Consider the following 224,407-nt stretch of genomic DNA (forward strand, 5'->3'; position numbering starts at 1 on the left):
CGAGGAGACGGGCCGGGACGTCATGTCGATGACGCTCACCGACCGCATGACGCGCGGGACGTACCTGCTTGACGACGGTCCCGACAAGCCCGCCGTGATCTGCCTGTCGTACACCTGGTGCGACGACAGCCTGAAGTGGCTGCCGCTGTCCGCGAACGAGCGGATGGAGGTCATGCTGAAGTCGCTCGGCGAGATCTACCCGAACGTCGACATCAGGAAGCACATCATCGGCAACCCGGTGACCGTCTCCTGGGAGAACGAGCCCTACTTCATGGGCGCGTTCAAGGCCAATCTGCCGGGCCACTACCGCTATCAGCGGCGCCTGTTCACGCACTTCATGCAGGACCGGCTGCCCGCGGACAAGCGGGGCATCTTCCTGGCCGGCGACGACATCTCGTGGACGGCCGGCTGGGCCGAGGGGGCCGTGCAGACCGCGCTGAACGCGGTCTGGGGCGTCATGCACCACCTCGGCGGCGCGACCGACGCGACCAACCCCGGCCCGGGCGACGTCTACGACGAGATCGCCCCGGTCGAACTCCCGGAGGACTGACCGGGAGACACGGCGAAGGCGCGGGCGGCCGGCCTCAGACTCCGGCCGCCCGCGCCTTCTCGAAGACCTCGGCGGCGACGTCCGTCAGCTCCGCCGCGTCCCGCGCGGTGCCCTGGAGATCGATCAGGATCTCGTCCAGGCCGATCGCCGCGTGCTCCACCAGGTCTTGCACGATCTGGTCGACGCTGCCCTGGAACGGCCGCCGGTCGGCGCCCTCGTAGGGCTTCGGCAGGCGCGTGGTGTTCACCCGCAGCACCGTGCGGATCGGCTCCGTACGTCCCCGCTCCTCGGCCAGCTCCCGCAGCCGCCGCCAGTCGGCCGCGACCCGCTCGGCCCCGGTGCTCACCGGCAGCCAGCCGTCGGCCCGGTCCACCAGCCGGCGCCGGGCCCGCCCGTTGCCCGCGGCCAGCAGGATGGGGATCGGCCGCGCGGGCTTGGGGCCCACCACGGCCGGGGCGATCTTCGTCAGGGGGCCGTCGTGGGCCACCGGGTCCGGGCCCCACACCGCGCGGCACACGTCGATGATCTCGTCCAGCACGGCGCCGCGCTCCTCGAACGGCCTTACGCCCGCAGCGGCGTACTCGTCCAGGGACCAGCCGGTGCCGAGGCCCGCCAGCACCCGGCCGCCGCTCGCCGCGTCCAGCGAGGCCAGCGCCTTCGCCAGCTGGAAGGGCAGGTGCAGCGGCGCGATCAGCACACTGGTGCCCAGTTCGGCCCGCCGGGTGGCCGCCGCGGCCAGGGTGAGGGTGACCAGCGGTTCCGCCACCGAGCGGTACTGGTCGGGCCAGGGCAGGCCGTCGATGCCGTACAGCCCCTGGGTGGCGGGCTCGGGGAACAGGGCCCGTTCGAAGACCCACAGGCTGTCGTAGCCGATGTCCTCGGCGGCGCGCGCCACCTCGGGGACGTCCTTGCCGATCGAGTACTGCCGCATCTGGGGAAGACCGAGACCGAGCCGGGTCGCCATGCCGTTGCTCCTCCGCGTTCGGGTACGTCACGGCCAACGTGCCATGGCGGGGACGGTGTTCCGGGGAGGGCGCGCCAGGGACGATTTCGGGCCACCGCGGAGGGACGGGCCGGGGGAATCGGCGGGGGCCGTGGGGTGCGCCGGGCGCGGGTCAGCGTGGCCGCGGTGTGCGGTGGCCGAGCGGGGTCAGCAGCATCCGGCCGGCGAGTCCGACCACCGCGTCCAGCCGTTCGGTGAACTCCCCGGCGATGTCCGGGCGGTGGCGCAGCGCCCACAGCGCGCGGGCCGCCGCCCAGGCGGCCTCCCGGGCCCGCTCCAGGCTCCAGGACCCCACGAGATGGGTGAGCGGATCGGCGAGCTGGAGCAGATCGGGGCCCGGCATCAGCGCTTCGCGGACCCGTTCCTCCAGCACCACCAGGATCTCGCCCACGTGCTCGAACTCGTCCTCCAGATCCACCGGTTCGCAGCCGACGGCCCGGCAGGCGTCCACCACGGCCAGCGGGAGGTCGTGCCCGACGTGTGCGTTGACCCCGGCCAGCGCGAACTGGAGCGGCCGTACCCCGGGATGGCGGCGCAGCTGGAACAGCGGCCGCCAGCAGGCGGGCGGCCTCAGGTCCGCCGCGTCGGCGTCCACCGCGGTCAGGTACCGCTCGGCGAACCGCACGTCCAGCGCGGTGGCCGCGTCGGGATCGGGGAACTCCCCGCCGCGCAGGCGCCGGCCGATCTCCTCGGTGACCGCCAGGTAGACGCGGTTGAACACGGCGACGCCGTCCCGCTCGGGCAGGGCGGCGTCGAGGGCACGCATCCGGGCGACGACCGCGTCGACGGTCGTGCCGGCCCGTGCCGCGGGGAAGGTGACCTGTTCCGGCTGCGCCATGGACGCAGCCTCCCAGCTCCGTCGCGCGGGCCGGGCCGACCGGCCCGCGCGGTCGCCGGAACGGGGGAACGCGGCCGGCTACGACTCGGTGCGGGGGGTCCCCGGGTCGTAGGTGGAGGTGCCCTCGTCCAGGAGGGGTTCCTGCTTCTTCAGATGGGCCGGGGCGAAGGCGCGCAGGGCGTGGTAGCCGGTGATGACGACCACGGTGCCGAGGGCGATGCCGCTGAGCGAGAAGTTGCTGGTGAACTTCATGCTGACGTTGCCGACGCCGATGATGATGCCCGCGGCGGCCGGCACCAGGTTCAGCGGGTTGCGCAGGTCCACCTTGGCGTTGAGCCAGATCTGCGCGCCGAGCAGGCCGATCATGCCGTAGAGGATGACGGTGATGCCGCCGAGGACACCGCCCGGGATGGCGGCCACGATGGCGCCGAACTTCGGGCAGAGGCCGAAGAGCAGGGCGAAACCGGCGGCGGCCCAGTAGGCGGCGGTGGAGTAGACGCGGGTCGCGGCCATCACGCCGATGTTCTCGGAGTACGTGGTGTTGGGCGGGCCGCCGACGGCCGTGGACAGCATGGAGGCGACGCCGTCGGCGGAGATCGCCGTGCCCAGCTTGTCGTCCAGCGGGTCGCCGGTCATCTCGCCGACCGCCTTGACGTGGCCCGCGTTCTCCGCGACCAGCGCGATCACCACCGGCAGCGCGACCAGGATCGCCGACCACTGGAAGGACGGCCCGTGGAAGTGCGGCAGCCCGATCCAGTCCGCCTTGGACACGCCCGAGAGGTCCAGGCGCCAGTGGTCGGTGAGCTTGCCGCCGCCGTCCACGGAGTGGATCTTGCCGAAGACCCGGTCGAAGACCCAGGAGATGCCGTAGCCGAAGATCAGTCCGAGGAAGATCGCGATCCGGGACCAGAACCCGCGCAGGCACACCACGGCGAGTCCGGTGAAGAGCATCACGAGGATCGCCGTCCACTGGTCCTGCGGCCAGTAGGTGGACGCGGTCACCGGTGCCAGGTTGAAGCCGATCAGCATGACGACCGCGCCGGTGACGATCGGCGGCATGGCGGCGTGGATGATCCGCGCCCCGAACCGCTGCACCGCGAGCCCCACCAGGAACAGCACGACGCCGACGGCGAGGGTGGCGCCGGTCACCGTCGCGCTCGTCCCGCCCTGGGCGCGGATGACGGCGGCCACACCGACGAACGACAGGGAGCAGCCGAGGTAGCTGGGCACCCGGCCCCGGGTGGCCAGCAGGAAGATCACCGTGGCGATGCCGGACATCATGATCGCCAGGTTGGGGTCCAGGCCCATCAGCACGGGCGCCACGAAGGAGGCGCCGAACATCGCGACCACGTGCTGGGCGCCGAGGCCGACCGTCCGCGGCCAGGACAGCCGTTCGTCGGGCCGCACCACCGCTCCGGGCGCGGGCGTGCGCCCGTCACCGTGCAGTTTCCAGCGCACGCCGAGGTCCATGGTGGGGTTTCGCTTTCTTGCCGGGGGGAGTGTGTGACCGGGGGGTAGTCGCAGGGCTATCCGCACCATTGTCCCTGGTCGCCGACGCACCCCGAGCACACGGGCGCCGTCCGGGCCCCGTCGGGGGGTTGCTGAGCGGTCGCTTAGTATGTCCGCCGTGCCCCAGGGGTGCCACCCCGTCCGCCTCGCTCAGGAGCTCCACCCGTGACCGTCGAAGCCACCCCCGCCCCCGCCGTCTCCTACGGCCGGCTGGTCCCCGTCACCGTCCATTTCGACGACCTCGACGCGCTCGGACTGCTGCACAACGCCCGCTACCCGCTGCTGGTCGAGCGCGCCTGGACCGAGCTGTGGCACGAGCACGGCATCCGTTTCGACGGCGACTGGGTGGCGGCCGGGGACGCCTGCAACGCGGTGCGCGAGCTGCGCATCGGCTATGAGGCGCCGGTCACGCGCCCCGGCCGCTACGCGGTGCACCTGTGGCTGGACCGGCTCGGCACCACCGGGCTGACCTACGGCTTCCGCTTCTGCTCGGCCGACGGCGCCGAGACCTACGCCCGGGGTGCCCGGGTGCTGGTCCGGCTGGACGCGGCGACCCTGCGCCCGGCGCCCTGGAGCGAGGGCTTCAGGGCCGTTGCCCGGGAGCTGCTGCGGCCCGCGGACTGACCTCCCGCGCGGGCCCGCGCTCGGCGGTGCGCAGCACTCCCGCGCACAGCGCGAGCCCGCACGCCAGCGCCGTCACCACGCCGAACGAGACCACCAGGCTGGTCGCCTGGGCCACCCCGCCGATCAGGCTTGGCGCGACGAGCCCCGAGGTGTAGGTGATGGTCGCCACACCCGCGATGGCCTGGCTGGGGTTGGGTCCCGCGTGTCCGGCGGCGGCGAAGCACAGCGGCACGACCACCGCGATGCCGAGCCCCATCAGGGCGAAGCCGCCCATCGCCACCGCCGGCTGCCCGGCGACCACCACCAGCAGCCCGCCGAGCACCGCGAGGACGCCGCCGGCGCGGACCGTACGCACCGCGCCGAACCGGTTCACCACCGCGTCGCCGGCGATCCTGGCCACGGCCATCGTGAGCATGAACCCGGTGGTGGACGCCGCCGCCAGCGCGGCCGAGCTGTCCAGCCGGTCGCGCAGGAACACCGCCGACCAGTCCAGGCTCGCCCCCTCCGCGAACACCGCGCAGAAGCCGACCATGCCGATCAGCAGCGCGGAGCGGGGCGGCAGCGCGAACCGCGGCGGCGGCTCCTCGTCCTCGGCGGGCTGGATGTCCAGCACCCAGGAGCAGGCGAGCAGGCCGAGCACCGTGAGGACGGCCGAGGCCAGCAGGAAGTGGGTGCGCGCGTCCGCACCGAGGTGGGCGGCGAGCGTGCCGGCCGCCGAGCCGGTGAGCGCGCCCGCGCTCCACATGCCGTGCAGCCCCGACATGATCGACTTGCCGAGCCGCCGTTCGACCTCGACCCCGAGCGCGTTCATCGCCACGTCCGCCATGCCCGCGCAGGCGCCGTAGGTGAACATCGCCAGGCACAGGGTGGGCAGGTTCGGCGCCAGGGACGGCAGGATCAGCGAGAGCGTCCACAGCGCGAGCAGCCCGCGCAGGGCCGTACGGCTGCCGAAGCGGTGGGTGATCCGGCCCGCCACCGGCATCGCGCACGAGGCGCCGAGCGCGGTGAAGGCCAGCGCGAAGCCCAGCCGGCCCGCGCTGAGCGAGGCGTGGTCCTGGACCCAGGGCACGCGGGTCGCGAAGGAGCCGGTCACGGCGCCGTGCACGGCGAACACGGCCGCCACGGCGTACCGGGCGCGCCGCACCTCGCCCTTGTCACTCATGTCTGTGCTCCTCCCCGGATGTCGTCGGGCGTAAATTATCAGGGACCCTGCCTGATAGATAGTTCTTATCGCGCCGCGCCCCGGCGTCCGGCCCGTGGAACCGATCTGGAACCGATCTGGGAGGATTCCCGCCATGCCCGCATCACCCAGCACCGCGAGGGCCATCAACGACCGGCTGGCCCTGGGGCTCTTGCAGGAGCGAGGCCCGCTGACGGCGGGGCAGCTGAAACAGCTGACGGGGCTGTCCCGGCCGACGGTCGCGGACCTCGTCGAGCGGCTCACCGCCGCCGGACTGATCAGGGTCGTCGGCGAGTCCGGCGCGGCCCGCCGGGGGCCCAACGCCCGGCTCTACGGCATCGCCGCCGACGGCGCCTTCCTGGCCGCGCTCGACGTGCGCACCGACGGGGTCGTCGTGCTGGTCGCCGACCTGGTGGGGCGGGTGCTCGCGGAGGCGTCCGTGCCGGTCGACCGGGGCGCGGGGACCGGGCCCGCCGTGGAACTGGTGGTGGCCGCGGTGGAGCGGGCGGCCAAGGAGGCGGGGGCGGAGCGGCTGCACACCGTCGGCATCGGCGCGCCGGGCCTCATCGACCCGGCCACCGGCGACCTCCGCGACTCCGCGGGCCTGCCGGCCTGGCACCGCAGCCTGGCCGCCGCCCTCAAGGAACGGCTGCCCGGGGCCCGGATCACGGTGGAGAACGAGACCAACCTCGCCGCGCTGGCCGAGCAGCGCGAGGGCGCCGCCCGCGACCGGGACACCTTCGTCCTGCTCTGGCTCGGACACGGCACCGGCGCGGCGGTCGTCCTCGACGGCGTCCTGCGCCGCGGCGCCTCCGGGGGCGCCGGCGAGATCGGCTTCCTCCCGGTCCCCGGCACGTCCGGCCTGCCCTCCGCCACCGACTGCGCGGGCGGCTTCCACGCCCTGGCGGGCGCCGCGGCCGTCCTGTCCCTGGCGGCCGCCCACGGACTGCCGACACCGGCCGTGGGCGACGGCCCGGGCGCGGCGTGGGTGGTGCGCGGGGCGGTGGAGAGCGCGTCGGCGGCGGAAGCGCCGGCCGTGGACGAGGCGGGCGCGGCGAAGTGGCCGGGGGAGGCGTCGGCGGGGCGGGGGGCGCCGGTTCCGGGCGGGGGCCAGGTGCCGGGGCCGGGGACGGGCTCCCCGGCGGCGGAGGACGGGCCCGTGCCGGGGGAGGGCGTGGCCGGTCGGGCCTCCGGCGGGGCGGGAGGCCGGGGCCTGGCGTCCGGCGGGGCGGGAGGCCGGGGCCTGGCGTCCGGCGGCACGAAGCCGGAGGGCGCCCCCTCGGTGTCGCCGGACCGGCGGCCGGCGAGGGCCGGTGGTGCCGGTGCGCGCTTCCTGGCCGCCCTGGCCGACGGCGTCGCCGTGGGTGCCGCCTCCGTCGTCGCCGTGCTGGATCCCGGCTGCGTGGTGCTCGGCGGGGAGGTCGGGCGGGCCGGGGGAGAGGTGCTCGCCGGGCTCGTGGCCGAGCGGCTCGCCCGGTTGTCGCCCCTGTCCACCGAGGTCCGCGCCGGCGGGCTCGGCGGCTCCGCCGTACTGCGCGGCGCGCTGCTGACGGCCCGCGACCGGGCCCAGGACGAACTGTGGAGCGGGGCGCCGTCCCGCCCGTGACGGCGCCCCGCACCCGGACCGCCGCGCCAGGTACGCCTCGAACGCCCCCTTGTCGACGGCCCGTTCCGGCACCGGACGACAGGCCCGGTACGTCCCGCCGGTGCCGCGAGCGCCGACGCGGCCGGCCGGTCCGCCGCTTCGGCCACCTCCAGCGGCCGGTCGGTGGCCCCGGCGGGCAGCGGCGGCACCGGTGACGTGGCATGCCCGTTCGTCCCTCCGGACCGGGCGCCCCGGGTCGGGGCGCCGTGCGGGGGAGACGGGGCGGCGGACGGGAGTGACGCGCTCCGCGCCCTGACGGCCCGGCGGCGGGCAAGGGCCGTCGTCACCGCCGCCGGGCCCGCCCGCACCCTAAAAGGACTAGACCATTACGGTCAATGGGGAAGGCGTCGTCAACCCGGGCGGCGAGCAGGGGACTTGAGGGAGCGTGCCGTCCCGCGCAAGTCCGGGAGCACGCACTGTGAGCGAGCCCACACGCTCCCCCTGTCGGGGCGGGCGCCGGGCGTGGCACACTGGCCGTGTACCAGAAGCAGCGCACTCCGGGGTCGGTGAAAGTCCGAACCGGCGGTTACAGTCCGCGACCCGGTCGCCTCCAGCGACCGGTTGACCAGGTGAAATTCCTGGACCGACGGTTAAAGTCCGGATGGGAGGCAGTGCGCGGCGGGCGGGCACGCGTCACGTGTGCGCGCCGCCGTCTCAGGTCTCGTCCGCATGCGGGCGGGTCTTTTTCGGCGACGCCCCGATGTGTGCTCACCCGTAGATTCTGTCGTCTTCGACAGGCCCCGGAGTCCGTGCCAAGAGGCAGGAGGACCCGGGAAGTGTTCACCGGAATCGTCGAAGAGCTGGGTGAAGTCACCGCCGTCGAGAATCTCGGCGACGCCTCCCGTTTCCGGCTCCGCGGCCCCGTCGTCACCGAGGGCGCCCGGCACGGCGACTCCATCGCCGTGAACGGAGTCTGCCTCACCGTCGTCGACCACGAGGGCGACGAGTTCACCGCCGACGTCATGGCCGAGACGCTGAACCGCTCCAGCCTGGGCGCGCTCGCCGTCGGCTCCCGCGTCAACCTCGAACGCCCCACCGCCGTCGGCGCCCGCCTCGGCGGCCACATCGTCCAGGGCCATGTCGACGGCACCGGTGAGGTGCTGGAGCGCAAGGTCTCCGAGAACTGGGAGATCGTCAAGATCTCGCTCCCCGCGGACCTCGCCCGCTACGTGGTCGAGAAGGGCTCCATCACCGTCGACGGCATCAGCCTCACCGTGGTGGACGCGGGCCCCGACCACTTCACCGTCAGCCTCATCCCCACCACCCTCGCCCTGACCACCCTCGGTGTGAAGCAGCCCGGCGACCCGGTCAACCTCGAGGTGGACGTCATCGCCAAGTACGTCGAGCGGCTGCTCGCGGCCGGACGGGAGGCCGGCCGGTGAACTCGCTCAACTCCGAGGCGTTCACCCTGTTCGGACAGCACATCCTGTGGTCCGACATGATCGGCAACATCCTCGGCCTGATCGGCCTCGCCTTCGGCTGGCGCCGCTCCCTGTGGAGCTGGCCGGTGCAGTTCGTCTCCGGCCTCGTCCTCTTCGCCGCGTTCTACGGCCACCTGACCGGCAGCGCCGGCAAGCAGGCCGTCGTCATGGCGGTCGCCCTCTACGGCTTCTGGCAGTGGAACCGCGGCCGGGGCGGCGCCGGCGACGGCCACATCTCCCCCCGGTTCGCCACCTGGCGCGAGCGGGCCGCCCTCGTCGGCGCCGCCGCCGTCGGCACCGTCGCCGTCGCCCTGCTGTTCACCGCGTTCCCGGAGCTGTCCTGGGACCCCTGGCCGGACGCCTACATCTTCGTCGGCACCGTCGTCGCGATGTACGCCCAGGCCAAGGGCATGGTCGAGTTCTGGTTCGCCTGGCTGCTCGTCGACCTCGTCGGCGTCCCCCTCAACTTCGCCAACGGCTACGCCTTCTCCGGCTTCGTCTACGTCATCTACGGCGCGCTCGTCCTGTGGGGCATGCGCGACTGGTGGCTGCGCTCGCGCAAGAGCACGCGGCCCGTTCTGGAAGGAGCACCGGCATGAGCCCGGCCACCCCCCTCTACGACCCCTTCCCGGCGGAGGACTTCGCGCTCGACCCGGTCGAACAGGCCATCGCCGACATCGCCGCCGGCCGGCCCGTGGTCGTCGTGGACGACGAGGACCGGGAGAACGAGGGCGACCTCGTCATGGCCGCCGAGAAGGTGACCCCCGAGATCGTCGCCTTCATGATGAGCGAGTGCCGGGGGCTGATCTGCGCCCCCATGGAGAGCGCCGAACTCGACCGGCTGCGGCTGCCGCAGATGGTCGAGGACAACACCGAGTCCATGCGGACCGCCTTCACCGTCTCCGTGGACGCCTCCGCCGCGCACGGCGTGACCACCGGCATCTCCGCCGCCGACCGCGCCACCACGCTGAGGCTGCTCGCGGGCGGCACCGCCGAGCCCGTCGACTTCGTCCGCCCCGGCCACGTCTTCCCGCTGCGCGCCCGCTCCGGCGGGGTCCTGGAGCGCAACGGTCACACCGAGGCCGCCGTCGACCTCGCCCGGCTCGCCGGGCTGCGCCCGGCCGGCGCCATCGTGGAGATCGCGGGCGAGGACGGCCGGATGCTGCGGCTGCCCGAGCTGATCCCGTTCGCCCGCAAGCACGGCCTGACGATCATCTCCATCGAGGACCTGATCGCCCACCGCCGGGGCACCGAACCCACCGTCCGCCACGAGGCCGAGACCCGGCTGCCCACCCGGCACGGCACCTTCACGGCCCACGGCTACCGCTCCACCCTCGACGGCGTCGAACACGTCGCCCTCGTCCACGGCGACATCGGCACCGGCGAGGACGTCCTCGTCCGCGTCCACTCCGAATGCCTCACCGGGGACGTCTTCGGCTCCCTGCGCTGCGACTGCGGCCCCCAGCTGGACGCCTCCCTCGCGCGCATCCAGGAAGAGGGCCGGGGCGTGGTCGTCTACCTGCGCGGACACGAGGGCCGCGGCATCGGCCTGCTGTCCAAGCTGCGCGCCTACGAACTCCAGGAACAGGGCCGCGACACCCTCGACGCCAACCTGGAACTCGGCCTGCCCGCCGACGCCCGCGACTACGGGGCGGGCGCCCAAATCCTCGCCGACCTCGGCGTGCGCAGCGTCCGGCTGATGACCAACAACCCCGACAAGTCCGAGGCGCTGGAGCGCCACGGCCTGAAGGTCACCGGCCGCGAGCCGATGCCCGTCCAGGCGGGCGAGCACAACCTGCGCTACCTGCGCACCAAGCGCGACCGCATGGGCCACGACCTGCCCTGGCTGGACGCCCCGGCCGTGCCGGCGCCCGCCCAGGCAGCCCCCGCGGCCACCTGCCCCAACCAGTAACAGGCCGGCGAGCCGGCGAGCAAGAACGCAACGAGGAGAGACGTGAGCGGCAAGGGTGCACCGGAACTGTCCGTACGCAACGTGAGCGACCTCCGGGTCGCCGTCATCGCGGCGCAGTGGCACGAGAAGGTGATGGACGGCCTGGTGAACGGCGCCCTGCGCGCCCTGGGCGACCTGGGGATCGACGAGCCGACCCTGATCCGGGTGCCCGGCAGCTTCGAGCTGCCGGTGGCCGCCAAGGTGCTCGCCGGACGGGGCTACGACGCGGTGGTCGCCCTCGGCGTCGTCATCCGCGGCGGCACCCCGCACTTCGACTACGTGTGCCAGGGCGTCACCGCGGGCCTCACCCAGGTCTCCGTCGAGACCGGCGTCCCCGTCGGCTTCGGCGTGCTCACCTGTGACACCGAGGAGCAGGCCCTGGACCGGGCCGGCATCGAGGGGTCCACCGAGGACAAGGGCCACGAGGCGGTGATCGCGGCGGTGTCCACCGCGGCCACGCTGCGTTCGGTATCCGAACCCTGGCACTGAGGCACCGGCCGGAGCGCGTAGGGTAAGGACCACCATGTCCAAGAAGACGTTCGAGGAGCTCTTCGCCGAGCTCCAGCACAAGGCCGCCCAAGGCGATCCCGCCACCTCCCGCACCGCAGAGCTGGTCGGCAAGGGGGTCCATGCCATCGGCAAGAAGGTCGTCGAAGAGGCCGCCGAGGTCTGGATGGCCGCCGAGTACGAGGGCAAGGAGGCGGCCGCCGAGGAGATCTCGCAGCTGCTGTACCACGTCCAGGTGATGATGGTCGCCCGCGGGATCTCCCTGGACGACGTCTACGCCCACCTCTGACCGACCCGCCGTACCCCGCCGCGGAGCCCCGCGGCGCCCCCCGGAAACCCCTTCACGCAAAGGAAGCCGACCTCATGCTGCGCATCGCCGTCCCCAACAAGGGTTCCCTGTCCGGCCCTGCGGCGGACATGCTGCATGAGGCCGGCTACCGGCAGCGCCGCGAGTCCAAGGAACTGCGGATCGTCGACCCGGGCAACGAGGTCGAGTTCTTCTACCTCCGCCCCCGCGACATCGCGATCTACGTCTCCTCCGGCCGCCTGGACATCGGCATCACCGGCCGTGACCTGCTGGTCGACTCCGGCGCCGACGCCGAGGAGATCCTGCCGCTGGGCTTCGCCCGCTCCACCTTCCGCTTCGCCGGCAAGCCCGGCACCGCGAGCGGCGTCGAGGACCTCAAGGGCCGCACCGTCGCCACCTCCTACGAGGGGATCGTCGCCCGGCACCTCGCCGACAGCGGCGTCGACGCCTCCGTGGTGCACCTCGACGGCGCCGTGGAGACCGCGATCGAGCTGGGCGTCGCCGAGGTCATCGCCGACGTCGTGGAGACCGGCACCAGCCTGCGCAACGCGGGCCTGGAGGTCTTCGGCGAGCCGATCATGAAGTCCGAGGCGATCGTGATCCGCCGTACCGGCGCGGACACCGAGGAACCCAAGGTGCAGCAGTTCCTGCGCCGCCTCCAGGGCGTCCTCGTGGCCCGCACGTACGTGATGATGGACTACGACTGCCGGGTCGAGCAGCTGGAGAAGGCGGTCGCCCTCACCCCCGGCCTGGAGTCCCCGACCGTCTCCCCGCTGCACAACGAGGGCTGGGTCGCGGTCCGCGCCATGGTCCCCGCCAAGGACGCGCAGCGGATCATGGACGACCTCTACGCCATCGGCGCCCGCGCCATCCTGACCACGGCCATCCACGCCTGCCGCCTTTGATGAGTACACCGATGTCCGAGCTGCCCACCCTCCCCGTCACCTTCCGGCCGGGCCACACCCGGGCCATCCTGCTCACCGCCGGCGTGGTGATCTTCCTGACCATATCGGGGATCGCCGTGCTGCTGGAGGGGCTCGGCCCGGGGGAGCGGCTGAGCTTCGTGGTCACCGGGGCGCTGATCTTCTGGGTGCTGGCCAAGCTGGCCCGGGTGAAGGTCGTCGCCGACGAGCAGGGCGTCACCGTCGTCAACATCGCCGGCACGCGCCGTCTGGACTGGGCGGAGATCCTTCAGGTGAACCTCCGTCCGGGCGATCCCTGGGTGTTCCTCAACCTCAGCGACGGCACCAGCCTGCCCGCGCTCGGCATCCAGCCGGGCCTCGCCAAGCAGCGCGCGATCGCCGACGCCAGGGCGCTGCGGGCGCTCGCCGAGGCCCGCTCCGCCGCCCGCCTCGGGGAAGATCAGGGCTGACTCGGGGCCGCCCACCCTGCCCGCCCGGCCCCCGTCTTGATTAATCTGGTGGGCGGAGGCCGCGCCGAAGCGCCTCCGCCCCTGTGCGCCGCCCGGTGCCGGGGGTTCCTGCTACCCGAGGAGTGAATCCCTCCGGCGATGGACGGATCGTCCTGTAGTACCTGCGCCGCCCCCACCCGACATACCGGGAAGGCGGCGGCATCGTGACCACCCCCCTGCTGCTCCTCGCAGCCGCGTTCCTGCTGATTCTCGCCAACGGATTCTTCGTGGCGGCCGAGTTCGGCCTGGTGACCGTGGAACGCCCCGAGGCCGAGAAGGCCGCGGCCGACGGCGACAAGCGCGCGCGTACCGTCGTGGAGTCGCTGAGGCACCTGTCCTTCCAGCTCTCCGGCACCCAGCTCGGCATCACCATCACCTCCCTGGTCGTCGGCATGCTCGCCGAACCGGCCCTGGGACGGCTGCTGCGCGGCCCGTTCGCCGCCCTCGGCCTGCCCGGCGGCGCCGCCTCCGGCACCGCCGTGGTCGTCGGCATGCTGCTGGCCTCCGCGATCCAGATGGTGATCGGCGAACTCGTGCCCAAGAACTGGGCGGTGTCCCGCCCGCTCCAGGTCGCCCGCTTCGTCGCGGGCCCCCAGCACCGCTTCTCCCGGCTGTTCCGGCCGGTGATCGCCGCGCTCAACACGGTCGCCAACCGGCTGGTCCGCGCCCTCGGCGTCGAACCCGCCGAGGAGCTGGCCTCCGCGCGCACCCCGGGCGAACTGGTCTCGCTCGCCCGGCACTCCGCACAGGCCGGCGCCCTGGAGCAGGACACGGCCGACCTGTTCGTGCGCACCCTGTCGCTGGGCGAACTGACCGCACAGCACGTGATGACCCCCCGGGTGAAGGTCAGCGCGCTCCAGGACTCGGCCACCGCCGAGGACGTGGTCAACCTCACCCGGGCCACCGGACTGTCCCGCTTCCCCGTCTACCGGGAGAAGATCGACGAGGTCGTCGGCATGGCCCACCTCAAGGACGCGCTCGCCGTCCCGGCGCACGACCGGCTGCGCACCCCCGTCGGCCGGATCGCCCGTCCGGCGCTGCTGGTCCCCGAAACCCTGCCGGTGCAGCCCCTGCTGGCCCGGCTGCGCAGCGAGCAGCCCATCGCGGTCGTGGTGGACGAGTACGGCGGCACCGCGGGCGTGGTCACCCTGGAGGACATCGTCGAGGAACTGGTCGGCGAGGTCCGCGACGAGCACGACGCCAAGGACGTGCCCGAACTGGCCGTCGCCCCGCCCGAGGACGGCAGGCCCGCCTGGGACGTGGCCGGCAGCTGCCGGGTCGACATCCTCAAGCGGATAGGCCTCGACGTGCCCGAGGGGCCCTACGAGACCGTCGCCGGGCTGGTCGCCGACCTGCTCGGCCGGATCCCGGCCCCCGGCGACCGGGCCGAGCTGCCCGGCTGGCGGCTCGCGGTCCGCCAGGTCGGCCACTACCGCGCCGAGCGGGTCCGCCTGGTCAGGACGGCCCCGGCGGCGAACATCGCGGAGGCCGTCCGATGAGCGTGTTCCAGCTGTTCTTCGCCGCGCTGCTCGTGCTCGCCAACGGCTTCTTCGTCGGCGCCGAGTTCGCGCTCGTCTCCGTGCGCCGCAGCCAGATCGAACCGCTCGGCACCGCGCGGGCCCGCCAGGTGCTGTACGGCCTTCAGCGGCTGCCCCAGATGATGGCCGCCGCGCAGTTCGGCATCACCGTCTGCTCGCTGACCCTCGGCGCGGTCGCCGAACCGACCGTGGCGCACCTGCTGGAGCCGCTGTTCGAGGCGGTCCACCTCCCCGACGGCGTGATCCATCCGCTGGGCTATGTCATCGCCCTGGCCGGGGTGGTCTTCTTCCACCTGGTCATCGGCGAGATGGTGCCGAAGAACCTCGCCATGGCGGCGCCCGAGAAGGCGGCGCTGTGGCTCAGCCCCGGACTGGTCTGGTTCGCCCGTGTGTGCAAGCCGATCACCGTGTCCCTGGGCGCCGTCGCCCAGGCCGTGCTGCGGCTGTTCCGGGTGGAGCCCAAGGACGAGGTCGAGGCGGTCGTCACCAGCGAGCAGCTCAACCGGCTCCTGGAGGACTCCGGCGAGGCCGGCCTCCTCGACCCGGAGGAGCGCGAACGCCTGGAGGACGCGCTGGAACTGGGCTCCCGCCCGGTGACGGACGTCCTGCTGCCCCGCGAGTCCCTGGTCACGGTGACCCCGGCGGTCACCCCCGGCGAGATCGTCCGGCTGACCGCGCGCACCGGCTACTCCCGCTTCCCGGTCGCGGCGACCGAGAAGGGCGCGTTCATGGGGTACGTCCACGTGAAGGACGTCCTCGACCTGGAGGACTCCGAGCGCGCGGTGCCCCAGAACGTCTGGATCCCCATGACCACCCTGCGGGCCGAACTCCCCCTGGACGACGCCCTCACGGTCATGCGCCGCGCCGCCACGCACCTGGCCCAGGTGGCCGACGCGTCCGGCAAGGTCCTGGGGCTGGTGGCCCTGGAGGACGTCCTGGAGATGCTGGTGGGCGAGGTCCGCGACCCGGCTCACCGGGAGATCGCCGACATGCGGCTGACCGAGCCGAGGGTGAGCGGGGAGCCGGAGCAGGCGCTCGCCACCTAGGGTCTCTCCTTCGGACCGGACCCCGGCGGAGGCGGCGCGGGGAGCCGGGCGGACCGCCCGGCTCCCCGCGCCCCACCCGGGTGCGGGCCGTACCTACCCCGCCGACGGATCCTGCGGCCCCCGGCCCGACAGCACCTCCCCGTACGCCTGCATCAGATCGGCCAGCCGCAGTGTCGCGAGGTCCTCGCGCGACAGCGCCCCCGCGTACGTCGACAACCGCAGATCCCGGTAGGCGCAGCTCTTCTCGTACAGGGTGCGCAGGAACCGTCCGTTCCCCAGCTCGTCGATCCACCCCTGCTCCACCACGTGCCCGGCGATCGACCGCAGCTCCTCCAGCGCCTCCTCGTCCCACAGGTCGCCGTTCTCCCCGGCCAGCACCTTCCCGATCTCGGTGAGTTCCGCCGGCCGGTAGGAGGGGAAGTCGACACGGGTGGTGAACCGGGACGACAACCCCGGGTTCGCGGCGAGCAGCCGGTCCATCCCCTCGGGGTACCCGGCGAGGATCACCACCAGGTGGTCCCGGTTGTCCTCGGCCCGCTTCAGCAGCACCTGCAGGGCCTCGTCCCCGTACGCGTCCCCCTTGCCGTACCCGGAGTTGGAGAGCGAGTACGCCTCGTCCACGAACAGCACCCCGCCGATCGCGGAGTCGATCAGCTCATTGGCCTTCACGGCGGTCTGTCCGAGGTACTCGCCGACCAGATCGGCCCGCTGCGCCTCCACCAGGTGGTCCCCGCCGAGCAGGCCGAGGGCGTAGAAGACCCGGCCGAGGATGCGCGCCACCGTGGTCTTGCCGGTCCCGGACGGACCGGAGAAGACGAAGTGCCGTTTCGGCGGCTGCACCGGCAGCCCCTGCCCGGCCCGCAGCCGCGCCATGTTCAACTGCGCGGACAGCGCCTTCACCTGGCGCTTGACCGGTTCGAGCCCCACCATCCGCTCCAGCTCGGCGAGCGCCTGTTCGAGCAGGGCGGGGTCGGTCGGTCCGGTGGGTATCGGCGAGCCGGTGCCCCCGGTCCGGTCGCGGACCACGGGGCCGGCCACCGACGGCAGCGGCCCGGTCGGCAGCTCCGGCTCGGGCAGCCGCAGATCCCGCCCCTCGGTGCCGAACAGCGGGTCGAAGCCGTCCGGCCCGTCCACGGTGTCCGTGCCGGTCAGCGTGATCGCGGCGAGGTCGGCCGCGTCGTCGTACCCGTCCCCCTCGGCGATCGCCGCGAGCCGCGCGGAGGTGTCCATGAAGGCGGGGTCCACCCGGTGCACCGCGCGGTACAGGGGGAGCGCGGCGGCGGAGCGGCCGGTGCCCTCGTGCGCCCGCGCCAGCCAGTAGCGCAGCTCCTTGCGCTGCGGCTGTTCGCTGCGGCAGCGCATCAGCGCCGCCGACAGCAGCGGCTCGGCCTGGCCGTACATCTCCAGCCGGACCCGGGCCATGCCGCCGAACAGCCCGGCCTCGATGCCGAGCAGCGCGTCGTCCAGCAGCGGATCGGTGTGGCGGACCAGCTGCTCCCAGTCCTTGACCAGATAGGCGCGGCAGGCGTGCAGGAAGCGGACCTGCGGGTCGGTGTCGACCGGCGGCAGCCCGGCCAGCGCCCGGTCCAGCTCGGGCACGTGCCGGCCGTCCAGCCAGTGCGAGGCGTGGGCGAGCAGCAGATCACGCGGGTTCTCCAGCACCGGCTGCACCCACCAGCCCAGCCAGTACCAGGAGTTGAGCGATCTGCGATGGCGGGCGCGCTGTTCCCCGAAGCGCTCGCGGTGCCGGAACATCCGCAGCAGCGCGGTGGTGGTGTCGACCCGGAGCGCGTGCAGCCCGAGCCAGCCGTCCGCCATGCCCGGGTCCATCCGCACCGCGGCCCGGAACTCCTCCTCCGCCTGCGGATAGGCACCCATCGTGTAGGCGTCGACCCCGCGCAGCCAGGCGAGGTCGGCCGGGGCCTCGGGGCCCTGCGTGCCGAAGTCCATCACGTCCCCCACAGACCGTGCCCCCGTGGTTCACCGCCGGACGGTCGTCCGGCGGCCGCCGCGGCCGAACCGCCGTGCCGCGGACCGGAGTTGCAGGTGCGCGAGGCAGCCGCCGAGGTCGCACCAAGGGCATCGTACCCGCGGTGTGTCCGCGGGCCGTAGGGTGCCGCAGGGGCCGTTCGGCGAGGTGGGAGCGGACGGGGCGGGGCAAGGCGGTGACCGAGGGTGACGGAATCGGTGCGCGAGGGCCCCGGAAATTGGTCCGCGGGCAGAACGAAGCCCCCGATCACGGGGGAACAACCGGGGGCTTCGCGTCTTCGGGCGGCTCCGAAAGGCCGCACATTGAGAACGTAAGTCCTGTACGGGCCCCGGGTCAAGCGAAGTTGGGGCACTTGGGCAAGTTGGCCGACAAGACTCTTCACGACTTCACCACACAGCCGACGGCCCATCACTGAGGGTCACATCCTGGCCTGACCCCGGCTGTCGCCCGGGCCCCGGTGACACCTCGTACCCCTCGGCCGTCTGCCGCACCAGAAGACCGGCGTGGGGGCGCGAGGGGTCCGCGGCGAAGTGTGCGCGCTCCGCCGCGACCCAGCCGTCCCAGAACTCGCGCTGCTCCGCCCCGTCCCGCCGCCGCCCGCGCGCCCAGGACTCCTCGCGGGGCAGCTCCATCCACAGCAGTTCGGCCAGGTACGGCCGCAGCGCGCGGCGGCCGGCGCCGACACCCTCCAGCAGGACCACCGGCGCGGGCGGCAACGGGCGCGGCGGACCGAAGGCGCGCGCACGCCAGTCGTAGGGGGTGTAGGCCGCGGGCTCGCCCTGGGAGAGCGGGCGGATCACCTGGGCCAGCAGCCGGTCGGTCCACTCGAAGAGCTGCTCGTGGCTGGCGATGTCGTCGAGGTGGAGCACCGGTGCGCCGCCCAGCGCGGCGGCCAGCCGCCCGGCGAAGGTCGACTTGCCGGAGCCGGCGTGCCCGTCGACGCCGACCAGCCGGACCGGTCCGAGGGACGGGGGGAGCCCGCGCAGCCGGGCGGCGAGGAGCTGAATGACGATTCCCGAGGTGTGGTGCGGTGTGGGAGGTTTTCCGGAAAGAGTGTAGTGGCGGCGCATGGCGACGGGTCCCGCGAGGCCGCCGGACCCAAAGAAGGTTACGGTTTGAACCATCGCTCGGGAGTCCTCACGGTCTTCGATAAACATTCTCGAATCCCCTGACCGATATGTCGAATTCGGCGTTCCGGGGGTCCCCCGCGCTGAGTAAGGTGCCTCCTGCGCAACCGCGAGAAGCGGTGAACGCGGACAGGGCAAGGGGACAAGGCAGGGGACATGGCCGCGGAGTTATTCGAAGGGCAGTATGTATGGCACCCGGCGGCCGACGACCGAGTCCTCGCCGGGGTTTGCGTCGATGTCCGCGCCGGGCGTTATCGGCACGCGTACGAGGCGCTCGCCGAGACCCGTTCCGACTTCGCCCTGCGTGCCCACCGCTCGCTGGTCCTCGCCTCCGAGGCGGCCGGCACCGACCTGGTGGAACGCTGGCTGGACGAGGAACCCTCGCCCGAGGCGGCCCTGATGTGGGCCCGCGTCGCCGTCCAGCGCGCCCTGCGCGCGGCCGACGCCCACGACGACCGTGCCGAGGCATTGGAGCGCATAGCGCTCACCGCCTGCGACCGGGCCGCCGCCCTGGACCCGAACGACCCCACGCCCTGGGTGGCCAAGCTGGCCATGGCCCGGCTGCACCGGTTGCGCGACCCCGCCCCGCAGGGCCTGCTCACCTCGCCGCCCGGCCCCTGGCGGCTGTTCGCGCACATCCTCTCCCTGGACCCGTGGCACCGCGAGGCCCACCACCGCTTCCTCTCCTTCTTCTTCACCCGCCACGGCGGCTCGGTCAACGCCGCCTGGGACGTGGCCGCCTTCCTCAGTCAGCGGGCACCCGCCGACTCCGCGCTGCGGCTGCTGCCCCTGGTCGCCCTGGTGGAGAGCTACAACCCGACCCAGCTGCTCGCCGACCGCGTCTGGGAGCAGCCCCAGTGGCGCGCCACCGCGCTCGCGATCTACCACAACTGGCTGCCCGCGGCGACCGGTTACCGCTTCACCCCGGTGCTCGACCTGGCTTACCTCGCACACGCACTGGTCATGGGCCAGCGCGAGTTCGAGGCCCGGGCGGTCTTCACGGCGATGGGCCCGTACGCCTCGCGCATGCCCTGGAGTGCCTTCGGTGATCCCGCCGAGCAGCTCTCCCGGGCGCGCCGCGCCTGCGGTCTGCCCGTCCCGGGTCCCGCCTGACCTTTGCTCGTCCCCGTCCCCCCTCGTCGAGCGCCCGTCCGCGGTGGTCGAGAGGCATCGAGAGAAAGGCCGATCTGTGTCGGAACGGATGTCGACCCCACGGGCCGCGGCCCGCGCGGGAAAGGACGCGGTCGTGCTCGACGACGACGCGACCCTGCACGCGATGGGCTATCCGCGGAAACTCACGCGCCGTTTCAAGGCGTTCGACAATTTCGCGATCTCCTTCACCATCATCAATATCCTTTCGGGTATCTTCTCGTCCTTCGGATTCGGTATGAACGCGGGCGGGCCCCGCATTCTCGTATTCGGCTGGATCGGTGTCTCGCTCATGGTGCTGCTCATCGGCGCGGCCATGGGCGAGGTCGCCTCGGCCTATCCGACGAGCGGCGCCCTCTATTTCTCCGCCGGTAAACTCGCCAAGCGGCACAAGGGCGCCTGGTCCTGGTACACGGGCTGGCTGAATTTCGTGGGACAGATCGGTGGCACGGCCGCGACCGGTTATGCGGCGGCCACCTTCATCCAGGCCTTCGTGCAGTTGCAGTGGCCCTCCTACCAGCCGACCGTCCACCAGACGGTGCTGATCACGGCCGTGATCATCGTGGTGCAGGGGCTTGCCAACACCTTCACGGTCCAGCTCGTCGCCGTCCTCAACCGCATTTCCGTGTGGTGGCTGCTGATCGGACTCGTCGTGATCGTGGGCGCACTCATAGTGATACCGGATCACCATCAGTCGGCGTCCTTCGTGACGCATTTCGAGAACAACACCGGCTTCACGAGCGGGCTTTACGGCGGCATGCTGGGCCTGCTGGTCACCAGCTGGACCTTCACCGGGTTCGACGGCAGCTTCCACATGTCCGAGGAAACGGTGCAAGCCACGGTCAACGCGCCCAAGGGGATCACCCGCGCCATCGGCTATTCGGCGATCACCGGCCTGGTCCTGATGCTGGCATTGGTCTACAGCATTAAGGACTACGCCAAGGAGGCCGCGACGGACGCGCCGCCCGTCCAGATCCTCATCGACGGCCTCGGCCTCGGCACCGCCAAGGTCATGCTGCTCATCGTCATCGGCGCCATGCTCTTCTGCGGCCTGGCCAACCTCACCAGCAACACCCGGCAGATCTTCGCCTTCTCCCGGGACGGCGCCATGCCCGGCTCCCGCTGGTGGCACTCGGTCTCGACGCGCACCCGGACGCCCGTCAAGGCCGTCTGGCTCGCGGTGGGCTGCTCGCTGGCCCTCGTGGTGCCCGGCTGGTGGTCGCACACCGCCTTCACCGCGATCGTCAGCGTGAACGTGGTCGGCCTCTTCCTCGCCTACGCCGTGCCGATCTTCCTGCGGCTGCGCCTGGGCGACGCCTTCCAGCCCGGCCCGTGGCACCTGGGCCGCTGGGGCAAGCCGATCGGCTGGCTGGCCGTGGTCTGGATCGCGCTCAGCAGCGTCCTGTTCATGCTGCCCCAGGCCTCACCGATCACCGCGTCCTCCTTCAACTACGCGCCGATCGCGCTCGCGGTCGTCCTGCTCGTGGCCACCGTCTGGTGGTTCGCGACCGCCCGCCGCCGCTTCCAGGGGCCCATCAGCTACGGCCGCCCCGACGAGATCGCGGCCATGGACCTCATCTGACCCACCGCCACGAGGCCCCGGCCCCGCACCGCCACGGTGCCAGGGCCGGGGCCTCGGCGCTCCCATCACCGGTCCAGACCAATAATCATGGCGCGGCATCCGCCCAAGTGCTGGCAGGGGCCCTGCGGCTGTTCCATAGTTGGCGCACGACGTGCACATGATCCAGTCAGCACTCCGGACACCTGGGGGTAGTCGCGCCCATGAGCAGAGCCCAACAGCCGTCCCGCAGAACCGTTCTCGCCGCCGCGGTCGCCGCGGCGGTGGCCGGTGGCACCGCGCCCGCCGCGGCGGCCGGCCGGCCCGACCCGGTCGCCGACGCCGACGACCCCGGCCGGGCGGGGGACCGCCCGATCGACTACCACGCCTGGACCACGTACGGCGAGTGGCGCGGCGGCACCTCCCAGGGCACCCGGGCGGTCTCCGGGCGCCGCCCCGGCGTGGTGCTCGCCGCCCCCGCGGGCAGCACCGACTACACCGACCCGCACACCGGCACCACCGCCACGTGGGAGTACGCCACCTGGACCTCCCCCCGCCACCACCTCGCGGTGCCGGCCACCGAGGTCGTCTCCTCCTGGAACGCGCACACCCCCGAGGGCACCTGGATCCAGATCGAGCTGTGCGGCACCTACTCGGACGGCTCCGACACCCCCTGGTACGTGATGGGCCGTTGGGCGGCCGGCGACCAGGACATCAAGCGGACCTCGGTGGACGGGCAGAGCGACGGCAAGAGCAGCATCTGGACCGACACGTTCGCCATCGACGACGCCTCGACCGGTCTGCGACTGGTCTCGTACCGGCTGCGCCTGACGCTGTACCGCAGGCCGGGCACCCGGCTCACCCCGACCGTCTGGCGGCTCGGCGCGATGGGCTCCGACATCCCCGACCGCTTCACGGTCCCGGCCTCCACGCCCGGCCTCGCCCAGGAACTGGTCGTACCGCGCTACTCGCAGGAGATCCACAAGGGGCAGTACCCGCAGTACGACAACGGCGGCGAGGCCTGGTGCAGCCCCACCTCGTCACAGATGATCGTCGAGTACTGGGGCGGCCGGCTCGCCCCCGAGCAGCTGTCCTGGGTCGACCCGTCCTACGCCGACCCGCAGGTGGACGCGGCCGCCCGCTACACGTACGACTACCAGTACCAGGGCTGCGGCAACTGGCCGTTCAACGCCGCCTACGCGGCCACCTTCGCGGACCTCCAGGGCGTGATCACCCGGCTCGCCTCGCTCACCGACCTGGAGACGCTGGTCGCGGCCGGCATCCCGGCCATAACGTCCCAGTCGTTCCTGAAGACCGAGCTGACCGGGGCGGGTTACGGCACCTCCGGCCACCTGATGACCGTGATCGGCTTCACCGCGGACGGTGACGTGATCGCCAACGACCCGGCCTCGCCGAGCGACGACGCCGTACGACGGGTCTACAAGCGACGCGAATTCGAGAACATCTGGCTCAGGACCAAGCGCTACAACGCCTCCGGCGCCGTGGCGTCCGGCACCGGAGGCGTCTGCTACCTCTACTTCCCGGCCCATGTATCCCCAGCTCAGAGGCGTGCACTGGCTTCAGTCGGAGTTCGCTGACACGCGAATGCCGGGCCTTCCCGATGATGGGAAGGCCCGGCATTTCCCGTGCCGATCTTGTTCTGGGGAGCGTCTGGGGAGATCCACTTCTAGGTGGTCTCGAACCAGTTCTGCATCGCTGAGCGGCCCCGGCCATCTGCCTCGGGCATCATGTGCGCGTAGATCCGGAGTGTGATCGACGGATCCGCGTGGCCAAGCCACCTTGAGACTGCCACGATCGGTTCCCTGGCGTCCAGCTGTACTGAAGCGAACGTATGCCGCAGTGCATGGAAGCCGTCCTCCCGGCTTTCCGTATACGTCAGGACGGTCCGGTTGACTCCGGGCCGGTGCCGGATCGGCTGCTTGGTCACCACCGGGGGAGGAATCACTCCGGCTGCCGCCAGCGCCGGCTTCCAGATCCGCGTATCGAAGGCGTCGCGCCTCATGGCGCCGCCACGCGCTCCTGTGAAGATCAGCGCGTGAGTCTGCGGCTTGCGCTCCTTCTGCTCGCGTTCGGTCGTCGGCGGCCGAGGATCCTTCCAGGGCAAAGTGATCTCCCGGGCTGGTCGGCGCGACAGGGAGTCCTCGATGCGCTTCAGCAGATAGTCCGGGACGGGCACCTCGCGGGTCTTCTCGCCCTTCGGGAGCGCGAAGGCCAGCTGCGCCCCTACCTTCTTGACCTGGCGACGCACGAGGATCCGCTGACCGTCGAAGTCGACGTCCTCAACGGCCAGGCCGAACACCTCGCCCGAGCGGAGGCCGGCGCCGACGCCAAGGTCCACGCACAGCCGGAAGCGTTCGTCCATTGCCTCCTGTACAGCAAGCACCCGCTCTTTGCTCCAGGCCCGCGGCTTCACCGGGGGCTTCGACGGAACATTCAGCGTGGTCTGCTTGCGGCACGGGTTCCTGGTGAGCCGTTCGTCGTCGATCGCGGACTGGAAGATCGACGAGAGGTAGCCCCAGGCTTCGTTCGCCGTTCCCGGTCCAACCGTGGCCTTCAGCGTGTTCAGCCAGTCGGCGAGCTGCGCCGTCTTGATGCCGTTGAGCTGATGGTCGCCAAGGTGCGGGATGATGTGGTTCCAGACCCGCCCCTTGACTGTGCGCTCGGTGGAGGGGTTCTCGTAGCCGCGCCGCGGCCACCACTCTTCGGTGATGTAGTCCTTCAGGAGCATGTGGCCGCGGCGCGGGTCAACGAACTCGCCTGAGACCGACTCGTGTTGGGCCTTGGCCAGCCATGCGTTCGCTCCGTCAGGGCCGTGGAGCTTCGTGAAGGAACGGTCCTTGACTCCGGGGATGCCCGCGACTCGGTACCGCTTCCCCTTGCCCCATCGCTCAGTTTTTCGCTTCTCACCGGTGGCCGGGTCGGGCTTCTTGGTCATCCACCGGTCTTCGATGTACCCGGGCATGCGGTCCCCTTGCGTCTGCGCGTCAGACGGTCACCGTTTCCGGTGAGTCCATTGTGACGATCTCACCCTGCCAGAGCTGGAACCACTGGCCGCCGGCAAGGAACTTGGCGATGGCAGGGTTGAGCACGCGAACAAGGAGCTCTGCGGGGACGCGGGGATAGATGTGCAGCCGAACGGCTCCGCAGTCCTCGCGGATCTGCACGCATGAACGGAGGTCCACCTCGGGGTCGAGGACGTATTGCACGGTGAGCGGGCTGTCGGGCGAGTCGGCAGAGAGGTACTGGCCTCGCCATATCTGGAACCAGCCGCACTCGCCGACGAAGGCGGCGAGTGCTTCGTTGAGCGCCGGGACAAACTCGCTGGCATACGTCCCGGCGCTGATCTTGATGGTGACCCGGCCGCGGGCCTCGGTGATGTCGACGAGTTGGCGGGGATCGATGTCGTGGGTGGCTTCATACACAACGCGCAACATGCGCCCTCCCGTGGTTGCGAGTGCTCTTGTGCGACATGAGTCGGAAGTGCACGTCGTGGAAGGGTACGTGCCGTGACTGGATCACGACAATCCGTTGTGGTGAATGTCTACTTAGGGACTTTCCTAGTGGTCCTGGGTGTGCTGGGCGCGTCAGGACTACTCGTTGTCCCGGCGGGCGCGCTCGTCGGCCTCGATCATTGCTCGCCACCGGCGCAGCTCGGACTCGGGCATGCCTGCCAGGTGTCCCACGATGATGCGCACTTCGTCGTTGTAGCCGGCCAGCTCTGTTGCCTCGTATTCGAGCCACTGGGCTGCCGCTGCCGCTTTGATCCGCCGCTCGCTCACGCCCAGCGCGTTCGACAGGGCCTTGAGCTGCTTCGGGCTGGGGGAGTTGGCCGGCGGATTGGTGACGAGGCGCTGAAGGTAGGGCTTTGACAGCTTGGTGCCTGAGTCGTGGTCGACTGCCCGCTCGGACATCTTGGAGTAGGAGAGGCCTCGCTCGTTGGCGTCCTGGATGAGCCGTGAGAGCGCACCCCTGGTCGGCGCTGCCGTCCCGGGTTCCGGGTCGGTAGCCGCTGCCGTCATGTCCTCTTCCTCTCGGGTCACGTCAGTACCAGCTGTCTCTATAGGGGGCGGCGGGCGTCGAGAAAATACCAGCTCAGCCACTACAACCATTCAGGATCGGAGACGATCCGTCTACGGATGAATGCTATCGAGCCATGCCGCGTGCCGATAGTCGCATCCAAGTCGTCTCGGATCTGTAGACGGCTCGTCTCGACTGTGCTTAGCTATGTCAGGCAAACAGCTCCGCACGACACGGGGGACTCGTGAGCCCGAGACGCTACGCCCTGCTCAACACCCAGATACTCAGGCACTGCATGCAGCACCCAGGTCGTGGAGAGTCCTTCTCGGTCCGCTCCCTGGCCGACGCCTCCGGTGTCGGGCAGGGGGTCATAGAGAAGCTCCTCACTGGCCGACAGCGCACGGCGGACGTCCTGGATGCCACAGCCCTCGCGGAGGCCCTTGGGGTCGCGATCCTGGTCCTTTTCGCGCCCCCTGCGTCTCCGGTCTCGAACCGTTCGTCTCGACAACACGACCCTACGAGCGAGGAATAGAACAATGCCGATCAACCAGCCCAAGACGCCCCCGAAGGGGTGGCTCTGGAGCGAAGACGCCGCCGACTACCTCGGCGTTTCCGTCACCACCCTCTACCGGTGGCGACGTGACGGATACGGGCCCAAGAGCAGCATCCACGGCCGCCGCCGGTACCGGTACAAGGTCTCCGACCTCGACGCCTGGATGGAGATCGACTCCGAGCCGGCCGATCTGGCCCGCGTCGCCGCCTGACGCGGCACGCAATGAGGCCGCCCCGGTCGCACCCGAGACGGCCAGACCCACCCACACCATCCGTGAACAGAAGGGCAGATCAATGCCATCATCCCAGACTCCAGCTCTCATGAAGGCGCGCGCCTCAGCCGCCGAGATCCTCAAGCAGGACACGGGAACCGACTACCCGAAGTGGCGACTGATCGCCACCGACAGCGAGTCCCTCACCGGTCTCGCTCCCGTCTGCAACGGCGAGCGCACCGACGCGCTGCACGAGATCCCCGACTACCCGGGCGGTCCGGCCCGCGACGAACACGGCGTCTACGACTGCTGCCCGTGGCCGCAGATCGAGACGTACTCGACGGCGATCGCCGCGTATCTGGTGGAACTGCTGAACGCGGACGCCGAGCAGGTCGACGGCGGTGCCCAATGAGCGACCTGACCGCGTTCGAGCTGCTGCTCCGCGACAACAACCTGGTTGGCCCGTCGCCGTTCGAGGTCGCCTTCGACCAGGTCGAGTCGCAGATCGAGGTCGGCACCCCGGTAGCGGTGGACGTCCTCGACATCGCCCGCGCCGCCTGGGACTGCCTGCCCGACGAGGCCGCCCGCGAGGAGGCCCTGGACACGCTCTTCTACGGCTGGTGGGAAGCCCGCCAGGCCCGCACCGAGCAGGCCGGGGGTGCGCTGTGAGCGACTACCCCGAGATCGCCGCCCGCTTTGCCCGCGAGACCGCCGGCCACGAGATGCACGTCCTGCACCAGGACGGTCTCTACCGGCACCTCGTCTTCACCGACCCGGCCGGCAGCTTCTACCGCTTCGACCTGATCACGTGGCCGCACAACCTGTTCCTTCGCGGCGACGGCTTCAGCTTCGGCTTCTCGATCTACCCGGCCGACGACATCTTCAACATGTTCCGAGGGTCGCGCCACGACGGCATCAACCCCGGCTACTGGCAGGAGAAGGTCACCGCCGGGAAGGTCCGGGACTGGTCGGAGAGCCTGTTCCGTGCCTGGGTCCTCAGCGAGGCCACGGCGGCGGAGGCCCGCTATCCGGGCGCCATCGAAGCCGTAACCAAGCAGATCCTCCACTCCGACGAACACAGCACCGAGTACCAGGGCACCGCCGAGTACGCGCTCGCCTCCTTCAGCCACGGCGACTTCCGGCTGCGCTTCCCCCACGACTGGGAGAAGGACTTCGAGGACTACTCGTGGGAGTACCTCTTCGCCTGCCACGCCGTCCTGTTCGGGATCGACAAGTGGGATGCGGCCCGGAAGCAGGTGGCGGCATGAACGCGGAGCAGTGGAACGAGCGCTACCCGATCGGCACCCCGGTCATCGCCTACCCCCTCACGCGGCCCGAGGACCACAACCCCGACTTCTTCATGCAGCTGAACACGGTCACCCGAACTCCGGCGTGGACGCTGGGCAACGGCGAGCCTTTGGTCTCCGTCGTCGGCTACGCGGGCGGCATCTGCCTTACCCACATCGACGTGCGAACCGCGGCCACGCCGGGTGAGCTCGCCGAAATGCGGCACCTGCTCTACGACGCCGACGAGGACGCCACCACCCCCGCCTTCCCGTACCCGGCACCGGAGGTGGCAGCCCGATGAGCGAGCAGCCGCACCCCGCATCGACGGACCCGCGGGTGGGCCTGAACCCGACCGGCCGCCCACGCCGGTCATCCGCGGCCAGCCGCCGCAAGCACGACCGCCGCGCCAAGGAGGCGAAGTGAGCGCCAGCACCCAAGCGTGGCCGTTCGGCTCCGACGCCATCCAGGACGACCCGCTGACCGCACTCCGCATCCCGGTGGTGGGCAGCTTCCGCCCGATGTGGCGGTACGTCGCCGCCTACCTGAACACGGCCACGCCCGACACCCCGGACTACCTCACCGTCCCGCCGTTCGCCAGCATGGAGCGGCCGACGGAAGCCGAAGCGCAGATGCTCGCCTCGTTCATCCGCGAGTACATCACCCACTGGTTCCACGAGGGCTACCAGGGCAGGCTCGCCCGGCGCCCCTTGGACGTCGACTCCGGATGCAACACGATCATCTTCGTCAAGTACGGTCCGGATGACTGGGGGTACGGCCGCGTCTCGTGGGAGTACGGCCCGACGTTCATCCCCGGTCCTCCCCGGGCACGCGGCACCGAGTTCGACCATCCGAAGCACCCCGGCCCGCTGTCCCTGGTCCAGGTCATGGATCTGGCGCACACGATCTGCGACGAGCCGATGGAGCGCTGGACGCGCTGGAAGGCCGACCACCCGGAGATCTTCGGAGCGGAGGCCGCCCGGTGACCGCCCCGGCCGATGAACTGGCCCGGCTTCGCGCCCGCGAGCAGGAACTCCTCGACCAGATCGCCCAGCTCACCAACGAGAACCACGAGCTGCGGTTGGCCGCCAACGCCTCCCGCAACTTCAAGGCCAGCCACGCCGCCGGCTACATCGACCTCGACCTCGACCGCATCTGAGCCGCCGGTCTGGCGGTGACAGCCCCCGCCAGACCGGTGACCCACCTTCGCGCCTTCCCTGGAGAACGCCTTGGACACCGTCCCGTACACCTTCCACAGTCACCGGGAGACCGGCACCGTCGACGCGGTACAGCCCGTACCGGGCCTGTTCGTCTACCAGCTTCCCGAGCACCTGCGGCACCCCTACTACCCGTGGCTGCTCGGCCACACCAGCGGTAAGTGCATCGCCGCGTTCGAGCGGTACGGCCACGCCATGGAGGCCGCCGACATCATCGCCGACTTCACCGACTGGACGCGCACCGCCGACGAGCTGATCGCCGACGTCGACGCCTACACCCTGTGCGACCGCATCGAGAGCTTCACGGCCGGTCTGTTCGTCAGCGCCAAGCCGCTCGACGTCGAACAGGCCGCCTAACCCACAACCCCACAGCCGCCGCGTGACGCGCTCCCCTCGCGCTCCGCGGCCCCCGAGGCGGCTCGCCCCGGACATCCCCCGCCGGGGTGAGCCGCCGCCCATCAGCACACCCTCAGGAGCCCCAGATGAGCGTCACTGACCACCCGTATCCGGCACCAGACGGCATCCTGATCGGCCACCTCACCCCCGGCACCGCCGCCTGGGAGGAAGCCCGCACCGGCCTCACCATCACCGCCACCGAGATCGCCGCAGTCGTCGGCCTGTCGCCCTGGCAGTCGAAGTTCAGCCTCTGGCACAAGAAGGCCGGCCTGCCCACCCCGCCGTTCGAGATGAGTCCTGCCGTCGAATGGGGCAACCGACTTGAGGACGTGGTCGCCCAGAAGTGGGAGGACGAGCACCCCGGGAAGCTGGCCGCCCCGGCCGGCACGTGGCGGCACCGGCAGCGGAAGTGGCAGCGCGCCACCCCGGACCGGCTCATCTACCCGCAGCCCGCAGGCGAGTTCGAGATCCCCGACAAGGCGGAGTCGCTTCTGGAGGTGAAGACCAGCCCGTTCGGCGACGAGTGGGGGCCGACCGGCAGCGACATCATCCCCATCCACTACCGCTGCCAGGTCATGTGGCAGATGGACACGCTGGGCCTGCACCGCACCCACTTCGCTGTCCTCATCTCCGGCCACGACTACCGCGAATACACCGTCGACTACGACGCCGACGAGGCCCGCATCCTCCGCGACGCCGCCGAGCGCTTCCTCGACGACGTCCGTCGCGGCATCCGCCCGGACATCGACGGCGACACCGCCACCTACCAGACCATCCGCGTCCAGGCCGACGGGCTCGAAGACCGCGACGTTGAGATCCCGTTCGGGCTCGTCTGCCGCTGGGACGACGCCTACCGGGCCCTGGCCAAGGCGTCCGCCGACCTCACCCAGGTCCGCGGCGAGGTCCTCGACCTCATCGGCGACGGCAAGCGGGCCGTCTGCGAAGGCCGGCGCATCGCCTACCGCACCGTCCGCGACGGCGCGACCCACTCCCTCAACCCGTACCCGATCCGCGAGGACGCCGCATGAGCCAGATCAGCAACGCCATCGCCAAGCGGGACAACGGGCCCGCCGCACGGCTGGAGCAGTACCGCGACGAGTACGCCGCCCTCGTCCCTTCCCACGTCAACGCCGACCAGTGGATCCGCCTCGCCGTCGGCGCCATCCGCGGCGACGAAGACCTCATGCAGGCCGCCCAGAACGACATCGGCGTGTTCCTGCGGGAGATGAAGACCGCCGCCCGCCTCGGCCTGGAGCCCGGCACCGAGCAGTTCTACCTGACCGCCCGCAAGAGCAAGGCCCACAACTACGCCCTGATCATCAAGGGGATCGTCGGTTACCAGGGCATCGTTGAACTCATCTACCGGGCCGGCGCCGTCTCCACCGTCATCGTCGAAGCCGTCCGCCAGCGCGACACCTTCCGCTACGTGCCCGGCCGCGACGACCGGCCCATCCACGAGATCGACTGGTTCGGCGGCGACCGCGGCCCCCTCGTCGGTGTGTACGCCTACGCAGTCATGAAGGACGGCGCCGTCTCCAAGGTCGTCGTCCTCAACCAGCAGCGCATCGCCGAGATCCGCGCCAAGTCCGACAGCAAGGACTCCAAGTACAGCCCGTGGCAGACCAACGAGGAAGCCATGTGGCTCAAGTCGGCGGTCCGGCAGCTGGCCAAGTGGGTGCCCACGTCGGCCGAGTACATGCGGGAGCAGCTTCGCGCTCAGGCCGAAGTCGCCGGAGAACTCGCCACCCCCTCCATCGCCGGCGCACCGCCGATGCCGCAGCCGTCCGTCCTGGACGACACCGACCCCACCTACGACGAGCCCGTCGAGGGCGAACTCGTCGACTGACCAACCGCCTTCGGGGTCCCGCCCGCCGGAAACAGGCGGGACACCGCTTGCTCTAGGAGACCACGTGATGACACAGCTCCAGTTCCCCGAGCCGACACACAGCACCGTGTCCGCGGCGGTCGGCGAGGCCGCGAAGGCCGACGGGATGGCCCGCGCTGAGGCCAGCACCCCCATCGACTGGGCGACCGCCTGCCAGAACGGCATACGGGAAATGGCCCGCCGCGGCGTCCCCTTCCAGGCCGCCGACCTGATCCGCGAAGGACTGGTCGACGAGCCCGAGCACCCGGCGATGTGGGGCCCCCAGTTCGGGATCGCCGCCCGCGCCGGAGTCATCGAGCACGCCGGAGTCGTCCCGTCCACCCGCTCGACCGTCCACCGCTCGCTGTGCCGCCAGTGGACCGGAACCGCCGCCTACCGGCAGACGGCCGCCTGATGGCCACCCACCCCAACATCCGCGCCCGCCGCAGCCGGAAGGAGAAGCCATGAGTTCCAACCCCTCCAAGGGCCCTCTCATCGACGCCGAGCCCGTCCGCCGCCACGTCCGCAACCTCATGGCCGTCGGCGTTTCCGTCGTCCGCATCGCCGAACACGCCGGGGTCAGCTTCGCCGTCGTCAGCGGCCTCCTCTACACCCGTGGCCCCGGCCGGGGACGCGCCGAGAAGATCCGCCTCCTCAACGCCCGTGCCATCTTCAGCGTCCGCGCCGAGAACATCGTCACCCACTACGTCGACCCCACCGGCACTCGCCGCCGACTCCAGGCACTCATGGCCAACGGCTGGCCGCAGCTCCGCCTCGGACCCCACATCGGACGGCACCCGATGTACGTCAACCAGCTCCTCGCTCAGCCGCGCATCTACGGCGTCACCGCCGTGGCTGTGGCCGCCGCCTACGACCGGCTGTGGAACCAGGACCCTCGCCAGCACGGCGTGCGGATCGGCACCTACAAGAAGGTCCGCGGCGTAGCCCGCGCACACGGCTGGGCGCCGCCCGGAGCCTGGGACGACGACACCATCGACGACCCGGCCGCCCACCCGGAGTGGACTGGCTACTGCGGAACCGACCGCGGCTGGTGGGCCCATCGCCTCGAGGAGATTCCCGTCTGCGAGCGGTGCGAGGCCGCACATGAGCAGTGGAAGGCAGACCGCGCCCACCTGACCGCCAAGCAGCGGTGGGCCGAACTCGGGCAGGCCCGAAACACGGCCCGCGCCCGCGAGGCAGACCTGGCCGAGGACGCCCGCGAACTCCTCCAGCTCGGCACCGACATCCACCAGGCCGCCGAACGCCTCGGCGTCAGCCGCAACCACCTGCAGCAGGCCATGCTCCGCCACCCCGACACCGAGAGGACCGCCGCCTGATGTACCGCAACGACGACGAACTGACCGTCATGGACTGGTTCTGCGGCGCCGGCGGCAGCTCTCAGGGCATGCACTCCATCCCCGGCGTCCGCATGGCCCGCGCCGCGAACCATTGGGAGCGGGCGATCGAGTCGCACTCCGCGAACTTCCCCAACGTCGACCACTACCGCGGCGACATCCGCGAAGCCCCCGTCGAGAAGTGGCCCGTCACCGACATCTTCTGGGCCTCCCCGGAGTGCCCGCAGTGGTCCAACGCCCGCGGCAAGCGCCGCGACTTCGACGCCTCCCTCCAGGGCGACCTGTTCGACGGCTTCGGCCCGAGCGAGGAGGTCGAGCGGTCCCGGGCACTGATGGAGGAGGTGCCCATGTACCTGCGCGGTGTGCAGGAGCGCGGCGGGCTGGTGAAGGCGGGCGTGGTCGAGAACGTCGTGGACGTCCGGGCCTGGGACCAGTGGGACCGCTGGATCGGCGAGATCCGCAAGCTCGGCTACAAGACCCGCGTCATCGCCCTGAACAGCATGCATGCCGACCCGCGGACCGTGCACAAGGCGCCGCAGTCCCGCGACCGGCTGTACGTCGCCTACTGGCACGAGTCCCTCGGCCGGACGCCGGACTGGGACAAGTGGCTGAGGCCGCGTGCCTGGTGCACCGGCTGTGAGATGTGGGTTCAAGCGGTGCAGCGGTTCAAGGACCCCGGCCGCGACATGGGCCGCTACCGCCAGCAGTACGTCTACCGTTGCCCGAACGCGAAGTGCCGCAACCAGGTCGTCGAGCCGGAGACGCTCCCCGCTGCCGTCGCCATCGACTGGTCGCTTCCCGGGCAGCGCATCGGCGACCGGGCCAAGCCGCTCGCCGAGAAGACCCTCGCACGCATCCGCGCCGGCCTGGACAAGTTCGCCCGGCCCGCCATGGTCCCCGCGGGCGGCACCTGGCGCACCGACGCGGTACCGGTCACCGAGGCACTGCCGACCAGGACAACCTGCGAGAACGACGGGCTTGCCATCCCGCCGCTGCTCATCCCGGTCGAGGGCCGCGACGGCAAGGAACCGAACTCGGCGAACCTGCCGCTTCGCACCCAGACCGCCCGCAACGAGACTGGCCTCGCCTGGCTCCCGTTCATCGCCGAACTCCGCGGCGGCGGCAGCGTCGCCCGGCCGGCCACCGAGTCGCTGGCCACCGTGACGGCGTCCGGCAACCACCACGGCCTCGTCACCCCGGACCTCCCTGCGTTCGTGATGCGGAACAACACGGCTCGCGGCAACCCGGCGCAGATGTGCACGGCGGTCAATGAGCCCGCCCGCACTCTCACCGCCGCCGGCCACCAGTCCCTCGTCACCTGGGAGTCGCTGCTCGTCCCGTACTACGGCAACGGCACGGCGCGCACCGTCCGCGAGCCCGTCGGCACCCTCTCCACTCGGGACCGGTACGCGCTCGTGCAGGGCGAGGTCGATCTCAACGACGTCCGGTTCAGGATGCTCGAACCCCACGAGATCGGCCGCGCGATGAGCTTCGCCGACGCGTACATCGTGCTCGGCAGCAAACGGGAGCGGGTCCGCCAGTACGGCAACGCCGTCACCCCGAACTGCGCCGAGGTCATCGTCGCCGCCCTGGTCGAGGCCATCAGCGGCGAGGACATCGACCGGTACGCCCAGCCCGAGACGGCACTCGCCGCGTGACCGCGGGCCGCCGGCCGCGCGACCGGCCCTAGCCAGCAGCACACCCCACCCCCGTCCACCACCCACGGCATCCGAAAGAAGAACCCCATGGCACGTGGCCACGGCCGGATCCTCACCAGCATCTGGGAGGACTCCGACTTCCTGAAGCTCGACGAAAGGGAACAGCGCTTCTACCTGTTCCTGATCTCGCAGCCCAACCTCAACCACGCCGGGCTGCTGCCGCTCACTCTCCGACGCTGGTCCCGCAAGGCGCACGGCCTCACCTCCGCCGACGTCGAGAAGCGCCTGCAGTCCCTGGACGACGCCCGGTTCATCGTCATGGACGACGACACCGAGGAGTTGCTCATCCGTTCGTTCGTCCGCAACGACGGCGTGTGGAAGCAGCCCAAGGTGATGGGCGCCATGGTGTCCGGTGCGATGGAGATCTCCTCACGCCGACTCCGGCGGGCACTCCTCGCCGAAGTCGAGCGGATCCCGCTCAGCGAACTCAGCAACGAGCCGGGGTCCCGCGGAGTGTCGATCCGGCAGCAGGTGTCGGAGCACATCGAAACCCTCCGCAAAGCCTTCCGCGAACCCGACCCGACCCCTTCCGGAAGGGGATCGGAAACCCCCTCCGCCACCCCTTCGGGAACCCCCTCCGATACCCCTACCGACGGGGGTCCGAAAGCCTCTACGCGCGCGCACGCGCCCGCATCACGCGCGCATTCCCCTGCCCCTGCCCCTGCCCCTGTCCCCAGCCCCACACCCCAGGGGTCGGCTGAGGCAGACGGTCAAGCCGAACTCGTCGTCGTCCTGGATGCCGACTTCGTCGGAGCGGCAGAAGCCGCCCCCGAGGAAGCCGAGACGGTCAGCAGCCAGACGATCGTCGGCGAGTGGCTGGAGCGCGTGAACAAGCGCCCGCCGCAGAGCGTCATCGGCCAGACCGCCAAACAGATCAAAAAGCTCATCGACGAAGGCATCGCCCCAGACGACATCCGCGCCGGGCTTGCCCGCTGGATGCGCAAGGGCTCCGCCCCGTCCGCCATCCCCAGCTTCGTCAACGAAGCCATGAACGCCACCGCGCAGCCCGGCGGCAACGTCGTGGCCCTGAACCCCGGCCAACCCCTCGTCGGCACCGACGCCAAGGTCGCCGGCTGGGCTGCCGTCGCCGCCCAACTCGCAGAGCGAGGAGACTCCGCATGAACCCGACCGAGGCTGCCGAACTCCTCGGTCACGCCGCTGCCTTCGACAACCGCAACCCCTCCGCTGCTGCCGCCATGGCTTGGGCCTCCGCCCTCCACGACGTACCGCTCGACGACGACGCCAAGGCCGCGGTCGCGATGTACTACACGACCGCGCCGCAGGACCCGCGTGAGCGGCTGTGGATCCTGCCGCACCACGTCCGCACCCTCCGCACGAAGATCCGCAACGCCCGGCTGGAGAACTTCCAGTACGAGCCCGTGCCCGACGAGACCGTGCCCGAGTACCTGGCCCGGCTCCGCGGGCAGACCGCGGCCATCGCCTCCGGCCGCATCGCCGCCCCCTCTGGCCCGCTGGCACTCGAAGGCGGCCCGACCCGCGAGTTCATGGCCGAGCTGGAGGCCCTCGGCTGGCAGGGCAACCGCACCGTCAACGAGGACGAGCCCGGAGCCGAAGGCATCGACAGCGTCCGCCGGGGCGGCCCGCTCGGCGTCGAATGCCCCGCCTGCCACGCGGCCATAGGCAAGCCCTGCAAGACGCCGGGCGGCACCGACAAGCAGCCGCTCGGCAAGCCCCGATCCAAGCCGCACAGCGCCCGCCTGCGGGCCGCCAACGGCCAGCCCGAGCAGACCCCCGAGGAGCGAGCCGCGCAGGAGCAGCGCATCCGGGAGGCCTCCGCCCGGCACCTCGCCCGCAAGGCCGCCGAGGAAGAGATCCCGGACGCCGAGATCGTCGACGAGGAGGTCTCGTCATGAGCGGCAACTGGGAGCCCGAGGTTGACGACATCAAGGCGATGCGCGCCGAGGGTGGGGGAGCGGACCTGCGGGCGTTCATGCGGCAGCAGATCGCCACTGGCAAACAGCGGCGCGACAGCAAGCCCAAGCCCGCCATTCCGAAGCCGCCCGGACACCGGCCCGGCGCCTGGCCCGCCGGCACCCAGTCACCCGGTCCGCCGCCCGAATGGGACATCCCAGCCGCCATCTGGCAGCAGGCCACCCGCCACCACAGCAACGAGATCAACCGACCCGACCAGCCCTGCGACTGCGGCAACTGCCCGCCCAAGGAGATCCGATGAACCGCCCGCCCGCCGCCCCGATGCCCGACTCCATCCGCCACCACCTCCGGGCCAAGCAGGACCCGGCCCGCGCTGTCGACTGCCCGCACTGCGGGGCCCTTCCGCACCGGCCCTGCACCACTCCGTCGAAGCGCCGCATCCTCACCCAGCCGCACCCGCAGCGCCGCTCGAACTGGGCGCAGACCGTGGCCTGCTGCCCTCAGTGCCAGGTCGAGCCGGCCGTGCCGTGCCACGAGGACGGCCGCGCCCGTGCCACCGTCCACGCCCGCCGCGAGCAGGAAGCCGAGGCCACCGCCGCATGAGCCCCTACGACCGCCTCATGGCCGAGGCCATCCCGATCCGGCCGGTCGACCCCAACCGGCGCCCCTGGACACAGCAGGAGCAAGACGCCCACTGGGCCGCCCTCTGCACGGTCGTCGGCACACCCGGCGCCCAACGGCCCAACCACACCGAGAACACGGCACAGAACGCCGCCTGAACCCGAAGGAGACAGCCATGAACACCCCGGACCCGATCGCTTACGGCCCCAACGGTTACCGCTGCGGTTGCGGCAAGGCCGCCCACAGCAACCTCGTTCCCTGCCAGCCGGACAACCAGCTCTGCACCGCCGAGTTTCCCGGCGACGACACCTTCGCTGGACAACTCTGCGAACTCCCGGAGGGCCACGACGGCAACCACAAGCACCTCGCCTCGATCGCAGGCACCCGCCACACCCGCCGCCTCACCTGGACCGACACCCAGCCCACCGCGTGACCGAAGCACCGCTGCCACAGCACCTACTTACTCAGGAGTCAGCAATGACCGACCAGCTCGACCTCGACGCCATCCAGGCCCGCGCCAACGCCGCCACCCCCGGCCCGTGGTTCCCCCACGAGGACTGGCCGGGCCGAGTCTTCGCCGAGTCGGAGTTCAACGCCCACGTCGCCCGCGTCACCGGCTCGAACCCGGAAGCGAACGAGCAGTTCATCGCCCACGCCCGCGAGGACGTGCCCGCGCTCGTCGCCGAAGTCCGCCGCCTCCGCGCCCGCACCCTCACAGAGTCCGAGCACAACCGGGCCTGGCACGCCATCGAGGGCGCCGCCGGACAGGAGGGCGCCGATCCCGGGACTGTCCTGAACGCCGTCCTCCGCGCGCTCGGCATCAACCCGCCCGCCGAGGAGACGCACATCGTCTCCGACGACAGCGACGACCCCGAGCACACCGACGACTGCCCCGGCTGCGAAGCCGCCCCCGCCGTCCGGTCCGACGCCGTCTAGGAGACACACGTGACCGCCCACCCCCTTGGCGTCGAGGTCTCCTGCGACGGACCCGACGAGCAGACCGACTGCCCCGACAGCGCAGCCATCCGCGCGCGCTTCGGCTCCCTGACCACCCAGCAGGTTCGAGCCGACGGCCGCACCGATGGCTGGACCACTCGCCGGGCCCCCGGCCACCTTCGGGACGTCTGCCCCGCCTGCCGAACCCAGCCGTCCGCGTGACCGCCAATGCCACGGCCGGCGGTGCAGCTATCACCGCCGGCCGGGCACCCCGAACCCTACCGAGGAACCCCGTGACGACGACCTACCGAGTACGCCCCAACCGGCACAGTCGCGCTTTCCCGTGGCGGTGGGAGTGCCTGCACACCCGCCGGGTCGGTGCTGATCCGCGTCCGGTGCGCTGCCCGGCTCGTGGGCTGGCTGTGTCGGAGGCGGACGCCGAGACGCAGGCCGCTGAACACGCCGCTACCCACTGACTGGAGACCACCGTGAACCAGACCTTGCAGCTTCCGCCCCCGGAAGGCCCGGAGTACCGGCCGTGTGCGTGCGGCCACATCGAGCCCGAGCACGACATCAACGGCCGCTGGTGCGCGATGGATGACTGCCCGTGCCATCTGTACCGGCCTGACGCCGCCACCTCTGCCGTGGTGTCCCCGCCGCCGAGCCGGGCCGCACTCCGCGACCGCATCCGTCATGCCGTCTGCGAGGCGGACGGCTTCGGCTTCGCGTGGGACACGGACATGCTGGAGCCGGACGAGTACGGCGAGGTGGCCGACGCGGTGCTGGCCGTGCTCCCCGAGCCCGCCGACCGGGCCGCCGTGCCGGTCTGCATCTGCGGGCATCCGGAGCAGCGGCACTTCGAGGACGTCTGTCAGACCTGTGGGTGTGGTGACTACCTGGAGCCCCGAGACGCGGCCGAGGTGATTGCCCGCTGGCGGCAGACCGCTCTCGCAGCACGGGACGAGCTGCGCCGTCTGGCTGTCGAGGCGCGCTTCGGGGCGCAGCAGGAGACCACCGGGCACTCCTGCGGCTCCTGCGAGGGCATCGACCCGGACAGCTGCCTCATGAACCCGGACCGTGCCGGGGCGCAGCAGCAGCCCGACACCGAGGCGCGCACTGAGGAGCAGCTCGTCCGCGCCCACGTCACGACGCTGCACCTGATCGGCAACCAACTGGCAGAGATCGAGGGCTGGATGTGGCAACGCCTCGCCGACGTGCGCGAGGCCGCCACCCAGGCCGCCCCTGTGGCGCGGCAGCCGTGGCACCGCACCGCCGGGTTCGACCAGCACGACGACTACCGCGACGACGCACCCGCTCCTGCGGCGCAGCAGCCCGCAGCAGACGGCAGGGAGGAGACGGTCGAGGCGCGCTGCACGTGTGCTGACGCTGGCGACTGCTTTGCCCCGGCCGGGCACTACGCCGACTGCCCGCTTGCCGACGCTACTCCGCGCCCCTGAACCCGCCCCCGCCCCGGCTGCCCTTGCGTGGCCGGGGCCCACGGCGGGGCCTGGACGGGCTCAGGAACGCCGCACGGGCCCGCGCGCGACTCCAGCAGCGCCGAGCCCTCCCACAGCGCCCCACGCGGGCGCTCAGAGCCTCAGGAGAACCCCGATGCCCAACAGCCCCTACGGACGCGGCACATGCCCCGTCTGCCACCGCGACATGAACCTCCTCAAGAACGGCACCCTCCGCCACCACGGCGGCCCCGACGGCAGCGGCTACCTGCGACCCCGCACCTACCGCTGCAAGGGCGCCGGACAGAAGCCCGCCAGCCGCGCCGCCTGAGCCGCCGCACAGCCCCCAACGCCCACACAGGCGCACGACAGACAGGACACCCGTGACACCCGCAGAGGAACTCCAGACCGCCGCCGACAAGTTGCGTGCGCTCGCCACCGCGGCAGCCGACGACAGCGGCAACAGCAACTGGCACACCACCCGGCACTTCCCCGAGCAGCCCAACTCCACATTCACCGCCCTATGGGCGACCGGAAGCCGACCGTTCCTTCGAGGCGGCGGCGGACGAGGCCGACCGCCCGCCTACGTATCAGCCCCAGTCGGCGACTACATCGCTGCCATGGATCCCACCGTCGGGCTCGCACTCGCCACCCTGCTCGAAGGAGTCCTCTCCAGCGCTCGCGAAGCCAGCCCCGCCCATGAGGAATGCGACAGCTGGTGCAGCCCGGAGACCTGCGACCTATCCGCCGCCCTCGCCGTGGCCCGCGCCATCAACGCCTGACCGCCCTGGGGCCGCCAGCACGCGGCCCCCAACCAGCAAGGACCACCGTGACCCACCGCATCGAACCCGGCCAGACCTACCGCAGCGTCGGTGATCCCTACCCGTACAGCGAGCCGCGCCGCATCAAGGTCGTGGGCGAGCCGATTAGACGCTTCGGCCGCTACGGCGGCTACAGCAAGGTCGAGGTCGTCACCCTCACCAAGGACGGCCGCGAGATCCGACGCCGCGCCATCGAGTCGACCCAGCTCCACGACAGCGCCACCACCCGCAACGGGCAGCCCCGCCGCACCGGATACGCGCTGGAGCAGCAGTGACCACGACACCCCGCAAGAAGGAGAACAGCGTGATCGAGCAGACCAATACCCACGACCACTACGAGGATTGCCCGCAGTACAGCGACCCCACCGCACCGCACTGCCACTGCGACGGGATCAACCAGGCCAACGAGAACTACTGGGCCGAACCGCCGAACTTCAACGGCTGACCTGATCGAAGGAGAACCGTCATCACCACCGACCGAGACGCAGACCTGAAAGCCCGCGCGGCCATCGCCAACTGGACCACCAGCACCATGACCATCCGATACGCCGTCGGCGCCACCGAACACACCGTCGAAGCCCTCACCTGCGGCTACTCCATCGCCGAGCACGCCGAGCGGGTCGCCTATCTCGCCACCCTGGACAAATTCGCTGATTTCTCCCTCGCAGGCGGTGGAGTCATCGAGATTCGGCCAGCATCCATCGTCTCCATCGAGCACCGGGCCAGCGGTGACGGGGACGACGAACAGCCGTGACCGCCGGCCAGCTCACCCTCGGCGGCTGGGACCCCGCGTGGGACCTGGCCGCCGAGGCGGACGACGACCCTGGGGACTCCATCGACCCGCGCTGGCGAGACCTCCGCGGCCAGGGCCTCACCGCCGCACAGCTCGAACGCATCCACACCCTCGACCTGCACGGGAGCTACCTGTGACCCGTCAACGCCCCACCGCCCGCGAACTCCTCACCCCCACCTCCGAGAAGCTCCTCGCCACCGTGTACGCCGGCCAGGTCCGCGCCGTCGTCATCGAACGCACCCTCCGTCGCATGGCCCAGGCCGACCAGCGCATGCTGCAGGGCAGTCAGCGGAGGCACACCTGATGCCCCGGAACCTCGCCCACCCGCTCACCGGTAGCGAACTCGACGCGCTCCGCCTCGCCGCCTCGGGCTACACCAGTCGGCAGATCGCCACCCGGCTCGGCACCACCGAGACGGGCATCCACCTCCGGCTGAAGTCCGCGGCCACCAAACTCGGCGCCCGCTCCCGCACTCACGCCGTCGTCACCGCACTCCGCCTCGCCCTCATTCGCTTCGACGACCTCGACCTCCCCGACCAGCACGCCGCCTGACCGCACCAGCAAGGAGCACGCCCATGGACGCATCCGCCGCATGCATCGTCTGCGCCCGCGAGTTGTACGACACCGAGGTGCAGACCTGCCGACTCTGCGCCGAGAGGGTCGCCAGCGACCTCCGCGCCCTCGCCGGACCCGACGGCCTGTACGCCCGCCTCGCGGACTCGCTGGCCCCCGGCAGCGGCTCCGGCGGGCCCGCGGTGTCCGGGAGTCGCACAGCGCCGCTCCCGGTCCGTCTCGGCCCCCTGAGCCTCGCGGCCCGCGGCGGCATCGTCACCGTCCTCCAGACTTGGCTCATCGACTGGCATGACCTCCTCGCCTACACGCATCCCCGCTGGGACGGTGACCTCCAGCAGCAACTCGACCAAGTCGTTGGTCGGCTCCTCAACCTGCTCCCGTGGGCCGCCGAGAACCACGGTGCCTTCGACGAGTTCGTCGGCGAGGTGGCCGGCCTTGTGCACCAGAGCCGTGCCGCGACCGGCGAAGAGAAGCCGCCCCGCCGTATAGGCGTCCAGTGCGCCTGCGGGACCACCCTCAAGGTCACCCTCGACACCGCCGGCATTCGCTGTCCCGGCTGCTCGACGCAGTACGGGCACTCCGAGGCACTCCGGCTGCCGCTCTCCGAGAGGCGGGCGGCGTGACAAAGGCCCCACCCCGGTGCGGGCTGGGCGCCGCCGCCAGCCCTGTAAAGCAGCTCGGAACGGTCATCCAAGGCCCCTGGCATATGCCATGTGTGTGACATGGGAGCGTTCCTAGGTGGTACCACCACCCCGGCCTAGGCCGTGCGATACGGTGAAATCACGCTCGATGAATTGCTCTGGGAGGGCGCGATGAGTGATCAAAATTGGACTATTGAGTCCATTCGTGACGCACTCGGCAACCCGGCTCTCGCCCAGCGCTTCCTAGGAGAGATCAACCGGGCGCCGGCCCACGAGCTGCTCACCGTCTTCGCGAAGTGGGAACGCATCGCGAAGAACCTCGACACGGCCTTCGACGAGGACGTCGTGGAGGCGGTACGGCGAGGCGAAGAGCCCCCCGGCCAGTGGATCGACGGCAGCGACCGGATCCAGCGGGCAAATGAACGATTCCACTCACATGGAGCAGCCTGACCTGGCAGTCTCTACCGTGTGTACAAGCTTCGCTACGAAGAGGCAGTCGAATCCGTCTGGGACTCCCTCCCTGACGCGGCCAGAGCCGAACTCGACGACGTCCTTCCCGTCGTCTGCAAAGACCCCTGGGGCCGCACCGAGCCGCGCAGCGAAGACGACCCCCGCGACGTCCGCCGCACCCTCACCCTGAAGCACACCACTCTCGCGCTGCTGATCATGGACGGGCCGCCCGTGCAGAGGGTCTACATTAGGCACATCGACTACCTCGGCTGAACGACAGAAGGCCCCCGCCGCGACCGCGGCGGGGGCCTTCGTGTGTCCTGCTACACCTCGGTCACCCGGTACGGCTCCGGAGGCGGCGGCAGCGGCACTCCGAGCGCTCGGCCGAGCATCGAGCGGGCCACGATCTCCCACTCCGCGTCCGGCCGGCCCGCCGGGCGCACGAACAGCATGCCGCCGTCCGCCTGGATACACGCCCAGCCGGTGAAGCCCGGCTCGGTCTCCAGCACGGACACCCGGACGCCGAACTCCGCCAGCAGCTGCACGAGCGGAGTGTTCAGCAGATAGTCCGGCGTCGGTTGAGGTTGTGGCGACTGCGTTACGCTCCCCATGGAGCCCCCATTTGCTTGGTCGGGTTTCGGAAAGGTCAGCGAGGTGCGAACTCGCTGGTCAAACAGCGGCCGGGTGGGTGCGAACCACCCGGCCGCTCATGTCTTCGAGGGAGACGAGCTAGAACCTAGCCCGCCGTAGGGCGCCCGCGCGATCTGGCCATGAAGTGATCACACAAATCCGGATCCCTTGTCGAGCACCGCTATGTCATCGCAGTTACGCGTTCTTGAAGGCGATGACCTGCAATTCCGTACAGTACGGATGGCGAGGTGACCTGCAACCATGCGCGCAAGCAAGGCGTGAACCACTTCCTTCTAATGCGTAGTTGCGCGGACTTCTGCGCAGCACATCGGGCAACCACGATGACCGAAAACGGTTGCTGCAGGCCCCCGGTTCCTCAGAGAGACGGCGAAACAGCCCGTGATCCGCACCGGGCCACCCCATTCTTGCCACTCCTCGCCCAGCCTGCGGAACAGCGCTGGCCAGAAGACCAATTGCCACAACTGTCTCCCGTCACCAGCCACTTCGTGCCCGAGTGACTCGTGAACTGCGCGACTGAACCGCCTCGCGGCGGACGCGGTTCAGTCGCAGAGCCCGCCCAGGATGTCCGAAAGAGGCCACCAGGAAACGCGGCGAGGCCCCCGCCGCGCACCGCGGCAGGGGCCTCCGTGTGCGCCCTCAGAACGTGCCCGTGCAGGCGAGGCACACCCGCGACGACTCCCAGTCCGCCAGCTGCACCGCAGCCCCCGCCGCCCGCTGGTGCACCAGCACACCCCAGCCGACGCCGGCCGCCGCAACCAGCAGCCCGAGCAGCGACCCCGACACCAGCAGCACGACGCCCGCGACCACTGCGGCCAGAGCCAGCCAGTAGCTGGCGTCAGCGGCGTCAGGCGGCGCGTACCGGGCCTTCAGCGGCGACTCCGCCGGCAGGGAGTGCCAGTAGTGCGGCAAGTCCGCGACGTTCGGGGAACCGCACTTCGGTGACGGACAGGTGATCACGCCAACCTCCAGACAAACGAGCCCAGTTGGGGAGGCGAGGCTACGGGAGAAGGGGGCGGCAGTCACCGGCGCACGGGAGCGCCCGGCGAAGGCCGAGCCGCGAGGGCGCGAAGCGGGCGCACGGAAAGGCCCCCGACCTCCAGGTCGGGGGCAGTGAGGCTGGTGGGTCAGAGTTCGGTCGTGACGAACGGTGCGGGCAGCTTCGGCAGGTCGACGTCGAAGGCCTGGGCCAGCAGGTAGCGGGCCACGGTGTCGTACTCCAGCTCACTGCGGCCGACCGGCATCTCCAGCCGCACCTGGCCGCTCTTGCGCACTGCAACCGCGCCGAAGAAACCGGCATCGGTGATCGTGCTGTCGACGACCTCGACACCGGTCTCGGCGAGCAGAGTGTCGAGCGGGGCATCGAGCAGGTGGTCGGGGGAGACCGTAGGCGCTACGCTCATGGGCAGACCTTCTCTCTGGCGAGTGATGGTTGGAGATCAGCGGCTGGCACCGCTGGTCGAACAGGCCGGGCGTCGCAAGCGCCCGGCCGTTCGCGTTACTGCGGGACAATCGGCGTGCGGTACAGGCGGAGGCAGAGGTTGCCGGGCTCTACGAGGGTCTGGACGTTCAGCACTCCACCGTGCTCGTCGAGCGTCCGGCGGAGGGTGACCATAACGGGCACCTCTTGGGAGATCTGCAAGGCCAGCACCTCGGTGCTTGTCGGCGGCCGTACCGTCACCTGATCGACGACCTCCACTGGGGATTCCACCTCGCCGGCGAGGCGTCGGTACGTGGTCACGATCCGCACGGGGCGGTCGTCAACGCGAAGCACCTGTTCCTGCCGTCGGACCACCTCGCGGTCCGACGCTCCGAGGGCTCGCGCCACACTGCGCGGGGGGAACCGCTCGTCGTTCGAGATCTGCTCAAAAATCTCGTGCTCGGGATCGCCAAGGTGCTCTGGTGCCGGAGAGGTGACGTAGACGGCCGACCCATTGCGCCCGACGGCGAACCCCTCCTCCTTGAGGATGCGCAGGCCGCGCTGCACCGTGACGTTGGAGGTCTGGTACTGGGCGCACAAGTCGCGTGTGGAGGGTAGCCGGGTCCCGGCTGGCATGTCGCCAGACATGATCAGTGGTCGAATGTCAGCTGCCATACGCTGAGCGACGCTGCGACCGTCCTTCGCCACGGGGGTGAACTGGGGACGGAGCGGCTCTGTACGGGCTGCAGGCAGTAATGCCAGTACTGCTGAGGTGTTGTGAGCGTGGTTGTGGAGTGGCTGCTCGTTGCGGATGGCTTCGATCTCAGCCTCAGCAGCCTCCTGCCTGCTGTCGAACCACTCGAAATCCCGGGTTGCAACGTCTCCCCACCAGGACTTCTCGGCAGCATGATCCCTCATTCGGGCTTTCGGCTCGCTGCTGATGCCGACATAGAGCAGGCGGTCGTCGGTGTCGAACAAGCGGTAGAGCGCAGTGCGCTCCGGATTGGCGGGCATGCGATCCCTTCGGTGTGCTGACTGTCACACATCGACTACGGAGAACCGTAGCGCTCTAGAGCAATCAGGGCTAGTCCCCGATACAAAAGTCGGCAAGGCGTGCGTTGACCAGTGCCGATGTAGAGCGGGTAGCGTTGCTCTAGATGAATCCGTCCCGAAGGAGAGCCCGTGTCACCCAAGTCCGGCGAGCCGCACAAGTATCGGGGGGTCGCCGATGACCTGCGTAAGCGGATCAATGCCGGCGAGTTCGAGGAACAGCGCAAGCTGCCGGGCGAGAGGGAGCTGCGCGCCCGCTACGACGTCTCACTGATGACAGTCCGGCAGGCGCTCGGTGTGTTGCGCGATGAAGGGCTCATCGAGGCCCGTCAGGGGTCGGGATGGTTCCTGGCCGAGTGGCGCCCCATTGTCCGCAACGCCCTCAAGCGGCTCTACCCCGAACAGTGGGGCGCAGCCCGCTCGATGTGGGACGTGGACGTCGAAGGGCGCAAGTGGAAGGTTGTCGAGCCGCAGGTGGACTTCCCATCCATCCCTGACGATGTTGCGCGCGTACTCGGTCTGGAACCGGGGACTAAAGCGTGGCGCCGCGACCGGAAGTACGTTGTCGATGCCGTGCCCGTCATGAGGGCGACGTCGTACATCCCTGACGAGTTCGCACGCGATACGCGGATCACCGAGGTGGACACGGGGGAGGGTGGGATTTATGCCCGCCTGGAGGAAGCTGGCCACAAGCCTGTGCAGTTCCGCGAGCAGATCCGCTGCCGTTTGGCGACCCCCGCAGAAGTGGATGACCTGCACCTGTCGGCTGGCGCCCCGGTGGTTGAGCAGCACCGCATCGCGATGCGGGAGGACGGACGCGTAGTTGAGTTCAACCGAATGGTTCTGGACGCGTCTCGATTCCTTCTGGTGTACGACTTCTCTGGCTGACCTGCGGGTTTAGCCCTCGCCCTTACTGGGCGGGGGCTTTTTGTGTGCCTCAAAATAGCTACATGCGCTCTAGAGTACTTGTGTCGCTCTAGAGCGTGTGCTTTTCTCTTGGTGTCCGCCCCAGTCGACCGCAGGGGAGCACCCAGTGACATCCGCTTCTGTCGCCCCTCCGGGCGACTTCCTGACCACCGGCCAGGTCGCACGCCGCATCGGCAGTACGCCGCAGCACGTGCGCCGGCTCATCACTTCCGGCCGATTGGCCGCCATCGACATCGCCACCGGCACGGAGCGCCCGCGCTTCCGCGTCGCCGAGACCGCTGTTGCCGCCTACCTGCGCGCCGCCGAGGTCAAGCCCGGAGACGGCGCGACCGGCGCCCTCCGAGTTCCCGAGTCCGTCCTGAAATCGACGGCACCCACCCAGGAGGCGGCATGACCAGCCAGACCCTTTTCCCCACCGTCCCGCTTCCGCAGCTGGCCGTCGAAGCGATGCGCCGCCTGGAGCTGGCGCTCGCCGACCAGGCCGTCGCGAACTTCGACAACCATGGCAGCCTCTGGGGCTTCGACACGGTCGAGGACGCCGAAAGGGCGATCGACTGGGAGCGGGTGACCGGTACCGCCATCGACGAGTGGGAGACCGTCGACCGCGACGGCCAGCCGCTCCGCGTCGTCCGCCTCGCCGACCCGACGTTCCTCGACACGATCTGCGTCTTCTCGGCCTGGCGCCGGGACCAGTGGGGCCCGCGGTGACCGCCCCCGCCCGTCCCGCCGCGACGCAGCCGGGCCTGTCTGAGGCCGACCGCCTGGCCCACGACCTCTCGACCTTCGTCCGCGCCTCCGAGCACGAGAAGACGAAGGACCCGCTGCCGACCCGCCCGCGCGGCGGTCACCCGCAGGCCGCCCGATGACCCCCGCTGAAGTCGGGCTCGCGCACCGGGCCCTGGCGGAGCAGACCCGCCAGCGCATCGCCGCCGCGAAGGACGCCGCCAAGGCCACCGACGCCGCCGCCCGTCAGATCGCTGCCCAGCAGCACTGACCGCCTAGTCCGGCCGCGGGCAGCACCACCCCCCGCCAGCTGCCCGCGGCCACCCACCCCATCTCAGTCCCACCTGACCAGTGAGGAACACCGTCATGCCCAAGTTCACCCTGATCACCTGCGCCCGTTCCGACCGCGAGACCGCCGATGCGACCGCCCGGGCCCGTCTGATCGCCGACTGGCTGGCAGCCTCCGGCAAGGGCGACGTGATCGCAGCCGCCCGCATCGAGTGGGAGGCCGGCGAGTACGACCCGGCCCTCGCTGACGAGATCGCCGCCCTCCACAGCACCCCCGCCGCCGCCTGATGGCCAAGGTCGAGATCGTCAGCTTCGGCTTCCTGCACGGGGATGCACCGGAGGCGGACATCACCCTCGACTTGCGCCGGGCGTTCCGTGACCCGCACGTCGATCCGCGGCTGCGGGAACTGGCCGGCCGGGACCGGCTGGTGCAGCGGGCCGTGCTCCGCACCGCGGGGATCCGTCGGCTGCTGCAGGCGACGACCCGGCAGGTGCAGGCCTACGCGGCTGGCCCGTCCGGCGACCGGATCGTCATCGGTTCCGGCTGCGCGGGCGGCAGGCACCGCTCGGTCGTGGTCGCCGACCGGCTCGCCCGACGGCTTCGACGCCGCGGCCACACCGTCACCGTCACCCACCGCGACATCAGTCGCCCCGTCGTGCAGCGCTAACCCAGCCCAGCCGAAACGCCCAGCCCCGGCCCGGCCGTGAGGGTGCCGGATCGAATCCGGCCCGGGGCGCCGGCCGCTTCCCTGCGGCCCGCTCACCGCACCAACCACAGACAGGAGTCCAGCTATGACGAACATCGGTGACCCGGGTTACGAGCGCGAGCTGAAGTCGGCGCTTGAGGTGGCTGACGCGCTGCGCGAGGCCACCCAGCCCAACTGCCCCCAGTCCGGCAGTAGCGGCCCGGCCACGACGCACGACGCCGCCACCAACTCCACCACCACGGTCCACGGCGACCACCACGGCGTCACCGGCGGCACGCACCACGGCGACCAGTACTTCCACTACAAGCGCTGACACGGATCGGGGCGGCCGACTCACTGCCAGGCGACCGGCCGCCCCTCTCCACCCCAGACCCGCTACGAGACCAGGGAGCTTCCATCATGACCGATGCCGCCGCCACCTTCGCCGCCGTGTTCGTCGCCCTGTACGTCGCTCACAGCGTGGGTGACCACTGGGTGCAGACCTCGCACCAGTCTCTGACGAAGGGGCGCCCTGGCTGGGTCGGCCGGCTCGCGGACGCCCGGCACGTCGCCACCCTGACCCTCACCAAGCTCACCGTCTTACTGGTGGCCGCCTGGGTGCTGGGGCTGCGGCTGTCGGTGCTCGGTGTTGTCGCCGGGCTCACCCTTGACGCGATCACGCACTGGTGGGCCGACCGGCGCACCACGCTGGCCCGGCTCGCCGAGGTGCTGGGGCTGGGCGGCTTCTACCGGCTCGGTGCCCCGCGCGCCGGCCACGACGACAACCCCAACCTCGGCACCGGCGCCTACGCGCTCGACCAGTCCTTCCACCACCTGTGGCTGCTGATCGCCGCGCTCGTCATCACCACTGTCTGAACCTGCCCACCCATCACTTATGAAGAGGTCTTCTGTGAACCACATCATCGCTGTGAAGCCGTGGGACTCCCGCCGCCCTGAGCAGTTCGACTGGTCCTGCTCCTGCGGGCGCCGGGCCTCCATGCCGTCGGACTCCCGCGCATTGGCCGAGGCTGACGCGCTGCGGCACACCCCGTCGCAGAACACGGTCACGCGCTACGACCACCGCTGACCGGCTGCCCGCGGCGTCCGGCCCGCCCGGGCGCCAAGGAGAACTGGCGCAGCAACCCCCACCAACTACCTGACCTGTGAGGTCGTCATGCTCCGCATCATCGCCGTCGCCCTGCTGGGCCTGTACCTGATCGCGATCGGTCTGTGGCCGCCGGCCGCGGCCCCGATCGCCGCCGCACTCACCGGCGCGGCTGTGCTCGTCGGCCTCGTCCCGGGCCCGATCTGGCTCGGGCTCGGAGCCATCGCCTGGCACCGCAACCGGAAGGCGGTCGCCTGATGGCTCGGGACGAGGCGCACGGCGCCCGTACCGACGACAGCCGGCGACCCCAGGGCACCGCGCCCGCCGGCACCAGCACCCCCGGCGACCGCCTCGTTCAGGGCCGCACCCCGAGCACCACCAACGACCACATCCGCCGGCGCCCCCGCGTCAAGGCGAGCTGAACCCGAGAGGACACCGATCACCGTGAGCAGCTGGTTCGAGGAGCGTCGCGCCGACAAGGCCGCCGACGCCGAACAGCAGCGCCTGAACGAGGAGCACCGGGCCAAGCTGCGCCGCGACGAGCGCCGCAAGGACCGCGACGAGAAGCGCGCCGACGACGCCCAGAAGCGCCGCGACCGCGCCCAGCGTCGAGCCGCGCGCACCGCCCGCCGCGAAAAGGCGCTGACGCCAGGCAACGTGTACCGCAAGGGCACGCTGGGCCTGGTCACCATGTCGGCCCTGGCCTCCTTGCCCGCTCAGATCATCCACTTCGTTTCGATCTACTGGATGCTGTTCCCGATCGGCCCCGCCGTCGAGGGCGCAGCCTGGGTCATGGCCGCCGGTGTCGCCTACGCCGACGAGCGCAAGCTCCCCGTCTGGGTGCGCTGGTTGCTGCGCGTCCTGTCGCTGGCCGCGGCCGGGTTCGCCGCCCACATCAACTACCAGTACGGCCTCAGCCTCACCGAGCACGGCGTCAGCGCAGACAACGCCCGCGTCGCCGGTCTCGGCCTCGCCGCAGTCACCCTCGGCGGGCCGCTGTTCTTCGAGGTTCGTCAGTGGGTGCTGACCCTGTCCGCCGCGGTCACCGACCCGAAGAGGCGGGCCGAGGAGAAGGCGCGGGCCAAGCACGAGAAGGGCCGCCGCCGGAAGTTCAAGGCCGTCGCCGACCGACAGAAGCAGCTGCTCCTCGCCGCCCCGTTCAACACCCTTAAGCCGGAGGACGCGTGGGCCCGTGCATGGTGGGACGTCGAGGGTGCGCCGCTGGGCATGACCGCCAGTGTCATCGCCGACCGGCTCGACGCCGAGGCCGACGTTTCCGCCGTCCTCGCCCACGCCGAGCAGTCCCCGGAGCGGGTCGCCGTCGAGCTTCTCCTCGCCGACTTGTTCGGCCCCAACGGCGGCGACGGAGGCTCCTCCGGAACCTCTACCGGCAAGCCCGGCGACGGGCCGCGTGGAGGCACCCCCAAAGCCCGCACAGCCCTTGGGGGTAAAGGGAAAGGCCCGGTTTCGGATACGGCCGAGACGGAGCCGGAGAAGCCACTTGCTGAGGCCGATCTGGAAGCGGTGAGGAAGCTCGCCGAAGCCCTCGGTGGAGCCCACCGCCTGTCCGCCCGCAACGTCCGGGAGACCGTCGGCTGCCGCAACGACTATGCCATCCGACTGCGCGACGCCATCCGCGCTGAGGAGAACGACTGACCCGTCACGGCCACCCACACCTACAACCCGCCCGCGCGCCGCGGGGTGCGCACCAAGGGCGACGTGAAGTACTCCGCCGGCGCCCGCCGCCAGGCCTCCGTCGCAGCCAAGACCAACCGCCCGAACGCCGACTAATCCCGCCCACCCGAGGAGCTCACACCATGTCCAGCCAGATGCTCGAACCCAACATCACCTACAAGGTCACGATGCGAGTCGGGGACCGGTCCCGCCGCATCGAGCAGGACCACTACCTCGCCTACCGCTCGCCCGACGGCCGCCCCCACAGCGTCGACGACGTGCTGCTCGAACTGCGCCGTGCATGCGCCCAGGCGATGGGCGTCCACGTCAGCGACACCTACGTCGTCAATTGCCGCTTCAGCCGCACCTGACCAATCCGAGACGCCGAGAGGAGGACCCGCCATGGCCATGCCGCTCCCCGACGAACACGCGACACTGACGCTCGTCCCGCCGATCGAGTCGGCCCCCGTCTTCAAGGACGAGCCGACGGTCCGGAAGCCGATCGAGTCGGTGCGCAAGGTCGCCGAGACCACCAACCGCGTCGCCCAGCTGGCGCTGCTGCCGCACACCTTCCGCGGCTACCGAGAGCTTGGCCGGCGGTGGCTCGACCGGTACCACAACCACTACCCGCAGTTGATCGCCTCCGCCGACCGGGCCGTCCGCGAGGCCGCCGGGGACGTCCACGGAGAAGCACAGGCGAAGAAGCTCGCCGACGGCTACCGGGCCGATTATCGGCAGCACCGGAAGACCTTCCTGACTCGGACCGCGGGCGTCGCCGGCGCGGTCGGTGGGGGACTCGGTATCGGCGTCGCCACCGGCAGCCTGTGGCTCGACTTGCTCGCCGGGCTGGGCGCCTTCGGCCTCGGCGCGTTCCACGGCCGGGACCGCAGCGCCAGCGTCGAGGGAACCGGTGATCTGCTGGCGCCCTACGGGCTGCAGGACTCCGACTTGGTTCTAAGGGACCACGGTCAGATCCTCGGCGAAGCTGACCTCGTCACGGCCCTGATCAAGGCCGGCATCGTCACCGAAGCGCAGCGTAGCGAGACCCGCCTCGTCGGCATCATCCAGTCCGCCGGACCCGGATGGACCGCCACCGTCGAACTGCCCGGCGGCATGAAGGCCTCCACCGCCATCTCCCGTGCCGAGGAACTCGCCTCCGCCCTGCGGGTGAAGAAGTCGCAGGTCGAGATGCGTGCGGACCTCTCGGAGGACGGCCACGAGGGACGCTTCGTGCTGTGGGTGGCGAACGAAGCCAACCCCTACGGCACCAACAAGGTGCCGTCGCCCCTGCTCACTCATCAGGTGTGGAACTTCTGGAGGGACGGCGTCCCGCTGGGCACCGACGCCCGCGGAGGCCGTCATGCCCTGGAGCTGGTCTGGTGCTCGATCCTGCTGGGAGGCCTGCCCGACTACGGCAAAAGCTTCCTGGCCCGTCTCGTGGCGGCCGCCGCCGCGCTCGACCCGCACATGACCGTCCACGTCGCGACCGGGAAGGCCGGGCCCGACTGGGTCGGCACGAAGCAGTTCGCCCACTCCTACGTCGCCGGCAACACCCCCGAGAAGATCCTCGCCTTCTTCGACCTGCTCAACGAGCTGATCGCCGACATGCAAGAGATCGGTCAGCGTCTGGAGGACCTCTCCGAGGAGCACCCGGAGCGCTGCCCCGAGGGCAAGCTCACCCCGGAGCTGGCGAAGGAGTGGAAGCGCGGCCTGACGCTGCTGATCGTGGACGAGCTGCAGGAGCTGCTGGATGCCGCCGCCATGATGAAGATCAAGACCGACGATGATCCCGAAGGCAAGGACAAGGGACGCAACGGCAAGGAAGTCCTCGTCGAGACCATGGCCCGCTTCGTGCGCGTCAGCCGGTACGTGGGCGGCATGGGCCTGTTCATCACCCAGCGTCCCGACGCCACCAGCGTGCCGACCCTGCTGCGCGAGGTGTGCCGCAAGCGCGCATGCTTCCGGGTCAAGGGCGCCGAGAGCTCCCGGATGGTCCTCGGTAACGACGCGGTCGCCGCCGGCGCCGCCCCGCACATGCTGCTCGACGCGCAGAAGGGCGTCGTCGTCCTCGACCAAGGCGGCGAGGAAGGCCACGTCACCCTCAAGACCGACTTCATGACGATCCCCGAGTTCCGGGAGATCTGCCTGCGCGGCCGTCAGCTGCGCATCGATGCCGGCACCCTCACCGGCTTCGCTGCCGAGCACGGCAAGACGGATACGACGGCCGCCGCGCGCAAGGTGCTGCTCGACGACTGCCTGGCCGTCCTCGAAGCGGACGGGGTCGACCGAGCCCGCACCAAGCGGCTCCTGGAGCTGCTGACCGCCTACCGGCCGGACCGGTACCAGGCGATGAGCGAGACCGATCTGCAGGCCCGACTCCGGGAGGCCGGCGCGGGCGGGACCCGCAAGCTCGGCCCGCTCGACGGCATGGCCAACCCGAACGGCTACACCCGCGAGCAGTTCACCGAAGCCCTCGACAAGTAGGGCATTCGACCCGGTCGGCCGCCGGTCGGGCCCCGGTCGATGGTCATTATGACCCGGTATGTCGCCCGGTCGGTTCGAGCGTCACCCCAGTCGTGCGACCGGGTGGCCCGTACCTCGACCACCCCACAAACCACCGCAAAAGCCGCGTCGACCGGGTCCCGACCACCCGACAGACCACCCAAAACACCTAAAAACGCACCCACTCATCGACAGGAGATCCACCATGGCCAAGACCTGGAACCCCGGCGACTCCAAGCGGTTCGCCCGCGAAGCAAAGCTCAGCACGCCCTACTACTTCGTGAACGACCTGTCCGAGCGCGCCGGCGCCTTCGAGGACCGGAAGACGTACAGCACGATCGTCTTCGACAGCCGCCAGGCGTTCACCGGCATCCCGACCGCGGGCGGCTACGGCGCCGAGACGCTCTGCCGCCGCTTCGGGCCCATCTACGACCAGCCGCCCGCCGGCATGCGCAACGCCGCCGACCCGGCCCCGCAGGTCGCCGGACCGCTCGGCAAGTTCCGCAAGGACAACGAGACGGGCCGCGTGGACGAGGCCGAGGTCAAGGCGCTGGAGGCTCTCCTTCGCGTCAGGAACAACCCCAGGTTCAGCCACCTCTTCAAGTAACCCCGCCGACCGAAGGAGACCACCATGGCCGACTACAGCAACCCGAACACCAAGCTCACCGCCCGCAGTTACGCGTGGAGCGCCACCCTCACGCGCGGCCCCCTGAAGCACGGAAAGAACGCGGCCCAGGACCGCACTGGGAGCTACACCCCGCCGGCCGGCGCCACCGTCGGCACCCTCCTCGACGGGATCCGCACCATGCACGCACGGGAGTGCGGCATCCCCGTCGCAGAAGTCGTCCTCGTGCGCTACTCGCTGCACGAGAAGTGACCCAGCCGGGGCGCCCCTCGAATGCCTGCAAGCGACCAGGGGCGCCCCGCCACCAACCACACGTCACCGCGCAGAAGGCGACCCCAACATGACCACGACCATCGCCCCGGCCGCAACCCGGCCAGCCACGCTCACACTCGACGACCGGCTCGCCCTCGCCTCCCTCGACATGGACGACCGGCTCAACAAGGCCGGCGTAGCCGTCGACATCAACACCGCCCACATCGACATCGACGCCGGGCTCCCCGCCGCGCCGCCGCCGCAGACCGTCGAGCCCAACCCGCACAGCACGCCGATCGCCCAGCTCCTGCACCGGGCCCGCGTCCGCCTCCAGGCCGACGGCTGGTGCCGCGGGGCGCTCCGCGAAGACGGTCGGCGATGCGCCATCGGCGCCATCCGCATCGAAGCCGCCACTCGCAGCCAGGCCGACGACGCCAGCGCGCTCCTCCTCGAAGTCGTGCGGCGGGACTTCGGCGGCGACACCGTCCCCAGCTGGAACGACAGCCAAAACAGTCCGCGGCCCGTACTCCTCGCACTCGACCGCACCGCCCAGCTCGCCCACAACCGCAACCTCTGAAGGAGACAGCCATGACCGACTACAGCAACCCGAACACCCGCCTCACCGCTCCCGCCTACGCATGGAGCGTCACACTCACCCGCGGTCCCCTGAAGAACGGGATCAACCCATCGCGGGACTGCACCGGCAGCTACGCCGCGCAGCCCGGCGACACCGTCGGCACGCTCCTCGATGGGATCAAGACCTGGTACTCGCGGCAGTACAACGTCCCGCTCCAGGACGTCGTCCTCGTGCGCTACTCGCTGCGCGAGAAGTGAGGGCAGCAATGGGCACAGCCGGGGCGCCTTCTACTCCAACTTCGCCACCCTGGACGAGCTGTTCTTCGCCAGCATCAGTGGCATGCCGTCCACCCGGTCCGCGCTCACCATCAGCAACCTCGGCCAGCACCTCGCCCACACCCTCGGTGGCAGCGAATGGCGCGAGCTGGCCCCGCTGTTCGGCGGCGCCTTCGCCGACGTCGCCAGCATCCCGCCCCGCGAAGCCGGCCGCATCGGTGACCTGCTGCACAAGGCCGCCGGCCACCGCCTCATGCCCCGCGAGTGGGCCGGTCTCGCCACCGAGATCGGCAACGCCGCACACCAGGCGGCCCGCGCTCGCAAGACCTGGGAGTGGAGCTGATGCGTGTGAGGTAGTTGAGGACTTGACAGGAGGGAGCCACCGAAGCCATCGTGTGCTCAGATAGCCTTCGTGCGCTTTGAGGCCCGCCGTCTTGATGGGCCTCTCGCCATTTCTCCGGGAGGTGAGCGATGCCTCCCGGCTACGTCTCCGCCGCGGATGCCGCCTACTACGCAGGCGTGCCCGTCGGCACCATCTGGCGTTGGGCATCCGAAGGCCGCATCGGGAAGACAGGCCGCGGCAAAGCCGCTGGCTACTGCGTGTGGGACCTGCCCAAGGGGCGACGAGACGAGCACACACGGGAGCTTCTGGAGCCCGGTGCGGCACCGCCACTGCCGAGTGGAGCCAAGGCCGCCTGATCATCCCGCCACCTATCCCCGTTTCGGGCGGCGGGACTTGAACATCACGACCCTGCTACAGCCGTAGCCTGCCCCCTGGTTCAGGCGCATGATGCTCACCCAGCATCAGACGCCCGAGGGGGACACGTGTTCAGACGAGACCCGGACAAGGCCGCCCAGCGCAAGGCCGAGAGAGACGACCTGAAAGCCTGGCGGAACGCGCACCCAGCCGAGAAGACAATGAACACCGCCGCACTCATGCGACCATGGCCGTCCTCCAAGCAAGGGCAGACCAGCCTCGGCCCGATCGCAGGAGCCCACGCCGAGTTCGTCTACGCAGGCGCGAGGAAGGCGTGGACGGCAACCCGCCTCGCCGGTGGCGTCCTCAGCGGGGGCATGACGCTTGCCGCCGGCCGGAAGAACAAGGGCGCCGCCGTAATCAACCTCACCTTCGCCAACGGCGCCGCGCAGACGTACAACGTGACCGGAGAGAGTGCCACGCTGCGGGCCGCGAACCAGTACGTGACCGCGTTCAATGCGCTCGCCGAGCAGCTAGCCGCCGAGGCCGAACAGGAGTAGTCGGACGCCGTCGTGGTCCTCGGCTCATCCACTATGCCCTCACCCACATGCGCGCCGAAGCCGCACGCGACGACGACTGACACACGGAAGGCGTGCGCCCATGGAGTTGGTCAGCGAGAAGTTTGAAGCAACGCTGAGGGCTCGGTACGGCATCGGCGAACCCGAGCCGCCCATCGGATATGCGGTGATCGCTATCACTGAGGGCGGGCACGTCATCGAACTCGGGGTAGCCACACACGTCGAGCGCAGCGAGGACGGGATGGTGATCACCTGCGTCCGCTGGCCTGACGAGCCGTGAGCGGCGGCTGGCAGGGCTCGGACCGCAAGGCCCGGCTCCCGAAGGGCTGGCAGCAGATCCGCGCGCGCGTTCTCGCCCGAGACCCGATCTGCAAGCTGTGCGGCGTCCGACCCAGCACCCACTGCGACCACGTCCAGGCGAAGACCGATGAGCACGCCGAGGATCGGCTGCAAGGTGTCTGCGCTACCTGCCACGGGCTCAAGTCCAGCCGGGAAGGAAACGCTGCACCGCGGCCGGCTGACGGGCGTAGGCGCCCGCCCGAGCAACACCCCGGACTGCTGGGGTAGACGTACACCAGCCCGCGCCACGGCAGCCACCGCAAGGAGGCGACACGTCATGGCACGAGGACGACAGGGCAACGGCGGACGCAAAGGCGGAGGCAACGCCCAGACCCTGCGCGACTACTGGACCCACGGAGCTGGCGCGGCCAAGATCCGATGGGGCAGTCCGGGAGACTTCAACCGGTGCGTGCGCCAGGTGTCCAAGTACATGGGCCCGCGGGCCAAGGGCTACTGCGCGCTCAGGCACAAGGCGGCGACCGGCATGTGGACCAGCCAGCACGCCAAGGCCCTGCGAGGCGGACGGTCCAAGGGGCGGTAGCCGGCCAGCCACCCGAGGGTGCCGAGGGAGGCGAGCATGGACGTCTCCCAGGTGCGGCAGCGCGTGCAGGCCATAGCGGACTCGGTCGACGACCCTGAAGCCGCTCACACGCTCGAAGATGATCTCTTGGTTGAGGCACTGAAGATCATCGAGCGAGAGTACAGGTGATCATTCCAGGGTCCTGGCCGGCGCTGCCCTGGAGGCCAGGAAGATCAAGTTCGAGCGCTGGCACTCATGATCACCCTGGGGGCCTAGCCCCCTCCCCCCGGTCTCCAGGGATCGGGGCCGTATAGCACCTGACTGTCTGTACGGGTTTCCATGGGCCCCGGCCCGTTAGATCACACACCGTGACTGCGCTCGTCCTGGAGGCGGCGCGGCTGGCGCAACGCATCTGCCCCGCGCGCCCTGGCGGCGTGCCTGACCCTGGAGGTCGTCATGGGCACTCGTGGACCCATACCGGAGCGCTCCGAAGCGCGCCGCCGACGCAACAAGGACGACGGGCCGAAGCTGGCCAAGGCCCCGTCAGGGCCGCCGGCTGATCTGCCGGACCTACCAGAGCCCGATCCGCTCTGGCATCCGATCGCCACTGACTGGTACCTGTCTCTGCAGGAGTCGGGGCAGGCGGTCTTCTACCAGCCGTCGGACTGGGCGATGGCCCGGTACGCGGCGGAGCTGATGTCCCGGGGCTTGTCGTCGGACCGGCCACCGAACGGGCAGTATGTCTCGGCGCTCGACAGCGTGATGGCCCGTCTGCTGACGACGGAGGGCGACCGGCGCCGTGCGCGGATCGAGCTGGAGCGGAAGCCTGCTGGCCCTCAGCTGGCCGCGGTGAAGCCGCTGGACGCGTACCGTGACCTCGCCGGCGGCTGACGAGCAAGTCCCCGAGGTCGTCGAGCCGTTCACGATCGGGTTCACGTGGAAGCGTGGCCCGGATGGGCGATTCGTCCTGCCGGAGTACACGCTGGGCTGGCACTGTCTGGCCTGGACGGCGACCTACCTGCAGCACTACGCCGGGGCGCCGTGGCGATACACGGCGGAGCAGGCCCGGCTGACGCTGTGGTGGTACGCGATGGACCCGGTGACGAACCGGTTCCTGTGGCGCGACGGCGTGATCCAGCGGCTGAAGGGCTGGGGCAAGGACCCGCTCATCGCTACCTGGAGCGCGTTCGAGTTCGTCGGCCCCTGTCGGTTCGGGGAGGTCGCCGACGAGGGCAACGAGTGGGGAGTGCCGGCCGGGCAGCCACTCGGGGTGCAGCATCCGGCAGCATGGGTGCAGATCGCCGCGGTGTCGCAGGATCAGACGCGGAACACGATGACGTTGTTCCCGTCGATCCTGTCGAAGCGGGCGATCGAGGAGTTCCGGATCGACCTCGGCAAGGAGATCATCTACGCCGACAAGGGCCGGGCCCGGATCGAGGCTGTGACCTCGTCGCCACGCGCCTTGGAGGGTGGCCGGCCGACGTTCGTGTCGCTGGGGGAGACGCACCACTGGGTGGAGTCAAACCAGGGCCATGAGATGGCGGCCGTGATCGAGCGCAACGCCACCAAGTCAGCGGACGGGCAAGCGCGGACGCTGGCGAACACCAACGCCTACGAGCCCGGCGAGGACAGCGTCGCCGAGCGCACGCGTGAGGCGTTCGAGTCGGCGGAGTCCGGGCGCTCGGTGGATACGGGCCTGTTCTACGACTCGCTGGAGGCTCCGGCCGAGGCGAAGCTGACCGAGGCGTGGATCGTTCCGACGCTGCGCGCGGTGCGCGGGGATTCGGTGTGGCTGGACGTGGACCGGTTGAAGGCGTCGATCCTGGACGTCCGCAACCCGCCCAGCCGTAGCCGCCGGTTCTGGTTCAACCAGATCGTGGCCGCCGAGGATGCGTTCCTAGCCCGCTACGAGTGGGATGCGAACCCGCATGAGGGCCTGGACCTGGAGGCGAGCGACGAGATCGTCTGCTTCTTCGACGGCTCCAAGAGCGACGACGCCACTGGCCTGGTCGGCTGCCGAATGTCGGACGGGCTCGTGAAGACGCTCGGCGTGTGGCAGCGGCCGGCGAACTGGCCGGAGGGCCAGCCGTGGCGGGTGCCGCGTGAAGAGGTCGACGGCGTGGTGGACCGGGTGTTCGCCGAGTACCGGCCGTTGGCGTTCTTCGCGGACCCGGGCGCCGGATTCGATGAGTCGGATGGCGAGCGCTACTGGGACGGCTACGTCGACGCGTGGGCGCAGCGGTACGGGAAGAGGCTGAAGCTGAAGGCGGTGCCCTCCGGTCATGGCCAGCATGCGGTGATGTGGGACATGCGGGACCGGCGCCGACAGCAGGCGTTCACGGAGGCCGTGGACCGCTTCTACCGCGATGTGCTGGAGCGGCAGGTGCCGCATGACGGCCACAAGGTGCTCCGGCAGCACATCTCGAATGCGCGGCGCCGCACGAACGCGTGGGGCTACACGATCGGCAAGGAACACCGCGAGTCCGCGCGGAAGATCGACCTCGCGGTGTGTGCGATCGGCGCGCGGATGCTGCGCCGCATGGTCTTGAACTCTCCGATGTGGGCGAAGCGCTCGCGGGTGCGCGGTAAGGGACGGGTGGTGGTGCTGCGGTGACGACCACGATTCCTGAGCTGCCGCTGACGATGCTGTCGGAGGACGAGCGGGATCTGCTGGAGCATCTGCGAGGCCAACTGCTGGCGGCCCGCTGGCATTACGACCTGCACGACGCGTATTTCAATGGCGAGCAGGTCGTGCGGGACCTCGGGATCTCCATTCCGCCGCAGCTGCGCGGCCTGCACACGGTGCTGGGCTGGCCCCGGATCGGTGTGACGGCACTGGAGGAGCGCCTCGACCTGGAGGCGCTGCGCTGGGCTGACGGCTCGGACAGCACCGATCTGGAGGCGGTCGCCACGGCGAACGACCTCTACGACGAGGCGAGCCTGGCGCACACGGACGCGCTGGTGTACGGCCGGGCGTATCTGACGGTGGGTTCGGGTGACTGCGGCTCGTCGGACTGCCCGCCGCTGATCTGCGTGGAGTCGCCCCGGGACATGGCGGTGCTGTGGGACGCTCGGAGCAGGGCGGTCCTCGCCGCGTTGAAGGAGGTCGAGCCGGAGGCGCTCGGTCTTCCTGCCGGCCAGCCGTCGTATGTGCTGTATCTGCCGGATCAGACGATCCAGGTGGCGCCGGACCCGACCGTCGGCTGGATCGTCTTGGAACGGGACGAGCATCAGCTCGGAATGCCGCCGGTGCTGAGGATGGCGAACCGGCAGCGAACAGCGGACCGCCTGGGACGTTCGGAGATCACGCCCGAGGTCATGTCGATCACGGATGCGGCGTGCCGGACGCTGATGGGCATGGAGGTGGCGCGGGAGTTCTTCGCGGCGCCGCAGCGGTACATCCTCGGTGCGTCCGAGAGCGCGTTCCAGGACGCGGAGGGCAACGCCAAGAGCGCCTGGGACACGTACATCGGCCGGGTGCTGGCGTTGGAGCGGGACGAGGACGGTCAGATCCCGCAGGTCGGCCAGTTCGCCGCGCACGATCCGTCCGCCTACACGAAGGTCATCGACCTGTACGCGCGGATCATGGCGACGCAGCTCGGGCTGCCACCGCACTACCTCGGGTACACCAGTGACAACCCGGCGTCGGCGGATGCGATCCGGTCGACGGAGGCTCAGCTGGTGAAGCGGGCCGAGCGCCGGCAACGCCGCTTCGGGCACGTCTGGTCGGAGGCGCTGCGGCTGGCCTTGTGGGTGCAGACGGGCGAGCCGCCAGCCAAGGATCGGGTCATCGAGCCGGTGTGGCGGAACGCCGCGACGCCGACGGTGGCCGCGTCGACGGACGCCGCGGTGAAGCTGGTGACGGCCGGCATCCTGGCGCCGGACAGCCCGGTGACGCTGCAGATGGTCGGGCTGACCGCGATGCAGCAGCAGCAGGTGCTGGCGGACAAGCAGCGTGCTGCGGGCCAGCAGGCCATGCAGAGCGTCTTGGCCCGCCTCGGTCAGATACAGGCGATCGGACAGCCGGATGCCGCAGCGAATCAGTGACCAGGCGGCGTCAGCCGCGCGGTGGAGGCTCGCGCAGCAGGGCCTGTCCCGGCTGCTCACGCAAGACATGCAGAGGCTGCGCCGGTTGATCCTGCCGTCGCAGCTGCGGTCGTCGGTGCCGGACTGGATCGCCGCGGTGAACGCGGTGGTGGACCAGTACAGCCGGGCGTCAGCGACGCTGGCCGCCGACTACTACGAGGCAGAGCGCGCGGCGGCCCGGATCGGGCAGTCGTTCACGGCGCCACTCGCTGATCCTCCGCCGCCCGATCAGGTGTCGGAGACGATGCGCTGGGCGACGGCCGATCTGTGGCCGCGCGACCCGGAGGATCCGGCGACGACGCCGGCCCAGAAGGAACCGCTGGCGGTCCGCTTGGAGCAGGCCGAGGTGAAGGCGGAGCGGGCGGCGCAGAAGCTGGCGGCCGATACGGGCCGGCAGACGGTGACGGGTGCAGCCCGGCAGGACCGGCTGGCGATCGGCTGGGCTCGTACTGCCTCGCTGGGCGCATGCGCGTTCTGCAAGATGCTCGCGACCCGCGGCATGGTCTACAAGCAGAGCACTGTGGATTTCCGGGCACACGACGGCTGCCACTGCGGCGCCATCCCGGTATTCAAGGGGCAGCGCTTCGAGCTGTCCGACCAGGCCAAGGAGTGGGAGCGGCTGTACCGGGAGTACGCCGCGCCGCACTCCGGAGACCAGCTCAGGCGATTCCGTCTGGCGCTGGCCGAGCACGGGCATCTGCCCGCCACTCACTGACCGCCAGGTGCGGTCGCGTTCTCGACGCCCCAGGAGGGCTCATCCATGTCCGAAGAGACCACCATTCAGCCCGAGACACCTGCCGGCGGGCAGCCGGAGCAGCCCGTCGAGCTGGCCGAGACCGGGCCGGAGACGCCCACCGATCCGTGGGCCGACCCGGAGCGGGCCCGCCGCGAGATCGAGAAGCTGCGGCGGGAAGCGGCCGGGCACCGGACGAAGGTCCGGGAGCTGGAGCCGCTGGCCAAGCGCGCCAAGGAGCTGGAAGACGCGCAGAAGACCGCCGAACAGCGGGCTGTCGAGGCTCAGCAGGCAGCTGAGAAGCGAGCGGCGGCTGCGGCAACCCGGGCGGTGCGCGCCGAGGTGCGTGCCCTCGCCGCTGACGGTTTCGCCGACCCGGACGACGCGGCCGGTGCTCTCGATCTGGGCTCCTACGTGGACGACTCCGGCGACATCGACATCGAGCGCATCCGGGGTGACCTGGACGACTTGCTCAAGCGCAAGCCCCACTGGGCCAAGGCTCCGGCCGGTCCGCGCCGGCCCGCACCCGATCCCGCGCAGGGTTCCTCCGGGAACCGGCGCTCCCAGACGACTCCCGCCGACGCGTTCGCCGGGTTCCTGAGCGATGCCCTGAAGGGGCGTCACTGAAAGAGGTAGATCATGGCCACCACGGCACCGGTTACTCTTCCCGGGCTTCCGTCCACGCTGCTGCCGCCGCAGATCACGGAGCCGATCTTCGCGCAGACGCTGGAGACCAGCGTCGTCATGCGGCTCGCGCGCCGCGTGCCGCTGGCGATGACGGCCACGACGGCGATCCCGGTCCCGCTCGACCTCCCGACCGCGGACTGGGTCAACGAGGGCGGCGTCAAGCCGCTGTCCAGCGGCGGCATCTCCGTGAAGGAGATGACGGGCAAGAAGGTCGCCACGCTCGTGCCGGTGTCGATGGAGGTCGCCACCAGCAACGCGGCGGGCCTGTACGCGCAGCTGCAGGCGGACCTGCCGCGGGCGATCGGTCGCGCCTTCGACGTGGCGGCGATCCATGGTCGGACGATGAAGGGCGGCACCGGCCCGTTCGGCGACTACCTGGCGATGACCGACAAGAGCGTCACACTGGGAACGGCCGCACAGAACAAGGGCGGCATCTACGCCGACCTCGTCAACGGCATGGCCGCCGTCACGGAGGACGACTTCGACTTCAACGGCTTCGCCGCCGACAAGCGCCTCAAGCCGCAGCTCCTGCTGGCCACGGACACGATGGGCCGCCCCATCTTCGTCGACACGACCACGGGCGGCACCGACGCGGCCGGCAACGGCACGCTGGTCGGCGAGCCGCTGGCCTACGGCTCTGGCGTCTCCGGTAAGTACCGCCGCCAGTCCACCTCCACCGACTCGGGCCTGCGTGCGATCGGCGGCGACTGGACGCAGTGCGCCTACGGCGTCGGCATGGACATCAACGTCAAGGTCAGCACCGAGGCCACCTACGTCGACGAGGCGGGCACCGTCCACTCCGCCTTCCAGGAGAACCTCGTCCTCCTCCTCGTCGAGGCGTACTTCGGCTTCGTCATGGGCGATGAGAAGGCGTTCGTCAAGTACGTCTCCAGCGGCGCCACTTCGTGAGTCCGCGACGCCCCGCCGCCAAGGGTGGCACGCAGACGGCCAGCCGGCTGCGGATCGTGGCCCGGCTGCATGGCTACCCGCCGGGCCACAATGCCGGGGCGGAGTGGATGGCGCACGGCATGCTGCGCGCGCTGGCCGCCCGCGGGCACGACGTGTCGGTGTGGGTATCCCGGTACGGCGCCGAGCGCGAGGTGTACGACCTCGACGGTGTGCGCGTGGTGCCGCTGCAGGCCCGCCAGGACTGGGGCACGGCGCTGCGTGACGCCCACGTGGTGGTCTCCCATCTGGAGAACGTGCCGGCAACTGCGGCCATGGCCCGCGGTTACAGCAAGCCCTTCGTGGCCATCTGCCACAACGGCCACCGGCAGACGTTCCGGGATGCGATGGCCGGCGAGACGGCCCTCGCGGTCTACAACAGCCAGTGGATGCGGCGGGAGGCCGAGTTGGTCCTCGCCGAGTATCCGCGGTCCGTCCGGCCGTCGCGCGAGCTGGTTGTGCGTCCGCCGGTGTTCGCTGAGGAGTACCGCACGGAGCCCGGAGACCGGATCACTCTGATCAACTGCTCGGCGGAGAAGGGCGGCCTGGTGCTGCAGAAGTTGGCCCGGCGCCTGCCGGACACCCGCTTCCTCGCGGTGCAGGGCGCCCACGGCGACCAGGTCGACATGGGCGGCCTCGACAACGTCGAGGTGCTGCCGTGCCGGCCGGGCGGTTCCGGGATGCGGGAGGTGTACGCCCGCACGCGGGTGCTGCTGATGCCGTCCTCTTACGAGTCGTGGGGCCGGGTCGGCGTCGAGGCGATGGCATCCGGGATCCCGGTCGTCGCACACCCGACACCCGGGCTCGCCGAGTCGCTGGGTGGCGCTGGCCTGTTTGCGGAGCGGTGGGACCTGGACGCCTGGGTCGCTCATCTGCAGCGGCTTTCCGACCCGGAGGAGTGGGAGCTGGCCTCCAAGCGGGCCTTGGCCAGGTCTGCCGAGCTGGATCCGACGGACGACCTGACCGCCTGGTGCGAGGCGGTGGAGGCCCTGGCCTAGGAGGCGGCGATGGCGTTCGTAGCACCGACTGCTGAGGAACTGGCCCTCTACCTGGACCTGACGGAGATCAACGGTGACCGTGCCGATCTGCTGATCAGCAAGGCTCAGTCGCTGTGCGAGACGGTGGTCAAGCCGCTCCCCGACGGGGCGGACGCGGTCGTGCTCAGCGTGGCCGGCCGCGCCTACATCAACCCGCAGCAGGTCTCCTACGAGACGATCGGCCCGATGTCGGTGCAGCGCCCCCAGGGATCCGGGGGCTTGTATCTGACGAAGGCCGACCGAACGGCGCTCAAGTCCTTGGCTGGCCTCGGCGGCGCCTTCACGATCGATCCCACCCCTGCGGATGCCACACCGTGGCCGTCCTGGCCGACGGACGGCGAGATCGGCCCTGGCATGGAGTACGAACCCGGCTGGGGGTACACCTGATGCCCGGCCCGTACCCCTTCGGGGAGACGGTGCGGATCCTGCGCACCGGCCTCTCGCCCGGCCGGGATCCGCGCGGTCAGCCGCTGCCCGGCCAGGACGAGTCGTTCGACGTGCCCGGCTGCGTCGTCACGCCCAGGGCCGAGACGCCTCAGGTCGGCGGCCCCGAGCAGCAGGGCCGGGACACTGTCATCGTCGGCTGGACCGTGTACGCGCCGGCCGGAACGGCTCTGCGTACCACGGACAAGGCGGTTGTCCGCGGCGTCACCTGTGAGATCACTGGCGAGCCCGGCGACTGGGGACGCTCCCCCTTCACCGGGACGCGCGGGCCTGTGCAGTTCGCGGCGGACCGGGTCACCGGCTAGTGGCGGGCCTGCTCGATGGCAGCGATGAGCTTCTCGGCTGCGTCGTTGCTCTTGCGGGGGATGGACAGGCTGTGCGGGTCCGAAGGGGCCGGTCTCCCTCCACGCGTCAGGCCGCCCTTCTCGCCTGCGGCGTCGCTGCCGGGCAGGAGGAATTGCACGTAGCCGTGGAACAGCCGGTTGCCGGGCTTGAACCGGGTGCCGGTGATGTCGGCGGCACGCAGCCGTGCGGGCGCCGGCCGGGATCCGGCACGTGTCTTCGTTATGGTGACCCATTCCCCGTCGAACGAGATGGTGCCGAGCACGCCCTTCACTTCCATGTCCGCCCCCTGGTGCGCGAGTTGCTGGAGGAGCTATGGCAGCACGGTTCAAGATGTCCCGTAAAGGCGTTGGTCAGCTCCTGAAGTCGGAGATGATCCGCGCGGATCTCGTGCGCCGTGCACATGAGATCGAGGGCGCAGCCGTGGCCATGTCCCCGGTCGGCGGGTCTGGCGATCCGCATCCGGGCCGGTACAAGAGCAGCTGGTCTGTGGACAGCACAGCCCGCGGCGGCCGACGCCGTGACCGGGCCGCGGCTTACGTCCGCAACGGCTCCTACTACGCCCGCTGGGTGGAGTACGGAACCGAGCGGGTGCCAGCGCGCCATGTGCTGCTGCGTGCCGCTCAGCAGGGCGGCCGGTGATGGCGTCCGTCGGCTCGGTCGATGTGGAGCTGGAGCTGATCGGCTGGCTGCAGACCCGTCTCGGCGCCGATGTGGTGGTCCGCGACGAACTCGACAATGCCCTGCTGGAGGAACTGCCGACCGTGCAGGTGCAGGTTGTGGCCGGTGACGACGACGGTTTTCGGCTCGACCGGCCCCTCGTCGACGTGGACGTCTACCACTCCACGCGTGCTGACGCCATCGCGTTGGCGGGGCAGGTGCACGCCCTGCTGCTGTCTCAACTGCGCGGCTCTGTCACCGCGCGGGCGGTCTTCGGGCTGGTTGCCACCGTCTCCCGGCCCGTCGCCCGCCCCTACGAGAACACCGCCCTCCGACGGGTGGGCGGCACCTACGAGATCTACTGCCATCCGGTCTCCTGACCGGCTGGGCCCGCGCCGGACCCCGTAATCCCGACCCCGCCTGACGCGGGGTCTTCGCACGTTGGGAGACCCTTCATGGTTCAGATCACCCGCGCGGCGGACCTCACCATCGTCGGCGCCAACGGCGGCGGCTGGGTGGCGGCTGTCGGTGCCACCGCCCCGGACTCGCCGCTGACACAGCCCGCCGCGCCGTGGGAGCCGCTCGGCGCGATCTCCGACGACGGCCTCGTCTACGGATTCGACGAGGACAGCCAGGAGTTCACCCCGTGGGGCCTCACCAGCCCGTTCCGTACCCAGATCACCAAGTCGGTGCGGACGTTCAAGGTGACGCTGTGGGAGACCGCGCGCGTCGCCGTCCAGTCGGTGATGTACCGCATCCCTGCCGCCAACCTCACCCCGGACGGTGACAGCGGCATCACCGCGTTCGCCGAGACCGCCTCCCCGACCCCGGACCGCCGCGCTTGGTGGTTCGTCGTCCTCGACGGCTCGAACGCGCGCGGCTTCTACGTCCCCAGCGGCGAGATCAGCGACCGCTCCGACGTCACGTTCAAGCAAGACGAGATGTCGGGCTACGAGATCACTGTGACCGCCTACCCCGACGAGGCCGGCAACACCGTCTACCACAGCGACATCGTCCCGGCGACGCCCGCAACCACGGGGTCCTGAGCCGGTGGGCGGGCCGCCATCCCTGGCGCGGGCCCGGCCCGCCCACCTCAATCACCTTGCCCGCGCCCTGACCGAAGGAGGCCCGCGCCGTGGCCAACAGCAACAGCAGGAAGCCGCGCACTGCGGCACGATCGGCATCTCGACCCTCCGGCCCGCGAGGGGCGTCCGAGCGGTACGTCGAGGAGCCGGAGATCAGCGAGGCGGAGGCCCAGGAAGCCGAGGCCGGCGACCAGTACGTCACCGCAGAGCTGTGCGGCGAGCAGGTGCAGATCGTCCCGCCGGCGGTCTGGCGGACGTCGTGGAGCCGCATGCTGAATCAGGGTGACCTCGACGGGTTCGCGCAGGCGGTGCTGCACCCCGACGACTACGAGCTCTACCTCGACCTCGACCCGACCATCACCGAGTTCCTGGCGTTCACGGAGGACGCGGGCCGACGGTCCGGTGAGAGCCTGGGGAAATCGCGTGGACCCGCTCCGTCGTCGAGGCGCATGCGGAGGCGGTAGAGGCGGACCTGTTCCGCTACTACAGCGGCGTCGACCTCCTCGACGTGTACCGGGGCAGTCTGTCGTGGCGGCGGCTGCGGGTCCTGATCCAGCATCTGCCGCCCGAGTCGGCGACGTGGACCGCGCTTCGCAACGCCACGCCAGACGAGGTGCTGGCCGAACAGGCAGACAGCGGCGAGCCCGAGAAGGACCGTTGGTCCAAGGTCGAGCAGTTGCTTGCGGCGGCCGTGGACCGTATCGCCCGCGTTGAGTACGTCCTCGTCTGCGCCAACACCGACAAGAAGGCGCGGCGGCCCGATCCGCCCGAGCCGATCCGCCGGCCGGGCGCCCGACCCCCGCGCCCCAAGGCGACGCTGACTGACGAGGGCGCCGACTTCCTGTTCAACCTGATCAACGGAGGCGCCGCGTAGCGCCGCGGAGGGAGGCTCCGTGGCCATCAGCGTCGGATCCGTCGAAGTCGACGTCATCCCGAACACGCAGGGCATCTACAACCGGCTACGTGACGGCATCGTCCCCGCTGCAACGCGGGCCGGGGACGAGGCAGGGCAGGCAGCCGGGCGGGCGTTCGGGCCCGCGATGCAGGGAGCCGTCGGTGACGCCGTCGGCTCCCGCATCGGCCAGCAGATCGGGCGGCAGATCGCAGCCCGGATCTCGGCGTCGGTCCGGGACTCCCTGCGCGACGGCGTCACCCAGGGCGGTCGCGTTGCCCGGCCGGCAGCCACCCGGCAAGGCGACGACGCCGGCGGCGCGTTCTCCCGGGCGATGAAGGCCCGGCTGGAAGCCGCGTTCAGGTCCCTCCCGAAGGCTGATGTCCGCCTGTCCGACACCGGCTTCGACGCTGACATGGCTCGCCTCAGGGCCCGCCTGGAGACCCTCTCCGGGAAACGCATCGGCATCGACGTCGATGCGGGTGTCGCCCTGGCAGAGATCACCGACATCGAGGAGCGGCTGAAGCGGCTCGGTGCCCAGCACCCGAACGTCCAGGTACGCGCCGACACTGCTGCCGCACTCGCGCAGCTGGCCGCGCTGCGCGCCGAGGTCGACGCCGTGGACGGCAAGAACGTCGACATCGACGCCAGTGCCGCCCAGGCCAGCCTCGGCGGCCTGACGGCGGCGGCGATCGCACTCGGTCCTGCGATCCTCCCGGTCCTTCCGGTGATCGCAGCGGGTCTCGGCTCGATCGCCGCTGCGGCAGCAGCCGCGGGCGCCGGCATCGGCGGTATCGCCCTCGTCGCCGTTCCGGCGGTCAAGCAGATCGCCGGGGTGCTGCAGGCGCAGAAGGCAGCTCAGGACGCGGCGACCAACGCCACCTACCAGGCTGGTCAGGCGTCGTCTCAGGCGGCATCGAGGGCCCTGCAGATGGCGTCCGCGCAGCAGCAGTTGGCCACGGCCGAGCGCAACGGTGCCCGGCAGATCGCGCAAGCGCAGCAGCAGGTCGCGCAGGCCAAGCAGTCTCTCGCTGATGCAATCCAGCAGGCTGCGCAGCGCACCAAGCAGGCCGAGCAGCAGGTCGAGGACGCCGAGCGGTCTCTCGCCCAGGCGCAGAAGGATGAGAAGCAGGCCCAGCTGGACCTGACCGCGGCCCGGAAGGAAGCCGCCCGCCAGCTGGAGGACATGAACAACCAGCTGGCCGACTCCCAGCTCAGTCTGCGGGACGCGCAGTTGCAGGTCCAGGAGGCGAAGCAGAACCTCGACGCCACGCTGATGGATCCGAAGGCGTCACAGCTTCAGCGGCAGGAGGCTCAGCTCACCTACGACCAGGCCACCCAGCACCTCAAGGAGCAGCAGGTTGAGGTCAAGCGCCTGCAGTCCGACACGGCTGATGCCAACAAGGCCGGCGTCGACGGCTCGAAGACCGTCCAGGCGGCGCAAGACCAGCTGGCGCAGGCGCAGCAGAACGTCGCCGACCGCACCCGGGCGCTGAAGGACGCCCAGGACGCGCAGGCACAGACGGCGCAGCAGAACTCCCAGCAGATCGCGCAGGCGCAGCAGCGTCTCGCGGATGCTCAGGCGAACGTGGCGGTCACGCAGCAGACTGCTGCTGACTCGATCGCCTCAGCGCAGCGTCAGATCCAGCAGGCGTCGCTGGCCGCGGCCGGGGGCGTGGATCAGGCCGCGACCGCGCAGGCCAAGTACCGTGCTGAGTTGGCCAAGCTGTCTCCGGCAGCGCGTGCCACGCTCACCGCGTTCACGGGACTGCGGACCGCGTTCGATGCCTGGTCGCGTTCGCTGCAGCCGGCCGTGATGCCCATCTTCACCCGCGCGCTGGTGGGCCTGAGGAACGCTCTGCCGACGCTGACGCCGTTCGTCCTCGCCGCGGCGAGCGCCATCAAGCAGCTGCAGGACCGGGCATCGGCGCAGCTGAAGACGCCGTTCTGGCAGGGCTTCCGGCAGGATCTGCAGACCAGCGTGGGCCCGGCTATCACAGGCTTTGGTGTTGCGTTCGGCAACGTCATCAAGGGCATGGCTGGGGTGGTCGACGCCTTCCTGCCGCACATGGAGGGCATCTCCGCCGCCATGCAGCGGATCACCGGAAGGTTCGCCGCCTGGGGTGCGGGACTGAAGGGATCGCCCGCCTTCGAGAACTTCCTCAGCTTCGCCGCCCAGAAAGCCCCGTTGATCGCCCGCACCCTCGGTCAGATCGCCGGGGCCTTCCTGGCGATCGGCCAGGCCCTGACTCCGATCTCCGGGCCCCTGCTTCAGGTGATCGGCGCCGTGGCGGCCGGGATCGGATCCATTGCCAGCACGCTTCCGTGGCTGATCCAGCTGATCTATGCCGTGTGGGTGGCGACGAAGGTCTGGACGATAGCCCAGGCCGCCTTCAACCTCGTGATGGAGGCCAACCCGATCGTCCTGCTCATCACGGCCGTGATCGCCCTGGTCGCTGCCGTCATCTACGCGTACAAGAAGTGGGGCTGGTTCCACGACGCGGTCAACGCAATCTGGGCCGGAATCAAGGCTGCCGCGAGCGCTGTCGTGGACTGGTTCAAGGGACCGTTCGCCAACTTCTTCACGAAGACCATCCCGAGCGTCTTCCACACGGTGATCGACTGGGTCAAGAAAAACTGGCCCTGGATCTTGGGCGCCCTGACGGGGCCGATCGGGCTCGCCGTCGTCGCCATCATCAAGTACTGGGGCGACATCAAGGCCGGCATGAACGCCGCCTGGACCTGGATCAAGAAGTGGGTTGTCTACCCGATCCGGGACTTCTTCACGCAGACGATCCCCGGCTGGGGCAACACCCTGAAGGACAAGCTGGTCGGCGCATTCGACGCCGCGCGAGCCGGTATCAAGCTGGCCTGGGACAAGGTCAAGGGGATCGCCAAGACACCCGTCCAGTACGTCGTCGACGTCGTCTACAACAACGGCCTGCGCAAGGTCTGGAACCTTGTCACCGACGCGTTCGGCGGCAAGCACCTCGACCCGATGAAGTTCGCCACCGGCGGCATCATGCCCGGCTACACCCCGGGCCGCGACGTCCACCTGGTGCCCTCCGTGGCCGGCCCGGTCGCTCTCAGCGGCGGCGAGGCCATCATGCGGCCCGAGTGGACCCGCGCGGTCGGCCCCGGCTACGTGCACGCCATGAACGCCGCGGCCCGCGCCGGCGGCGTCTCCGGAGTGCGGGGCCTGCTCGGCTACGCGGGAGGCGGCATCTTCGAGGGCATCGGCAACGTCCTGAGCAGCGGCTGGGACAAGGTGAAGAAGGGCGCCAGCTGGCTGAAGGACACGTTCAGCAGCGCCATTCAGGCCGGTGTCACGCACGTCGTCAACCCGCTCATCAACAAGATCCCCGGCGGAAGCATCGGCTTCGTCGGCCTGCTGAAGAGCCTGATGAAGGGCGCAGTCGCCAAGCTGGTGGGCGCCGGCAAGAAGGGAGACGCCGCTGCTGCGCCGAACGTGAAGTACAGCCCGACCAAGGGTGTGGAGCAGTGGCGCGGCGTGGTCAAGCAGGCGCTCAGCCAGGTCGGCCAGCCACTCTCCTACGCGGACATCACGCTGCGCCGCATGCAGCAGGAGTCAGGCGGCAACCCGACGATCGTCAACAAGTGGGACTCCAACTGGAAGGCCGGCCATCCGTCGGTCGGCCTTATGCAGGTCATCCGCGGCACCTTCCAGTCCTTCGCGGGCAAGTACCGGAACACCGGCCCGTTCCTGTACGGGGTGTCGGTCAATCCGCTCGCGAACGTCTACTCCTCGATGAAGTACGCGCTCAATGCCTACGGCAGCTTGCCCGAAGCATACAACCGGGCCGGCGGCTACGACTCCGGCGGCTGGATGCCCCCCGGAATGAACCTGATGTACAACGGCCTCGGCCAGCCCGAGGCCGTACTGACGCCCACCCAGTGGCGGGCGATCCAGGGCGCCGCCGTCCGAGGCGATGACGGGGCCTCCTCGCCGGCGCACTTCGAGGGCAACCTGTACCTGGACTCTGGCGAGTTCCTCGGCCGGGTACGTGGCGAGGCACAGCACATCGTCAGCCAGAACAACACACAGGTCCTGACCGCACTGAAAGCGCGTCCGAGGGGGTGATGATGGCTATCCCCGGGAACTTCCTGTCGGCGACGACGGAGTCCATCGACCCGAACACCTCGGGCTGGGCCGCGAAGCTGAACTGCTCGCTCGGCCTGGGGTCGGGCGGTCGGAACGGCGACGGCGTCGCCAAGCTGACGGCCACAGCGGCCGGGGAGATGCAGGCCCGCACCTACTCCTCCTACCCAGTGACCGCTGGCGATACCTACTGGACGTTCGCGGACGCCAGCTCCACCACGATTCCCGAGCGGATCGGGCTCCGCTGGCTCAGCTCCAGCGGAGCAGAGATCTCCATCACCTGGTCGCTGACGACAACTTCTGCGTCGTCGGCGTGGCACCGAATCTCAGTCGGGGGACAGGCTCCGGCGGGGGCGGCGCAAGTGCAGGTTCTGATCTCTGCAACCGCGACCGCGGCGGGGCAGATCACGTTCTTCGAGAACGTGTATCTGGGGTATCCCATGCGGATTCCCGGGAACTTGCTCAGCTTCGATGCCGAGCAGTTCGAGATCAGCGGTTCCTCGTGGGCTGCGGAAACGAATGGGACTCTGTCCCGTACCGTCCCTGCTGTGCCGTGGGCCGTCAACTGGTACTACGCCGGCGGCGAGATGCTGACGCTGACGGCCACCGCGGCCGGCAACGCATCAGCAGCATGTGTAGAGCGCCCCGCAGTGACCCCCGGCATCGAATACGTCGGCCAGGCCTACCTCAACCCGCCGGCCAGCAGCTCCTCGTGCTGGGTGGAGCTCCGTTTCTACGATGTGAGCGGCGTCAAGCTGTCTTCCGCCCGCTCCACTCTGGCCGCGCCCGGCACGAGTTACTACCGGCAGGTGGTATCCGCTGTGGCGCCCGCAGGAGCGGCTACGGCATCGCTCGCCGCCGGTATCAACTCGGCAACCGCCGGTCAGGCCATGCGCGTCGAGTGCGCCTTTCTCAAGGCACGGGCCGCCTCAACCTACAGCGACCTCCCCAACGCGAACGTCGTCCCATATGCCGACTCCAGCTTCGAGCAGGGCATCGGCCAGTGGACCGTGCCTGCGGGCGTCGCGACGATCGGCCAGTCCACGCCGTGGGGCGCACAGGCGAGCGTCGACTACTACAGCCTGACCGTATCCAGTGCCACGGCGTCAGGGAGCACCATCAGATCCGGCATCTACGCCGTGTCGCCGGGCGTGAACTGGCGCCTGAAGGTGTCGATGAAGCAGGTGGCCGGCGCATGGAACGCGGTGCTCACTGTCCGCTGGCTGGACGCGTCTGGATCGCTCATCAGCACCGACCCGTCGACGAGCTGGGCGATTCCCAGCACCGGCCCCTGGTACCTCCTGCAGCATGATGCGCTGGCGCCGGCCAACGCGGTCTCTGCTCAGATCGATCTTGTTGTCACGGCGACGTCGGCGCCGAGCACACTGCAGATCGACAACGTTCAGCTAGTCCAGGTACTGCCGCAGACCGAGGTCACCGTGGACAACGGATCCGCGTCAGCGACGCTGGTCACGCGCGAGATCAACACCGCGTTGCTGATGACGGTCTACCGGGTGCTCGCCAACGGGTCGCGCACATTGCTGCGTGACGCGACAGGGCTTACCGATCACCTGACCAACACCGATGACACCTACGTGGTCACCGACTACGAAGCACCCCTCGGTGTGCCGTTCAGCTACCGGATCGAGTTCTACTCGGCGACCACTGGACTCCTGGCTGCCTACCGCACCACGAACACCTACACCATAGATCCCGGTGACCCCAACTACGCCTGGCTGAAGGACCCGTCGCGGCCGATCCTCAACCGGCGAGTGCTGGTCAAACAGGCACCGGAGTGGAAGCAGCCAATCGACCAGAACGTGATGCGACCCCGCGGCCGGCAGAACGCGGTCGTCCTATCCGGCGTCCGGTCCGGGCGCGAAGGCGACCTCATCGTGTGGACGCAGAGCGATGACGAGCGGGAGGCGCTTCGCTTCCTGCTCGCCACGGGAAACGTCCTGCTGTGGCAGACGGCTCCAGGCATGGGGGAGTCCGACGTGTACGTGTCTGTAGGTGAGACTGCGCTTCCTCGCGTGAGCACCTACGCGCACGAGCCGTGGCGGGAGTGGACCTTGCCGCTCACCGAGGTCGACCAGCCGACGGGAGGCATGGCCGGCTCGGCAAGCTGGACCGTCAGAGATGTCGCCCTGGAGAACGCCAGCGCACTGACTGTCGTCTCCCGGTACGCGACCGTCCTCGACCTGGCACTGGACCAACGGAGCGGAAGCTGAAGGGGGGGGACATCAGCATGTATCCACCTCCTTCAGCCCGCTTCCTGCCTGCCCTGAGACAGTCCCACGTTCCGTACACGCAGGTGCAGCTGATGCGCACCGACGGTGTCGTCCTCGACCTGGCGCACACCGATGGGAGCGTCACCGTCGACCGCGGCAACTCTGTGCGCCGCACCTGCACCGTCACCGTCCCGGACGTCAGCCTCCTGCCCATGTCGCCGACGGACCAGCTGGCCGTGTACGGGGCAAAGCTGCGAATAATGCGCGGCATCACCTACGGCGACGGCTCAGTGGAGGCCGTCCCCCTGGGCTTGTTCCGGATCAACTCGATCAGCGGTGACCCGGCATTCGGCCCAGTCACCATCGACGGCAGCGGCCTCGAAGCCGTGGTCGCCGACGACAAGTTCACCGCCCCGTACACCACGCGCGGAGCCACGAACGCCACCGCCGCGATCAGCAACTTGATTCAGGCGAGCATCCCGGGCGCCGTCATCGCGAACAGAGCCACCGATGCGACGATCGGCACGATGACCTGGGACGCCCAGTCAGACCGGTGGGCCGCCGTTCAGGAGTGCGCGACCGCGATCGGCGCCGAGGTGTACGCGGATGCCGACGGGCAGTTCGTCATCGCTGAACTCCCCGACCTGCTCACCGCACCCGTCGCCTGGGACGTCGACGCAGGCGAGACGGGTGTCCTCATCTCCGCCAACCGCAGCTTCTCCCGCGACGGCATGTACAACATGGTCGTCGCGAGCGGAGAGAACACGGAGGACAACGTGCCGCCCGTTTCGGCGACCCCGCGCTCGACTCCGGGCGGCTCGGCATCGCCGCCTGCGCCGTCGGCGTCGCCCAGGCCGCGCTGGACGAGGCGGTCGCCTACGCCACCGAGCGCCGGCAGTTCGGCCGGCCCATCGCCGACTTCCAGGGCCTGCGCTTCATGATCGCCGACATGGCCACCCAGATCGAGGCCGGGCGCGCCCTGTACCTCGCGGCGGCCCGCCTGCGCGACGCCGGCAAGCCGTTCGCCAAGCAGGCCGCCATGGCCAAGCTGCACTGCACCGACACCGCCATGAAGGTCACCACGGACGCCGTGCAGATCCTCGGCGGGTACGGCTACACGGCCGACTTCCCGGCCGAGCGGCTGATGCGCGAGGCGAAGGTGCTCCAGATCGTCGAGGGCACCAACCAGATCCAGCGGATGGTCATCGCCCGCCATGTGGCGGGACCCGAGGCCCGCTGAACCGGCTCCCGCGCCCCCGCCGGGCCGTCGGTCCGTACCGTCGCGGGCTCCGGCGGTCCGGCAGTCCGGCGGGGTGCGGCCCCGGCCGGTCCCGGCACGCGGGGGCGCGCCAGGGGCGGCACCGTCGGGCGCGGGAGGAAGAAGCGGCGCGGACGCCCGGTGACCGGGTGGGGTGCCACACCGGTGGAACGTGCCGACGGGCACGCGGGTCACCGCCCGACTCGGGCGTCGGTCCGGGAAGGCCGGGAAGGCTGCGGTGCGCGGGACTCAGGCGGCCCGGCGGCGCATCTCCGGGACCCGCATCGGGCGCGAGCCCGGGCCCCCGACGTGCGAGAAGGGCTGCGTCCGCCAGTCCAGCCCCTGGGGGAGCGTCAGCAGCAGGGCGGTGTCCTGCTCCTGCGGCGTGACGGACTCGTCCGCGGGGCGGGCGTCGGCGGCCGAACGGCCCGTGCCCGCACACACCGTGAGCCCGAACGGGTTCCACGGCGAGGCGCACAGCGCGTGCTCCGGCAGGACCTCCTCGTCCGCCAGCAGCGCGATCGGCTGCGCGCAGTCCGGGCAGATCACCCGGAACATCTCCAAGGTGTCGTAGGCGTCCAGCTCCTCGTCGAAGGCGTCGGGTTCGACGCCCTCCGGCTCGGGCTCGACCACCGGCTGCTGCCGCTTGGACGCGGATCGACCAGGGCGCTTGACACTCTGCATGGGATTCTCCCCCTAAGGCTGGGCCGTGAAAGGCGCGGCGGCCTCGACCACAGCAAGCACTTCCCGTCCGGTCTCGGCGGTAATCACGAGAACATCACGGAGCCTGTTCGAACCGTGTGTCCTTCGTCACATGCCGCCCGCGCATGCCCGCGGGGGCCCGTCGGCTGTCCGTGGAGATCGGCCGCCCTGTAGGTTTTGGCGCCATGGAGGAGCTGGACCGTCAGATCGTGCAGCTGCTCGTCAAGGACGGGCGGATGAGCTACACAGACCTGGGCAAGGCCACGGGCCTGTCCACGTCGGCCGTGCACCAGCGGGTGCGCCGGCTCGAACAGCGTGGCGTCATCCGCGGTTACGCCGCGGTGGTCGACCCGGAAGCGGTCGGGCTGTCGCTCACCGCGTTCATCTCGGTGAAACCGTTCGACCCCAGCGCCCCCGACGACATCGCGGACCGCCTGGCCGGCGTCCCCGAGATCGAGGCCTGCCACAGCGTCGCCGGCGACGAGAACTACATCCTGAAGGTCCGGGTGGCGACCCCGCACGAACTGGAGGAACTGCTGGCCCGCGTGCGGAGCCTGGCGGGGGTGTCCACGCGTACGACGGTGGTCCTCTCGACGCCGTACGAGGCACGGCCGCCGCAGCTCTGAGACCGGCGGCCGGCCCGCCGCCGGCACCGCCGCGCCGGACGCGCCCCGAACGGGCCCCAGGTGCGACGGCGCCCGGCGCAGGAGGGAAACTGTCGCTTATGAGTGACCGTACCCTCCTCCTCCGCCGCGGCGAGGTGCACAGTCCCGCCGACCCCTTCGCGACCGCCATGGTCGTGGAGGCGGGCCACGTCGCCTGGGTCGGCTCCGAGGGCGCCGCGGACGCCTTCGCCGACGGCGTGGACGAGGTCATCGACCTCGACGGCGCCCTGGTCACCCCGGCCTTCACCGACGCCCATGTGCACACCACCGCCACCGGCCTCGCCCTGACCGGCCTGGACCTGAGCGCCGCCCCCTCGCTGGACGCCGCGCTCGCCCTGGTCCGCGAGTTCGCCGCCGCCCGCCCCGCCGACCGTGTGCTGCTCGGCCACGGCTGGGACGCCGCCCGCTGGCCCGGCGGCCGCCCGCCGACCCGCGCGGAGCTGGACGAGGCCACCGGCGGCCGCCCCCTGTACCTCTCCCGCATCGACGTGCACTCGGCCGTCGTCACCACCGCCCTGCTCGACCTGGTCGGCGGCGAGCTGCCCCGCGAGGACGCCCCGCTCACCCGGGACGCCCACCACGCCGTACGCAAGGCCGCCTTCGCCGCCATCACCCCCGCCCAGCGGGCGGAGGCCCAGCGCACCGCCCTGGCGCACGCCGCCTCCCTCGGCATCGGCTCGGTGCACGAGTGCGGCGGCCCGCACATCTCCTCCGAGGACGACTTCACCGGCCTGCTGGAGCTCGCCCGCGAGCTGCCCGGCCCCCGGGTCATCGGCTACTGGGCCGAGCAGGACGTGGACAAGGCCCGTGAGCTGGGCGCGATCGGCGCCGCGGGCGACCTCTTCGCCGACGGCGCCCTGGGCTCGCACACCGCCTGCCTGCACGAGCCGTACGCCGACGCCGGGCACAGCGGCACCGCCTACCTGGACGCCGACGCCATCGCCGCCCATGTGGTCGCCTGCACCGAGGCGGGCCTCCAGGCGGGCTTCCACGCCATCGGCGACGCCGCCGTCTCGTCCGTGGTCGAGGGCGTGCGCGCCGCCGCCGAGAAGGTCGGCCTGGCCCGCGTCAGGGCCGCCCGGCACCGCGTCGAGCACGCCGAGATGCTCACCCCCGAGACCGTGGCCGGCTTCGCCGAGCTGGGCCTGATCGCCTCCGTGCAGCCCGCCTTCGACGCGCTCTGGGGCGGCGAGGACGGCATGTACGCCCGTCGGCTCGGCGCGGAGCGGGCCCGCACCCTGAACCCGTACGCGGCCCTGCTGCGCTCCGGCGTCCCGCTGGCGTTCGGCTCCGACAGCCCCGTCACCCCGCTCGACCCGTGGGGCACGGTCCGGGCCGCCGCCTTCCACCACACCCCCGAGCACCGGGTCTCCGTGCGCGCCGCCTTCACCGCGCACACCCGCGGCGGCTGGCGGGCGATCGGCCGGGACGACGCGGGCACCCTGGTCCCGGGCGCGCCCGCCGACTTCGCCGTCTGGCGCACCGGGGAACTGGTCGTGCAGGCCCCCGACGACCGGGTGGCCCGCTGGTCGACCGACCCGCGTTCCGGCACCCCCGGCCTGCCCGACCTCACCCCCGGCGGTGAACTGCCGCGCTGCCTGCGCACCGTGGTGGGCGGCCGGACGGTCTTCGTACGGCCGGGCGAGTGATCTCCGGGAGCGGCGCGGCGGCCCCCGGCCGCCGCCGCTTCCGGGCGCGACCTGCGCATCCTCCGCACCGCTCCCGAACGCCTCGGCGTCCGCGCAGCTCAGCGGGCTGTTGACAGTCGGCAGCGAGGGGCCGGTAGGTTCGTCCGAGTCCACCACCGGACGCCCGACCGGGGAGCGTTCGCGCAACTCCTCGCCGCGCCGCTGGGTCAGGGACGGCGCCCCGCACCGGGGCACCGCCACTGGCAGCCAGGCTCAGCGCCCGCGCCGGCAGGAAGCGTTCCAACCGGTCGGCCAGGTGTGACCCGGGTGGGGCCCGGGCTCAGTAGACAACGGCTCTCGGTCGATCCGCAGCCAGCGGGTCCCAGGTCGGCCCGAAGGGCGCCGGGCCCCCACCCGCAGCACGACAGAGGGAACCCGTCCGCGTCAGGAACCATCCGAACAGTCGGAACAGGAAAAGAACGTGGCCAGAACCCGGCGCGAAGATGCCGAAAAACGCGTTCTTACCCCACTCTTGTGCAATCGACACCACCATAAGTACGAGCTGTCACGTCTTCCCAGGCGGCGGCCACTATGGTGGACGCCTGCGTACGACCAGAAGGGGCAGCAGTGAACGACGGCGACGGGACCCTCGAGGCCAAGGCCCAGGGGAGGCAGTTCGGTCCGCTCGGCACGGCCTTGGTGATCATCCCGACCTACAACGAGGCGGAGAACATCAAGAAGATCGTCGGTCGGGTGCGGAAGGCCGTCCCCGAGGCGCACGTGCTGATCGCGGACGACAACAGCCCGGACGGCACCGGAAAGCTCGCCGACGAGCTGGCCGCCGAGGACGAGAACGTCCAGGTGATGCACCGCAAGGGCAAGGAGGGCCTGGGCGCCGCCTACCTCGCGGGCTTCCGCTGGGGCCTGGAGCACGGCTACGGCGTCCTGGTCGAGATGGACGCCGACGGCTCCCACCAGCCCGAGGAGCTGCCCAGGCTGCTCACCGCCCTCAAGAGCGCCGACCTGGTGCTCGGCTCCCGCTGGGTGCCCGGCGGCCGGGTGGTCAACTGGCCCAAGTCCCGCGAGTTCATCTCCCGCGGCGGCAGCCTCTACTCGCGCCTCGCCCTCGATCTGCCGCTGCGCGACATCACCGGCGGCTACCGCGCCTTCCGCGCCGAGACCCTCAAGGGCCTGGGCCTGGAGGAGGTCGCCTCGCAGGGCTACTGCTTCCAGGTCGACCTCGCCCGGCGCGCGGTCAAGGCCGGCTACCACGTGATCGAGGTGCCGATCACCTTCGTGGAGCGCGAGCTGGGCGACTCCAAGATGAGCAAGGACATCCTGGTCGAGGCGCTGTGGCGGGTCACCGCCTGGGGTGCCGGGGACCGGGTCGCCAAGTTCAAGGGCAAGGACAAGGACAAGGACAGGTAGCCTCCCGCCCCGGCCCGCCGGTCAACCCCTTATCCGGCGCTGAGCCGCGTCCAGGCACACTGGGGGTATGACGACAGGCGCTCCGACCTCCCCGTACACCGCCCGGCCCCGGCGCTCCCGGCTGCGCAGGTATCTGCCCCTGGCGATCGCCGCGTGGCTGGTGCTGGAGATCTGGCTGTTGACCCTGGTCGCGGACGCGGCGGGCGGTCTGGCCGTGTTCCTGCTGCTGGTCGCGGGTGTCGTGGGCGGCTCCGTGGTGATCAAACGCGCGGGCCGCCGCGCCTTCCGGAACCTCAACGAGGCGCTGCAGCGCGGTGGTTCGCCCCAGCGCGGCGGTGGCAATGGGCTGACCATGCTCGCCGGCCTGCTGCTGATCATCCCGGGGCTGGTCTCCGACGCGGCCGGCCTGCTCCTGCTGCTCCCGCCGGTCCAGAAGGCCGTGAGCCGCTTCACGGAGGACACCCTGGAGAAGCGGCTGCGCGCCGCCGCCCCGGGCAGCCTGGGCGACGTCTTCCAGCAGGCCCGTATGCACCGGCCCGACGGCAAGGTGGTGCCGGGCGAGGTCATCCGCCAGGACGAGCACCGCGGGCCGGACGAGCAGCGTCCCCCGCTGACCCGGTAGGCGCTTGTCCTGCCCTTTGGAGGCCGGGCCCCGCTCCGGCGAGCCGACAGTGACATGGGAGCCGCGATGAAGGACGACGAGATGGCCCATCTGCGCCGCTGCGTGGAGCTGGCCGCGGAGGCGCTGGAAGCCGGTGACGAGCCGTTCGGGTCCGTGCTGGTCGGGGCGGACGGCACCGCCCTGTTCGAGGACCGCAACCGGGTCGGCGGCGGCGATCACACGCGTCACCCCGAGTTCACCATCGCCCGGTGGGCCGCCGAGCACCTGTCGCCCGGCCAGCGCGCGGCGGCCACCGTGTACACCTCGGGCGAGCACTGCCCGATGTGCTCGGCCGCCCACGGCTGGGTCGGCCTGGGCCGGATCGTCTTCGTCTGCTCCACGCGACAGTTGCAGGGATGGCTCACGGAGCTGGGCGTTCCGCCCGCGCCGGTACGCCTCCTGCCGATCCGGGACGTCCTCCCCGGCGTGCAGGTCGAAGGACCGGTCCCCGAACTGGTCGACGAGGTGCGCGCACTGCACCGGCGCTTCCGCGCGGGCGCGCACGACCGGCGGTGACGCCCGGCCGCGCCGGGGCGCCCCGCGATGCCCGGGGCGCCCCGGCCCCGGCCCGGACACAGCAGACAGCGGGCGCCGTACGAGAACGTACGGCGCCCGCTGTCGCGTAGTGCGCTTGCGGCTTGCCCGCTATGCCGACTTGCGGCTGTCCCGGGGGTGCACGGCGATGTTCATCGCCCCCGAACGCAGCACGGCCAGACGCTCCTCAAGGACCTCTTCGAGCTCCTCACGGGTGCGCCGCTCCATCAGCATGTCCCAATGGGTGCGCGCGGGCTTGGCCTTCTTCTCCTCCGGGCCGTCGCCGTCCACCAGAAGTGCCTGGGCCCCGCAGACCTTGCACTCCCACTCCGGCGGGATCTCCGCCTCGACCGAGAAGGGCATCTCGAAGCGGTGCCCCTTCTCACATGCGTACTCCACGGCCTGGCGCGGGGCCAGGTCGATGCCGCGGTCCGTCTCGTAGCTGGTCACCACGAGGCGCGTACCGCGAAGAGCTCGCTCACTCATGAATCGTGCCTCCCGGGCTTGTCGCCCACAGGACAGGTGTCGCTGTCGTCGTCATCCGGTCAACGTCCGGTCGGCGGTAAAGATTCCCGTTCCGGGTCATGCGTCGCCGTCGTAGCCGCCCCTTGTTCTACCCACAGGCGCCCGGTTTGTCACATCTGCTAGCAGATGTCACCCAGCGTTTCGGCATCTTTGACGCGCAGTAACGGTACGCCTGGCAGGCCAAACGCGTACACTACCGCCCTTTCGTGCCGAGCGCTAAATCAGCGCTAGATCTTCTCCGGCACCGGGTTGCCGGCCGCGGCGATCGCCCGCCGTACCGGTACCCGGGCCAGCAGCACGAAACCGATGACGAAGAACGCCACCAGGGAGATGATCGCCGAGCGGTAGCTGCCGGTGAGCTGGTAGGTCACACCGAACAGCAGCGGGCCCAGCCAGCTCATTCCCCGGTCGCTCAGCTCGTACGCCGAGAAGTACTCGGCCTCCTTGCCCGGTGGCACCAGATGGGAGAACAGCGACCGGGACAGCGCCTGGCTGCCGCCCAGCACCAGACCGATCCCGGCGGCCAGCACGAAGAAGAAGACCGGCGCCCTCGCGGGCAGGAAGTAACCGGCGGCCAGGGTGATCGTCCACGCCACCAGCGAGCCGAGGATCGTGCGCTGGGCGCCGTACGTCCGTGCCAGCCGTCCCATCGTCAGCGCCCCCGCCACCGCCAGCACCTGCACCAGCAGCACCGCGACGATCAGCGTGGACTGCCCGAGCCCCAGCTCCTGGGAGCCGTAGACCGACGCCTGGGAGATCACCGTCTGGATGCCGTCGTTGTAGACCAGGTACGCCAGCAGGAAGGACAGCGTCAGCGGATGCCGACGCATGTCCCGCACCGTCGAGGCGAGCTGCCGCAGCCCCGTCGAGGGCGCGTCCGCCGCCCCCGCGCGCCGGTCGCGCAGCCTGCGCAGCGGCACCAGGGTGAAGGCGCCCCACCACAGGCCGGCCGAGGCCAGGCAGATGCGCACCGCCTGGGTCTGGGTCAGGCCGAAGGAGTCGTGCGCCGAGTACAGCACCAGGTTGGCGACGAGGACCGTGGAGCCCGCGCCGTAGCCGAAGGCCCAGCCCCGGGAGGAGACCGCGTCGCGCTCCTCGGGCGCGGCGATCTGCGGCAGATAGGAGTTGTAGAGCATCGCGCCGACGGCCGCCGCCGCGTTGGCCACGACCAGCAGCACCCCGCCCAGCAGGTACCGGTCGCCGTCCAGGAAGAACATCCCCGTGGTGGCCGCCGCCCCGGTGTACGCCGCCGCAGCGAGCAGCGGCTTCTTGCGGCCCGTGCGGTCCGCCGCGCCGCCCACCAGCGGCATCGCCACCACGGCCAGGATCACCGACAGGGACACCGAGTAGGCGAAGAACGACCCGGCCCGCACCGGTATGCCCAACGGGTGCACATAGCCGTCGGCGTCCGCGGCGTGTTCGGCGACCGACGTCAGATAGGGGCCGATGAAAACGGTCAGGACGCTCGTCGAATAGACCGAGCACGCCCAGTCGTAGAAGTACCACCCTCGTTGCTGGCGCCGGAGGTCGGCGGTCTCGTCCGCCGCCTCCGCGCGCACGGTGTCCGTGCCCACCCGTGCCCTCGCTTCCGCTCCCTGCGAAGGCTCGGCCGGCCGCGTCCGGTCGGTCAGACCCAGACGCCGCGCTCTTCCATGACCTTGCGCAACGTGTCGATGTGATCGGTCATGATGCCATCCACACCCAGGTCCAGCAGCCGGTGCATGGACTCCGGATCGTTGATCGTCCAGACGTGGACCTGCAGGCCGAGCGCATGGGCGGTGCGCAGGAAGCGGTGGTCCACCACCGGCACGCCCGACTGGGCCACGGGCACCTGCGCGGCCACGGCGGAGCGCCGCACCGCGGCCGGCAGCCCCCAGGAGCGCAACCGCAGGTTCAGCACCCCGCGGGTGCCGAAGGAGGTCGCCAGACGCGGCCCGGCCAGCCGCTGGGCGCGCATCACCCGCGCCTCCGAGAAGGAGCCCACGCAGACCCGGTCCCAGGCGTTGGTCCGCTCGATCAGCTCCAGCAGCGGCCGCAGCGCGGGCTCCGCCTTGACGTCGACGTTCCAGCGGGCCTCGGGGAAGGCGTCCAGCAACTCCTCGAACAGCGGCACCGGTTCACGGCCGTCCACGCGCGCCTGCCGCACCCGCGCCCACGGCAGGTCGGCGATCCGGCCCGCGCCGTCGGTGACCCGGTCCAGGGTCGCGTCGTGGAACGCGACGAGCCGGCCGTCCGCCGTGGCGTGCACATCGGTCTCGAGGTACCGGTAGCCCGACTCCACCGCGCGGCGGAACTGTGCCTCGGTGTTCTCCACCCCGTCGGCGGCCCCGCCGCGGTGGGCGAAGGCGAGGGGACCGGGGTGGTCGAGGTAGGGGTGGCGTATCGCGGTGGTCACGGACGCAGTATCGCTCGTTCGGGTGTACTCGCGGCAACGACCGTGCTGCCGCCCGCCGCCACCGGCAGGGCGAACAGCCGCAGGAACAGCTGGGCCAGCGGGCCGATGGACACGGCGTACAGCACGGTGCCCACGCCGATGGTGCCGCCGAGCACGAACCCGGTGGCCACCACCGTCACTTCGACGGCCGTGCGCATCAGCCGGATCGAGCGTCCGGTGCGCTGGTGCAGCCCCGTCATCAGTCCGTCGCGCGGTCCCGCGCCGAAGCGGGCCGCGATGTACAGGCCGGTCGCCGCGCCGTTGAGCACGATGCCGGCGAGCAGGAACAGGCCGCGCACCACGAGGGAGCGGGGGTCCGGCAGCAGCGCGAGAGTGCCGTCCAGGGCGAGGCCGACGGCGAAGACGTTGGAGACGGTGCCGAGGCCGGGGCGCTGGCGCAGCGGGATCCACAGCAGCAGCACGGCCGCCCCCACGGCGATCGAGATCTCGCCGATGCTCAGCCCGGTCAGCTTGGCGAGCCCCTGGTGCAGCACGTTCCAGGGTTCCAGGCCGAGGCCCGAGGCGACGAGCAGCGCGGAACTCGCGCCGTAGAGCGCGAGCCCCGCGTAGAGCTGGAGCAAGCGACGGCCTATATGCCCGTGAGCGGACACGACGTACCCCCCTGGATGGTGGCTGTGGACTGATGCATGTCACTCTGTGGCTTGAGGGGAAACGTCATCCATGGCCAATTCGGGGAAGGTGGACTGATCTTCATGGCGCAGTGGACCTCGGCGGTGGGTGCCGCGCAGCTCGCCCGGCTGCTCAATTCCCAGCAGGAGCGGCCGGCCGGCCCCGGCACGCGCCGCCCGCCCGCCTACCGGGCGCTGGCCGACGGCGTCCGGCTGCTGGTGCTCGAAGGCCGGGTCCCGGTCGCCGCCCGGCTGCCCGCCGAGCGTGAACTGGCCCTCGCCCTCTCCGTCAGCCGCACCACGGTCGCCGCCGCCTACGAGGCGCTGCGCGGCGAGGGCTTCCTGGAGTCCCGGCGCGGCGCGGGCAGCTGGACCGCCGTACCGGCGGGCAACCCGGTGCCCGCGCGCGGCCTGGAGCCGCTGCCCCCGGAGGCCCTGGGCTCGATGATCGACCTGGGCTGCGCCTCCCTGCCCGCGCCCGAACCCTGGCTCACCCGCGCGGTGCAGGGCGCCCTGGAGGAACTGCCGCCGTACGCGCACACGCACGGCGACTATCCCGCCGGGCTGCCCGCCCTGCGCGCGATGATCGCCGAGCGCTACACCGCGCGCGGCATCCCCACGATGCCGGAGCAGATCATGGTGACGACCGGCGCGATGGGCGCCATCGACGCGATCTGCCATCTCTTCGGGGGCCGCGGCGAGCGCATCGCCGTGGAGTCGCCCTCCTACGCCAACATCCTCCAGCTGATGCGGGAGGCGGGCGCCCGGCTGGTGCCGGTGGCGATGGGGGAGGGGCTGTCCGGCTGGGACATGGACCGCTGGCGGCAGGTGTTGCGGGAGGCCGCGCCGCGGCTCGCCTATGTGGTCGCCGACTTCCACAACCCCACCGGGGCGCTGGCCGACGAGGACCAGCGGCGCCGGCTGGTGGACGCGGCGCGCGCGGCGGGCACGGTGCTGGTCGCCGACGAGACGATGAGCGAGCTGTGGCTGGAGGAGGAACTGGGGGACGGGCGGATGCCGCGCCGGGTGTGCGCGTTCGACCCGGCCGGCTCCACGGTGATCACAGTCGGTTCGGCCAGCAAGGCGTTCTGGGCGGGGATGCGGATCGGGTGGGTGCGGGCGGCGCCGGACATCGTCCGCAGCCTGGTCGCCGCGCGGGCGTACGCCGACCTCGGGACCCCGGTGCTGGAGCAGCTGGCCGTCAACTGGCTCTTCAGCACCGGAGGTTGGGAGCAGGCGGTCGCCCTGCGGCGGGCGCAGGCCCGGGAGAACCGGGACGCGCTGGTGGCCGCGCTCCGGCGTGAGCTGCCGGACTGGGAGTTCTCCGTCCCCCGGGGCGGCCTGACCCTCTGGGTCCGCGCCGGCGGCCTCTCCGGCTCCCGCATCGCCGAGGCGGGCGAACGCACCGGGGTCCGGGTGCCCTCCGGCCCCCGCTTCGGCGTCGACGGCGCGTTCGAGGGCTATGTGCGGCTGCCGTTCACCGTCGGGGGAGCGGTGGCGCAGGAGGCGGCGGTACGGCTCGCCGCGGCGGCCCGTGCGGTGCGGACGGGGGGCGGCGGGGGCGCGGAGGCGCCGCGGACGTTCGTGGCGTAGCGCTGCCGGGCCGGGCGGCTCCCCGGGCGTGCGGGGGACCGGCCGGCCCGCGGCTCACTCCGCCGCCACCGGCTGCTCCGCCGTCGCCGGTTTGGTCAGGTCGATCGGTTCGCAGGCCCGTACGGCTTCCCGGCGGGGCGGGAGGAGGTCCAGTACGGCTCCACGGTCCGCGTCGCTCGTCGCGTCGTCGTACGGGTCCGGCGTCCGCGGGACCTGGAGCCGGTGGACGGGGCCCTGCCCCAGCCGGGCGTATCCGCGCCCCGGCGGTACCAGGGCCGGTGGCGTCGTCGGGGGCGCGGCGCCGAGGACCGACTCCACCTGCCGCGCCGCCGTCGGTCCGAGGACGACCCGGGCCCGCGTGTGCTGCCGTACCGCGTCGCTCAGCGCGTCGGCGCCGTCGAAGTGCTCGGCGACCACGACGGTCACGTTCGCCGCGCGCCCGTGCCGCAGCGGCACCCGGAGCAGGGCCTGCGGGTCCTCGCGGCCGTCCACCTCCGCGAGGTGCGCGAAGACGCTCGGCCGGTCCAGCAGCACCCACAGCGGACGCCGGGTGTCGGCCGGCGGCGGGTCGCCCGCCTGCCGGGCCAGGTTGATCGCGACGAGCCGCCGCTCGGTCTCCTGCGCGGCCCACTCCAGGCTCGCCAGCGCACCGGGCAGCGCGCACTCCACGGCCAGCACCCCGTCCCGGCCGGTCAGGCACGCGTACTCGCCGGTGCCGCCGCCGTCCACGATCAGGACGTCGCCGCAGCGCAGGGCCTGGAGGGCCAGGGAGCGCAGCAGGGTGGAGGTGCCGCTGCCGGGCTGGCCGACCGCCAGCAGATGCGGCTCGGTGGAGCGGGTGCCGGTGCGCCAGACGACCGGCGGCACGTCGAGCTGTTCCTCCCCGTAGGAGAGGGGCAGGGTGCGCTGCACCTCGCTCGGGTCGGTGAAGCCGAGCACCGTCTCGCCCGGCGCGGTCACGAAGCGCTGGGCCACGATGTCGGGCGGCAGCGGGGCGAGTGCGGTGACGGTCAGCCGGTTGCCCTCCTCGTCCCACCCGAAGCGGTACTCGCGCCCACGCCCCGCCTTCGCGGTGAGCACCCGCTCGATCCGCGCGCGGGCCTCGGGCTCGCCGTCCGGGAAGCAGGCGGGGTAGCGCAGCACCAGGTGCGCGACGCGTCCGGCGTCGTCGAACTCGTGCGTGGGGACGGCCTTGTGCCACTCGCCGCCGTGCGCGTACAGCGGTGCGGGGTCCTCGGGGACGGAGAAGTAGGGGACCAGGGCCTCGTAGAGCGCCTGGAGCCGTTCGGTCTGGGACTCGTCGGGCCCTTCGGGGACGCGCGGGGTGCGGTCGCGGCCCTGCCAGCCCGCCGCCGCCATCACCGTGATGACGGCCAGCAGCGGCCCGTAGGGGGCCAGCACCACGACCAGGACCAGGCAGGCCACCAGGAACAGCAGGGGTCCGCGCCGGTCCTTCGGGGTGTCGGCCCATCTGCGCCGGCCGGCCGAGGCCAGCCGGCGCAGTCCGCGCGAGAGGGTGATCAGCGGATGGAGGACGTCGGTGGCGCTGTCGGCCGCCGTCCGGGCCAGCTCCCGGCTCCGGGCGAGCTGCGTCCGGGCGAGTTGCGCGCCGTCTTTGCTCAGAATGCGGGGGAGAGGGCGCCGGGCCACTGCTGTCTCCTGGTGGTGGGGAGGGGGCTTCGGATGCGGGGGGTCAGAACTTGATGCCGCCCAGGAGGCCGGCCAGGCTCTCCCCGCCGGCCTTGATGCTGGGCGCGATGGCGGTGCTCGACAGGTAGAACCCGAAGAGGGCGGAGACACACGCGTGCGAGCCCTTGAGGCCGTCCTTGCGGAAGAAGAGGAACACGATGGTGCCGAGCAGGACGACGCCTGACATGGAGAGGATCATTGGGGGCCTCCTGGTGTCGAGGGGGACAGTCACCATCAGTACTTCCAGGATCACAGCATGTATCTATACGATAAAGGGCGCAACCGGGTGAATATCGTGACTATTCGCCCGACCGGTCGAACCGAGGGGAGGCCGGTTGAGCAGGGCGCTTGCGTCCGGGCTCACCGGTAGTGATCTTTACTTCGGTCACAACGGCTCGTACGAGGCACGAGCCAGTACCCTTGCGGTTCACCTGAACGGTTGTAATGAGAGGCGGTCCGGCGATGAGTGAAGCCCCCGACCCCGAGGTCGTGGAGCTGGCGACCAAGATCTTCGATCTGGCCCGGCAGGGGCGGACCGAGGCGCTCGTGGCGTACGTCGACGCGGGCGTTCCGGCCAACCTCACCAACGACCGCGGTGACTCCCTGGTCATGCTCGCCGCCTACCACGGCCACGCCGACGCGGTCCGTGCGCTGCTGGCCCGTGGCGCGGAGGCGAACCGGGTCAACGACCGGGGCCAGACCCCGCTCGCGGGCGCGGTCTTCAAGGGCGAGACGGAGGTCGTCAAGGCGCTGCTGGAAGGCGGAGCCGACCCTTCCGCGGGCACCCCCTCGGCGGTCGACACCGCCCGCATGTTCAACCGGGCGGACGTCCTCGAACTCTTCGGCGTCAACTGACGCCGGGCTTCTGACCAGCTACGACACGGAAAACGGGGGAGGCGGTACAGGGCCGCCGGAAATACGGTCGCGGCAGCACACACCGCGGGTCATCATGACGTCGTGATTCACGGACGCGATGGCTGGGCAGGTGTTGCCGCACCGCGCGGACCGTGATGCGGTCCGCATGGGCCACCGACGAGAGGCAGAGAGAAATGGTCTACAGCAAGCAAGAGACGGCGGGCGCTCCGACGTTGTGTCACGCGGCCAGGTAATGCATGCTCCCCGGTTGCGTCGACGCTTGATGTGAGGCTGTTTCCCATGTTCGATCCGGTCATAGCGCCCAGCGGCACGCTGCTCGGCCTGCTCCAGCGGGGCCGCGGCGACGGCACGCTGCACGCGCTCACCGCCCCCCGGGCGGAGGCGCTCGCGGCCCTGAACCACTGTGTCCTGCGCGATCCCCGCCACGACTGGCAGGTGGAGAACCGCTCCCTCTACTACGCCCGGCTCTTCCTCGACCTCAACGGCGAACTGGACGCGGTCGAGGCACATCTCTTCGACCCCGAGGACCACCTGGACACCGAGGAGTCCCGCACCGGCCTCGCGCTGGCCGTGCTCGGGCACCTCGCCTCCTACGGCCGCCGGGACGCGCTCGACCTGCTGCGCCGCTACGCCGCCCAGGGCGCCAACTGGGCCTGGGCGCTGGACGAGCTGGCGCTGCGCGACGACGACGCGGGCCTGCGCGCCCTCGCCGCCCCCGTGCTCGCCCGCTTCCCCGCCGGCCCCGAGGGCGAGGCCGAGCTGGCCGCCGCCGTGCGCGACGCGTTCGAGCCCCGGCCCTGGCGGCTGTGGGCGGAGGACTCGCGCGACTGGATCGGCGCGCGGGTGCGGGCCGCCCACGAGGCCGGCTGTTTCGACCGCTGGCAGCGGCAGATGCGGCCGACCGGGCCCCGCCCCGGCTGGAGCGTGCGCGCCGTCTTCGAGTGGGCCCAGCAGGGCATGGAGCGCGGCGCCGCCCTCCATGTGCCCGCCGCCCGCTGTCTGACCGCGGTGGCCGGCCCCGAGGACCGGCCGGAGATCGTCGAGGCGGCCCGCACCGGCACCGACGGCGCCCGCTGCACCGCCCTGCGCTATCTCGCCGACGGCAACGATCCCGAGGTGCTCGGCCTGATCGAGGGCGCGGTGGCCGACGGGTCCGCGGTCGTCGTGGAAGCCGCCGTCGCCGCCTTCGAACGGATGCGCGACGTCGCCGCCGTGGACCGGGCACGCGGCTGGGTCCAGCGGCCCGACGCGCTCGGCGCCGCCGCCGGGCGCGTGCTCGCCTGCCGGGGCGGCGCCCAGGACGGCCCGCTCGTCCTCGACGCCCTGCGCGAGGCCGTGCGCGGCGAGGGCCCCGACGCGCCCACCCTGTGGACCCTGGTCGACGGCGCCGGACGCCTCGCCATCGCCTGCGCGGCACCGGTGCTGCGCCACGTCTACCGCGAGACCGCCTCCTCCCACCTGCGGGGCCGGGCCGCCCGCGCGCTCGCCGCCACCGACCCCTCCTTCGCCACCGGCTTCGCCGTCGAATGCCTCTGGGACTGCGAGGAGACCACCCGCGAACTCGCCGCCCGGCACGCCGAGACCGGCGACAACCGGGTCGTGGAGCGCCTGCGCCGCCTCGCCGCCGACCCGGCCGAGGAGGACGAGGTGCAGACGGCGGTGCGCAGCCGCTTCGGGCCCGACCTCGCCGCGGGCTGAGGGGCACCCGCCGGAGCGGGGCGCCGGCGCGCCCGGCGAGTCCCCCGTGCCCGGCCGGCCGGGCACCGGACCGCCCGCCGTGTGAACGCCGGACGACCCGCGGGCCAGGTGGTCATGGACGCCGTCTGGCCCGTACGGGCGCGGAGCACAACGCTCACGGGACGTTCCCCGCGCGGAAAGATCGACGTTGACGTGGCCACGTCCGGCGCGGCGACAACACCCGTATGCGTGTCGTCATCGTGACCGAATCCTTTCCCCCCGATGTGAACGGCGTGGCCCACTGCGCGCTCCAGACCGCCCGGCACCTCGTAGATCGCGGTCACCACCCGCTCGTCGTCGCCCCCGCCCCCGCCCCGGGCAGCGGCCCCGACACGGACGCCCCGTGTCCCGTCGTCCGGATTCCCTCCCTCCCGCTCCCCGGCTACCCCCAGGTGCGCGTCGCTCTGCCCAGCCGGCGCCTGGCCGCGGCCCTCGTCACCCACCGCCCCGACGTGGTCCACCTCGCCAGCCCCTTCGTCCTCGGCGTGCGGGGCATGGCCGCCGCCGCCCGGCTCGGCCTGCCCGCCGTCGCCGTCTACCAGACCGACCTGGCCGGGTACGCCCGCACCTACATGGGCGCCGGAGAGGCCGCCGCCTGGCGCCGCATCCGCTCCGTGCACGCCGCCGCCGACCGCACCCTGGCCCCCTCCAGCGCCGCCCTGCGCGACCTGGAGGAGCACGGCGTGCCCCGGGTGCGGCTGTGGCCGCGGGGCGTGGACACCGTACGTTTTCGGCCAGATCGCCGGGACGAGGCGCTGCGCCGTGAACTCGCCCCGAACGGCGAGCTGCTCGTCGGCTACGTCGGCCGGCTCGCCCCCGAGAAGCACGTCGAACTGCTCGCCGGCGTCTGCGGCCTGGACGGCGTCCGGCTCGTCGTCGTCGGCGACGGCCCCAGCCACGACCAGCTGGCCGAGGCCCTGCCCGGCGCGGTCTTCCTCGGCAGGCGCACCGGTGACGACCTCGCCCGGATCTTCGCCTCGCTGGACCTGTTCGCGCACACCGGCCCCTTCGAGACCTTCTGCCAGACCGTGCAGGAGGCCATGGCCAGCGGCGTCCCGGTGGTCGCGCCGGCCACCGGCGGCCCCCTCGACCTGGTCGACCACGGCCGGACCGGACTGCTCGTGCCGCCCCGCGACGCCGACGCCGTCCGGGGCGCCGTCCGCGCCCTGGCCGCCGACCCCGCGCGCCGCGCCGCGTTCGGCGCCGCCGCCCGCGCCCTGGTCGAGGGCCGCACCTGGGCCGCCGTCGGGGACCGGCTGATCGGCCACTACGGCGACGTGCTCGCCGCGCGCCGGACGGCGGTGGCCGCATGACCGCCCGGCCGCTGCGCATCGTCCGGCTCGCCAACTTCGTCGCGCCCGCCTCCGGGGGCCTGCGCACTGCCCTGCGCGAGCTGGGCAAGGGCTTCCGGGCGGCGGGCCACGAACCCGTGCTGATCGTGCCCGGCGCCCGGCACACCGACACCGACACCGAGCAGGGCCGGGTCATCACCCTGCCCGGCCCGCTGCTCCCCGGCACCGGCGGCTACCGCGTGCTGACCGATCGGCGGCGGGTGGCCGCCCTCCTGGAGGACCTGGCGCCGGACCGCCTGGAGGTCTCCGACCGGACCACCCTGCGCTGGACCGGCCGCTGGGCCCGCCGGGCGCGGGTGCCCGCCGTGATGGTCTCCCACGAGACCACCGACGGGGTGCTGCGCACCTGGGGCCTGTCCGAGAACCTCTCCCGGCGGGCCGCGGACGCCCTCAACACCCGTACCGCGCACGTCTATTCGCGGGTGGTGTGCACCACCGAGTACGCCGAGCGCGAGTTCGTCCGCATCGGCGCGCGCAACGTCGTACGCGCCCCCCTGGGCGTCGACCTGGTGGAACGCCACCCCGCGCTGCGCGACCCCGGACTGCGCACCCGGCACGCGCGCGACGGCGAGGCACTGCTGGTGCTGTGCTCCCGGCTGTCGGTGGAGAAGCGCCCCGGCACCGCCCTGGACGCCCTGGAGACGCTGGTACGGCGCGGCCGCCCGGCGGTGCTGGTGGTCGCGGGGGACGGGCCGCTGCGGCCCCGGCTGGAGCAGCGCGCCCGGGAACGGGGGCTGCCGGTGACCTTCCTCGGGCACCTCTCCGACCGGTTCGCGCTCGCCGCCCTCCAGGCCACCGCCGACCTCGCCCTCGCGCCGGGCCCCGCCGAGACCTTCGGGCTCGCCGCCCTGGAGGCCATGGCCTGCGGCACGCCCGTGGTGGCCAGCACCTCCTCCGCGCTGCCCGAGGTCATCGGGTCGGCCGGGGCGAGCGCCGCCGACCGCGGCGAGGCGTTCGCCGACGCCGTCGAGCTGCTCCTGGAGCGCCCCGAGTCCGAGCGGCGCGAGGCGGCCCGGACGCGGGCGGAGTGCTTCGGCTGGGACACGGCCGTGCGGGCGTTCCTCGCCGCCCACGACGCGCGGGCGCCGCACCCGGCGGGCCCCCGGCGCGCGGTGCCGGAGGGCGTGGCATGAGGCCCGTCCGCTTCGTCGCCCTCGGGGACTCGCTCACCGAGGGCGTGGGCGACCCCGTCGGCGCGGGCCGGCGGGGCTGGGCCGCGCTGCTCGCGGCCTCGCTCGGCCCGGACACCGAGTTCATCAACCTCGCGACCGGCGGGGCGCAGACCCGGGACGTGCTGGAACGGCAGACCCCGGCCGCGCTCGCCCTCCGCCCGGACCTGGTCTCGGTGGTCGTCGGCGTCAACGACACCCTGCGCCACACCTACGACATCCACGCGGTGACCGTCCGCCTCGACCGGGTCTACGCGGCCTGCGCCGGCCAGGGCGCCACCCTGCTCACCGCGTGCCTGCCCGACCCCGGCGCGATGCTCGGCCTGCCCGGTGCCCTGGCCCGTCCGCTGGCCCGCCGGCAGCGCGCGGTCAACGCGGTCGTGCACGCCCTGTCCGAGCGGTACGGCGCCGTCCACCTGCACGCGGCGGACCGTGCCTGGATCACCGACCGGGCCCTGTGGAGCGCCGACCGGCTGCACCCCGGGGAGCGCGGGCACCGGCAGCTCGCCGTCCGCTTCCACGCCCTGCTCGCCGAGGCGGGCCGGGCGACCGGCCGACCCCCTTCCCCCGAACCGGAGTTCCCCGCGCCGACCCGGGGCGCGAGCCTGCGCTGGCTCGCCACCGCGGGTACCGCCTGGGTGGCCCGGCGCTGCCGCGATCTGCTGCCCCAGCTGCTGCGCCTGGCCGCCGGGGAACTGCGCCACCGCGCCCGGGGCACCACGGCCCGCCTCGACCTGGAGTCGACGGCCGCGGTGTCCGCGGCGCTGGCGGCCTTGCCGGGCCGGGAGCGGGGGACGGCCCGTGCCGGGGCGGGTGCGGGGTGAGCGGAGCGGGGGTTCGGGCCGGGCGGGTCGAGGGAGGCGGGGCCGGGCGTTACGCGGGCGGGCGCCGGCCGGCGTGCGGGGCCGGCCGATCGCTCACCACCGTCGCACCGGCACGAACCGCACCGGCGTCCCCGGCACCGCCTGGGCCGCTGCCGCGAGGTCGGTCGGCCGGACCACCGCGATCACCGGGTAGCCGCCGGTGGTCGGGTGGTCGGCCAGGAAGACCACCGGGCGGCCGTCCGGCGGTACCTGCACGGCGCCCAGCACCATGCCCTCGCTGGGGAGTTCGGCGTCCCGGGCCCGCTGAAGGGCCGGGCCCTCGGTGCGCAGGCCGATGCGGTTGCTCGCCGGGGAGACCCGGTAGGCGCGCGTGGCCAGATCGCGCACCGCCCGCGCGGTGAACCAGTCCGCGCGCGGCCCCGGCGTCACCCGAAGCACCAGCTCGGCCGGCGGCCCCGGCTGCGGCGCCCCGTCCAGCCGCGCGGGCGGCCCGGCCGGCCGGCCCAGCGGCAGCACCGTGCCCTCGGCGAGCGGGGCCGGACCCAGTCCGGACAGCAGATCGGTGGCGCGGCTGCCGAGCACCGGCTCCACGGCGATGCCGCCGCGCACGGCGACGTAGCAGCGCACCCCGGCCACCGCCGCGCCCACCTCCAGGAGTGCGCCGGCCGGGACCACGACGGGCGCGCCCCAGGGCGCCGGCCGGCCGCCCACCGTCACCGGGCAGGGCGCCCCGCCGACCGCCACGGTCACCGTGGAACGGGCGCGCAGGGCACAGCCGTCGACCGTCGTCTCCAGCACGGCCGCGTCCGGCGGGTTCCCGGTCAGCCGGTTGACGAGCGCCGCCGCCCCGGGGTCCAGCGCCCCGGAGCGGGGCACCCCGAGATGCGCGTACCCCGGCCGCCCGAGGTCCTGCACGGTGGTGAGCGCCCCGGGTCGTACGACGACGAGAGCACGGTCGGTCATGACTCCTCCACCGGTCCGGCGCCCGGCCCGCCGCTCACCGGTCCGCCACCGGGACGAACCGCACGCGGGTGCCCGGGGAGAGCAGTGCGGCGGGGTCGCGGGTGTGGTCCCACAGGAGGGCGTCGGTGGTGCCGATCAGTTGCCAGCCGCCGGGCGAGGTGCGCGGGTACACCCCGGTGTACGGTCCCGCGAGCGCGACCGCGCCGGCCGGGACCGCCGTGCGCGGTGTGGCCCGGCGCGGGACGTCGTAGCGGGCCGGGAGCCCGGTGAGATAGCCGAAGCCGGGTGCGAACCCGCAGAAGGCGACCGTGAACTCGGTGCCCGCGTGGATGCGGGCCACCTCCCGCTCGGACACCTGCCAGTGCGCGGCGACGGCCGCGAGGTCGGGGCCGTCGTAGCGCACCGGCAGTTCCACCGGCGGCAGCGCCCGCTCCGGGGGCGGCGCCTCGGTGGGCGAGGTCAGTTCGGACACCCAGCGCTCCGGCTCGGGCAGCCCGTCGAGCAGGACCGTGCGCGCGGCCGGCACGATCTCCCGGACGGCCAGCGTGCCGTCCGCGCGGCGCCGCAGCAGTGCCGCGTGCAGCGACCGCACCTCCTCGGCCGAATCCACCTCCAGCAGCAGCGCGTCCTCCCCGACGGGCAGCGCCCTCATGCGAAGGCCTCCACCCGCACGCCCGCCGCCACCAGGCGCGCCCGCACCCGCCGGGCCAGCTCGACCGCGCCGGGGGTGTCGCCGTGCAGGCACAGTGAGCGGGCGTGCACCTGGATGCGCGCGCCGGAGTGCGAGGTGACCACACCGGAGCGCGCGAGCCCGACCGAGCGCTCGACGACCGCGTCCGCGTCGCTCACCACCGCGCCGTCCCGGCCGCGCGGCACCAGCGTGCCCTCGTCGGTGTACGCGCGGTCCGCGAACGCCTCCGGCACCGCCGCGAGGCCCGCCTTCCGGGCCAGTTCCAGCAGCCGGGAGCCGGGCAGGCCGAGCACCGGCAGCGTGGCGTCCGCGAGCAGCACGCCGTCGATCACCGCGCCGGCCTGCTCCTCGTCGTGCACCACCCGGTTGTAGAGCGCGCCGTGCGGCTTGACGTACGCCACCCGGGCCCCGGCCGCCCGGGCGAACACCTCCAACGCCCCTATCTGGTAGGCCACTTCGGCCGCCAGTTCGGCGGGCGGCACCTCCATCGCGCGCCGCCCGAACCCGGCGAGGTCCCGGTAGGAGACCTGGGCGCCGATCGTCACCCCGCGTTCGGCGGCCAGGTCGCAGACGCGGCGCATGGTGGCCGCGTCCCCGGCGTGGAAGCCGCAGGCCACGTTGGCGCTGGTGACGACGGACAGCAGCTGTTCGTCCTCGGTGAGCCGCCAGCGGCCGAAGCCCTCGCCGAGGTCGGCGTTCAGATCGATCGCGGTCATGGTCGTTCCCGTGTCCTTCGGTTCGTCGGGTCGTTTTTCGGCGCGCCGCGGTCAGTCGATGCCGACCAGCCGGTACTGCTCGTCGCGCGCGTCGGTCAGGAACATCTGGCCCGGCGCGTGCGTGATGGCGAACGGTGGCCGGGAGGCCATCACGGCCGCCTGGGGGGTCACCCCGCAGGCCCAGAACACCGGGATCTCGTCCTCCTCGACGGTCACCGGGTCGCCGAAGTCCGGCCGGCCGAGGTCGGCGATGCCGAGGCCCGCCGGGTCCCCGCAGTGCACCGGACCGCCGTGCACGGCCGGCAGCAGGCTGCTCTCCTTGATCGCGGCGCCCAGCCGGCCCGGCGGCACCGGGCGCATGGACACCACCATCGGTCCGCTCAGCCGGCCCGCCGGGCGGCACGGCCGGTCGGTGATGTACATCGGCACGTTGCGGCCCTGCTCGACATGGCGGACCGGCACGCCCGCCCGGACCAGCCCCCACTCGAAGGTGAAGCTGCACCCGATCAGGAACGCCACCAGGTCGTCCCGCCAGTACGCGCGCACGTCGGTGGGCTCGTCGACCAGTTCGCCGTCCTGCCACACCCGGTAGCGCGGCAGATCGGTGCGCAGGTCCGCGCCCTCGGCGAGCACCGTCACCGGGGAACCGGCGTCGGTGACGTCCAGCACCGGACAGGGCTTGGGGTTGCGCTGGCAGAACAGCAGCATGTCGTAGGCCCAGTCGGCGGGTACCGCGATCAGGTTGGCCTGGGTGTGGCCGGCCGCGACCCCGGCCGTGGGGCCGGCGAGGCCCGCGCGGAACCGGGCGCGCGCGGTGCGCGGGCTCCAGTCGGGCGACCTTCGTTCGGTCGTGGTGACGGGACGGTCCTCGGTGCTCTGCACCCGTGTCATGCCAGTTCCTTCCCGCGCGTCTCGGGCAGTCCGAGCAGCGCCAGTGCCGCGAGCCCGTAGCCGACCGCGCCGAAGACCAGCGCGCCGCCCACGCCCCAGCCGTCGGCCAGGAAGCCCACCAGGGTCGGGAAGACCGCGCCCACCGCGCGGCCCGTGTTGTACGTGAAGCCCTGTCCGGTGCCGCGCACCGCCGTCGGGTACAGCTCGCTCAGGTAGGAGCCGAAGCCGCTGAAGATGGCCGACATGCAGAAGCCGAGCGGGAAACCGAGCACCAGGAGCAGCGTGCCGGCGCCCGGCGGGATGTGCGCGTACGCCAGCACGCACACCGCCGACAGCAGCGCGAACAGCCAGATGGTGGCGCGCCGGCCGAGCCGGTCGGTGAGGTGACCACCGGTCAGGTAGCCGAGGAACGCGCCGGAGATCAGCAGGGCGAGGTAGCCGCCGGTGCCGACCACGGACAGGCCGCGTTCCGTCTTGAGGTACGTCGGCACCCAGGTGGCCAGCGTGTAGTAGCCGCCCTGGACGCCCGTGGAGAGCAGGCAGGCCAGGAGCGTGGTGCGCAGCAGGCCGGGGGCGCCGTTCCGGCCCGGCCGGAAGATCGCGGTGAACGAGCCGCGCCGCGGGTCCTGTTCACGGGCCGCCAGCGCCACCGGCGCGTCGCGCACGCTGCGCCGCAGCCACAGCACCAGCAGCGCGGGCAGCGCGCCGGTCCAGAACATCACCCGCCAGGCCAGGTCGTCGCCCGCGAGGGAGAAGACCAGCGTGTAGGCGACGGCGGCCAGCGCCCAGCCGACGGCCCAGGAGCTCTGGACCACGCCGAGCGTACGGCCCCGGTGGCGGGCGGAGGCGTACTCGGCCACCAGGATGGCCCCGACCGCCCATTCGCCGCCGAAGCCGAGGCCCTGGAGCGCCCGGAAGACCAGCAGCGTCTCGTAGCTGGGCGCGAAGCCGCAGGCCACCGTGAACACGGCGTAGGTGAGCACCGTGAGCACCAGGGCCCGGACCCGGCCCACCCGGTCGGCGAGCACGCCCGCCAGGGCCCCGCCGACGGCCGAGACCACCAGGGTGACGGTGGTGAACAGACCGGTCTGGCCGCTGTCCAGGCCGAAGTAGGCGGAGAGCGCCACCATGCTGAGCGGCAGCGTGAAGTAGTCGTAGGAATCCAGGGCATAGCCGCCGAACGCGCCGGCGAACGCGCGTCGCCCGTGCGGGCCGAGGTCGCGGTACCAGCCGAACGCGCCGGCCTGCTCGGCGCGTTGGGCCGGAGGAGCGGTGGCCGGTGGCGGTGGGGTCGTGCTCATGGGCACCTCGCAGAAGGGGACGGAGGGTGCGGAAAGCGAGCCGTGCCGAGCACCGTAGAGGATCGTTCAACGATCCTTCAATACCTATGTTGTCTCGTTCCGTCGGCTGCGGTTGAATTCCGGGCATGGCAGAGCAGCTTGCGGGACTGGCCGACGACCGTGCCCTCCTGGGCCGCACCAGCACGGCGGAGAGGGTTTCGGACATCCTCAGGAGCCGTGTCGCGGACGGGTACTTCCCGCCCGGCACCCGGCTGTCCGAGGACAGCATCGGCGGGGCGCTCGGCGTCTCCCGCAACACCCTGCGCGAGGCGTTCCGGCTGCTCACCCACGAACGCCTGCTGGTGCACGAGCTCAACCGGGGCGTGTTCGTACGGGTGCTGACCGTCGAGGACGTCGAGGACATCTACCGCACCCGCTCCCTCGTGGAATGCGCCGTGGTGCGCGGTCTCGGCGAGCCGCCGTACCCCCTGCGGGGGATGGCCGACGCGGTCGCCGAGGGAGAGAAGGCGGCCGCCGAGGATGACTGGAAAACGGTGGGTACGGCCAACATCCACTTCCATCAGGAACTGGTCGCCCTCGCCCGCAGCGAACGCACCGCCGAGCTGATGCGCAGTGTCTTCGCCGAGCTGCGCCTCGCCTTCCACCTGGTGGACGAGCCGCGGCGGCTGCACGAGCCCTACCTGTCCCGGAACCGCCAGATCCTGCGCGCGCTCCAGGCCGGGGACCGGCGCGCGGCGGAGACCCTGCTGGAGACGTACCTGGCCGACTCCCTGGAGCGGGTGGTGGAGGTCTACCGCCGCCGGGTCGGGGAGGAAGGCACCCCCTGAGGAACGCCGGGCACACCTCGGCAGACGGCTCGGCGGGCTCCCGTTTCGGTGGATGTCAGACAGAGGACCTAGTCTGTGCACCGTGACTTCCCCCGCACCGACGGAACCCGCTCCGCCCCAGCTCAGCGCCGCCCCGCGCCCCGCGCCGGGCCCGGCCGCCGACGAGGGGCTGGCGCGTCGGCTGCGCGCGCTCGCCTGCACCGCGCCGCTGCACGACCTCGACGCGCGCAAGGGGAGCCTCGCCGGCGAGTACTCGGTGTACGGCATGGCCGAGGTGGCGCTCGCCGCCATCGACCTGGTCACGCTCAACATGGACTTCGACACCGGCGCCGACCACGAGCAGATCGTCGCCCGGCTGATCCCGCGCATCGCCGCCCAGGCCCCCCGGCGGCCCGCCGCCGAGCACGAGCGGGTGGCCCGCTGGGTGCTGGAGAACCTGATCAACGTCGGCAGCGTGGACCGCGGCTTCCGCGCCGTCTACGGCACCTTCGCCGCGGACGGCACCTACGTCCGCCGCGACTACGACTTCAAGCTGATCGAGGAGGTACCCGGCCCCGGTGGCACGGTGTACCTGCGCACCACCGACGAGGCGGTCAACGTCCTGGTCGGCGCCCTCGACACCGACGTCACCAGCGCCCAGATCGCCGCCGAGGTCAAGCTGGAGGTGCTGATCAACCGGGGCAGGCTCGCCGACGCCCAGCTCGCCGCCGAACAGGCCCGCTACCGCACGGTGCAGTACTCCGAGACCCTGCGCCGCGCCCTGGAGGCCACCCGGCGCAACGTCCGCGCGGTCGACTGGCTCAACGCGGTGCCCGACATGATCGCCGAGGCCCTGGACCACGTGGCCGACCGCTACCGCCACGAGAACGCGATCCTCACCAACATCCGCAAGGCCCGCGACGAGACCGAGGAGCCCGAGCACAAGCGGCGCGCCGCCGAACTGGTCGACATCGTCAAGGACTGCATCCGCCGGCACACCCAGCTCCAGTCGCGCCTGCTGGAGGCGGGCCCGCTGTTCCGCGCCGAGCAGGACCGGCAGGCCTTCGCCGCCCCCGCGACCACCTCCGGGATCGACCTGTACGGCCATCTCGTCGCCCCCGTGCTGCCGCTGCCCGTCGCGGAGGCGACCCGGGTCACGGACGCCTTCTTCGCGCACGGCACCGGCCTGCGCACCCCGGTGGCGGTGCGCGTCGCCGACCTCGTGGACATACTCCTGACGCCGCCCGTGGAGCGCGAGCACCTGGGCGCGGAGATGCCCGAGCCCGACCTGATCGCGACCCCGGACGACAGCCGGTTCAGCGAGGAGCAACTGGCCGCCGCCATGGAGCTGCTGGACCTGCCCGCCGACGCCCCGCGCCGGCTGTCCGGACTGCTGGCCGAGGCCCGGCGCACCGGGGACCCCGAGCTGGCCTACCTGGTCGCCCTGCTGGCGGTCCACGCGGCCAGTCCCGCCGTCGGCACCGCCTACCGGCAGGGCGAGGAGAAGCTGCTGTTCGCCGTGGACGACGGCACCGAACTGGACGACCCCGAGTTCGGCGGCGCCGACCTGATCGTCGGCACGGCGCTGCTGGACGCGGCGGGCATGGCGGCGGACCGGGCAGCATGAGCAAGTCAGAAAGCGACAAGGAGTCAAAGCCGTGAGCGAGCACGTCGAGTGGAGTGACACCGAGGCCCCGGCCCCGCCGGCCACCTCCGCCGTCACCCCCGCCGACGCCGCCGACGCGGCGCGGCTCGTGGCCTACGGGCTCCAGCCCAAGCTGCAGCCCGCCCGCGACCAGGACTACACCGAGCTGCTGCGCCGCTACCGCGAGGACCCGGCGTTCGCCCGGCTCGCCGACGCCGTCGCCACCGGCCTGGGCCTGGTCGTCCTGGAGGTGTCCCCGCGCGCGGGCATGGCCGTGACCGCCGCCGAGGACTCCGTGTTCGCCGTCCGCATGGGCGACTACGCGCGTCGCACCACCGCCGACTCCGGCGACCGCTTCCTGCACGGACTCGCCCATCTCGCCGTCGCCGCCCTCGCCTTCCCGCGCCCCGAGGACCTCGCCGACGACGGCTACATCGGCCGGGTCACGGTCAACGGCGTGGACGCGTTCGTCCGCCAGGCCTGCCGCCGCATCGAGGAGCGCGCCGAGGAGCAGGGCGAGAACACCGACCCCGCGACCGACGCGCCCGGCCTGGAGGCCGCCTGGCGGATCTGGGCCAGGCGCAGCGCCACCGGCGCCACCAAGGACGCCCGCCGGCCCGCCTCCTCCACCACCGGCATCGTCGCCAAGGCCCTCGCCTTCCTCACGGACTCCGGTTTCCTCCAGCGCACCGGCGACGACAGCGGCGGCACCTACCGCACCACCGCCCGCTACCAGCTCCAGGTCCGCGACATGGCCGGCACCGCCGCCATGGCCGAACTGCTGGAACTGGGCGTGGTCCCGGTGACCGACGGCAGCGCCAGCCTGCTGCCCGCCGAGGACACCGACGACCTGGAACTGGTGGCCGACGCGGGCCTGCCGTTCCACTCCTGACGCGCGAAGCGCCCTCGAACGACCGCACCTGAACCAGACTTACGAGAGTCCGCCATGTACGAGCTGTCCCGGGTCCGCCTCTATTCCATCGGACCCGCCGGTGCGCGCTACGCCGACACCGTGCTTGACCTGCGGGGCGTCGGCGAGCCCGTGCCCGATCCGGCGCCCACCCAGGCGGAGTTCTTCGAGGAGGAGCCGTCCGGGCCGCCGCGCCGGCCCGCGCCCGCGGGCGTGCTCTTCCTGGAGAACGGCGGCGGCAAGTCCGTGCTGCTCAAGCTGATCTTCTCGGTGATGCTGCCCGGCCACCGCAACACCCTCGGCGGCGCCAGCTCCGGCGTGCTGCGCAAGTTCCTGCTCGCCGACGACTGCGGCCACGTGGCGCTGGAGTGGCAGCACGTGCTGACCGGCGAGTGCGTCGTGGTCGGCAAGGTCAGCGAGTGGCGCGGCCGCCAGGTCTCCAACGACCCGCGCAAGTTCGCCGAGGCCTGGTACTCCTTCCGGCCCGGTCCCGGACTCAGCCTGGACAACCTCCCGGTCGCCGAGTCCACCGCGGTACGGCCGCCCGTGGAGGGCGCCTCGGGTGCCCAGGGCCGCCGCCGCACCATGAAGGGCTTCCGCGACGCCCTGATGGAGGCGGGCAAGGCATACCCGCACCTGGAGGTGCACTGGGAGGAGATCCACGAGCGCTGGACCGACCACCTCGGTGAACTCGGTCTCGACCCCGAACTCTTCCGCTACCAGCGGGAGATGAACGCCGACGAGGGCGAGGCGGCCGGCCTCTTCGCGGTCAAGAAGGACTCCGACTTCACGGACCTGCTGCTGCGCGCGGTCACCGACACCCGGGACACCGACGGCCTCGCCGACCTCGTCAGCGGCTTCGGCAACAAGCTCGGCCGGCGCGCCGAACTGATCGCCGAACGGGACTTCACGGCCGGCTCCGTCGACCTGCTCGGCCGGATCGTGGAGGCCGCCGACGCCCGCGCCCGCGCCCGCGACATCCACGCCGGAGCCGAGCGCCGCACCCGCACCCTGGCCCGGCGGCTGTCCGCGCGCGCCGTCCAGGAACGGATCCGGGCCACCGACCTCGCCCAGCGGGTCACCGCCGCCGCGTACGCCGTCACGCACTCCGAGGGCGCCCGCGAGCGCAGCTCCCTGATCGCCGCCGAACTCGCCTACCGGCACGCCTCGCTGGCCCTCGCCGCCGCCGAGAAGGCCGCCGCCGCGCAGAAGCGCGAGCTGGCCGACGCGCGCACCCTGCACTCCGCCTGGCAGGCCGCCGAGGCCGTGCTGCGCCACCGCGCCGCCGCCGACCGCGTCGCCCGCGTCTCCGCCGCCATCCAGGAGGCCGAACGGGACGCGGCCCCCGCCCTGGCCGCCCGCGCCAAGGCCGCCGTGGACCTCGTACGCGCCCTGCACGCGGCCGCCGAGAACGCCGAGAACCTGGCCAACGAGGGGGAGGAGCGCTCCGCCGCCCTCCAGGAGGCAGGCGACTCGGCCTACCGCGACTCCACCGCCGCCGCCACCGAGGCCCAGCGCGCCCGCAGCGAGGCCGGGCACCTGCGCCAGCGGCTCGCCGAGGTCGAGCAGGAGACCGCCGAGGCGGTCCGGGCCGGCTGGCTGGACGACAGCGCCCCGGACGCCGACCCGGCCCGCGCCGCGCTCGCCGCCGCCGACGCCGAGAAGAGCGCCGTCGCCGCCTGGGACACCGCCCGCGAGGCCGCCCGCAAGGCCGCCGAGCAGGCCCGTGAGACCGCCGCCGCGGAATCCCGCGCCGAGCTGACCGCGGCCCGCGCCGCCGACGCCGCGACCGCCGCCGAGCGCGCCCACGAGGCCGAGCGGCGCCTCGCCGACTCCCTGGCCGCGGAGGAACGCCTCGCCGAACTGCTGGGCCTGCCCGGCACGGCGGCCCGCGCGGGCCTGCCCGCCCAGCGCACCGAGGAGGCCGACGCCGGCCCCCGCGCGGACCGGGACGACACCCCCGGCGGCCCGCTGTCCGCCACCGAACTCGACCGCTACGCCGACGAACTGAGCGAACTGCTGGCCGACGCCGTCGGCACCGCCGAACGCCAGCTCTTCGAGCTGCGCACGGCCGCCGCCGACGACGCCCGCATCCTCGGCGCCCTGGGCGACGGCGGACTGCTGCCGCCCGGACCCGATGTGCTGGCCACCGTCGAGTTCCTCGGCGAGCACGGCATCCCCGCGCTGCCCGGCTGGCGCTATCTCGCGCAGGCCGTGGACCCCGCCGACCACGCGCGGGTGCTCGCCGCCCGCCCGGAACTGGTCGACGGCGTGATCATCACCGACCCGGACACCCACGCCCGGGCCCGCGAGGCACTGAGCGACGCCGCCCTGCTGCCCCGCTCCGCCGTGGCCGTCGGCACCGCCGCCGCACTGCTCGCCCCGACCCCCGCCGAGGGCACCAAGCCCGCCGGCGTGTTCCTGGTGCCGCCGAACCCGGCCATGCACGACGAGCACGCCGCCGACGAGGAACGCCAGGCCCTGCGCGCCCGCGCCACCGCGCGCGACGAGGAGATCCGGGTGCTCGCCGCCCGGCTCGGCAAGGACCGCGAACTCGCCGCCCGGCTCGCCTCCTGGCGCACCGGCTGCCCCGCGGGCCGCCTCGCCGAACTGGCCCGCGCCGCCGAGGAGGCCCGCGCCTTCGCCGAGGAGTCCGAGGCCGAGCTGGCCGAGGCCCGCACCGCGCGCGCCGAGGCCGAGGAGGCCGCCGCCGAGGCCGCCCGGCTCCGCGACGAACGGCAGGAGGCCGCCCAGAAGGCCCGCCGTGCCGCGGACGCCCTCGCCGGACTCGCCTTCCGGCTGCGCGAACGCGCCGGCTGGCAGGCCCGGCTCCGCGAACTCGCCGACGAGGCCGCCGAGTCCGAGGCCCGCGCCCAGACCTGTCTGGAACGCGCCCGCGCCGCCGACGAGGACCGGCGCGCCGCCCAGCGCGCCGCCGACGACGCCCGCCGCACCGCCCGCGCCCTGCGCGCCGAGCGCTCCGAGATCGCCGGCGCCCCCGACGACGTACCGGCCCTGGACGAGGACGCCCCCAAGGCCTCCCTGCCCGCCCTGCGCGAGGCCTACCGCGCCGCCTCCCAGGTGTACGAGAAGGTCGGTGTCGGCGCCGACCTGCGCGCCGAGCAGGCCCGCGCGGAGAGCGACGAGAGTGCCGCCCGCGCCGAACTGGACCGGCTCAGCAACAAGGTCCGCACCCGTGCCGAGCAGCTGCTCGAATCGCCCGACGGCTCCGACGGGCCGTCCCGGCAGGCCGCCGCCGCCCGCGCCGAGGAGCTGGTGCAGCTCCTGGAGACCCGCATGTCCACGGCCAGCGAGCAGCTCGGCCGGCTGCGCGGCGAGGCCGAACGGCACGCACCCGAGGACGGCGAGGCGCACACCCGGCTGCCCGAGGACCAGGAGCCGCGCGACGCCGAGCACGCCCAGGCGCTGCTGCGCACCGCCACCGGCGAACTGGCCGCCCGCACCGCCGCGTTGGCCGAGGCGCGGGACGCCCACGCCGAACTGCTGGCGGCCCACCGCGCCGCCGAGGACGCGGCCGGCGGCTTCGACGAGATCGCCGCGATGCTCCGCGACCTGCTGCGCGAGCAGGCCGGCGACGAGGAGCAGGACGCCCCGGAGCCGTACCCGGGCAGCCTGGAGGAGGCCCGGCAGTCCGCCGCCGAGGCCCGCCGCTCGCTGCGCGGCTGCGCCGCCGACCTGTCCGCCGCCGAGGCCGCCGTGCGCGAGGCGAGCGACGTACTGGTCCGGCACGCCAACTCCACCCGCTACGAGCAGGTCCGCACCCCCGCCCGGCAGCAGATCCGCGAACTGCCCGCCGCCGCGCTGCCCGAGCACGCGCAGAAGTGGGCGGACGCCTTCGCGCCCCGGCTGCGCGTGCTCACCGACGAACTGGCCCAGCTGGAACGCAACCGCGACTCGATCGTGGACCGGCTGCGCGGCCTCGTGGAGTCGGCGCTGGCCACCCTGCGCTCCGCCCAGCGCCTGTCCCGGCTGCCCGAGGGCCTCGGCGAGTGGTCGGGGCAGGAGTTCCTGCGCATCCGCTTCGAGGAACCCGACCAGGCCACGCTGACCGAGCGGCTCGGCGAGGTCATCGACGACGCCACCCGCGCGGCCGTCAAGAAGAACTCCGATCTGCGCCGCGACGGCATGTCCCTGCTGCTGCGCGGAGTCGCGGCGGCGCTCCAGCCCAAGGGCGTGGCCGTCGAGATCCTCAAGCCGGACGCGGTGCTGCGCGCCGAGCGGGTCCCCGTCGGCCAGATGGGCGACGTCTTCTCCGGCGGCCAGCTGCTCACCGCGGCCATCGCCCTGTACTGCACGATGGCCGCGCTGCGCTCCAACGACCGGGGCCGCGACAAGCACCGGCACGCGGGCACGCTGTTCCTGGACAACCCGATCGGCCGCGCCAACGCGACCTACCTGCTGGAACTCCAGCGCGCCGTCTCCGACGCCCTCGGCGTCCAGCTCCTGTACACCACGGGCCTGTTCGACACCACGGCGCTTGCCGAGTTCCCCCTGGTCATCCGGCTGCGCAACGACGCGGACCTCAGGGCGGGCCTGAAGTACATCAGCGTGGAGGAACACCTGCGCCCCGGCCTGCCGCAGCAGCCGCAGGCGGGCGAGACGGTGCACAGCGAGATCACGGCGACCCGGATGTACAAGAAGCCGGCGTGAGCACCGGGCGCCCGGGGGAACGGCCCGGGCGCCCGCTGTCGCGCGGGGCACGAGGGACCGCGCGAAGGGGAACAGCGCCGGTGGGACCGCGCCGCGGGGCCGGCGAGGGAGCGCGCGGGCCCGCGACCCGCGGACCGTCAGAAGCCGTATCCCATACGGCGGGACAGCTCGGTGCCCGCCGCCACGGTCCGCTCGGCCACCTCGGTCAGCCGGTCCGGGCCGAGCCGGTACACCGGTCCCGAGACGCTGATCGCCGCGATCACCTCGCCGTCGTGCGAACGGACCGGCGCGGCCACCGCGGCCAGGCCCAGCTCCAGCTCCTCCAGCGTCACCCCGTAGCCCTGCTCCACCACGGCCTGCAACTCGGCCCGCAGCGCCGAGGCACCGGTGACGGTGCGCTCGGTGAACCGGTGCAACGGCCGCGCCAGCAGACCCTCGCGCAGGGTGGGCGGCATGTGCGCGAGCAGCACCTTGCCGCTGGAGGTGGCGTGCAGCGGGGTGCGCCGGCCCAGCCAGTTCTGCGCGGTCACCGCCGCGGTGCCGCGGGCCTGCATGATGTTGACGGCCGCGTCGTCGTCCAGCACCGCGATGTTCACCGTCTCGCCCAGCTCGTCGGCGACCTCCCGGCAGACCGGGACGCCCTCCTGGGAGATGTCCAGCCGCACCGCCGCCGCCCCCGCGAGACGCAGGACGCCGGCCCCCAGGTAGTACTTGCCGCGGTCCTTCGCCTGCGCCACCAGGCCACGGTTCTCCAGGACGCCCAGCAGCCGGAAGGCCGTGGACTTGTGCACGTCCAGCTCCTCGGCGATCTCGGTGACACCCGCCTCGCCGTGCCGGGCGAGGATCTCCAGGACGCTCACGGCGCGGTCCACCGACTGCACCGCGCCGGCCGCTCCCCGGCCGCCCGTCCTCTCCCGGGCCCCCGAGCGCGCCGTGCTCTGGTCGCCGGGGCCGGACTCTTCACGTGTACGGGGCATGGCCGAGCTGTCACCACCTGCCGGCCCGCTTCGGGCCGCATCTGCGGGAAGCCCTGACGCGACGGTCGTGCCGCCCGGATTCTGTTGCGCATGGCGCTCATGGATGCGTCATACGAAACATCATGCTACCGAAGCGCGCCTCCCGCGGTGTCGGCGGCAACCCGGTCGCCTGCGCCGCCGGACTCAGGCCGCGCTCACCGGGTCCGTGCGGGACGCTCAGGAATGCGACAGCCGCTCCCTGCCACCCCGCCGCCGTATCCGCTCCTGCTCCCGCAGCGCCGCCCGCTCCTGACGTCGGCGGGCACGCCGCTCCCGGCGCAGTGCCCGGGCGGTGCTGCTCGGCTCGGAGATCACGCCGTACCGCTGGTTCCACACCTGGCGGGTCACCCACACGTCGACCACGGCCCAGGTGGCCACCACGGTGCTCGCCACGCTGCTGATCACCATGGGGAACGCCAGCCAGGACCCGGCCATGGTGCTCAGGAAGGCCACCATCGCCTGTATCAGCGTCAGCGAGATGACGAGCAGCGCCCGCACCGCCGCCGTACGCACCGGGTCGGGCAGCGGATGCCGCCGCGCGGGCTCCTCCACCCACAACGGCCGGTACTCCCGCTGCGCCTCGCCCCGCTCCGCAGTGCCCTTCACGCTGTCACTCCCCACCGCCGGCAGACCGCTCGCCCCGAAGTCCGAAGACCCGACTCCCCACTAGCTGCCCGGCTTGCGCTGAATTACGCCGCACGAGGTGCGGGACAGGGCCTTCCCGGCCCATTCCGCCCCCAACTCCCGTAGAGAAGGACGAACAAGACCGACCGAAGATTCCCGGCTGGGAAAAATTCCGGCCAACGCCTTTCCCGCCCCGGTGCCCGGCCCCGGCGCACCCCGGCCGGATCGTGGTGGCAATCTCCCGCAATGCCCGGACAACTCGCCCTCCGCCGCCGCGGGGACGGAAGTTCACCTTCCAGACAAGCCTTCGAGCCCGCTGTGTGTCGGTAGTAGGCTCGCGCCGTTTGTTGACGCACATGCGCACCCCCGGCCGGGGGTCGAGCTGGGGGAGGCCATGCGCTTTCGCGGGAAGTCGATCCGCCGGAAGATCGTGGCGCTGCTTCTCGTGCCGCTGCTGTCCCTGACCGCCGTCTGGGGCTTCGCCACCGTGGTCACGGGCCGGGACGTGGCCCAGCTCTTCCGGGTCTCCGATGTCATGCAGAACATCGGCTACCCCACCGAGGACGCCGTCCGCGTCCTGCAGCAGGAACGCCGGCAGACCCTCGTCTATCTCGCCGACCCGCGCGCCTCCGACTCCCTGTCGGCGCTCCAGCGCACCCGCACCGCCACCGACGGCGCGATCGCGAAGATCCGCGAGAACGCGAGGAAACGGCACCTCCGCCACGGTCTCGGCACCCAGGGCGGCGAACACCTCACCGCCGTACTGGACGCCTTCACCGGGCTGGACTCGCTGCGCCACAGCGTCGAGGACGGCACCACCAGCCGCGCCCAGGCCTACGAGCTGTACAACCGGCTGATCGACCCCTGCTACGCGCTGCTCGGCGGCCTCGACGGCATCGACGACGTCGACATGGACAAGCAGGCGCACGCCCTGGTCAACGTGACCCGAGCCCGCGAACTGCTCTCCCGAGAGGACGCCCTGCTCGGCTCCTCCCTCGTCGTCGGCCGCCTCACCCGCGCGGAGACCCGCGAGATCTCCGACCTCGTCGCCCAGCGCACCCTGCTGTACGACATCAGCCTGCCGCTGCTGCCCGCCGCCGAACGCGAGCGCTACGAACAGTTCTGGACGAACGCCGGCACCGCCCCGCTGCGGGTGGCCGAACAGACCGTCATCGACAACGGTTCCGGCACCCCCGGCGAGGTCACCGCCCAGAGCTGGGACGCCGCCGCGGGCAGCGTCCTGGACGACCTCGGCAGCCTGGACGACCAGGCGGGCGACCGCTTCCAGGACCGTGTGCACCCCGTCGCGATGCGGGTCATCGCCCAGGCCGCGATCGCGGGCCTGCTCGGCCTGCTCGCCCTCCTGTTCTCCCTCTTCCTGTCCGTGCGGATCGGCCGCGGCCTCATCCGGGACCTGCGCCGGCTGCGCCTGGAGGCGCACGAGGCGTCCGGCGTCCGGCTGCCCGGCGTGATGCGCCGCCTGTCGGCGGGCGAACGGATCGACGTCGAGACCGAGGTGCCGCGCCTGGAGTACGACAAGAACGAGATAGGCGAGGTGGGCCAGGCCCTCAACACCCTCCAGCGCGCCGCCGTCGAGGCCGCCGTCAAACAGTCCGAACTGCGCGCCGGCGTCTCCGAGGTCTTCGTCAACCTCGCCCGCCGCAGCCAGGTGCTGCTGCACAAGCAGCTCACCCTCCTCGACACCATGGAGCGCCGGACCGAGGACACCGACGAACTCGCCGACCTCTTCCGCCTGGACCACCTCACCACCCGTATGCGCCGGCACGCCGAGGGCCTGGTGATCCTCTCCGGTGCCGCGCCCTCCCGGCAGTGGCGCCGCCCCGTGCAGCTGATGGACGTGGTCCGCGCCGCCGTCGCCGAGGTCGAGGACTACGAGCGCGTCGAGGTCCGCAGGCTGCCCAGGGTCGCCGTGACCGGCCCGGCCGTCGCCGACCTCACCCACCTCGTGGCCGAACTGCTGGAGAACGCCACGGTGTTCTCGCCCCCGCACACCGCCGTGCAGGTCATCGGCGAACGGGTCGCCAACGGCTTCACCCTGGAGATCCACGACCGGGGACTCGGCATGACGGCCGAGGCACTGCTCGACGCCAACCTCCGCCTCGCCGAGACCCCCGAGTTCGAACTCTCCGACACCGACCGGCTCGGCCTGTTCGTGGTCAGCCGGCTCGCCCAGCGGCAGAACGTCCGCGTCTCGCTGCAACCCTCGCCCTACGGCGGCACCACCGCCATCGTCTTCATCCCCGACGCGCTGCTCAGCGACGAGGTACCGGACACCAACGGCATCGGCTTCCGCCTCGACCGGGCCGCGAAGAACCCCGGGCGCCCGGCCGGGGGTTCCCGGACCGCGGCACAGCTGCCCGGCCTGCCCACCACGGTGCTCGACGGCCCCGTGGAACTGGAGTCGCCCGTCGACCTCGACGACCTGGACGACTTCCCCGGCGCCCTGCCCGACGAGGACAGCGAGCGCGGCGGACTGTTCCGCCCCCGCCGCGCCATCGGCCGGGGCGACGACCCCGCCGAGGACCGGTCGGCCGACCGGCCGGCGGGGGAGGGGGACGGCGCGCCGGGCCCGCGCCCGCTGCCCCGGCGCCAGCCGCCCAAGCTGGTCAGCTCGCACGGCAAGCCGGTCGTCGGCCAGCGCCCCCGCCGCCCCGAGCCGGGCCGCCGGGGCCCCGAGGACCCGGAGCGGACCGCCCCGGACCCGGACCACACGGACGAGAACCCGCCCCGGCCCGAGCGCGGCGGGCCGGCGCCGCTGCCCCGCCGCACCACGGCCGCCCGGCGCCGGACCGAACCCGAAGACCTCCCGGGCGCCGGGGAGGCCGCCCCGACCAGCGGCTCCGCCGAGGCCCCAGGTGCCCCGGCGCTGCCCCGGCGGACCGGGACCGCCCCCGGCGGACCGGCCCGCGCCGCCCTCCCCGGCGGTACGGACACGGGCGAGGGAGCACTGCCCCGGCGCGTCCGGCAGGCCAGCCTCGCCCACCAGCTCAGGCAGGACCCCGAACGGCGCTCCGGGCGCGCACAGGCGCCCGCCGACCGCGACGCCGACGAGGTCCGCAGCCGTATGGCCTCGCTCCAGCGCGGCTGGCAGCGCGGCCGCGAGGAGAACGCCACGGGCGACACCGCCCGCGATGGCACAGCACAAGGAACCACTAAGGGGGACGGTCGATGACCGCACCGAAGGCGACCGACCACACGGCGACGGGCAACAGGGAGCTGAACTGGCTCCTGGACGACCTCGTCGACCGCGTCGCCAGCATCCGCAAGGCCGTCATCCTCTCCGGGGACGGACTGCCCACCGGCGTGTCCAAGGACCTGACCAGGGAGGACGGCGAGCATCTGGCCGCCGTGGCATCCGGCTTCCACAGCCTCGCCAAGGGCGTGGGCCGCCACTTCGACGCGGGCGGCGTCCGGCAGACCGTGGTCGAACTGGACGACGCCTTCCTGTTCGTCACCGCCGCCGGGGACGGCAGCTGCCTCGCGGTCCTGTCCGACGCCGACTCCGACGTCGGACAGGTCGCCTACGAGATGACGCTCCTGGTCAAGCGGGTCGGCGATCATCTGGGCACCGCCCCGCGCACGGACCTGCCCGCGGGCGGGTAGTGGGATGACATGAGCGGAGACGGTCAGGTGACAAGCCACTGGTTCGACGACGAAGCCGGACCGGTCGTCCGTCCGTACGCCATGACGCGCGGCCGTACCACCAGTGCGGCCCAGCACCGCCTCGACCTGATCGCGGTGGTCGTCACGGAGCCCGGCGCGGGCGACGCGGACACGGACCCGACGCTCTCTCCCGAGCACGTGGACATCGTGGAGCTGTGCCGCACCGCCCCGCAGTCGGTCGCCGAGCTGGCCGCGGAACTCGACCTGCCCATCGGCGTGGTCCGGGTCCTCGTCGGCGACCTCGTGCACGCGGAACTCGTCCATGTCACCCGGCCGGTGCCCCCGGCCGAGCTGCCGGACGAGAGTATCCTGCGCGACGTGATCAACGGCCTGCGGGCGCTGTGACCGGCGCGGAAGCGGAGAACTGACGTGACAGGCTGGCAGTTCTGGGTCGACCGGGGCGGCACCTTCACCGACATCGTCGCGCGTCGCCCGGACGGCCGGCTGCTCACCCACAAGGTGCTCTCCGACCTCCCCGGCCGCCCGCACGCCGGGCCCGGCCCGGGCGGCCCCCGCCCCGCCACCGACGCGGCCGTCGCCGGCATCCGCGCCCTCCTCGGCGACTCCCGGGAACCCGTCGAGGTCGTGCGGATGGGCACCACGGTCGCCACCAACGCCCTCCTGGAACGCACCGGCGAACCCACCCTCCTGGTCATCACCCGGGGCTTCGGCGACGCCCTGCGCATCGCCTACCAGAACCGGCCGGCCATCTTCGCCCGCCGCATCGACCTGCCCGAACTGCTCTACGAACGGGTGATCGAGGCCGACGAACGCATCGCCGCCGACGGCACGGTGCTGCGCGCCCCCGACCTGGACGCGCTCGCCCCGCAGCTGCGCGCGGCCTACGACGACGGCATCCGCGCCGTCGCCGTCGTCTGCCTGCACAGCCATCTCCACCCCGCACACGAACGCGCCATCGGCGAACTCGCCGCCCGCACCGGCTTCCCGCAGATCTCGCTGTCCAGCGAGGTCAGCCCGCTGATGAAGCTCGTCCCACGCGGCGACACCGCGGTGGCCGACGCCTACCTCTCGCCCGTGCTGCACCGCTACGTCCGCCACGTGGCCGGCGAACTCCACGGCGTGCGGCTGATGTTCATGCAGTCCAACGGCGGGCTCACCGAGGCGGGACAGTTCCGCGGCAAGGACGCGGTGCTGTCCGGACCGGCCGGCGGCATCGTCGGCATGGCCCGGATGTCCCAGCGGGCGGGCTTCGACCGGGTCATCGGCTTCGACATGGGCGGCACCTCCACCGACGTCTCGCACTTCGCCGGCGCCTACGAACGGGTCTTCGACACCCGCGTCGCGGGCGTCAGGCTGCGCGCGCCCATGCTGGACATCCACACCGTGGCCGCGGGCGGCGGCTCCGTGCTCCACTTCGACGGCTCCCGCTACCGCGTCGGCCCCGACTCGGCCGGCGCCGACCCCGGCCCCGCCTGCTACCGGGCGGGCGGCCCGCTCACCGTCACCGACGCCAACGTGATGCTCGGACGCATCCAACCCGCCCATTTCCCGGCCGTGTTCGGGCCCGGCGGCGACCAGCCGCTGGACGTGGCACTCGTCCGCGACCGGTTCGGCGCGCTCGCCCACGAGATCCACGAGGCCACCGGCGACCGGCGGACCCCGGAACAGGTGGCGGAGGGCTATCTGCGGATCGCCGTCGCCAACATCGCCAACGCCGTCAAGCGGATCTCCGTCCAGAAGGGCCACGACATCACCCGGTACGCCCTGACCACCTTCGGTGGCGCGGGCGGCCAGCACGCGTGCCGGGTCGCCGAGGCGCTCGGCATCCGCACCGTCCTCGTACCCCCCATGGCCGGGGTCCTCTCCGCGCTCGGCATCGGCCTCGCCGACACCACCGCCATGCGCGAACAGTCCGTCGAGGCCCCGCTGGAGCCCGCCGCCATGCCCGGCATCCGCGCGACTGCCGCCGACCTGGAGGCGGCCGCCCGCGCCGAACTCGTCGCCGAGGACGTCCCCGAGGACCGTGTCCGGGTCACCCACCGCGCCCAGCTCCGCTACGACGGCACCGACACCACCCTCACCGTCGAACTGGCCGAGCCCGACGCCATGCGGCACGCCTTCGAGGACCGGCATCGTGCCACCTACTCCTTCACCCTCGACCGCCCGATCGTCGTGGAAGCCCTCTCCGTCGAGGCCACCGGCATCACCGCACCCCCCGATCTGTCCGCCCTCGCCCCGTACGAGGGACGGCCCGCCGCACCCGGGACCGTCCGCCTGCACACCGGCGGCTCCTGGCGCGACGTACCCCTGCACCGCCGCGAGGCCCTCCCTCCCGGCGAGCGGATCACCGGCCCGGCGGTCGTCACCGAGGCCGGCGCGACGACCGTCGTGGACGACGGCTGGCGGGCCGTGGTGCGCGACGACGGGCATCTGGTCCTGGAACGCACGGCGCTCACGCACGGTTCCCGCGCCGACACGGAAACCGACCCGGTGCTCCTGGAGGTCTTCAACAACCTCTTCATGTCGATCGCCGAACAGATGGGCGCCCGCCTGGAGTCCACCGCCCAGTCCGTCAACATCAAGGAACGCCTGGACTTCTCCTGCGCCCTGTTCGACCCGGACGGCAACCTGGTGGCCAACGCCCCGCACATCCCCGTCCACCTGGGCTCCATGGGCACCAGCGTCAAGGAGGTCATCCGCCGTCGCGGCACCGCGATGCGACCGGGCGACACCTACGCCGTCAACGACCCGTACCACGGCGGCACACACCTGCCGGACGTCACCGTGATCACCCCGGTCTTCGACACCGACTCCCCCCAGGGCCCGGGGCACCGGCCGCGCCTCCTCTTCCACGTCGCCTCCCGCGGCCACCACGCGGAGATCGGCGGCATCGCCCCCGGCTCCATGCCCGCCCACAGCCGCACCATCGAGGAGGAGGGCGTCCTCTTCGACAACTGGCTGCTCGCCGAGGGCGGCCGCTTCCGCGAGGAGGAGACCCGCCGCCTGCTCACCGAGGCCCCCCACCCCTCCCGCAACCCCCGCACCAACCTCGCCGACCTGCGGGCGCAGATCGCCGCCAACCAGAAGGGTGTCGACGAGGTCCGCCGCATGATCGGCGAGTTCGGCCTCGACGTCGTCCAGGCCTATATGCGGCACGTCCAGGACAACGCCGAGGAGGCCGTCCGCCGCGTCGTCGACGCCCTGGACGACGGGGCGTACGCCTACGAGACCGACTCCGGAGCCGTCATCCGCGTCCGGGTGCGCGTCGACCGGGCCGAGCGCCGCGCCACCATCGACTTCACCGGCACCTCGGCACAGCTCGCCACCAACTTCAACGCCCCCTCCGCCGTCGTCAACGCGGCCGTCCTGTACGTGTTCCGCACCCTGGTCGCCGACGACATCCCGCTCAACGACGGCTGTCTGCGCCCGCTGGACATCATCGTGCCGCCCGGCTCCCTGCTCGCGCCCGAGCCGCCGGCGGCCGTCGTCGCCGGGAACGTGGAGACCTCCCAGGCCATCACGGGCGCCCTGTACGCCGCGCTCGGCGTCCAGGCCGAGGGCTCCGGCACGATGAACAACGTCACCTTCGGCAACGAACGCCACCAGTACTACGAGACCGTCGCCTCCGGCTCGGGCGCGGGCGACGGCTTCCCCGGCGCCGACGTCGTCCAGACCCACATGACCAACTCCCGGCTCACCGACCCCGAGATCCTGGAGTGGCGGCTGCCCGTCCGCCTCGAAGAGTTCGCCGTCCGGCACGGCAGCGGCGGTGCCGGAACCTGGCGCGGCGGGGACGGCGCCGTACGCCGCATCCGGTTCCTGGAGCCCATGACCGTCTCCACCCTCTCCCAGCACCGTCGCGTGCCCCCGTACGGCATGGCGGGCGGCGCACCCGGGGCGCTCGGCGCCAACCGGGTGGAGCGGGCCGACGGCACGGTCACCGACCTCGGCGGCAGCGGCTCCACGGACGTCCGCCCCGGCGACGTACTCGTCATCGAAACCCCCGGTGGCGGCGGCTACGGCCGGCCGTCGCCCGATCCCCAGCAAGCAGGAGAAGCGAACGATGGTGTTCGGCCGTTCTGAGCACGGCAAGCCCCCGGTGGAGCCGGTCACGCTCAAGATCCTCGTGGCCGGCGGCTTCGGCGTCGGCAAGACCACCCTGGTCGGCGCGATCAGCGAGATCAGGCCGCTGCGCACCGAGGAGACGCTCACCGAGGCCGGGCGCCCGGTCGACGACGTCAGCGGGGTGGAGGGCAAGCACACCACCACCGTCGCCATGGACTTCGGCCGCATCACCCTGCGCGAGGGCCTGGTGCTCTACCTCTTCGGCACGCCCGGGCAGGAGCGGTTCTGGTTCATGTGGGACGAGCTGTCCGAGGGCGCGCTGGGCGCCGTTGTCCTCGCCGACACCCGCCGGCTGGAGGACTGCTTCGCCGCCGTCGACTACTTCGAACGGCGCTCCATCCCCTTCCTGGTCGCCGTCAACTGCTTCGACGGCGCCGCCCGTTACCCCGCCGACGCGGTCCGCCAGGCGCTCGACCTGGACCCCCAGGTGCCGGTGCTGCTCTGCGACGCCCGCGAACGGGAGTCGGCCAAGGAGGTCATCATCGGCCTCGTCGAACACGCCATGCGCCGCCCCTCCGCCCACCAACTGACCACGTGACGACCCGGCCGCCCGTTCGTGAGGACGACCCGGGCGGGACGGACTGTCGGCAGGCCGACGGGCGGGTGCGGCTGGGCGGTCGGCGGGCCGTCCGGGGTCGACCGGGGCGGGCGGGGCGCCGGGCTCGCGGCGTCGCTCGGCCGTGCCCCGGGCGATCTCGGCGGGGCGGCCTCCGACGGCTGAGCCCCCGGCCGGGCGCGGCGGCTCCCGGCGCAGGGGTGCCCACCAGGGCTGGAGGGCCGTGCCGTGCGGCCGCGGGCTCGCCCCGCGGGGCGGCTTCGCCCGGGGCGCCCGGCCCCCGGCCTGTCGGCGGCCGGCCGGCGTCCTGGTCACCAGCCCCGCGCGCGGCCCGTGCGTGTCCTGCTTTCCAGCCGGCCAACCGACCGCAGCGCCACCCGAGTTCACCACCGCTGCTCGGCCGCCGTCCGTTCGCCCGGCGGCGCAGTCGTCGGCCCGCCGCCCCGACGGACCTCGTGGCCCGGTGTCTCCGCGCGCCCCAGCACCCAGCTCGCCCCGTCCAGCGCCTTGGCCGCCCGCTTCAGCGGTGCCAGACGTGCCGCGGCCTCGCGGTGGTCGCGCACGCCGCCCGGCCCGCAGACCACGGTCGCCAGCGACAGCGTGACCGGCCGCCCGCCCGCGGACCAGGGCGCGTCCAGCACGGCCGCGGCCAGCGGGGCGAGCGCCTCCTCGTCCGCCAGCACCAGGAAGTCGTCCCCGCCGATGTGACCCACCCGCGCCTGTCCGGCGACGGCCTGCGTCAGCGCCCGCCCCACCGACCGGATCAGCTCGTCGCCCGCGGCGAACCCGGCGCCGTCGTTGACCCGCTTGAAGTGGTCGATGTCCAGCCAGCTCAGCGCGAACGGCCGGCCCTGTGCGATGCGCCGGTCCACCTCGCCCGTGATCGCGTCCGAACCGGGCAGCCGGGTCAGCGGATTGAGCCCGGCCGCCTCCTCCACCCGGCTCTCCGCCAGCGCCCGCACCAGGTCCGCGAGCCGCACGACGCCCACGCACCGCTCGTGCGCGTCGACCACCGCCACATCGTCGCTGGTCCGGTCCCGGCCGCCGATCGCCACCACGTCCAGCACCTCCCAGGCGGTGGCGTCCGCCCCCACCGTGCGCGGCACGTCCGCCAGCCGGGCGGCCGGCCGGTCGGCGTACAGGGCGTGCCCGTAGCGCCCGGACATCGACAGCAGGAAGCGCGAGCGGTGCAACGAGCGGACGGGCCTGCCCGCCTGGTCCACCAGCAGCACCCCGGAGACGTCCGGGGAACCGGTGAGCAGGGCCCGTACCTGCCCGGCCGACGCCGTCACCGGCAGCACGGCGGCCGGGCGCACGAACTCCCGTACCGACGGCCCGGTCCGGGGCACGGCCGGGGCGCCGGGGGAGCGGGGCGGCACGTACACGTCCGCCGCGGGGATCCGGGCCGGCGGCGCGAACAGCTCGCCCTGCGCCAGCTGGGCCCCCGCCGACACCGCCACCGCGTACTGCGCCTCGGTCTCCACCCCCTCCACGGCGACCAGTGCGCCCAGTTCCTCGCACAGGGTCCGCATCGCCCGCACCGCGGCCGGCCGGGCCGGCAGCGAGGCGTCGAGCTTGACCAGGTCGGGGTCGAGGTCGGTGAGCAGCCGCAGCGGCACATCACCGTCCCCGACGCCGTCCGCGCTGATCCGGAACCCCTGCCCCCGCAGCGCGTCCACCGCCTCCAGCAACGCCCGCTGCGGCACGTGCGTGTACGGCGGTACGACGTCCAGCGTCACCTCCCAGGGCAGCCGCCCGGCCGCCCGCACGGCGTCGTGCAGCGGGGTGAGGCCGCCGAGGTCGGCGAGCGTGGCCGCGAACACGTTGACGTGCAGCGGCAGCAGCGTCTCCCTGCGCAGGGCCGCACGGAGCGCCAACACCGCGAGGGCGCCGTCCAGTTCGGGATCGCGGCGGGCCTCGGCCAGGACGTCGCCGGTCTCCGGGCGGGCGAGCGTCTCCAGTGCGGCGACCGCGCCCGTCCTCAGGTTGACCACCGGCTGGAAGGCGAAGCGGAGAGTGTCCGTCCAGGAGTGCACGGGAGCATGATGGCGCCGCCCGCGCACGCCCAGGGGGAGTTCATCGGACGTTCACACAGAATTTCCGGCCGATCACACAGAGTGGCGATCCCGGGCCCGCCGTCCGCCGTGTCCGCGCGACCGGAAAAGGGCGGGACCGTACCGCACGGCTTCCGGAAGACGTCCCTCCCGTGATCGGATACAGTCCGCGCGTGTCCGAAAAGAAGCAACCAACTGTCAACTCCGCGCTTGGCTCGCACTGTTCGGCCTGCGGAGTGCCCTATGGAGAGGGCGTCACCGGCTGGCCGCGCACCTGCCCGTCCTGCGGCACCGTCGCCTACCGCAACCCGCTGCCCGTGGCCATCGCGCTCCAGCCCGTCTACGACACCCAGGGCACCGCCCTGGTCGTCATCACCCGCGCCATCGCCCCGGCCCGCGGCGGCCTGGCCCTGCCCGGCGGCTACGTCGACGACCGCGAGGACTGGAAACAGGCCGTCGTCCGCGAACTCAAGGAGGAGACCGGTATCGACGCGGCCGCCCGTGACGTGCGGCTCGTGGACGCCATGAGCTCGCCTGACGGACATCTGCTGCTGTTCGGCCTGCTGCCCGAGCGCCCGGCCGACGTCCTGCCGCCCTCCGCCCCCACCGCCGAGACGACGGGCCGGCAACTGCTGCGCCGGCCCGAGGAACTGGCCTTCCCCCTGCACAGCGCCGCGGTGCGAGCCTTCTTCGAAGGCCGCTACATCTGACACCCACGGCCCGGCCGGGCCTCGCGCCCACCCGGCCCGGCGAGGCTCGCGCACCTGTCGGGCCCTGTCGGCCGGTACCGGTGTGTGGGCAGGCCGAGCCTTGGCGCCCGCTTGTCCTGGGCGGCCTTGCCCCGGCTCCGCGCCCCGCCGACCTCGCCTGCTTCCTCGCGCCCGCCTGGGGGGGGGAGGCTCGTCCGAGTCGCCCGTGTCCGCTGGGCTTGGCCGGATTCGGCGCCCGCAGGGCCGCCCGGCCGACGTCCGCCGCCGGCTTGTCCGGGCGATGCCGAACCTCGGCACCTGCTTGGTCTGGGCGGGCTTGGCCCCGGCTCCGTGCCCCGCTGACCTCGCCTGCTTCCTGGCGCCCGCCTGGTTGGGGGAGGCTCGTCCGAGTCGCCCGTGTCCGTTGGGCTCGGCCGGATTCGGCGCCCGCAGGCCCGTCCGGCCGACGTCCGCCGCCGGCTTGTCCGGGCGGGCCGAGTCCCGGCGCCTGCTTGGTCTGGGCGGGCTTGGCCCCGGGGCCGCTCCCCGCTGACCTCGCCTGCTTCCTGGCGCCCGCCTGGTTGGGGGAGGCTCGTCCGAGTCGCCCGCGTTCGTTGGGCTCGGCCGGACTCGGCGCCCGCAGGGCCGTCCGGCCGACGTCCGCCGCCGGCTTGCCCGGCCAAGCCGAGCCCCGGCACCTGCTTGGTCTGGGCGGGCTCGCCCTGGGGCCGCGCTCCGCCGGCCGCACCTGCGTTCCCGCGCCCGCCCGGCCCGGCGAGGCTCGCGAACCTGTCGGGTCCGGTCGGCCGGTGCCGGCGTCCGGCCAAGCCGGACCCCGGCGCCCGCTCGGCCTGGGCGGCCTTGGCCCCGGCTCCGCGCCCCGCCGACCCCGCCTGCTTTCCCGCGCCCGCCCGGCTGCACGAGCCCGTCAAGACGCCCGTGGTCGGTCGGCTCGGCCGGACCGCGCCCGCAGGCCCGTCCGGCCGACGTCCGCCGCCGGCCGAGCCGAGACCGCATGCCTGCCCGGGTTGGTCGGTTGCGTCGGTGCGTGCACTCGCCTGAGCGATCAGCTGGCCTCGGATCCCGATGCCTGCCCGGGTCGGTGGGTTTCGCCGGTGCCCGTGCACTCGCCTGAGCGATCAGCTGGCCTCGGATCCCGATGCCTGCCCGGGTCGGTGGGTTTCGCCGGTGCCCGTGCACTCGCCTGAGCGATCAGCTGGCCTCGGATCCCGATGCCTGCCCGGGTCGGTGGGTTTCGCCGGTGCCCGTGCACTCGCCTGAGCGATCAGCTGGCCTCGGATCCCGATGCCTGCCCGGGTCGGTGGGTTTCGCCGGAGCCCGTGCATCCGCCTGAACGACCAGCCGCCCTCCGATCCCGACGCCCGTCCCGGTCGGCCGGCCTCACCCGCGCCCCCACATCGCCTCACCGGACTCCCGGCCCCGCCCGTCTCACCCGAGCCCCCGCACCCGCACCGGCCAGGGCGGAGTGCTCGACCCGTCCTCTCCCTCCCGAGTGACCAGCACGCTCCCGCCCTGCCTGCGGGCGACGTACCGTTCGAGATCCGGCTCCTCCCAGCCGTCGCCCGCGTCTGGCACCACCAGTCCGCCCCCGGTGCGGCCGGGTGCCGGTGCCCATGCCTCCAGTTCCGGTCCCTCGTCACCGCGCACGGGCAGCACCGCGCCCGCCCGCGCGAACACCGGTATCCGCTCCGGCGATGCCGCCACGACCACCTGTGCCGGACCCTCGTAGGCCCGCTCCGTCGCCGTGTCGTACCAGCGACCCCGCGGCAACCGCACCGTCCGCCGGTCGGCGCCGGGCTCGAGGACGGGCGCCACCAGCAGGCCGTCGCCCAGCAGGAAGGCGTCCTCGCAGTCCCGCAGCGCCCGGTCCTCCGGCGCCCCCCACCACACCGGCCGCACATAGGGCGCGCCGGTCCGCCGGGCCAGATGGGCCAGCGTCACGAAGTACGGCAGCAGCCGCCGGCGCTCCCGCAGCGCCGCCCGCGCGTGCTCCAGCACCTCGGGCCCGAACTCCCACGGCTCCCGGCGCCCCGCGCGCGGCCCGGCGTGGGTGCGGAACAGCGGCAGGTACGCGCCGAGCTGGAACCAGCGCAGATACAGCTCCGGCGAGGGGCTGCCGTCGAACCCGCCGACGCCGGGACCCGAGTACGGCACCCCGCACAGACCGAGCCCCAGCACCAGCGACAGCGACGCCCGCAGCCCCGGCCAGCCCGTCGCCACCGCACCGGACCACGTGCCGCCGTAGCGTTGCATCCCCGCCCAGCCGGACCGCGAGAGCAGGAACGGCCGCTCCTCGGGCGCCAGTTCGCGCAATCCCTCGTAGCCCGCCCGCGCCATGCACAACCCGTACACGTTGTGCGCCTCGCGGTGGTCCCCACCGCGCCCCTCCAGGGCGTGCCGGGCCGAACGCGGCAGCGTCGGCTCCCCGAAGGCGTTGAAGGACACCGGCTCGTTCATGTCGTGCCAGAACCCGGCGAACCCCTGCGCCAGCCGCTCCGCGTACAGCCCGCCCCACCACGCGCGCACCCGCGGGTCCGTGAAGTCCGGGTACACCGACTCGCCGGCCCACACCACGCCCCGCACCGGCCGCCCCGACGCGTCCCGCACGAACGCGTCCACCGCCGCCCCGCTGTCGTGCACCGCGTTCCCCGCGACCGCCTTCACCGCCGGGTCGACGATCGACACCAGCCGGATCCCGTCCCGGCGCAGTTCCTCGGCGAGCACCGGCAGCTTCGGGAACCGCTCCCGGTCGACGGTGAACACCTGGTGGTCGTCGTAGTGGTCGATGTCCAGATGGACGGCGTCCAGCGGCAGGTCCCGCTCCTGGTAGCCCGCCACGATCCGGCGCAACTCCTGCTCGCCGCCGAACCCCCACCGCGCGTGGTGGTGGCCGAGTGCCCAGGACGGCGGCAGCGCGGGCGCCCCCGTCAGCGCGGCCCAGGTGTGCAGAACGCGCGACGGCGCCCCCACCATCACCCAGCAGCGCAGCGGACCGCCGTCCATCCGCAGTTCGCAGTGGCCCGCCCGGTCGTGCCCGGACCCCGCGCCCTCCTCGCCCTCGCGCAGCACCACCGTGCCGTCCCAGGTGGTGTCGTGGAAGATCAGGTGCGTCCCGGCGTCCGCCACCACCAGCTGCACCGGCATCGTCAGGTACAACGGATCGTCGCCGGGGCCGAACGCGTCCCCGGGATCGGTGTTCCACAGCCGGTACGAGCCGTCCCGCAGCCGCGGTCCCGACGCACGCCCGCCGAGCCCGAAGAACCGGGCGTCCGCCGCCACCTCCGACCGCTGCAGCCACCGCCCCGGACCGCCGCCGACCGGCTCCCACCAGCGCGGCGGCAGCTCCCGCCGCAACACCACCCCGCCCGGCGTGCACACGTCCACCGCGCCGTGCCGGGAGACCACGACGGTCACCCGCTCGGCCACCACCCGCCAGCCGCCGTCCGTGTCCGGTTCCAGCACCGCCCGCGGATCCGGCTCGGGACAACTCCCCGCCAGCGCGTACGACGGCTGCGGTTCCGCTCCGTCCCAGCCCCAGAACACCGCCCCGTTCACCGCCACCGTGATCCGCAGCTCGGAGCGGCTGAACCGGATCACCCCGCCACCGGGGCCCGGCCGCGCATCCTCCACCCGCCCCGGGACCCGCGCTCGCTCCGCCCCCCGCCGGGGCAGCCCGGCGGCGTCGATCCGCCGTCTGCGCCACGCCGCCCGCACCCCCCGCGCCGCCCGCCCCGAACCGATCACACGCACCGAACGCACCAGGTCACGACCGTCCATGCTGCTCACCCTGCCACCGAGCGCCCCGGCCGCGCGTGCCGTTCAATTTCCGTTCACCTGCGCCGGGGTGCCTTTCACCACTCGGATGATATGAAGCACCCCTGGTGCGGAAGTCGATCACATGGCATCGTCCCTGTCAGCCGCGTCACGCGCACACCCCAGCCGTGCGCGGACCGACGCACACGACGCGCACAGCCCGGGAGCCGCCCCAATGTCGACCGCGAACCCCCAGCCGCTCTGGCAGCCCGATCCCGAGCGGATCGCCGAGGCACGCATCACCACCTTCCAGGCCTGGGCCGCAGCCCGGCACGGGGCGCCGGCCGACGGCGGCTACGCCGCCCTGCACCGATGGTCCGTGGACCACCTGGACACCTTCTGGAAAGCCGTCACCGACTTCTTCGACGTGCGCTTCTCGACCCCGTACACGCAGGTCCTCGGCGACCGCGCCATGCCAGGCGCCCAGTGGTTCCCCGGCGCCACCCTCAACTACGCCGAACACGCCCTGCGCGCCGCCGCCGACCGCGCCGACCAGCCCGCCCTGGTGCACGTGGACGAGACCCACGAACCACGGCCCGTCACCTGGTCCGAACTGCGCCGCCAGGTCGGCTCCCTCGCCGCCGAACTGCGCGCCCTCGGCGTGCGCCCCGGCGACCGGGTCAGCGGCTACCTCCCCAACATCCCCCAGGCCGTCGTCGCCCTCCTCGCGACCGCCGCCGTCGGCGCCGTCTGGACCTCATGCGCCCCCGACTTCGGCGCGCGCAGCGTCCTCGACCGCTTCCAGCAGGTCGAACCCGTCGTCCTGTTCACCGTCGACGGCTACCGCTACGGCGGCAAGGAGCACGACCGCCGCGAGACCGTCGCCGAACTCCGCCGCGAACTGCCCACCCTGCGGGCCGTCGTGCACATCCCGCTGCTCGGCACCGAGGCCCCCGACGGCACCCTCGAATGGTCCGCCCTGACCGCGGGCGACACCGAACCCGTCTTCGAGCAGGTTCCCTTCGACCACCCGCTGTGGGTGCTCTACTCCTCCGGCACGACCGGACTGCCCAAGGCCATCGTCCAGTCCCAGGGCGGCATCCTGGTCGAACACCTCAAGCAACTGGGCCTGCACTGCGACCTCGGCCCGGAGGACCGCTTCTTCTGGTACACCTCGACCGGCTGGATGATGTGGAACTTCCTCGTCTCCGGCCTGCTCACCGGAACGACGATCGTCCTGTACGACGGCAGCCCCGGCCACCCCGACACCGGCGCCCAGTGGAAGGTCGCCGAACGCACCGGCGCCACCCTCTACGGCACCTCCGCCGCCTACGTCATGGCCTGCCGCAAGGCCGGCGTCCACCCGGCCCGCGACTACGACCTCTCCCGCGTCAAGTGCGTCGCCACCACCGGCTCCCCGCTCCCGCCGGACGGCTTCCGCTGGCTGCACGACGAGGTCCGCGACGACCTCTGGATCGCCTCCGTCAGCGGCGGCACCGACGTCTGCTCCTGCTTCGCGGGCGCCGTACCGACGCTGCCCGTGTACACCGGCGAACTCCAGGCCCCGGGTCTCGGCACCGACCTCCAGGCCTGGGACCCCAGCGGCCACCCCGTCGTGGACGAGGTGGGCGAACTCGTCGTCACCCAGCCCATGCCGTCCATGCCGGTCCGCTTCTGGAACGACCCCGACGGCAGCCGCTACCACGACAGCTACTTCGACACCTACCCCGGCGTCTGGCGTCACGGCGACTGGATCACCCTCACCTCCCGCGGCACCGTGATCATCCACGGCCGCTCCGACTCCACCCTCAACCGGCAGGGCGTCCGCATGGGCTCCGCCGACATCTACGAGGTCGTCGAGCGCCTGCCCGAGATCAAGGAATCCCTCGTCATCGGCATCGAACAGCCCGACGGCGGCTACTGGATGCCCCTGTTCGTCCACCTCGCCCCGGGCGCCGCCCTGGACGACGCCCTCGTCGACCGGATCAAGCGGGCCATCCGCGAACACCTCTCGCCCCGCCACATCCCCGACGAGATCATCGAGGTCCCCGGCGTCCCGCACACCCTCACCGGCAAGCGCATCGAGGTCCCCGTCAAGCGCCTCCTCCAGGGCACCCCGCTGGAGAAGGCGGTCAACCCCGGCTCCATCGACGACCTCGCCCTGCTCGCCTTCTACGAGGAACTGGCCCGCAAGCGCGCCTGACCCGCCGACCCCCGTGCGCGCGGCGCGGCACCGTCCGCGCCGCCCGCACGAACCGCGAAAACACCAGATCAGCGCCGTGCACCCCTCATTGTCAGTGCCGCCGATTACGGTGAGTGAGCACTGATACGACCGCGCGCAATGGGGGAAACATGGCGCACACCGACCACGAGAGCACACGCAGCGTCCTGCACCGCGAGATCGCGGGCACCATCGGCCTGCTCGCCGACGAACACGACTTCCGCGCCATGCGGCGCTATCGCAGCTTCACCTTCGACGACCACGCGACCTACCTCCGGCAGCTGGAAGCCGTCCTCCGAGACCGTGCCGCGGGCGGCGGCCACACCACACTCGCCCTGTTCGACCCCGAGGACTACGCCGCCTACTGCGCCGAGACCGGCCTGGACCCCGACCTCCCCGCCACCCGCACCCGCTTCACCGCCGAACTCGCCGCCACCGGCCCCACCATCCCCTACGACGGCAGCCCGCTCGCCACCCTCGTCCCCGCCCTCGTGGACGAAGCCGTCCGCCGGGCCACCTGGGAGTACGCCACCACTCTGCTCACCCGCCTCGGCCCCTGCCCCACCTGCGGCGAGGACATCGGCCGCGCGGCCTTCACCCGAGCCTCCGACCTCCTGGTCCGCATCCTCGACACCGCGCCGCCCGGGGACCGGCACCTCGTCTGCACCGTCACCGGACCCCCGGACACCCTGGTCTCGGTCCTCCACGGCGACCCGGACATCCACGGCGCCACCCGGCTCGACGAGGCCGAGGCGCTGGAGTTCACCAGCGTCCTCGCCCTGGGCCTCGCCACCCGCAGCCCCGGCGGACTGGTGCTGCGCACCAGCGCCCCGGGCACCCCCGACCGCGTCCACGGCTGGCGGCTGCGCGCCGGCGCCCTCGAACCACTCACCGCGGCCGAGGTGTTCGACGCCTACTGCACCGACGCCGAGACCGGCGACCTCATCGCCCCGGAACCCGGCGTCGACTACTGCGCACCGCCCGACCTCGGCGAGGAGCGCGGAGCCGACGACCACCGCCACTGACCCGGCACCGCACACGCCAGGGGCGCCCCACCCGAAGGCGGGACGCCCCTGACACCCGGCACCCGGCGCACCCGCCGGTACCGGTACCACCACCGGTCGGCTACTCGCCGGACAGCACACCCCGAGCCGCGCCGCGCGCCTCCTCGGCACTGTCCGCCGCACGCGCCGCCGCCGCGGCCCGCTCGCACTGCGCCAGCGTGTACTTCGCCAGCGCAGCACGGACGTACGGAATCGACGCCGCGCCCATGGACAAGGAGGTGACACCCAGCCCGGTCAGCACACAGGCCAGCAGCGGATCGGACGCCGCCTCACCGCACACACCGCAGCTCTTGCCCTCGGCACGGGCCGCCTCCGCGGACAGCGCCACCAGGTCCAGCAGCGCCGGCTGCCACGGATCCTGCAACCGCGACACCGCGCCCACCTGCCGGTCCGCCGCGAACGTGTACTGCGCGAGGTCATTGGTCCCCAACGACAGGAACTCGACCTCCTGGAGGATCGAACGCGCCCGCAGCGCGGCCGACGGGATCTCCACCATGGCCCCGAACTTCGCCGTCAGCCCCGCCTCCCGGCAGGCGTCCGCGAACGCCTTCGCGTCGGCGCGGTCCGCCACCATCGGCGCCATCACCTCAAGGTGGACGGGCAGCCCCCGCGCGGCCTTCGCCAGCGCGGTCAGCTGGGTGCGCAGCACCTCGGGGTGGTCCAGCAGCGTCCGCAGGCCCCGCACGCCCAGGGCAGGGTTCGGCTCGTCCGCCGGGGTCAGGAACGCCAGGGGCTTGTCCGCGCCCGCGTCCAGCACGCGCACGACGACCCGGCCCTCGGGGAACGCCTCCAGCACCTGCCGGTAGGCCGCGATCTGCTTCTCCTCGGACGGAGCGCGCTCACTGTCGTCCAGGAACAGGAACTCGGTACGGAACAGACCGACGCCCTCGGCCCCGGCCGCCACGGCCGCCGGCACGTCCGCGGGGCCGCCCACATTGGCCAGCAGCGGCACCTGGTGACCGTCCGCCGTCGCACCCGGCCCCGTCGAGGCGGCCAGCGCCGCCCTGCGCTCCGCGGCCTCCGCCGCCAGCCGCTCCCGGCTCTCCTCGCTCGGGTTCACGAAGACGTCACCGGTGCTGCCGTCCACCGCGACCACCGTGCCCTCGGCCAGCTCCACCGCACCGGGCAGCGCCACCACGGCCGGCACGCCGAGCGCCCGGGCCAGGATCGCGCTGTGACTGGTCGGCCCGCCCTCCTCGGTCACGAAGCCGAGCACCAGGGAAGGGTCGAGCAGCGCCGTGTCGGCGGGCGCCAGGTCCCGCGCCACCAGGACATAGGGGTGGTCGCTGTCCGGCACACCCGGCATGGGAACGCCCAGCAGCCGGGCGACGATACGGTTCCGCACGTCGTCGAGGTCCGCCACCCGCCCGGCGAGGTACTCGCCCGCCCCGGCCAGCAGCTCCCGGTAGGCCGCGAACGCGTCGTACACCGCGCGCTCGGCGGTGCTGCCGACGGCGATCCGCCGCTCCACATCCGCCATCAGCTCGGGGTCCTGGGCCATCATGGCCTGTGCTTCGAGCACGGCCTGGGCCTCGCCACCCGCCAGGTTGCCGCGCGCCGTCAGGTCGGCGGCCACCGCGTCCACCGCCTGTCGGGCGCGTCCCTGCTCCCGGCCCGCCTCCTGCGCGGGGATCTGCTTGGCCGGCGGCTCCAGCACCGCCGTGCCCATGTGCCGGACCTCGCCGATCGCCACGCCATGGCTCACACCGACGCCTCGCAGCGTTGTCTCCATCTCACCCGTCTCCGGATAGTGCGGCGGCCCCCCGCCGCGGTGGTCGTCCTGTTCCGCCGTCCTTCTGACGGCGACTGCCGTCAGTTCCAGGAGAAGAGGCAGTCGCCGGCCTTCACATCACCGCTGTCGCGGAGGTCGGAGAGGGCGTCGGCCGTGGCCTCCAGCGCGACGACGGGGCAGACCGGGGACTTGCCGGCCTCCTCGACGGCCGCGGGGTTCCAGCGCACGACGGCCTGGCCGCGGGTCACGGTGTCGCCCTTGCCGACGAGCAGCTCGAAGCCCTCGCCGTTGAGCTGCACCGTGTCGATACCGAGGTGGGTGAGCACCCCGTGCCCCTGCTCGTCGACGACGACGAAGGCGTGCGGGTGCAGGGAGACGATCACACCCGTCACGGGCGACACGGCCTCCGAGGGCTCCCGCGCGGGATCGATCGCGGTACCGGGCCCGACCATCGCCCCGGCGAAGACCGGGTCCGGCACGGCGGCCAGCCCGATGGCGCGTCCGGCGAGAGGGGACGTCACGGTGGTCATGGGAGCCTCCCAGAAGTGGAGCTGCTCGCGAGCCTGAGCAGCAGGGTATGTCATGTGAAGTGGCGGTTCCGGATGAAAGCTACCAGCTAGTGGTCTAGACCACCAACCTACTGGATTTGCACCCTCTTCGGAGCCGCGTGTACAGTCGTACTCCTGCTCGGGACGGAGCGGCGCGAGAGTGCCGTCGCCTGACAGAAACCAAACTCGTCGGATCCTAACTCTGGATCTCCTTCCGCATGCCTGCGGGAGGGTGGTCAGAGAGACGGAAAAAGCCTGATAGAGTTTGAAACACCGAAAGGGAAGCGCCCGGAGGAAAGCCCGAGAGGGTGAGTACAAAGGAAGCGACCGTTCCTTGAGAACTCAACAGCGTGCCAAAAGTCAACGCCAGATATGTTGATACCCCGTCCATCGGATCACCGATGGTCGAGGTTCCTTTGAAAAAACACAGCGAGGACGCTGAGGACCGAGGGGACTATTCCTCCTCTTGGTTCCGCTCCCGTGTGTGTCACTGGATTACCGGTAAACATTCACGGAGAGTTTGATCCTGGCTCAGGACGAACGCTGGCGGCGTGCTTAACACATGCAAGTCGAACGATGAAGCCCTTCGGGGTGGATTAGTGGCGAACGGGTGAGTAACACGTGGGCAATCTGCCCTGCACTCTGGGACAAGCCCTGGAAACGGGGTCTAATACCGGATATGACCATCTTGGGCATCCTTGATGGTGTAAAGCTCCGGCGGTGCAGGATGAGCCCGCGGCCTATCAGCTTGTTGGTGAGGTAATGGCTCACCAAGGCGACGACGGGTAGCCGGCCTGAGAGGGCGACCGGCCACACTGGGACTGAGACACGGCCCAGACTCCTACGGGAGGCAGCAGTGGGGAATATTGCACAATGGGCGAAAGCCTGATGCAGCGACGCCGCGTGAGGGATGACGGCCTTCGGGTTGTAAACCTCTTTCAGCAGGGAAGAAGCGAAAGTGACGGTACCTGCAGAAGAAGCGCCGGCTAACTACGTGCCAGCAGCCGCGGTAATACGTAGGGCGCAAGCGTTGTCCGGAATTATTGGGCGTAAAGAGCTCGTAGGCGGCTTGTCACGTCGGTTGTGAAAGCCCGGGGCTTAACCCCGGGTCTGCAGTCGATACGGGCAGGCTAGAGTTCGGTAGGGGAGATCGGAATTCCTGGTGTAGCGGTGAAATGCGCAGATATCAGGAGGAACACCGGTGGCGAAGGCGGATCTCTGGGCCGATACTGACGCTGAGGAGCGAAAGCGTGGGGAGCGAACAGGATTAGATACCCTGGTAGTCCACGCCGTAAACGGTGGGCACTAGGTGTGGGCAACATTCCACGTTGTCCGTGCCGCAGCTAACGCATTAAGTGCCCCGCCTGGGGAGTACGGCCGCAAGGCTAAAACTCAAAGGAATTGACGGGGGCCCGCACAAGCGGCGGAGCATGTGGCTTAATTCGACGCAACGCGAAGAACCTTACCAAGGCTTGACATACACCGGAAAGCATTAGAGATAGTGCCCCCCTTGTGGTCGGTGTACAGGTGGTGCATGGCTGTCGTCAGCTCGTGTCGTGAGATGTTGGGTTAAGTCCCGCAACGAGCGCAACCCTTGTCCCGTGTTGCCAGCAGGCCCTTGTGGTGCTGGGGACTCACGGGAGACCGCCGGGGTCAACTCGGAGGAAGGTGGGGACGACGTCAAGTCATCATGCCCCTTATGTCTTGGGCTGCACACGTGCTACAATGGCCGGTACAATGAGCTGCGATACCGTGAGGTGGAGCGAATCTCAAAAAGCCGGTCTCAGTTCGGATTGGGGTCTGCAACTCGACCCCATGAAGTCGGAGTCGCTAGTAATCGCAGATCAGCATTGCTGCGGTGAATACGTTCCCGGGCCTTGTACACACCGCCCGTCACGTCACGAAAGTCGGTAACACCCGAAGCCGGTGGCCCAACCCCTTGTGGGAGGGAGCTGTCGAAGGTGGGACTGGCGATTGGGACGAAGTCGTAACAAGGTAGCCGTACCGGAAGGTGCGGCTGGATCACCTCCTTTCTAAGGAGCACTTCTTACCGGGCTTGCCTGGTCAGAGGCCAGTACATCAGCGAATGTCTGATGCTGGTTGCTCATGGGTGGAACGTTGACTACTCGGCACTCTTCGGATGGCTCTTCTTCCTAGTACTGCTTCGGCGTGGAACGGATGAGAGGGCGGCGGGGGTGTCGGGCACGCTGTTGGGTGTCTGAGGGAATGAACTTCTCCTCAGTCGCCGGCCCCAGTGCACTCGGATCCTTTGGGTTCGGGGTGATGGGTGGCTGGTCGTTGTTTGAGAACTGCACAGTGGACGCGAGCATCTGTGGCCAAGTTTTTAAGGGCGCACGGTGGATGCCTTGGCACCAGGAACCGATGAAGGACGTGGGAGGCCGCGATAGTCCCCGGGGAGTCGTCAACCAGGCTTTGATCCGGGGGTTTCCGAATGGGGAAACCCGGCAGTCGTCATGGGCTGTCACCCGCTGCTGAACACATAGGCAGTGTGGAGGGAACGAGGGGAAGTGAAACATCTCAGTACCCTCAGGAAGAGAAAACAACCGTGATTCCGGGAGTAGTGGCGAGCGAAACCGGATGAGGCCAAACCGTATGCGTGTGAGACCCGGCAGGGGTTGCGTGTGCGGGGTTGTGGGATCTCTCTTCTACGGTCTGCCGGCCGTAGGGCGAGTTAGAAACCGTTGATGTAGGCGAAGGACATGCGAAAGGTCCGGCGTAGAGGGTAAGACCCCCGTAGTCGAAATGTCAGCGGCTTGCTTGAGAGACACCCAAGTAGCACGGGGCCCGAGAAATCCCGTGTGAATCTGGCGGGACCACCCGCTAAGCCTAAATATTCCCTGGTGACCGATAGCGGATAGTACCGTGAGGGAATGGTGAAAAGTACCCCGGGAGGGGAGTGAAATAGTACCTGAAACCGTGTGCCTACAAGCCGTGGGAGCGTCGGAAGCACTTCGGTGCTTCTCGTGACTGCGTGCCTTTTGAAGAATGAGCCTGCGAGTTTGCGGTGTGTTGCGAGGTTAACCCGGGTGGGGAAGCCGTAGCGAAAGCGAGTCCGAATAGGGCGTTTTAGTAGCACGCTCAAGACCCGAAGCGGAGTGATCTAGCCATGGGCAGGTTGAAGCGGAGGTAAGACTTCGTGGAGGACCGAACCCACCAGGGTTGAAAACCTGGGGGATGACCTGTGGTTAGGGGTGAAAGGCTAATCAAACTCCGTGATAGCTGGTTCTCCCCGAAATGCATTTAGGTGCAGCGTCGTGTGTTTCTTGCCGGAGGTAGAGCACTGGATAGGCGATGGGCCCTACCGGGTTACTGACCTTAGCCAAACTCCGAATGCCGGTAAGTGAGAGCGCGGCAGTGAGACTGTGGGGGATAAGCTCCATGGTCGAGAGGGAAACAGCCCAGAGCATCGACTAAGGCCCCCAAGCGTACGCTAAGTGGGAAAGGATGTGGAGTCGCACAGACAACCAGGAGGTTGGCTTAGAAGCAGCCACCCTTGAAAGAGTGCGTAATAGCTCACTGGTCTAGTGATTCCGCGCCGACAATGTAGCGGGGCTCAAGCGTACCGCCGAAGTCGTGTCATTGCAGCATATAGCCCTAACGGGTGTTGTGATGGGTAGGGGAGCGTCGTCTGCCGGGTGAAGCAGCACCGGAAGGTAGTTGTGGACGGTTGACGAGTGAGAATGCAGGCATGAGTAGCGATTCACACGTGAGAAACGTGTGCGCCGATTGACTAAGGGTTCCTGGGTCAAGCTGATCTGCCCAGGGTAAGTCGGGACCTAAGGCGAGGCCGACAGGCGTAGTCGATGGATAACCGGTTGATATTCCGGTACCCGCTGTGAAGCGTCAAACATCGAGCATCGTGATGCTAAGGCCGTGAAGCCGCCCTGGATCCTTCGGGTGAAGGGGAGTGGTGGAGCCGCTGAACCAAGCGGTTAGTAGGTGAGTGATGGGGTGACGCAGGAAGGTAGTCCATCCCGGGCGGTGGTTGTCCCGGGGTAAGGGTGTAGCCCGAGTGGTAGGTAAATCCGCCGCTCATGCAGGGTGAGACCTGATGCCGAGCCGATTGTGGTGAAGTGGATGATCCTATGCTGTCGAGAAAAGCCTCTAGCGAGTTTCATGGCGGCCCGTACCCTAAACCGACTCAGGTGGTCAGGTAGAGAATACCGAGGCGTTCGGGTGAACTATGGTTAAGGAACTCGGCAAAATGCCCCCGTAACTTCGGGAGAAGGGGGGCCACACCTGGTGACGATCTTTACGGTCTGAGCTGGGGGTGGCCGCAGAGACCAGCGAGAAGCGACTGTTTACTAAAAACACAGGTCCGTGCGAAGCCGTAAGGCGATGTATACGGACTGACGCCTGCCCGGTGCTGGAACGTTAAGGGGACCGGTTAGCTTCACTTCGGTGGGGCGAAGCTGAGAACTTAAGCGCCAGTAAACGGCGGTGGTAACTATAACCATCCTAAGGTAGCGAAATTCCTTGTCGGGTAAGTTCCGACCTGCACGAATGGCGTAACGACTTCTCGACTGTCTCAACCATAGGCCCGGTGAAATTGCACTACGAGTAAAGATGCTCGTTTCGCGCAGCAGGACGGAAAGACCCCGGGACCTTTACTACAGTTTGATATTGGTGTTCGGTTCGGCTTGTGTAGGATAGCTGGGAGACTTTGAAGCGGCCACGCCAGTGGTTGTGGAGTCGTCGTTGAAATACCAGTCTGGTCGTGCTGGATGTCTAACCTGGGTCCGTGATCCGGATCAGGGACAGTGTCTGATGGGTAGTTTAACTGGGGCGGTTGCCTCCTAAAGGGTAACGGAGGCGCCCAAAGGTTCCCTCAGCCTGGTTGGCAATCAGGTGTTGAGTGTAAGTGCACAAGGGAGCTTGACTGTGAGACCGACGGGTCGAGCAGGGACGAAAGTCGGGACTAGTGATCCGGCGGTGGCTTGTGGAAGCGCCGTCGCTCAACGGATAAAAGGTACCCCGGGGATAACAGGCTGATCTTCCCCAAGAGTCCATATCGACGGGATGGTTTGGCACCTCGATGTCGGCTCGTCGCATCCTGGGGCTGGAGTCGGTCCCAAGGGTTGGGCTGTTCGCCCATTAAAGCGGTACGCGAGCTGGGTTTAGAACGTCGTGAGACAGTTCGGTCCCTATCCGCTGTGCGCGTAGGAGTCTTGAGAAGGGCTGTCCCTAGTACGAGAGGACCGGGACGGACGAACCTCTGGTGTGCCAGTTGTTCTGCCAAGGGCATGGCTGGTTGGCTACGTTCGGGAGGGATAACCGCTGAAAGCATCTAAGCGGGAAGCCTGCTTCGAGATGAGGACTCCCACCCACTTGATGGGGTAAGGCTCCCAGTAGACGACTGGGTTGATAGGCCGGATCTGGAAGCCAGGTAACTGGTGGAGGTGACCGGTACTAATAGGCCGAGGGCTTGTCCTCAGTTGCTCGCGTCCACTGTGTTGGTTCTGAAACCACGAACAACCATTGTGCTGGTTGTCAGTTTCATAGTGTTTCGGTGGTTATAGCGTGAGGGAAACGCCCGGTTACATTCCGAACCCGGAAGCTAAGCCTCACAGCGCCGATGGTACTGCAGGGGGGACCCTGTGGGAGAGTAGGACGCCGCCGAACTCCTTTTGTAGCTCCGGCTCTTGGGCACCAGCCCGAGAGCCGGAGCTTTTTTGCGTTGGGGTAAAGTCAGGGAGCATCGTTGGCTCGTATCCCACAGGAGGCCCCCGGGTGGAGGTCCAGGAGACCCGTGTCCAGACAGACCGGGTCCTCACCATCCCCAACATCCTCAGCATGGCGCGGCTCGTCGGCGTACCCCTGTTCCTGTGGTTGATCCTCAGGCCGGAGTTCGGCGGCCCCAACAGCGATGGATGGGCCCTCCTGGTGCTGGCGCTCAGCGGAGTCAGCGACTACCTGGACGGCAAACTCGCCCGGCGCTGGAACCAGATCAGCAGCCTGGGCCGGCTCCTCGACCCGGCCGCCGACCGGCTCTACGTGCTGTCCACGCTGGCCGGCCTCACCTGGCGGGAAATCCTCCCGCTCTGGCTGACCGCGCTGCTGCTGGCCCGCGAACTGATGCTCCTGGTGATGGTGGGGATCCTCCGCCGGCACGGGTATCCGCCGCCGCAGGTCAACTTCCTCGGGAAGGCCGCCACGTTCAACCTCATGTACGCCTTCCCGCTCCTGCTCCTCAGTGACGGAAGTGGTTGGATCGCGTCACTGGCCGCTGTTTTCGGATGGGCGTTCGCCGGATGGGGTACAACCCTGTATTGGTGGGCAGGAGTGCTCTATGTGGTCCAAGTCCGCCGATTGGTACGTGCGGACACCGTGGCCGATTGAGCTCGGCGATTGTCCTGACGTAACGCCTCGATGGCCCGCTGTGGAAAAGTGCGGGACAATCTGGACGGGTGAAGTCGGCTAGACCGTCGTCTCTTCAAGGAGGACGCTTCCGACATGAAGGCCGTCGTGATGGCCGGGGGCGAAGGCACACGCCTGCGCCCCATGACCTCAAGCATGCCCAAGCCGCTCCTGCCCGTGGCGAACCGCCCGATCATGGAGCACGTGCTACGGCTGCTCAAAAGGCACGGGCTCACCGAGACCGTGGTCACCGTGCAGTTCCTTGCCTCGCTCGTCAAGAACTACTTCGGTGACGGCGAAGAGCTCGGGATGGAGCTCACCTACGCCAATGAGGAGAAGCCACTCGGTACCGCCGGAAGCGTCAAGAACGCCGAAGAGGCATTGAAGGACGATGCCTTCCTCGTCATCTCCGGTGACGCCCTGACCGACTTCGACCTCACCGAACTGATCAATTTCCACAAGGAGAAGGGCGCGCTCGTCACGGTCTGCCTGACCCGGGTGCCCAACCCCCTCGAATTCGGCATCACCATCGTCGACGAGGAGGGCAAGGTCGAACGCTTCCTGGAGAAGCCGACCTGGGGCCAGGTCTTCTCCGACACGGTCAACACGGGCATCTACGTGATGGAGCCCGAAGTCTTCAACTACGTAGAACCCGATGTTCCGGTCGACTGGTCCGGCGACGTCTTCCCTCAACTGATGAAGGAGGGCAAGCCGATCTACGGCTACGTCGCCGAGGGCTACTGGGAGGACGTCGGCACGCACGAGAGCTACGTCAAGGCCCAGGCCGACGTGCTCGAAGGCAAGGTCAACGTCGACATCGACGGCTTCGAGATCTCCCCGGGCGTATGGGTGGCCGAGGGCGCCGAGGTGCACCCCGACGCCGTACTGCGCGGTCCGCTGTACATCGGCGACTACGCGAAGGTCGAGTCCGGTGCCGAGATCCGCGAGCACACCGTGGTCGGCTCGAACGTCGTCGTCAAGAGCGGAGCCTTCCTGCACAAGGCGGTCGTGCACGACAACGTGTACGTCGGCCAGCACAGCAACCTCCGCGGCTGTGTCGTCGGCAAGAACACCGACATCATGCGGGCCGCCCGGATCGAGGACGGCGCCGTCATCGGGGACGAGTGCCTGATCGGCGAAGAATCGATCGTGCAGGGCAACGTCCGCGTCTACCCGTTCAAGACCATCGAGGCCGGCGCCTTCGTCAACACCTCGGTGATCTGGGAGTCCCGGGGCCAGGCACACCTCTTCGGCGCCCGCGGGGTGTCCGGCATCCTGAACGTGGAGATCACGCCCGAGCTGGCCGTACGCCTCGCCGGCGCCTACGCCACCACGCTCAAGAAGGGCTCCACGGTCACCACCGCCCGAGACCACTCCCGAGGCGCCCGGGCGCTCAAGCGGGCGGTCATCTCCGCGCTCCAGGCCAGCGCCATCGACGTACGCGACCTGGAGAACGTGCCGCTGCCGGTGGCCCGGCAGCAGACCGCGCGGGGCAGCGCCGGCGGCATCATGATCCGCACCACGCCCGGTGTCCCGGACTCCGTCGACATCATGTTCTTCGACGGACAGGGCGCCGACCTGTCCCAGGCCGGGCAGCGGAAGCTGGACCGGGTGTTCGCGCGCCAGGAGTACCGGCGGGCGTTCCCCGGCGAGATCGGCGACCTGTACTTCCCGTCCAGCGTCTTCGACTCGTACACCGGCTCCCTGCTGCGCAACGTCGACACCACCGGGATCGCCGAGTCCGGACTGAAGGTCGTCGTGGACGCCTCCAACGGCAGCGCGGGCCTGGTGCTGCCCAGCCTGCTGGGCAAGCTCGGAGTGGACTCCCTGACCATCAACCCGGGTCTCGACGAGTCCAGGCCCACCGAGACGGCCGAGATGCGGCGCAGCGGCCTGGTGCGGCTCGGTGAGATCGTCGCCTCCTCGGGCGCCGCGTTCGGTGTGCGCTTCGACCCCGTCGGCGAGCGGCTGTCCCTCGTGGACGAGAAGGGCCGGATCATCGAGGACGACCGGGCGCTGCTGGTGATGCTGGACCTGGTGGCCGCGGAGCGGCGCAGCGGCCGGGTGGCACTGCCCGTCACCACGACCCGGATCGCCGAGCAGGTGGCCGCGTACCACGGCACCCAGGTCGAGTGGACGACCACGTCGCCGGACGACCTCACGCGCGTCGGCGGCGAGGAGGGCACGATCTTCGGCGGCGACGGCAAGGGCGGGTTCATCGTCCCCGAGTTCGGCAGCGTGTTCGACGGCACGGCGGCCTTCGTACGGCTGATCGGGCTCGTGGCGCGCACCCAGCTCACCCTGAGCCAGATCGACGCGCGGATCCCGCGGGCGCACGTCCTCAAGCGGGACCTGGCCACCCCGTGGGCCGTCAAGGGTCTGGTGATGCGCCGGGTGGTCGAGGCGGCCGGAGACCGGTCGGTGGACACCACCGACGGGGTGCGGGTCGTGGAGACGGACGGGCGCTGGGTGATGGTGCTGCCCGACCCGGCCGAGGCCGTCACCCATCTGTGGGCCGAGGGCCCCGACGACGCCTCCGCGCAGGCCCTCCTGGACGAGTGGTCGGCCGTCGTGGACAGCGCCGGGCGGTGACGCCCGCAAGGGCCTGAGAAGGCTCTGACCTGGCCCTGACGGCGTGCCGTGCGGCGGACGGGGCCGCAAAGGGTGCCGCACGCGTGCGTGCCGGACATGTGTCCCCAAGGGGGCCTGTCCGGCACGCCGGTGGGGCCATTCGGAGGTATCGCGCGCGACGTGCGACGATGTGCGGCATGCCGCAGCAACCCCCCGTTCGGAGCAGCCCCGCGCGGCCGCGCCGCCCGGACGCCTCCATGTCGTTGATCACCAACGTCATGGACCACAGCCTCGACGACGGGTACGCCGAGGCCGCCGCCCGGAAGAAGTCCCAGGGCGAGGGCGGCCTGCCGAAGACCCTGAGGGCGAAGCTGGGCCTCGCGGGCGGTCTGGTGCTCGCGGCCCTGGTCGTGACCGTAGGGGCGGCCCAGGCGCGCGTGGCGGCGCCCGTGGTGGCCAAGGAGCGCCAGGAGCTGATCGACCGCGTCGACAAGGAGACCGCGGACGCGGACAGGCTCCAGGGCAGTGTCGACAAACTCCGTGACGACGTCAGCGCGCGCCAGCGGGCGGCGCTGAAAGCGAGCGGGGGCAGCGCCGAGGCGGACCTGGTGGGCATGCTGTCCGGCGCCACCGAGGTGCACGGTCCGGGCGTCAAGCTGGTCGTGAACGACGCCAAGGAGGCCAGCTCCGGTGGCGACGGCTCCAACCCCAGGGAGACGGCGGGGTTCTCCGACACCGGCCGGGTGCGCGACCGTGATCTCCAGCGCGTCGTCAACGGGCTGTGGCAGTCCGGCGCCGAGGCCGTGTCCATCAACGGGCAGCGGCTGACCGCCCTGTCGGCGATCCGGGCCGCCGGAGACGCGATACTGGTCGACAACCGGCCGCTGGTGCCGCCGTACACCGTGCTCGCGGTGGGGGACGGGCCCAGGCTGAGCAGTGACTTCCAGAACGGTGCGGACGGCCTGTACCTGCATGCCCTGGAGCAGAACTACGGCATCCGCGCCACCATCGCCACCCAGCGCGACGTCCGGTTGCCCGCGGCGCCGAGCGTGATCGTCCGCACGGCGAGGCCGGACACCGCGGACAGCGGCAAGACCGAGAACACCGAGAAGACGAAGAAGGGCACATCGTGATCGCCGTACTGGGCCTCGTCGTGGGAGTCGTGGCCGGCCTGTTGGTCCGGCCCGAGGTTCCGGCGGTCGTGGAGCCTTATCTGCCGATCGCCGTCGTCGCGGCACTGGACGCCGTCTTCGGCGGTCTGCGGGCCATGCTGGACGGCATCTTCGACGACAAGGTCTTCGTGGTGTCCTTCCTTTCGAACGTGGTCGTGGCGGCCCTGATCGTGTTCCTCGGCGACAAGTTGGGCGTGGGTGCGCAGTTGTCCACGGGTGTCGTGGTCGTCCTCGGCATCCGGATCTTCTCCAACGCCGCGGCGATCCGGCGGCATGTCTTCCGGGCGTGAGGCGATGAGCGACCAGTACGACCGCGAGGACGAGAACGGCCGCGAGCGGCACGGCGGCCACGAGGAACCCGACCGCCCCGGCGGGCAGGGCGAGCGGCCGGAGAACCGGCTGCGCAAGGAACTGCCGGCCGAGGTGCCCGCCCCGCCGCCCGGCGCCGGACGGCAGCCGGGCCCGCGCCCGCAGGAGCCGCTGACCGGACGTCAGCGGCTGGTCAAGGGACTGTGGCCGCCGCGCCTCACCCGGCCCCAACTCATAGTGGCGCTCCTGCTGTTCGGTCTCGGCTTCGGCCTGGCCGTCCAGGTGGCGTCGAACAGCGACACCGACAGTGCGCTGCGCGGCGCACGTCAAGAAGATCTTGTTCGCATCCTGGATGAACTGGATTCGCGTACTCAGCGTCTTGAAGACGAGAGGCAGGGACTCGAGAAGCAGCGTCAGGAGCTCCAGAGCAGCTCCGACCAGGCCGCGGAGGCGCGCCGGCAGACCGCCGAGAAGGAGAGGCAACTCGGCATCCTGGCGGGCACCGTGGCGGCTCAGGGTCCCGGCATCACCATGACGATCGAGGACACGAAGGGGACGGTCCAGTCCGACATGCTGCTCGACACCATCCAGGAGCTGCGCGCGGCCGGTGCGGAGGCGATCCAGGTCAACGGTGTCCGCGTGGTGGCGAACACCTACTTCGCGGACGCGGGCAAGAGCGTGAGCGTGGACGGGAACAAGATCAACGCCCCTTATCGTTTCAAGGTCATCGGCAAGCCGCAGGACCTCGAGCCGGCGCTGAACATCCCGGGAGGCGTGGTGCAGACTCTGGAGAAGGAGCAGGCCACGGTCTCCGTCGCACAGTCGGGCAAGATCGTCGTGGACGCCTTGCGACAGGCGAAGCAGCCTGACTACGCTCGGTCGTCCTCCCAGTGAACCGCTGGTGCATGGGGGCCTTCCGGCAGGGGCATGAGGTTGCGGGGGGTCGGCGCCCCGACGAGGTGGCGCGTGGTGGAAACTGTCTGGTGGGCACGGACGTTGTGAGGGTGTCCGGGTCGGCCGGTGTCGGCAATCAGGGTTCGTCCTGCCCCACGGGCGGGTCTGTTTCGGTCAAGGGGAATCGCCCGTGAAGTTGTTTGCGAAGTGGTTCGGCAAGAGCGCGCGAGAGGGCGGCGACAACGCGACCGCTCGTCATCGCGCACAGCCTGACGCACAGGGTCAGCGGCCGCTGTTCCGGGACCAGGTGGCTGGTCCGGGCGGTGACATTTCGGGAGGCCAGGGCGCGCCGTCAGTTGACCCTGGCCAGTCCGGCGGCATAGGTTTCGGGCAACCGTCAACCTCAAGTACGGGTGGAGACTTTGGTCCCGGCCCGTACGCGTCCAACGCCTCGGCGGGACAGCCGCGGCAGGAGGATCCGTCCATGTCGGCCCTGGTGTGTACGAGGTGCGGTAACCGCAACGCGGAGAACGCCCGCTTCTGTTCCAACTGCGGTGCGCCGCTGCGTCCCGGAGCCGTGCCCGAGCGCGCCTCCGAGACGACGTCAACGATCTCGATCTCCGGCCTTGAGGCGTACGACGCGGAGACGACCGGACAGATTCCGATGCTGTCGCCGGAGGCGCAGGCCGCGGTGGAGGCGCTCCCGGCGGGCTCGGCCCTGCTGGTGGTGCGCCGCGGCCCGAACTCGGGCAGCCGCTTCCTGCTGGACGGCGACCTGACGACGGCCGGCCGTCACCCGCAGAGCGACATCTTCCTGGACGACGTGACGGTCTCGCGTCGCCATGTGGAGTTCCGCCGCTCCCCGGACGGCTCGTTCACCGTCGCCGACGTGGGCAGCCTCAACGGCACCTACGTCAACCGCGAGCCGATCGACCAGGTCGCCCTGCAGAGCGGTGACGAGGTGCAGATCGGCAAGTACCGGCTGGTGTTCTACGCGAGCCGGCAGGGCATCTGACCCGCCCCCGGACACGCTCCGGGGGTAACCCAGGGAAGGTCCATGCTTCAAACACCGAGCGGCGGTGCCGGAAGCGGTACCGCCGCCAGGGACAGTGGGCTGATGAGCATCGGCACGGTGCTGAACGTGCTGCGCGAGGAGTTCCCCGAAGTCACCATCTCCAAGATTCGTTTCCTGGAGGCGGAGGGGCTCATCGAGCCGCAGCGGACCCCTTCGGGGTACCGCAAGTTCAGCGCCGGTGACGTCGAGCGCCTCGGACACGTCCTGAGAATGCAGCGGGACCACTATCTGCCGCTCAAGGTGATCCGTGAGCACCTGGACGCCATGGAGCGGGGCGAGGCCGTCCCGCTGCCCGTGGTCGGGCGCCAGCGCGGCGGGGAGGACGCCCTGGAGGTGCTGGAGGGGCCCACGGTGGCCAGGGTCGGCCGGGCGGAGTTGCTGGCGGCCGCGGACATCGGCGAGGCCGAGCTGGCGGAGTGGGAGTCGTACGGGCTCCTGGTGCCGCTCGCGGACGGGTCGTACGACGCGGAGGCCGTCACCGTGGCCACCCTCGTCGCGGAGCTGGGGCGCTTCGGGATCGAGCCCCGCCATCTGCGGGTGATGAAGGCGGCCGCCGACCGGGAGGCCGGGCTGGTCGACCAGGTGGTGGCCCCGCTCAAGCGCCACCGCAATCCGCAGACCAGAGCGCTCGCCGAGGCCCGCACGAAGGAGCTGGCGGCGCTCACCATGAAGCTGCACGCGTCCCTGGTGAAGACCGCCCTCGGGGTGCGTCTGCCCTGATCCGGGGACGTCGGAGGGGGCCGGATCGGGCTGCTGTGCCCGGCCCGACTACCCAAACGTCCCGGGCACGGCCTAGGGTTGCTGTGTGAACGAGCTCGATGTCGTAGGTGTCCGGGTCGAAATGCCCTCCAACCAACCGATCGTGCTCCTGCGCGAAGTGGGGGGCGACCGTTACCTCCCCATCTGGATCGGGCCGGGGGAGGCGACGGCGATCGCCTTCGCCCAGCAGGGCATGGCCCCGGCCAGGCCGCTGACCCATGACCTGTTCAAGGACGTGCTGGAGGCCCTCGGTCAGGAGCTGACCGAGGTACGCATCACCGACCTGCGGGAAGGTGTCTTCTACGCGGAGCTGGTCTTCGCCAGTGGAGTCGAGGTCAGCGCCCGGCCCTCCGATGCCATAGCGCTGGCCCTGCGCACCGGGACGCCGATCTACGGCAGTGACACGGTGCTGGACGACGCGGGCATCGCCATTCCGGACGAGCAGGAGGACGAGGTGGAGAAGTTCCGCGAGTTCCTCGACCAGATCTCGCCCGAGGACTTCGGAACCAGCAACCAGTGAGGGCTCCCGGAGCCGGGCGTCCGGGTCATCCGGCGGCCGGCCCGGGGCCCGGCGCGGCCCGCTGCCGGGCAATTGCCACCGGCGATTGAGAGCGTCCTACGGGTTCCCGCGAGGGCATTCGGCTAGCCTTTCCCCGCGGTGGGACACGGGAAACCACTCCTTGGGTGATTATCACTCGGCGTGCCGAGTGTGGCGATCGTTGACGCACCCCTGGTGACTGCCTACCGTCGAGAAGGCAGGTCAAGGACGGAGGTCGGCGTGAGAACCAGCGGCGACGGTACGGCTGGGGGTGCTCCCGTGCGCGGTTTCGGGGAGAGCGGTCCGTACCCGGTTCACAGCAGCGCGGTGGATCACGCTCCGCAGCGGCCGACGGCGGTGCCGGACGGCGGAGGGGCGGCGTCCATGACGTCCGAAGAGATCGGCTACCGGGGGCCCACGGCCTGTGCGGCGGCCGGCATCACCTATCGACAGCTCGACTACTGGGCGCGCACCGGCCTGGTCGAGCCGAGTGTGCGGCCCGCGTACGGCTCGGGCACCCAGCGTCTGTACAGCTTCCGGGACGTCGTGGTCCTGAAGATCGTCAAGCGGTTCCTGGACACCGGGGTCTCGCTGCAGAACATCCGCTCGGCGGTGCGGCACCTCAGGGAGCGCGGTTTCCGGGACCTGGAGCGGATGACGCTGATGAGCGACGGCGCCACCGTCTACGAGTGCGGTTCGCCGGACGAGGTCCACGCCCTGCTCCAGGGCGGCCAGGGCATCTTCGGGATCGCGGTCGGCGTGGTGTGGCGGGACGTGGAGAGCGCCCTGTCCCAGCTGCACGGCGAGCGGATCGACACCGGCGAGACCCTCGTCGGGCACAACCCGGCGGACGAGCTGGCGCGGCGCCGCAACCGGGCGGTCTGACCGGCCCCTTGCAGCACATGGGCATTGTCAGTGCCGTGGTGCAGCATCGGAGGTGTGAGAAACGCGCCCACGATCCTGCATCTCGACATGGATGCCTTCTACGCCTCGGTGGAGCAGGCGTCCAAGCCGAGCCTGCGCGGGAAGGCGGTCGTGGTGGGCGGGCTCGGGCCGCGCGGAGTGGTCGCCACCGCCTCCTACGAGGCACGGGTCTTCGGGGTGCACTCGGCGATGCCGATGGCGCAGGCGCGCCGGCTGGCGCCCAACGCCGCGTATCTGGTGCCGCGTTTCTCGCTCTACCGCGCGGTCAGCGACCAGGTGATGGCGCTGCTGCGGGAGCTGTCGCCGCTGGTGGAACCGCTGAGCCTGGACGAGGCGTTCGTGGACCTGGCGGCCGGGGGGACGGCGTGGGACGCGGAGTCGGCGCGGCGAACCGGCGTCCGACTGCGCGAGGACATCCGCGCGGCCACCGGGCTGGCCGGGTCGGTGGGGCTCGCCGCCTCCAAGATGCTCGCGAAGATCGCGTCCGAGGAGGCCAAGCCGGACGGGCTGGTGCTGATCGAGCCGGGCACCGAGCGGGCCCTGCTGGGACCTATGCCGGTGCGCACCCTGCCGGGGGTGGGGCCGGCCACCGGTGACCATCTGCGGCGGGCCGGCATCACCACGGTGGAGGAGCTGGCCGAGGCGGGCGAGGCCGAGCTCGTACGGCTGCTCGGCAAGGCACACGGACAGGCGCTGTACGCCATGGCCCTGGCCCGGGACGAGCGGCCGGTGGTGGCCGAGCGGGAGGCCAAGTCGGTGTCGGTCGAGGACACGTACGACGTGGACATCCACGACCGGCCGCGGATCGGGTTCGAGGTGCGGCGACTCGCCGACCGCTGTGTGGGGCGGCTGCGCGAGGCGGGGCTGTCCGGGCGGACGATCGTCCTGAAGGTGCGGCGGTACGACTTCTCGACGCTGACCCGCTCCGAGACGCTGCGGGGTCCCACGGACGACCCGGAGGTCGTCCGGGAGGCCGCCGGGCGGCTGCTGGACTCCGTGGACACCACGGGCGGGGTGCGACTGCTCGGGGTGGGCGTCACCGGGCTCGCCGACTACACCCAGGAGGACCTGTTCGCCCAGGCCGCGAAGCCGTCGCGGGAGGTGTCGCCCGAGGCGCCGGTGGCCGAGTCGGCGGCGGCGCCCGAGCCCGCCGCCCCGCACTGGCGGGCCGGCCAGGACGTACGGCACGACGAGTTCGGCCACGGGTGGGTGCAGGGCAGCGGCGTGGGCCGGGTGACGGTGCGGTTCGAGACCCCCCAGTCGGATCCGGGGCGGGTGCGGACGTTCCTCGTCACCGACCCCGCGCTGCGGCCGGCCGACCCCTTGCCCCTGGTGCCGGTGCCCGCCGGGCGGGGGCAGCCGTAGTCACGTCTCCTCTGAACCCGCCAGTTTGCCGAAGTCGTGGTCCGGGGCCGCCGCCGGCGGGGGCACGTCCAGGCCGTAGTGGTGGTAGAGCTGGAGTTCCTGTTCGGGGGAGAGGTGGCGGCCCACGCCGAAGTCGGGGGCGTCCTTGATCAGGGAACGGTCGAAGGGGACGTGCAGGGTGCCGTCGACGAGTTCACTGGGTTCCAGGGGGACGAAGGCGTCCCGGGAGAAGAGGCCGGTGCGTATGGCCGCCCACTCGGGCACGCCGGTCGCATCGTCCAGATACACCTCGTCGATCGTGCCGATCTTCGTGCCGGTGCGGTCGAAGGCCTTGCGGCCGATCAGGTTGCGCGGATCGATGTCGGTCTGCACGGTCCCTCTCCCTCCACGTGGTCGCAACTCATCCGTAAGCACTACGAAAGAGCACTTTCACCGCGGCGGCCACTTGAGGAACCGGCCGTTGACCTCGCTGGTAGGCTGATTGCGGCTGCTGACCCCGTGCGGGAGAGTCCTCCGACCACCTCGGAGGCGCCGAAGGAGCAAATCCTCCCCGGAATCTCTCAGGCTCACGTACCGCACGGACGAGGTCACTCTGGAAAGCAGGGCGGGTGTCGACGGCTTCCGCTCTCACCGACGGTGAAAGCCGGCGTCGCGAGGCGTCCGGTGAAGCTCTCAGGTTGAGATGACAGAGGGGGAGGCCGTCGGGGCACCCGCGCCGTGGTGCCCTTCGAAGGTCGCGTCAGACCAGGAGGCCTCCGCAATGACCGCCCAACGCATTCCGCTCTCCGAGCTCGAAGCGGGCATCCCCTTCGAACAGCGCCACATCGGCCCCGACCAGGAGGCGCGGGCCAAGATGCTCGCGCAGGTGGGCTACGGCTCCCTGGACGAGCTGACCGCCGCCGCGGTCCCGGATGTGATCAAGAACGCCGACGCGCTCGACCTGCCGGGCGCCCGCACCGAGGCCGAGGTGCTGGCCGAGCTGCGCTCGCTCGCCGACCGCAACCAGGTCCTCGGCTCCATGATCGGCCTGGGGTACCACGGCACCTTCACCCCGCCGGTCATCCTGCGCAACGTCATGGAGAACCCGTCCTGGTACACGGCCTACACGCCCTACCAGCCGGAGATCTCCCAGGGCCGTCTGGAGGCCCTGCTGAACTTCCAGACCATGGTCGCCGACCTGACCGGCCTGCCCACCTCGGGCGCCTCCCTGCTGGACGAGGGCACGGCCGCCGCCGAGGCCATGGCGCTGTCCCGGCGCATGGGCAAGAACAAGAAGGGCCTGTTCCTGGTCGACGCGGACGCACTGCCGCAGACCGTCGCCGTGATCCAGACCCGCGCCGAGCCGACCGGTGTCGAGGTCGTCGTCGCCGACCTCAGCGAGGGCATCCCGGCCGACATCGCCGCCCGGGACATCAACGGCGTGCTGGTCCAGTACCCGGGCGCCTCCGGTGCCGTACGCGACATCAAGCCGCTGATCGAGCAGGCCCACGAGCTGGGTGCCCTGGTCACCGTCGCCGCCGATCTGCTCGCCCTGACCCTGCTGACCTCTCCGGGTGAGCTGGGCGCGGACATCGCCGTCGGCACCACCCAGCGCTTCGGCGTCCCGATGGGCTTCGGCGGGCCGCACGCGGGCTACATGGCGGTGCACGAGAAGTTCGCCCGCAGCCTGCCCGGCCGCCTGGTCGGCGTGTCCGTCGACGCCGACGGCAACAAGGCCTACCGGCTGGCCCTGCAGACCCGCGAGCAGCACATCCGCCGCGAGAAGGCCACCAGCAACATCTGTACCGCGCAGGTGCTGCTCGCCGTCATGGCCGGCATGTACGCCGTCTACCACGGTCCCGAGGGCCTGCGGACGATCGCCCGGCGCACCCACCGGTACGCCGCGATCCTCGCCGAGGGCCTGCGGGCCGGCGGCGTGGACCTGGTGCACGGCGCGTTCTTCGACACCGTCACCGCGCGGGTGCCCGGCAAGGCCGCCGAGATCGTCGCCGCCGCCCGGGACAACGGCGTCAACCTGCGTCTGGTCGACGCCGACCACGTCTCCATGGCCTGCGACGAGACCACCACGCGGGCGCACCTGGCCACCGTCTGGTCCGCCTTCGGCGTCGAGGCCGACATCGAGGCGCTGGACGCGAGCGCCCCCGACGCGCTGCCCGAGGCCCTGCTGCGCGGCGACGACTACCTCACCCACCCGGTCTTCCACCAGCACCGCTCCGAGACCGCGATGCTGCGCTACCTGCGCAAGCTGGCCGACCGCGACTACGCGCTCGACCGCGGCATGATCCCGCTGGGCTCCTGCACCATGAAGCTCAACGCGACCACCGAGATGGAGCCGGTCACCTGGCCGGAGTTCGGCGCGCTGCACCCCTTCGCGCCCGCCGAGCAGGCCGAGGGCTACCTCACGCTCATCCGCGAGCTGGAGGACCGCCTGGCCGAGGTCACCGGCTACGACAAGGTCTCCCTCCAGCCGAACGCCGGCTCCCAGGGCGAGCTGGCCGGTCTGCTGGCGGTCCGCGGCTACCACCGCGCCAACGGCGACGAGGGCCGCACGGTCTGCCTCATCCCGTCCTCCGCGCACGGCACGAACGCCGCCAGCGCCGCGATGGCCGGCATGAAGGTCGTCGTCGTCAAGACCGCCGAGGACGGCGAGATCGACGTCGAGGACCTGCGGGCCAAGATCGAGCGGTACCGCGACGAGCTGGCGGTGCTGATGATCACCTACCCGTCCACGCACGGTGTGTTCGAGGAGCACGTCGCCGACATCTGCGCCCGGGTGCACGAGGCCGGCGGCCAGGTGTACGTCGACGGCGCCAACCTCAACGCGCTGGTCGGCCTCGCCAAGCCGGGCCACTTCGGCGGCGACGTCTCGCACCTCAACCTGCACAAGACCTTCTGCATCCCGCACGGCGGCGGCGGTCCCGGCGTCGGCCCGGTGGCGGTCCGCTCGCACCTGGCGCCGTACCTGCCCAACCACCCGCTGCAGCCGGCGGCGGGCCCGGAGACGGGCGTCGGTCCCATTTCGGCGGCGCCGTGGGGCTCGGCGGGCATCCTGCCGATCTCCTGGGCGTACGTCCGCCTGATGGGCGGCGAGGGCCTCAAGCGGGCCACCCAGGTGGCCGTGCTGTCCGCCAACTACATCGCCAAGCGCCTGGAGCCGCACTACCCGGTGCTCTACACCGGCCCCGGCGGCCTGGTCGCGCACGAGTGCATCATCGACCTGCGCCCGCTGACCAAGGCGACCGGCGTGAGCGTGGACGACGTGGCCAAGCGCCTGATCGACTACGGCTTCCACGCGCCGACCATGTCGTTCCCGGTGGCCGGCACGCTGATGATCGAGCCCACCGAGTCCGAGGACATCACCGAGCTGGACCGGTTCTGCGACGCGATGATCGCGATTCGCGCGGAGATCGACAAGGTCGGCTCCGGCGTCTGGCCGGCGGAGGACAACCCGCTGCACAACGCGCCGCACACCGCGGCCGCGCTCGGCGGCGAGTGGACGCACGCCTACAGCCGCGAGGAGGCCGTCTTCCCGGCCGGTGTGTCGGTGGCCGACAAGTACTGGCCGCCGGTGCGCCGCATCGACCAGGCCTTCGGCGACCGCAACCTGGTCTGCTCCTGCCCGCCGCTGGACGCGTACGAGGACTGACCGGCCCGCGCTGAACCGCGCTCCCCGAGGGCCCCGTCCGGATGTCCGGGCGGGGCCCTCGCCCTACGCGGTCGCCAGTGCCACTTCGGTCGCCTTGACCAGTGCCACCACGTCGGAGCCCACGAACAGGCCGAGATCGGCGGCCGCCTCCTTGGTGACGGCCGCGGTCAGCTCGCCGCCGGGGACGGCGACGCGCACGGTGGCCATGACGGCGCCGGTGGTCAGACGGGTGATGGCGCCGGGGAGCTGGTTGCGGATCGACAGGCCCGCCACGCGGTGCGTGGCGAGGGACACCTCGGTCGACTTCACCAGGGCGCGCACCGGCGTACCGGGCGCGAGGGCCAGGTCCTCGGCGGCGTCCCGGGTGATCGCCGCGGTCAGGTCCTGCCCGCCGTCCAGGCGGACCTCGACGATGGCCATCGCCTCGCCGGGGTGGACCGCCGTGACGGTGCCGGGGAGCTGGTTGCGGATGCTCAGGGTCATGGTCACCCACCGTAGGCGCCCGAGGGATCAGGCCGGGTACACGTGGGTCTGCGTCGCTTCGACTGTCGCCCAGACCGGTGCACCGGGACGCAGCTCCAGCTCCGCGGCGGCCATCGCGGTGAGGTCGGCGGCGAGGGCGAGTTCGCCGGTGAGGTCGGCGCGGATCCGGTCGCCGTGGGTCTCCAGGCCGGCCACCTCGCAGCGCCACGGATGACGGGCGCCGGTGGGCCGCTGCTTGTGGAGGGTCACGGCGGACGGTGGGAAGGCGACGAAGGCCGGGCCGGACAGTTCCTCGGCGGTGGCGATCTCCGGCCCGGCGTCCAGACGTACGGTGTGGCCCCCGGCCTCGCCCCGGTAGAGGTTCAGGCCGACGAGCCGGGCGATGTAGTCCGTGCGCGGGCGGCGGGCGATGTCGGCGGGGGCGCCCTCCTGGACGACCCGGCCGTGCTCCACGACCACCAGCCGGTCGGCGAGCACCATGGCGTCCAGCGGGTCGTGCGTGACGAGGACGGCGACCGCCTCGAACTCGGCCAGATGCTGTCGCAGCCGGGCCCTGACCTCCAGCCGGGTGCGGGCGTCGAGGGCGGCCAGCGGCTCGTCCAGCAGGAGCAGCCGGGGCCGGGTGGCGAGCGCGCGGGCGAGGGCCACGCGCTGGGCCTGGCCGCCGGAGAGCCGGCGCGGCTTGGCACCCGCGTGGTCGGCGAGCCCCATGCGCTCCAGCCAGGCCGCGGCCACCGCGCGCGCCTCCGCCTTGCCCAGGCCCTGGCAGCGCGGCCCGAACGCCACGTTGTCCAGCGCGGACAGGTGCGGGAAGAGCAGGTAGTCCTGGAAGACCACGCCGACCGGGCGGGACTCCGGCGGGACCCGTTCCAACGGGGCGCCGTCGAGCCGCAGATGGCCCTCGGTCAGGGGCACCAGACCGGCCAGCACGCGCAGCGCCGTGGTCTTGCCCGCGCCGTTGGGCCCGAGCAGCGCGACCACGTCCCCGGGCGCCGCCGTCAGCGCCATGTCGAGGCGGAAGGAGCCGCGGTCCACAACGAGCCGCGCGTCGAGCCCCTGCCGGTCCGTCCGCGGCAGCCGCGGGGCGGCGACGTCGGTCATCGGTTCGCGACCCTTCGCTGCGGGGCTCGTGGGCGTCGTCCGCCGTCCTGCCGGCATGGTCACACCCCTGTCAGCCATCGGTCGCGCAGTCCCGCCAGCACCGCGATGGAGACGGCCAGCAGCACCAGGCTCAGCGCGATCGCGGCCTCGGGGTCGTTCTGCAGGGCGAGGTAGACCGAGAGGGGCATGGTCTGGGTGCGGCCGGGGAAGTTGCCCGCGAAGGTGATCGTGGCGCCGAACTCGCCGAGGGCGCGCGCCCAGGCCAGCACCGCGCCCGCCGCGATGCCGGGCGCGATCAGCGGCAGCGTGACCCGGCGGAACGCGGTGAAGCGGGAGGCGCCCAGGGTGGTCGCGGCCTCCTCGAAGCGCGGGTCCGCGGCGCGCAGGGTGCCCTCGACGCTGATGACGAGGAACGGCATGGCGACGAACGCCTCCGCGATGACGACGCCCGTGGTGGTGAACGGCAGCGTGATACCGAACCAGGAGTCCAGCCACTGGCCGACGACGCCGTTGCGGCCCAGGGCGAGCAGCAGGGCCACACCGCCGACGACCGGCGGCAGCACCAGCGGCAGGGTCACCAGGGCCCGCACGAGGCCGCGCCCCGGGAAGTCGGTGCGGGCCAGCAGCCAGGCCAGCGGCACGCCGAGGACCAGGCTGACGGCGGTCGCCGCGGTGGCGCTGACCAGCGACAGCTGGAGCGCCTGCCACACCTCGGCACTGGTCAGCCGGTCCGGCAGGCTGCGCCAGGGCGCGCGCACCAGGAGCGCGAGCAGCGGCACCAGCAGGAACGCCAGGGCCAGCACGCCGGGGAGCAGCAGGGGCAGCGGCGCGCCGCGGCGGCCCGCGGCGGTGCGCCGGGCGCTCGTGCCCCCGGTGGCGGTACGGCGGCGCCGCGGCCGGTCCGTGCGGGGGCCGGTCGCGGCGCCGGGTTCGAGGGGAGGAGTCACGGCTTGAGGAACCCGGCCCCGCCCAGCACCCTCTGGCCCTCGGCGGAGCGCACGAGGGCGATGAACGCCTTGGCGGCCCCGGCGTTCTCGGAGTTCTTCAGCAGGGCGATCGGGTAGTCGTTGACGGCCTTGGCGGACTCGGGGAACCGCACGCCCTCCACCTTGTCACCCGCCGTGTGCACATCGGTCTTGTACACCACCGCCGCGTCGGCCTCCTTGAGTTCCACCTTGTTCAGGGCGCTCTTGACGTCCTGCTCGTAGGAGACCGGGGTGAGCGTGAGGTGGGCGGCGTCCAGGGCCTTCTGCGCGGCGGCGCCGCACGGCACCGTCTTGTCGCACAGGACGACCTTGAGGCCGGGCCTGGCGAGGTCCTTGAGGGAGGCGACCCTGCCGGGGTTGCCGGGCAGGGTGGCGATCTCCAGCTGGTTGCGGACGAAGGTGACCGGGGTGCCGGCCGCGTCCCCGGCGTCGGTGACGGTCGCCATGGTCTTGGGGCTGGCGGCGGCGAAGACGTCGGCGGGGGCGCCGCTGGTGATGCTCGCGGCGAGGGTGTCGCTGCCGCCGAAGTTGAACCTGACCTTGGTGCCGGGATGCCGCCGCTCGAATTCCTTGCCCAGGGTGGTGAAGCTCTCCTGGAGCGAGGCGGCGGCGAACACGGTGATCGTGCCGGACGGCTTCGAGGAGGCCGCACCGGACGGGTCCGAGGCGGCGCCCGACGAGTGGGAGGAAGGGGAGCAGGCGCTGAGGGCCAGCAGGGCGGCGGCTCCCGTGCCGGCCGGCCGCAGCACTCGCCGGGTCCGGCGCACGGAACGGGTCATCACGGATCTACTCCCTGGATCGACGGAAAGACGGTCGCGCCCTGGCACGGCCGTGGTGTTCCGGCCGTGCCGTGATGATACTGCCGCATCTGCCAGGTGTAAGTCCCTTGTTGCTTCGCATGAGCCATGATCCTTCTCGGAGTGGCTTGCATGTGCGTTTGTATGGCACCCGGCGGCGGGTACCGTCCAGCCGGAGGTGGTCGCAGGTGACCCTCGCCCGGCTCGCCCTGACCGGTGATCTCGTGAGACCCGCCCGGCTGACCGTGCCGGACCTTTTGTCCTGGCCGCAGCACCGGGTGGCCGTCGGCTTCGAATGCGCGACCAGCGGCATGCGGCACCACCGGTTCACCGGGCCGCGGCTGTACGACGTCCTGGCCGACGCGGGGCCCGGTTTCGACCCGGGGCGCCGCAAGGACCGGCTGCGCTTCCTGATCGCCGTCACCGGCACCGACGGCCACCAGGCGCTGCTCTCCTGGGCCGAGATCGACCCGGACTTCGCCGACGCCCCGGTCCTGCTCGGGGTGAGCATCGACGACACCCCGCTGGACGCCGCCGGCCCCCAGCTGGTGCTGCCCCAGGACCGCTGCGGCGCCCGGCACATCAGCGGGATCACGGCGATCCGGGTGGACGGGGGGTACGGAAGCGCCGGGCCGGTCCCGGCCGCCGCCGCGCGGGCCCCGGCACGGTGAGGAACGGCGGGGTCAGGCGCGGTCGATGTGCACGTTGGTCGACTTCACCCGGGCCGTGGCCTCCATGCCGACCTCCAGGCCGAGTTCCTCGACGGCCTCGCGGGTGAGCAGGGACACCAGCCGGTGCGGGCCCGCCTGGATCTCCACCTGGGCGGCCACGTCACCGAGCTTGATCGCGGTGACGATGCCGGGGAAGGCGTTGCGCACGGAGGTGGAGGAGGGCTCCTCCTCGCCGCCGCTCTTGGCCAGTTCGACGGAGAACGCGGCCAGGTCCCTGCCGTCGATGAGCCGCCTTCCCGCCTCGTCGCGATGGGTGGCCACCCGGCCCGCGTCGGCCCAGCGGCGGGCGGTGTCCGGGCTGACGCCGAGCAGCCGCGCCGCCTGGCCGATGGTGTAGTCCTGCATGGCGATCACCATAGGGCCGGGCTCAGCCCGTGTGCACACGCGGCCGGCGGGCCCGGTCCGGCTCCGCCTCGCGCAGCACCTCGCGGGTGACCGGGGCGACCTCTCCCTGCCCGAAGAGGAAGAAGCGCAGGAAGTTGGCGAACGGGCTGCCCTCGGTCCACTCGAAGTAGATGTGCGGGGTGCAGCCGGTGACGTCGCGGACGTGCAGCAGCAGCGCCGCCAGGGCGTTGGGGATGGAGGCCGACTCCAGGGTCAGCACCCGGTACCGCTCGTGCAGCACCTCGCCGCGCACGGTCAGGCTCGCCTCGAATTCGGACGGGTCGGTGACCGTGACCTCGACGAAGACGAAGTCCTCCTGCTCCGGCATGTCGTTGTCGGCGCGGATCTGCTCGACCTTGTCCCGGTACTCGGCCTTGTCGCGATGGCCCGGCTCATTGGCGATGAACCGCATCTTCCGGCTGGCCATGTCCCGGATGAAACGTTCCGCCAGCGGATCGAGCGTCACGCTGGTCACCCGCAGCTCGAAGGCGCGGGCCAGCCGGGACAGCAGCGAGACCAGGATGATGCCCACGATGAAGCAGGCACCGATCTTCACACCGTCCGGCCGCTCGATCACGTTGACCACCGTGGTGTACAGGAACACCACAGAGATCACCGCGAAGCCGATCGTCCACCGGCGCTGCCGCGCCTTGCGGGCGGCGATGGTCACCGCGATCGCCGCGGAGCTGATCAGCACCAGCACACCGGTGGCGTAGGCACCGCCCTGCTTGTCGACATTGGCGTCGAAGATCCAGGTCACCAGGAACGCGATCAGCGTGAAGACGATGACCATCGGGCGCACCGCCCGCGCCCAGTGCGGGGCCATGCCGTACCGGGGCAGATAGCGCGGCATCAGGTTGAGCAGCCCCGCCATGGCGGACGCGCCGGCGAACCACAGGATGGCGATGGTCGAGACGTCGTAGACCGTGCCGAAGGCGCCGCCGAGGTACTGGTGCGCGAGGTAGGCGAGGGCACGGCCGTTGGCCTGGCCGCCCGGCTTGAACTCCTTCTCCGGGATCAGCAGGGTGGTGATGAAGCTACTGGTGATCAGGAACGCGCTCATGATGACGGCGGCGGTGGTCAGCAGCTTCTTGGCGTCCCGGATCCGGCCGGTCGGGTGTTCCTCGGTGTCGCCCGGGTCGCCCTTGACGTGCGGCATGACGGCCACACCGGTCTCGAAGCCGGACAGGCCGAGGGCGAGTTTCGGGAAGACGATCAGCGCGACGCCGATCATCACGAAGACATTGCCGTGTTGTGTGGTCAGGGCGTTGGTCCAGTCGGTGACCACGTGCTCGGCGGTGAGGACGTGCCACAGGCCCACGATCACGACGACCAGGTTGAGCGCGAGGTAGACGCCCACCAGGGTGACCGCGACGCCGATCGCCTCCAGGAAGCCCTTGAGGAACACCGCGCCGAGCAGGGCCACCAGCAGCAGGGTGATCAGCATCTGCCGGCCGTGCAGGGCGTTGGTCAGATGCGGGTTCTCCACCAGGTGGGTGGAGGCGTCGGCGGCGGACAGCGTGATGGTGATCAGGAAGTCCGTGGCCGCGAACCCCAGCAGGGTGAGCACGAACAGCTTGCCCTTCCAGAAGGACAGCAGCCGCTCCAGCATGGCGATGGAGCCCTCGCCGTGCGGGCTCTCCTCCGCCACCCGGCGGTAGACCGGCAGGGCGCCGGCCAGGGTGACCAGCACCAGCACGATGGTCGCCAGCGGCGAGACCAGACCGGCCGCCAGGGCCGCGATGCCCGGCTGGTAGCCGAGGGTGGAGAAGTAGTCGACACCGGTCAGGCACATCACCCGCCACCAGCGCTGGCCCTTGTGCGGGGGCTCGGGCTGGGCGTGCGGTCCGGTGTGGCCACCGCTCTTGCCCATGTCGGACAGGCCCTCCAGCATCCAGGCGCGCAGGCGGCCGGTACTGGGAGGGCGCTCGGTCGTGGCCATTCGGTGTGCTCCTGAGGTGGGGCTCAGCTCTTTTCGGCCATCCCACGGACGGCGGCACCAGCGTAAGCGGAGAGTGACGCCATGGCCCCCGGATCCAGGGCCGGTGGGCGTCAATCTTGCGTTAAGAATGGCCCGGTGACGTCGCAGGCGCATCAAGAAGGAGCGGAGCCGGGGAGGGGCGAGGGGCACCTCCGGGGTGGGGGGAGCGGACACCGAGTGTCATCGCGGGGGGAGAGGGACCGGGCGTCCGGGAACGCTCGTCCGGCGGCTCATTCCAGACCCGACGCCTTGAACACGGCCAGCGCGGTCTCCCGGTCCACGCGGCGGGCGAGCCGGTGCAGGGCGGTGGTGCCGCAGCGCAGGGTGCCGGAGGCCTCGGCCTGCCGGGCGCCCTCGGCGAGCCGGTACCACAGGCCGGGGTTGCGGATCAGCACCTCGGGATCGATCTCCATCCGGTTCCCCAGGGCGTCGCGCAGCATCAGACGCTGGGTGACGCCGTCCACCGGGTGCACCACCGTGAGCAGATCGGTGCGGATCCGGCGGGTGCGCAGCAGGCGCCTGCCGGCCAGCCAGCCGTCACCGGCGGTGATCCTCGCCGGGTGGAGGACGAGGCCCAGCAGCGCGGCCAGCGCGCCCCACAGCAGACCGCGCCACCAGGTGAGGGAGCCGGCGGCGGCGTCGATGCAGAGCAGCAGCACGAACAGGGCGAGGGCACAGCGCACCGCGGTGCGTACCTCACCGGCCCAGCCGCGGTCGTACGCGATCGGTCCGGCGGGCGGGGTGGGGCTCGTCACCCGGGGCCGGGTGTCGTCGCTGTGCTTCATGACTCAGACGGTAGACAGCCTCGGGCCGGACGGCACAACGCGTTGACGGCGTCCTGACGGACGGACCGGGTTTCTTGACGGGACGCGAACGGGGAGGGCGCGGGCCGGGCGGGTCGTGTACCACGAGGGCCTGCACCGGCACCCCGGGTCCCGTGTCGCCGGAGATCTCTCCGGTACCGCGGCCGGGCGGGCATGCGTCGGGGCCGGTCGCACCGGGTGGGTGCGGCCGGCCCCTGCCGTCCTCGGAGCGATGCTCCGTTCAGGCGGCCGTCATCACCTCGCCCGCGCCGAGCGGGCGGTGTGGGGCGATGACGCGGCCGTCGGGCAGCAGCTCACCGGTGTCCTCGAAGAGCAGGACGCCGTTGCACAGCAGACTCCAGCCCTGTTCCGGGTGGTGCGCCACGAGGCGGGCGGACTCCCGGTCGGCGGACTCGGCCGGCGGGCACGGTGGCTGGTGCTTGCACATGGGTGGGATCTCTCGCTCTGTGGTGGTCATGGCCGTCCCCCCGTAAGTAGTCGGTCGGTACCCAGTGTTGCCCTCGGGGCGTGGTTCCGCAGGGATTTCGAGGCAGCGCTTCCCACAGGTTGAGGACGCATCACCCGGGCGGGCGGTTCAACCCAACTGCACTGTCAATTCGGGTGGTTCGCCGTGGCCGAAGCGGACTAGTCCGTCGGTGGGGCCGGGCGGGGCCGGGTGGGAACGCCACCGTACCCCGCCGCCTCGGGGCCGCGGGGTACGGGTGGGACGGGGTTCAGGCGGCGGGCGAGCCGAGCAGCGGGAGGCGGCTGGCGCGCAGGGCCAGTACCGGGAGCAGATCGGCGACCCGGTGCGGCAGATGGGCCGCTATGCCGGGCGGTGCCGGGGCGAGCGGCACCAGCAGATCGGTGTCGGCGGGACGCCCTTCCGTGCCGTCGCCGGTGATGTCGCCGTGCAGCCACAGGGTGAGCATGTAGAGGCCGGGAATCGACAGCAGCCTTGGCTGGTAAGGGAGTTGAAGTGTTCCAGCCTGCTGGAGCGCGAGTTCGGTGGAGGCGACGTAGGGGCCCTCGAAGAAGTGCGAGAAGGCCCAGCCGTCGGGGGTGAGCATGGTCTCGGCCGCGGCCACCGCACGGTCGCCGCAGCGGATCAGGAAGCGCCAGCCGGTCAGCCGGGTGGTGGCCGGCCCCGGAGCGGTGAGTCCCTCCAACACGTGGACGGGCAAAGGGAGTTCGGGTTCCGTCGGACCCTGCGCGGCACGCAGGGAGGGAGTACGTGCCTCACGGACCGCGGTGGGCGAACCGAGGGCGGCGAGGACGGAACGCAGGGCGGGCGCGGGGGCAGGAGGAACGTGCAGCGGCATGGTGGGTCGCCTCTCATTCGACAGGCGCGGCGGCGCGAGGGAGGTGGGGCGGACGGCGCTGTCTGCTCACGGAAGGCCGGAGAGGTGGGGGCCGGATCGGTGAAGAACGAGGGTGCGGCTCGCCCTGCCGTCCGTCAACCGGCGCGGCAGGAATGCGGCAGGACCAGGACCGAGGGCGCCACCCTCCCGCCTTGTGGACGAAGTTTATACGACGTGTGTTCAACCGGAGTTTCAGCTATCGGATTCCGGCGGAGCCCGCAAGGCGAAATCAGGCCGTCGATATGCGGAATTCCTCCCGATTTCCGGACCGGTCACGCGCCGTTGACCTCGGTGTACGCTCCGGTAGCGGACGGCTGAATGGCATCGGCGTTTTTCACCAGGCCGTCCGGGGCACCCGGAGGTGCAGCTGCGGCATGCCCCGTGAATGTGCCGCGGGGAACATGACGACAGCGTAGCGGGGGTCCGGGCGGCGTGTGACGTTATCGATCGCTTTCACTGGGCATTACTCCACCTGACCCGCCAGCCCCGGCGGCCGGAACGCCGGCCCGCCCATCCGAGGAGGAAAATTCGATGGGGGAGAAGGTCGTGGCAGGGCAGTTCGACCTGTCCGATCGCCAGCGCTACCGCGAAAAGCTCCAGAAGTGCCTGACGGGGCTGGAGCGGCTGCTGGTCGAGAAGCGATTCGACCGCCCGAAGAACCTCATGGGCGTGGAGATCGAATTGAATCTCGCCGGTCCCGACGGCATGCCCAAAATGTTGAACGGCCAAGTGCTCGAACGGATCGCGAGCCGTGACTTCCAAACGGAACTCGCGATGTTCAATCTGGAGGTGAACATCGCGCCGCACCGGCTGGGCGGCCGGGTCTTCGACCGGCTCGCCGAGGAGCTGCGCACCTCGCTCGCCTATGCCGACCGCAAGGCCACGGAGGTCGACGCGGGCATCGTGATGATCGGCATCCTGCCCACCCTGGACCGGGACGACTTGGTCTCCTCCAACCTCTCCGAGGTGGACCGCTACACCCTGCTCAACGACCAGATCGTGGCCGCCCGAGGGGAGGACTTCCGGCTCGACATCGAGGGGGTGGAGCATCTGCGCTGCACCTCCAAGTCCATCGTCCCGGAGGCCGCCTGCACCTCCGTGCAGCTGCACCTCCAGGTCACCCCGGACCGGTTCGCCGACGTGTGGAACGCGGCGCAGGCGGCGAGCGCCGCGCAGATCGCCGTGGGCGCGAACTCGCCGTTCCTGTTCGGGCACGAGCTGTGGCGCGAGTCCCGGCCCCCGCTCTTCCTCCAGTCCACCGACACCCGGCCGCCCGAACTCCAGGCGCAGGGCGTACGGCCGCGCACCTGGTTCGGCGAGCGGTGGATCTCCTCGGCGTACGACCTGTTCGAGGAGAACCTGCGCTACTTCCCGGCGCTGCTGCCGATCCGCGACGACGAGGAACCGCTGGAGGTCATCGAGGCCGGGGGCACACCGAAGCTGGCGGAGCTGGTCCTGCACAACGGCACCATCTACCGGTGGAACCGGCCGGTGTACGGCGTCGCGGACGGCGTGCCGCACCTGCGGGTGGAGAACCGGGTGCTGCCGGCCGGGCCGACCATCACCGACGTGATCGCCAACGCGGCGTTCTACTACGGCCTGGTGCGTGCCCTCGCCGAGGAGTCCCGGCCGGTGTGGACGCGGCTGCCGTTCGCCGCGGCCGAGGCCAACTTCGACGCGGCGTGCCGGTACGGCATCGACGCGCGCTTCGTCTGGCCGCGCCGGGGCCGGTACGGCGGCACGGGCGAGGTCGACGCGGTCACCCTGGTCCGCGACGAGCTGCTGCCGCTGGCCGCCGCGGGGCTGGACGCGTGGGGCGTCGAGCCCGCCGACCGCGACCTCTACCTCGGTGCCATCGAGGAACGCTGCCGGCGCCGGGTCAACGGCGCGTCCTGGCAGGCGGCCACCTTCCACCGCGCGCTGGAGCAGGGCATGTCCCGCGACGCCGCCCTCGCCGCGACGACGCGCCGCTACGCCGAGCTGATGCATGTGGGGGAGCCGGTGCACATGTGGCCGGTCGGGCTGCCGGAGCCGGTGCCGCTGGGGTGAGGGGGCCGAAGGCGGGGGCGGCGGCCCGGCCGGTGGCCCGGTGACGTGTTCTCCCGGGTGCTTCTGCGATCCTTGCGGGCAGGTCGCGAGGTCGGGAGGCAGGGGTGCAGGTGGAGGCTGAGCCGGGAGTCGACCGCGGGGTGCCGCAGCGCGGGGCCGGGCGGATCCTGCGGGACGAGACGATCCTCGTGCTCGCGCTGTCGCTCGGCGCGAGCGGGGTCTCCGCGCTGATCAGCTTCATCGGCTCGGTCACCAAACCGGGCGGCCTGAAGGACCAGGCCGCCACCCTCAACGCCTCGGCCGCGCCGGGCCGCCCCTGGCTCGACCTCGCCTGGCAGCTGTTCGGCATCGCCACCGCCCTGGTCCCGGTGGCCCTGGTCGCCCACCTCCTGATCCGCGAGGGCAGGAGCCTGCGCACCCTGGGCTTCGACCGCGCCCGTCCCGGCCCCGACCTCCTGCGCGGCGCCGCGGTCGCGGCCGTGATCGGCAGCACCGGCATCGCCTTCTACCTGGCCGCCCGCGGCCTCGGCTTCAATCTCACCGTCGTGCCCGAGGCCCTGCCGTCCGTGTGGTGGAAGTACCCGGTGCTGGTCCTGTCCGCGGTGCAGAACGCCGTACTCGAAGAGGTCATCGTCGTCGGCTATCTGCTGCGCCGGCTCGGCCAGTTGGGCTGGACCACCGGGGCCGCGCTGGTGGCCAGCGCCGTCCTGCGCGGCTCGTACCACCTCTACCAGGGCATCGGCGGCTTCCTCGGCAACCTGGTCATGGGCGTGGTGTTCGTCTGGCTGTACCGCCGCTGGGGCCGGGTCGGCCCGCTGGTCGTCGCCCACTCGCTGCTCGACATCGGCGCGTTCGTCGGCTACGCCCTGCTCGCGGGCAGGGTGGGCTGGCTGCCGACGGCCTGAGGCTGCGGCCGGTCAGGCGTGCAGGTCGCCCTCGATGACGGTGACCGCGCGGCCGGTGAGCATGGTCCGGTCGCCGCGCAGCCCGGTGCGCACCAGTCCGGTGCGGCGGGAGGCCTGGAGGCCGGTGAGGTCGTCGCGGCCGAGGCGGGCGGACCAGTGCGGGGCGAGCGCGGTGTGCGCGCTGCCGGTGACCGGGTCCTCGTCGATGCCGACGTTCGGGAAGAAGCAGCGGGAGACGAAGTCGTAGCCCAGTGACGGGTCTTCGGCCCGCGCGGTGGCGATGATGCCGCGGGTGGAGTAGCCGCCGAGCGCCTTGTGGTCGGGGGCGAGACCGAGGACCGTCTTCTCGTCGGCCAGCTCCACCAGCAGGTCGCCGACGTTCGCGCCGGTGTCGAACGCGGCGACCGGCTCCGCGCCCAGCGCCCCGGCGACCCCTTGCGGCACCTCGACCGGGGTGAGCGGGGCGGTGGGGAAGTCGAGGGTGATCGAACCGTCCCCGGCCGGGGTGGCGATCAGCACGCCGCTGCGGGTGGCGAACCGCACCGGACCCTCGTGGGCCCCGGTGGTGTGCAGGACGTGCGCCGTGGCCAGCGTGGCGTGCCCGCACATCGCGACTTCGGCGACGGGCGTGAACCAGCGCAGCGCCCAGTCCGCCTCGCCGCCCGCGGGGAGCCGGTGGGTGAACGCCGTCTCGGCGTGATTGACCTCCATGGCGACGTTCTGGAGCCAGTCGTCGGCCGGGAAGACGTCGTCCAGGAGCAGTACGCCCGCGGGGTTGCCCGCGAAGGGCCGGTCGGTGAAGGCGTCCACGATTCGAATGCGCATGTCACGAAGCTAGCGGCGGTGACGACCCGCTGCCCAAGGCCAATTCGCGGGTCCTGGCCTGCTTCCGGACCGGCGGGCCGGTCAGCGGAGGTAGTGCGCGCGGCCCTCGTCGTCGAGTTCGAAGGGGCCGTCGGGGATGATGCAGAACTCGTTGCCCTCGGGATCCGCCATCACCAGGAACCCGCCGTCGTCGTACCCCTCGAGCCGGCGTCCGCCGAGCGCCTCGACGCGCCGCTGCTCCGCGGCCGGGTCGGGTGAGGTGACGTCGAAGTGCATGCGGTTCTTCGCGGACTTGGGCTCGCCGGTTCGCTGGAAGCCCAGGCCCAGGCCGTTCTCGCGCCGCAGCCACACGTAGGGACCCGTGCGGCCCACGACCGGCCGGCCGAGCAACTCGGACCAGAACGCGGCAAGCCGCTCGGGGTCGGCGGCGTCGACGATGAGGGCGTTGATCTGCAGAGGTGAGTCCGTCATGCCCCTGATGCTCTCAGGGGTACGGGACCGCTCGGCCCGCGTCGGCTCTTTTCCGCTTCCGTGAAGGCCTTGGCAGGCGATCGGTTCCGATATATCGTTGAGACATCGCGAACGATAAGCGATGCAGACGTGACAGATCAGAGATGGAATGGAGTGATCGCGATGCGTACGCATGGACACGAGCACGGCGGCCACCGGCACAAGGGCTTCGGCCGGCGCGGCGGCCCGGGAATGGGCGCCTTCGAGGCCCGGCGTGCCGCCTTCGGGCCGTTCGGTCCCGGGGGGCCGGGCGGCCCCGGGGGGCCTGGTGGTCCGGGGTTCGGTGGGCCCGGTTTCGGGCCGGGTTTCGGGCCCTGGGGCCATCGGGGGCGTGGCGGGCCGAGGGGGCGGGCGCGGCGCGGTGACGTGCGGGCCTCGCTCCTGGCCCTGCTGAAGGAACGGCCCATGCACGGCTACGAGATGATCCAGGAGATCGCCGAGCGCACCGGCGGCGCCTGGAAGCCCAGCCCCGGGTCGGTCTACCCCACCCTCCAGATGCTGGAGGACGAGGACCTGATCGTCAGTGAGAGCGAGGGCGGCAAGAAGCTGTTCTCCCTGACCGACAGCGGGCGCGCCGCCGCCGAGGAGGGGGCGGACGCGCCGTGGGAGGCGGCCTCGCGCGGGGTCGACTGGGAGGCGCTCGGCGAGATCCGGCAGGCCGGGTCCGGACTGATGGAGGCCTTCGGGCAGGTCTGGAGGACCGGCACCAAGGAACAGCGCGAGAAGGCGCTCGCCGTCATCAACGACGCCCGCAAGAAGCTGTACCTCATCCTCGCCGACGAGGACTGAGGGCAGCCGATCACGGCGGACGGGCGCCCCGCGGAGTGACGGCCGCGGGGCGCCGTCACGTGTCACCGCACCTCCCGCCCCGCTCGTCCCGGCCGGCCGGTCCGCCGAGGCCGCGCGGCGACACGTACGGGGCCGGTCGTCGCCGGCCGGTCTTCCCTGGGCACTGGCAAACCGGCGCGCGCCTCCGGGGCGCGATGGCGGAAATCTCCTCCCCAAGGATGAGATTCCGGCCGGTGATGTCCACTCTGTGTGGGACGCCCAAATGGTTCCCGTCGTGGATGACTCGGCCCGTTGTGACTGATGGGGTGGGGTTGTGCACTTCCGTACCGCCCGTCCGACCGCCCCTGGAACCGAGGGGGCGCACTCCCATCCGGACGCCGCGGGGCTCGGCGCCGAGCTCGCGGCGGTGGTCGCCGGTGCCCGCCGCAGGGCCGTCCGGGACGGCGACCGGCACGTCGACACCGCCCATCTGCTGCACTCGCTCCTCGAACAGGACCCCGAGGTGCGCTCCGCCGTGGGCGGTCCCCCGCAACTCGCCCGGCTTTTCGGCTACCTGGTGCAGCGCAGCATCGGTTACGGACTGCGCTGGCAGGGCAGCGTCGAGGACTCGGGCGCGCTGCCCGTCGTCCCGCGTCCCGCCACCGGCGAGGCGGCCGGGGACTGGTCGCCGGCCGCGGCCGCCGCGCTGGCCCATGCCCGGGAGCGGGCGCGGAGCCGCGGTGAGCGCGGGGCCACCGGGTCCGATCTGCTCGCCGGGCTCGTCGCCGACCCCGCCTCCCGGGCCGTCGAGGTGCTCGGACGCGCCGGTGTCCACGCCCATGAACTGACCGCCCGCATCACGGCCCGCGCGGGGGAGTTCGTCCAGGACGCGAGCTGCTGAGGACCGTCCCGCCGTCCATCCCGTGAGACAGGTGTCAACGGGGGTGACGCTCCTGACGCCGCCTGTCATCATGTGCCGGTGCGTACGACGGAGAGCAGGAAGAACGGTCGGGCGGGCGGCGGCAGAGGAGTGGGCCTCGGCCTCGCGCTCGTCTCCGCGCTGGCCTTCGGCGGGTCCGGGGTGGCCGCCAAACCGCTGATCGAGGCGGGCCTCGACCCGCTGCACGTGGTGTGGCTGCGGGTGGCCGGCGCCGCCGTGGTCATGCTGCCGGTCGCCGTACGGCACCGTGCGCTGCCGCGCCGCCGCCCCGCGCTGCTCGCCGGGTTCGGACTGCTCGCCGTGGCCGGTGTCCAGGCCTGCTACTTCGCCGCCCTGTCCCGCATCCCGGTGGGCGTGGCCCTGCTCATCGAGTATCTGGCGCCCGCGCTGGTGCTCGGCTGGGTGCGGTTCGTGCAGCGACGGCCCGTCACCCGCGCCGCCGCCCTCGGCGTGGTCCTCGCGGCGGGCGGCCTCGCCTGTGTGGTGGAGGTCTGGTCGGGGCTGAGCTTCGACGCGCTCGGCCTGCTGCTCGCGCTCGGCGCCGCCTGCTGCCAGGTCGGCTACTTCGTCCTCTCCGACCAGGGTGCCGACGCGGGCGAACGGGCGCCGGACCCGCTCGGTGTGATCGCCTACGGCCTGCTGGTGGGCGCCCTGGTGCTGACCGCCGTCGCCCGCCCCTGGCAGCTGGACTGGTCCGTCCTCACCGGCTCCGCGCGGATGAACGGCACCGCCGTACCCGCCCTCGCCCTGCTGGTCTGGATCGTGCTCGTCGCCACGGTGCTCGCCTACGTCACCGGGGTGCTGTCGGTGCGACGGCTCTCCCCGCAGGTCGCCGGGGTGGTCGCGTGTCTGGAAGCGGTGATAGCGACGGTGCTGGCCTGGGTGCTGCTCGGCGAGCACCTGTCCGCGCCCCAGGTCGTCGGCGGAGCCGTCGTCCTGGTCGGCGCCTTCACCGCCCAGTCCGCCGCGCCCGCCGAGGCGCCCGCGCGACCGGTGGCGGCGGGCGGCCCCGACCGGGAGTTGTCCGGGCACCGCACGTCCGCTTAAGGTGCTGATCATGCCGTCCACGCTCGTTCTTCCGCCCCCCGCCGCCTGAGGCGGGCCTCCGGGACATCCGCCCGGCGCGATGAGCGCCGGGCCGGACGGTGCTGCCCGCAGACGAAGTCCGCGCGCCCCGCTCCAGCGGGTCGCCCCGAACTTCCGCACCCCCGTGGTGCGTTTCTGCGGAGAAACTCTCTTGTCGAACGTATCGAACGTGTCGAACGCCGCCTCCGGCCTGCCGGTCGGACGTGGCCTCCTCTATCTGATCGTCACCGGGGCCGCCTGGGGCACCGCGGGCGCCGCCGCCTCCCTGGTCTACCGGACCAGCGACATGGGCGCCCTCGGCCTCTCCTTCTGGCGCTGCGCGCTGGGACTCCTGCTGCTGCTCGCCGGCCGGGGCCTGCGCCCGAGGACCCGCCCGGCCGCGGCCGGACCGCTGTCGCACCGGGTGCTGCGGGCCCTCGCCACCGGCCTCGGCCTCGCGGTCTTCCAGACCGCCTACTTCGCCGCCGTGGCGGCCACCGGACTCGCCGTGGCCACCGTCGTCACCCTCGGCGCGGGCCCCGTGCTCATCGCGCTGGGCGCCCGGCTGCTGCTCGGCGAACGGCTCGGCGCGGGCGGTGTCCTGTCGGTCGCCGGAGCCCTCGCCGGGCTCGCCGTGCTGACCTTCGGCGACTCGGCCGCGACGGTCCGCCCGGCCGGCGTGCTGCTCGCGCTGCTGTCGGCCGCGGGCTACGGCGCCATGACCCTGCTGACCCGCTGGTGGGGCCGGGGCGGCGGCGCGGACGCCTCCGACACCACCGTGTGGACGTTCGCGGTGACCACCCTGTGCCTGCTGCCGTTCGCCCTGCACGAGGGGCTGCTCCCGCACACCGCCCACCCGGCCCGGCTGCTGTGGCTGCTGTGCTACATCGCCGCCGTGCCCACGGCGCTCGCGTACGCCCTGTACTTCGCGGGCGCGGCCGTCGTACGGTCCGCCACCGTCTCCGTGATCATGCTCCTGGAGCCGGTGACCGCGGCCGTGCTCGCCGTGCTCCTGCTCGGCGAGCGGCTCACCGCCAGCACCGCGGCCGGCACCCTGCTGATGCTCACGGCGGTCGGTGGCCTCACCGTGAGCGAGGCGACCCTGCGCAGGGCGGGCCGCGCGAGCGGCGCGGACGAGGGGAGCGTGTCCGGCCTCAGCACCCGGTGAGGTAGTCCGGCACCTCGATCCCGGACGTCAGGTCGGCGTTCGGGACCGGGGCCTCGTAGCCCTTGCGGAGCGGGACGACACCGGCCCAGTGGGGCAGGGCGAGGTCCTCGGGCTCGTCGTTGGCGCCGCCGCTGCGGACCTTCGCCGAGACCTCCTGGAGGTCCAGCCGGATCACCGCGGTGGCGGCCAGTTCCTTCTTGTTCGCCGGCCGGGAGTCGGCGGCGCGCCCCGGCACCACGTGGTCCACCAGCGCGTCCAGGGCCAGCCGCCGCTCCTCGGGGTCGGTGACCTCGTACGCGGTGCCGTGCACCACCACCGAGCGGTAGTTGATCGAGTGGTGGAAGGCGGAGCGGGCCAGCACCAGGCCGTCGACATGGGTCACGGTCACGCACACCGCGAGGCCCGGGTCGGGCGCGCCGGCCATCCGCAGCGGGCGCGAGCCCGTCGAGCCGTGGAGGTAGAGCCGCTCGCCGACCCGGCCGTAGAGCGTCGGCAGCACCACGGGCGCGCCGTCACGGACGAAGCCCAGGTGGCAGACGTAACCCTCGTCCAATATCGCGTGCACCAGCTCCTTGTCGTACGAGGCGCGTTCCGCGGAGCGCGTGGGCACGGTGCGGTCGGTGGGGGTGTAGACGGCGGACTGTGTGTCGGCGGTGGTGCCCGGCATGGCGGTCCCTCCAGGGCGAAGCTGCATCCAGCATTGCACTAGTGCATAATTGGTTTTGTGCTAGGAGAGTATCGGATCGAAGGGCGCGGCGCAGTGGAGATCGCGGCCGATGTGGAGCGCGCGGTCGGCGCGGGACAGCTGCGGCCGGGCCAAGCCCTGCCGCCCATGCGGGAGTTGGCGACCCGGCTGGGGGTGAATCCGAATACCGTCGCGGCCGCCTACCGCACCCTGCGCGAGCGCGGGGTGATCGAGACCGCGGGGCGGCGCGGCAGCCGGGTGCGGTCCAAGCCCGTCACCACCGGACGCGACCAGCTGCGGGTGGAGGTGCCCCCGGGCGCCCGTGACCTGTCCACCGGCAACCCCGACCCGGCCCTGCTGCCCCGCCTCGCCCCGGCGCTCGCCGCGGCGGCCGGGGCGGGGGACCGGCGGCCCGTCCTCTACGGCGACGACCCCGTCGACCCTGAGCTGGCCCGCATCGCCCGCGCCGAACTCGACGCCGACGGCGTTCCCGAGGCGCCGCTCACCGTCACCTCCGGCTCCCTGGACGCCATCGAACGCGTCCTCGCCGCCCACCTCAGGCCGGGCGACGCGGTCGCCGTCGAGGACCCCGGGTGGGGCAGCGTCCTCGATCTGATGCCGGCGCTGAACCTGCGCACGGTCCCGGTGACGGTGGACGACGACGGGCCGTCGCCCGAGGGTCTCGCCCGCGCCCTGGATGACGGCGCCCGCGCGCTGATCCTCACCACCCGGGCCCAGAACCCGACCGGCGCCGCGGTGACCGCCGAGCGCGCCGCCGCCCTGCGCGCGGTGCTGCGCGAGCACCCGGGGACCCTGCTGATCGAGGACGACCACGGTCACGGCATCGTGGACGTGCCGCTCCACCCCCTCGCGGGCATCACCCGGCACTGGGCCTTCCTGCGCTCGGCCGCCAAGGCCTACGGCCCCGACCTGCGCCTCGCGGTCCTCGCCGGGGATCCCGTGACCGTCGACCGGGTGCGCGGGCGCCAGCGCCTCGGCCCGGGCTGGGTCAGCCTGCTGCTCCAGCGCGCGGTGGTCCATCTGTGGGCCGGGGGCGCGGTGGACCGGACGGCGGTGGCCGGGGCGTACCGGGCCCGGCGCGAGCCGCTGATCGACGCACTCGCCCGGCGCGGCATCGAGGCCCACGGGCGCAGCGGCATGAACGTCTGGATCCCGGTACCCGACGAGACCACCGCGGTGGCCCGCCTCCTCCAGTCGGGGTGGGGCGTCGCCCCCGGCGCCCGCTTCCGCCTCGCCGGGCCCCAGGCCGTCCGCGTCACGGTCTCCCCGCTCACGGCGGCGGACATCGAGCCGCTGGCGGACGCGGTCGAGGCGGCGGTGCGCCCCTCGCCGGCCCGCGTCTACGGCTGACGGCGGGCCCGCGAAGGGCGCTGGGCTCCGGAGTCCTGGATCTACGCGCCCTTCCTCGGCCGCACCTGCGTCAGGGCCGCTCCGGCCAGCACGATCACCGCTCCCACCGGAGTGTTCCAGCGCAGCGACTCGCCGAGGATCGCCACCCCGGCAGCCGTGGCGATGACCGGGATGAAGTACGTCACCATCTGGGCGGTGGTGGGCCCGACCTCGGCGACGAGCCCGTACTGGATGAGCACGGCGAGCCCGGTGCCCAGCGCGCCCAGCGCGGCGATCGCCAGCAGCGGCACCACCGCGAAATGCCGGGGCATGCCCGTGAACAGGGGCGTGACCACGGCGAGTTGCACCGTCGCCAGCAGCAGCTGCCCGCCGGTCATCGACAGGTGCGAGTTCCCCGTGCCGGCCAGCGTCCGCCGGACGTAGATCCAGCCCACCGGGTAGCTCAGCGAGGCGAGCAGGGCCATCGCCGTGCCGGTGGCGTCGAGGCCGTGGAAGCCCTGCCATGCGCCGAGAACCGTCAGCACTCCGAGGAAGCCGAGGCCGAGCCCGGCCACGCGGACCCGGGTGGGGCGGTCCTCGGAGAGGGCGACCACGGACAGCAGCATGCCCCACAGGGGCGAGGTCGCGTTGCAGATGCCGGCCAGAGTGGAGGGGATGGTCAGCTCGGAGTAGGCGAAGAGGGAGAACGGCAGGGCGTTCAGGAAGAACGCGGCGACCGCCATGTGCGCCCACAGCCGGCCCCCGCGCGGCAGCCGCTCCCGCTTGACCGCCATCGCCGCCACCAGCACCGCCGTGCCGAACACCAGCCGGCCGAGGGTGACCTGGAACGGCGCGTACCCGCTCGTGCCCACCTTGATCAGCAGGAAGCTGAAGCCCCAGATCAGGGAGAGGGCGCCGAAGCGGAGCCGCCAGTCGAGGCGGGGGCGGGCCGGGGCGGGTGCGGCGGTGGGGGACTGTGTCCGGGTTGCGGTGACCGTGCTCATGACGACAACAATGCTGGAGCAAACCTCGTAGCACAATCGAGAAATCCCACCGGGTACCTCTTAGGATTGCTTATATGTTGAATCTGGAGCGCCTGCGCACCCTCGACGCCTTGGCCCGCCACGGCTCGGTCAGCGCCGCCGCCGACGCGCTGCACGTCACCACGTCCGCGGTCTCCCAGCAGCTCGGCAAGCTGGAACGCGAGGTCGGGCAGCAGCTGCTGGCCAAGAACGGCCGGGGTGTCCGGCTCACGGACGCGGGCCGGCTGCTCTCCGAGCACGCGGCGCGCATCCTGTCACAGGTGGAGCTGGCCGAGTCGGATCTGGAGGCGCAGCGCGGGCAGGTCGTCGGCGAGCTGCGGCTGTCCGCGTTCCCCACCGCCGCCCGGGGTCTGTTCCCCGTGGCGCTGCCGGCGCTGCGCGCCCAGCACCCGGGGCTGCGGGTGCGCTCCAGCGAGCTGGAGCCGGAGCAGGGCATCGCCGGGGTGGTGCGCGGCGACCTCGATCTGGCGGTGGTCCTGGACTGGTACAACAAGCCGATGCCGGTGCCCGACGGGCTGGTCAAGGCGCCGCTGCTGGACGATCCGGCCGAGGTCGCCATGCCGGTCGGACACCGGCTCGCCCACCGCGACGAGGTGGATCTCGCCGAGTTCGCCGACGACGAGTGGATCACGTGGGGCCAGGGCGAGTTCTGCCACGAGTGGCTGATCTTCACGCTGCGCTCCAAGGGCGTCGAGCCGATCGTCGGCCACCGCGCCGGTGAGACCCACACCCAGCTCCAGCTGGTCGCCTCCGGGTTGGGGGTGTGCATCGCGCCACTGCTGGGCCGCCACCCGGTGCCGGACGGTGTGGTCCTCGTGCCGCTGACCCAGCGCGTGCGGCGGCACGTCTACGTCGTCTGGCGTGCGGACGCCGACCGCCGGCCCTCCATCCGCGCGGCGGTGGAGGCCCTGCGCACCGCGTCCGAGAAGCTCAACTGAGTCCCAGTTTGCGGAAGTCCCAGGAGACGACCCGCTCCGGCACGAGCCGGGCCCAGGCGTGCCGGCCGTCGTGCGGCAGCTCGTCGGTACTTGCGGGCGAACAGCGGTTCCACACCGTCCAGTTCCGGGCACGGCAGCCCGCTGCGGGGCGCCTCGCCGACGAACTCCACCCGGCCGGACAGCTCGGCCCCGCGCAGCCGGGCCTACTCCTCGCCCGCGTCGACCACCACCGCCACCCGGGGGTCGCGGCGCAGCCGGCTCCAACGGCGGGTGCGCACCAGCGAGTACAGCCACAGCGCGCCGCCGTCCCAGACGAACCACAACGCGCTGAGATGCGGGGCGCCGTCGGCGGCGACGGTGGCGAGACGGCGAGTGCGCCGAGCGGCCAGGAACTCGTCCAGCTCGCCGGGCGTCATCATGATCCTCCGGCCCCGGCGCTGCGGCGTGACGGACATGCGGCCCCCTCGTCATGGCGTTTCCCGGCCTGGGGGGGGGTGGCTCATGTCTGATGCGACGGTCTGGGAGACGGCGGTGCTCGAAGGAGGCCCGGGGGACGGCTGGCGGGTGAGGGTCTCCGACCGGCCGCGCGTGCTCCAGGTGACCTGCCCGTGCCCGGTCGGGGCGGCGCCGCCGGGCGCCCGGGCGGAAGGTGTCTGCGTCTACCGCCGGGACTACGGGGTGACGGGTGAGCCCCTGCGTTACGGCTTCGACGTCGCCAGCCCCTGATCCGCGGGCGTCCGGCGGCTGCCGGCCGCACGAGCCCTCGACGGGGCGGCTCCCCGGTGATCACCCTCGGTTACTATGCTCACTTCGTGCCCGAGGCCGGAAGCGAGGGGCCGAACGGCCATCGGCGGACCCCTGGGGAGACGGGGGAGCCGCGTGCCGGTCGGAACATCCCCCTTCCTCCCCGAGACCCGTCGGCGGGTGCTCGCTGCTGCCGTGGCCCCCATGGCTGATCTTGTATTGCGAGGCTGAAGAGATGGATGGCCTGGGAACATGTTGAAAGAGGTTGTCGCGACCCGCTACATCACGCCCCTGCGTGAGGGCGGCTCGCTGCCGGGGCTCGTCGAGGGGGACGACTTCGGCACCTACGTCATGAAGTTCACCGGCGCCGGGCAGGGCCGCAAGACGCTGGTCGCCGAGGTGGTGTGCGGGGAACTCGCCCGGCGCCTCGGCTTCCGGACGCCGCGGCTGGTCACCCTGGAGCTGGACTCCGTGCTGGGGCTCGGCGAACCCGAGCAGCAGGTGCAGGAACTGCTGCGGGGCAGCGGCGGCACCAACCTCGGCATGGACTTCCTCTCCGGCGCGCTCGGCTACGACCCGCTCGCCTTCGAGGTGAGCCCCGAGGAGGCCGGGCGGATCATCTGGTTCGACGCGCTGATCAACAACGTGGACCGCTCCTGGCGCAACCCCAACCTCCTGCTGCACCGCGGCGAGGTGTGGCTCATCGACCACGGGGCCACCATGATCTGGCACCACAACTGGCCCTCCGCCGAGGCCTCCGCCGCCCGCGCCTACGACGCATCCGACCACGCCCTCGCCCGGTTCGCGCCCGACATCGAGGCGGCGGCCGCCGATCTGGCGCCCCGCGTCACCGAGGACCTGCTCGCCGAGGTCACCGCCGAGGTCCCGGACGCCTGGCTGGCCGGCGAACCCGGCTTCGACACCCCGGACGACCTGCGCCGGGCCTACGCCCGGCCGCTGCTCGCCCGCGCGGCCGTCATCGCCGGCCGCATCACCGGTCTCGGCCGACAGGAGGAGGGCAAGTGAGCGAGACGCACATTCATATGGCCGGTCATGTGACCGAGCGCCACATCACCCGGGCCGGACAGGGCGGCGACCGGGACGTGTTCGAGTACGCGCTGCTCAAGGTCGTGCCCCGGGTGGAGCGCGGCGAGTGCATCAACGCCGGCGTGGTCGTCTACAGCCGGGCCAAGGGGTACGTCGGCGCCCGCACCCACCTGGACGAGGCGCGGCTGCTGGCCCTGGACCCGGCGGCCGACGCGGCCGGCATCCGGGCGGCGCTCGGCGCGATCGAACGCCACTGCGCGGGCGGCGAGGAGGCCGGTCAGGCGGCCCGGGACGACGCCGGGCGTCGCTTCCGCTGGCTGATCGCGCCCCGCTCCACCGTGGTCCAGCCCGGTCCGGTGCACACCGGACTGACCACCGACCCGGCCGCCGAGACGGAGCGATTGCTGGACCTCCTGGTGAGGTAATGGATCACAACGGCCGGATGCGGCGTTGACACCGGGTGCCAGGGCTTCTAGCGTCGTGTGGGCCGAAGATACTAAGCGGTCGCTCACCGCACCAGCGGCCCTCCCGAGGGGCCGTACGGGTTCTCTCAAGGGCGAGGAGAAACAACAATGTCCACCACTGAACAGCGGGTCGCGGTCGTCACCGGGGCCGCGCGCGGCATCGGCGCCGCCACCGCCGTACGCCTGGCGGCCGAGGGCCGCGCGGTCGCCGTGATCGACCTGGACGAGGCCGCCTGCAAGGACACCGTCGAGAAGATCACCGCGGCCGGCGGCAAGGCCATCGCGGTCGGCGCCGACGTCTCCGACGAGGCCCAGGTCGCCGCGGCCGTCGCGCGGGTCACCGAGGAACTGGGCGCCCCGACGATCCTGGTCAACAACGCCGGCGTGCTCCGCGACAACCTGCTGTTCAAGATGAGCGCCGCCGACTGGGACACCGTCATGAACGTGCACCTGCGCGGCTCGTTCCTGATGACCCGGGCCGTGCAGAAGCACATGGTGGACGCCGGCTTCGGACGGGTCGTCAACCTGTCCTCCTCCTCGGCGCTCGGCAACCGCGGCCAGGCCAACTACTCCGCCGCCAAGGCCGGCCTCCAGGGCTTCACCAAGACCCTCGCCATCGAGCTGGGCAAGTTCGGCATCACCGCCAACGCCGTCGCCCCCGGCTTCATCGCCACCGAGATGACCAAGGCCACCGCCGACCGCGTCGGCATGGGCTTCGAGGACTTCAAGAAGGCCGCCGCCACCCAGATCCCGGTGCAGCGCGTCGGCGAGCCGGAGGACATCGCCAACGCCATCGCCTTCTTCACCGGCGAGGCGGCCGGGTTCGTCTCCGGCCAGGTGCTGTACGTCGCCGGCGGACCGCTCGACTAGGGGAACCCGTAATGACTTCCGCACAACTCCCGCCCCTGTCCGGCAAGGTCGCGCTCGTCACCGGCGCGAGCCGCGGCATCGGCTACGGTGTCGCCGAGGCCTTCGTCGCGCGCGGCGACCGGGTCTGCATCACCGGCCGCAACGAGGAGGCCCTGAAGGAGGCCGTCGAGAAGCTCGGCTCCGAGCGGGTCATCGGCGTCGCCGGCAAGGCGCACGACCTCGACCACCAGAGCGAGGCCGTCGAGCGCACCATGGAGGCCTTCGGCCGCCTGGACCACCTGGTGAACAACGCGGGTACCAACCCGGTCTTCGGCCCCATCGCGGACCTGGACCTGAACGTCGCCCGCAAGGTCTTCGAGACCAACGTCGTCTCCGCGCTCGGCCTGGCCCAGAAGGCCTGGCACGCCTGGCAGAAGGAGAACGGCGGCACGATCGTCAACATCGCCTCGATCGCGGGCCTCGCGCCCTCGCCGTTCATCGGCGCCTACGGCGTCAGCAAGGCCGCGATGATCAACCTGACCCAGCAGCTGGCGTACGAGTTCGCGCCGAAGGTGCGGGTCAACGCGATCGCCCCGGCCGTGGTCAAGACCAAGTTCGCGCAGGCCCTGTACGAGGGCCGCGAGGAGGAGGCGGCCGCCGGCTACCCGCTGGGACGGCTCGGCGTGCCGTCCGACATCGGCGGCGCCGCCGCGTTCCTCACCTCCGAGCAGTCCGACTGGGTCACCGGTCAGACGCTCGTGGTGGACGGCGGTCTGTTCCTCAAGGCCGGCGTCTGAGTCTCTTCCCGGGCGCCGGATTCCGGACGGACCGGCGCCCGGGGAACCGCACAGCGGACACCTGGGGGCCTGACAACGAAGTCATCCAGAAGTCGATCAACTCGCCTTGTTTCAGGGGAGGTTGATGGTGTCAACGCTGCGGTAGGGTCTGCCGACCTTGGTAGGGCGGATCGAGGAGCGTGCGCGTGTTCAACCGGAACCGGTTCCTGCGGAGAGTCGCGGCGATCGCGTCCGTGTCGTCCGTATCGCTGACGGCCGGCTGCGGCCTGCTGTCCGAAGGGGACGCCGGCGGCGGCGCCCCGATCGTGGTGGGCACCACCAGCGCCCCCAGCACGCTGGACCCGGCCGGTGCCTGGGACGGCTCCTGGGAGCTGTACCGGAACATCTACCAGACCCTCCTCGCCTACCCCAACGGCGCCACCACCCCGCAGCCGGACGCCGCGGAGAGCTGCTCCTTCAGCGACGCCTCCAGCCGCACCTACCACTGCACCCTGCGCGAGGGCCTGAAGTTCGCCGACGGCGACCCGCTGACGGCGCGGGCCGTGAAGTACTCGGTCGACCGCATCCGCGCCATCGACGCCCCCGGCGGCCCCGCCGGACTGCTGGGCAGCCTCGACCGGGTGGACACCTCCGGCGACCGCGACATCGTCTTCCACCTCGGCAAACCCGACGCCACCTTCCCCTTCGTGCTCGCCACGCCGGCGCTGTCGATCGTCGACCCCGAGGACTACCCGGCCCGCGCCCTGCGCAAGGACGGGGGCGCGGACGGCTCCGGACCGTACCGGCTCGGCTCGTACCAGGAGGGGCGGCAGGCCGTCCTCACCCGCAACGACGGCTACCAGGGCTTCGCCAAGCGGCAGAACGACGCGGTGACCATCCGCTACTTCCAGGACTCCGCCGGCATGGTCGCGGCGCTGCGCGCCAAGAAGATCGACGTCACCTACCGGGGGCTCGCCGCCGACGACATCCTCGCCCTCCAGCAGGACAACGACTCCGGCCTCCAGCTGGTGGACGGAGCCGGCACCGACATCAGCTACCTGGTGTTCGACCCCAAGGACCCCTGGGCCGGGCGGCCCGCCGTGCGCAAGGCCGTCGCCCAGCTCGTCGACCGGGGCGCGATCGCCCACAAGGTCTACAAGGACACCGTCGACCCGCTGTACTCGATGGTGCCCAAGGGCCTCACCGGCCACACCACCGCCTTCTTCGACGACTACGGCGACCCGAGCACCGCCAAGGCCAGGGCGATCCTCCAGGGCGCGGGGATCCAGCAGAAGGTGCCGCTCACCCTCTGGTACACCTCCGACCGCTACGGGTCCGAGACCGCCCTGATGTTCAAGGAGCTGAAGCGGCAGCTGGACGGCTCCGGGCTGTTCACCGTCACCCTCCGCAGCCGCCCCTGGAAGACCTACGTGGTCGGCTACCAGAAGGGCGAGTACCCGGTGTTCGGCCGCGGCTGGTCCCCGGACTTCCCCGACGCGGACAACTTCATCGCGCCCTTCACCGGCGAGCACAACGCGCTCGGCACGCCCTACCCGGCCAAGGAGATCACCGGGACGCTGCTGCCGCGCTCGCGGGCGCGCAGCGACCGCGCGGAGACGGTCAAGGACATGGCGCAGGCCCAGCGGATCCTGGCGACCGACGCCCGGCTGCTCCCGCTGTGGCAGGGCCGGCAGTACGTGGCGGCCAGCGACGACATCGCCGGCGGCGAACAGGCCCTCGACCCCTCCACGATCATGATGATGTGGACCCTGCACCGGAAGACCAGCTGGTGAGAGCCCCGGCTACGCTGGGGCGGGGGCCCTCGGGACGTTCGTTGTCAGTGGCCGCCGGTAGGTTCTGAAGCCTGCAAGTGACCGCACATCGTGAGGACGTTGACGTGACCGACACCGCCATGCTGCCCGAGTCCTGGCGCGGGGTTCTGGGTGACGAGCTGCAGCAGCCCTACTTCAAGGAGCTGACGGAGTTCGTCGAGGAGGAGCGGGCGAAGGGCCCCGTCTACCCGCCGCGCGAGGAGGTCTTCGCCGCGCTGGACGCCACGCCGTACGACAAGGTCAAGGTCCTCGTCCTCGGCCAGGACCCGTACCACGGCCCGGGCCAGGGCCACGGCCTGTGCTTCTCGGTCCGCCCGGGGGTGAAGACCCCGCCCTCCCTGCGCAACATCTACAAGGAGATGCACGCCGAGCTGGACCTGCCGATCCCGGACAACGGCTATCTGATGCCGTGGGCCCGCCAGGGCGTGCTGCTGCTCAACGCGGTCCTGACGGTGCGGGAGGGCGAGGCCAACTCGCACAAGGGCAAGGGCTGGGAGAAGTTCACCGACGCCGTGATCCGCGCGGTGGACGCCCGCCCCGACCCGGCCGTGTTCGTGCTCTGGGGCAACTACGCGCAGAAGAAGCTGCCGCTGATCGACGAGAGCCGGCACGCGGTGGTCAAGGGCGCGCACCCCTCCCCGCTGTCCGCGAAGAAGTTCTTCGGCTCCCGCCCCTTCACCCAGATCAACGAGGCGATCGCCGCCCAGGGCCACGAGCCCATCGACTGGCGCATCCCCGACCTGGGCTGAGGCCGGCCCGCAGCGTGACGGCGCCGCCTGACGGGCAATGGCGGCGGCGCCGGTTAGCGTCGAGGGCACGACAGCCGACGATCGCCGGAGGACGCGGTGGCGGAGCGACGGGAACAGACGGCCCTGGACGAGATGCTGACGCGGATCGGGCAGGTCGTGATGCTGCACCACGGCGGCGACCGCGAGGAGGCCCGCAGCCGCTTCCTCGACCTGTGGGCGGAGATCGGCGAGGACGGCGACGCACTGCACCGCTGCACCCTCGCCCACTACCTCGCCGACACCCAGGACGACCCGGCGGACGAACTCGCCTGGGACCTCAGAGCGTTGTCGGCGGCGCGGGAACTGCCGGCCGGCGGCCCCCGGGGCGTGCCGGGCTTCCTCCCGTCCCTGCACCTCAACCTGGCCGCCGACTATGTGAAGCTGGGCCGCCCCGAGGCCGCCCGCACCCATCTCGGGCACGCCCGCACCGCCGCCGGCGCCCTCGCGGACGACGGCTACGGCGAGGGCGTGCGGGCCGCGATCGCGCGCCTGGAGACGAGCCTGCGGCGGAGCGGCCCGGCGGACGACGGTCCCTGGGGACCACCACGGCAGCGGCCCAGCTGACCGGGCGGCGCCGGGGCGGGTCAGTGACGGCCGTACGTGCGTTCGCAGATTTCCGATTCCGGGCTGTTGCCGCGCCAGCCGCCGTACTCGCGGCCCAGGTCGCAGACGTCCGCGGGCACCTGCTGGGAGGTGCGGGGCGGCGCCTGCGCGGTGCGGTGCGGCTGCGGCCGGGAGCGCGGGGGAGTGCCCGCGGGGGTGGGCGGCGGGGCGGCCGGGCTGCCGTGCGGGGCGGACTCGCGGGCCCTCCCCGGCTTCCCGGACGGGCCGACCATCTCCAGTGCCTCCCGGGCCGGCGCCTGTACCTCCCGCGGTGACGCGCTGCCGTCCGTGCGGGGCGCCGTCTGCCGCGAGGGCAGGGCGCCCGGAGGCGGTCCCGGAGCCGCCGTGTGCCGTACCGTCACACAGCCGGAGAGGGCCGAGACGGCGACGGTGACCAGAAGCGCTGCGGTGGTCGTCGTTCGATGCACCCCCGCAACGATGCTGGCTCCGCGCCGACTTGGCAGCAAGGAGTCGAGCCCGATGCCCCCGCCCGGGTGAACTCCCGCACCGAACGGGGGGCTTTGCGGTGCCCCGGGTGACGCCTCAGTCGCCGGTCGCGCCGTCGATCCGCTCCCTCAGCAGGTCGGCGTGGCCGTTGTGCCGGGCGTACTCCTCGATCATGTGGGTGTAGATCCAGCGGAGGCTGAAGGGCTCCTCGGTGAACCGGCTCCTGCCCCGGGAGAGTTCGTCCAGCCCGAGGCCGGCCGTGATCCGCCGGGCCGTCTCGATCTCCGCCTGCCAGGTGGTGTACGCCTCCTGCCAGGTGTCGGCGTCGGTGACGTGGAAGTCGCCGTCCTCGTCCGCCTCGGAGCAGTAGACGGGGCCCGGGTCGTCGCCCGTCAGCACCTTGCGGAACCAGGCCCGCTCCACCTCTGCCATGTGCCGGACCAGGCCCATCAGGGTCAGCTCGGACGGCGGGACGGAGGCGGTGCGCAGCTGTTCGTCGGTCAGGCCCTCGCACTTGAGGGCCAGCGTCCGGCGGTGGTACTCCAGCCAGCCCTCCAGCATCTCGCGTTCGGGGGCGTTCAGCGCGGGCTCGTGGCGTTCACTCGTCATGTCCGCATCCTCACCCGGCGGACCCACCGGCCACCATGGGTTTTCCGCGGCCGGGGGCGGCACCGCCCGGATGCGGCCCCCGTATGCTGCCGGGGACGTCACGACGGGCGAGCACCAGGGGAGAATCGCGTGAAGGTCGGCTGCATCGGACTCGGGGACATCGCGCAGAAGGCGTATCTGCCGGTGCTGGGCGCCCTGCCCGGGGTCGACCTCCATCTGCACACCCGCACCCCGGCCACCCTCGCCCGCGTCGCCGACGGCCTGCACCTGCCGCCCGGACAGCGGCACGAGGAACTCGGCTCCCTGCTGGCCGCCGGGCTCGACGCGGCCTTCGTGCACGCGCCCACCGCCGTCCACCCCGAGATCGTCACCCGGCTCCTGGAGGCGGGCGTCCCGACGTACGTCGACAAGCCGCTCGCCTACCGGCTCGCCGACTCCGAGCGGCTGGTGGAACTCGCCGAGCGGCGCGGCGTCTCCCTCGGCGTCGGCTTCAACCGGCGGCACGCGCCCGGCTACGCCCAGTGCCTGGAACACCCGCGCGAGCTGATCCTCATGCAGAAGAACCGGGTCGGGCTGCCCGAAGAGCCCCGCTCGATGATCCTGGACGACTTCATCCACGTCGTCGACACCCTGCGCTTCCTGGCGCCGGGACCGGTCGACGAGGTGACGGTCCGCGCCCGCGTCCGGGACGGTCTGCTGCACCACGTGGTGCTCCAGCTCGGCGGCGACGGCTTCACCGCGCTCGGCGTGATGAACCGCCTCAGCGGCTCCACGGAGGAGGTCCTGGAGGTATCCGGGCAGGACATGAAGCGTCAGGTGCGCAACCTCGCCGAGGTGATCGACCACAGGGGCGAGCCGACCCTGCGCCGGCGCGGCGACTGGGTGCCGGTGGCCCGCCAGCGCGGCATCGAGCAGGCGGTGCTCGCCTTCCTGGACGCGGTGCGCGCCGGGCAGCTGTTCAGCGCCCGGGACGCGCTGGCGACCCATGAACTGTGCGAGCGGGTGGTACGAGCGGTTCAGGACCGCCCCGACGCGGCCTGAGCACGCGCACCCCCTCGCCTGCGCACAGCGCGGCCAGCACCAGCAGCGCCCCGCGCACCGGCCAGTCGCCGTGGCGGACGTACGGCGTGACGCCGTGCGCGAGCGGCACGTCGTACACCCGCGTGGTGCTCGCCCCGGTCCCCAGCCACGGGCCGAGCCGCCGCCCGTCCGGCCCGAACGCGGCGGAGACGCCGGTGAGGGTCGCGTGCACCATCGGGCGGCCGGTCTCGGCGGCGCGCAGCGCGGCCAGCGAGGCGTGCTGCTCCGGCGCCCAGCTGTCCTGGAAGGTGGAGGTGGAGGACTGGCCGAGCAGCACGTCCGCGCCGTCGTCGGCCAGCTGCCGGCCCATGTCGGGGAACGCGGTCTCGAAGCAGATCAGCGGCCCGATCCGCAGCCCGTGCCCGACGTTCATCACGACCTGTTCGGTGCCGCGCCTGCGGTCCTCGCCGGCCGCCTTGCCCACCGAGGTGGCCCAGCCGAGCAGGGAACGGGCGGGGACGTACTCGCCGAAGGGGACCAGCCGCATCTTGTCGTAGCGGTCGCCGGTCGGGCCGTCCGGGCCGACCAGCACCGAACTCTTGTAGATCCCGGGCCGGTCCGAGCGGCGCGCGTCCACGTTCACCAGCACGTCGGCGCCCGTCTCGCGGGACAGCGCGGCGATCCGCCGGGCCAGGTCGGGCCGCTCGGCGAGGTCGTAGCCGACGCTGGACTCGCCCCACACCACGAGGTCGACGTCCTGCCCGACGAGCCGCCGGGTCAGCCGCTCCTCCCGGTCGAAGCGCCGCGCGGCGCTGTCCGGCCCGTCCACCGGGCCCGGCTGCACCACGGCGATCCGCGTACTGCCGTCGATCTGCGGGCGCGGCGCCCACGCCCAGGCGGCGCAGGTGGCGGCGGCGGTGGCGGCCACCGCGGCCACCGCCGGCACGCGGGCCGCGCGCACCGAGACCAGCACGGCCACCGCCACGTTCACGGCCACCACCAGGAAGCTCAGCAGCCACACCCCGCCCACCGAGGCCAGCCGCAGCGCGGGCTCCACCTGCCACTGGGAGGCGCCGAGGAGGCCCCAGGGGCCGCCGAGCCCCTGCCAGGAGCGGACCAGCTCGGGTATCAGCCAGCCGGAGGGCAGCACCAGCAGCGCGACGGCGCACCGGCCGGGGGAGGGCGAGCCGCCCAGGTACCGGTGCACCAGCCAGCCCCAGGGCGCCCAGAGCAGGCCCAGCAGCGCGCCTATCAGGAAGATGAAGACGTGCAGGCTGGGCAGCAGCCAGTGGTGCACGGCCACCAGGTAGCCGAAGCCGCCGCACCAGCCGTCGTACGCCGCCCGCCGGCCGGTCGGCGCCGAGCGGGCCAGCAGCAGCCATGGGACGAGGGCGACGTAGGCGAACCACCACAGCGACGGCGCCGGGAACGCGAGGACGGGCAGAGCGCCCGCGAGCGCGACGACGGCCGAGCGCCGCCAACGGGAGGCCGGCCGGCGGTCGATCGTCGTCATACGGAGCCTCCCTTACCCCAGGGCTCCAGTGTGCGCGCCGGAAGCGATCTACGACAGGGGGCCTCCGGTCCGGCCGGGCGTCGTCACGCCGGGGCCGTCCGCCGCCACTTCTCGGTGACGACGACCTCGCCGAGCCGCCAGCCCTCGGGCGTGCGCAGCAGCCCGAAGTCGTAGCGGCCGCCGCACTCCACGTCCGGCGCCCCCGAACCGCCGCCGGCGAAGCGCATCGGGGTCAGGTAGTCGGCCCGCACCCGGGCCGTGTCCCCGGTGTCGTGGTCCAGGGTCCCGAACCGCACCCGGCGGTTGACGATCAGGTGCTGGCGCACGGCGAACCGCGCCAGCTGCCCGGCGAGCCAGTCGGCGACCTGCCCGGCCTCGCCCTCGATCCCGCCGACCGACCGGTAGTCGGCCCGCCCGCCCCTTGTGAACAGCTCCCGGTACGCCGCCCAGTCGCCGTCGTCCACGGCCACCGCGTACGCGGTGACCAGCTCGTCCACGGCCAGCCGGTCCAGCAGGGCCGATAGTTCCGCACGCTGCGTCATCGGCACAGTGTTGGCCACGGCGCGGGCGGAGCCAAGAGACAGGGCGGGACATTCGGCGGGACGGGTGCGCGGGCGCGCCGGATCACTCGACCTCGATGCCGAAGTCCCGGACCAGTTCCGCGAGGCCGCCCGGATACCCCTTGCCGCCCAGGACGAAGTCCCAGTCGCCGGTCGGCCTGCGCCGGAACGAGCCGAGGACCAGGGCGGTCTCGCCCGGGCGCCCGTCGGAGACCTCCAGCCGGCCCAGCTCGGCCCGCGAGCGGTCGAGCAGACGGATGCGGGCGTCGCTGAAGCCGGAGAGGTCGGCGTGCGGGCCGGCCCCGGGGTCGACGGCGGCCACGAGGACGAGCCGGTCCGCCTCGGCCGGCAGCGCGTCGAAGCGGACGCGCATCGCGGCCTTGTCGGGTGCGGTGGCGGGCAGGGCGCGGACCGAGCCGTCCGGGGTGCCCGGGTTGTTGTAGAAGACGAAGTGGTCGTCGCCGAGGACGCGGTCGCCGCGGCAGACGAGGGCGCACACGTCCACGGCGACGCCGCCGGACCAGGACATGCCCAGGATGTTGTGGTCGTCGGGCAGACCGGTGTCCGGGGCGCCCGTCGCCCGCGGCGTCGGGGTGCGGGCCGCGCCGTCCCCCAGGCGCCCGCGCAGCCCGTGGCGGTGCAGCAGGTCGACGAGTTCGGTGCCCCCGATCAGCTCCAGCGGCTTGCCGTCGGCGAAGGTGTGCGAGCCGGGGCCGAACTTCGACGTGGTCACGAGGACGCCCTTGTTGGCGCCGGTGTCCTGCACGGTGCCGTACAGGTCGCGCACCGCCGTGGGCGGCACCGTGTTGCGGTAGCGCTTCACCTGCACGACGATCTTGCCGCCGCGGATCGGCGTCGGATCGAGCGCGTCCACGTCCACCCCGCCGTCGTTCGAGCGCTGGGTTGTGACGGCCTCCATCCCCATGGCGCGGAAGAGGTCGGCGACGAGTTCCTCGAAGGCCAGGGGGTCCATCTCGTACAGGTCGGGTTCGGCTTCCCCGTCACCGTCGTCGCCGTGCGCGACGACACGGCTCCCGACCTCCTGCGGCCGACGGCTCGGCCGCACCGGCGCGAGCTGGTCGGGCCGCGCCGAGAGCTGCCCGCGCAGCGCGTCGGCCAGGCAGCTGACGGCGTCCACCTGGGCCAGGTGCAGTGCGCGGAACGCCGGGCTCGGGGCCATGACGGTGGCCAGGTACATCCGGCCCGGCCGGCCCGTCGAGGGATCGTGCCCGTTGACGAACCCGTTCACGGTGACCGATTCCAGCGTGTCCGTCTCGTCGGCGGCGAAGAGTTCGTGCAGGACGAGCAGCACGCACTGCGCCAGGACCTCCCGGTACAGGGCCCTGCGCTGAGTCGCCGGCCGGGAGGTCTCCTTGAACTGGTCCGCGCCGGACAGGTAGCGGACGGCCTTGGTATCGGGCACCACGTCGTAGGCGGGCAGCTGCCAGTCCAGCACCAGCTGGCCGGCCGCCGCGTCGTACGCCGCCACCACCTGCCGGGGGAAGCCCTCCGGCCAGGCCGTCGAGGAGTAGAGGACCGCGGAGAAGTACTCGACGACGAAGGCGGGGTCGCGCCGTGCGACGCCTTCCGTCAGTTCGGCGACCGAGGCGTTGTGCCGCCGCAGCTCGGCCAGCCGGGCGTCGGCCCACTCCTGGTACTGCCGCTGGTACGACGCCAGCTGCCGCTGCCGCTGAGCCTCCGCCGCCTGGGCAGCGTGCCAGTCCCGCTCGAAGCGGGCCCGGGCCTACGCCTGCGCCTGGGCGCGGCGGCCGGCGGTCCACCCGCCCTGCGTCCGGTAGTGATCGAACTCCGGCAGGGGAACGGGCTGGGCGAGCGCGCCCGGCGCGAACGGCTCGACCGTCTCGGGACGCAGGAGCGCGGACGCCCGGAACGCCGGGGCCCGGCAGCCCGAGGCGAGGAGGCCCTGCAACTCGGCGACCCTGGCGTCCAGTTCAGCGGTGCGGCGCAGTGCCTCCGCCTGCCGCTGCTCGCGGTGGCTCTGGGCGGCCTGCCGCTGGTACGCGCGCTCGCGCCGCGCCTCCTCCCGCTGCCGTCGGGCCTCGGCCTCCCGCGCGCGCTGCTGCTGCCTCTGTATCTCGGCCCAGACGCCGACCACGCCGTTGGAACGACTCATGTGCTGCAGGCCCTCCCCGAACACCGGTTGTCCCCACAACCGGGTGTGACGGGACGACTCTATCCAGCGGTGACGGGTGCGCACATCCGGCGGGCGGGAGCGACGCGCCCGACCGGGAGCGGGCGTCCGGGGCGTGGCATGGCGTGACGCGGGGCGGGCCGCGCTGGTCAGGCCGCCTGGATGATCTCCTCGCGGATGGCCTCGGCCCACTCCACGACCAGCAGTTCGTACTCCGCGCGTTCCTGGGCCGACAGGGAGCCGCCCGCACGCAGCCACAGTGCCCGGATCTGCTCGTTCACCTCGGCGGCAGACCGTGCGGAACCAGGGGGCAGGGAATCGGGGGACATGTCGAACAGCCTAGGGGCAGGGTCTGACACTGCGCTACCGCGCGGCTACGCAGAACGTATGCGGTTGGTCACCGCGGGCGTCGGCCGTGCCCCGCGGTCGGCCCAGTTCAAGCGGCATATGCCGCGCCGAGTTGACGCCGAGGGGCGGCCGGGAGTTGGCCGAAACGGGGGCGCGGTGCCCTGTGGAGCGGGTCGAACACCGGTCGACCGGCCCATTTCGCGGGCCGGTTCGGGGGGCCGGGCCCTGGAGCATCCGGTTCAGGGTTGTACCGGTCCCCGGAGCGTCCAGCCGGGCGCCTGCGGGTGCGCGGTCAGGTCCTCGTGGTGCACCGGGTCGCCGCAGGCGCGGCAGGTGACCACCGGGACCAGTTCGTGGCCGCAGTTGTGCTCCACGACCATGGGCAGACCGGTGTTGCCGTGGAGGTGGCGGTCGCCCCACTCCTTGAGGTGCATCAGGACCGGTTCCAGGTCCAGGCCCGCCGGCGTCGGCCGGTACTCGAAGCGCCGGGGGCGCTCGCTGTAGGCGTGCTTGGTGAGGATCCCGGCGTCCACGAGCCTGCGCAGCCGGGTGGACAGGACGTCCCGCGGGGCGCCGATGTTGCGCACCAGCTGGTCGAAGCGGCCGTTGCCCAGACACACCTCCCGCAGCACGAGCAGGGAGTACTTCTCGCCGACCAGCGCGAGGGTGTCGGCGATGGAACAGGGACGCGGGTCCTTGATGGCGGCCATGCGCACCAGTCTAAGCAAGGGTTTGAATTTCCAACCCAAGTGGGTTTGCTTTCCCAAGCCGCCTCGCTATGGTGGGTTCGGATTTCCTACTCACTGGTAGCCCGCCAAGGAGGCCGCACCATGCGCGACGCAGTGATCGTCGAAGCCGTACGCACCCCGATCGGCAAGGGCAAGTCCGACGGCGCCCTCGCGCACGTCCACCCCGTACAACTGCTCGCCCATACCCTCGGCGCCCTGGTCGAGCGCTCCGGGGTCGACCCGGCGCTGATCGACGACGTGATCGGCGGCACCGTCGACCAGGTCGGCGAACAGGCCATGAACACCACGCGGTACGCGGTACTCGCCGCCGGCTTCCCCGAGTCGGTCCCGGCCACCACGGTGGACCGCCAGTGCGGTTCCTCCCAGCAGGCCGTGCACTTCGCTGCGCAGGGCGTCGTCTCCGGCGCCTACGACATGGTCGTCGCCTGCGGCGTGGAGTCGATGAGCCGGGTGCCGATGTGGTCCAACGTGCCCGCGGGCAAGGACCCGTTCGGGCCCGGCGTCGCCGCGCGCTATCCGGAGGGCCTGGTGCCGCAGGGCATCAGCGCCGAACTCATCGCCGCCAAGTGGTCCCTGAGCCGGACGCGGATGGACGAGTTCGCCCTCTCCTCCCACCGCAAGGCGGCCGCGGCGTGGCAGGCGGGGCTGTTCGACGCCGAGACCGCGCCCCTGGAGGGCCTCGCCCGCGACGAGAGCATCCGCCCCGCCGGCACCCCCGAGATCCTCGCCGGCCTCCGGCCCGCCTATCACGACCCGGTCTTCGCCGAACGCTTCCCGCAGATCGAGTGGAACATCACCGCGGGCAACGCCAGCCCGGTCAACGACGGCGCCTCCGCCGTCCTGATCACCTCCGGCGAGACGGCCGCCCGCCTCGGACTGCGCCCGCTGGCCCGGCTGCACAGCTTCGCGGTCACCGGCTCCGACCCGCTGCTGATGCTCACCGGAGTCGTCCCGGCCACCGAGAAGGTGCTGCGCCGGGCGGGCCTCACCCTCGGCGACATCGACCTGTTCGAGGTCAACGAGGCCTTCGCCGCCGTCGTCCTCGCCTGGCAGCAGGAGACCGGCGCCGACCTCGACCGGGTCAATGTGCACGGCGGCGCCATCGCCCTCGGTCACCCCCTCGGCGCCAGCGGCACCCGCCTGACCACCACCCTCGTCCACGCGATGCGGCAACGCGGCGCCCGCTACGGCCTCCAGACCATGTGCGAGGCCGGCGGACTCGCCAACGCCATGATCCTGGAGGCCGTCTGACCCCTCATCGGCCCCGCAGCCGGTGCCGCTGCCGCCAGGCCACCACCGTGCCCACCAGCGCCGGTACGGCGATACAGGCCATCGCCAGCAGGAACGCGGGGGACGTCGGCGCCGAGGCACGGGCGCCGGCCACCGCGTAGGCGGCGGTGTTCGGTACCGAACCGAGCGCCGTGGCCAGCAGGAAGGGGAGCCACCCCATCCGGGAGACGGCCGCGCAGTAGTTCGCCGCCCAGAACGGCACCCCCGGGAACAGCCGCGCCGCCAGCATCGACCGGAACCCGTGCCGGCTCAGCTGCCCGTCCGCCGCTCTGAGCAGCCGCCCGCGCAGCAACGGGCGCAACGCGTCCTGCCCGAGCAGCCGCCCGAGCCCGAAGGCCACTCCCGCGCCCAGCACCGTGCCCGCCAGCGCGGTCGCGAGACCCAGCTGCGAGCCGAACAGCGCGCCCGCCGCCAGGTTCAGCAGCGGCCGCGGCACGAACGCCACCGTGCACAGCCCGTAACCGACCCCGAACACCAGCGCCGCCGCGATCCCGCCCGCCTGCGGCGGCCAGCCGTGCGCCAGCAGGCGCTGCGGGTCGAAGAGCAGCACGGCCGTGCCCGCGCCCGCCAACAGGGCGAGCAGCAGCGAAAGCCGCGCCCACGGGGAGAGCAGCGCGCGGGCACAGCGCGCGGCGAGACCCCCGCGGTGCAGGGGCGTTGCCGGGACGGCGAGTTCGGCGGTGCCCCTGGAGCGGTTGCTGGCGTCGAGCACGTGACCCCCTAGAAGACACCGATGGCCCGCCGCCGATGATAGAGGGCGCCCGGGGCGCTCTCGCCGCGGCCGGAGACGATGCGGCTGACCGGGTAGTGGACCGCGACCTGGCGGCTTGTCACCCGGTGCTTACCGTACGTGACTGCTACGTATGCTGCGCATGAAGCGAAAACAACGCTCATCGCCACTCGGCGGACCCGCCCGGACCTCCCGGCTCGCCGCGGCGGCTCTGACCCTCGCCTTCGGTGTGGGCGGCTCCCTTGCCCTGGACACCGGTGCCGGCGCGCACGCCCACGCGCTGCCACGCCAGGGCGGGACCACCCTGCTCGACGAGACGTTCACGGGCGCGTCGGCCCCGGAGTTCATCGGGGTCGGCTCCGCGTGTCTCACCGGCGCGCCCCAGGTCGGCGCCCTGCCGGGGCCGGGCGACCATCCGCTCGGCGGCTGCACGGAAGGCGTCGGCCCCGAGCCGCCCAACAACGCCGCACCGCACGGCTACCTGAGGCTGACGGACTCCTCCACCGACCAGTCCGGTGCCGTTCTCTACAACCACGCGCTGCCCGCGGGCGAAGGTCTCGACGTCACCTTCGACCAGTGGCAGTACGGCACCACCACGGGCCAGATCGCCCCGGCCGACGGCATCTCGTTCTTCCTGGTCGACGGCGAGACCCAGCTGACCCGTCCCGGCGCCTTCGGCGGCAGCCTCGGCTACGCGCAGAAGCTGCCCGACGACGACCCGACGGCGGAGTTCCAGCCCGGCGTGGACAACGGCTACCTGGGCGTCGGGCTCGACGTCCTCGGGAACTACTTCGGCGACTGGGAGCACCGCGGCAACGGCTGCCCGCCCGGTGAGCGCTCGCCCGCGGGAACCGCGTTCCACGTGCCCGCACCCGGACCCAACATGGTCACCCTGCGCGGTCCCGGCAACGGCATCGAGGGCTACTGCTTCCTCACCGCCACCACCAGCAACTTCTCCACCACCGGGCCCTGGCCCTCGACCCTTCCCGGAAGCCTCCAGGGGCCGACCACCTCGGTGTCGAGCGACCCGGTCCAGGCCGAGGCGGACCTGGAGCCGTCGCGCCGCCGGGTGCACGTGGTGATCACGCCGGCGCCCGCCCCGGTGGTCACCGTGTCCATCGACTTCAACGACGGCACGGGCTTCCACCAGGTGCTCAGCGCGCCGGCGCCGACCCCGGTGCCGCCCACCTACAAGTTCGGATTCGCGGCTTCCACCGGCCTGTTCACGGACACCCACCTGATCCGCAACGTGGTCGTCCGCACCGAACGGCCGCTGCCCCGGCTGAACCTCGTCAAGCAGGTCAGGCAACCGCTGCCCGGCGATCTGACGGCCGGTTCGCAGGTGCCGTACGACTTCGTGGTCACCAACGCGGGTGGGACGACCATCGAGAACCTGGCCGTCGACGACCCGAAGATCGGCCCGGTGTCGTGCCCCGTGACCAGCCTGGCGCCCGACGAGACGGTCACTTGCACGGCCACCTACACGGTCACCGCGGCCGACGTCTCCCACGGTTCGATCGACAACACCGCGGTCGCCACGGGCACCTCCAACGGCCAGACGGTCACCTCGCCGCCCTCCTCGGAGAGCGTGCCGATCGAGCGGGCACCGGGCATCGAGGTCGAGAAGCAGGTGGAGACGCCCGGCCCCTACTCCGTCGGGCAGACGGTCACCTACCGCTACACCGTGCGCAACACCGGCGGTGCGGAGCTGACCGACGTGACGGTGCACGACGACCGCGTCACGGACATCACCTGCGAGTCGACCACGCTCGCTCCCGCGCAGGAGCCCGGTGACAGCACCACCTGCACCGGCACCTACACGATCACCGCGGCCGACGGCACGGCCGGTTCGGTGACCAACACAGCCACCGCGACCGGTACGGCCGAGGGCGAGACCATCACCTCGCCGGAGACCTACCAGACCCTCCCCGTCGGGCAGCCCCACCTCACGCTGCGCAAGCGGGTGGTCTCCGGCGGTCCCTACCAGGTCGGGTCCACGGTCCGGTACGCGTACGACGTCACCAACACCGGCAGCACCACGCTGCACGACGTGCACGTCGCGGACGACCGGGTCGCCACCGTGACCTGTGACGCCACCACGCTCGCCCCCGGGCAGAGCACCACCTGCCACGGCTCGTACCAGATCACCCAGGCCGACATCGACGTCTGCACGGGCAACGGCTCCGGGGACGGGAAGTACGGGTACGGCAGGCCCGGTTACGGCGGGGACGGCGGCACCGTCGAGTGCCGCATCACCAACATCGCCCAGGCCGCCGGCACCGACCCGCAGGGCAACACGATCGCCAGTGCACCCGCCTCGGCCACCGTCACGGTCGAGGCCAGGCCGCAGTGCCCGCCCGAGCCGGGCTACGGCAAGCCGGGCGACAAGGGCTGCGACCGGCGCACCCGGCACGGCGGCCACTGAGCCGCACCCCCACCGGACCGGCGCCGCCCCCGCCAGGGGCGGCGCCGGTCGTTCGTGCGCCCTCACCCGGACGGAAAACCATTCGACGCCGCACTCCCGGTCGGCAAGGATCGGCCCATGTTCCGGTACGCCTTCCACCTCACGGCATCCGCGGTCGCGGATGTGCCGAAGGCTGCCGTTCCCACGCTCGCGGCCGCTGTCGACGGCGCCCGAAGCTGACCCTCCCCGGATCGTCCGGCGGACCCCGCAGGGGGAGGGTGGGCCGTCTTCCGGGGTCCCGTCTCCCGCACGACAGCGAAGGCTTCGAGGTACCGCCATGTCCAAAACGGCCTACGTGCGCACCAAGCCGCACCTCAACATCGGCACCATGGGTCATGTCGACCACGGCAAGACCACACTGACCGCCGCCATCACCAAGGTCCTCGCCGGGCGCGGCACCGGCACTTTCGTGCCGTTCAACCGCATCGACCGCGCCCCCGAGGAGGCCGCGCGCGGCATCACCATCAACATCGCGCACGTCGAGTACGAGACCGACACCCGCCACTACGCCCACGTCGACATGCCCGGCCACGCCGACTACGTCAAGAACATGGTGACCGGCGCGGCGCAGCTCGACGGGGCGATCCTCGTCGTCTCCGCGCTCGACGGGATCATGCCGCAGACCGCCGAGCACGTGCTGCTGGCCCGGCAGGTGGGCGTCGACCACATCGTCGTCGCCCTCAACAAGGCCGACGGCGCGGGCGACGAGGAACTCGTGGACCTGGTCGAGCTGGAGGTCCGCGACCTGCTCACCGCGCAGGGCTACGCGGGCGACGCGGTGCCCGTCGTCCGTGTCTCCGGGCTGCGGGCGCTGGAGGGCGACCCGCGCTGGACGGCGTCCATCGAGGCGCTGCTCGACGCGGTGGACACCTATGTGCCGATGCCCGAGCGGTATCTGGACGCGCCGTTCCTGATGCCGGTGGAGAACGTGCTGACCATCACCGGGCGGGGCACGGTCGTCACCGGCGCCGTGGAGCGCGGCACGCTGCGCCTCGGGGACCGGGTGGCGGTGCTCGGCGCCGACGGCGTCGAGACCGTCGTCACCGGCCTGGAGACCTTCGGCAAGCCGATGGAGCAGGCCCAGGCCGGGGACAACGTGGCCGTGCTGCTGCGCGGCGTGCCCCGGGACGCGGTGCGGCGCGGGCACGTCGTGGCGGCGCCGGGCAGTGTCACGCCCGAGCGGCGGTTCACGGCACGGGTGTACGTGCTGGCGGGGCGTGAGGGGGGCCGTACGACCCCGATCACCACGGGGTACCGGCCGCAGTTCTACATCCGCACCGCCGATGTGCCGGGGGAGATCGACCTCGGCGCGGCCGGCGTCGTCCGGCCCGGTCGGACGGCGGAGTTGAGCGTGGAGCTGGGGAGGGAGGTACCGCTGGAGCCGGGCCTCGGGTTCGCCATCCGCGAGGGCGGCCGGACGGTCGGCGCGGGGACGGTCGTGTCCGTCGGCCCCCAGGGCCCGGGACGCGGTCCCGGTGCCGTCCGGGGCGCGTCACAATGAGGTGGTGACCGAGCAGATACCCGTGTTCCGCACCACCGATCACGGCGCCGCCAAGCTGATGCCCGACGTCGACCGGGAGCGGGCCTGGCTGCTGACGGTGGACGGGGCGCCGCAGTCGTACGTGGACCTGGACGAGCCGACGTACCTGGAGTTCGAGTACGCGCGGCGCCTCGGACACGCGCTGGACACGGTGGCACCGCGGGGCCGGGCGCTGGACGTGGTGCACCTGGGCGGGGGCGCGCTCACCCTGCCCCGGTACGTCGCGGCGACCCGGCCGGGCTCCCGGCAGGACGTCGTGGAGGCCGACCGGGGGCTGCTGGAACTGGTCGGCGAGTACCTCCCGCTGCCCGAGGGCTCGGGCGTCGCGGTGCACGCCGCGGACGCCCGGGCCTGGCTGGAGGCGGCGCCGGACGACTCGGCCGACGTGCTGATCGCGGACGTCTTCGGCGGCTCCCGGGTCCCGGCCCACCTGACCACCCTCCCCTACGCCCGCGAGGCCGAGCGGGTCCTCAGGCGCGGCGGGACCTATCTGGCCAATCTCGCGGACGCGGCGCCGTTCGCCTTCCTCCGCTCCCAACTGGCCACGTTCGCGGAGGTGTTCGAGGAGCTGGCGCTGGTCGCCGAGCCGGGGGTGCTGCGCGGCCGGCGGTTCGGCAACGCGGTGCTCGTCGCCTCGCACCGGCCGCCGGACGTCGCCACGCTGGCCCGCCGGGTGGCCGCGGACGCCTTTCCCGCCCGGGTCGAACACGGCGCCGCGCTCACGGAGTTCATCGGCTCCGCGCGGCCGGTCGAGGAGGCGGACGCGGTGCCGTCGCCCGTGCCGCCTGGCGGGGCGTTCGGCATCGGCTGATCCCGGCGCGGGTCAGGAATCGGGGCGCCGGCCGCTGAGGACGAGCTGCTTGGCGCGGGCGAACTCCTCCTCGGTGATGCTGCCGTGGGCGCGCATCTCTGAGAGTCTGACCAGTTCGTCGGTGGCGCTGGGGCGTTCGGGTCCCGCCGTGCGGCGGATGTACTCGTCGAACTCGCGCTTGCGCGACTGTGCCTGCTCGACCTCCCGCCGGCCCATGCCCCTGCCGCGGGCGACGAGGTAGACCAGCACGCCCAGGTACGGCAGGACGACCACGAAGGCCAGCCAGCCGGCCTTGGCCCAGCCGCCGAGGCCGTCGTCCCGGAAGATGTCGAAGACGACCCGGAAGAGCAGGAACAGCCACAGGATCCACAGCGCGAACCAGAGCATGGTGAAGAAGGCGCTGGCCAGTGGATAGTCGTACGCCAGATGGGTCTGCGCGCTCATGGTCGTCGTCCCTCCGTCCTGTGCGCCCCGGGCGCCGGGCCCCTGTGCGTTCAGCTTGGGCACGGCGGGACCCGGGGCGCCTCACCCGGTGCGGGTGAGGCGGCGGGGGCGCGCGCGGTGGGCGGGGCGGCAGAGGGCGCGCGCCCGGCGCCGGTCAGTCGGACGTCGGGGTGCCGTGCAGCCGGACCGTGCCGAGGATCTTCAGGACCGTGGCGTCCGGGACCTCGTCCGGCACGCCCTTGGCGCCGTAGAAGTTGAACGACACGTAGTCGTGGGCCGAGTTCTGGAAGCCGAAGGTGAGCGCCTTGCCGTCGCTCGCGCACTTGCCCTTCTGCGGGGTGCCGGCCGAGCGTGCCCAGCCGTAGCTGCCCTTGATGCCGGAGGCGGTGGTGAAGGGGGTGGCCTTCTTGTCGAAGGTGACGCTCTTCTTGTCCGGCTGGGTGTAGCCGCCGTAGACCCACCAGGCCGGGGTGTTGATCGCTATCTGGTCGGTGCTCTTGGCGCCGCTGGCACCCTTGGTGCCCACGACGGCGAGCGGGGTGTCGTCGGTGCGGCCGTCCTTGTTGTCGTCCGAGGTGCACCACCGGGGCTGGTCCTCGGCGGTGCCCGACATCACGATCAGCGGCTTCCCGCTGGTGGACTTGTGGTCCTCGAAGCCGACCTCCAGATCGGGCGCCTGGGCCTGCCAGTCGGCGGGCACGTCGAAGGCGATGCCCCACTTGGGGTTCACCACGACCTTCCAGCCCGGCACGGTCGGCTTCTCGCTCTCCGTGGCCCGCGGGTTGTCGCCGGAGGACGGGGTGGACGGCGCGGCGCTCGGTGACCGGCTCGTCTTGTCGTCCGCCTTGTCGTTCTTCGAACCGCCGCCGAGGACGAGGTACCCGGTCACACAGGCGGCGACCACCACCGCGGCGGCCGCGACGATCGCGATCAGCTTCGTACGGCCGCCGCCGTCGCCGCCGCCCTGCGGGGGGCCCTGGATGGGCACCGTGGGCGGCTGCTGCCCCCACTGCGGCTGCTGCCCGTACGGGCCGGCCTGCGGGTACTGCCCCGGCTGCGGCTGCTGCCCGGCCTGCGGGTACTGCCCCGCCTGGGGGTTCTGTCCGGCCTGCGGGTACTGCTGGTACCCGGGCTGCTGGTACGGATTCGGCTGCTGATACGGGTTCTGCTGCGGGTTCTGCGCGCCCCCGGGCGGCTGCTGATCTGGCCACATGGCCGACCACACTAGTGCGGCGGCGGCACGGTTCGGTCACGGGATCTCGTCAGGGCGGTCGCGAGGGGGGCGCGGACCTGGTCAGCGGGTCCTACTCGTGAGTAACATGTCGGCCATGAGCGCAGACCAGATGTCGATCGGCGAGATGCTCGCCGCCACCGTGCCGATGGCCCGGACGCTGAACCTCCAGTTCGAGGAGACCACCGCCGAGCGGGCCGTGCTGTCCCTGCCGGACCAGGGGGAGTACCACAACCACGTGGGCGGGCCGCACGCCGGCGCGATGTTCACGCTCGGGGAGTCGGCGAGCGGCGCGATCGTGCTGGCCGCCTTCGGGGACCAGCTCTCGCGCGCGGTGCCGCTCGCGGTGCGCGCCGAGATCGCCTACAAGAAGCTGGCGATGGGCGCCGTCACCGCGACCGCGACCCTGGGCCGGCCGGCCGCCGAGGTCGTGGCCGAACTCGACGCGGGACGGCGCCCCGAGTTCCCGGTGGCGATCGAGATCCGGCGTGCGGACGGCGCGGTGACCGGCGAGATGACGGTCGTGTGGACGCTGCGTCCCAACGGCTGAGACGTCCCGCACCCACGCAAGGGCCTCCGACGGCGTCGGAGGCCCTTCGGCGTTCCTGGGGTCGGCTGATGCACCGCCGTGACCGAGAGGTTCGAAAGTTTCGACCACTCTCACCCCATCGAAGTCGTCGTCGAGAAGGTGGTGCAGGCCCATTGACTCGGTGAGATCGCGAGGTCTAGCTTGCAGCTCCGATCGAACAACGGCCCGAAACTTTCGAGGCCCATTGACTCCCGGGGAGCCCGTCGTGAAGCAACTTCGGCGCAGATCCACGCTCGTCGCCACTGGTGTCGCCGCCCTGCTGATCGTTCCCGCCGCCGTCGCGGTCGCGGGCGGCAACAGCGGACCGGCCGACACCTCCCTGCGGGCGCTGGCGTCGAAGCAGGGCCTGCGGATCGGCACCGCGGTCGACGCGGCCCAGCTGGGCACCGACAAGGCCTACACCGACATCGTCGCCGACCAGTTCTCCACGGTCACGCCCGAGAACGCCATGAAGTGGGAGAGCGTGGAGCCCAGCGAGGGCGTCCACGACTGGAAGCAGGCGGACCAGCTGGTGCGGTTCGCCCAGCAGCACGGCCAGGCCGTCCGCGGGCACACCCTCATGTGGCACAACCAGCTGCCCGGCTGGCTGACCACCGGGGTCGCGAACGGCTCCATCAGCGACGCCCGGCTGCGCGACATCCTCCACCAGCACGTCACCGACGAGGTCACCCACTTCAAGGGCAAGGTGTGGCAGTGGGACGTCGCCAACGAGGTCTTCGCCAACTCCTGGGACACCCCGCAGGCCGACGGTCTGAACGCCGACGACTTCTGGATCCAGCACCTCGGTTCGGGCATCGTGGCGGACGTGTTCCGCTGGGCGCACAAGGCCGACCCGAAGGCCCTGCTGATGTACAACGACTACAACATCACCGGCGAGGACGGGACCAACGCCAAGTTCCAGGCCGTCTACGACTTCGTCAAGAAGCTGCGGGCGCAGGGCGTTCCGATCGACGGCATCGGCGAGCAGGCCCACCTCGACACCCAGTACGGCTTCGACGCCCGGCAGTACCAGGCCGACCTCCAGGCGTTCGGCGACCTGGGGCTGAAGGTCGCCGTCACCGAGGCCGACGTGCGCACCTTCGTCGACAACGCGACCGACCAGGTGCCCACGGACGCGCTCGCCCAGTACGCCCAGCCCTACGAGTTCTCCGAACTGCTCAAGGGCTGCGAACTGGTCCGCCAGTGCATCTCCTTCACCGCCTGGGGCGTCCACGACGGCGACTCCTGGATCCCGGGCACGTTCAGCGGCGAGGGGTACGGCCTGCTCTACGACGTGAACCTGAAGCCGAAGCCGGCCTACTCCACGCTCCAGCAGGACCTCAAGCTGGCGGCGGGCACCGTCCGCCACGCGGGCGACTGAGCCGCGTCCGCGAGCGGAGGGGCCCCTCGCGAGGGGCCCCTCTCGTCTGCCGGGGCCACGGGTGTGCGGGGGCGTCAGAGCGCCTTGGCCCGGACGAGTGCCGACAGGACGAGTGCTCCGGGGAGTATCGGCAGCCAGTCGGTGACCAGCCGGTAGCCGATGACGGTGGCGGTCGCGGCGGCGGGTGCGGCGCCGAACGCGGCCAGGGTCCAGACGAGCACCGCGTCCACCGCGATCCCGCCGGGCGCGGGCACGGCGCCCACGGCGGTGCCCGCCGCGAGGAACGCCAGCACCACCTGGTGCCAGGGCAGCCCGAGCCCGAGCGAGACGCCGACACAGGCCAGCGTCCCCGCCTGCACCAGCGGCATCGCCAGCGCGCCGCCCCACAGGGCCAGCACCCGGCCGGGCCGCGCGTGCACCGCCCGGACGTCGGCGAGCGCGGTGCGCACCAGTCCGGTCACCGGTCGCCGCAACGGCCTTACGACCGTCAGCAGCACCCCCGCCCCGGTCACGACGCCACCCGCCACCGCCGCGACCGGCACCAGCTCGGGCCCGTCCGGCACCAGCTCGGCAAGGCGCCGCCAGGCCGGCGAGACCGCCAGGAAGACGAGCAGCAACAGCGTCCTGGCGGCCGACCTGGCCACGGAGTAGAGGCCGATCGACGCCGTCGCCCGGTCCAGCGGCACGCCCCGCGCCCGCAGGAAGCGCAGGGTGACGGCGTGCGCGCCGAGCCCGCCGGGCAGCACATGGTTCGCGGCCCCCGCGGCGCACTGCGACGCCAGCAGCAATCCGGCCGGCACCCGGTCGGGCAGGGCGCCCTGCCGGACACAGGAGGCCGCCACCCAGGACAGACACGTGCACCCGGCCCCGGCCAGCAGCCACCCGGGGTCGGCCGCGACCAGCCGCCGCACCCCCTCGGACACCACGGGCCGGTTGGCGGCCGCCCAGCACCCCGCGACCAGCAGCGGGGCCAGGCAAAGGGCCAGCCGCACCGGCCGGGCGGACATCGGCGCCGGCGGCCGGGCGGGGGCCGCGGGCCCGGCACCGCAGGGCGCGGCGACGGAGGAGGTCGGGGACGGTGAGGACACGGGCACGCCGTCCTTCCGCGGGGCCGGGAGGGAACCACCGGGAACCTTCCCCCGTTGTATGACGCGAGGGTGTCCTGGAACCCAATGGCCGGGGGCGGGGCGGTGCCGTCGGGCGCACGCGCGCCATCGGCTGTTCACCACCTACCGGGTAGCCTTCTTTGGGGAGCGCTTTACACACCGCGCTCCGGGCAAGGTCAGCGACAGGGGAGGACCCGGCGGTGCACGTCCAGGAATGGCTCGACTCGGTGCCGGCGGTCGCCGTCTACGCCGTGGTGGCCCTGGTGATCGGCGTCGAAAGCCTCGGCATCCCGCTGCCCGGCGAGATCGTGCTGGTCTCCGCCGCGCTCATGTCCTCCCAGCACTCCCACATCAACCCGCTGATCCTCGGCGCCTGCGCGACCGCGGGCGCGGTGATCGGCGACTCCATCGGCTACGCCATCGGGCGCAAGGGCGGCCGGCCGCTGCTGGCCTGGCTGGGCAAGAAGTTCCCGAGGCACTTCGGCGAGGGGCATGTGGCCACCGCCGAGCGCTCGTTCCAGAAGTGGGGCATGTGGGCCGTCTTCTTCGGCCGCTTCGTCGCCCTGCTGCGCATCTTCGCCGGCCCCCTCGCCGGCGTCCTGCACATGCCCTACTGGAAGTTCCTGATCGCCAACATCCTCGGCGGCATCTGCTGGGCCGGCGGCACCACGGCCGCCGTCTACTACGTGGGCGTGGTCGCCGAGGGCTGGCTCAAGAAGTTCTCCTACGTGGGCCTCGCCGCCGCGGTGGTGCTGGGCCTGGCCACCATGCTGGTCGTCAAGCGCAGGGCGAAGAAGGCCCAGCAGGAGCCCGCGCACAAGGAGCCGGAACCCGTCAGCGCCGGGGACTGAGGCCGCCGGGCCCGGCTACTCGTGCACCTCGCGATGCGCCTGGGCCAGCCCGGCGTACAGCGTGCCGTTCAGGGTCAGCCCCTCCCGCTCCTCGGCGGACAGCTCGCGCCGCACCTTCGCGGGCACCCCCGCCACCAGTGACCCGGCCGGCACCACCATCCCCTGGGGCACCAGCGCCTGCGCGGCCACCAGCGAACCCGCCCCGATCACCGCCCCGTTGAGCACCGTCGCCCCCATCCCGATCAGGCAGTCGTCCTCCACGGTCGCCCCGTGCACCACCGCGTTGTGCCCGATGGACACCCGCTCCCCGATGCGCACCGGGAACCCGGGGTCGGCGTGCAGCGTGACGTTGTCCTGCACGTTCGCCTGCGCCCCCACCGAGATCCGCTCGACGTCCCCGCGCACCACCGCGCCGTACCAGACGCTCGCCCCCGCGCCCACGGTCACGTCCCCGATCAGCGAGGCGTTCGGCGCCACGAACGCCTCCGCGTCCACCCGCGGTTCCTTGCCGCCGATTGCCACGATCAGTGCCCGCCGCGTCATCATCGTCTCCTCGTGTCCGTAGGTATCCCGCACGGTACGACAGCGGGTGGGGCAAAGATCACAGCGGTCCGGCCTCCGCGCCGAGGCGACCCGTGAGTAACGTGACCCCGTGCCGAAGCGCAAGAACACGTTCTCATCCTGGCGCCGTGGCCTCGCCCAGCGTGCCGTCCACCAGGCATGGGCCTGGGTCCAGCGCACCGGCTCCGTCACGGCGGAGCACCCGGGCGGCCTCCGCTTCGGTGCCATCGGCGAGGCCACCCGGCTCGCCTTCCCGCTCGGCACGGTCTTCGGCGAGCCCTGGATCCGGCTCGGCTCCCACTGCATCATCGCCGAGCAGGTCACCCTGACCGCGGGGCTCATGCCGGACCTGGACCTCGGCCCGGAGCCCATCCTGCGCATCGGCGACGGCGTCGTGCTCGGCCGCGGCAGCCACGTCATCGCCGACACCACGGTGACCATCGGCCGGGACTGCTACTTCGGGCCGTACGTCTACGTCACCTCCACCAACCACTCCTACGACGATCCGCACGAGCCGATCGGCCGCCAGTGGCCCCGCATGGAGCCGGTGGAGATCGGACCCGGCTGCTGGATCGGCACCGGCGCGGTGATCCTGCCGGGCGCGCGGATCGGCCGGAACGTCGTGGTGGCCGCCGGGGCCGTGGTGCGCGGCACGGTGCCCGACCACGCCGTGGTGGCCGGCGCCCCCGCCAGGGTCGTACGGCGCTGGACGGCCGAGGACGGCTGGCAGCCGCCGCTGCGCACCCCCGCCCCGGTCCCGATCCCGGACGGGACCACACCGGAGCAGTTGCGGGCGCTGGCCCGGCTGGACGAGTCCGCGGTGGCGCGGCTGGCGGAGCTGGACAGCGAGGGCTGAGCCTCAGCCGGTCGCCAGCAGCACCGTGCCCAGCAGGGCGAGGCCCGCGCCCGCCGCCTGGACCGCGCGCAGCCGCTCGCTGAGGAAGCCGCGGGCGGCCAGCGCGGTCACCACCGGGTAGAGCGAGGCGAGCACGGCGGCCACGGTGATCGGGCCGTGCTGGGCGGCGATCGCGTAGGTGCCGTTGGCCGCGACATCGGCCAGGCCGACGAAGGCCAGCGCGGGCAGCGAGCGGTAAGGGAAGCCGCTGCGCGGCACGGCGGTTCCGCCGCGCCGCAGGGAGGCGGCGAGCGCGGCCCCGCCCACCGCGACATTGGTCAGCCGCTGCACGAACAGCGCGAGGAAGAGGCCGGTGACCGTGGTGGAGGCCTCGGCGATCAGGGCGAACACCGTGCCGAAGCCGAGCGCCGAGACCAGGGCGAGCAGGACGGTGCGCCGCTCCACGGGCGCGCCGCGCAGCTGCGGGCCGCCCGCGAGGACGACCCCGAGGACGGCGACCATGATGCCCGCGAGCTGGAGCAGCCCCGGGCGCTCGCCCAGGAACAGGCCCACGCCGACGGGGACCACGACGCTGAGGGTGGCGAGCGGCGAGACGACGCCCATGGGGCCGAGGGCGAGGGCCTTGTAGAAGGAGAGGAGCGCCACCGGGCCGACCAGGCCCGCCGCGAACGCGAACCAGAGCCGGGGCCCGGCCTCGCTCCAGGCACCCGTGGCCACGACGACGGCGCCGAGCACGGCCGCCGCGATGCCCTGGGAGACGACCACCACCGTCAACGCGGGCGTACGTCGTGTCAGCAGCCCGCCGCCGAAGTCGGCCAGCCCCCACAACAGGCTGGTGATCAGGGCGAAGAGGGCGGTCACGGTGCCTCGCAGTACAGTTCGTCGGACGGGGGCGCGCTTCACCGTAGTTCAACGCTTTGGACTGCGCCATCCAAAAAAGTGAACTATCTCGGATATTGGACGGGACGTGTCTGACCTCGAACTGCTGACCCAGTCACTGGCGCGCAACGTCAGGCACTGGCGTTCGGTGCGCGGCTTCACCCTGGACGTGCTCGCCGCGCGGTCCGGCGTCAGCCGGGGGATGCTCATCCAGATCGAGCAGGCCCGCACCAACCCGAGCATCGGCACCATCGTCAAGATCGGCGACGCGCTCGGCATCAGCGTCACCACCCTGCTCGACTACGCGCGGGGCCCCAAGGTCCGCATCGTTCCCGCCGAGCGGGCCGTTCGGCTGTGGCGGTCCGAGTCGGGCAGCCACAACCGGCTCCTCGCGGGCACCGAGGCCCCTGGCCCGCTGGAGTTGTGGGACTGGGTGCTGATGCCGGGCGACCAGAGCGTGGCGGAGCCGCACCCGCCGGGCACCGTCGAACTCGTCCATGTGATCGACGGAGAACTCACCCTCACCGTCGAGGGCGAGGACCACCGCGTGCCGACCGGCGCCAGCGCCACCTTCGAGGCCAACGTCCCGCACGTCTACGCCAACCGCGGCGACGTCCCGATGAAGATGATGATGGCGGTCTCCGTGCCGCCCGTGCAGTGAGACGCTCCCGCGTCCGCCCCCGGAGCCTTGTTAGCGTGCGGGCATGCGCGCACCCATCGGAAACTTCGAGACCGCGACCCCGGTGCCGGACTGCCTGGACGAACTGACCGCCCCGGTGGCCGACGCCGTGCGGAACTGGCGGGCGGGCATCCCCGCCGACCGCGTCCTCTACGTCGACACCGACCCGCGCTGGGCCGACACCGCCGTCTTCCTTGAGCACTACGGCAGCGATCTGACCGAGCGGTCGGCGAACTGCGTGGTGGTCGCGGGCAAGCGGGGCGGCGAAACCACGCTCGCCGCGTGCCTGGTGCCGTCCACCACCCGGGTCGACGTCAACGGCGCGGTCCGCCGCCAACTGGGCTCCCGCAAGGCTTCGTTCGCCCCGATGGAGACGGCGACCGGCGAGACCGGCATGGAGTACGGCGGCATCACCCCCATCGGGCTGCCCGCCGGCTGGCCCCTCCTGGTGGACGCGGCCGTCGTCGACCTGCCCTACGTCCTGGTCGGCAGCGGCCGGCGGCGCGGCAAACTGCTGGTGCCGGGCAAGGTGTTCGCCGAGCTGCCCGGGGCGGTCGTGCTGGAGGGGCTCGGCGTGCGAACTACGGCGTGAGGTGATGGGCGAGGGCGAGATGCGGGTCCCGCTCGCCCGGCACCGGCGCCGGATCGGCGTGCACCAGGGCGGCGGTCAGCCGTGGCAGGGCGTGCAGCAGGGCGTGTTCGGCCGCGACGGCGATCGCGTGTGCCTGCCGCAGCGTCGCCTCGCCGTCCACCACCACCGCGAGTTCGGCCCGCAGCCGGTGCCCGATCCAGCGCAGCCGCAGCTCGCCCACCGAGCGCACCCCCGGCACCGCCAGCGCCGCCCGCTCGGCCCGGTCCACCAAAGCCGGGTCCACGGCGTCCAGCATCCGCCGCAGCACCTCCCGCGCCGCGTCCCGCAGCACCAGCACGATCGCGGCCGTGATCGCCAACCCGACGACCGGGTCCGCGAGATGGAGGCCGAGGGCGGACCCGGCGGCGCCCAGCAGCACGGCGAGCGAGGTGAAGCCGTCGGTACGGGCGTGCAGCCCGTCGGCGACGAGTGCGGCCGAGCCGATGCGCCGGCCGACCCGGATGCGGTACCGGGCCACCCACTCGTTGCCCGCGAAGCCGACCAGCGCGGCCGCCGCCACGACGGGCAGGTCGGTGACCGGACGGGGGTCGAGCAGCCGGCCGACGGCCGCCCACGTGGCGAAGGCCGCCGAGGCCGCGATCGTCAGCACGATCACCAGCCCCGCGAGGTCCTCGGCACGGCCGTAGCCGTAGGTGAAACGCCGGTTCGCGGCCCGCCGCCCCAGCACGAAGGCGATGCCGAGCGGTACGGCGGTCAGCGCGTCGGCGGCGTTGTGCACGGTGTCGCCGAGCAGTGCGACGGACCCCGAGACGGCCACCACGGCCGCCTGCGCCAGCGCGGTCGCGCCGAGCACGGCCAGCGACACCCACAGCGCGCGCATCCCCTGCGCCGAGGACTCCAGCGCCGCGTCCAGCTTGTCGGCGCTCTCGTGCGAGTGCGGGGTGAGCAGGTGGGCCAGGCGGTGGCGGAGCGAGGAGGTGCCGTGTTCGTGCGGGCCGTGCTCGTGGTGATCGCTCACGGGAGTCCCCTTCCGGGTGGGCGGCGGTGGACGCGGAACGCCCACGGGGACATTATGTGCGTATGAGCGCACGCATGCACCTGTCACCTGCGCACCCTGCGCAGCAGCGCACACCGGGCGACGAACAGTTCGCGCTCGCCGCCGAACTCCTGGCCCTCCTCGGCGACCGCACCCGCCTCGCCCTGCTGCACGCCCTGGCCTCGGGAGAGGCCGACGTCACCACCCTCACCGAGACCTGCGCCGCCGCCCGTCCCGCCGTCAGCCAGCACCTGGCCCGCCTGCGCCTCGCCGGCCTGGTCGACACCCGCAAGGAGGGCCGCCGGGTGATCTACTCCCTGCGCCACGGCCATCTGCGCCGCCTGGTGGACGAAGCCCTGAAGATAGCCGACCACCGGCTCGCGGAGACGGAACGCGAGCAAGGGTGAGGGCGTGACGCGGGGGCGGGTGCGGGCGGTGCCCGGAAGACGGCGGTGCCCCGCCGACCGCGGGCGGTCGGCGGGGCACCGGGCGGGGGTGCTGCTCAGTGGGTCGGCGCGTCCGTGACGACGACCTCGTCGATGCTGCGTTCGATCGCCTCCGTCGGGGACGCGGTGGCCTTCGCCCAGTAGTAGACGACGAGCGAGAACGCCGCGACGACCAGCATGTCCCAGTACAGCGGTATGTTGCCCTGGCTGCCCTCGCCGAAGCCGCCCTGCCAGGAGATCACGCCGATGCCCAGCAGATACGCGGGCAGCCACTGCGCGGCCTTGAAGTCCATCCGGGGCGCGTCCGGCCTGCCCTTGGCGTTGGCCCACCAGGCGTAGGAGCCCAGCAGGACGTAGCCGAGCAGGATGGCGAAGCCCAGCCGCCACAGGGTGTCCCAGCCGCTCCAGTAGATGATCAGGTTGGCGATCACGAAGGACGCCGGCGCGACGACCTTGCCGGCGGGCAGCCGGTAGGGGCGGTCGAAGTGCGGCAGGCGGTCGGCGAAGACGCCGTAGGCCAGCGGCGCACCCGCGTACATCAGCACGCTCGCCGAGGTGATGAAGCCGACCAGCTTCTGCCAGCTCGGGAACGGCAGGAAGCAGAGGATGCCGGTGACGAAGGTGACGATGAGACCGATCCACGGCACACCGCGCTTGTCCGTCCGGGTGAGCCCCTTGGGCGCGTAGCCGTTCTTGGCCAGGCCGTAGGAGACGCGCGAGGTGGCGGTGGTGTAGATCAGGCCGGTGCCGGCGGGGGAGATGATCGCGTCGACGTAGAGCACCCAGCCCAGCCAGCCGAGGCCCACCACGGTCGCGAGGCCCGCCCAGGGGCCGCTGATGCCGGCGTAGGCCAGCTTCGCCCAGCCGTGCGCGAACGAGGCGTGCGGCAGCGCGGCGATGAAGACGATCTGGAGCAGGATGTAGATGCCGGCGCCGATGGCGACCGAGCCGAGGGTGGCGCGGGGCAGGTCCCGCTTGGGGTTGCGGCTCTCACCGGCCAGCTGGATCGCCTGCTCAAAGCCGAGCAGCGCGAAGATGATGCCGCTGGAGCTGATCGCGCCCAGCATGCCCTTGGCGCCGAAGGGGGCGAAGCCCTGCGAGGTGAAGTTGGAGACGTGGAAGTTGCCCACGGCGATGATGAAGATCGCCGCGAGCGGGATGGCGATCTTCCACCAGGTCGCGGCGCTGTTGGTGTGCGCCAGGGCGCGGACGCCGAAGAAGTTGACGCCGACGAAGACGGCCATGAGGACGATGGCCGTCACCACACCGCTCGTGGTCAGCGTGCCGTCGGCGTCCTGGAGGCCCTGGGCGAACTTCCAGTGACCGGCGTAGCCGATCATGGCCTCGACCTCGATGGGGGCCACCGTGGCGGCCTGGAGCCACGAGAACCAGCCGAAGGACATGCCGGCCAGCCCGCCGAAGGCGTAGTGCGGGTAGCGGGCGGTGCCGCCCGCCACCGGGAACATGCCGCCCAGTTCGGCGTGCACCAGCGCCAGCAGGACGATGGCCACCGTGCCGATCACCCACGAGATGATCGCCGCGGGGCCGGCCACGACGACGGCCTTCTCGGCGCCGTACAGCCACCCGGAGCCGATGATGGAGCCCACGGAGGCCCACATCAGGCCGATGAGTCCGACGTCGCGGCGCAGACCCCCGGTGTCACTGACGGCTACCGGTGCAGCCTGGTCGACTTTCGCCATGTCAAGTGGCCTCTCAGATCGTAAACGCAGGTTTAACGAGGAAGGAGGCCACAGGCTAGGAACGCTTTCCCTGTCGGCAAAAGACCGCTTACCAAAACTTGACCCAGGATCTTGCCGGTCTTGAGGACAGGGTTTTCACAGCTCATCCGCTGTGTGCGAATGTCAATATTCAGTGCAGAATTGTGATGAAGAAGTTCTGACACTAGGTCAAGCGGGGAATTTCGATTGCCGGGCAGCGGTCCATCACCATGTCCAGACCGGCCTCGCGGGTGCGCGCGTACGCGGCCTCGTCGACGACACCGAGCTGGAACCAGACCGCCCGGGCGCCCTTCGCCACGGCCTCGTCGGCCACCGCGCCCGCCAGCGAGCTGTTGACGAAGACGTCCACCACGTCGACGTCGAAGGGGATGTCCGCCAGGCAGGCGTACCCCCGCTCGCCGTGCACGGTCTCCGCCTTCGGGTGCACCGGCACGATCCGCTTGCCGAACCGCTGGAGCACCTGCGCCACACGGTGGGCCGGCCGGGCGGAATTGCCGGACAGGCCGACCACCGCCCAGGTATCGCCCAGTTCGGTCAGAATCCTGCGAACTGTCGCCTCATCGCCGTACACGTCCGCCTCCTTTGTGGTGTGGGATGGATGTTCTCCGCTGCCGTCAACCGGCCCCGCGGGACACGGATTCCCCGTTCCCGCCCCGCCACGGTGTCCGGAATCGGCGCGCGGTACCCGCGCACGGCCGTCCGCGCGCCTACGCTCGCCCCGTGCTGCGCATCCTCGACGCCCGAACCGGTGCACCCGTCCCCGCCGCGCCCGCCCGGCGCGGCGGCCTGACCCGCATCGAGGCCCGTGCCCCGGGGCCCGGCCTCACCTCGCTGCGGGTGCTCCTCACCGCCGACCTCCTCGCCCGGGCCCTGGAACTGAACGGCACCCAGGCCTGGCCGACCCTCGCCACCGCGCTGCCCGGGGAACTCCGCGCCGCCGCCGACGCCCTCGCCGTCCGCCCCTTCGAGGAGGCCCGCGGGCTCGCTCCCGGCGCGGGCGGACCGAGCGCGGTGCTGGTGGTGGCGGAGGACGAGGGCGCCGCGTGGCCCGGGGACGGGCCGGTGGTCCTCGTCGCACCGGCGGTCTGGGGCGGGCGCCCGCCCGGGGCGGGCGAGGCCGCCTGCGGGCCGGCCCCGCTGCCCGCGCTCCTCGCCGAGCCCACCGCCCTCCGGCTGGCCCTGCTCCGCGTCCCCCGCGGGGAGACCGCCCGGCTGGACGAGGCCGCGCTCGGTGCCGCCGCCGAGCGGCTGGCGGGGTGGCGCGGGGCCGTGGCCGGGTGGGCCCGCTCCCCCTCGCGGCCGGTGCCGGAGGCGGCGCGGGCACGGCTCGCGCGGGCATGGGAGGACGACCTGGACATGCTGGAGTTCCTGGACGTGCTCGGGGACGTGGAGGCCGACCCCGAGGTGCCCGACGGTGCCCGGTTCGAGACCTTCGCCTACGCCGACCGGCTGCTCGCCCTCGACCTCGCCCGCGATCTCGGGGCCCCGGCGTGAGTTCCGGTCCGCTGCGCCGGCTCGTGGTGCTCCGGCACGCCAAGTCCGCCCGGCCCGAGGGCGTGCCCGACCACGGCAGACCGCTGGCGCCGCGCGGCCTGCGGGACGCCCCCGCCGCCGGCCGCGCCCTCGCCGAGGCCGACCTCCTGCCCGACCTCGCCCTGTGCTCCACCGCCGTACGCGCCCGGGAGACCTGGCGGCTGGCCTCCGCGGAATGGGGGACGCCGCCCCCGGTGCGCCATGAGCCCCGGCTGTACGCGGCCGACGTGCCCACCCTGCTGGCGGTCGTGCGCGAGACACCGCCCGAGGTGGAGACGCTGCTCCTCGTCGGGCACAACCCGGGCCTCGCGGACCTGGTCCGCACACTGGCCGGGGACGGCCTCGACGACACCCTGGACCGGCTGCGCGCCAAGTTCCCCACCTCCGCGATCGCCGTCCTCGCCTGGCACGCCCCCGGCTGGCCGGCCCTCGCCCCCGGCGCCGCCCTGCTGACCTGGTTCCGGGTGCCCCGGGGCGGGAGCCGTACCTAGGGCGGGGGCGCCCGCCGCCTGCGCATAGGGTGGGCGGATGCAGGACGAGTACCGCACAGTCGCCCACGCGGGCGTGCACGAGACCGAGATCAACCGTTCCCGCTTCCTGTGCGCCCTCGCCCCGGCCGCCACCGAGCAGGAGGCCCAGGACTTCATCGCGGCCGTCCGCAAGGAGCACGCCGACGCCACCCACAACTGCTGGGCCTACGTCATCGGCGCCGATGCCGGCGTGCAGAAGGCCAGCGACGACGGGGAACCGGGCGGCACCGCCGGCGTCCCCATGCTCCAGATGCTGCTGCGCCGCGACATGCGGTACGTCGTCGCCGTCGTCACCCGCTACTACGGCGGCGTCAAGCTCGGCGCCGGCGGACTCATCCGCGCCTACGGCGGCGCCGTCGGCGAGGCCCTGGACGCGCTCGGCACCCGCACCCGGCGCCGCTTCCGGCTGGCCACCGTCACCGTCGACCACCAGCGCGCGGGCAAGCTCCAGAACGATCTGCGCGCCACCGGCCGCGAGGTCCGCGACGTGCGCTACGGAGAGGCCGTCACCATCGAGATCGGCCTGCCGGACGCCGACGTGGACGCCTTCCGAGGCTGGCTCGCCGACGCGACCGCGGGCACGGCCGCCCTCGAACTGGGCGGCGAGGCCTACGGAGATGCCTGACCCGAGGTGACAAAAAGGGCATAACGCATTTGCGGCGTGCCGGGTATGACGGATGGTGCGCGAGCGGCCGGCCGGGTTGTCGTACCCGGCCGTTAGTCTCGGTGGTCATGAGACTCCTGCACACGTCCGACTGGCACCTCGGCCGGGCCTTCCACCGGGTGAGCATGCTCGGCGCCCAGGCCGAGTTCATCGGTCACCTCGTCGCCACCGTGCGCGAGCGCGAGGTGGACGCGGTGCTCGTGGCGGGAGACGTGTACGACCGGGCGGTGCCCCCGCTCGCCGCCGTCGAACTCTTCGACGACGCCCTGCACCGCCTCGCCGCACTGGGCGTGCCCACGGTGATGATCTCCGGCAACCACGACTCGGCCCGCCGCCTCGGCGTCGGCGCCGGGCTCATCGACCGCGCCGGCATCCACCTGCGCACCGAACCGTCCGCCGTCGCCACCCCCGTGGTGCTCGCCGACGCCCACGGCGACGTCGCGCTCTACGGTCTGCCCTATCTCGAACCCGCCCTGGTGAAGGACGAGTTCGGCGTCGAGAAGGCAGGACACGAGGCCGTCCTCGCGGCCGCCATGGACCGGGTCCGCGCCGACCTCGCCACCCGCCCGGACGGCACCCGCTGCGTCGTCCTCGCCCACGCCTTCGTCACCGGCGGCGAGGCCAGCGACAGCGAACGCGACATCACCGTAGGCGGCGTCGCCGCCGTACCCGCCGGGGTCTTCGACGGCGCCCACTACGTGGCCCTCGGCCACCTGCACGGCTGCCAGACCCTCACCGAGCGCGTGCGCTACTCCGGCTCCCCGCTCGCCTACTCCTTCTCCGAGGCCGACCACCGCAAGAGCATGTGGCTGGTCGACCTCGCAGCCGACGGCACCGTCCGCGCCGAACGCCTCGACTGCCCGGTACCGCGCCCGCTGGCCCGCGTCCGCGGCACCCTGGCGGAACTACTCGCCGACCCGGACCTCGCCCGCCACGAGGACTCCTGGATCGAGGCCACCCTCACCGACAGCGTCCGCCCGGCCGACCCGATGGCCCGGCTCACCGAGCGCTTCCCGCACACCCTGAGCCTCGTCTTCGACCCCGAGCGCGCCCCCGACGACCCCCGGGTCTCCTACGCCCGGCGCCTCGCGGGCCGCAGCGACCAGCAGATCGCCCGGGACTTCGTCGCCCACGTCCGCGGCGCCGGGCCGGACGAACGGGAGAGCGCGATACTGCGCGAGACCTTCGACGCCGTCCGCGCCGACGCGGCCGTTCGGGAGGTGGCCCGGTGAGGCTGCACCGGCTCGACATCACCGCCTTCGGCCCCTTCGGCGCCACCCAGCACGTCGACTTCGACGCGCTGTCCGCCGCCGGCCTCTTCCTGCTGCACGGCCCCACCGGCGCCGGCAAGACCTCCGTCCTGGACGCCGTCTGTTACGCCCTGTACGGCTCCGTCCCCGGCGCCCGCCAGAGCGGCACGGGCCAGGGCATGAACCTGCGCAGCGACCACGCCGAGCCCGGCACCCGCACCGAGGTCCGCCTCGAACTCACCGTCGCCGGACGCCGGTTCCAGGTCACCCGGCAGCCGCCCTGGGAGCGCCCCAAGCTGCGCGGCAAGGGCACCACCGTCGACAAGGCCCAGACCTGGCTGCGCGAGTACGACGCCACGGCGGGCGCCTGGAAGGACCTCAGCCGCTCCCACCAGGAGATCGGGGCCGAGTTCGAGCAACTCCTCGGCATGAGCCGGGAGCAGTTCTGCCAGGTCGTGCTGTTGCCCCAGGGCGATTTCGCCCGCTTCCTGCGTGCCGACGCCGAGGCCCGCGGCCGGCTGCTGGGCCGCCTGTTCGACACCCAGCGCTTCGCCGACGTCGAGAAGCGCCTCGCCGAACGCCGCCGCGCCGCCGAGGCCCGGGTGCGCGAGGGCGACGCCGCCCTGCTCGCCGACGCGCACCGCATGCAGCAGGCCGCGGGCGACGCCATGGAGCTGCCCGAGCTGGCGCCCGGCGACCCGGGGCTCGCCGAGGCCGTGCTCGGCGCCGCCGCCGTCGCCCGCACCACCGCCCGGGAACGCCTCGCCGTCGCCCACAGCCGCCTGGCCGCCGCCGAGTCCGCCCACGCCGACGCCCGTCGCGCCCTGGACGAGGAACGTGAACTCGCCCGTCTGCAGGGCCGCTTCGCCGAGGCGCGGCGGCGCGCCGAACGGCTCCGGGAGCGGGCCGGCGACCATCGCGAGGACCAGGAGCGCATGGCGCGTTCCCGCAAGGCCGAGCAGGTCGCGCCCGCGCTCCAGCTGCGTGAGGAGGCCGAGCGGGAGCACCGCGGGGCGGACGCCGCCGAGGCCCGCGTCCGGAGCATGCTGCCCGGCCCGCTCGCCGACGCCGACGCGAGCGCGCTGGCCGCCGCCGCCCGCCGCGCCGCCGAGGAACTGGGCGGCCTGGACGCCGCCCGGCGGGCCGAGCGGCGCCTCGCCGAGGTGACCGCCGAACGCGCCGGGCTCGACCGCCAGGAGCGCGCCGACGACGACGTGCTGCGCGAGGCCGACGCCTGGCTGGCGGGCTGGGACACCGCACGCGCGGACCTCCAGACCCGCATCGACACCGCCCAGGAGGCCGCCACCCGCGCCGAACAGCTCGGCGTCCGCCGCGATCCGATGCGGCGGCGCCTCGCGGCGGCCCGCACCCGGGACGCCCTCACCGAGGAGCTGGAGACGGCCCGGCGGCGGGCCCAGGACGCCGGACAGCGGGCCCTGGACGCCCGCGCGCACTGGCTCGACCTCAAGGAACAGCGCCTGACCGGCATCGCCGCCGAACTGGCCGCCCGCCTCGCCGACGGCGAGCCGTGCGCGGTCTGCGGCGCCACCGAACACCCGGCGCCCGCCCGCAAGGTCGCCGGGCACGTGGACCGCGCCGCCGAGGAACAGGCGCAGGCCGCCTCGCAGGAGGCCGACCGCCGGCACACCGAGGCCGAGCGGAGCGTCGCCGCTGTACGCGAGTCCCTGGCCGCCGCCACCGCCGAGGCCGGCGAGACACCCGTAGGTGAACTCGCCGCCGAAGCGGACGAGTTGGAGCAGGAGTATGCCCGCGCCCGGCAGGCCGCCTCCGGGCTGCACGCCGCCCACGAGGAGCTGCGGCGCGCCGAGCAGGAGCGTGAGCGGCGCCTCGCCGAGCGGCAGCAGGCCGCCGTACGGGCCGCCTCCCGGCTCACCCGGCGCGAGGCGCTGGACCGCGAACAGTCCCAACTGGAAGCGGAGTTGGCCCAGGCCCGCGGCACCGCGGACAGTGTGGCCGCGCGCGCCGCCCAGCTGGAGCGGCAGGCGGCGCTGCTCACCGAGGCCGCGGAGGCCGTACGCGCCGCCGAGGACACCGCCCAGCGCCTGAAGAGCGCCGACGCCCGGCTGGCCGACGCCGCCTACCGGGCCGGGTTCGCCACACCCGAGGCCGCGGCCGCCGCCCTGCTCACCGACGACGGGCACCGTGAACTGCAACACCGCCTGGACGCCTGGCAGTCGGAGGAGGCGGCCGTGCGCGCCGTGCTCGCCGAGGCGGACACCGCGGCCGCCGCCCAGCGCCCGCCCGCCGATCCGGCCGGCGCCGAACGGACGGCCGCCGAGGCCGAGCGCCGGCTGCGGGAGGCCGTCTCGGCCCGCGACGCCGCCGACCGCTGCCGCGCCGAACTGGACCGGCTGTCCGCCCGTGCCGCCGAGGCCGTGCGCCGGCTCGGACCGCTGCGCGAGGAGTACGACCGGGTCGCCCGGCTCGCCGCCCTCACCGCGGGCACCGCCGCCGACAACGAGCGCAGGATGCGCCTGGAGTCGTACGTGCTCGCCGCCCGTCTGGAACAGGTCGCCGCCGCCGCGACCGTCCGCCTGCAGCGCATGTCCTCCGGCCGTTACACCCTCGTCCACTCCGACGACCGCAGCGGCCGCGGCCGCAGCGGCCTCGGTCTGCACGTGGTGGACGCCTGGACCGGCCGCGAACGGGACACCGCCACCCTCTCCGGCGGCGAGACCTTCTTCGCCTCCCTGGCCCTCGCCCTCGGCCTCGCCGACGTCGTCACCGACGAGACCGGCGGCGTCCGCCTGGACACCCTCTTCATCGACGAGGGCTTCGGCAGCCTCGACGACCAGACCCTGGACGAGGTCCTCGACGTCCTCGACGGCCTGCGCGAACGCGACCGCAGCGTGGGCATCGTCAGCCACGTCCCCGACCTGCGCCGCCGCATCCACGCCCAACTGGAGGTCGTGAAGGGCAGAACGGGGTCGACGCTGCGGCAGCGGGGCGTCTGACCGGCGTCGGGCACCGTGAGACCCGGGTCGGCTGTGCCGCGCACGGTGCTGGAGCGAACGGACGCGCTGGGCACGGCCGGCCTGAGCGTCCTGCGGGGCAGCGCCGGTGTCGGCTCCACGAGCGTCCCGGACCCGTCGGCGCGAAGGACCGGCCCGCGACGCCGCGGCCCCGGTGCGGTGCGGGGGCGGCGGTGCGCCGGACCGCGTCAACGGCCCCTGGAGGCAGGCGGGTTCGGCCGCCCGCAGGGGTGCGTGTAGGTTCTTCGCCCATGGCTCGGATTGAAGATCATGGAGTGCTGGAGTGGGTGGAGTCGGGCGGTGGGCCCCTGATCGCCGTTCCGGAGGTGGTCCTGCCGTTCTGGGCGGGGGCCGACAGCGAGGAACTGGACACGGACTACGACCGGGCCTGCGAGGTCGCCGGGTACGCCGGGCTGCTGCCCGTCGGTGACAGCGCGGCGCTCGTGCTCGGTGACGAGCCCGCCGCCACCTCCTACCTGCCCGAACACGGCACCTTCGTCCGGTGGTCCGCGGCCGGCTCCGAGCGCGAGCTGCTCGCCGGGGTGCCCGCCGCGCTGGAGGGTGCCGTGTGGGAGCAGGAGCTGCGCTGGGACGTGCCCGGGCCCGTCGTGCTGTTCGACTCGGCCTGGCCGGGCGGCGAGGCGGACCGGCAGGAGCATCTGAAGGTGCCGCTCGCCGCCGGGTCGTACACCGTGCGCACCGCCTACGCCCAGCCGGGCCCCGAGACCTGGGTCGGGCTTGTCCAGCTCACGCCGCTGGCGCGCTGAGACGGGCTCAGGGGCGCAGTCCGTCGAAGTCGATCTCCAGGTGCCGCGGCCCGCGCAGCACCGCGTTCTCCCGGTACGGCGGCGGGTCCTGCACCAGGCGCGGGTTCTCCAGCCGCCGGGCCAGCTCGGTCAGCGCGATCTGGGTCTCCAGCCGGGCCAGCGGCGCGCCGAAGCAGATGTGGATGCCGCTGCCGAAGCCGAGGTGCTGGACGTCCTCGCGGTCCGGGTCGAACCGGTCGGGGTCCGCGAACCGCTCCGGGTCCCGGTTGCCCGCGGCCAGCATCAGCCAGATCCGCGACCCCTTGGGGATCGTCACCCCGCGCACCTCGATGTCCGTGATGCAGGTGCGCTGAGGCACCAGCTGGACCGGCGGCTCGTAGCGCAGCAGCTCCTCCACCAGCCGCGGCGCGAGGTCCGGTTCGTGGCGCAGCCGCTCCAGGATCTCCGGGTGGCGCAGCAGTGTGAGCATGCCGTTGGTGATCAGGTTGACGGTCGTCTCATGGCCGGCGATGAGCAGCAGCACGGCCGTGCTGAGCACTTCCATCATCGTCATCGCGCCGTCCGGCCCCCGGCTGTTGACCAGGTCGGACAGCAGATCGTCGCGCGGCTCCTTCGCCCGCTCCTCGACCAGCCCGGCCAGATACATGCCGAGCTGCATCCGGGCCTCGCGGGCCGTCCGCGCGAACTCCCCGTCCCCGCCCTGCCGCGCACCCGGGTCGAGATTCGCCACCAGCGGGTCGACCCAGGTGCGGAAGCGGGGCTCGTCCTCCCGGGGCACGCCGAGCAGCCGGCAGATCACGGTCACCGGGAAGGGATAGGCGAACCGGTCCACCAGATCGATCCGCCGGGCGTCCCCGAAGTCGTCGATCAGCGCGGTGACGATCTCCCGCAGTTCACCGCGCATGCCGTCGATCCGGCGCGGGCGGTGCGGCGGTCCGAAGCCGCTGTTGGCGATGCGCCGCAGCCGGTCGTGCTCGGGCGGGTCGAGCCGCAGGAACGACGGCGGCAGCCCGCCCGTCTCCTCGGAGCCGGCCAGCGGATCGTCCCCGGCGGCGGCCAGGTTCGCCGCGTCCGAGCTGATCCGCGGGTCGTGCAGCAGCGCCTCGATGTCCCAGTAGGAGCTGATGACGTAGGGGCCGCCCTCCTCCTCGTGCAGCACCGGTGTGCGGCGGAGCTCCCGGTACAGCGGGTACGGGTCGGCGCGGCTGGCGAAGTCGGTGATCCGGCGCACGAGCGAGTCTTGCGTCATGAGGAGTCCTCGGAGCGTGGGAGGGGGGCCGGGCGGATGTCGGTGGGGGACCGGCCGAAAGCCGGGGTGCGGGGCCGGGGAAGCCGTGGCGGGCCGGGCCCTCAGTGGTGGGCCGGGTGGAAGACGAGCCGGGTGTCGGCGGGCGAGTAGCCGCTGAGGGTCACCATGGCCGCGTGGGTCGGCAGCGACGGGTCCGGGAAGTCGGCCGGCACCGGCCGCCGTTCCTCGGGACGCCGGTCCAGCGTCGGGTGCTCCACCGGGAACGGCGCGCCCCGCTCGATCTGCCGCTGGTAGAACTCCAGCCACCGGGTGTTGTCGAAGCTCACCGCGGCCACCACCCTGCCCTTGTGGCCGTAGACCCCGACGAACCGGCGCTCGGCCGTCGAGCCCTGCGTGATCATCAGTTCCTCGCCCATCGGGGGCACCCCGACCGACTTGATGTTCACCCCGAACTGCGAGGACCAGAACGCCGGCATCCACAGGTGCGGGCGCCGGTCGGTGCCGTCGCAGATCATGTTGTGCGCGGCCGTCTCCGCCTGCGCCACGGCGTTGCCCCAGTGTTCGAGCGAGAGGAACTGGTACTCGAACAGCGCGTGCGGGGAGCGGGCCACGTCGCCCGCCACGAACACGTCGTCGGTGACGATGCCCCGGAAGTCGAAGGCGCGGCACCCCGCGTCACAGGCGATGCCCCGGGGGCCCGCGCCGAGCCCGGACCCGGCCAGCCACTCGGTGTTGCGCTGCGAGCCCAGCGAGACGACCACCACGTCCGCCTCGACCACGCTCTCGTCGGACAGGTGCACCGCCCGTACCCGGCCGGCCGGATCGCCCTCCAGCGCCGTCACCGTCACCCGGGTGCGCAGATCCACGCCGTGCTCGCGCATCAGCTCCGCGGCGACCGAGCCGATCACCCCGCCGAGGGCGCCCACCAGCGGCGCGCCCGCCCGCTCCGCCACCGTGACGGGGATGCCCCGCTCCCGGCACGCGGAGGCGACCTCGCAGCCGGCGAACCCGGCGCCGATCACGAAGACCCGGCGCGGCCCCGCCCGCAGCCGCCCGGACAGCCTGGCCGCGTCGTCACGGGTGCGCAGCAGGAAGACGCCGTCCAGCCGGGCCTCCGGCTCCTTCGGCCAGGGCCGGGCGCGCACCCCGGTGGCGATCAGCAGCCGGTCGTACTCCACCTCGTCCCCGTCGGCCAGCCGGACCCGTCTGGCCCTCAGGTCCAGCCCGGTGGCCGCCACGCCGAGGCGCCACTTGGCGTCGATCTCGCGGCGCCGGGGTAGCTCGGTGCGGTGCGGGCCGGCCTTGCCGAGCAGCACCGCCTTGGACAGCGGCGGCCGGTCGTAGGGCTCGTACGGCTCGTCGCCGATCAGGGTCAGCTCCCCGGTGAAGCCCTCCGCGCGCAGCGTCTCCGCCGCCCGCAGCCCGGCCAGCGAGGCACCCACGATCACGATCCGGCCCTCGCGCCGCAGCCGGTCCGTTCCGTCAGCGGCCATCGGCGGCCTCCGGACCACGCCGCGACCCGTCCACCCCGTCGGCGGTGATCGCCTGCACGGGGCAGGCGGCCACCGCCCGGGCCAGCCGCTCACGCTGCTCGGGATCGGGTTGCGGGTCGTACACCAGCGACTCCTCGCCGTGCATGGCGAAGACGTCGGGCGCGAGGAACGCGCACTGCGCGTACCCCTGGCACTTGTTGAGATCGACGACGAGCCTCATCGACGCTCCGCCCTTCCGATGGCCAGGGTCCGGTGCACGCGCCCATCGGCCGGCGCGGCGTACCCGGACGGCGGTCTCCCCCCGCTCGCCAGCATGGGCGTGAAGCGGGAGGAGCCGCGCGCCGGGCACGCCGATCGAGTGAGCGGAGCCGGTCCCGGCTCAGAGCGCGGACAGCTCGTCCACCAGGTCGTCCAGGCCGAGGGAGCCCTGGGAGAGGGCCGCCATGTGCCAGGCCTTCAGGTCGAACGCCGCTCCGTGCCGCTGCCGCGCCCGCTCCCGGCCCAGCAGCCAGGCCCGCTCGCCGAGCTTGTAGCCGATCGCCTGGCCCGGGATCGTCAGGTACCGGGTCAGCTCGCTCTCCACGAAGTCCGCGGGGCGGCTGCTGTGCCTGCCGAAGAACTCCTGCGCCAGCTCCGGCGTCCAGCGCTCGCCGGGGTGGAACGGCGAGTCGGCGGGGATCTCCAGCTCCAGGTGCATGCCGATGTCCACGATCACCCGGGCCGCCCGCATCATCTGCGCGTCCAGGTAGCCGAGGCGCTGCTCCGGGTCGGTGAGGTAGCCCAGCTCGTCCATCAGCCGCTCCGCGTACAGCGCCCAGCCCTCGGCGTTGGCGCTGACGATGCCGACCGTCGCCTGGTAGCGGGAGAGGTTCTCGGCCACGTGGGCCCACTGCGCGAGCTGGAGGTGGTGGCCGGGAACACCCTCGTGGTACCAGGTCGAGACGAGGTCGTAGACCGGGAAGCGGGTCTGCCCCATGGTGGGCAGCCAGGTGCGGCCGGGCCGGGAGAAGTCCTCCGACGGGCCCGTGTAATAGGGGGCCGCCGCGCCGCCGGGCGGGGCGATGCGCGACTCCACCTTCCGCACCCGCTCGGCGAGTTCGAAGTGCGTGCCGTCCAGGTCCGCGATGGCCCGGTCCATCAGGCCCTGCAACCAGTCGCGGACCTCGTCCACGCCCTCGATGTGCCGGCCGTGCTCGTCCAGGTGGGCCAGCGCCACCCACGGCGTCTCGGCGCCGGGCAGGATCTTCTCCGCCTCCCGCTCCATCTCGCCGAGGATGCGGTGGAACTCCGACCAGCCGTACGCGTACGCCTCGTCCAGGTCCAGGTCGGTGCCGTTGAAGTAGCGCGACCAGCGGGCGTACCGCTCCCGGCCGACGACGTTCGGGGCACCCTCGATGGCCGGGGCGTACACGTCCCGCAGCCAGTCGCGCAGTTCCACCAGGGCCGCGGTGGCCGAGCGGGCCGCCCCGTCCAGCTCGGTGCGCAGCGCGTCGGGTCCGGCGGCGGCGAACTCCTCGTACCAGCCGCGGCCCTTGCCGTCCGCGTCGATCCACTCGGTGAGCTGGCCGATGAACGTCTCGGTCGGCCGGGGCGCCGCGAACAGCTTCCGGTCCAGGCCCAGTCGCAGGGACTCGCGGTAGCCCGCGAGCGCGCCCGGCACCGCGCGCAGCCGCTCGGCGATGGCCGCCCAGTCCTCCTCGGTGGCGGCCGGCATCACCGTGAAGATGTCGCGCACCGAGTGGCCGGGGGTGTGCATGTTGCCGACCGCGCGCAGGTGTTCGTGCGCCTCGTGCACGGCGAGTTCGGCGGTCAGCCGCTCCCGCAGCAGCCGCCCGCAGCGCCGCTCCACGTCGCTGTCCGCGCCCGGCCGGCGCTCCGCCTCGGCCAGCTTGGCGAGCGTGGTCCGGGCCAGCTCCGCGAGCGCCTCCTGACCGGCCGGGGAGTAGTCGGGCAGCCGGCCCGAACTCTCCGGTACTCCCAGGTAGGTACCGGTGACGGGGTCGAGGGCGATGAGGTCGTCGACGTAGGCGTCGGCGACCTGGCGGGGCAGCGGGCTGTTGGTCTCAGACATGCCGCCCATCCTCGTACGGCGCATGTCCCCGCGTCACCCGCGTGACGGACGATTCAGCTGTCGGCGTTGCCGGGCGGCAGCAGCGGGCCGCACTCCCACTGCTGGAAGATCAACCGGGTCTCCACCCGGGCCACTTCGCGCCGTGCGGTGAACTCGTCCAGCACCAGCCGCTGGAGATCGGCCATGTCCGCGACGGCCACGTGCACCAGGTAGTCGTCCGGGCCGGTGAGGTGGAACACCGTGCGGGCCTCCGGCAGCGCGCGCACCCGCTCCACGAACGGCCCCACCAGTTCCCTGCGGTGCGGGCGGACCTGGACCGACAGCAGCGCCTGCAACCCGCGGCCGATCTTGGCCGGATCCAAGCGCAGCCGGTGGCCGAGGATCACGCCCGAGCGGCGCAGCCGGGTCACCCGGTCCAGACAGGTCGACGGCGCGACACCCACCTGGGCGGCGAGGTCGCGGTAGGTGATCCGGGCGTCGTTCTGCAGCAGCCGCAGCAGCTGGAGGTCCACCGGGTCCAGTACGACGGAATCGGCCATCGGCCGAACATAGCACGGTGTTTCACCCCACAGAACCGCTCGATGTTCACCCTTCCGGCCATGGACACAGCGAGCACGGGTGCCTACGACGACGTACGCCCCGCACCGAGAGCCCTGGCCACCGAGGCCGTGCACGCCGGCCGCGACGATCTCGCCCGGCAGGGGCTGCACGCCCCGCCGATCGACCTGTCCACCACCTACCCCTCCTACGACAGCCGGGGCGAGGCCGCCCGCATCGACGCCTTCGCCGCCGACGGCGCGGACCCGGTGGGACCGCCGGTCTACGGCCGGCTCGGCAATCCGACGGTCGCCCGCTTCGAGACCGCGCTGGCCCGGCTTGAGGGCACCGAGTCCGCGGTCGCCTTCGCCAGCGGCATGGCCGCCCTCAGCGCGGTGCTGCTCGCCAGGTCGGCGACCGGGCTGCGCCATGTCGTCGCGGTCCGGCCCCTGTACGGCTGCTCCGACCACCTGCTCACCGCCGGGCTGCTCGGCACCGAGGTGACCTGGACCGACCCGGCCGGCATCACGGACGCGCTGCGCCCGGACACCGGCCTGGTGATGGTCGAGTCCCCGGCCAACCCGACTCTCGCCGAGCTGGACCTGCGGGCCGTCGCGCACGCCTGCGGCTCGGTGCCGCTGCTCGCCGACAACACCTTCGCCACCCCCGTGCTGCAACGGCCGGCCGAGCAGGGCGCGCGGCTGGTGCTGCACAGCGCGACGAAGTACCTCGGCGGGCACGGCGACGTGCTGGCCGGGGTCGTGGCCTGCGACGAGGAGATGGCGGGCCGGCTGCGGCAGATCCGCTTCGCCACGGGCGGCGTCCTGCACCCGCTCGCCGGCTACCTGCTGCTGCGCGGCCTGTCCACGCTTCCGGTCCGGGTCCGGGCCGCCTCCGCCAACGCCGCGGAACTGGCCCGCCGGCTCTCCGCCGACCCGCGGGTGGCCCGGGTCCGCTATCCGCGCCTCGGCGGCGCCATGATCGCCTTCGAGGTGCACGGCGATCCGCACGAGGTCATCTCCCGGGTGCGCCTCGTCACCCCGGCGGTGAGCCTCGGCAGCGTCGACACCCTCATCCAGCACCCCGCGTCCATCAGCCACCGCATCGTCGCCGCGAACGACCGCCAGGACGCCGGGGTGAGCGACAAGTTGCTCCGGCTGTCGGTCGGGCTGGAGGACGTCGAGGACCTCTGGGCCGACCTGGACGGGGCGCTGGGGCAGCGGGTGCGGACGCCGGTGCCGCTGGGCGAGGCGGTGCGCTGACGGCCGGCGCGGCGTCCGTCCCGGGGCCGGACGCCGCGGGCCGGTTCAGTCCCGGTGGGCCCGGTCGAACGCGGGCCGGGCGGAGGGTTCCGCGGTCAGTCGCGCAGTGATCACCAGCGTGCCCTCCTCCACCTGGTAGTCCAGCGGCAGGCCGAGGCCGCGCATCGCGGCGACCATTCCGGTGTTGGAGGCCTGCGTCACCGCGTACACGCTGTCGCAGTGGGCCTCGCGGGCCATCCCCACCAGCCGGCGCAGCAGCTCCGCGCCGACGCCCCGGCGCTGCCAGTCGTCCTCGACCAGCAGCGCGACCTCCGTCTCGTCGCCGTCCCAGAGCAGATGCCCGAGGCCGACGACGCGCCCGGAGGACGTCTGCGCGGCCAGTGTCCGGCCGAAGCGCGGGCTGAGCAGGTGGTTGAGGTAGCGGTCCGCGTCGCGGACCGGCCCGTGGTAGCGCAGCGACAGCGTGCGGGCCGAGCACCGCTCGTGCATCGCCTTGGCCGCGGCCAGGTCGCCGGTGTCGATCCGCCGTACCGCGATGTCGTTGCCCTCGGGCAGCGTCAGCACGTCCTGCCCGTCCGGGATCCGCGGGCCCAGCCGCGCGTCCAGTTCCACCAGCGCCCGGGCCCGCGCGAACTCGGCCGGGGTGAACGGCAGATACGGCCGCTCCACGGTGAGCACCCCGCCCTCCGGCGACCGCAGCCGGATGACGGTGTCCTCCAGGACACCCTCGGCCGGCACCCGGTGCGTGCCGTCGGCCGCGCGGCCGGGCAGCGAGCGGATCGTGCAGCGGCCGAGCAACTGCCGCAGCGCCAGCGGCAGTTCCGCGGCGTCGACGGCGGTGCGCGCGGCCAGGCCCAGCACCCGCGTCGGCGCGTCCACCAGATCGTGGGCGTCGGCCCGCTCGATGTACGTGGAGGTGCCCCCGGCCGCCGCCACCGCCCGGGTGAGCTCCGTGGCCGACAGCGTTCCGGGCGCGCGCAGCAGGAACTCGTCCACGGTGCCGTCGGCCAGCGGGTGCGTCTGGAGGCTCAGGATGTCCACCCGGTGCCCGGCCAGCGCCCCGCACAGCTCGGCCAGCGAACCCGGCTCGTCCCTGACCGTCGTCCGCATCCGCCACAGGACGCCGGGCCCGGCCGGCCGCGTCTCGGCGGCCGGCCGGGCGCCGGTATCACGGGCGGGCGGGGCATGCCCGTGGCGCCGTGCCCACCAGGTGTGGAAGCCAGCCGTGGCGGCCAGCGCGAGCGCCGAGATGCCCAGCAGGGCCGGGCCGTCGGGACCGTGCCCGACGAGGTTGGCCACCGCGTCGGCCACGGCGACGGCGGTGAAGACCGCGGCGAGCTCCACGAGGTCCCGCCGCCAGTGGTGGACGGGCCGGCCGTGCCGGGCCCGGGTCACATCAGACATATCCGGAGTCATACAGCCACTGTGAAGGAAACGTGTTGCGTGATCACGAACTGTTTGTGACCGTCAGGTAAAGCATGCTCCGCCCGATTTGTTTGACTTTCTACGGTCGCTGCCCGCGCCCCCGCGGGGGCCGGCGCGCCCGGCGGAGCGGGAAAGCGGCGACCGGCTCGACGGTGCCGCGCGCCGGGGGATGACGCCGGCGCGCGACATGGCTCGAAGCGTACGGGAAGCGGGGGAGCGGGGGTCGATTACTGGCCGACCCGGCCCGGTTGCAGGGTCCGGGTGAACAGCACGGTGCCGTCGTACTCCCGCAGCCGTACCGTCAGTTCGCCGCTCGCGCCGTCGATGTCGACCTCGCCGAAGAACTGGTAGCCCTCGGCCGGCGACACGTTGGAGACGGCGGGCGCCTTGACGAACACCCGGTCCGGGCCGAACGTGCCGTCCAGAGCGCTGGCCGGGAACGCCCCGGCGTTGAGCGGCCCGGAGACGAACTCCCAGAACGGCTCGAAGTCCTTGAACGCGGCCCGCGACGGGTCGTAGTGCTGCGCCGAGGTGTGGTGCACGTCGGCGGTCAGCCACACCGTGCCGGTGATCCGCCGGTGCTTGATGAACCGCAGCAGTTCGGCGATCTGGAGTTCCCGCCCGAGCGGCGCGCCCGGGTCGCCCTGCGCGACCGCCTCGAAGTTCGGCCTGCCCTCCACCGGGTCCGGCACCACCAGGCCCAGCGGCATGTCGTTCGCGATCACCTTCCACACCGCGCGGGAGGCGGCCAGCTCCCGCTTGAGCCACTCCAGTTGCTCGCGGCCGAGGATGCCGACGGGGTCGGTGGTCTGGTCGTCGGGGGAGTTGGCGCTGCGGTAGGTGCGCATGTCCAGCACGAAGACGTCGAGCAGCGGGCCGTGGTGCAGGGTGCGGTAGATCCGGCCGTCGGCGCGGGCGCCCAGCGTGGAGACGGGGAAGTACTCGGCGAAGGCCCGGCGGGAGTTGCGCGCCAGGTCGTCCAGGCGGGTGCCGGCCGGGTAGGGGGTGCCGCCGCCGATCACCTCGCCCGGGTACCAGTTGTTGCGGACCTCGTGGTCGTCCCACTGGATGATGCCGGGCACCTGGGCGTTGAACCGGCGCAGCGCGCCGTCCAGCAGGTTGTAGCGGAAGTTGCCCCGGTAGTCGTCCAGGGTGATCGCCACGTGCGACTTCGCCTCGGTGGTGAGGTTGCGGTAGACGCTCCCGTCGGGCAGGGCGGCGGTCGCGGAGATCGGCCCGTCGGCGTAGATGTTGTCACCGCTGCACAGGAAGAAGTCCGGATCGGTCCTCGCCATGGCGTCGAAGATGCGGTAGCCGCCGATCGACTCGTTGATGCCCCAGCCCTGCCCGGCCAGGTCCCCGGACCAGACGAACCGCACCCCCTGGCGCCGCTTGGCGGGCGCGGTGCGGAAGGTGCCGGTCACCGGCTCGCCGGTACGGCGCGGGTCGTCGGGGTCGGCGAGCAGCACCCGGTAGTGGATCTGCTCCCCGGAGGGCAGGCCGTGCAGCCGGGTGGTGCCGGTGAAGTCGCTGCCCGCGCCGAGCAGCGGGCCCGTGAAGCGGCGCGGGTTGCGGAACGACTCGGTCGCCGCGGTCTCCACGACCATCCGGGCCGGCCGGTCCGCCCGCACCCACACCAGGCCCGAGTCGGTGGTGACGTCACCGGCCTGGACGCCCCAGTCGGCCCGGGGCCGTCCGGACCGGGCGAACGCCGGGGCCGCGCCGAGCCCCGCGGGCAGGGCGAGCGCCGCCGACGCGGCGAGGGAGCCGCGCAGAACGCCGCGGCGACCGGGGAGCGGACGGTGGGACATGGCTGAGCCTCCAGTGGCGGGATCCGGCCGGTGTGCACAGCCACACCTACTGCCGCCGCGAGGCGCGCACGCGAACCCCGGGTGAACAACCGTCCGCCCGCTGCGGGGACCTCAGTCCCGGCTGCCGTCCAGCAGCACCCGCGCCACCAGCGCCGGATCGTCGTTCATCGGGCAGTGTCCGCAGCCGGGCAGGCGGATCAGCCGGGCGTGCGGGATGGTCTGCTTGGCCCGGATGCCCTGGCGGCGGATCAGGATGCGGTCCCTGGTGCCCCACGCCACCGTCACCGGCAGGCCGGGGACGTCGTCGGTGAAGCGGACGGCGGCGCCGGCCCGCAAGGTCGCCTCGAACCCGGTCGCCTCGACCAACGCCCGGGTCTCCGCGACCACCGCCTCGGGGCGCCGGCGGGCGGGGCGGGCGTAGATGGTGCTGGTCAGCGCGGTGCGGCCGGCGGCGCTGCGGCTCAGCCGGGTCACCAGGGGCAGCGGGAGCCGCTGGGCTATGCCGCGCATCGCGAGCAGTGTCGCGAAGGCGTACCGCCGCTCGCCCTGGGTCCAGAACCCGGCCGGGGAGAGGGCGGTGACGGACCGTACGAGCTTCTCGCGGCCCAGCTCCAGGGCGAGCAGTCCGCCCAGCGAGTTGCCGGCCACGTGCGGGCGGTCCAGGTCCAGCGCCCCGAACAGGGCGGCCAGCACGGTGTTGGTGGTGGGCAGGTCGTAGGCCAGGCCGTCCGGCAGGGCGGGGGAGGCGCCGAAGCCCGGCAGGTCGACGGCGATCACCTCGCGCTCGGTGGCGAGGATGTCCACGACCGGGTCCCACGCCTGCCGGTGATGGCCGATGCCGTGCAGCAGCACCAGCGGCTCGCCGCGCCCCACGCGTGTGTAGGAGACGGTCACGTCCTCGGGGCCGCGCGGGGTCGGGACGGAAAAGGAGACGGTGGCGGACATGGGGTGCTCCTCGGCTGGACTGCTCACGAACGGACGCCGTGCACAGCTTGGCAGCGATTGCTACCGACGGGTAGCCCCCGGAGGCGCACCGATCCGCCCGTCAACCGGCGCGCCGCACCTCGATGTTGAAGTCCTCGTGCCCGAACGCCCGCGCCATCTGGAGCCGGAGCGGCACATACATCTCCAACGCCCGTGCCGCCGCGATGCCGCCCAGGTCGAGCACCCGCGCGGCCGGCCACCCCAAGTCCCCGAGCAGCGCCCGCGTCCGCTCCTTGGCGGTCGCACTCTCCCCGCACACGAACAGATGGTGCTCGCCCGGCACCCGCCCCGGGTCCGTCATCACCCTGAAGTCGACCGTGTTCAGGGCCTTCACCACACGCGCCCCGGGGAAGGCCCGCTGGATCCGCTCGCCCAGGCTGTCCGAGTCCACCGGGTCCAGCCGCGGCAGCCCGCCCTCGAACGACAGCGGATTGCACACGTCGACCAGCACCTTGCCGTTCAGGTGCGCGGCGCCCGCCGCCCGCAGCGCGTCCAGCGCCACCTGTCCGCTCACCGCGTTGATCACCAGCTCGGCCGCCTCCGCCGCGTCCGCGAACGTCCCGGCGCGCGCCCGGCTCGCCGACGCGGTGGCCCACTCCCGCGCCACCGGGTTGTCCGCGGTGCGCGAGCCCAGCGTCACCTCGTGCCCCAGCTCCACCAGCCGTCCGGCCAGCGTCCGGCCCACCTCGCCCGTGCCCAGCACCCCGTACCGCAAGGGCCACCTCCCGTCACCCGGCCGCCGGCCCCGGCGGCCCGCGCGGTCATTGTGGTCCGGGGTGAGCGCGCGGGGTCCGATTCCGGCTGGACAGGCCATGCGCGTGTCGGATGGGATGAGGACATGACCGCCGACCCCGCGACCGACGTCTTCGAGGAGCACCGGCCCCTGCTCACCGGGGTCGCCTACCGCATGCTCGGCCGTGTCGCCGACGCCGAGGACGTGGTCCAGGACGCCTGGCTGCGCTGGTCCCGCGCCGACCACGCGGAGATCCGAGAGCCGCGCGCCTACCTGGTGCGCATCACCACCCGGCTGGCCATCGACCGGCTCCGCCTCGCACAGTCGCGCGCCGAGTCGTACGTCGGGCCGTGGCTGCCGGAACCCTGTCTCACCGAGTACGGCGACACCGCCCCCGACGCCGCCGACCGCGCCGTCCTCGCCGACAGCGTCTCCCTGGCCGTACTGGTCGTCCTGGAGTCGCTGTCCCCGCTGGAGCGGGCCGTGTTCGTGCTGCGGGAGGCATTCGGCTTCCCGTACGCGGACATCGCGGAGCTGCTCGACCGGGGCGAACCGGCGGTCCGGCAGCTCGCCGGGCGGGCGCGCCGGCACGTGGAGGAGCGGCGCCCGCGCTACGACGTCGACCCGGCCCAGCGGCGCGAGCTGACGGAGCGTTTCCTGATCGCCGCGTCCGGGGGCGACCTGGACGGGCTGATGTCGGTGCTCGACCCGGACGTCCGCCTGGTCGCCGACGGCGGCGGCAAGGTCAGGTCGGCCCTGCGCATCCTGCACAGCGCCGACAAGGTGGCCCGTTTCCTGGCCGCCGTCACGCCCGAGGCCGGCCCGGATCTGACCGTGCGGGCGCTGGAGGTCAACGGCGGCCCCGCCGCGCTGGTCCTGTCCGACGGCAAGCCGGACACCCTCTTCCAGCTCGACGTCGTGGACGGCCGGGTGACGTCCGTGTACATCCAGCGCAACCCCGACAAGCTGCGCCGTCTGGCCGGCCGCTGAGCCGTCCGCACGGCACCGGGCCCCCGTCGCGCGACGGGGGCTTTGCCGCGATGTCACCCGCATCACCTCGTGCGAACGCCTCGTGAACGCTCCGCGGCGCCGTGCCCCGGCGTTCCCGCGGCGATGAAGGATTGGTCTTGACCAAGGGTGTCGGCCGTCCTATGGTCGCAGAGAAGTGCAACAACCTTTAATAAACAAGGGCGCTAAAAACCGCCGGATGACGGCTCTTGCGGAGGACAGGGTGGGGACCACGCAGCTGGATTCGGTGCAGGAACCGAAGTACTGGCATCTCAAGACCGTGCTCAGCGAGGCACTGGACTCGGAGTTCTCGGTCGGCGAGATCCTGCCCAACGAGCGCGACCTGGCGGCCCGCTTCGGCGTGGCCCGGGCGACGCTCCGTCAGGCCCTCGAACAGCTGGAGCTGGAAGGCCGGTTGCAGCGCCGCCGCGGCGTCGGCACCACCGTCGCGCCGCCGCGCGTGGGCGTGGCCGTCGGCGGCGAGCAGCACGCCTGGCCGGGCGGGTCCGGGGACGCCTGGCAGGCCTCCGACTGCGTCCAGCAGGTGCCGCCCGCGGCCGTCGCCGCGGCCCTCGGAACCGCTGCGGACGAGCCCGTGCACACCGTGCGCCGCTCCCGTACCTCGGGCGGCCAGCGGGTCGCCACCGAACTGCTGTACATCCCGGCCGCCTCGGTGCCCGGCCTCACCGCGATCGACGCGCCCTCCGGCCCGGCCCGCGCCCGCACCGTGCTGCGGGAGCTGCACCGCCTGGAGCCGGAGGGCCAGGACCGCGCCGTCGAACTGGGCTCGGCCCGTGCGGACGACGCCCGCGAACTCGACCGGCTGCCCGGCTCCCCGGTGCTCGTCGTCACCACCCGCTTCACCGCCGAGGGCCGCACCGCCGCCCTCTCCGTGGCGACCTACCGCGCCGACACCTGCCGGCTGACGTTCGGCGACACGGCCGGCGTGGAGATCCACCACGACCCGGAGCGGCGGGCCTCCTGACCGGCCGCCGGTGGCGCTCCCGGCGCGCCGGCGACCACGCACCGCGAAGAGGCGGGCCCGGGCCGCCCTGCCGGCCCCCGACCCGCGCGGCCGGGCTCACCGCCGAGGGCTGCCCGGCCCCTACGGCATCGCCGCGCACGCCGACGACACGACCGCCGTCGTCGGGGAACCGGTACGGGCCCCCGTGCTGCCGGCCGGCCGCTCCATGGGCGCCTTCACCGCCGCCCTGACCACCGC

General features: G+C 72.1%; 230 protein-coding genes, 3 rRNA genes, 5 pseudogenes and 2 riboswitches (1 of these 240 only partly in view). Of the genes and pseudogenes, 166 read left to right on the forward strand and 72 right to left on the reverse strand.

The genetic code is table 11. The features are described from left to right. Window positions 1–550, forward strand: partial view of an NAD(P)/FAD-dependent oxidoreductase gene (locus HZZ00_RS10760; RefSeq protein WP_180331963.1) — the 3' portion only. The gene continues 1,148 nt to the left of window position 1, outside the view; the window shows 550 of its 1,698 coding nt (coding positions 1,149–1,698); its start codon lies off the left edge, out of view; its stop codon occupies window positions 548–550. Between the two features lie 34 nt (window positions 551–584). On the opposite strand, the gene HZZ00_RS10765 is transcribed toward HZZ00_RS10760, so the two are convergent. From HZZ00_RS10765 to HZZ00_RS10775, 3 genes are all read right to left on the reverse strand, one after another. After that, the gene (locus tag HZZ00_RS10765; RefSeq protein ID WP_180331964.1) at window positions 585–1,514 is read right to left on the reverse strand and encodes a TIGR03619 family F420-dependent LLM class oxidoreductase; all 930 of its coding nucleotides are present in this window, start codon (window positions 1,512–1,514) and stop codon (window positions 585–587) included. A gap of 151 nt (window positions 1,515–1,665) precedes the next feature. Further along, on the reverse strand, window positions 1,666–2,391 hold the full coding sequence (locus HZZ00_RS10770; RefSeq protein ID WP_180331965.1) for a DUF5995 family protein: 726 nt from the start codon (window positions 2,389–2,391) through the stop codon (window positions 1,666–1,668). A 78-nt stretch (window positions 2,392–2,469) separates the two neighbouring features. Then, window positions 2,470–3,861 carry a uracil-xanthine permease family protein gene (locus HZZ00_RS10775; RefSeq protein ID WP_074991795.1) on the reverse strand — a complete coding sequence of 464 codons (1,392 nt, stop codon included), beginning with the start codon at window positions 3,859–3,861 and terminating at the stop codon, window positions 2,470–2,472. A gap of 204 nt (window positions 3,862–4,065) precedes the next feature. Between HZZ00_RS10775 and HZZ00_RS10780 the strand changes: the two genes are divergently transcribed. Continuing rightward, a complete protein-coding gene (locus tag HZZ00_RS10780; protein WP_180331966.1) occupies window positions 4,066–4,524 on the forward strand; it encodes a thioesterase family protein in 459 nt (152 codons plus the stop codon). Here HZZ00_RS10780 and HZZ00_RS10785 read toward each other — a convergent pair. Next, on the reverse strand, window positions 4,484–5,686 hold the full coding sequence (locus HZZ00_RS10785; protein WP_180331967.1) for an MFS transporter: 1,203 nt from the start codon (window positions 5,684–5,686) through the stop codon (window positions 4,484–4,486). The two genes, HZZ00_RS10780 and HZZ00_RS10785, sit on opposite strands and share 41 nt — an antisense overlap. A gap of 133 nt (window positions 5,687–5,819) precedes the next feature. Between HZZ00_RS10785 and HZZ00_RS10790 the strand changes: the two genes are divergently transcribed. From HZZ00_RS10790 to HZZ00_RS10835, 10 genes are all read left to right on the forward strand, one after another. After that, window positions 5,820–7,310 carry an ROK family transcriptional regulator gene (locus HZZ00_RS10790; RefSeq protein ID WP_180331968.1) on the forward strand — a complete coding sequence of 497 codons (1,491 nt, stop codon included), beginning with the start codon at window positions 5,820–5,822 and terminating at the stop codon, window positions 7,308–7,310. 527 nt (window positions 7,311–7,837) lie between these two features. Continuing rightward, window positions 7,838–7,968, forward strand: a riboswitch (FMN riboswitch). A 157-nt stretch (window positions 7,969–8,125) separates the two neighbouring features. Then, window positions 8,126–8,731 (forward strand): riboflavin synthase, encoded by a 606-nt coding sequence (locus HZZ00_RS10795; RefSeq protein WP_180331969.1) that lies wholly within the window; start codon window positions 8,126–8,128, stop codon window positions 8,729–8,731. After that, window positions 8,728–9,369 (forward strand): nicotinamide mononucleotide transporter family protein, encoded by a 642-nt coding sequence (locus tag HZZ00_RS10800; RefSeq protein WP_180331970.1) that lies wholly within the window; start codon window positions 8,728–8,730, stop codon window positions 9,367–9,369. Before HZZ00_RS10795 ends, HZZ00_RS10800 begins: the two co-directional genes overlap by 4 nt. After that, window positions 9,366–10,682, forward strand: a complete 1,317-nt coding sequence (locus HZZ00_RS10805; RefSeq protein WP_180331971.1) for a bifunctional 3,4-dihydroxy-2-butanone-4-phosphate synthase/GTP cyclohydrolase II — start codon at window positions 9,366–9,368, stop codon at window positions 10,680–10,682. Before HZZ00_RS10800 ends, HZZ00_RS10805 begins: the two co-directional genes overlap by 4 nt. 42 nt (window positions 10,683–10,724) lie before the next feature. After that, the gene (ribH, locus tag HZZ00_RS10810; protein ID WP_070030021.1) at window positions 10,725–11,210 is read left to right on the forward strand and encodes a 6,7-dimethyl-8-ribityllumazine synthase; all 486 of its coding nucleotides are present in this window, start codon (window positions 10,725–10,727) and stop codon (window positions 11,208–11,210) included. A 34-nt stretch (window positions 11,211–11,244) separates the two neighbouring features. Further along, window positions 11,245–11,517 (forward strand): phosphoribosyl-ATP diphosphatase, encoded by a 273-nt coding sequence (locus HZZ00_RS10815; RefSeq protein WP_070030020.1) that lies wholly within the window; start codon window positions 11,245–11,247, stop codon window positions 11,515–11,517. A gap of 74 nt (window positions 11,518–11,591) precedes the next feature. After that, window positions 11,592–12,440 carry an ATP phosphoribosyltransferase gene (gene hisG / locus HZZ00_RS10820; RefSeq protein ID WP_070030019.1) on the forward strand — a complete coding sequence of 283 codons (849 nt, stop codon included), beginning with the start codon at window positions 11,592–11,594 and terminating at the stop codon, window positions 12,438–12,440. 11 nt (window positions 12,441–12,451) lie between these two features. Beyond that, the gene (locus HZZ00_RS10825) at window positions 12,452–12,907 is read left to right on the forward strand and encodes a PH domain-containing protein (protein ID WP_070030018.1); all 456 of its coding nucleotides are present in this window, start codon (window positions 12,452–12,454) and stop codon (window positions 12,905–12,907) included. 203 nt (window positions 12,908–13,110) lie between these two features. Continuing rightward, window positions 13,111–14,445: a hemolysin family protein gene (locus tag HZZ00_RS10830; RefSeq protein ID WP_180331972.1), complete on the forward strand. Its 1,335-nt coding sequence runs from the start codon at window positions 13,111–13,113 to the stop codon at window positions 14,443–14,445. Continuing rightward, window positions 14,442–15,530: a hemolysin family protein gene (locus HZZ00_RS10835; RefSeq protein WP_070030016.1), complete on the forward strand. Its 1,089-nt coding sequence runs from the start codon at window positions 14,442–14,444 to the stop codon at window positions 15,528–15,530. The genes HZZ00_RS10830 and HZZ00_RS10835 overlap by 4 nt, the downstream gene beginning before the upstream one ends. A gap of 93 nt (window positions 15,531–15,623) precedes the next feature. On the opposite strand, the gene HZZ00_RS10840 is transcribed toward HZZ00_RS10835, so the two are convergent. Next, window positions 15,624–17,480 carry an AAA family ATPase gene (locus HZZ00_RS10840; protein ID WP_180331973.1) on the reverse strand — a complete coding sequence of 619 codons (1,857 nt, stop codon included), beginning with the start codon at window positions 17,478–17,480 and terminating at the stop codon, window positions 15,624–15,626. A 426-nt stretch (window positions 17,481–17,906) separates the two neighbouring features. Beyond that, window positions 17,907–18,590, reverse strand: coding sequence for a uridine kinase (locus HZZ00_RS10845; protein ID WP_257585738.1), 684 nt, complete (start codon window positions 18,588–18,590; stop codon window positions 17,907–17,909). Between the two features lie 213 nt (window positions 18,591–18,803). On the opposite strand from HZZ00_RS10845, the gene HZZ00_RS10850 reads away from it, so the two are divergent. The 3 genes from HZZ00_RS10850 to HZZ00_RS10860 all read left to right on the forward strand — a co-directional run bounded on the left by HZZ00_RS10850 (window position 18,804) and on the right by HZZ00_RS10860 (window position 22,952). After that, the gene (locus HZZ00_RS10850; RefSeq protein ID WP_180331974.1) at window positions 18,804–19,760 is read left to right on the forward strand and encodes a hypothetical protein; all 957 of its coding nucleotides are present in this window, start codon (window positions 18,804–18,806) and stop codon (window positions 19,758–19,760) included. 76 nt (window positions 19,761–19,836) lie between these two features. Continuing rightward, window positions 19,837–21,378 (forward strand): amino acid permease, encoded by a 1,542-nt coding sequence (locus HZZ00_RS10855; protein ID WP_180331975.1) that lies wholly within the window; start codon window positions 19,837–19,839, stop codon window positions 21,376–21,378. A gap of 200 nt (window positions 21,379–21,578) precedes the next feature. Continuing rightward, entirely contained in the window at window positions 21,579–22,952 is a 1,374-nt protein-coding gene (locus HZZ00_RS10860) for a peptidase C39 family protein (protein WP_180331976.1), read from the forward strand. Between the two features lie 89 nt (window positions 22,953–23,041). On the opposite strand, the gene HZZ00_RS10865 is transcribed toward HZZ00_RS10860, so the two are convergent. From HZZ00_RS10865 to HZZ00_RS10875, 3 genes are all read right to left on the reverse strand, one after another. Beyond that, window positions 23,042–24,337 (reverse strand): site-specific integrase, encoded by a 1,296-nt coding sequence (locus HZZ00_RS10865; protein WP_180331977.1) that lies wholly within the window; start codon window positions 24,335–24,337, stop codon window positions 23,042–23,044. A 22-nt stretch (window positions 24,338–24,359) separates the two neighbouring features. Next, a complete protein-coding gene (locus HZZ00_RS10870; RefSeq protein WP_180331978.1) occupies window positions 24,360–24,809 on the reverse strand; it encodes a hypothetical protein in 450 nt (149 codons plus the stop codon). Window positions 24,810–24,965: 156 nt separating this feature from the next. After that, window positions 24,966–25,394 (reverse strand): hypothetical protein, encoded by a 429-nt coding sequence (locus tag HZZ00_RS10875; protein WP_180331979.1) that lies wholly within the window; start codon window positions 25,392–25,394, stop codon window positions 24,966–24,968. Window positions 25,395–25,928: 534 nt separating this feature from the next. On the opposite strand from HZZ00_RS10875, the gene HZZ00_RS10880 reads away from it, so the two are divergent. The 34 genes from HZZ00_RS10880 (at window position 25,929) to HZZ00_RS11040 (ending at window position 42,445) form a co-directional block, all read left to right on the forward strand. Beyond that, entirely contained in the window at window positions 25,929–26,156 is a 228-nt protein-coding gene (locus HZZ00_RS10880) for an AlpA family transcriptional regulator (protein WP_180331980.1), read from the forward strand. Between the two features lie 109 nt (window positions 26,157–26,265). Further along, window positions 26,266–26,568, forward strand: a complete 303-nt coding sequence (locus HZZ00_RS10885; protein ID WP_257585740.1) for a hypothetical protein — start codon at window positions 26,266–26,268, stop codon at window positions 26,566–26,568. Continuing rightward, the gene (locus HZZ00_RS10890) at window positions 26,565–26,825 is read left to right on the forward strand and encodes a hypothetical protein (protein WP_180331982.1); all 261 of its coding nucleotides are present in this window, start codon (window positions 26,565–26,567) and stop codon (window positions 26,823–26,825) included. The genes HZZ00_RS10885 and HZZ00_RS10890 overlap by 4 nt, the downstream gene beginning before the upstream one ends. Continuing rightward, the gene (locus tag HZZ00_RS10895; protein ID WP_180331983.1) at window positions 26,822–27,424 is read left to right on the forward strand and encodes a hypothetical protein; all 603 of its coding nucleotides are present in this window, start codon (window positions 26,822–26,824) and stop codon (window positions 27,422–27,424) included. The genes HZZ00_RS10890 and HZZ00_RS10895 overlap by 4 nt, the downstream gene beginning before the upstream one ends. Then, the gene (locus tag HZZ00_RS10900; RefSeq protein WP_180331984.1) at window positions 27,421–27,744 is read left to right on the forward strand and encodes a hypothetical protein; all 324 of its coding nucleotides are present in this window, start codon (window positions 27,421–27,423) and stop codon (window positions 27,742–27,744) included. Before HZZ00_RS10895 ends, HZZ00_RS10900 begins: the two co-directional genes overlap by 4 nt. After that, window positions 27,741–27,866 carry a hypothetical protein gene (locus tag HZZ00_RS38280; RefSeq protein ID WP_257585741.1) on the forward strand — a complete coding sequence of 42 codons (126 nt, stop codon included), beginning with the start codon at window positions 27,741–27,743 and terminating at the stop codon, window positions 27,864–27,866. Before HZZ00_RS10900 ends, HZZ00_RS38280 begins: the two co-directional genes overlap by 4 nt. Continuing rightward, a complete protein-coding gene (locus tag HZZ00_RS10905; protein ID WP_180331985.1) occupies window positions 27,863–28,426 on the forward strand; it encodes a hypothetical protein in 564 nt (187 codons plus the stop codon). The genes HZZ00_RS38280 and HZZ00_RS10905 overlap by 4 nt, the downstream gene beginning before the upstream one ends. Beyond that, on the forward strand, window positions 28,423–28,599 hold the full coding sequence (locus HZZ00_RS10910) for a hypothetical protein (RefSeq protein WP_180331986.1): 177 nt from the start codon (window positions 28,423–28,425) through the stop codon (window positions 28,597–28,599). The genes HZZ00_RS10905 and HZZ00_RS10910 overlap by 4 nt, the downstream gene beginning before the upstream one ends. Before the next feature lie 70 nt (window positions 28,600–28,669). After that, window positions 28,670–29,014: a hypothetical protein gene (locus HZZ00_RS10915; protein WP_180331987.1), complete on the forward strand. Its 345-nt coding sequence runs from the start codon at window positions 28,670–28,672 to the stop codon at window positions 29,012–29,014. A gap of 125 nt (window positions 29,015–29,139) precedes the next feature. Then, window positions 29,140–30,081 (forward strand): YqaJ viral recombinase family protein, encoded by a 942-nt coding sequence (locus HZZ00_RS10920; RefSeq protein ID WP_180331988.1) that lies wholly within the window; start codon window positions 29,140–29,142, stop codon window positions 30,079–30,081. Continuing rightward, a complete protein-coding gene (locus tag HZZ00_RS10925; protein WP_180331989.1) occupies window positions 30,078–30,899 on the forward strand; it encodes a recombinase RecT in 822 nt (273 codons plus the stop codon). The genes HZZ00_RS10920 and HZZ00_RS10925 overlap by 4 nt, the downstream gene beginning before the upstream one ends. 67 nt (window positions 30,900–30,966) lie before the next feature. Beyond that, the gene (locus HZZ00_RS10930; protein WP_180331990.1) at window positions 30,967–31,332 is read left to right on the forward strand and encodes a hypothetical protein; all 366 of its coding nucleotides are present in this window, start codon (window positions 30,967–30,969) and stop codon (window positions 31,330–31,332) included. 49 nt (window positions 31,333–31,381) lie between these two features. Next, window positions 31,382–32,254, forward strand: a complete 873-nt coding sequence (locus tag HZZ00_RS10935; RefSeq protein WP_180331991.1) for a hypothetical protein — start codon at window positions 31,382–31,384, stop codon at window positions 32,252–32,254. Further along, window positions 32,254–33,930 (forward strand): DNA cytosine methyltransferase, encoded by a 1,677-nt coding sequence (locus HZZ00_RS10940; RefSeq protein WP_180331992.1) that lies wholly within the window; start codon window positions 32,254–32,256, stop codon window positions 33,928–33,930. The genes HZZ00_RS10935 and HZZ00_RS10940 overlap by 1 nt, the downstream gene beginning before the upstream one ends. 87 nt (window positions 33,931–34,017) lie before the next feature. After that, window positions 34,018–35,112, forward strand: coding sequence for a hypothetical protein (locus tag HZZ00_RS10945; RefSeq protein ID WP_180331993.1), 1,095 nt, complete (start codon window positions 34,018–34,020; stop codon window positions 35,110–35,112). After that, window positions 35,109–35,864, forward strand: a complete 756-nt coding sequence (locus HZZ00_RS10950) for a hypothetical protein (protein WP_180331994.1) — start codon at window positions 35,109–35,111, stop codon at window positions 35,862–35,864. The genes HZZ00_RS10945 and HZZ00_RS10950 overlap by 4 nt, the downstream gene beginning before the upstream one ends. After that, entirely contained in the window at window positions 35,861–36,184 is a 324-nt protein-coding gene (locus HZZ00_RS10955; protein WP_180331995.1) for a hypothetical protein, read from the forward strand. Before HZZ00_RS10950 ends, HZZ00_RS10955 begins: the two co-directional genes overlap by 4 nt. Next, the gene (locus HZZ00_RS10960; protein ID WP_180331996.1) at window positions 36,181–36,486 is read left to right on the forward strand and encodes a hypothetical protein; all 306 of its coding nucleotides are present in this window, start codon (window positions 36,181–36,183) and stop codon (window positions 36,484–36,486) included. The genes HZZ00_RS10955 and HZZ00_RS10960 overlap by 4 nt, the downstream gene beginning before the upstream one ends. Next, window positions 36,483–36,662 carry a hypothetical protein gene (locus tag HZZ00_RS10965; protein WP_180331997.1) on the forward strand — a complete coding sequence of 60 codons (180 nt, stop codon included), beginning with the start codon at window positions 36,483–36,485 and terminating at the stop codon, window positions 36,660–36,662. Before HZZ00_RS10960 ends, HZZ00_RS10965 begins: the two co-directional genes overlap by 4 nt. A 17-nt stretch (window positions 36,663–36,679) precedes the next feature. After that, a complete protein-coding gene (locus tag HZZ00_RS10970; RefSeq protein ID WP_180331998.1) occupies window positions 36,680–36,937 on the forward strand; it encodes a hypothetical protein in 258 nt (85 codons plus the stop codon). Between the two features lie 44 nt (window positions 36,938–36,981). Beyond that, entirely contained in the window at window positions 36,982–37,440 is a 459-nt protein-coding gene (locus HZZ00_RS10975) for a hypothetical protein (protein ID WP_180331999.1), read from the forward strand. Between the two features lie 9 nt (window positions 37,441–37,449). Further along, entirely contained in the window at window positions 37,450–37,662 is a 213-nt protein-coding gene (locus tag HZZ00_RS10980) for a hypothetical protein (RefSeq protein WP_180332000.1), read from the forward strand. Window positions 37,663–37,928: 266 nt separating this feature from the next. Then, window positions 37,929–38,897 (forward strand): hypothetical protein, encoded by a 969-nt coding sequence (locus HZZ00_RS10985; RefSeq protein ID WP_180332001.1) that lies wholly within the window; start codon window positions 37,929–37,931, stop codon window positions 38,895–38,897. A 154-nt stretch (window positions 38,898–39,051) separates the two neighbouring features. Further along, a complete protein-coding gene (locus HZZ00_RS10990) occupies window positions 39,052–39,225 on the forward strand; it encodes a hypothetical protein (protein WP_180332002.1) in 174 nt (57 codons plus the stop codon). A 52-nt stretch (window positions 39,226–39,277) separates the two neighbouring features. Beyond that, on the forward strand, window positions 39,278–39,676 hold the full coding sequence (locus HZZ00_RS10995; protein WP_180332003.1) for a hypothetical protein: 399 nt from the start codon (window positions 39,278–39,280) through the stop codon (window positions 39,674–39,676). A gap of 47 nt (window positions 39,677–39,723) precedes the next feature. Next, entirely contained in the window at window positions 39,724–39,990 is a 267-nt protein-coding gene (locus HZZ00_RS11000; protein ID WP_180332004.1) for a hypothetical protein, read from the forward strand. Beyond that, complete coding sequence (locus tag HZZ00_RS11005; RefSeq protein WP_180332005.1) at window positions 39,987–40,160, forward strand: hypothetical protein; 174 nt, start codon at window positions 39,987–39,989, stop codon at window positions 40,158–40,160. The genes HZZ00_RS11000 and HZZ00_RS11005 overlap by 4 nt, the downstream gene beginning before the upstream one ends. 87 nt (window positions 40,161–40,247) lie before the next feature. Then, entirely contained in the window at window positions 40,248–40,469 is a 222-nt protein-coding gene (locus tag HZZ00_RS11010) for a hypothetical protein (protein WP_180332006.1), read from the forward strand. Further along, window positions 40,466–40,645, forward strand: coding sequence for a hypothetical protein (locus HZZ00_RS11015; protein ID WP_180332007.1), 180 nt, complete (start codon window positions 40,466–40,468; stop codon window positions 40,643–40,645). Before HZZ00_RS11010 ends, HZZ00_RS11015 begins: the two co-directional genes overlap by 4 nt. After that, window positions 40,642–40,812, forward strand: coding sequence for a hypothetical protein (locus HZZ00_RS11020; protein WP_180332008.1), 171 nt, complete (start codon window positions 40,642–40,644; stop codon window positions 40,810–40,812). Before HZZ00_RS11015 ends, HZZ00_RS11020 begins: the two co-directional genes overlap by 4 nt. Beyond that, a complete protein-coding gene (locus tag HZZ00_RS11025) occupies window positions 40,812–41,060 on the forward strand; it encodes a helix-turn-helix transcriptional regulator (protein WP_180332009.1) in 249 nt (82 codons plus the stop codon). Before HZZ00_RS11020 ends, HZZ00_RS11025 begins: the two co-directional genes overlap by 1 nt. Before the next feature lie 23 nt (window positions 41,061–41,083). Continuing rightward, window positions 41,084–41,704: a hypothetical protein gene (locus HZZ00_RS11030; RefSeq protein ID WP_180332010.1), complete on the forward strand. Its 621-nt coding sequence runs from the start codon at window positions 41,084–41,086 to the stop codon at window positions 41,702–41,704. Window positions 41,705–41,893: 189 nt separating this feature from the next. Then, window positions 41,894–42,172 (forward strand): hypothetical protein, encoded by a 279-nt coding sequence (locus HZZ00_RS11035; protein WP_180332011.1) that lies wholly within the window; start codon window positions 41,894–41,896, stop codon window positions 42,170–42,172. Between the two features lie 18 nt (window positions 42,173–42,190). After that, window positions 42,191–42,445 (forward strand): hypothetical protein, encoded by a 255-nt coding sequence (locus tag HZZ00_RS11040; protein WP_180332012.1) that lies wholly within the window; start codon window positions 42,191–42,193, stop codon window positions 42,443–42,445. A 50-nt stretch (window positions 42,446–42,495) separates the two neighbouring features. On the opposite strand, the gene HZZ00_RS11045 is transcribed toward HZZ00_RS11040, so the two are convergent. From HZZ00_RS11045 to HZZ00_RS11060, 4 genes are all read right to left on the reverse strand, one after another. Further along, on the reverse strand, window positions 42,496–42,717 hold the full coding sequence (locus tag HZZ00_RS11045) for a hypothetical protein (protein ID WP_180332013.1): 222 nt from the start codon (window positions 42,715–42,717) through the stop codon (window positions 42,496–42,498). 742 nt (window positions 42,718–43,459) lie between these two features. Then, complete coding sequence (locus HZZ00_RS11050; RefSeq protein WP_180332014.1) at window positions 43,460–43,780, reverse strand: hypothetical protein; 321 nt, start codon at window positions 43,778–43,780, stop codon at window positions 43,460–43,462. A 167-nt stretch (window positions 43,781–43,947) separates the two neighbouring features. Beyond that, the gene (locus HZZ00_RS11055; RefSeq protein WP_180332015.1) at window positions 43,948–44,223 is read right to left on the reverse strand and encodes a hypothetical protein; all 276 of its coding nucleotides are present in this window, start codon (window positions 44,221–44,223) and stop codon (window positions 43,948–43,950) included. A gap of 95 nt (window positions 44,224–44,318) precedes the next feature. Next, window positions 44,319–45,254 carry a GntR family transcriptional regulator gene (locus HZZ00_RS11060; RefSeq protein ID WP_180332016.1) on the reverse strand — a complete coding sequence of 312 codons (936 nt, stop codon included), beginning with the start codon at window positions 45,252–45,254 and terminating at the stop codon, window positions 44,319–44,321. A 168-nt stretch (window positions 45,255–45,422) separates the two neighbouring features. Between HZZ00_RS11060 and HZZ00_RS11065 the strand changes: the two genes are divergently transcribed. The 33 genes from HZZ00_RS11065 (at window position 45,423) to HZZ00_RS11215 (ending at window position 65,295) form a co-directional block, all read left to right on the forward strand. After that, window positions 45,423–46,178 carry a GntR family transcriptional regulator gene (locus tag HZZ00_RS11065; protein WP_180332017.1) on the forward strand — a complete coding sequence of 252 codons (756 nt, stop codon included), beginning with the start codon at window positions 45,423–45,425 and terminating at the stop codon, window positions 46,176–46,178. A 145-nt stretch (window positions 46,179–46,323) separates the two neighbouring features. Next, window positions 46,324–46,611: a helix-turn-helix domain-containing protein gene (locus HZZ00_RS11070; protein WP_180332018.1), complete on the forward strand. Its 288-nt coding sequence runs from the start codon at window positions 46,324–46,326 to the stop codon at window positions 46,609–46,611. Further along, a complete protein-coding gene (locus HZZ00_RS11075; protein ID WP_180332019.1) occupies window positions 46,608–46,925 on the forward strand; it encodes a hypothetical protein in 318 nt (105 codons plus the stop codon). The genes HZZ00_RS11070 and HZZ00_RS11075 overlap by 4 nt, the downstream gene beginning before the upstream one ends. Further along, window positions 46,922–47,083, forward strand: a complete 162-nt coding sequence (locus HZZ00_RS11080; RefSeq protein WP_180332020.1) for a hypothetical protein — start codon at window positions 46,922–46,924, stop codon at window positions 47,081–47,083. The genes HZZ00_RS11075 and HZZ00_RS11080 overlap by 4 nt, the downstream gene beginning before the upstream one ends. Beyond that, window positions 47,080–47,211 (forward strand): hypothetical protein, encoded by a 132-nt coding sequence (locus HZZ00_RS38285; protein WP_257585742.1) that lies wholly within the window; start codon window positions 47,080–47,082, stop codon window positions 47,209–47,211. Before HZZ00_RS11080 ends, HZZ00_RS38285 begins: the two co-directional genes overlap by 4 nt. Before the next feature lie 95 nt (window positions 47,212–47,306). After that, window positions 47,307–47,516, forward strand: a complete 210-nt coding sequence (locus HZZ00_RS11085; protein WP_180332021.1) for a hypothetical protein — start codon at window positions 47,307–47,309, stop codon at window positions 47,514–47,516. Then, window positions 47,516–47,896: an RNase adapter RapZ gene (locus HZZ00_RS11090; protein ID WP_180332022.1), complete on the forward strand. Its 381-nt coding sequence runs from the start codon at window positions 47,516–47,518 to the stop codon at window positions 47,894–47,896. Before HZZ00_RS11085 ends, HZZ00_RS11090 begins: the two co-directional genes overlap by 1 nt. Before the next feature lie 124 nt (window positions 47,897–48,020). Continuing rightward, window positions 48,021–48,248 carry a hypothetical protein gene (locus HZZ00_RS11095; protein ID WP_180332023.1) on the forward strand — a complete coding sequence of 76 codons (228 nt, stop codon included), beginning with the start codon at window positions 48,021–48,023 and terminating at the stop codon, window positions 48,246–48,248. An 86-nt stretch (window positions 48,249–48,334) separates the two neighbouring features. Further along, on the forward strand, window positions 48,335–48,790 hold the full coding sequence (locus HZZ00_RS11100) for a DUF3307 domain-containing protein (protein WP_180332024.1): 456 nt from the start codon (window positions 48,335–48,337) through the stop codon (window positions 48,788–48,790). Window positions 48,791–48,824: 34 nt separating this feature from the next. After that, window positions 48,825–49,001 carry a hypothetical protein gene (locus tag HZZ00_RS11105; RefSeq protein WP_180332025.1) on the forward strand — a complete coding sequence of 59 codons (177 nt, stop codon included), beginning with the start codon at window positions 48,825–48,827 and terminating at the stop codon, window positions 48,999–49,001. 87 nt (window positions 49,002–49,088) lie between these two features. Then, entirely contained in the window at window positions 49,089–49,277 is a 189-nt protein-coding gene (locus HZZ00_RS11110) for a hypothetical protein (protein WP_180332026.1), read from the forward strand. Beyond that, the gene (locus HZZ00_RS11115) at window positions 49,277–49,441 is read left to right on the forward strand and encodes a hypothetical protein (RefSeq protein ID WP_180332027.1); all 165 of its coding nucleotides are present in this window, start codon (window positions 49,277–49,279) and stop codon (window positions 49,439–49,441) included. The genes HZZ00_RS11110 and HZZ00_RS11115 overlap by 1 nt, the downstream gene beginning before the upstream one ends. 22 nt (window positions 49,442–49,463) lie before the next feature. Next, complete coding sequence (locus HZZ00_RS11120; RefSeq protein ID WP_180332028.1) at window positions 49,464–50,675, forward strand: hypothetical protein; 1,212 nt, start codon at window positions 49,464–49,466, stop codon at window positions 50,673–50,675. 161 nt (window positions 50,676–50,836) lie between these two features. Next, window positions 50,837–51,064 carry a hypothetical protein gene (locus HZZ00_RS11125; RefSeq protein ID WP_180332029.1) on the forward strand — a complete coding sequence of 76 codons (228 nt, stop codon included), beginning with the start codon at window positions 50,837–50,839 and terminating at the stop codon, window positions 51,062–51,064. Between the two features lie 31 nt (window positions 51,065–51,095). After that, on the forward strand, window positions 51,096–53,177 hold the full coding sequence (locus HZZ00_RS11130; RefSeq protein WP_180332030.1) for a hypothetical protein: 2,082 nt from the start codon (window positions 51,096–51,098) through the stop codon (window positions 53,175–53,177). Between the two features lie 223 nt (window positions 53,178–53,400). After that, a complete protein-coding gene (locus tag HZZ00_RS11135) occupies window positions 53,401–53,802 on the forward strand; it encodes a hypothetical protein (protein WP_180332031.1) in 402 nt (133 codons plus the stop codon). Between the two features lie 24 nt (window positions 53,803–53,826). Next, window positions 53,827–54,072, forward strand: a complete 246-nt coding sequence (locus HZZ00_RS11140; RefSeq protein WP_180332032.1) for a hypothetical protein — start codon at window positions 53,827–53,829, stop codon at window positions 54,070–54,072. 88 nt (window positions 54,073–54,160) lie between these two features. Further along, window positions 54,161–54,649: a hypothetical protein gene (locus tag HZZ00_RS11145; RefSeq protein ID WP_180332033.1), complete on the forward strand. Its 489-nt coding sequence runs from the start codon at window positions 54,161–54,163 to the stop codon at window positions 54,647–54,649. 11 nt (window positions 54,650–54,660) lie between these two features. Next, the gene (locus tag HZZ00_RS11150; protein ID WP_180332034.1) at window positions 54,661–54,906 is read left to right on the forward strand and encodes a hypothetical protein; all 246 of its coding nucleotides are present in this window, start codon (window positions 54,661–54,663) and stop codon (window positions 54,904–54,906) included. A gap of 82 nt (window positions 54,907–54,988) precedes the next feature. After that, a complete protein-coding gene (locus HZZ00_RS11155; RefSeq protein WP_180332035.1) occupies window positions 54,989–55,267 on the forward strand; it encodes a hypothetical protein in 279 nt (92 codons plus the stop codon). A gap of 482 nt (window positions 55,268–55,749) precedes the next feature. Continuing rightward, window positions 55,750–56,181: a hypothetical protein gene (locus HZZ00_RS11160; RefSeq protein ID WP_180332036.1), complete on the forward strand. Its 432-nt coding sequence runs from the start codon at window positions 55,750–55,752 to the stop codon at window positions 56,179–56,181. Window positions 56,182–56,281: 100 nt separating this feature from the next. Continuing rightward, a complete protein-coding gene (locus HZZ00_RS11165; protein ID WP_180332037.1) occupies window positions 56,282–56,479 on the forward strand; it encodes a hypothetical protein in 198 nt (65 codons plus the stop codon). A 336-nt stretch (window positions 56,480–56,815) separates the two neighbouring features. Continuing rightward, window positions 56,816–57,079: a hypothetical protein gene (locus HZZ00_RS11170; RefSeq protein ID WP_180332038.1), complete on the forward strand. Its 264-nt coding sequence runs from the start codon at window positions 56,816–56,818 to the stop codon at window positions 57,077–57,079. A gap of 36 nt (window positions 57,080–57,115) precedes the next feature. Then, entirely contained in the window at window positions 57,116–57,247 is a 132-nt protein-coding gene (locus HZZ00_RS38290) for a hypothetical protein (protein WP_257585743.1), read from the forward strand. Window positions 57,248–57,514: 267 nt separating this feature from the next. Beyond that, the gene (locus HZZ00_RS11175; protein ID WP_257585744.1) at window positions 57,515–57,949 is read left to right on the forward strand and encodes a hypothetical protein; all 435 of its coding nucleotides are present in this window, start codon (window positions 57,515–57,517) and stop codon (window positions 57,947–57,949) included. After that, a complete protein-coding gene (locus HZZ00_RS11180) occupies window positions 57,930–59,672 on the forward strand; it encodes a terminase (RefSeq protein ID WP_180332039.1) in 1,743 nt (580 codons plus the stop codon). The genes HZZ00_RS11175 and HZZ00_RS11180 overlap by 20 nt, the downstream gene beginning before the upstream one ends. After that, entirely contained in the window at window positions 59,669–61,105 is a 1,437-nt protein-coding gene (locus HZZ00_RS11185; protein ID WP_180332040.1) for a phage portal protein, read from the forward strand. Before HZZ00_RS11180 ends, HZZ00_RS11185 begins: the two co-directional genes overlap by 4 nt. After that, window positions 61,086–61,859 (forward strand): hypothetical protein, encoded by a 774-nt coding sequence (locus HZZ00_RS11190; RefSeq protein WP_180332041.1) that lies wholly within the window; start codon window positions 61,086–61,088, stop codon window positions 61,857–61,859. The genes HZZ00_RS11185 and HZZ00_RS11190 overlap by 20 nt, the downstream gene beginning before the upstream one ends. A 45-nt stretch (window positions 61,860–61,904) precedes the next feature. After that, window positions 61,905–62,504, forward strand: a complete 600-nt coding sequence (locus HZZ00_RS11195; protein ID WP_257585745.1) for a hypothetical protein — start codon at window positions 61,905–61,907, stop codon at window positions 62,502–62,504. Between the two features lie 12 nt (window positions 62,505–62,516). Next, window positions 62,517–63,473 (forward strand): phage major capsid protein, encoded by a 957-nt coding sequence (locus HZZ00_RS11200; protein ID WP_180332042.1) that lies wholly within the window; start codon window positions 62,517–62,519, stop codon window positions 63,471–63,473. Continuing rightward, the gene (locus HZZ00_RS11205) at window positions 63,470–64,507 is read left to right on the forward strand and encodes a glycosyltransferase family 4 protein (RefSeq protein ID WP_257585746.1); all 1,038 of its coding nucleotides are present in this window, start codon (window positions 63,470–63,472) and stop codon (window positions 64,505–64,507) included. The genes HZZ00_RS11200 and HZZ00_RS11205 overlap by 4 nt, the downstream gene beginning before the upstream one ends. Window positions 64,508–64,516: 9 nt before the next feature. Then, entirely contained in the window at window positions 64,517–64,933 is a 417-nt protein-coding gene (locus HZZ00_RS11210; protein ID WP_180332043.1) for a hypothetical protein, read from the forward strand. Next, entirely contained in the window at window positions 64,933–65,295 is a 363-nt protein-coding gene (locus tag HZZ00_RS11215) for a hypothetical protein (protein WP_180332044.1), read from the forward strand. The genes HZZ00_RS11210 and HZZ00_RS11215 overlap by 1 nt, the downstream gene beginning before the upstream one ends. On the opposite strand, the gene HZZ00_RS11220 is transcribed toward HZZ00_RS11215, so the two are convergent. Further along, window positions 65,292–65,612 carry a DUF4429 domain-containing protein gene (locus HZZ00_RS11220; protein WP_180332045.1) on the reverse strand — a complete coding sequence of 107 codons (321 nt, stop codon included), beginning with the start codon at window positions 65,610–65,612 and terminating at the stop codon, window positions 65,292–65,294. The genes HZZ00_RS11215 and HZZ00_RS11220 overlap by 4 nt on opposite strands. A gap of 35 nt (window positions 65,613–65,647) precedes the next feature. On the opposite strand from HZZ00_RS11220, the gene HZZ00_RS11225 reads away from it, so the two are divergent. From HZZ00_RS11225 to HZZ00_RS11265, 9 genes and pseudogenes are all read left to right on the forward strand, one after another. After that, the gene (locus HZZ00_RS11225) at window positions 65,648–65,974 is read left to right on the forward strand and encodes an HK97 gp10 family phage protein (protein WP_180332046.1); all 327 of its coding nucleotides are present in this window, start codon (window positions 65,648–65,650) and stop codon (window positions 65,972–65,974) included. Continuing rightward, window positions 65,974–66,372, forward strand: a complete 399-nt coding sequence (locus HZZ00_RS11230) for a hypothetical protein (protein ID WP_180332047.1) — start codon at window positions 65,974–65,976, stop codon at window positions 66,370–66,372. Before HZZ00_RS11225 ends, HZZ00_RS11230 begins: the two co-directional genes overlap by 1 nt. A 75-nt stretch (window positions 66,373–66,447) precedes the next feature. After that, complete coding sequence (locus tag HZZ00_RS11235) at window positions 66,448–67,038, forward strand: phage tail protein (RefSeq protein ID WP_180332048.1); 591 nt, start codon at window positions 66,448–66,450, stop codon at window positions 67,036–67,038. A gap of 89 nt (window positions 67,039–67,127) precedes the next feature. Further along, on the forward strand, window positions 67,128–67,541 hold the full coding sequence (locus HZZ00_RS11240; protein ID WP_180332049.1) for a hypothetical protein: 414 nt from the start codon (window positions 67,128–67,130) through the stop codon (window positions 67,539–67,541). A 44-nt stretch (window positions 67,542–67,585) separates the two neighbouring features. Beyond that, window positions 67,586–67,951: a hypothetical protein gene (locus HZZ00_RS11245; protein WP_257585747.1), complete on the forward strand. Its 366-nt coding sequence runs from the start codon at window positions 67,586–67,588 to the stop codon at window positions 67,949–67,951. Window positions 67,952–67,970: 19 nt separating this feature from the next. Next, window positions 67,971–72,071 (forward strand): hypothetical protein, encoded by a 4,101-nt coding sequence (locus HZZ00_RS11250; RefSeq protein WP_180332050.1) that lies wholly within the window; start codon window positions 67,971–67,973, stop codon window positions 72,069–72,071. Continuing rightward, complete coding sequence (locus HZZ00_RS11255) at window positions 72,071–74,320, forward strand: hypothetical protein (protein WP_257585748.1); 2,250 nt, start codon at window positions 72,071–72,073, stop codon at window positions 74,318–74,320. The genes HZZ00_RS11250 and HZZ00_RS11255 overlap by 1 nt, the downstream gene beginning before the upstream one ends. A 92-nt stretch (window positions 74,321–74,412) precedes the next feature. After that, window positions 74,413–74,784: pseudogene (locus tag HZZ00_RS38295) on the forward strand (DUF5047 domain-containing protein); the annotation flags it as partial. A gap of 335 nt (window positions 74,785–75,119) precedes the next feature. Next, window positions 75,120–75,560 (forward strand): annotated as a pseudogene (locus HZZ00_RS11265) (acyl-CoA dehydrogenase family protein); the annotation flags it as partial. Between the two features lie 267 nt (window positions 75,561–75,827). On the opposite strand, the gene HZZ00_RS11270 reads toward HZZ00_RS11265, so the two are convergent. Continuing rightward, the gene (locus HZZ00_RS11270) at window positions 75,828–76,262 is read right to left on the reverse strand and encodes a hypothetical protein (protein WP_070030009.1); all 435 of its coding nucleotides are present in this window, start codon (window positions 76,260–76,262) and stop codon (window positions 75,828–75,830) included. A 203-nt stretch (window positions 76,263–76,465) separates the two neighbouring features. On the opposite strand from HZZ00_RS11270, the gene HZZ00_RS11275 reads away from it, so the two are divergent. The 5 genes from HZZ00_RS11275 to HZZ00_RS11295 all read left to right on the forward strand — a co-directional run bounded on the left by HZZ00_RS11275 (window position 76,466) and on the right by HZZ00_RS11295 (window position 81,178). Beyond that, window positions 76,466–76,906, forward strand: a complete 441-nt coding sequence (locus tag HZZ00_RS11275) for an Lrp/AsnC family transcriptional regulator (RefSeq protein WP_070030008.1) — start codon at window positions 76,466–76,468, stop codon at window positions 76,904–76,906. Between the two features lie 98 nt (window positions 76,907–77,004). Next, window positions 77,005–78,594 (forward strand): amidohydrolase, encoded by a 1,590-nt coding sequence (locus HZZ00_RS11280; protein ID WP_180332051.1) that lies wholly within the window; start codon window positions 77,005–77,007, stop codon window positions 78,592–78,594. A 606-nt stretch (window positions 78,595–79,200) separates the two neighbouring features. Then, window positions 79,201–80,001, forward strand: coding sequence for a polyprenol monophosphomannose synthase (locus HZZ00_RS11285; RefSeq protein ID WP_180332052.1), 801 nt, complete (start codon window positions 79,201–79,203; stop codon window positions 79,999–80,001). Window positions 80,002–80,068: 67 nt separating this feature from the next. After that, window positions 80,069–80,623, forward strand: a complete 555-nt coding sequence (fxsA, locus tag HZZ00_RS11290) for an FxsA family membrane protein (RefSeq protein WP_180332053.1) — start codon at window positions 80,069–80,071, stop codon at window positions 80,621–80,623. 66 nt (window positions 80,624–80,689) lie between these two features. Next, the gene (locus tag HZZ00_RS11295; RefSeq protein WP_180332054.1) at window positions 80,690–81,178 is read left to right on the forward strand and encodes a nucleoside deaminase; all 489 of its coding nucleotides are present in this window, start codon (window positions 80,690–80,692) and stop codon (window positions 81,176–81,178) included. A 129-nt stretch (window positions 81,179–81,307) separates the two neighbouring features. On the opposite strand, the gene HZZ00_RS11300 is transcribed toward HZZ00_RS11295, so the two are convergent. The 4 genes from HZZ00_RS11300 to HZZ00_RS11315 all read right to left on the reverse strand — a co-directional run bounded on the left by HZZ00_RS11300 (window position 81,308) and on the right by HZZ00_RS11315 (window position 84,736). Then, on the reverse strand, window positions 81,308–81,682 hold the full coding sequence (locus HZZ00_RS11300; RefSeq protein WP_003977404.1) for an RNA polymerase-binding protein RbpA: 375 nt from the start codon (window positions 81,680–81,682) through the stop codon (window positions 81,308–81,310). Window positions 81,683–81,948: 266 nt separating this feature from the next. After that, window positions 81,949–83,295 (reverse strand): MFS transporter, encoded by a 1,347-nt coding sequence (locus HZZ00_RS11305; RefSeq protein ID WP_180332055.1) that lies wholly within the window; start codon window positions 83,293–83,295, stop codon window positions 81,949–81,951. Window positions 83,296–83,348: 53 nt separating this feature from the next. After that, a complete protein-coding gene (locus tag HZZ00_RS11310; RefSeq protein WP_180332056.1) occupies window positions 83,349–84,116 on the reverse strand; it encodes a glycerophosphodiester phosphodiesterase in 768 nt (255 codons plus the stop codon). Next, window positions 84,113–84,736, reverse strand: a complete 624-nt coding sequence (locus HZZ00_RS11315) for a YitT family protein (RefSeq protein WP_239697621.1) — start codon at window positions 84,734–84,736, stop codon at window positions 84,113–84,115. The genes HZZ00_RS11310 and HZZ00_RS11315 overlap by 4 nt, the downstream gene beginning before the upstream one ends. 132 nt (window positions 84,737–84,868) lie before the next feature. Between HZZ00_RS11315 and HZZ00_RS11320 the strand changes: the two genes are divergently transcribed. Further along, window positions 84,869–86,377, forward strand: coding sequence for a PLP-dependent aminotransferase family protein (locus HZZ00_RS11320; protein WP_180332057.1), 1,509 nt, complete (start codon window positions 84,869–84,871; stop codon window positions 86,375–86,377). A gap of 54 nt (window positions 86,378–86,431) precedes the next feature. On the opposite strand, the gene HZZ00_RS11325 is transcribed toward HZZ00_RS11320, so the two are convergent. Together HZZ00_RS11325 and HZZ00_RS11330 are read right to left on the reverse strand one after the other, a co-directional pair. Next, entirely contained in the window at window positions 86,432–88,027 is a 1,596-nt protein-coding gene (locus tag HZZ00_RS11325) for an ABC transporter ATP-binding protein (RefSeq protein ID WP_180332058.1), read from the reverse strand. 43 nt (window positions 88,028–88,070) lie between these two features. Next, window positions 88,071–88,265, reverse strand: a complete 195-nt coding sequence (locus HZZ00_RS11330) for a hypothetical protein (RefSeq protein WP_070029998.1) — start codon at window positions 88,263–88,265, stop codon at window positions 88,071–88,073. Between the two features lie 263 nt (window positions 88,266–88,528). Here HZZ00_RS11330 and HZZ00_RS11335 point away from each other — a divergent pair, with 263 nt between their 5' ends. The 5 genes from HZZ00_RS11335 (at window position 88,529) to HZZ00_RS11355 (ending at window position 94,024) form a co-directional block, all read left to right on the forward strand. After that, window positions 88,529–88,921, forward strand: a complete 393-nt coding sequence (locus tag HZZ00_RS11335) for an ankyrin repeat domain-containing protein (RefSeq protein ID WP_180332059.1) — start codon at window positions 88,529–88,531, stop codon at window positions 88,919–88,921. Between the two features lie 300 nt (window positions 88,922–89,221). Then, window positions 89,222–90,640 carry a HEAT repeat domain-containing protein gene (locus HZZ00_RS11340; protein ID WP_180332060.1) on the forward strand — a complete coding sequence of 473 codons (1,419 nt, stop codon included), beginning with the start codon at window positions 89,222–89,224 and terminating at the stop codon, window positions 90,638–90,640. A gap of 224 nt (window positions 90,641–90,864) precedes the next feature. Beyond that, window positions 90,865–91,992: a glycosyltransferase family 1 protein gene (locus HZZ00_RS11345; protein WP_180332061.1), complete on the forward strand. Its 1,128-nt coding sequence runs from the start codon at window positions 90,865–90,867 to the stop codon at window positions 91,990–91,992. After that, on the forward strand, window positions 91,989–93,164 hold the full coding sequence (locus HZZ00_RS11350) for a glycosyltransferase (RefSeq protein ID WP_180332062.1): 1,176 nt from the start codon (window positions 91,989–91,991) through the stop codon (window positions 93,162–93,164). The genes HZZ00_RS11345 and HZZ00_RS11350 overlap by 4 nt, the downstream gene beginning before the upstream one ends. Continuing rightward, a complete protein-coding gene (locus HZZ00_RS11355; protein ID WP_180332063.1) occupies window positions 93,161–94,024 on the forward strand; it encodes an SGNH/GDSL hydrolase family protein in 864 nt (287 codons plus the stop codon). The genes HZZ00_RS11350 and HZZ00_RS11355 overlap by 4 nt, the downstream gene beginning before the upstream one ends. 93 nt (window positions 94,025–94,117) lie before the next feature. Here HZZ00_RS11355 and HZZ00_RS11360 read toward each other — a convergent pair whose 3' ends face one another. The 5 genes from HZZ00_RS11360 to HZZ00_RS11380 are packed head-to-tail and all read right to left on the reverse strand — an operon-like array spanning window position 94,118 to window position 98,586. Continuing rightward, the gene (locus tag HZZ00_RS11360; RefSeq protein WP_180332064.1) at window positions 94,118–94,987 is read right to left on the reverse strand and encodes a biotin-dependent carboxyltransferase family protein; all 870 of its coding nucleotides are present in this window, start codon (window positions 94,985–94,987) and stop codon (window positions 94,118–94,120) included. A 34-nt stretch (window positions 94,988–95,021) separates the two neighbouring features. Continuing rightward, window positions 95,022–95,639, reverse strand: coding sequence for an allophanate hydrolase subunit 1 (locus tag HZZ00_RS11365; protein WP_180332065.1), 618 nt, complete (start codon window positions 95,637–95,639; stop codon window positions 95,022–95,024). After that, a complete protein-coding gene (locus tag HZZ00_RS11370) occupies window positions 95,636–96,394 on the reverse strand; it encodes a LamB/YcsF family protein (RefSeq protein ID WP_180332066.1) in 759 nt (252 codons plus the stop codon). Before HZZ00_RS11370 ends, HZZ00_RS11365 begins: the two co-directional genes overlap by 4 nt. A 51-nt stretch (window positions 96,395–96,445) precedes the next feature. After that, the gene (locus HZZ00_RS11375; RefSeq protein WP_180332067.1) at window positions 96,446–97,285 is read right to left on the reverse strand and encodes a putative hydro-lyase; all 840 of its coding nucleotides are present in this window, start codon (window positions 97,283–97,285) and stop codon (window positions 96,446–96,448) included. Next, the gene (locus tag HZZ00_RS11380; protein WP_180332068.1) at window positions 97,282–98,586 is read right to left on the reverse strand and encodes an MFS transporter; all 1,305 of its coding nucleotides are present in this window, start codon (window positions 98,584–98,586) and stop codon (window positions 97,282–97,284) included. Before HZZ00_RS11380 ends, HZZ00_RS11375 begins: the two co-directional genes overlap by 4 nt. A 125-nt stretch (window positions 98,587–98,711) precedes the next feature. Between HZZ00_RS11380 and HZZ00_RS11385 the strand changes: the two genes are divergently transcribed. From HZZ00_RS11385 to HZZ00_RS11400, 4 genes are all read left to right on the forward strand, one after another. Further along, a complete protein-coding gene (locus tag HZZ00_RS11385) occupies window positions 98,712–99,413 on the forward strand; it encodes a GntR family transcriptional regulator (RefSeq protein WP_180332069.1) in 702 nt (233 codons plus the stop codon). Window positions 99,414–99,495: 82 nt separating this feature from the next. Beyond that, on the forward strand, window positions 99,496–101,019 hold the full coding sequence (locus HZZ00_RS11390) for a hypothetical protein (RefSeq protein WP_180332070.1): 1,524 nt from the start codon (window positions 99,496–99,498) through the stop codon (window positions 101,017–101,019). 31 nt (window positions 101,020–101,050) lie between these two features. Further along, entirely contained in the window at window positions 101,051–101,929 is an 879-nt protein-coding gene (locus HZZ00_RS11395) for a hypothetical protein (protein WP_180332071.1), read from the forward strand. 54 nt (window positions 101,930–101,983) lie between these two features. Then, complete coding sequence (locus HZZ00_RS11400) at window positions 101,984–106,618, forward strand: hypothetical protein (protein ID WP_180332072.1); 4,635 nt, start codon at window positions 101,984–101,986, stop codon at window positions 106,616–106,618. 137 nt (window positions 106,619–106,755) lie between these two features. Here HZZ00_RS11400 and HZZ00_RS11405 read toward each other — a convergent pair whose 3' ends face one another. After that, window positions 106,756–107,595: an IclR family transcriptional regulator gene (locus HZZ00_RS11405; protein WP_180332073.1), complete on the reverse strand. Its 840-nt coding sequence runs from the start codon at window positions 107,593–107,595 to the stop codon at window positions 106,756–106,758. A gap of 216 nt (window positions 107,596–107,811) precedes the next feature. Next, a complete protein-coding gene (locus HZZ00_RS11410) occupies window positions 107,812–108,264 on the reverse strand; it encodes a hypothetical protein (protein WP_180333462.1) in 453 nt (150 codons plus the stop codon). Window positions 108,265–108,652: 388 nt separating this feature from the next. Between HZZ00_RS11410 and HZZ00_RS11415 the strand changes: the two genes are divergently transcribed. From HZZ00_RS11415 to HZZ00_RS11435, 5 genes are read left to right on the forward strand one after another with little or no spacing between them, the layout of a single operon-like run. Further along, window positions 108,653–111,451 carry a nitrate- and nitrite sensing domain-containing protein gene (locus HZZ00_RS11415; RefSeq protein WP_180332074.1) on the forward strand — a complete coding sequence of 933 codons (2,799 nt, stop codon included), beginning with the start codon at window positions 108,653–108,655 and terminating at the stop codon, window positions 111,449–111,451. After that, entirely contained in the window at window positions 111,448–111,882 is a 435-nt protein-coding gene (locus HZZ00_RS11420) for a roadblock/LC7 domain-containing protein (protein WP_070029982.1), read from the forward strand. The genes HZZ00_RS11415 and HZZ00_RS11420 overlap by 4 nt, the downstream gene beginning before the upstream one ends. Before the next feature lie 9 nt (window positions 111,883–111,891). Continuing rightward, window positions 111,892–112,287 carry a DUF742 domain-containing protein gene (locus HZZ00_RS11425; RefSeq protein ID WP_180332075.1) on the forward strand — a complete coding sequence of 132 codons (396 nt, stop codon included), beginning with the start codon at window positions 111,892–111,894 and terminating at the stop codon, window positions 112,285–112,287. Window positions 112,288–112,311: 24 nt separating this feature from the next. Then, window positions 112,312–115,986: a hydantoinase B/oxoprolinase family protein gene (locus tag HZZ00_RS11430; protein WP_180332076.1), complete on the forward strand. Its 3,675-nt coding sequence runs from the start codon at window positions 112,312–112,314 to the stop codon at window positions 115,984–115,986. Then, window positions 115,967–116,566, forward strand: coding sequence for an ATP/GTP-binding protein (locus tag HZZ00_RS11435; protein ID WP_180332077.1), 600 nt, complete (start codon window positions 115,967–115,969; stop codon window positions 116,564–116,566). The genes HZZ00_RS11430 and HZZ00_RS11435 overlap by 20 nt, the downstream gene beginning before the upstream one ends. A gap of 401 nt (window positions 116,567–116,967) precedes the next feature. Here the strand turns inward: HZZ00_RS11435 and HZZ00_RS11440 are convergent, their stop codons facing one another. Further along, on the reverse strand, window positions 116,968–118,620 hold the full coding sequence (locus HZZ00_RS11440; protein WP_180332078.1) for a GGDEF domain-containing protein: 1,653 nt from the start codon (window positions 118,618–118,620) through the stop codon (window positions 116,968–116,970). Between the two features lie 191 nt (window positions 118,621–118,811). Between HZZ00_RS11440 and HZZ00_RS11445 the strand changes: the two genes are divergently transcribed. Then, window positions 118,812–119,348, forward strand: a complete 537-nt coding sequence (locus tag HZZ00_RS11445) for an NUDIX domain-containing protein (RefSeq protein WP_180332079.1) — start codon at window positions 118,812–118,814, stop codon at window positions 119,346–119,348. A 1,428-nt stretch (window positions 119,349–120,776) separates the two neighbouring features. Here HZZ00_RS11445 and HZZ00_RS11450 read toward each other — a convergent pair. Further along, window positions 120,777–123,125, reverse strand: coding sequence for a TIM-barrel domain-containing protein (locus tag HZZ00_RS11450; protein ID WP_180332080.1), 2,349 nt, complete (start codon window positions 123,123–123,125; stop codon window positions 120,777–120,779). A gap of 211 nt (window positions 123,126–123,336) precedes the next feature. On the opposite strand from HZZ00_RS11450, the gene HZZ00_RS11455 reads away from it, so the two are divergent. Together HZZ00_RS11455 and HZZ00_RS11460 are read left to right on the forward strand one after the other, a co-directional pair. Next, window positions 123,337–125,304: an acetoacetate--CoA ligase gene (locus HZZ00_RS11455; protein WP_180332081.1), complete on the forward strand. Its 1,968-nt coding sequence runs from the start codon at window positions 123,337–123,339 to the stop codon at window positions 125,302–125,304. A 149-nt stretch (window positions 125,305–125,453) separates the two neighbouring features. Then, window positions 125,454–126,347: a hypothetical protein gene (locus HZZ00_RS11460; RefSeq protein WP_180332082.1), complete on the forward strand. Its 894-nt coding sequence runs from the start codon at window positions 125,454–125,456 to the stop codon at window positions 126,345–126,347. Window positions 126,348–126,447: 100 nt separating this feature from the next. On the opposite strand, the gene ptsP is transcribed toward HZZ00_RS11460, so the two are convergent. Then, window positions 126,448–128,118 carry a phosphoenolpyruvate--protein phosphotransferase gene (gene ptsP / locus HZZ00_RS11465; protein ID WP_180332083.1) on the reverse strand — a complete coding sequence of 557 codons (1,671 nt, stop codon included), beginning with the start codon at window positions 128,116–128,118 and terminating at the stop codon, window positions 126,448–126,450. 80 nt (window positions 128,119–128,198) lie between these two features. Continuing rightward, window positions 128,199–128,648, reverse strand: coding sequence for a PTS glucose transporter subunit IIA (locus HZZ00_RS11470; RefSeq protein ID WP_180332084.1), 450 nt, complete (start codon window positions 128,646–128,648; stop codon window positions 128,199–128,201). Window positions 128,649–129,174: 526 nt separating this feature from the next. On the opposite strand from HZZ00_RS11470, the gene HZZ00_RS11475 reads away from it, so the two are divergent. From HZZ00_RS11475 to HZZ00_RS11535, 13 genes and pseudogenes are all read left to right on the forward strand, one after another. Continuing rightward, a 16S ribosomal RNA gene (locus tag HZZ00_RS11475) occupies window positions 129,175–130,699 on the forward strand. Between the two features lie 301 nt (window positions 130,700–131,000). Next, window positions 131,001–134,120 (forward strand): 23S ribosomal RNA (locus HZZ00_RS11480). Window positions 134,121–134,192: 72 nt separating this feature from the next. Continuing rightward, window positions 134,193–134,309: ribosomal RNA gene (gene rrf / locus HZZ00_RS11485) — 5S ribosomal RNA — on the forward strand. The 16S, 23S and 5S rRNA genes sit together here, the layout of an rRNA operon. A 108-nt stretch (window positions 134,310–134,417) precedes the next feature. Continuing rightward, a complete protein-coding gene (locus HZZ00_RS11490) occupies window positions 134,418–135,026 on the forward strand; it encodes a CDP-alcohol phosphatidyltransferase family protein (protein WP_180332085.1) in 609 nt (202 codons plus the stop codon). A 114-nt stretch (window positions 135,027–135,140) separates the two neighbouring features. Beyond that, window positions 135,141–137,636, forward strand: coding sequence for a mannose-1-phosphate guanyltransferase (locus tag HZZ00_RS11495; RefSeq protein ID WP_180332086.1), 2,496 nt, complete (start codon window positions 135,141–135,143; stop codon window positions 137,634–137,636). 167 nt (window positions 137,637–137,803) lie between these two features. Next, window positions 137,804–138,748 (forward strand): DUF881 domain-containing protein, encoded by a 945-nt coding sequence (locus HZZ00_RS11500; RefSeq protein ID WP_180332087.1) that lies wholly within the window; start codon window positions 137,804–137,806, stop codon window positions 138,746–138,748. Further along, on the forward strand, window positions 138,745–139,077 hold the full coding sequence (locus HZZ00_RS11505; RefSeq protein ID WP_003988855.1) for a small basic family protein: 333 nt from the start codon (window positions 138,745–138,747) through the stop codon (window positions 139,075–139,077). The genes HZZ00_RS11500 and HZZ00_RS11505 overlap by 4 nt, the downstream gene beginning before the upstream one ends. A gap of 4 nt (window positions 139,078–139,081) precedes the next feature. Continuing rightward, the gene (locus HZZ00_RS11510; protein WP_180333463.1) at window positions 139,082–139,990 is read left to right on the forward strand and encodes a DUF881 domain-containing protein; all 909 of its coding nucleotides are present in this window, start codon (window positions 139,082–139,084) and stop codon (window positions 139,988–139,990) included. A gap of 190 nt (window positions 139,991–140,180) precedes the next feature. Next, window positions 140,181–141,005 carry an FHA domain-containing protein gene (locus tag HZZ00_RS11515; protein WP_180332088.1) on the forward strand — a complete coding sequence of 275 codons (825 nt, stop codon included), beginning with the start codon at window positions 140,181–140,183 and terminating at the stop codon, window positions 141,003–141,005. A 42-nt stretch (window positions 141,006–141,047) separates the two neighbouring features. Further along, entirely contained in the window at window positions 141,048–141,785 is a 738-nt protein-coding gene (locus HZZ00_RS11520) for a MerR family transcriptional regulator (protein WP_070028359.1), read from the forward strand. Between the two features lie 85 nt (window positions 141,786–141,870). Then, window positions 141,871–142,344, forward strand: a complete 474-nt coding sequence (locus tag HZZ00_RS11525; protein ID WP_070028357.1) for a bifunctional nuclease family protein — start codon at window positions 141,871–141,873, stop codon at window positions 142,342–142,344. Between the two features lie 258 nt (window positions 142,345–142,602). Continuing rightward, the gene (locus tag HZZ00_RS11530; protein WP_180332089.1) at window positions 142,603–143,247 is read left to right on the forward strand and encodes a MerR family transcriptional regulator; all 645 of its coding nucleotides are present in this window, start codon (window positions 142,603–142,605) and stop codon (window positions 143,245–143,247) included. A 54-nt stretch (window positions 143,248–143,301) separates the two neighbouring features. Continuing rightward, window positions 143,302–144,730, forward strand: a pseudogene (locus tag HZZ00_RS11535) (DNA polymerase IV). On the opposite strand, the gene HZZ00_RS11540 reads toward HZZ00_RS11535, so the two are convergent. Further along, window positions 144,652–145,023, reverse strand: a complete 372-nt coding sequence (locus HZZ00_RS11540) for a PRC-barrel domain-containing protein (protein ID WP_180332091.1) — start codon at window positions 145,021–145,023, stop codon at window positions 144,652–144,654. The pseudogene HZZ00_RS11535 and the gene HZZ00_RS11540 sit on opposite strands and share 79 nt — an antisense overlap. A gap of 119 nt (window positions 145,024–145,142) precedes the next feature. Then, window positions 145,143–145,237, forward strand: a riboswitch (glycine riboswitch). A 174-nt stretch (window positions 145,238–145,411) separates the two neighbouring features. On the opposite strand from HZZ00_RS11540, the gene gcvP reads away from it, so the two are divergent. Continuing rightward, the gene (gene gcvP / locus HZZ00_RS11545; protein ID WP_180332092.1) at window positions 145,412–148,297 is read left to right on the forward strand and encodes an aminomethyl-transferring glycine dehydrogenase; all 2,886 of its coding nucleotides are present in this window, start codon (window positions 145,412–145,414) and stop codon (window positions 148,295–148,297) included. 63 nt (window positions 148,298–148,360) lie between these two features. Here gcvP and HZZ00_RS11550 read toward each other — a convergent pair whose 3' ends face one another. From HZZ00_RS11550 to modA, 4 genes are read right to left on the reverse strand one after another with little or no spacing between them, the layout of a single operon-like run. Further along, window positions 148,361–148,780, reverse strand: coding sequence for a molybdopterin-binding protein (locus HZZ00_RS11550; RefSeq protein ID WP_074991761.1), 420 nt, complete (start codon window positions 148,778–148,780; stop codon window positions 148,361–148,363). A 27-nt stretch (window positions 148,781–148,807) separates the two neighbouring features. Beyond that, window positions 148,808–149,881: an ABC transporter ATP-binding protein gene (locus HZZ00_RS11555; RefSeq protein WP_180332093.1), complete on the reverse strand. Its 1,074-nt coding sequence runs from the start codon at window positions 149,879–149,881 to the stop codon at window positions 148,808–148,810. 59 nt (window positions 149,882–149,940) lie between these two features. Next, window positions 149,941–150,828 (reverse strand): molybdate ABC transporter permease subunit, encoded by an 888-nt coding sequence (gene modB / locus HZZ00_RS11560; RefSeq protein ID WP_180332094.1) that lies wholly within the window; start codon window positions 150,826–150,828, stop codon window positions 149,941–149,943. Next, window positions 150,825–151,646, reverse strand: coding sequence for a molybdate ABC transporter substrate-binding protein (gene modA / locus HZZ00_RS11565; RefSeq protein WP_180332095.1), 822 nt, complete (start codon window positions 151,644–151,646; stop codon window positions 150,825–150,827). The genes modB and modA overlap by 4 nt, the downstream gene beginning before the upstream one ends. 206 nt (window positions 151,647–151,852) lie before the next feature. On the opposite strand from modA, the gene HZZ00_RS11570 reads away from it, so the two are divergent. Next, the gene (locus tag HZZ00_RS11570) at window positions 151,853–152,335 is read left to right on the forward strand and encodes a molybdopterin-dependent oxidoreductase (RefSeq protein WP_257585750.1); all 483 of its coding nucleotides are present in this window, start codon (window positions 151,853–151,855) and stop codon (window positions 152,333–152,335) included. Window positions 152,336–152,347: 12 nt separating this feature from the next. On the opposite strand, the gene HZZ00_RS11575 is transcribed toward HZZ00_RS11570, so the two are convergent. The 5 genes from HZZ00_RS11575 to HZZ00_RS11595 all read right to left on the reverse strand — a co-directional run bounded on the left by HZZ00_RS11575 (window position 152,348) and on the right by HZZ00_RS11595 (window position 156,885). Then, window positions 152,348–152,740, reverse strand: a complete 393-nt coding sequence (locus HZZ00_RS11575; protein WP_180332097.1) for a molybdopterin-binding protein — start codon at window positions 152,738–152,740, stop codon at window positions 152,348–152,350. Between the two features lie 22 nt (window positions 152,741–152,762). After that, window positions 152,763–154,721: an APC family permease gene (locus tag HZZ00_RS11580; protein ID WP_180332098.1), complete on the reverse strand. Its 1,959-nt coding sequence runs from the start codon at window positions 154,719–154,721 to the stop codon at window positions 152,763–152,765. 269 nt (window positions 154,722–154,990) lie between these two features. Further along, window positions 154,991–155,545 (reverse strand): hypothetical protein, encoded by a 555-nt coding sequence (locus tag HZZ00_RS11585; protein ID WP_180332099.1) that lies wholly within the window; start codon window positions 155,543–155,545, stop codon window positions 154,991–154,993. Window positions 155,546–155,804: 259 nt separating this feature from the next. Continuing rightward, entirely contained in the window at window positions 155,805–156,011 is a 207-nt protein-coding gene (locus HZZ00_RS11590; protein WP_070028338.1) for a DUF5999 family protein, read from the reverse strand. Between the two features lie 286 nt (window positions 156,012–156,297). Beyond that, entirely contained in the window at window positions 156,298–156,885 is a 588-nt protein-coding gene (locus tag HZZ00_RS11595) for a hypothetical protein (RefSeq protein ID WP_180332100.1), read from the reverse strand. Between the two features lie 570 nt (window positions 156,886–157,455). On the opposite strand from HZZ00_RS11595, the gene HZZ00_RS11600 reads away from it, so the two are divergent. Together HZZ00_RS11600 and HZZ00_RS11605 are read left to right on the forward strand one after the other, a co-directional pair. Next, window positions 157,456–158,973: a glutamate--cysteine ligase gene (locus tag HZZ00_RS11600; RefSeq protein WP_180332101.1), complete on the forward strand. Its 1,518-nt coding sequence runs from the start codon at window positions 157,456–157,458 to the stop codon at window positions 158,971–158,973. 104 nt (window positions 158,974–159,077) lie between these two features. Beyond that, window positions 159,078–159,878: a CPBP family intramembrane glutamic endopeptidase gene (locus HZZ00_RS11605; RefSeq protein ID WP_180332102.1), complete on the forward strand. Its 801-nt coding sequence runs from the start codon at window positions 159,078–159,080 to the stop codon at window positions 159,876–159,878. 12 nt (window positions 159,879–159,890) lie between these two features. Here the strand turns inward: HZZ00_RS11605 and HZZ00_RS11610 are convergent, their stop codons facing one another. Next, window positions 159,891–160,703 (reverse strand): PhzF family phenazine biosynthesis protein, encoded by an 813-nt coding sequence (locus tag HZZ00_RS11610; protein WP_180332103.1) that lies wholly within the window; start codon window positions 160,701–160,703, stop codon window positions 159,891–159,893. Between the two features lie 81 nt (window positions 160,704–160,784). Then, a complete protein-coding gene (locus HZZ00_RS11615; protein ID WP_180332104.1) occupies window positions 160,785–161,174 on the reverse strand; it encodes a VOC family protein in 390 nt (129 codons plus the stop codon). Between the two features lie 162 nt (window positions 161,175–161,336). On the opposite strand from HZZ00_RS11615, the gene HZZ00_RS11620 reads away from it, so the two are divergent. The 4 genes from HZZ00_RS11620 to HZZ00_RS11635 all read left to right on the forward strand — a co-directional run bounded on the left by HZZ00_RS11620 (window position 161,337) and on the right by HZZ00_RS11635 (window position 165,154). Beyond that, window positions 161,337–162,002: a PadR family transcriptional regulator gene (locus HZZ00_RS11620; RefSeq protein ID WP_180332105.1), complete on the forward strand. Its 666-nt coding sequence runs from the start codon at window positions 161,337–161,339 to the stop codon at window positions 162,000–162,002. 313 nt (window positions 162,003–162,315) lie between these two features. Continuing rightward, window positions 162,316–162,882, forward strand: a complete 567-nt coding sequence (locus tag HZZ00_RS11625; RefSeq protein WP_257585751.1) for a Clp protease N-terminal domain-containing protein — start codon at window positions 162,316–162,318, stop codon at window positions 162,880–162,882. A gap of 72 nt (window positions 162,883–162,954) precedes the next feature. Beyond that, window positions 162,955–163,968: a DMT family transporter gene (locus HZZ00_RS11630; protein WP_180332106.1), complete on the forward strand. Its 1,014-nt coding sequence runs from the start codon at window positions 162,955–162,957 to the stop codon at window positions 163,966–163,968. Window positions 163,969–164,176: 208 nt separating this feature from the next. Then, window positions 164,177–165,154, forward strand: a complete 978-nt coding sequence (locus HZZ00_RS11635; RefSeq protein WP_180333465.1) for a DMT family transporter — start codon at window positions 164,177–164,179, stop codon at window positions 165,152–165,154. On the opposite strand, the gene HZZ00_RS11640 is transcribed toward HZZ00_RS11635, so the two are convergent. Beyond that, window positions 165,141–165,821, reverse strand: coding sequence for a pyridoxamine 5'-phosphate oxidase family protein (locus HZZ00_RS11640; RefSeq protein ID WP_180332107.1), 681 nt, complete (start codon window positions 165,819–165,821; stop codon window positions 165,141–165,143). The two genes, HZZ00_RS11635 and HZZ00_RS11640, sit on opposite strands and share 14 nt — an antisense overlap. A 57-nt stretch (window positions 165,822–165,878) precedes the next feature. Between HZZ00_RS11640 and HZZ00_RS11645 the strand changes: the two genes are divergently transcribed. Beyond that, window positions 165,879–167,210 carry an aminotransferase class I/II-fold pyridoxal phosphate-dependent enzyme gene (locus HZZ00_RS11645; RefSeq protein ID WP_180332108.1) on the forward strand — a complete coding sequence of 444 codons (1,332 nt, stop codon included), beginning with the start codon at window positions 165,879–165,881 and terminating at the stop codon, window positions 167,208–167,210. 41 nt (window positions 167,211–167,251) lie between these two features. Here HZZ00_RS11645 and HZZ00_RS11650 read toward each other — a convergent pair whose 3' ends face one another. Beyond that, window positions 167,252–168,193: a DMT family transporter gene (locus HZZ00_RS11650; RefSeq protein ID WP_180332109.1), complete on the reverse strand. Its 942-nt coding sequence runs from the start codon at window positions 168,191–168,193 to the stop codon at window positions 167,252–167,254. A 74-nt stretch (window positions 168,194–168,267) separates the two neighbouring features. On the opposite strand from HZZ00_RS11650, the gene HZZ00_RS11655 reads away from it, so the two are divergent. Continuing rightward, window positions 168,268–169,170 carry a LysR family transcriptional regulator gene (locus HZZ00_RS11655; RefSeq protein ID WP_180332110.1) on the forward strand — a complete coding sequence of 301 codons (903 nt, stop codon included), beginning with the start codon at window positions 168,268–168,270 and terminating at the stop codon, window positions 169,168–169,170. On the opposite strand, the pseudogene HZZ00_RS11660 reads toward HZZ00_RS11655, so the two are convergent. Beyond that, window positions 169,163–169,625 (reverse strand): annotated as a pseudogene (locus tag HZZ00_RS11660) (pyridoxamine 5'-phosphate oxidase family protein). The gene HZZ00_RS11655 and the pseudogene HZZ00_RS11660 sit on opposite strands and share 8 nt — an antisense overlap. Window positions 169,626–169,671: 46 nt before the next feature. Here HZZ00_RS11660 and HZZ00_RS11665 point away from each other — a divergent pair. From HZZ00_RS11665 to HZZ00_RS11700, 8 genes are all read left to right on the forward strand, one after another. Further along, the gene (locus HZZ00_RS11665) at window positions 169,672–169,896 is read left to right on the forward strand and encodes a hypothetical protein (RefSeq protein ID WP_180332111.1); all 225 of its coding nucleotides are present in this window, start codon (window positions 169,672–169,674) and stop codon (window positions 169,894–169,896) included. A gap of 270 nt (window positions 169,897–170,166) precedes the next feature. Continuing rightward, complete coding sequence (locus HZZ00_RS11670) at window positions 170,167–170,940, forward strand: HipA family kinase (protein WP_180332112.1); 774 nt, start codon at window positions 170,167–170,169, stop codon at window positions 170,938–170,940. Further along, entirely contained in the window at window positions 170,937–171,386 is a 450-nt protein-coding gene (locus tag HZZ00_RS11675) for a DUF3037 domain-containing protein (RefSeq protein ID WP_180332113.1), read from the forward strand. Before HZZ00_RS11670 ends, HZZ00_RS11675 begins: the two co-directional genes overlap by 4 nt. A 147-nt stretch (window positions 171,387–171,533) precedes the next feature. Continuing rightward, on the forward strand, window positions 171,534–172,295 hold the full coding sequence (fabG, locus tag HZZ00_RS11680) for a 3-oxoacyl-ACP reductase FabG (RefSeq protein ID WP_180332114.1): 762 nt from the start codon (window positions 171,534–171,536) through the stop codon (window positions 172,293–172,295). Between the two features lie 11 nt (window positions 172,296–172,306). Continuing rightward, entirely contained in the window at window positions 172,307–173,071 is a 765-nt protein-coding gene (locus HZZ00_RS11685; RefSeq protein WP_180332115.1) for an SDR family oxidoreductase, read from the forward strand. A 185-nt stretch (window positions 173,072–173,256) separates the two neighbouring features. Further along, a complete protein-coding gene (locus HZZ00_RS11690) occupies window positions 173,257–174,843 on the forward strand; it encodes an ABC transporter substrate-binding protein (RefSeq protein WP_180332116.1) in 1,587 nt (528 codons plus the stop codon). A 104-nt stretch (window positions 174,844–174,947) separates the two neighbouring features. Beyond that, a complete protein-coding gene (locus HZZ00_RS11695; RefSeq protein WP_180332117.1) occupies window positions 174,948–175,631 on the forward strand; it encodes a uracil-DNA glycosylase in 684 nt (227 codons plus the stop codon). 96 nt (window positions 175,632–175,727) lie between these two features. Further along, window positions 175,728–176,234, forward strand: a complete 507-nt coding sequence (locus HZZ00_RS11700) for a hypothetical protein (protein WP_180332118.1) — start codon at window positions 175,728–175,730, stop codon at window positions 176,232–176,234. A 20-nt stretch (window positions 176,235–176,254) separates the two neighbouring features. On the opposite strand, the gene HZZ00_RS11705 is transcribed toward HZZ00_RS11700, so the two are convergent. Continuing rightward, window positions 176,255–176,701 carry a hypothetical protein gene (locus HZZ00_RS11705; protein ID WP_180332119.1) on the reverse strand — a complete coding sequence of 149 codons (447 nt, stop codon included), beginning with the start codon at window positions 176,699–176,701 and terminating at the stop codon, window positions 176,255–176,257. 115 nt (window positions 176,702–176,816) lie between these two features. Beyond that, entirely contained in the window at window positions 176,817–177,329 is a 513-nt protein-coding gene (locus HZZ00_RS11710) for a DinB family protein (protein WP_180332120.1), read from the reverse strand. Window positions 177,330–177,458: 129 nt separating this feature from the next. Between HZZ00_RS11710 and HZZ00_RS11715 the strand changes: the two genes are divergently transcribed. Then, on the forward strand, window positions 177,459–178,370 hold the full coding sequence (locus HZZ00_RS11715) for a Gfo/Idh/MocA family protein (protein WP_180332121.1): 912 nt from the start codon (window positions 177,459–177,461) through the stop codon (window positions 178,368–178,370). On the opposite strand, the gene lnt is transcribed toward HZZ00_RS11715, so the two are convergent. The 5 genes and pseudogenes from lnt to HZZ00_RS11740 form a co-directional block, all read right to left on the reverse strand. Continuing rightward, complete coding sequence (gene lnt / locus HZZ00_RS11720; protein ID WP_180332122.1) at window positions 178,288–179,862, reverse strand: apolipoprotein N-acyltransferase; 1,575 nt, start codon at window positions 179,860–179,862, stop codon at window positions 178,288–178,290. The genes HZZ00_RS11715 and lnt overlap by 83 nt on opposite strands. Window positions 179,863–179,945: 83 nt before the next feature. Further along, the gene (locus HZZ00_RS11725) at window positions 179,946–180,404 is read right to left on the reverse strand and encodes a nuclear transport factor 2 family protein (protein ID WP_180332123.1); all 459 of its coding nucleotides are present in this window, start codon (window positions 180,402–180,404) and stop codon (window positions 179,946–179,948) included. A gap of 82 nt (window positions 180,405–180,486) precedes the next feature. Beyond that, a pseudogene (locus HZZ00_RS11730) lies at window positions 180,487–182,556 on the reverse strand (restriction endonuclease). Between the two features lie 167 nt (window positions 182,557–182,723). Further along, window positions 182,724–182,903 carry a hypothetical protein gene (locus HZZ00_RS11735; protein ID WP_070028291.1) on the reverse strand — a complete coding sequence of 60 codons (180 nt, stop codon included), beginning with the start codon at window positions 182,901–182,903 and terminating at the stop codon, window positions 182,724–182,726. A gap of 258 nt (window positions 182,904–183,161) precedes the next feature. Continuing rightward, on the reverse strand, window positions 183,162–183,632 hold the full coding sequence (locus HZZ00_RS11740) for a helix-turn-helix domain-containing protein (protein ID WP_180332124.1): 471 nt from the start codon (window positions 183,630–183,632) through the stop codon (window positions 183,162–183,164). Between the two features lie 120 nt (window positions 183,633–183,752). On the opposite strand from HZZ00_RS11740, the gene HZZ00_RS11745 reads away from it, so the two are divergent. After that, complete coding sequence (locus HZZ00_RS11745) at window positions 183,753–184,922, forward strand: thiolase family protein (protein ID WP_180332125.1); 1,170 nt, start codon at window positions 183,753–183,755, stop codon at window positions 184,920–184,922. A gap of 4 nt (window positions 184,923–184,926) precedes the next feature. Here the strand turns inward: HZZ00_RS11745 and HZZ00_RS11750 are convergent, their stop codons facing one another. Next, window positions 184,927–185,673: a TVP38/TMEM64 family protein gene (locus HZZ00_RS11750; protein WP_180332126.1), complete on the reverse strand. Its 747-nt coding sequence runs from the start codon at window positions 185,671–185,673 to the stop codon at window positions 184,927–184,929. Between the two features lie 160 nt (window positions 185,674–185,833). Here HZZ00_RS11750 and HZZ00_RS11755 point away from each other — a divergent pair, with 160 nt between their 5' ends. The 3 genes from HZZ00_RS11755 (at window position 185,834) to HZZ00_RS11765 (ending at window position 190,506) form a co-directional block, all read left to right on the forward strand. After that, window positions 185,834–188,116, forward strand: a complete 2,283-nt coding sequence (locus HZZ00_RS11755) for a DUF11 domain-containing protein (RefSeq protein ID WP_180332127.1) — start codon at window positions 185,834–185,836, stop codon at window positions 188,114–188,116. Window positions 188,117–188,432: 316 nt separating this feature from the next. Further along, on the forward strand, window positions 188,433–189,656 hold the full coding sequence (tuf, locus tag HZZ00_RS11760) for an elongation factor Tu (RefSeq protein ID WP_180332128.1): 1,224 nt from the start codon (window positions 188,433–188,435) through the stop codon (window positions 189,654–189,656). 4 nt (window positions 189,657–189,660) lie between these two features. After that, window positions 189,661–190,506, forward strand: coding sequence for a spermidine synthase (locus HZZ00_RS11765; protein WP_180332129.1), 846 nt, complete (start codon window positions 189,661–189,663; stop codon window positions 190,504–190,506). 12 nt (window positions 190,507–190,518) lie between these two features. Here HZZ00_RS11765 and HZZ00_RS11770 read toward each other — a convergent pair whose 3' ends face one another. Beyond that, window positions 190,519–190,950, reverse strand: coding sequence for an SHOCT domain-containing protein (locus HZZ00_RS11770; protein ID WP_074991731.1), 432 nt, complete (start codon window positions 190,948–190,950; stop codon window positions 190,519–190,521). 154 nt (window positions 190,951–191,104) lie between these two features. Further along, window positions 191,105–192,163 (reverse strand): hypothetical protein, encoded by a 1,059-nt coding sequence (locus HZZ00_RS11775; protein WP_180332130.1) that lies wholly within the window; start codon window positions 192,161–192,163, stop codon window positions 191,105–191,107. 106 nt (window positions 192,164–192,269) lie between these two features. Here HZZ00_RS11775 and HZZ00_RS11780 point away from each other — a divergent pair, with 106 nt between their 5' ends. Beyond that, entirely contained in the window at window positions 192,270–192,731 is a 462-nt protein-coding gene (locus HZZ00_RS11780) for a DUF4442 domain-containing protein (protein WP_257585935.1), read from the forward strand. Between the two features lie 244 nt (window positions 192,732–192,975). Then, the gene (locus HZZ00_RS11785; RefSeq protein WP_180332131.1) at window positions 192,976–194,130 is read left to right on the forward strand and encodes an endo-1,4-beta-xylanase; all 1,155 of its coding nucleotides are present in this window, start codon (window positions 192,976–192,978) and stop codon (window positions 194,128–194,130) included. Window positions 194,131–194,204: 74 nt separating this feature from the next. On the opposite strand, the gene HZZ00_RS11790 is transcribed toward HZZ00_RS11785, so the two are convergent. After that, window positions 194,205–195,218, reverse strand: coding sequence for a lysylphosphatidylglycerol synthase domain-containing protein (locus HZZ00_RS11790; RefSeq protein WP_257585752.1), 1,014 nt, complete (start codon window positions 195,216–195,218; stop codon window positions 194,205–194,207). Window positions 195,219–195,436: 218 nt separating this feature from the next. Here HZZ00_RS11790 and HZZ00_RS11795 point away from each other — a divergent pair, with 218 nt between their 5' ends. Further along, window positions 195,437–196,087: a DedA family protein gene (locus tag HZZ00_RS11795; RefSeq protein ID WP_180332132.1), complete on the forward strand. Its 651-nt coding sequence runs from the start codon at window positions 195,437–195,439 to the stop codon at window positions 196,085–196,087. Between the two features lie 15 nt (window positions 196,088–196,102). Here HZZ00_RS11795 and HZZ00_RS11800 read toward each other — a convergent pair whose 3' ends face one another. After that, complete coding sequence (locus HZZ00_RS11800) at window positions 196,103–196,630, reverse strand: gamma carbonic anhydrase family protein (protein ID WP_180333468.1); 528 nt, start codon at window positions 196,628–196,630, stop codon at window positions 196,103–196,105. A 109-nt stretch (window positions 196,631–196,739) separates the two neighbouring features. Between HZZ00_RS11800 and HZZ00_RS11805 the strand changes: the two genes are divergently transcribed. Next, entirely contained in the window at window positions 196,740–197,504 is a 765-nt protein-coding gene (locus HZZ00_RS11805) for an acyltransferase (protein WP_180332133.1), read from the forward strand. 3 nt (window positions 197,505–197,507) lie between these two features. On the opposite strand, the gene HZZ00_RS11810 is transcribed toward HZZ00_RS11805, so the two are convergent. Continuing rightward, entirely contained in the window at window positions 197,508–198,365 is an 858-nt protein-coding gene (locus HZZ00_RS11810; protein ID WP_180332134.1) for a DMT family transporter, read from the reverse strand. A 106-nt stretch (window positions 198,366–198,471) separates the two neighbouring features. Between HZZ00_RS11810 and HZZ00_RS11815 the strand changes: the two genes are divergently transcribed. Both HZZ00_RS11815 and HZZ00_RS11820 read left to right on the forward strand, forming a co-directional pair. Beyond that, a complete protein-coding gene (locus tag HZZ00_RS11815) occupies window positions 198,472–199,044 on the forward strand; it encodes a helix-turn-helix domain-containing protein (protein WP_180332135.1) in 573 nt (190 codons plus the stop codon). A gap of 43 nt (window positions 199,045–199,087) precedes the next feature. Next, window positions 199,088–199,654: a YbaK/EbsC family protein gene (locus tag HZZ00_RS11820; RefSeq protein WP_180332136.1), complete on the forward strand. Its 567-nt coding sequence runs from the start codon at window positions 199,088–199,090 to the stop codon at window positions 199,652–199,654. On the opposite strand, the gene HZZ00_RS11825 is transcribed toward HZZ00_RS11820, so the two are convergent. Beyond that, window positions 199,644–200,672, reverse strand: coding sequence for a cation diffusion facilitator family transporter (locus HZZ00_RS11825; protein WP_180332137.1), 1,029 nt, complete (start codon window positions 200,670–200,672; stop codon window positions 199,644–199,646). The two genes, HZZ00_RS11820 and HZZ00_RS11825, sit on opposite strands and share 11 nt — an antisense overlap. Window positions 200,673–200,734: 62 nt before the next feature. Between HZZ00_RS11825 and HZZ00_RS11830 the strand changes: the two genes are divergently transcribed. Then, on the forward strand, window positions 200,735–201,097 hold the full coding sequence (locus tag HZZ00_RS11830) for a metalloregulator ArsR/SmtB family transcription factor (RefSeq protein ID WP_257585753.1): 363 nt from the start codon (window positions 200,735–200,737) through the stop codon (window positions 201,095–201,097). A gap of 95 nt (window positions 201,098–201,192) precedes the next feature. Here the strand turns inward: HZZ00_RS11830 and HZZ00_RS11835 are convergent, their stop codons facing one another. After that, the gene (locus tag HZZ00_RS11835; RefSeq protein ID WP_180332138.1) at window positions 201,193–202,836 is read right to left on the reverse strand and encodes an APC family permease; all 1,644 of its coding nucleotides are present in this window, start codon (window positions 202,834–202,836) and stop codon (window positions 201,193–201,195) included. Window positions 202,837–203,038: 202 nt separating this feature from the next. After that, on the reverse strand, window positions 203,039–203,446 hold the full coding sequence (locus HZZ00_RS11840) for a CoA-binding protein (protein ID WP_180332139.1): 408 nt from the start codon (window positions 203,444–203,446) through the stop codon (window positions 203,039–203,041). A 149-nt stretch (window positions 203,447–203,595) separates the two neighbouring features. On the opposite strand from HZZ00_RS11840, the gene HZZ00_RS11845 reads away from it, so the two are divergent. The 6 genes from HZZ00_RS11845 to HZZ00_RS11870 all read left to right on the forward strand — a co-directional run bounded on the left by HZZ00_RS11845 (window position 203,596) and on the right by HZZ00_RS11870 (window position 210,612). Then, window positions 203,596–204,369 carry a hypothetical protein gene (locus HZZ00_RS11845; RefSeq protein ID WP_180332140.1) on the forward strand — a complete coding sequence of 258 codons (774 nt, stop codon included), beginning with the start codon at window positions 203,596–203,598 and terminating at the stop codon, window positions 204,367–204,369. Next, window positions 204,366–204,899 carry a histidine phosphatase family protein gene (locus HZZ00_RS11850; RefSeq protein ID WP_180332141.1) on the forward strand — a complete coding sequence of 178 codons (534 nt, stop codon included), beginning with the start codon at window positions 204,366–204,368 and terminating at the stop codon, window positions 204,897–204,899. The genes HZZ00_RS11845 and HZZ00_RS11850 overlap by 4 nt, the downstream gene beginning before the upstream one ends. Before the next feature lie 37 nt (window positions 204,900–204,936). After that, window positions 204,937–205,563 (forward strand): YigZ family protein, encoded by a 627-nt coding sequence (locus tag HZZ00_RS11855; RefSeq protein ID WP_180332142.1) that lies wholly within the window; start codon window positions 204,937–204,939, stop codon window positions 205,561–205,563. Between the two features lie 107 nt (window positions 205,564–205,670). Next, window positions 205,671–206,834 carry an exonuclease SbcCD subunit D gene (locus tag HZZ00_RS11860; RefSeq protein ID WP_180332143.1) on the forward strand — a complete coding sequence of 388 codons (1,164 nt, stop codon included), beginning with the start codon at window positions 205,671–205,673 and terminating at the stop codon, window positions 206,832–206,834. Continuing rightward, on the forward strand, window positions 206,831–209,827 hold the full coding sequence (locus HZZ00_RS11865; protein ID WP_180332144.1) for an AAA family ATPase: 2,997 nt from the start codon (window positions 206,831–206,833) through the stop codon (window positions 209,825–209,827). Before HZZ00_RS11860 ends, HZZ00_RS11865 begins: the two co-directional genes overlap by 4 nt. Window positions 209,828–210,096: 269 nt before the next feature. After that, window positions 210,097–210,612, forward strand: a complete 516-nt coding sequence (locus HZZ00_RS11870) for an immunity 21 family protein (RefSeq protein ID WP_180332145.1) — start codon at window positions 210,097–210,099, stop codon at window positions 210,610–210,612. Window positions 210,613–210,619: 7 nt separating this feature from the next. Here HZZ00_RS11870 and HZZ00_RS11875 read toward each other — a convergent pair whose 3' ends face one another. From HZZ00_RS11875 to HZZ00_RS11895, 5 genes are all read right to left on the reverse strand, one after another. After that, entirely contained in the window at window positions 210,620–211,861 is a 1,242-nt protein-coding gene (locus HZZ00_RS11875; RefSeq protein ID WP_180332146.1) for a cytochrome P450, read from the reverse strand. A 101-nt stretch (window positions 211,862–211,962) separates the two neighbouring features. Beyond that, entirely contained in the window at window positions 211,963–213,354 is a 1,392-nt protein-coding gene (locus tag HZZ00_RS11880; RefSeq protein ID WP_180332147.1) for an NAD(P)/FAD-dependent oxidoreductase, read from the reverse strand. Further along, entirely contained in the window at window positions 213,344–213,574 is a 231-nt protein-coding gene (locus HZZ00_RS11885) for a ferredoxin (RefSeq protein WP_074991715.1), read from the reverse strand. Before HZZ00_RS11885 ends, HZZ00_RS11880 begins: the two co-directional genes overlap by 11 nt. A 159-nt stretch (window positions 213,575–213,733) precedes the next feature. Then, window positions 213,734–215,425, reverse strand: coding sequence for a DUF885 domain-containing protein (locus tag HZZ00_RS11890; protein WP_180332148.1), 1,692 nt, complete (start codon window positions 215,423–215,425; stop codon window positions 213,734–213,736). Between the two features lie 53 nt (window positions 215,426–215,478). Next, entirely contained in the window at window positions 215,479–215,964 is a 486-nt protein-coding gene (locus tag HZZ00_RS11895) for an Lrp/AsnC family transcriptional regulator (protein WP_070028223.1), read from the reverse strand. Between the two features lie 60 nt (window positions 215,965–216,024). On the opposite strand from HZZ00_RS11895, the gene HZZ00_RS11900 reads away from it, so the two are divergent. Next, window positions 216,025–217,224, forward strand: coding sequence for a PLP-dependent aspartate aminotransferase family protein (locus HZZ00_RS11900; protein ID WP_180332149.1), 1,200 nt, complete (start codon window positions 216,025–216,027; stop codon window positions 217,222–217,224). A gap of 45 nt (window positions 217,225–217,269) precedes the next feature. On the opposite strand, the gene HZZ00_RS11905 is transcribed toward HZZ00_RS11900, so the two are convergent. The 4 genes from HZZ00_RS11905 to HZZ00_RS11920 all read right to left on the reverse strand — a co-directional run bounded on the left by HZZ00_RS11905 (window position 217,270) and on the right by HZZ00_RS11920 (window position 222,159). Next, complete coding sequence (locus tag HZZ00_RS11905) at window positions 217,270–218,628, reverse strand: GNAT family N-acetyltransferase (protein WP_257585754.1); 1,359 nt, start codon at window positions 218,626–218,628, stop codon at window positions 217,270–217,272. Window positions 218,629–218,876: 248 nt separating this feature from the next. Continuing rightward, window positions 218,877–220,460: an alkaline phosphatase gene (locus HZZ00_RS11910; RefSeq protein ID WP_180332151.1), complete on the reverse strand. Its 1,584-nt coding sequence runs from the start codon at window positions 220,458–220,460 to the stop codon at window positions 218,877–218,879. 111 nt (window positions 220,461–220,571) lie between these two features. Next, window positions 220,572–221,405 (reverse strand): alpha/beta fold hydrolase, encoded by an 834-nt coding sequence (locus tag HZZ00_RS11915; RefSeq protein ID WP_180332152.1) that lies wholly within the window; start codon window positions 221,403–221,405, stop codon window positions 220,572–220,574. A gap of 100 nt (window positions 221,406–221,505) precedes the next feature. After that, window positions 221,506–222,159, reverse strand: a complete 654-nt coding sequence (locus tag HZZ00_RS11920; protein WP_180332153.1) for an NADPH-dependent F420 reductase — start codon at window positions 222,157–222,159, stop codon at window positions 221,506–221,508. A gap of 123 nt (window positions 222,160–222,282) precedes the next feature. Here HZZ00_RS11920 and HZZ00_RS11925 point away from each other — a divergent pair, with 123 nt between their 5' ends. Both HZZ00_RS11925 and HZZ00_RS11930 read left to right on the forward strand, forming a co-directional pair. Beyond that, entirely contained in the window at window positions 222,283–223,167 is an 885-nt protein-coding gene (locus tag HZZ00_RS11925) for an RNA polymerase sigma-70 factor (protein ID WP_180332154.1), read from the forward strand. A 241-nt stretch (window positions 223,168–223,408) separates the two neighbouring features. Then, a complete protein-coding gene (locus HZZ00_RS11930; RefSeq protein ID WP_180333470.1) occupies window positions 223,409–224,170 on the forward strand; it encodes a GntR family transcriptional regulator in 762 nt (253 codons plus the stop codon). Window positions 224,171–224,407: the final 237 nt, after the last annotated feature.

It is taken from the genome of Streptomyces sp. NEAU-sy36, assembly GCF_013423905.1.
Taxonomy (GTDB): Bacteria; Actinomycetota; Actinomycetes; order Streptomycetales; family Streptomycetaceae; genus Streptomyces; species Streptomyces misionensis.

Coding starts and splice junctions, on each gene's coding strand:
- HZZ00_RS10765 (WP_180331964.1), bottom strand. CDS start 1,514: ATGGCGACCCGGCTCGGTCTCGGTCTTCCCCAGATGCGGCAGTACTCG.
- HZZ00_RS10770 (WP_180331965.1), bottom strand. CDS start 2,391: ATGGCGCAGCCGGAACAGGTCACCTTCCCCGCGGCACGGGCCGGCACG.
- HZZ00_RS10775 (WP_074991795.1), bottom strand. CDS start 3,861: ATGGACCTCGGCGTGCGCTGGAAACTGCACGGTGACGGGCGCACGCCC.
- HZZ00_RS10785 (WP_180331967.1), bottom strand. CDS start 5,686: ATGAGTGACAAGGGCGAGGTGCGGCGCGCCCGGTACGCCGTGGCGGCC.
- HZZ00_RS10790 (WP_180331968.1), top strand. CDS start 5,820: ATGCCCGCATCACCCAGCACCGCGAGGGCCATCAACGACCGGCTGGCC.
- HZZ00_RS10805 (WP_180331971.1), top strand. CDS start 9,366: ATGAGCCCGGCCACCCCCCTCTACGACCCCTTCCCGGCGGAGGACTTC.
- HZZ00_RS10815 (WP_070030020.1), top strand. CDS start 11,245: ATGTCCAAGAAGACGTTCGAGGAGCTCTTCGCCGAGCTCCAGCACAAG.
- hisG (WP_070030019.1), top strand. CDS start 11,592: ATGCTGCGCATCGCCGTCCCCAACAAGGGTTCCCTGTCCGGCCCTGCG.
- HZZ00_RS10825 (WP_070030018.1), top strand. CDS start 12,452: ATGTCCGAGCTGCCCACCCTCCCCGTCACCTTCCGGCCGGGCCACACC.
- HZZ00_RS10835 (WP_070030016.1), top strand. CDS start 14,442: ATGAGCGTGTTCCAGCTGTTCTTCGCCGCGCTGCTCGTGCTCGCCAAC.
- HZZ00_RS10840 (WP_180331973.1), bottom strand. CDS start 17,480: ATGGACTTCGGCACGCAGGGCCCCGAGGCCCCGGCCGACCTCGCCTGG.
- HZZ00_RS10845 (WP_257585738.1), bottom strand. CDS start 18,590: ATGCGCCGCCACTACACTCTTTCCGGAAAACCTCCCACACCGCACCAC.
- HZZ00_RS10850 (WP_180331974.1), top strand. CDS start 18,804: ATGGCCGCGGAGTTATTCGAAGGGCAGTATGTATGGCACCCGGCGGCC.
- HZZ00_RS10860 (WP_180331976.1), top strand. CDS start 21,579: ATGAGCAGAGCCCAACAGCCGTCCCGCAGAACCGTTCTCGCCGCCGCG.
- HZZ00_RS10865 (WP_180331977.1), bottom strand. CDS start 24,337: ATGCCCGGGTACATCGAAGACCGGTGGATGACCAAGAAGCCCGACCCG.
- HZZ00_RS10870 (WP_180331978.1), bottom strand. CDS start 24,809: ATGTTGCGCGTTGTGTATGAAGCCACCCACGACATCGATCCCCGCCAA.
- HZZ00_RS10875 (WP_180331979.1), bottom strand. CDS start 25,394: ATGACGGCAGCGGCTACCGACCCGGAACCCGGGACGGCAGCGCCGACC.
- HZZ00_RS10880 (WP_180331980.1), top strand. CDS start 25,929: ATGCCGATCAACCAGCCCAAGACGCCCCCGAAGGGGTGGCTCTGGAGC.
- HZZ00_RS10885 (WP_257585740.1), top strand. CDS start 26,266: ATGAAGGCGCGCGCCTCAGCCGCCGAGATCCTCAAGCAGGACACGGGA.
- HZZ00_RS10890 (WP_180331982.1), top strand. CDS start 26,565: ATGAGCGACCTGACCGCGTTCGAGCTGCTGCTCCGCGACAACAACCTG.
- HZZ00_RS10900 (WP_180331984.1), top strand. CDS start 27,421: ATGAACGCGGAGCAGTGGAACGAGCGCTACCCGATCGGCACCCCGGTC.
- HZZ00_RS38280 (WP_257585741.1), top strand. CDS start 27,741: ATGAGCGAGCAGCCGCACCCCGCATCGACGGACCCGCGGGTGGGCCTG.
- HZZ00_RS10920 (WP_180331988.1), top strand. CDS start 29,140: ATGAGCGTCACTGACCACCCGTATCCGGCACCAGACGGCATCCTGATC.
- HZZ00_RS10925 (WP_180331989.1), top strand. CDS start 30,078: ATGAGCCAGATCAGCAACGCCATCGCCAAGCGGGACAACGGGCCCGCC.
- HZZ00_RS10930 (WP_180331990.1), top strand. CDS start 30,967: ATGACACAGCTCCAGTTCCCCGAGCCGACACACAGCACCGTGTCCGCG.
- HZZ00_RS10935 (WP_180331991.1), top strand. CDS start 31,382: ATGAGTTCCAACCCCTCCAAGGGCCCTCTCATCGACGCCGAGCCCGTC.
- HZZ00_RS10940 (WP_180331992.1), top strand. CDS start 32,254: ATGTACCGCAACGACGACGAACTGACCGTCATGGACTGGTTCTGCGGC.
- HZZ00_RS10945 (WP_180331993.1), top strand. CDS start 34,018: ATGGCACGTGGCCACGGCCGGATCCTCACCAGCATCTGGGAGGACTCC.
- HZZ00_RS10950 (WP_180331994.1), top strand. CDS start 35,109: ATGAACCCGACCGAGGCTGCCGAACTCCTCGGTCACGCCGCTGCCTTC.
- HZZ00_RS10955 (WP_180331995.1), top strand. CDS start 35,861: ATGAGCGGCAACTGGGAGCCCGAGGTTGACGACATCAAGGCGATGCGC.
- HZZ00_RS10960 (WP_180331996.1), top strand. CDS start 36,181: ATGAACCGCCCGCCCGCCGCCCCGATGCCCGACTCCATCCGCCACCAC.
- HZZ00_RS10965 (WP_180331997.1), top strand. CDS start 36,483: ATGAGCCCCTACGACCGCCTCATGGCCGAGGCCATCCCGATCCGGCCG.
- HZZ00_RS10970 (WP_180331998.1), top strand. CDS start 36,680: ATGAACACCCCGGACCCGATCGCTTACGGCCCCAACGGTTACCGCTGC.
- HZZ00_RS10975 (WP_180331999.1), top strand. CDS start 36,982: ATGACCGACCAGCTCGACCTCGACGCCATCCAGGCCCGCGCCAACGCC.
- HZZ00_RS10990 (WP_180332002.1), top strand. CDS start 39,052: ATGCCCAACAGCCCCTACGGACGCGGCACATGCCCCGTCTGCCACCGC.
- HZZ00_RS11010 (WP_180332006.1), top strand. CDS start 40,248: ATGACCATCCGATACGCCGTCGGCGCCACCGAACACACCGTCGAAGCC.
- HZZ00_RS11025 (WP_180332009.1), top strand. CDS start 40,812: ATGCCCCGGAACCTCGCCCACCCGCTCACCGGTAGCGAACTCGACGCG.
- HZZ00_RS11030 (WP_180332010.1), top strand. CDS start 41,084: ATGGACGCATCCGCCGCATGCATCGTCTGCGCCCGCGAGTTGTACGAC.
- HZZ00_RS11035 (WP_180332011.1), top strand. CDS start 41,894: ATGAGTGATCAAAATTGGACTATTGAGTCCATTCGTGACGCACTCGGC.
- HZZ00_RS11055 (WP_180332015.1), bottom strand. CDS start 44,223: ATGAGCGTAGCGCCTACGGTCTCCCCCGACCACCTGCTCGATGCCCCG.
- HZZ00_RS11060 (WP_180332016.1), bottom strand. CDS start 45,254: ATGCCCGCCAATCCGGAGCGCACTGCGCTCTACCGCTTGTTCGACACC.
- HZZ00_RS11075 (WP_180332019.1), top strand. CDS start 46,608: ATGACCAGCCAGACCCTTTTCCCCACCGTCCCGCTTCCGCAGCTGGCC.
- HZZ00_RS38285 (WP_257585742.1), top strand. CDS start 47,080: ATGACCCCCGCTGAAGTCGGGCTCGCGCACCGGGCCCTGGCGGAGCAG.
- HZZ00_RS11085 (WP_180332021.1), top strand. CDS start 47,307: ATGCCCAAGTTCACCCTGATCACCTGCGCCCGTTCCGACCGCGAGACC.
- HZZ00_RS11090 (WP_180332022.1), top strand. CDS start 47,516: ATGGCCAAGGTCGAGATCGTCAGCTTCGGCTTCCTGCACGGGGATGCA.
- HZZ00_RS11095 (WP_180332023.1), top strand. CDS start 48,021: ATGACGAACATCGGTGACCCGGGTTACGAGCGCGAGCTGAAGTCGGCG.
- HZZ00_RS11100 (WP_180332024.1), top strand. CDS start 48,335: ATGACCGATGCCGCCGCCACCTTCGCCGCCGTGTTCGTCGCCCTGTAC.
- HZZ00_RS11110 (WP_180332026.1), top strand. CDS start 49,089: ATGCTCCGCATCATCGCCGTCGCCCTGCTGGGCCTGTACCTGATCGCG.
- HZZ00_RS11115 (WP_180332027.1), top strand. CDS start 49,277: ATGGCTCGGGACGAGGCGCACGGCGCCCGTACCGACGACAGCCGGCGA.
- HZZ00_RS11125 (WP_180332029.1), top strand. CDS start 50,837: ATGTCCAGCCAGATGCTCGAACCCAACATCACCTACAAGGTCACGATG.
- HZZ00_RS11130 (WP_180332030.1), top strand. CDS start 51,096: ATGGCCATGCCGCTCCCCGACGAACACGCGACACTGACGCTCGTCCCG.
- HZZ00_RS11135 (WP_180332031.1), top strand. CDS start 53,401: ATGGCCAAGACCTGGAACCCCGGCGACTCCAAGCGGTTCGCCCGCGAA.
- HZZ00_RS11140 (WP_180332032.1), top strand. CDS start 53,827: ATGGCCGACTACAGCAACCCGAACACCAAGCTCACCGCCCGCAGTTAC.
- HZZ00_RS11145 (WP_180332033.1), top strand. CDS start 54,161: ATGACCACGACCATCGCCCCGGCCGCAACCCGGCCAGCCACGCTCACA.
- HZZ00_RS11150 (WP_180332034.1), top strand. CDS start 54,661: ATGACCGACTACAGCAACCCGAACACCCGCCTCACCGCTCCCGCCTAC.
- HZZ00_RS11155 (WP_180332035.1), top strand. CDS start 54,989: ATGCCGTCCACCCGGTCCGCGCTCACCATCAGCAACCTCGGCCAGCAC.
- HZZ00_RS11165 (WP_180332037.1), top strand. CDS start 56,282: ATGGAGTTGGTCAGCGAGAAGTTTGAAGCAACGCTGAGGGCTCGGTAC.
- HZZ00_RS11170 (WP_180332038.1), top strand. CDS start 56,816: ATGGCACGAGGACGACAGGGCAACGGCGGACGCAAAGGCGGAGGCAAC.
- HZZ00_RS38290 (WP_257585743.1), top strand. CDS start 57,116: ATGGACGTCTCCCAGGTGCGGCAGCGCGTGCAGGCCATAGCGGACTCG.
- HZZ00_RS11175 (WP_257585744.1), top strand. CDS start 57,515: ATGGGCACTCGTGGACCCATACCGGAGCGCTCCGAAGCGCGCCGCCGA.
- HZZ00_RS11190 (WP_180332041.1), top strand. CDS start 61,086: ATGCCGCAGCGAATCAGTGACCAGGCGGCGTCAGCCGCGCGGTGGAGG.
- HZZ00_RS11195 (WP_257585745.1), top strand. CDS start 61,905: ATGTCCGAAGAGACCACCATTCAGCCCGAGACACCTGCCGGCGGGCAG.
- HZZ00_RS11200 (WP_180332042.1), top strand. CDS start 62,517: ATGGCCACCACGGCACCGGTTACTCTTCCCGGGCTTCCGTCCACGCTG.
- HZZ00_RS11210 (WP_180332043.1), top strand. CDS start 64,517: ATGGCGTTCGTAGCACCGACTGCTGAGGAACTGGCCCTCTACCTGGAC.
- HZZ00_RS11215 (WP_180332044.1), top strand. CDS start 64,933: ATGCCCGGCCCGTACCCCTTCGGGGAGACGGTGCGGATCCTGCGCACC.
- HZZ00_RS11220 (WP_180332045.1), bottom strand. CDS start 65,612: ATGGAAGTGAAGGGCGTGCTCGGCACCATCTCGTTCGACGGGGAATGG.
- HZZ00_RS11225 (WP_180332046.1), top strand. CDS start 65,648: ATGGCAGCACGGTTCAAGATGTCCCGTAAAGGCGTTGGTCAGCTCCTG.
- HZZ00_RS11230 (WP_180332047.1), top strand. CDS start 65,974: ATGGCGTCCGTCGGCTCGGTCGATGTGGAGCTGGAGCTGATCGGCTGG.
- HZZ00_RS11235 (WP_180332048.1), top strand. CDS start 66,448: ATGGTTCAGATCACCCGCGCGGCGGACCTCACCATCGTCGGCGCCAAC.
- HZZ00_RS11255 (WP_257585748.1), top strand. CDS start 72,071: ATGATGGCTATCCCCGGGAACTTCCTGTCGGCGACGACGGAGTCCATC.
- HZZ00_RS11270 (WP_070030009.1), bottom strand. CDS start 76,262: ATGCAGAGTGTCAAGCGCCCTGGTCGATCCGCGTCCAAGCGGCAGCAG.
- HZZ00_RS11275 (WP_070030008.1), top strand. CDS start 76,466: ATGGAGGAGCTGGACCGTCAGATCGTGCAGCTGCTCGTCAAGGACGGG.
- HZZ00_RS11280 (WP_180332051.1), top strand. CDS start 77,005: ATGAGTGACCGTACCCTCCTCCTCCGCCGCGGCGAGGTGCACAGTCCC.
- fxsA (WP_180332053.1), top strand. CDS start 80,069: ATGACGACAGGCGCTCCGACCTCCCCGTACACCGCCCGGCCCCGGCGC.
- HZZ00_RS11295 (WP_180332054.1), top strand. CDS start 80,690: ATGAAGGACGACGAGATGGCCCATCTGCGCCGCTGCGTGGAGCTGGCC.
- HZZ00_RS11300 (WP_003977404.1), bottom strand. CDS start 81,682: ATGAGTGAGCGAGCTCTTCGCGGTACGCGCCTCGTGGTGACCAGCTAC.
- HZZ00_RS11320 (WP_180332057.1), top strand. CDS start 84,869: ATGGCGCAGTGGACCTCGGCGGTGGGTGCCGCGCAGCTCGCCCGGCTG.
- HZZ00_RS11330 (WP_070029998.1), bottom strand. CDS start 88,265: ATGATCCTCTCCATGTCAGGCGTCGTCCTGCTCGGCACCATCGTGTTC.
- HZZ00_RS11335 (WP_180332059.1), top strand. CDS start 88,529: ATGAGTGAAGCCCCCGACCCCGAGGTCGTGGAGCTGGCGACCAAGATC.
- HZZ00_RS11340 (WP_180332060.1), top strand. CDS start 89,222: ATGTTCGATCCGGTCATAGCGCCCAGCGGCACGCTGCTCGGCCTGCTC.
- HZZ00_RS11345 (WP_180332061.1), top strand. CDS start 90,865: ATGCGTGTCGTCATCGTGACCGAATCCTTTCCCCCCGATGTGAACGGC.
- HZZ00_RS11350 (WP_180332062.1), top strand. CDS start 91,989: ATGACCGCCCGGCCGCTGCGCATCGTCCGGCTCGCCAACTTCGTCGCG.
- HZZ00_RS11355 (WP_180332063.1), top strand. CDS start 93,161: ATGAGGCCCGTCCGCTTCGTCGCCCTCGGGGACTCGCTCACCGAGGGC.
- HZZ00_RS11360 (WP_180332064.1), bottom strand. CDS start 94,987: ATGACCGACCGTGCTCTCGTCGTCGTACGACCCGGGGCGCTCACCACC.
- HZZ00_RS11365 (WP_180332065.1), bottom strand. CDS start 95,639: ATGAGGGCGCTGCCCGTCGGGGAGGACGCGCTGCTGCTGGAGGTGGAT.
- HZZ00_RS11370 (WP_180332066.1), bottom strand. CDS start 96,394: ATGACCGCGATCGATCTGAACGCCGACCTCGGCGAGGGCTTCGGCCGC.
- HZZ00_RS11375 (WP_180332067.1), bottom strand. CDS start 97,285: ATGACACGGGTGCAGAGCACCGAGGACCGTCCCGTCACCACGACCGAA.
- HZZ00_RS11380 (WP_180332068.1), bottom strand. CDS start 98,586: ATGAGCACGACCCCACCGCCACCGGCCACCGCTCCTCCGGCCCAACGC.
- HZZ00_RS11385 (WP_180332069.1), top strand. CDS start 98,712: ATGGCAGAGCAGCTTGCGGGACTGGCCGACGACCGTGCCCTCCTGGGC.
- HZZ00_RS11400 (WP_180332072.1), top strand. CDS start 101,984: ATGTACGAGCTGTCCCGGGTCCGCCTCTATTCCATCGGACCCGCCGGT.
- HZZ00_RS11405 (WP_180332073.1), bottom strand. CDS start 107,595: ATGCCCCGTACACGTGAAGAGTCCGGCCCCGGCGACCAGAGCACGGCG.
- HZZ00_RS11415 (WP_180332074.1), top strand. CDS start 108,653: ATGCGCTTTCGCGGGAAGTCGATCCGCCGGAAGATCGTGGCGCTGCTT.
- HZZ00_RS11420 (WP_070029982.1), top strand. CDS start 111,448: ATGACCGCACCGAAGGCGACCGACCACACGGCGACGGGCAACAGGGAG.
- HZZ00_RS11425 (WP_180332075.1), top strand. CDS start 111,892: ATGAGCGGAGACGGTCAGGTGACAAGCCACTGGTTCGACGACGAAGCC.
- HZZ00_RS11435 (WP_180332077.1), top strand. CDS start 115,967: ATGGTGTTCGGCCGTTCTGAGCACGGCAAGCCCCCGGTGGAGCCGGTC.
- HZZ00_RS11450 (WP_180332080.1), bottom strand. CDS start 123,125: ATGGACGGTCGTGACCTGGTGCGTTCGGTGCGTGTGATCGGTTCGGGG.
- HZZ00_RS11455 (WP_180332081.1), top strand. CDS start 123,337: ATGTCGACCGCGAACCCCCAGCCGCTCTGGCAGCCCGATCCCGAGCGG.
- HZZ00_RS11460 (WP_180332082.1), top strand. CDS start 125,454: ATGGCGCACACCGACCACGAGAGCACACGCAGCGTCCTGCACCGCGAG.
- ptsP (WP_180332083.1), bottom strand. CDS start 128,118: ATGGAGACAACGCTGCGAGGCGTCGGTGTGAGCCATGGCGTGGCGATC.
- HZZ00_RS11470 (WP_180332084.1), bottom strand. CDS start 128,648: ATGACCACCGTGACGTCCCCTCTCGCCGGACGCGCCATCGGGCTGGCC.
- HZZ00_RS11495 (WP_180332086.1), top strand. CDS start 135,141: ATGAAGGCCGTCGTGATGGCCGGGGGCGAAGGCACACGCCTGCGCCCC.
- HZZ00_RS11500 (WP_180332087.1), top strand. CDS start 137,804: ATGTGCGGCATGCCGCAGCAACCCCCCGTTCGGAGCAGCCCCGCGCGG.
- HZZ00_RS11510 (WP_180333463.1), top strand. CDS start 139,082: ATGAGCGACCAGTACGACCGCGAGGACGAGAACGGCCGCGAGCGGCAC.
- HZZ00_RS11520 (WP_070028359.1), top strand. CDS start 141,048: ATGCTTCAAACACCGAGCGGCGGTGCCGGAAGCGGTACCGCCGCCAGG.
- gcvP (WP_180332092.1), top strand. CDS start 145,412: ATGACCGCCCAACGCATTCCGCTCTCCGAGCTCGAAGCGGGCATCCCC.
- HZZ00_RS11550 (WP_074991761.1), bottom strand. CDS start 148,780: ATGACCCTGAGCATCCGCAACCAGCTCCCCGGCACCGTCACGGCGGTC.
- HZZ00_RS11555 (WP_180332093.1), bottom strand. CDS start 149,881: ATGACCGACGTCGCCGCCCCGCGGCTGCCGCGGACGGACCGGCAGGGG.
- modA (WP_180332095.1), bottom strand. CDS start 151,646: ATGACCCGTTCCGTGCGCCGGACCCGGCGAGTGCTGCGGCCGGCCGGC.
- HZZ00_RS11575 (WP_180332097.1), bottom strand. CDS start 152,740: ATGCAGGACTACACCATCGGCCAGGCGGCGCGGCTGCTCGGCGTCAGC.
- HZZ00_RS11580 (WP_180332098.1), bottom strand. CDS start 154,721: ATGGCCACGACCGAGCGCCCTCCCAGTACCGGCCGCCTGCGCGCCTGG.
- HZZ00_RS11585 (WP_180332099.1), bottom strand. CDS start 155,545: ATGAAGCACAGCGACGACACCCGGCCCCGGGTGACGAGCCCCACCCCG.
- HZZ00_RS11590 (WP_070028338.1), bottom strand. CDS start 156,011: ATGTGCAAGCACCAGCCACCGTGCCCGCCGGCCGAGTCCGCCGACCGG.
- HZZ00_RS11595 (WP_180332100.1), bottom strand. CDS start 156,885: ATGCCGCTGCACGTTCCTCCTGCCCCCGCGCCCGCCCTGCGTTCCGTC.
- HZZ00_RS11600 (WP_180332101.1), top strand. CDS start 157,456: ATGGGGGAGAAGGTCGTGGCAGGGCAGTTCGACCTGTCCGATCGCCAG.
- HZZ00_RS11610 (WP_180332103.1), bottom strand. CDS start 160,703: ATGCGCATTCGAATCGTGGACGCCTTCACCGACCGGCCCTTCGCGGGC.
- HZZ00_RS11615 (WP_180332104.1), bottom strand. CDS start 161,174: ATGACGGACTCACCTCTGCAGATCAACGCCCTCATCGTCGACGCCGCC.
- HZZ00_RS11620 (WP_180332105.1), top strand. CDS start 161,337: ATGCGTACGCATGGACACGAGCACGGCGGCCACCGGCACAAGGGCTTC.
- HZZ00_RS11640 (WP_180332107.1), bottom strand. CDS start 165,821: ATGCCGGGCACCACCGCCGACACACAGTCCGCCGTCTACACCCCCACC.
- HZZ00_RS11650 (WP_180332109.1), bottom strand. CDS start 168,193: ATGAGCACGGTCACCGCAACCCGGACACAGTCCCCCACCGCCGCACCC.
- HZZ00_RS11655 (WP_180332110.1), top strand. CDS start 168,268: ATGTTGAATCTGGAGCGCCTGCGCACCCTCGACGCCTTGGCCCGCCAC.
- HZZ00_RS11665 (WP_180332111.1), top strand. CDS start 169,672: ATGTCTGATGCGACGGTCTGGGAGACGGCGGTGCTCGAAGGAGGCCCG.
- HZZ00_RS11670 (WP_180332112.1), top strand. CDS start 170,167: ATGTTGAAAGAGGTTGTCGCGACCCGCTACATCACGCCCCTGCGTGAG.
- fabG (WP_180332114.1), top strand. CDS start 171,534: ATGTCCACCACTGAACAGCGGGTCGCGGTCGTCACCGGGGCCGCGCGC.
- HZZ00_RS11685 (WP_180332115.1), top strand. CDS start 172,307: ATGACTTCCGCACAACTCCCGCCCCTGTCCGGCAAGGTCGCGCTCGTC.
- HZZ00_RS11710 (WP_180332120.1), bottom strand. CDS start 177,329: ATGACGAGTGAACGCCACGAGCCCGCGCTGAACGCCCCCGAACGCGAG.
- lnt (WP_180332122.1), bottom strand. CDS start 179,862: ATGACGACGATCGACCGCCGGCCGGCCTCCCGTTGGCGGCGCTCGGCC.
- HZZ00_RS11725 (WP_180332123.1), bottom strand. CDS start 180,404: ATGACGCAGCGTGCGGAACTATCGGCCCTGCTGGACCGGCTGGCCGTG.
- HZZ00_RS11735 (WP_070028291.1), bottom strand. CDS start 182,903: ATGTCCCCCGATTCCCTGCCCCCTGGTTCCGCACGGTCTGCCGCCGAG.
- HZZ00_RS11740 (WP_180332124.1), bottom strand. CDS start 183,632: ATGGCCGCCATCAAGGACCCGCGTCCCTGTTCCATCGCCGACACCCTC.
- HZZ00_RS11745 (WP_180332125.1), top strand. CDS start 183,753: ATGCGCGACGCAGTGATCGTCGAAGCCGTACGCACCCCGATCGGCAAG.
- HZZ00_RS11755 (WP_180332127.1), top strand. CDS start 185,834: ATGAAGCGAAAACAACGCTCATCGCCACTCGGCGGACCCGCCCGGACC.
- tuf (WP_180332128.1), top strand. CDS start 188,433: ATGTCCAAAACGGCCTACGTGCGCACCAAGCCGCACCTCAACATCGGC.
- HZZ00_RS11770 (WP_074991731.1), bottom strand. CDS start 190,950: ATGAGCGCGCAGACCCATCTGGCGTACGACTATCCACTGGCCAGCGCC.
- HZZ00_RS11775 (WP_180332130.1), bottom strand. CDS start 192,163: ATGTGGCCAGATCAGCAGCCGCCCGGGGGCGCGCAGAACCCGCAGCAG.
- HZZ00_RS11780 (WP_257585935.1), top strand. CDS start 192,270: ATGTCGGCCATGAGCGCAGACCAGATGTCGATCGGCGAGATGCTCGCC.
- HZZ00_RS11800 (WP_180333468.1), bottom strand. CDS start 196,630: ATGACGCGGCGGGCACTGATCGTGGCAATCGGCGGCAAGGAACCGCGG.
- HZZ00_RS11820 (WP_180332136.1), top strand. CDS start 199,088: ATGCGCGCACCCATCGGAAACTTCGAGACCGCGACCCCGGTGCCGGAC.
- HZZ00_RS11830 (WP_257585753.1), top strand. CDS start 200,735: ATGAGCGCACGCATGCACCTGTCACCTGCGCACCCTGCGCAGCAGCGC.
- HZZ00_RS11835 (WP_180332138.1), bottom strand. CDS start 202,836: ATGGCGAAAGTCGACCAGGCTGCACCGGTAGCCGTCAGTGACACCGGG.
- HZZ00_RS11855 (WP_180332142.1), top strand. CDS start 204,937: ATGCAGGACGAGTACCGCACAGTCGCCCACGCGGGCGTGCACGAGACC.
- HZZ00_RS11860 (WP_180332143.1), top strand. CDS start 205,671: ATGAGACTCCTGCACACGTCCGACTGGCACCTCGGCCGGGCCTTCCAC.
- HZZ00_RS11870 (WP_180332145.1), top strand. CDS start 210,097: ATGGCTCGGATTGAAGATCATGGAGTGCTGGAGTGGGTGGAGTCGGGC.
- HZZ00_RS11875 (WP_180332146.1), bottom strand. CDS start 211,861: ATGACGCAAGACTCGCTCGTGCGCCGGATCACCGACTTCGCCAGCCGC.
- HZZ00_RS11880 (WP_180332147.1), bottom strand. CDS start 213,354: ATGGCCGCTGACGGAACGGACCGGCTGCGGCGCGAGGGCCGGATCGTG.
- HZZ00_RS11885 (WP_074991715.1), bottom strand. CDS start 213,574: ATGAGGCTCGTCGTCGATCTCAACAAGTGCCAGGGGTACGCGCAGTGC.
- HZZ00_RS11890 (WP_180332148.1), bottom strand. CDS start 215,425: ATGTCTGAGACCAACAGCCCGCTGCCCCGCCAGGTCGCCGACGCCTAC.
- HZZ00_RS11895 (WP_070028223.1), bottom strand. CDS start 215,964: ATGGCCGATTCCGTCGTACTGGACCCGGTGGACCTCCAGCTGCTGCGG.
- HZZ00_RS11900 (WP_180332149.1), top strand. CDS start 216,025: ATGGACACAGCGAGCACGGGTGCCTACGACGACGTACGCCCCGCACCG.
- HZZ00_RS11905 (WP_257585754.1), bottom strand. CDS start 218,628: ATGTCTGATGTGACCCGGGCCCGGCACGGCCGGCCCGTCCACCACTGG.
- HZZ00_RS11910 (WP_180332151.1), bottom strand. CDS start 220,460: ATGTCCCACCGTCCGCTCCCCGGTCGCCGCGGCGTTCTGCGCGGCTCC.
- HZZ00_RS11915 (WP_180332152.1), bottom strand. CDS start 221,405: ATGTCCGCCACCGTCTCCTTTTCCGTCCCGACCCCGCGCGGCCCCGAG.
- HZZ00_RS11925 (WP_180332154.1), top strand. CDS start 222,283: ATGACCGCCGACCCCGCGACCGACGTCTTCGAGGAGCACCGGCCCCTG.